The following is a 230,686-nucleotide window of genomic DNA, read 5'->3' on the forward strand; positions in this document are numbered from 1 at the left end:
CTGGCCGTCCCACAGCGCCTCGGCCGCCGCCATCTTCATCGGCTGCTGCTTGAACATGACCTTGCCGAGCTGGTCGCCGCTGATCGCGGTGAGCATGCCGCCGATGACGAGCGTGATGAGGCCGAGCCGCAGCGAGGTCCTCATCGTCGCGATGTTCTTCGGCTTCTTGCGCGCCAGGTGGAAGGCGGCGATGCCGACCATGAACGCGCCGCCGGTCAGGAACGAGGCCGACAGGGTGTGGAAGGCCTGGGTGAGCGCGGTGTTCTGCGTCAGGACCTGCCAGAAGTCGGTCAGCTCGGCGCGTCCGGTGGCCTTGTTGTACTTGTAGCCGACCGGGTGCTGCATCCAGGAGTTGGCCGCCAGGATGAAGTACGCGGACAGGATCGTGCCGATGGAGACCATCCAGATGCAGGCCAGGTGGATCTTCTTCGGCAGCTTGTCCCAGCCGAAGATCCACAGCCCGATGAAGGTCGACTCGAAGAAGAACGCGATCAGCGCCTCGAACGCCAGCGGCGCTCCGAAGATGTCACCGACGAAGCGCGAGTAGTCGGACCAGTTCATGCCGAACTGGAACTCCTGCACGATGCCCGTCACGACGCCCATCGCGATGTTGATGAGGAAGAGCTTTCCCCAGAACTTCGTGGCCTTGAGGTACTTCTCCTTCTCGGTCCGCACCCAGGCGGTCTGCAGCCCGGCGGTCAGGGCCGCCAGCGAGATCGTCAGGGGGACGAAGAGGAAGTGGTAGACGGTGGTGATGCCGAACTGCCATCGCGCCAGGGTCTCCGGCGCCAGAGCCAGGTCCACTGCGTCATCTCCTTACATCACCGCGGCCACGCAGCGGTTCGCCCCTGGAATACCGGACTTCTCCGGAGGAACCGGGACGCGCTTGTGAACGCGTTCACATTCACAAGCATTATGTCGTACTGGTTGTCGGATACCGAAGCGGGGTCCCCCCACTGCGACCAACGCCACATCATGCCGACGAGCGCACATGAGGAGGCGCGAGGCGGCATCGCCACCTCGCGCCTCTCTGTACGTCGTCCGGAGCGGGTCAGAGCTCCTTGCGGAAGGCCTCCGCAGCGCCCAGGAAGATGTCGTTGGCCTCGGTCTCCGCGACCGTGACGCGGACCCCCTCGCCCGCGAACGGCCGAACGACGACCCCCGCCTGCTCGCACGCCGCCGCGAAGTCCAGGGTCCGCTCGCCCAGACGCAGCCACACGAAGTTGGCCTGCGTCTCCGGCACGGTCCAGCCCTGCGCCCGCAGTGTCTCGACGACCCGGTTGCGCTCGCAGACCAGGGAGCCGACGCGGCCGAGCAGCTCGTCCTCCGCGCGCAGCGAGGCCACCGCCGCGTCCTGCGCGAGCTGGCTGACGCCGAAGGGGACGGCCGTCTTGCGCAGCGCCGCCGCCACCGGCTCGTGCGCGATGGCGAACCCGACACGCAGCCCCGCGAGGCCGTACGCCTTGGAGAAGGTCCGCAGCACCGCCACGTTCGGCCGGTCCCGGTAGATCTCCACACCGTCCGGCACCTCGGGATCACGGATGAACTCGCGGTACGCCTCGTCGAGCACCACGAGGACGTCGGAGGGCACCCGGTCGAGGAAACGTTCCAGCTCGGGCCGACGGATGGCGTTGCCCGTGGGGTTGTTGGGGTTGCAGACGAAGATGAGGCGCGTGCGGTCGGTGATCGCGTCCGCCATGGCGTCCAGGTCGTGGTCCTCGCCGGGCGTGAGCGGCACCTGCACCGACGTCGCCCCGCTGATCTGCGTGATGATCGGGTACGCCTCGAAGGAGCGCCACGCGTAGATGACCTCGTCGCCGGGCCCGCTGGTCGCCTGGAGCAGCTGCTGGGCGACGCCGACCGAACCCGTACCGGTGGCCAGATGGGCGACCGGCACACCGAAACGGTCGGCCAGCTCCTCCATCAGGCCCGAGCAGGCCATGTCCGGGTAGCGGTTGAAGGTGCCGGCCGCGGCGATCGCCTGCTCCATCACGCCCGGCAGCGGGGGGTACGGGTTCTCGTTGGAGGACAGCTTGTACGCCGCCGGGCCCCCGGCGGCTGCGGGCCTGCCCGGCTTGTAGGTGGGGATCCCCGCCAGCTCCGCGCGCAGCTTGGGGTTCGTCTCGCTCACCGCAGTCCTCCTCGTGGCCACCGTTGCAATACTGCTTACCTTATGAGGATTGGCCGTCCGCCCCAATGGGCCGGGCCGGACCGCCCTGAGGAAGAGGGGCCGGGAAGGCGTACGGGGAGGGGGGAGCGCTCCTTGGCCTGGCGCGCGCCGGTGGCTCGCGCCGTGGCGCGCATCACCCGTGCAGGTGAGTTGAGACCTACTCGCAACATCGCCGAGTCGGCAGGCTCGTAGGTAACGACAACCGACGCAGCCTCGTAGAAACCGCTAACTTCCTTCTGTTCCATGGTCATTGACGGCCCATCACCTTGCAGAAACGTGCCTGTCAACGCGTGCATATGCACCCCCGCCATGCGACCGCATGAGCCCTACTATCGGCTCGCCATGACAGCAGCAGGGAAGCACCAGGTGAGCCGGGCAGAGACGACCCGCAGGGGGACCCGGCCGGGCCGGGCAGGCATCAGAGATGTTGCCGCAGCCGCCGGGGTCTCGATCACGACTGTCTCGGACGCGCTCAACGGCAAGGGCCGGCTCCCGGACGCCACCCGACGCCATGTCCGCGAGGTCGCCGACCGGCTGGGCTATCGCCCTTCCGCGGCCGCCCGCACGCTCCGTACCGGAAAGTCGGGCCTCATCGGCCTGACAGTGACGACCTACGGGGATGAACCTTTCACCTTCACCGAATTCGCGTATTTCGCGGAGATGGCGAGAGCCGCGACCTCCGCGGCGCTGGCCCGCGGCTACGCCCTCGTCATCCTGCCCGCCACCTCACGCCACGACGTGTGGTCGAACGTCGCCCTCGACGGCACCGTCGTCATCGACCCCTCCGACCACGACCCGGTCGTCAGCGAGCTGGTCCGCCAGGGCCTGCCCGTCGTCTCGGACGGACGTCCCGCGGGCACCCTGCCCGTGACCGCCTGGGTGGACAACGACCACGAGGCCGCCGTCCTCGGCATCCTCGACCATCTCGCCGCGGCCGGCGCGCGCCGCATCGGCCTGCTCACCGGCACCACCACCGACACCTACACCCACCTGTCCACCTCCGCCTACCTGCACTGGTGCGAGCGGATCGGGCAGGAGCCGGTCTACGAGTCCTATCCGGCGCACGATCCGTGCGCGGGCGCCGTCGCCGCCGACCGGCTGCTCGCCCGTCCGGACCGGCCCGACGCGGTCTACGGCCTCTTCGATCCCAACGGCACCGACCTGCTCGCCGCGGCCCGCCGCTACGGTCTGCGCGTGCCGGAGGACCTGCTGCTCGTGTGCTGCAGCGAGTCGACCGTGTACGCGACGACCGAGCCGCCCATCACGACCCTGTCCCTGAAACCGCGCCGCATCGGCACAGCCGTCATCCAGCTTCTGATCGACGCCATCGAAGGGGTCGATTCGGACCTACCGGTCGAGCAGGTCATACCGACCGAACTCATCGTGCGGACCTCCTCGCAGCGCCGCCCGCAGCGCACCACGGTCAGCCCGCCCCGCTCCCCGGGGCAGGGCTGACCGGCCCCACTCACCCTCCGGACCGGCCGCGGCCCGCCGCGGCCGAGGGGAAAAGTCCACACCAATTCGGGAGAAAAGTGTGGCGAACAGCCGCCCGTCACCGATTCACCACCCCTGGTGCATCACACAGCACGAGCCGCATTCCTATGATGGGCGGACGACACCGCGGGCCGCTGCGACCAGGCAGTCCGATCCGGTGCACAGGCGGCGCAATGGTGGAGGGGTCGATGACTCAGGGGGCCGGTCAGGGACCCGCAGCGCGCACGGAGACGCTGCGTGACTTCCGCGTGCCCGCGTACGTCCATGACGTACCGGCGAACGTGCAGCCCACCGACCCCGTCGCCGACTCCCCCGAGGCGGCGCAGTACCCGGACGGCTACACGCCGACCGAGCGCGACCTGCCCGTCATCAACCGGGGTGACACCGTGCAGATGGACACCGCCGCGACCGCCGCGCCGGCGCCCAGGACCGGCGACGAGAAGGGGCCGCTGTACGTCGTGGGCGACGTGCACGGCTACCTCGACGAGCTGCTCGCGGCCCTCCGCGAGAAGGGCCTGGTCGACGCGGACGGCGCCTGGGTGGCGGGCAACGCGCGCCTGTGGTTCCTCGGCGACTTCACCGACCGCGGCCCCGACGGCATCGGCGTCATCGACCTCGTGATGCGGCTGAGCGCCGAGGCGGCCGCCGCCGGCGGCTACTGCAAGGCGCTCATGGGCAACCACGAGCTGCTGCTGCTCGGCGCGAAGCGGTTCGGCGACACGCCGGTCAACTCCGGCGCGGGCACCGCCACCTTCCAGGCGGCCTGGTTGCTCAACGGTGGACAGAAGTCCGACATGGACCGCCTCCAGGACGTGCATCTGCAGTGGATGTCCCGGCTCGACGCGATCGAGATCGAGGACGACCACCTGCTCATGCACTCCGACACCACCGCCTACCTGGACTACGGCGACTCCATCGAGGCCGTCAACGACACGGTGCGCGAGACCCTCACGCGCAACGACGCGGACGAGTGCTGGGACGTCTTCCGCAAGCTGACCAAGCGCTTTGCGTTCCGCGACGAGGAGGCGGGCCCCGGCGCCGTACGCGAACTCCTCGGCACCTACGGCGGCTCGCGCGTCGTGCACGGGCACAGCCCGATCCCGTACCTCCTCGGCGAGGTCGGCACCGAGGACGCGGACGGCGAGGACAGCGGACCCGTCGTCGAGGGACCTCATGTGTACGCGGGCGGTCTCGCCATCGCCATGGACGGCGGCGTCACCATGGCCGGAAAACTGCTGGTCCAACAACTCCCCATGCATAGCCGGTAGTTCCCTGGGCAGGCGCCGTGGACGGAGCGTCCGGCGCACGGGGGGCGAATTTCGAAAACTCCCTGTCACCGCGTGCTGTGACCGCTCTACCATCGCCTTATCCGTAGCAGGCTCCCCTCCGTTTCTGCCCGACGGCTCGTAACCATGCGGGCCACCAAGCCCTACGGAGCATCGGGGGATGCACATGAACAGCGCTCCGCATTTGCTGAACGAGGACCGCCCCGAGTTCGAGCGGGTCCTTGATGAGGCGCTGCGTACCGCACCCAACCGGCCTGATCTCGCCGCCGTGGGCCAGCGGCTCAACCCCGAACAACTGCGCACCATGGCACTGAACGCCGCCGCACTGATCAGCACGGCGGCGGCCACCGAGTACGAGCACTACACCAAGGTCCGCGACGAGCTGCGCGCCGCTCCGCAGCCCGTCCGTCCGCTACGTGAAGGAGGCTCCTCCAGCTCGGCCGAGTCCGGCGGCGGCAGCTCCATCGGCTTCGCTGCCACGGTGGGCGAGGTCGCGGAGACCACGGGGCCCGGCATCGCCGCGGTCGCCGTCGTGCTCGCCCCGGTCCTCGCCGGGACCGCGGCCGCGATCTTCCTGCTGGTCGGCTACATCCTGAAGATGCTGAACCCGCCGCCGGACTTCGCCGACACGCTGCTGTCCGTCGGCTGGGTCTTCGGCGCGCTCACCGCGGCGTGCATCCTCGTCGCCGCGGTCTGCCTGCTCCTGACGGCCCTGCGCAACGGGTCGACCTCGCTGCAGGCAGGCGCGCACGGCGAGGCCAGCGAGGAGGTGACGCGCGCCAGGGAAGCCTGGACCGAGGCGCTCCTTGAGCGGGGCATCCTCCCGTTCCTGCGGGACGCCCAGGCCCGGACCGCCCTGGGCGGCGGTTCGCTGAGCGGCGGCAGGGGCGGCGGCTCCGCCAACCGCATGCCGCAGCTCGGCTACAACAGGCCCGGATTCAGCAGCCCCGACGGCGGCGGAACCGCCACGGGGCAGCGCGCCGGGTTCTCCAGTCCGGACTTCACGAGCCCGGACTTCGGAGGCCCGGAGCACCAGCCGGACTGAGCCGGGGACAAGGGGCTCGGGGTGCACCAAGCGGCCCCGAGCCCGTCGTCATGCGCGTACGCCGGTTCAGTTGGCGAGCGGCAGATAGACGCGGTTGCCCGCCTCGGCGAACTCCTTCGACTTCTGCTCCATGCCGGCCTCGACCTCGGCCTGCGTGGTGCCGTGCTCGCGGCGGATGTCCTGCGAGATCTTCATCGAGCAGAATTTCGGGCCGCACATCGAGCAGAAGTGCGCCGTCTTCGCCGGTTCGGCGGGGAGTGTCTCGTCGTGGAACTCCCGCGCCGTGTCCGGGTCGAGTGCCAGGTTGAACTGGTCCTCCCAGCGGAACTCGAAGCGGGCGTCCGAGAGCGCGTCGTCCCAGTCCTGCGCGCCCGGGTGCCCCTTGGCGAGGTCCGCCGCGTGCGCCGCGATCTTGTATGTGATGACGCCGGTCTTCACGTCGTCGCGGTTGGGCAGGCCCAGGTGCTCCTTGGGCGTGACGTAGCAGAGCATCGCCGTGCCCCACCAGGCGATCATCGCGGCGCCGATCCCGGACGTGATGTGGTCGTACGCCGGAGCGACGTCCGTGGTCAGCGGGCCGAGCGTGTAGAACGGGGCCTCTTCGCAGATCTCCTGCTGGAGGTCGATGTTCTCCTTGATCTTGTGCATCGGGACGTGTCCCGGGCCCTCGATCATGGTCTGGACGCCGTGCCGCTTGGCGATCGCGTTCAGTTCGCCGAGCGTCCTCAGTTCGGCGAACTGGGCTTCGTCGTTGGCGTCCGCGATGGAGCCGGGGCGCAGTCCGTCGCCGAGCGAGTACGTGACGTCGTACGCGGCGAGGATGTCGCAGAGTTCCTCGAAGTGCTCGTAGAGGAAGCTCTCCTTGTGGTGCGCGAGGCACCATGCGGCCATGATCGAGCCGCCGCGCGAGACGATGCCGGTCTTGCGGTTGGCGGTCAGCGGGACGTACGGGAGCCGGACGCCGGCGTGCACCGTCATGTAGTCCACGCCTTGTTCGGCCTGCTCGATGACGGTGTCCTTGTAGATCTCCCAGGTCAGCTCCTCGGCCTTGCCGTCGACCTTTTCGAGCGCCTGGTAGAGCGGCACCGTGCCGATGGGGACGGGGGAGTTGCGCAGCACCCACTCGCGCGTGGTGTGGATGTTGCGGCCGGTGGAGAGGTCCATGACGGTGTCGGCGCCCCAGCGGGTCGCCCACGTCATCTTCTCCACCTCCTCCTCGATGGACGAGGTGACGGCGGAGTTGCCGATGTTGGCGTTGACCTTCACCAGGAACCGCTTGCCGATGATCATCGGCTCGATCTCCGGATGGTTCACGTTGGCGGGCAGCACCGCGCGACCTGCCGCGATCTCCTCGCGGACGACCTCGGGCGCGACGTTCTCCCGGATGGCCACGTACTCCATCTCCGGGGTGATCTCGCCCCGCCTGGCGTACGCGAGTTGGGTTACGGCCTCGCCGGTCCTGCTGCGGCGCGGCTGGCGCGGGCGGCCGGGGAAGACCGCGTCGAGGTTGCGCAGCCCGCCGCGTGGCGAGGTGTGCTTGATGCCGTCGTCCTCGGGGCGGGCGGGGCGGCCCGCGTACTCCTCGGTGTCGCCGCGGGCGATGATCCAGTTCTCCCGGAGCGGTGCGAGCCCCCTGCGCACATCGGTGTCGACGGTCGGATCGGTGTACGGACCGGAGGTGTCGTACAGCGTGACGGCCTGGCCGTTGGTGAGATGCACTTGGCGGACCGGCACGTTGAGGTCGGGGCGCGAGCCCTGGATGTACCCCTTGTGCCAGCCGATGGACTTCCCTGCCTCCGGCTCAGAGCCGTTGGAGGCAGGCGTGCGTGCGTCCGTTGTGGTCATGAGACCTACTCCCTACGCCGGCATTACCCGGTAACAGGTTCGGCGGTCGACGCAGCGATGTTCGTCGGCGGCGTTTCACGCTGTTTCACGTGAAACACGCACGGACGAAGGTCAGCGCCCTCTCAGCCCGGTGCTCCGAGCTCCCGCGTGTGCAAAGGTGCCTCCACGCTAGCGTCACTTCGGACGCGTTGAACAGAGGGCCCCTGTCGTTCTTGCGATGATCGGGCGGTGACCTCGACGCAGCAGCCTCCGCCTCCGCCGCCCCATCCCCCGCATGGGCCGGGCCCTTCAGGGTCCGGGCACGGCCCGGGCGGGCACGGCCACTCGCACAGTCATGGCCCCGCCGCGCCTGTCTCGCAGCACCTGCGCAAGGTCATCGCGGCGATCCTGGTGCCGTTCTCCATGGCCGTCGTCGTCGGCCTCGTGGTGCTCTGGCCCGGAGGCGCCCCGGACCACGAGCGCACCGGTGTCGGTTTCGACCGGCAGACGCAGCAGGCGACCGTCGCCCGGGTCGAGAAGGTCGACTGCAAGTCCGTGAACGCGACGGGTTCCGCCACACAGGACCCCTCGGGCACACCGACGCAGGGCAAGGTTTCCGGTACCTGCGAGAAGGCGACGATCCGGGTCGACACCGGCGACGACACGGGCCGTACGTTCACAGAGATCGTGCAGCCGGACTCGCCGCGCCAACTGCGCGAGGGCCAGAAGGTGATCGTCGCCTACGCGCCGGACGCGCCCAAGGAGTTGCAGTACTCCGTCACCGATGTGAACCGCAAGTTCCCCATGGCGCTCCTCGCCGGGATCTTCGCCCTGGTCGTCGTGGTGGTGGGCCGCATGCGCGGTGTCATGGCGCTGGTCGCGCTCGCGGTCAGCTTCCTGGTGCTGACCCTGTTCATCCTCCCGGCGATCCTCCAGGGCTCGAACCCGTTGGTCGTAGCGGTCGTCGGGGCCAGCACGATCATGCTGATCGCGCTCTACATGTGCCACGGCCTGACCGCCCGTACATCGGTCGCCGTCCTCGGCACCCTCGTGTCGCTGCTGCTCATCGGCCTGCTGGGGTCGCTCTTCATCGGCTGGGCCGCGCTGACGGGCAACACGGACGACAACACCGGCCTGATCCACGGCCTGTACCCGGACATCGACATGAGCGGCCTGCTGCTGGCCGGGGTCATCATCGGTTCGCTCGGTGTCCTGGACGACGTGACGGTCACGCAGACATCGGCGGTGTGGGAGCTGCACGAGGCCAATCCGACGATGGGCTGGCGCGGTCTGTACCGGGCGGGCATCCGGATCGGCCGCGACCACATCGCGTCCGTCGTCAACACCCTGGTCCTCGCGTACGCGGGCGCGGCGCTTCCGCTGCTCCTGCTGTTCTCGATCGCGCAGAGCAGCGTCGTCGACGTGGCCAACAGCGAGCTGGTGGCCGAGGAGATCGTGCGCACGCTGGTCGGTTCGATCGGCCTGGTGGCGGCGGTGCCGGTGACCACCGCGTTGGCCGCCCTGGTCGTCTCGGCCGACCGTCCGGTGCCCGGCACGCCCGCGCGGACCGCTCCGGGACGCGGCGGAGGGGGCCGACGACGCAAGCGCTGAGCGGCGCGGAACGGCTCGGGTGCACCGCGCCGCACAGGCGTCGCATCGTCGACCACTCGGTGCTCAGCCCGCGTTCTGCTCCTCGGCGAGGATGCGGTCGAGCGCCTCGTCGAGTTCGGCCTCGTAGTCGCCGAGGGCCTGTTCCTGGCCGAGGGGGACGAGCTTGTCCGTACGGTCGAGGAACGCGACGAGCGGGGCGACACCGGCCCGGAACAGCGCGTGATCGCCGCCCACCTGCAGCCGGATGTGCACGTCCACCGGCAGCTCGTCGGCGCCGCCCCCGGCGCTCTCCACGGGCAGGATCCGGACATCGCCGTCACCGGTGGCCCCGTTGACCCCGTCGACGAGGAGTTCCCGGCCGAACGCCCAGGTCACCGGGGCGTCACCGGGGAGATGGAAGGTGAGTCGCACCGCGTACGGGTCGGCGGACTCGTACCGGAGCTCGACCGGGATACGGAACGAGAGCTCCTCCGAGACGAGGAAGCTCATCATGACTTCTGCTTGCACTGCTTGTACCGACTCGCGCATCGCCTACCCCGTCAATGTGACGTCGATTGGCCAGGAATGACCTCCCTGACGCTGCTGGCATCTTGCTCAACGTACACGAGGGATTACAAGGAGTGAGTTTTCAGATGCTGATAGAGAAGGCGAGTGTCCCTACGAGCCTGCCGATCTCGTCCTGCAGGCGCCGCGCCGCGGGCAGCAGTCTGTCCGTCTGATGCGCGGGGAGGGAGATGGCCACCGCAGCGGCCAGCGAGCCGATGGTGACCGGGAACGCGGCGCAGGCCGTCCCCAGCGCGTACTCCTGGCGCTCGATGAGCGGCTCCATGCGTTCCACGGTGCGCAGCCTGCGCAGCAGCGTCCGGTTGTCCCGTACCGAGTACGGGGTGATGGCGCGGGCCGGGTAGCGGTCGAGGTGGTCCCGGCGGGCCTCCTCGCCGAGCTGGGAGAGCAGGCACTGGCCGATCGCGTGGGCGTGTCCGGTCTCGGCGAAGTCGGCCCATTCCTCGACGGCCGGATTGGCCGGAGTGTCGGCGACGGCGACGATCTCGATCTCGCCGTCGCGGTAGATCGCGAAGTAGACGGGCACGCCGAGCGCGTCCCGCCAGTGGCGCAGCGCGTCGGTGATCATGCCGCGACGATTCTGCTGGGCTCCGCTGCTGCTCAGCCGCTCGACCGCGTCGCCGAACAGGAAGACGCCCCTGTCCTTGCGGAGATAGCCCTCGTGGGCCAGCGTGCGCAGCAGGTGGTAGGCGGTGGGGAGGGCGACTCCGGCCTCCCGGGCGAGCTGCTTGGCGGGAGCCCCCTCGTCGTGGGCGGCGACCGCCTCGAGCAGCCGCATGGCGCGCTGGACGGAGCCGATGAGCGTCTGCGGGGCCGAGATTGCGGGATCGGCCAAGGTTCACTCCCGGTACGCGTGCGTCCCCTCACATGGAACCCACGGGGATCGGAATCCGGACTTTAACCCTTGGCCACCGCTCGGTACGGGCCCTGGACGGAAACTTCCCCCGGTTCAGCGAACCGTCGCACCCTGCAACGAACGAACTCCCGCGCCCCGCCCGTGCTCACCAGTCGCTGCGCGAGGACGAGCCCGCCATGAACCTCCGTACGAGGTAGATGAGTCCACCGACCAGGGCGGCGAACACCAGCACCTTGAAGAGCAGGCCGATCACGAACCCGACGACGCTGGCGATCAGCCCGCCGAACACGACCAGGGCGATGACCGGCACCGCGACCCACTTCACCCACCACGGCATGCCCGCGAATATCTCTCGCACTGCCCTCGCTCCTTCGCTCCCGAGACCCTCGTCGGGGCTCTTCCGGCTTCCTGCACTCGACGCTGTCACGCCGGGGGCGCGCGCGGGGCGCCGCGATCCCTTGTCCTCCCCTGACCCGACCCTTAGGGAACCCCGGGGTCCGGAGTCAGCTCTCCGGGGGAGAGAAGACGACCAGGACCCGCAGGTCCTCGCTGATGTGGTGGAACTTGTGGGCCACGCCCGCCGGTACGTACACCACGCTGCCGCGCCCGACCTGGGTGGTCTCCATCCCGACCGTGATCGAGGCGCGCCCGCTGACCACGAGGTAGACCTCGTCCTGCTGATGCGGCTGCTGCGGGTCGTGCTCCCCCGCGTTCAGCGCGTACAGCCCGACCGACATGTTCCGCTCGCGCAGGAACTGCAGATACGCGCCGTCGTTGGCGGCGCGTTCCGCCTCCAGTTCGTCCAGCCGGAATGCCTTCATCGCCCTTGTCGTCCTCGCTGTTCGCGCTCGTCACACTCGTCGCCGGCAACACCGCCGGTCCCGTCTGCCACGATCAGACACATGTTGAATTTCGTAGTCAAGACGATCGCCAACGCGGGGGCCCTGGCCGTCGCGGTGCTGCTCGTCGACAAGATCACGCTGACCGGGGACAGCACCGGCAGGAAGATCGGCACACTGATCCTGGTGGCGCTCCTCTTCGGCCTGGTCAACTGGCTGGTGAAGCCGTTCGTGAAGGTCCTCACCTTCCCGCTCTTCATCCTGACCCTCGGCCTGATCACCCTGCTCGTGAACGCCCTGATGCTGTTGCTCACGTCGTGGCTGGCCGACAAGCTCGACCTGAGCTTCCACGTCGAGGGCTTCTGGACCGCCGTCCTCGGCGGCCTCATCATCTCGATCGTCTCCTGGGCGCTCAACGTCGTCCTGCCCGAGAAGGACTGAACCCCCATGACCTTCCGCGTCTGCTTCGTGTGCACGGGCAACATCTGCCGCTCGCCCATGGCCGAGCACGTCTTCCGCACCCGCGTCGAGGAGGCCGGCCTGTCCGGCGGCGTCGAGATCGACAGCGCCGGGACCGATGGCTGGCACGTCGGGGAGGGCGCCGACCCGCGCACCATCCGGGTGCTCGAGGAGCACGGCTACGCCACCGCGCACACGGCCCGCCAGTTCGACGCCGACTGGTTCGCGCGCCTCGACCTCGTCATCGCCCTCGACGGGAGCCACCTGCGCACCCTGCGCCGCCTGGCACCGACCCCGCAGGACGCGGAAAAGATCCGTCTGCTGCGGTCCTACGACCCGGATGCCGGTGACGATCTGGACGTCCCCGACCCCTACTACGGCGGCGCGGCCGGGTTCGAGGAGTGTCTGCGGATGGTGGAGACGGCGAGCGACGGCCTGCTCGACGCCGTGCGCGACGCGGTGGAGGGGCGGGCGGCCTGAGCCAGTACGAGGGCTACGCACAACAGACGGCCCGAGCCTCCCCCCTCGTGGCTCGGACCGCCGCGGTTCTGCGCGCGAAGAACCGCGCCCACAAGGCTAGTTGACTCTCTGTCAGTGTCCAATCACCGTAGCGACAGGGACTCATCCGCATATTTATAGTTGAGCGCGTCCCCAGGACCGGAGGGAGGCGCGTAGCCATGGACCTCGCCTTGCTGCGCACCTTCGTGACGGTCCACCGCGCCGGTTCCTTCACCCGCGCCGCCGCCCTGCTCGGCCTCTCCCAGCCCGCCGTCACCTCGCAGATACGCACGCTGGAGCGGCAGCTGGGCCGCCCGTTGTTCCTGCGTCAGGCGCGCGGCGTGACGCCCACCCCCATCGGCGACGAGCTGGCGCACAAGGCGGCCCCGCACCTCGACGCCCTCATGGAGATCACCGAGATCGGGCTCAACGAGGAGTCGGGCGTGCGCACGCTGCACGTCGCGGGCCCACCGGAGTTCACCGCGGAGCGCGCCCTGCCCGCACTCACAGAGCTGACCAGGGGCGACGGCCAGAGCATCGCCCTGCGCGCCTCCTTCGGCACCGCCGAGGAGTCCGTGGAGGGGCTCGCCGCCGGACATCATGATCTGGCCATCACGACGGCGCGGCCGCGCGGCGCTCTGCTCACGGCGACTCCGCTCTGTGACGAGGAGCATGTCCTGGTCGCCTCACCTCGCTGGGCCGCCCGGTTCGGCTCCGGCACGCTCCACCGCGACGCGGCGCCGTCCCTCGAGAAGTTCCCCATGGTCGAGGTCCACGAGTCGCTGCCGTTGGTCGAGCGGTACTGGGCCGCCGTCTTCGACTCCCGCCCCGACGTCTCCGGCACTGTCGTCGTGCCCGACCTCCGCGCGGTCCTCGCGTGTGTGATCACCGGCGCCGGTCTCGCTGTCCTGCCGCGTTATCTGTGCGCCTCCGCACTGGAACAGGGCGAGGTGGTGGCGCTGCTCGATCCGCCGGTACCGCCGCTGCGCACCTACTTCCTCGTCGTACGCACCGGCACGCTCGCCTCGCCGCACATCGCGCGGGCGCATGAGTGGCTGCTGCGCGCTGCGGTCGACTGGTCGTGAGCGGTATCGACGCGATGCGGAATGTTTCACGTGGAACCGGCCGGGCCACATTTCTCCCATGACCGTCCGACCCGTGGTCAAGCGCACCGCACGCGCCGTCCTGCTCGATGGCGATGACCTCATCCTGATCAAGCGGACCAAGCCCGGTGTCGATCCGTACTGGGTGACCCCTGGCGGCGGCGTCGAAGCGGAGGACACGACCGTCGTGGACGCCCTCCACCGTGAGGTGCACGAGGAGCTCGGCGCGAAGGTCACCGACGTGGTGCCGTGCTTCGTGGACACCGTCGAGCACATCGGCGAGGACGCCGCGACGACCGGCGTGAAGGTCCAGCACTTCTTCGTCTGCAGACTGGAGTCGATGGACCTCTCCCAGCGCCACGGCCCCGAGATCGAGGAGCCGTGCGGCGAGTACGAGGTCGTACGTGTCCCGTTCACCCGCGTCGGCATCGCCTCCGTCCATCTGGTGCCGCTCTCCTTGCGCCACTACCTGGACGGCAACATCGAGGGCGTACGGGCCATGCACGCACCTGACCTGGGCTGACCTGCCGGTCGGACAGAGCGGTACGGGGCTCAGTCCGCGGTCACGACCAGTTCTTCGACCGAGTCGTGGCGTATGCGGTGGTGCGGGATACCGAGCGCGCGCAGGGTCGTCACGCCTTTGCGGATCATGCCGGGCGGACCGGAGAGGTAGGCGTCGTACTCGTTCCAGGGCCGTACTCCCGCACGGCGTCCGGTAACTGCACTTGGGCCTGCTGGTCGACGACCGGGCGGACCGCGAGCCACGAGTGGCTCCGCTGGAGGTGCAGCATCGTGTCGATGTCGTACAGGTCGTGGTCGGTGCGAGCGCCATAGAACACCTCGACCGGGCGCCGCTTGCCGTGCTCGGCGACGTCCTCGACGAGCGCCTTGATCGGGGCTATGCCGGTGCCGCCGCCCAGGCAGAGCAGGCCGCTGTCGCTGCTGTGGTCGACGGTCATCGAGCCGGCGGGCGGGCCGAGCCGCAGCACGTCACCGGGGCGCGCGCGGTGGACCAGGGCGTTGGAGACCCAGCCCGCCGGGACGGCCCTCACGTGGAACGACAGCAGCCCGTCGGAGCGGGGCGCCGACGCGAACGAATAGTTCCGCCAGATCCGCGGCCACCACGGCGTCTCGAGCGTCGTGTACTGGCCGGCCAGAAAGGGGTAGGGCTGGTCGGTCCTTGCGGTGACGACCGCTATGTCGGACGTGCGCAGCTCGTGTTCGACGACCTCGGCGAGCCACCAGGCGGGCGCCTTCACCTCGTCCTCGGCTGCCGCGTCGATCATCACCTGCGAGATCGTCGTGTACGTGCGGACCCAGGCGGCCTCGGTCGCGGCGTCCCAGGTGGCCGTCGCGTGCCGGGCGAGCGCCGCGATGAGGCACTCGCCGACGGCCGGGTAGTGCTCGGCCCGCGTGCCGTACTTACGGTGACCGCGGCCCAGGTTCTTCAGGTACGGGACGAGGACGAGCTTGTTGTCGACGTGTTCCGCGGCGGTCAGCAACGCCTTGAGCAGCCGGTCCCGCTGGGCGTCCATCGCGACCGGGAAGAGCGGACGCAGCTCCGGGTGGCGGACGAAGAGCAGCGCGTAGAAGTACGAGGTGAGCCGGGAGGCGACGGGCCCGACCTCGTCCATCGTGCGGCGCACGAGGAGCGCGTCCGGCGAAGCCCTCTCGGCGAGCACGCGGGGCGGCGGTGTCCGGTCGGCCGGAGTGGTGCCCGACGTGAACCAGCCGTCCCCGCCGCCCGGACCGGAATCGGCCGGCGTGGTGGTCGGAGCGTCCATGCGGTGCCTCGCCTCGAACATCTCGGGTCGGTCTGCGTACGTCCGTCTCGCTGCACACTCCCGCGCCGGCTGCGCGCCGCTACGGAGAGGCCCACACGGCAGAGTGCCACTCCTTTCCCTCCCGTTGAAGGAAAACCGAAAAGTACGGGTCTTTGATCTTTCCGCCTGGTTGGGCCGGGGCGTATGTCGAGATCGCTCCGTTCCGGCCACCGCGGACGGCCGGGGCTCGATGCCGGGTGGCCGAAAGTATCGGGCCACTGCACGCAAAGCGGTGGACGCCACCGTGCTCCGTCCGAGAGCCTGACCAGCGTGTCGACACCTTCCCTCCCCGACCTGCCCATCCGCCGCCTCACCCCGCGTGACGTGCGCGCCTGCGCCGACCTCTCCGAGGACCGGGGCTGGCCCCGCGAGGAACACAAGTGGGGGCTGCTGCTCGCCGCCGGTACCGGTTACGGCATCGACGCCCCCGACGGCGGGCTCCTCACCGCCTGCGTCGTGACCGAGTACGGGCCACGCGAGCGGCCCGAACTGGCCGCGATCGGCATGGTCCTGGTCGCCGAGCGGTACGCGCGCAGAGGTGTCGGACGGCGTCTGATGCGCTACGTCATCGAGCAGGCGGGCACGACACCGCTGACGCTGCACGCGACACCGTACGGGCGCCCGCTCTACGAGGAGCTGGGCTTCAAGGTGACCGGGCGGGCCGAGATGGTGCGCGGCCGCTTCGTCGCCGGCGGGCCCGCGCCGGCCGTGGCCACGCGCGCGGCCACCGCGGAGGACCTGCCCGCGATCCTGCGCCTCGACGCCGAGGTGTTCGGGCCCGACCGCACGCACGTCCTCGCACGTCTTCCGGCCTTCGCGGACCAGCTGCGCGTGGCCGAGGAGCACGGGCGGCTCATCGGGTACGCCGCCGCCTGGCCGAACATGGACACGCACGTCGTCGGCCCGCTGGTCGCCCGCGACACCGAGACGGCGAAGGCCCTGGTCACCGCCCTCGCGGCCCACACCGACCGGACGCTGCGGACCGATGTCGACGTCCGTCACGAGGAGCTGCTGGTCTGGCTCAAGGAGCGCGGTCTTGAGGGCGTGAGCATGAACGCCGTGATGAACCACGGCGCCCCGGACCTGCCGGGCGACTGGACCCGCCGCTTCGCACCGTTGACGGTGGCGGCGGGCTGACCAGCACTGAGGGAGGCCGGGGCGGTGAACAGCCGGGTCACTGGTGGACCGGCTCGGCCTTCCGCTGTCCGGAACCGGTGACGACCACGCTCGGCTCGGGGGAGCGGCGCTCCAGCACGGCCGACACGACCGCCAGGACTAGGGCGCTCGCGGCGAGCACCGCGCCGACCCAGTTCGGGGCGGTGTAGCCGAGCCCCGCGGAGATGACCATGCCGCCGAGCCAGGCGGAGAGGGCGTTGCCGAGGTTGAAGGCGCCGATGTTGACGGCCGAGGCGAGGGTGGGGGCGCCGGACGCCTGGTCGAGGACCCGCTTCTGCAGCGGCGGCACGGTCGCGAAGCCGAGCGCGCCGATCAGCACGATGGTGACCGCGGCGAGGATCTTGTTGTGCGCGGTCAGGGTGAACAGGCCGAGCACGATCGCCAGGGCGCCCAGCGAGACGTACAGCATGGGCATCAGGGCGCGGTCGGCGAACTTGCCGCCGACGAGGTTGCCGCCGACCATGCCGAGCCCGAACAGGACGAGGAGCCAGGTCACCGATCCGTCGGCGAAGCCGGTCACGTGCGTCATCATCGGCGCGATGTAGGTGATGGCCGCGAAGACACCTCCGAAGCCGAGCACGGTCATCGCCATGGCGAGCAGGACCTGGACGTTCCTGAACGCCGCCACCTCGTGGCGCAGCCGCACGCCCTCCGGCTTGGGCAGGTCCGGTACGAGCTTGGCGATGCCGACGAGCCCGACGACCCCGAGCGCGGCCACGATCGTGAAGGTGACGCGCCACCCGGCGGCCTGGCCGATGAACGTGCCGAGCGGTACGCCGACGACGTTGGCCACGGTCAGGCCGGTGAACATCATGGCGATCGCGCCGGCCTTCTTCTGCGGCGCCACCAGTTCGGCCGCGACGACCGAGCCGATGCCGAAGAAGGCGCCGTGCGCGAGCGAGGCCACCACGCGGCCGATCAGCATGACGGCGAAGACAGGTGCGACCGCCGAGAGCAGATTGCCGAGGATGAACAGGCCCATCAGCAGCATCAACATGCGTTTGCGCGGGATGCGCGTGCCGAGGACCGTCATGAGCGGGGCGCCGAACATGACGCCGAGGGCGTAGCCGGTCACGAGGAATCCGGCCGTGGGGATGGAGACGCCGAAGTCACCGGCGACCTCGGGCAGCAGACCCATGATCACGAATTCGGTGGTCCCGATCCCGAAGGCCCCGATCGCGAGGGCGAGAAGCGCGAGAGGCATGGGGGTTGACCCTTCCAGACAGTTGCAGGTGCGCTTTACGAGTCCTCACAATAATTGCAGACGCGCGCTAAGTGCAAGCGCGGGATATTTCATCCATCGACTACCCTGGTACGGAGTCGCTCCGGGACGGAGGATCCACGAGCCATGACCGCGACAGACCCCGCACTCACCGCCCTCTCCCAGGGCTGGTGCGCCCTTTCCCTCCTGCACGGGAGGATCGAGGCCCACATCGAGCGCGCCCTGCAGGCCAAGCACGACCTGAGCGTGCGCGAGTACTCCCTGCTCGACGTCCTCAGCCGTCAGCACGACGGAGAGGGCGGCCACCTGCAGATGAAGCAGGTCGCCGATGCCGTCGTCCTCAGCCAGAGCGCCACCACGCGCCTCGTGACCCGCCTCGAGGACCGCGGCCTGCTGCTGCGCTACCTGTGCCCCACCGACCGGCGCGGCATCTACACCAACGTCTCCGACGCGGGCCTGGCCCTTCTGCGGGAAGCCCGCCCCACGAACGAGACGGCCCTGCGCGAGGCGCTGGACGCCGCGGCCGAGAACCCCGAACTTGCCCCGCTGGTCCGGGCCGTGGAGGGACTGCGCGTCCCCGCGTGACCGGGCTCGGGACGGCGGCGGCTTAGGCTGCCGCCATGGGAGATCTTGAAATAAGAGCGGCCACGGCGGATGACGTCCCGGCGATCGTCGCGATGCTGGCCGACGACCCGCTGGGCGCCCAGCGCGAGTCGCCGGAGGACCTCACGCCCTACCTCGCGGCTCACGCACGTCTGTCGGCCGACCCGAACCAGCACCTCGTCGTCGCCGTCCGCCGGGACCAGGTCGTCGGCACGCTGCAGCTCACGGTGGTCCCGGGCCTCTCCCGCAAGGGAGCGACCCGGTCCATCATCGAGGGCGTACGCATCCATGGCGAGGAGCGCGGCAGCGGCCTGGGCACCCAGCTCATCGAGTGGGCCGTGGAGACCTCCCGACGTGAGGGCTGCCACCTCGTCCAGCTGACGTCCGACGCGACCCGCACCGACGCCCACCGCTTCTATGAACGGCTCGGATTCACGGCGTCGCACGTCGGGTTCAAGCTGCAGCTCTGACGGGCCACGTCCCACCGGTTGCACGTGAAACGAACCACGCAAAACGAACCATCACCGTTTCACGTGAAACGGACCACCTTCGCGGGGGGTGCCACTACGGGAGCACCCCCGTCTCGTCCGACCCGCTGGTTACTGCGGCAGCCCTCGCCACCCGTCCGGGTCCACCCCGCCGGGCACCGGCGCGTCGGCACCGTACGGCTCCCGGGTGAAGACGAACGACCCGAGATCCAGGTGGCTGACCGAACCGTCCTGCCGCCTCACCGCCTGAAGCACCTCGCCCGCGTAGTAGCCGTCGAGGCCCGTCCAGGTGCCGTCACCGTTGGCCCGGAACCGCGAGCGCCGTCCCGCACCGGCCGCTGGGCCCAGATCCACGCCTCCGTCGGCGGTCAGGCGCAACGCCACCACCTGTGTCCCCCAGTACCAGGGCCCCGTCAGCTCCAGGACCGCCGGGTCGACCTCCGGCAGCGGCCGCCACGGCTCGGGGATCCGCGGCTCGGCCTCGGCGACGATGTTCAGCAGCTCGGCGGCCACCGTGGCGGCGGGCACGCCCGACGTGCAGTTGGCCAAGGTGACGGCAGTGAGTCCGTCCTCCTCGCTCAGCCAGAGCCCCGCCACGAAGCCGGGCAGCGAGCCGGTGTGCCCCGCCAGTGTCCGGCCGCCCCCGTGGACCATCTGCATCCCGAGCCCGTAGGAGGCACCCCAGTCGCCGGGCAGCATCGGCGCCGCCGGCGTCCGCATCTCCCGTACGGAGTCCGCGCTCAGCACACGGTCGTCACCTGTGGCCAGGAAGCTCGCGAAGGTGATCAGGTCGCGGGTGGTGGACCACAGCTGGCCGGCGGGTGCCATCAGACCGAGATGCTCGCTCGGCTCCGGCATCAGCACATCGGCATAGGGATGCACGGCCCAGCCTCCGGCGTGCGGGGCCCGCGCCTCGACGCTGGTGCGGTGCAACCCGAGCGGCTCAAGGATCTCCCCGCGCAGGGCCTCCGCCCACGGCACCCCGCGTACCGCCTCAACCAGCGAGCCGAGCAGCGTGTAACCGGGATTGGAGTAGTGGTGGCGGCGCCCGACCGGGTGCCGGAAGGGCTGCTCCCCCAGAACATCGGCGAGAGTCGGACGGAGCCCGGCGGACGACCGCTCCCACCACTCACCCGGCGTCTCCGCCGCCAACCCGCCCGTGTGAGCCAGGAGTTCGGCGATCGTGACGTCCCCCGCCCCGGTTCCGGGGAGATGCTTCTCCAACGGGTCGGCCAGGTCGAGCAGGCCCTCGTCGCGCAGCCGCAGCACCAGCACAGCCGTGAAGGTCTTGGTGATCGAACCGATCCGGTACTGCACGTCCTCGTCAGGACCGTGCCCGTCCACCGAGGTGCGCGAGCCGGTCCACACCAGTTCCCCGTCGCGGCCGACGGCCGCGCAGAGAGACGGCGCACGCCCATCCTTCTGCGCGACAGCGATGCGGTGCAGGAGGGCGCGGCGGGTGGCGGGCAACAGGTGTGAGGGTGTCGTCATACGCCCAGTCCATCGTTAGCACCGCCCGGCGTCGAGCCGATTTCACCGGAGGCTGATCAAGCCCCCGGTGCCGTCGCCGTCGTGGGTTGTTGCCACATCAGGTCTGCGCCATGTCCACGAAGCGCGAGTAGTGGCCCTGGAAGGCGACCGTGATCGTGGCGGTCGGGCCGTTACGGTGCTTGCCGACAATGATGTCGGCCTCGCCCGCACGGGGCGACTCCTTCTCGTACGCGTCCTCGCGGTGGAGCAGGATGACCATGTCCGCGTCCTGCTCGATGGAGCCGGACTCACGCAGGTCGGACACCATCGGCTTCTTGTCCGTGCGCTGCTCGGGGCCACGGTTCAGCTGGGAGAGCGCGATGACCGGGACTTCGAGCTCCTTGGCCAGCAGCTTGAGGTTACGGGACATGTCCGACACCTCCTGCTGACGGCTCTCGGAGCGCTTGGACCCGCCGGCCTGCATCAGCTGCAGGTAGTCGATGATCACGAGCTTGATGTCCTGGCGCTGCTTGAGGCGGCGGCACTTCGCACGGATCTCCATCATCGACAGGTTCGGGGAGTCGTCGATGTAGAGGGGCGCTGCCGAGACCTCGGGCATACGGCGTGCGAGCCGCGTCCAGTCCTCGTCGGTCATCGTGCCGGACCGCATGTGGTGCAGGGCCACGCGCGCCTCGGCCGACAGCAGACGCATCGCGATCTCGTTGCGCCCCATCTCGAGGGAGAAGATGACGCTGGGCAGGTTGTGCTTGATCGACGCGGCGCGCGCGAAGTCGAGCGCGAGCGTCGACTTACCCATGGCGGGACGGGCCGCGATGACGATCATCTGGCCCGGATGCAGGCCGTTGGTCAACGAGTCGAAGTCCGTGAACCCCGTCGGCACCCCGGTCATCTCGCCGCTGCGTGAGCCGATCGCCTCAATCTCGTCGAGCGCGCTCTCCATGATGTCGCCGAGCGGGAGGTAGTCCTCGCTGGTGCGCTGCTCGGTGACGGCGTAGATCTCGGCCTGGGCCTTGTTGACGATCTCGTCGACGTCGTCGTCGGCCGCGTATCCCATCTGCGTGATCCGCGTGCCCGCCTCGACAAGGCGCCGCAGCACGGCCCGCTCGTGAACGATCTCCGCGTAGTACTCGGCGTTCGCCGCCGTGGGGACGGTCTGGACAAGCGTGTGCAGATACGATGCCCCGCCGACCTTGTTGATCTCGCCACGCTTGGTCAGCTCGGCGGCGATGGTGATCGGGTCGGCCGGCTCGCCCTTGGCGTAGACATCAAGGATCGCCTGGAAGATCGTCTCGTGCGCCGGTTTGTAGAAATCGGCGCCCTTGAGCACCTCGACGACGTCGGCGATCGCGTCCTTCGACAGGAGCATGCCACCGAGCACCGACTGCTCGGCATCCAGGTCCTGGGGCGGTACGCGCTCGAACGTGGCCGGGCCGTCGTCCCAGGCCCCGCCTTCCCGGCCGCGCTCGTGCTCGTCATTTCGACCGCGACCGCCCTGGCGGCTCTGCCGGGAAGAAGGCAGACGGTCGCTGGGACCGCTGTCGGCCCACGGGTCGTCCAAGGGCTCGGAGATACTCACCGGGCCACCTCCTCCCGTCCGCCGAGCGGACCTAGCCGTGTCTTCCATCTCTACGGCACGACACTGACAAATACGGCGCCCGATTCCGGTTCTGACGCGAGGGTTTTCACGAGGTTTCCGGGCCGGATGACACGGTGGGCGCCGCCCTACGTTAGGCGTGTCGGCACCGTCAGCCAATCTGGTTATCCACAGGCGGTGTGGATGACGGGCCTCTGCCTGTGGAGAACTCGGCAAAACCTGTGCACGGCTCGGTGGACAGCCCTGTGAACAAGCCCTCAGGCCTCTCCGCACTTATGCTCTGACCTGCGCATACCCCGTCCACCGGCTGTGCAGAAGAAAAACTTTTCCAGTCGGCCCACGTTCTCTCGGAGCGCCGCCCCGCCGCCCATATGAGCGGGCCTCGCGTAAGGGTCCCTATGGCATTGCATCTCTTACCTGTGGAAGATTAGATTGGTGCCCATGACACAGGCTTCCGTGACCCCCAGGGCTGCCCGGCGGCGGCACGACCGAGAGATCGTCGCCCTGGCCGTTCCCGCCTTCGGCGCGCTCGTCGCAGAGCCTCTTTTCCTCATGGCCGACAGCGCCATCGTCGGACATCTCGGCACGGCTCAACTGGCGGGGCTCGCCGTCGCCTCGGCCCTCCTGACGACTGCGGTCAGCGTCTTCGTCTTCCTCGCCTATGCGACCACGGCGGCCGTCGCACGCCGTGTCGGCGCCGGTGATCTGCGCGCAGCGATCCAGCAGGGCATGGACGGTATCTGGCTCGCCCTCCTCCTGGGCGCCGCCGTCATCGCCGTCGTCCTGCCGACCGCCCCCGCCATCGTCGATCTTTTCGGTGCCTCCGACACCGCCGCCCCCTACGCCGTCACCTATCTCCGCATCTCTGCACTGGGCATCCCCGCCATGCTCGTGGTCCTCGCCGCCACCGGTGTCCTGCGTGGCCTCCAGAACGCGAAGACCCCGCTGTACGTGGCCGTCGCCGGCTTCGTCGCCAACGCCGCACTCAACCTCGGCCTCGTCTACGGCGCCGACCTCGGCATCGCCGGCTCCGCCTGGGGAACCGTCATCGCCCAGTTCGGCATGGCCGCGGTCTACCTTGTCGTCGTCGTCCGGGGAGCCCGTCGCCACGGCGCATCGCTCCGGCCTGATGCGGCGGGCATCCGTGCCTGCGCCCAGGCCGGCGCCCCCTTGCTCGTCCGTACGCTCTCGCTGCGGGCGATCCTGATGATCGCCACCGCGGTCGCGGCCCGACTGGGCGACGCGGACGTCGCCGCGCACCAGATCATCCTGTCCCTGTGGAGCCTGCTCTCCTTCGCGCTCGACGCCATCGCCATCGCCGGACAGGCCATCATCGGCCGCTACCTCGGTGCCGATGACGCCCGGGGCGCACGCGACGTCTGCCGACGCATGGTCCAGTGGGGCATCGCCGCAGGAGTCGCCCTCGGTGTCCTGGTCATCGTGACCCGCCCCCTGTACGTCCCTCTGTTCACGAGCGACCAGGTCGTCCAGGACGCGGCGCTGCTCGCGCTGATCGTGGTGGCCGTCTCCCAGCCCGTCTGCGGCATCGTCTACGTGCTCGACGGCGTCCTGATGGGCGCAGGCGACGGCCCGTACCTGGCCGGTGCCATGCTGATCACTCTGGCGGTCTTCACTCCGGTGGCCCTGCTGGTGCCGGTTCTCGGAGGCGGCCTGACCGCCGTGTGGGGTGCGATGGCGCTGATGATGGCAGTGCGCATGGTCACGCTCTGGCTGCGCTACCGCTCCGGCCGCTGGGCCGTCACGGGCGCCATCCGCTGACTACGGCATCTGGGGAGGCCGTTTCACGTGAAACGGCCTCTCTGGACAGCCGTACCGCAGCACCGCAGCACCGCAGAGGCGCATCACTGCGCCACCCCGGGGGGAGGCAAACGTATGGGGCCGCACCCCGAAGGATGCGGCCCCACACACGCTTCAGCTCTGCTCAGGGCAGGGCTCAGGCAGCGACGACCTCGACGTTGACCTTGGCGGCAACCTCGGGGTGCAGACGCACGGACGTCTCGTGGGCGCCCAGCGTCTTGATCGGCGAGCCCAGCTCGACACGACGCTTGTCGATCTTCGGGCCACCGGCAGCCTCGATCGCCGAAGCGACGTCGGCCGGGGTGACGGAGCCGAAGAGACGACCGGCGTCGCCGGAGCGGACGGCCAGACGCACGTTCACGGCCTCGAGCTTGGCCTTGACCTCGTTGGCCTGCTCGATCGTCGCGATCTCGTGGATCTTGCGCGCACGACGGATCTGCGCGACGTCCTTCTCGCCACCCTTGGTCCAGCGGATCGCGAAGTTCCGCGGGATCAGGTAGTTACGGGCGTACCCGTCCTTGACGTCGACGACCTCGCCGGCGGCACCGAGGCCGGAGACCTCGTGGGTAAGGATGATCTTCATGATTCGGTCACCCTTTCCTTATCGCGCGGTGGACGTGTAGGGCAGCAGCGCCATCTCACGGCTGTTCTTCACGGCCGTGGCGACGTCACGCTGGTGCTGCGTGCAGTTGCCGGTCACGCGGCGGGCACGGATCTTGCCGCGGTCGGAAATGAACTTCCGCAGCATGTTCGTGTCCTTGTAGTCCACGTACGTGACCTTGTCCTTGCAGAAAGCGCAGACCTTCTTCTTCGGCTTGCGCACAGGCGGCTTCGCCATGGTGTATCTCCTGTGTGATCAAGAAGTGGGGGTACGGCCCACCCTCGGCCCGAGGGCCTAGAAGGGGGGCTCGTCCGAGTAGCCGCCGCCGGAGCCGCCGGAGCTTCCGCCCCAGCCGCCACCGCCGCCGCCCTGCTGCTGGCCGCCGCCGGCCGGCGCGCTGGTCGCCCAGGGGTCGTCGGCGGGAGCACCGCCGCCACCCTGCTGCTGACCGCCGCCGGGGCCACCGCCCCAGCCGCCGCCCTGCTGGCCGCCACCGCCGCCGCCATAACCACCCTGGCCACCGCGACCGCTGGTCTTGGTGACCTTGGCCGTGGCACTGCGCAGGCTGGCGCCGACCTCGTCGACGTCGAGCTCGTAGACCGTGCGCTTGACGCCCTCACGGTCCTCGTAGGACCGCTGCTTCAGCCGGCCCTGCACGATGACGCGCATGCCTCGCTGGAGCGACTCCGCGACGTTCTCCGCCGCCTGACGCCAGACCGAGCACGTCAGGAACAGGCTCTCGCCGTCCTTCCACTCATTGGTCTGCCGGTCGAAGGTGCGGGGAGTGGACGCGACGCGGAACTTCGCGACCGCCGCACCGGAGGGGGTGAAGCGCAGCTCGGGGTCGTCGACAAGATTGCCGACGACCGTGATGACGGTCTCGCCTGCCATGGGGTACCTCTCGGCGGGTTTGCTGCGGACTGCTTGCTGCTACTCGGATCCCAAGTACCGCTGAACAGCTAGGTTCAGTGGGTCTCGGGACGGAGGACCTTGGTCCGGAGGACCGACTCGTTCAGGTTCATCTGCCGGTCGAGCTCCTTGACGACCGCGGGCTCTGCCTGCAGGTCGATGACCGAGTAGATGCCCTCGGGCTTCTTCTTGATCTCGTACGAGAGACGACGACGGCCCCAGGTGTCGACCTTCTCGACCTTTCCGTTGGCCTCGCGGACCACGGAGAGGAAGTTCTCGATCAGCGGGGAGACAGCACGCTCCTCGAGATCGGGGTCGAGGATGACCATCACCTCGTAGTGACGCATGTGGAACCCACCTCCTTTGGACTCAGCGGCCACGGTCGTTCCGTGGCAGGAGGGTTGTTATGCGTGAGCAACGGTATCCGCCGCCACTGACAATCGGTCTTCGCGAAGGACGACCAAGCAGGTCAGCGGGTTCCAGCCCCTGGTCGGGACGTGGGCAGACACCAATGCAGACGGTCCAGACTACCCGCACCCCGGCTTCCGGTTGAAATCCGGCAGCGGAGGCCCCCACTCTGGATACCTCGGGTGTGTTCGGCGCTACCATGCGCCGCCTTCCGCAGGAGGTGCCCTCATGGCACAGGCAATCCGCACCAACAGCGCCCACGCCGGCGGTCTCTTCGCATCGGACGGGAAGGCCCATCCGGTGCCCGACACCCTGGTCGCGGTGACCGCGGTGCTCGGACTGATCGCGGTCATCACGTCGATCTGGCACAACCTCCATCTCCTGAGCTCCTGGACCGGCCTCATCGGGATCCTGACGGGGGCCTACGGCCAGTTCGTCTCGGAGACGACGCGCGAGCGTTTCGCCCTGATCCTCGGCCTCGGCGCCTCGGCCGTCGGCTTCTTCATCGGCATGGCCCACGGCGGCCTCTTCGGCGGCGTCATCGGGTGAGGTCGGCGCCGCCGCGAGGGCCGACCCCCCATACAGCCAGCCGGGGCGCTCACCGGGCGCAGTAGGCTTCGGCGCGAGAGCCGGAGCCCCTGTACCCAGGGAGCCACACCAGCCCGAGGAGCGCCCCGAATGAGCCTGACCCTGAGGACCATCAGCCGAGAGCAGCATCTGGCGTATATCCAGAGCCTGCCCGCGGCGAGCCACATGCAGGTCCCGGCCTGGGCAGACGTCAAGGCCGAGTGGCGTTCCGAGAGCATGGGCTGGTTCGACGAGCGCACCGGCGAGATGGTCGGTGCGGGTCTTGTGCTGTACCGCCAGCTTCCCAAGATCAAGCGGTATCTCGCGTACCTCCCCGAGGGTCCGGTCATCAACTGGTACGCGCCCAATCTCGACGACTGGCTGCGCCCGATGCTCGCGCACCTGAAGCACCAGGGCGCCTTCTCGGTGAAGATGGGTCCGCCGGTCATCATCCGGCGCTGGGAGGCCGCTTCGATCAAGAAGGGCATCCAGGACCCGGACGTGAAGCGCCTGCGCGACATCGAAGCGGATTTCATCGAGCCCCGCGCCTTCGAGGTCGCCGACAAGCTGCGCCGCATGGGCTGGCAGCAGGGCGAGGACGGCGGCGCCGGCTTCGGCGACGTCCAGCCGCGCTACGTCTTCCAGGTGCCGCTCGCGAACCGCTCCCTGGAAGAGGTCCACAAGAACTTCAACCAGCTGTGGCGCCGCAACATCAAGAAGGCCGAGAAGGCTGGTGTCGAGGTCGTCCAGGGCGGTTACCAGGACCTCGCCGAGTGGCAGCGCCTGTACGAGATCACGGCCGTGCGCGACCACTTCCGGCCGCGTCCGCTCTCGTACTTCCAGCGCATGTGGACGGCTCTCAACTCCGAGGACCCCAACCGCATGCGGCTGTACTTCGCGCGCCACAACGGGGTGAACCTGTCGGCGGCGACGATGCTCGTCGTCGGCGGGCACGTCTGGTACTCCTACGGCGCCTCCGACAACATCGGGCGCGAGGTCCGGCCCTCGAACGCGATGCAGTGGCGGATGCTGCGAGACGCCTACGCGCTCGGCGCCACCGTCTACGACCTGCGCGGCATCAGCGACTCGCTCGACGAGACCGACCACCTCTTCGGCCTGATCCAGTTCAAGGTCGGCACGGGTGGCGAGGCCGCCGAGTACCTCGGCGAGTGGGACTTCCCGCTCAACAAGCTGCTGCACAAGGCGCTCGACATCTACATGTCGCGGCGCTGACCGTGGGCCGGGAACGGCGCCTCCAGCGGCCCGCCCCGGCGCACCCCGCTCCGCTTTCGCCGCGGACCCGGCACAATTCACGTAGCTCCAAAGTTCTTTCATACCTCTGATACACCGCAGCCACGAGAAAGGTTCCGGGACCGGGCCATGGCGCTCACGCTCTACGTCGACACCGCGCGCTGGCGGGCACACCACAAGCACGTGCTCGATCAGTTTCCGGGGCTCGTACCCGTCTGCAAGGGAAACGGTTACGGCTTCGGCCACGAACGGCTCGCGGAGGAGGCCACCCGCCTCGGCTCCGACATCCTCGCCGTCGGGACCACCTATGAGGCCGCTCGCATCAAGGATTGGTTCAGCGGTGATCTGCTGGTCCTGACGCCGTTCCGACGCGGTGAAGAACCGGTTCCGCTGCCCGACCGCGTCATTCGCTCCGTCTCCTCCGTCGACGGTGTCCACGGCCTCGTCGGCGCCCGCGTCGTCATCGAGGTCATGTCCTCGATGAAGCGGCACGGCGTGACCGAGCAGGACCTGCCGCAGCTCGCCCACGCCATCCAGGACGTGCGCCTGGAGGGTTTCGCGATCCACCTGCCGCTGGACCGCACCGACGGCTCAGACGCCGTCGAGGAGGTCATCGGCTGGATGGACCGGCTGCGTGCGGCACGGCTGCCGCTGCACACCATGTTCGTGAGCCACCTCAAGGCCGAGGAGCTTGCGCGCCTGCAGCAGCAGTTCCCGCAGACCCGCTTCCGCGCGCGGATCGGCACGCGGCTGTGGCTGGGCGACCACGAGGCGACCGAGTACCGCGGCGCGGTCCTGGACGTCACGCGCGTCGCGAAGGGCGACCGGTTCGGCTACCGGCAGCAGAAGGCGGCCTCCGACGGCTGGCTCGTGGTCGTCGCGGGCGGCACGTCGCACGGGGTCGGACTGGAGGCCCCCAAGGCGCTGCACGGCGTCATGCCGCGCGCCAAGGGCGTCGCCCGCGCCGGCCTCGCGACGGTCAACCGGAACCTCGCGCCATTCGTCTGGTCCGGCAAGCAGCGCTGGTTCGCCGAGCCACCGCACATGCAGGTGTCGATCCTCTTCGTGCCCTCGGACGCCGCCGAGCCGCACGTGGGCGAGGAACTGGTGGCCCACCTGCGGCACACCACCACGCAGTTCGACCGGCTCGTGGACCGCTGAGTCCGCAAACGACACTGGTCTACGGGAAGGGGCCAGGCACCCAGTGGGTGCCTGGCCCCTTCCCGTAGACCTCAAGGCTTATGTTCGCTCACAGCGAACTGCCCGGGTCCTTGCCCCAGCTCACCGGTGGCGGCAGCTCATCGTCGTGGCCCGCGTGCCGCGGGGGATGGGCCGCGTAGCCGAGCACGAAGACGTCCTCGGCGCCGTCGAGCACACCGCCCGAGGGATCGTCCTCACCTCCGCGGCGCACCACGTCCCGGTCGGGCATCCAGATGTCGCGCACGATGACGGCGCACAGGTACAGCGTGCCCAGGAGGTGGGCGGCGATCGCCAGCTGGTAGCCCTCGGTCGGCAGGCCCTGGTGCTTGTCGCCGCTGGTCGTGTACGCGAGGTACAGCCAGATCCCCAGGAAGTACGCGACCTCGCACGCCTGCCAGATGAGGAAGTCGCGCCATTTGGGCCGCGCCAGCGCCGCGAGCGGGATCAGCCACAGTACGTACTGCGGCGAGTAGACCTTGTTGGTGAGGATGAAGGCGGCGACGACCAGGAACGCCAGCTGCGCGAAGCGCGGGCGGCGCGGTGCGGTCAGCGTGAGGCCCGCGACGCCGAGGCACGCCAGCACCATCAGGGCGGTGGCCAGGGTGTTGACGACCTCCGTGTTGAGCGGCGTGTCCATGTGCTGGGAGATGATCAGCCAGAAGGAGCCGAAGTCGACGCCGCGTTCCTGGCTGAACGTGTAGAACTTCGACCAGCCGTCGGGCGCCAGCAGCATCACCGGAACGTTCACGACGAGCCAGGCCAGGATCGCGCCGCCGGTCGCGACGCCGAACGCCCGCCACTTTCCGGCCCGCCAGCACAGCACGAGCAGCGGGCCGAGCAGCAGGACGGGGTAGAGCTTGGCGGCGGTGGCGAGACCGAGGAGCACCCCGAAGGCGAGGGCACGCCCTCGGGACCACATCAGCATCGCGGCCGCTGTGAGCGCCACTGCGAAGAGATCCCAGTTGATCGTGGCGGTCAGCGCGAACGCGGGCGCGAGAGCGACGAGAAGCCCGTCCCAGGGCCGCCGACGGTGGGTCCGGGTGACGCAGACGGCGATGACCACGGCGCAGATCATCAGCATCCCGGCGTTGACCATCCAGTACACCTGTTCCTGGTGCTGGATGCTGCCGCTGCCGGGGGTCAGCCATGAGGCGACCTCCATGAACACACCGGTCAGGACCGGGTACTCGAGGTAATCCATGTCGCCGGGCAGCTTGTCGAAGTACGGCACGAGGCCGTCGGCGAATCCACGGCCCTGGTAGAGGTGCGGGATGTCCGAGTAGCAGGCGTGCGTGTACTGGGAGCTCGCTCCGAAGAACCACGATCCGTCGTAGCAGGGAAACTTCTGGATCATCCCGAGCGCGAACATGCCGAGCATCACCAACGCGATGACGCGTACCGGCGACCACCATGAACGGCCGAGGAGCGCCCGTACGCCGAGGGGTCCACCGATGAACTCGCTGCCGGCCGCCGCGACCTCGTCCTCCCTTGTCGGCCGCACCGGCTCCGGCTCAGGCCGGCTCATACGCGTCGTCTCTGCACTGGGCATGCCGCACATCCTGCCGTACGTCGCTGAGAACGGGGCGAGGGCCGCCGCACCTGGTTCGGTGCGACGGCCCTCGTCAGTCGTGGAACACGCTGCGTTTCACGTGAAACACGCTGCGCAAGCGGTGGCCCGGCTGCTAACCGGTCCCTCCGAAGAGGCCCCCGCCGTTCTGATTGCCTCTGTCGGTTCCCTCGGTCGGATCCGGCGAGGTTCCGCCGTCCGTCGCCCCTCCGTCAGTGGCCCCTCCGTCGGAGGTGCCGCCGCCATCGGAGGTACCGCCGTCCGTCGTCCCTCCGTCGTTCCCGCACGTCCAGTCCGTCCACTTGTTGCAGGTCTCGCTGGTGGTCGGCGTCGGGCTCGTACTCGGGGTCGTCTGGGTCGGGGTCGGTTCGGCCGACTTCGTCTCGGTCGGGGTGGGCTCCACCGAAGGGGTCGGCGTCGGGGTCGGCGTCGGGGTGCCGACGATCTCGCCGAGCTTCTCGGGCTTGGGGAATCCCTTGTGGTCCACGCCCTTGAGGGCCTCGGACATGTAGTCCCGCCAGATCTGCGCCGGGATGTCACCACCGTGAATGGAGGTCACACCACCCGTTCCGTTCATGGACAGCAGATTCTTTCCATTGGACCGAGGGTCGGTACGGAACAGCGTGACGGCCGTCGAGAGTTCCGGGGTGTAGCCCACGAACCAGGCCGACTTGTTCTCGTCCGTCGTACCGGTCTTGCCGGCGACAGGGAACCCGATGTCCGCCACCTTCTCCTTGGCCGTACCGTTCTTCACCACGTTCTGCAGGACGTCGGTGACGTTGTCCGCCACAGCGGACTCCATCGCCTGAGTCGGCTCGGGCTTCTTGAAACCGGGAAGCTCGGCGCCGTTCTTGTCCACGGCCTTGGTCACGGAGTACGGCTCGTAGTGCGTGCCGGACGTGGCGAACGACCCGTAGGCGTCCGCCATGCGAATGGCGCTCGGCGTAGACGTACCCAGGGAGAAGGACGCGTTGTTCAAGTTGCCCTGGTCGAAGCTGGACTCCAGAATGCCCGTCTTCTTGGCGAGCTCCCGCGTCTTGTCCAGGCCCACGTCGATGCCGAGCTGGACGAACGGTGAGTTGACCGACTGCTCCATGGCCTTGCGCAGAGTGATGTTGCCCCACGCCTTGGTGCCCTCGTTCTTCTGCCGGAACGGCGTGCCGTTGGCCGCTCGGATGGGATCACCGTTGCGGTCCTTGATCACGATGAGGTCATTGCCGTTGTACAGACTCATCGGAGAGATCGGCTTCCCGTCCGACTTGTACGTGCCGTACTCCATAGCCGAGGCGAGGACGAAGGGCTTCCACGTCGAGCCGACCGGCACACCGGCGGTGTTGGCGTTGTTCGTGTAGTGGTCCTTGTCGTACCCAGCGCCCCCGTACAGCGCCACGATCTTGCCGGTGTTCGGCTCCACCGAACCGGCGCCGAACTGCACGTACTTGTCCTTGGCGCGCTTCTTGGGATCGAGGAAGCTGTCCTCGGTGGCCTTGACCGCCTTCTGCAGTTCTTCGACCTTCTTCTTGTTGAAGGTCGTGTAGATCTTGTAGCCGCCCATCTCCAGGGCCTCGGGCGTGATATGGCTCTGCTTGGTGACGTAGTCCTTGGCGATGTCCACCAGGTAGCCCGTCTGACCCGAGAGAGCCGACTTCTGCTTCTTGATCTCCGGGAAGCCCTTCAGGCTGCTGCGCTCAGCCGTGGACATGTTCCCGACCTCGACCTCGCGGTCCGCGATCCACTTCCAGCGCGACTCGGCACGCGCCTTGTTGGCGGCGGGCGTCGCAGCCTCGCCGATGCCGCCGTCGGGGTTGTAGAGGTTCGGCCCCTTGAGCACCGAGGCGAGGAAGATGCTCTGCTCCGGCGTGAGGTCGCGGGACTCCGTGTCGAAATAGGCGCGCGCGGCAGCCTGGATTCCATAGGCGTTGCGACCGAAATATGCGGTGTTGAGGTATCCCTTGAGGATGTCGTCCTTGTCGACCGTCGCCCCGACCTTCACCGAGATGAAGAGCTCCTTGGCCTTGCGGGAGAGCGACTGGGACTGGTCGTTCAGCATCGCGTTCTTCACGTACTGCTGGGTGATGGTCGAGCCGCCCTGCGTCTGACCGCCCCGCGCCATGTTGAACATCGCACGTGCGATACCCATCGGGTCGACGCCGGAGTCCTCGTAGAACGAGGCGTTCTCGGCCGAGATCACGGCATTGCGCATGGACTTCGGGATCTCGTCCAACGGCACGATCTGGCGGTTCTGCTTGCCACCGGTCGCGGCCATCTGTGTGCCGTCGTCCCAGTAGAAGACGTTCGACTGCGCCTGGGCGGCCTCCGCCTCGACCGGCACGGACACGACCAGCAGGCCGACGCCGAACGCGCCGATCCCCAGAAGCATGAAGCCGAAGCAGGTACCGGCGACCTGCTTCCACGACGGCATCCAGCGCCGCCAGCCGTACTTGTTCGCGCGCGGGTAGTCGATGAACCGCTTCTTCTCCGGACCACGGCCCCTGCCGCGTCCGGGCCCGCTCGGTCCACCCGGGCCGCCGCCACCGCGACGTCCCCCTCCGCCGGCGCCACCGCGCCCGGCGCCGCCCTCGGCGGCCCTGCGCCGCCCACCACCACGCTGCGCGGCGCGGCGGGCCTCTGCCCGTCCTCCCCAAGCTTGATCGTCACCCTGGCTGCCGTACGAACCCGAGGAACTCGGGGTCTCGTAGGAACCGGAGGGCGACGCGGTGCTGCCGCGCGGTGCCGCACGGCGGCCCGACGGTTCTCCTGACGCTCCGCGACGGGCCGCGGCGCGCCCGCCCTGCGGCTGCGGCGGTTTGCGACGGTGCTCGCTCATCGAACGATTACTCCTCGGGCAGGCGCGGCCTCGCGCGCCTGGAAACGGCGTCTGGTGTCCGGTCCCCCCGACGTACGGATGCGCCGTTCCCGGCACTCACCCGCACTGCACCCGGGACAACGACGCCCCCAGGCATCACATGGTTCCCGGTGGTCTGCATGGCGGACAGACTACGCACCGTCAAAACCCTCCGAGGACCGAAGTTCACCCCAAAACAGGCAAGTTGCTTTCTATGAATCATCGATGTGACGCCGTTCACCGTGATCCCTCTTGTCGCAGTCGTAGAGCCGTTCTATCGTCGAGATGTATCGAGCCGATACATCAGCACGACATAAAGAGTCGATACATGGGCCCGCGACAGTGAGGAGGCGACGATGAGCCGGCGCTCCGGCATCCTTGAGTTCGCCGTACTCGGACTGCTCCGCGAATCCCCGATGCACGGCTATGAGCTGCGCAAACGACTCAATACGTCGCTGGGGGTCTTCCGCGCCTTCAGCTACGGAACGCTGTACCCCTGCCTCAAGACGCTGGTCGCGAACGGCTGGTTGATCGAGGAACCGGGCGCCGGTCCCGCCGACACTCCCGCCGCACTCACGGGACGTCGAGCCAAGATCGTCTACCGGCTGACGGCAGAAGGTAAGGAGCACTTCGAGGAGCTGCTCTCACAGACCGGCCCCGACGCCTACGAGGACGAGCACTTCGCCGCGCGATTCGCCTTCTTCGGGCAGACGTCACGCGATGTGCGCATGCGCGTCCTCGAGGGCCGTCGAAGCCGTCTGGAGGAGCGTCTCGAGAAGATGCGCCTCTCCTTCGCCCGCACCCGGGAGCGCCTGGACGACTACACACTCGAGCTGCAGCGACACGGCATGGAGTCCGTGGAGCGCGAAGTGCGCTGGCTGAACGAGCTCATCGAGAGCGAGCGCGCGGGCCGTGACCAGCGAAGGTCAGGCCCGGGGGGCGCAGCTCAGCAGGACATTTCTGGAGAGACGGGCGGCCTGCCCCGGCACCGGGACAGCACCCGGCCGGATCCGTCCGACGACACCGCCACGTGAAGTCCGCTCAGGACTTCACCAGTACACACAGGGAGCAACCGGAATGGGTTCGGTTCGCGTAGCCATCGTTGGCGTGGGCAACTGCGCCGCCTCGCTGGTGCAGGGCGTCGAGTTCTACAAGGACGCTGACCCGGAGACCAAGGTCCCCGGCCTCATGCACGTCCAGTTCGGCGAGTACCACGTCGGCGACGTCGAGTTCGTCGCCGCGTTCGACGTCGACGCGAAGAAGGTCGGCCTGGACCTCGCGGACGCCATCGGCGCCTCCGAGAACAACACCATCAAGATCTGCGACGTCCCGAACACCGGCGTCCAGGTCCAGCGCGGCCACACCCTCGACGGGCTCGGCAAGTACTACCGCGAGACGATCGAGGAGTCCGCCGAGGCCCCGGTCGACGTCGTCCAGGTCCTCAAGGACCAGCAGGTCGACGTCCTCGTCTGCTACCTGCCCGTGGGCTCCGAGGACGCGGCGAAGTTCTACGCCCAGTGCGCCATCGACGCCAAGGTCGCCTTCGTCAACGCCCTCCCGGTCTTCATCGCCGGCACCAAGGAGTGGGCGGACAAGTTCACCGAGGCGGGCGTCCCGATCGTCGGCGACGACATCAAGTCGCAGGTCGGCGCCACCATCACGCACCGCGTGATGGCGAAGCTGTTCGAGGACCGCGGTGTCCGTCTTGAGCGCACCATGCAGCTCAACGTCGGCGGCAACATGGACTTCAAGAACATGCTCGAGCGCGACCGCCTCGAGTCGAAGAAGATCTCGAAGACGCAGGCCGTCACCTCGCAGATCCGTGACCGCGAGCTCGGCGAGAAGAACGTCCACATCGGCCCGTCCGACTACGTCGCGTGGCTCGACGACCGCAAGTGGGCCTACGTCCGCCTCGAGGGCCGCGCCTTCGGTGAGGTTCCGCTGAACCTCGAGTACAAGCTCGAGGTCTGGGACTCCCCGAACTCCGCAGGTGTCATCATCGACGCCCTGCGCGCCGCGAAGATCGCCAAGGACCGCGGCATCGGAGGCCCGATCCTCTCCGCGTCCTCGTACTTCATGAAGTCCCCGCCGGTTCAGTACTTCGACGACGAGGCCTTCGAGAACGTCGAGAAGTTCATCAAGGGCGAGGTCGAGCGCTGACCTTCCTCCTGCGGCGCTGTTTCACGTGAAACAGCGCCTGCCTGAGGCTTTCACCGCTTCTTCAGGCCCCCGGATCGCACCCATCGTGCACCCGGGGGCCTTCCTTGTGTGAGGCTGTGACCATGGCTGTCGTCCGTGATCTGCGCGTCCTGCTGCGCCTGCGCGATTTCCGGCGTCTGCTCGCGGTACGCCTGCTTTCCCAGGGCGCGGACGGCGTGTACCAGGTCGCGCTCGCCACCTACGTCGTCTTCTCCCCGGAGAACCAGACGACGCCCACCGCCATCGCCTCCGCGATGGCCGTCCTGCTGCTGCCGTACTCCCTCGTGGGCCCCTTCGCGGGCGTCCTCCTCGACCGCTGGCGCCGCCGCCAGGTCTTCTTCTACGGCAACCTCCTGCGGGTGCTGCTGGCCTCCGCGACGGCCGCCCTCATGCTGAGCCACGCGCCCGACTGGCTCTTCTACGCCTCCGCCCTCTGCGTCACCGCGGTCAACCGCTTCGTCCTGGCCGGGCTGTCGGCCGCGCTGCCACGCGTCGTGGACGCCGACCGCCTCGTCACCGCCAATGCGCTCTCCCCGACGGCCGGCACGCTCGCCGCGACGCTCGGAGGCGGCCTCGCCTTCGTCGTCCGGCTCGTGGGCTCTGACTCGGACGCGGCGGTCGTCCTCCTCGGCGCGGCTCTCTACCTCTGCGCCGCACTCGCCTCCCTCCGCATGGGCATACAGCTCCTCGGACCGGAGCGCGACCTGATACAGCCCCGCCTCGGAGCCGCCCTGGCCGGCACCGCACGCGACCTCCTCGCGGGTGTACGTCATCTGATGTCCCGGCGGCCCGCGGCGCGCGCTCTGGCCGCCATGACGGTGATGCGGTTCTGCTACGGCGCCCTGCTCGTCATGGTGCTCATGCTGTGCCGTTACGCGTGGTCGTCGACGGAGTCCGAGGGGCTGGCCCTGCTCGGCCTCGCGATGGGCGTCTCCGGCGCGGGGTTCTTCGTCGCGGCGGTCCTCACACCTGCGGCTGCCGGACGCTTCGGAGCGGGCGGCTGGATCGTGGTCTGCGCCGGGGTGGCGTCCGTCCTGGAGCTGGCTCTCGGGCTGCCCTTCGCACCGGTCCCCACCTTGGTGGCCGCCTTCGTGCTGGGGCTCACCACGCAGGGAGCGAAGATCGCCACCGACACGGTCGTGCAGTCCTCGGTGGACGACGGTTTCCGCGGCCGGATCTTCTCCGTCTACGACGTGCTCTTCAACATGTCCTTCGTCGGCGCGGCGGGCGTAGCGGCGCTGATGCTGCCACCCGACGGCCGCTCCGTCCCTCTGGTGGTGTTCATTGCGGCGCTCTATGGGGCGGTGGCGCTCGGCGTGGCCCGTTTCCGTGCACCAGCGAAAGACACGGCCTAAAACTGGCCTAGGGCCGGCCCCCAGCGCGTCAGGGCGGTGTTTCACGTCGACCTCTGTTTCGCGTGAAACTCCGCCCACACCGGCCAACGCCTCGGGCTCTGTTTCACGTGAAACAGAGCCCGAGGCGTTGATCGTGTCTCAGTCCTGCGGTTGGGCAGCCCACCACTCCTTGAGGGCCGCCGCTGCCGCGTCCTGCTCCATCGGGCCGTTCTCCAAGCGCAACTCGAGCAGGAACTTGTACGCCTGGCCGATCACCGGGCCCGGCCGTACACCCAGGATCTCCATGATCTGGTTGCCGTCGAGGTCCGGGCGGATCGAGTCCAGCTCCTCCTGCTCCTGCAGCCGGGCGATGCGCTCCTCCAGGCCGTCGTAGGCGCGGGACAGGGCGTTCGCCTTGCGCTTGTTGCGGGTCGTGCAGTCGGACCGGGTCAGCTTGTGCAGGCGCTCCAGGAGCGGGCCCGCGTCCCGCACGTAACGACGTACGGCGGAGTCCGTCCACTCGCCGGTGCCGTAGCCGTGGAAGCGCAGATGCAGCTCCACGAGACGGGAGACGTCCTTCACGAGCTCGTTGGAGTACTTCAGCGCGGTCATGCGCTTCTTCGTCATCTTGGCGCCGACCACCTCGTGATGGTGGAAGGAGACGCGGCCGTCCGACTCGAACCGGCGTGTGCGCGGCTTGCCGATGTCGTGCAGCAGGGCCGCGAGGCGCAGCGTCAGGTCGGGACCCTCGGTCTCCAGCGCCATGGCCTGTTCGAGCACGATCAGCGAGTGGTCGTAGACGTCCTTGTGCCGGTGGTGCTCGTCCCGCTCCAGGCGCAGGGCCGGGAGCTCGGGAAGGACGTAGTCGGCCAGGCCGGTGTCGACGAGCAGCGTGAGGCCCTTACGCGGATGGGCCGAGAGCAGGAGCTTGTTCAGCTCGTCCCGGATCCGCTCCGCCGAGACGATCTCGATCCGGCCGGCCATCGCCTTCATCGCGGCGATCACATCGGCGTCCACCTCGAAGTCGAGCTGGGCGGCGAAGCGGGCGGCGCGCATCATGCGCAGCGGGTCGTCGGAGAAGGACTCCTCAGGCGTGCCGGGCGTGCGCAGGACGCGCGCCGCCAGATCCTCGAGGCCCCCGTGCGGGTCGATGAAGTCCTTCTCCGGCAGCGCGACGGCCATCGCGTTCACGGTGAAGTCGCGGCGGACAAGGTCTTCCTCGATGGAGTCGCCGTAGGACACCTCGGGCTTGCGCGAGGTGCGGTCGTACGCCTCCGAGCGGTAGGTGGTGACCTCCACCTGGAAGCTCTGCTCGACGTCATCGACGCGCGCTTCCTTCTGGCAGCCGACGGTGCCGAAGGCGATCCCGACCTCCCACACCGCGTCGGCCCACGGCCGGACGATCTTCAGTACGTCCTCGGGGCGTGCGTCGGTGGTGAAGTCCAGGTCGTTGCCGAGCCGGCCGAGCAGCGCGTCCCGGACCGAACCGCCGACCAGGGCGAGAGAGAACCCGGCCTCCTGAAATCGGCGGGCAAGGTCGTCTGCGACGGGTGAGACCCGCAGCAGCTCGCTCACCGCGAGGCGCTGGACCTGGCTGAGGGCGCTGGGGTTGTCTTCATTGGCGTTCGGCACAACAGGACAGGGTACGTGGCCCACCGCGCCCGGACCGAACCGTTTGGCGGGGCCGCCGCAGGACCACCGGAGCGGCCCCCTACCCTGGCTCCACGATCTTGTGGAGCAGACCGTGGCACTCAGCCACAGGGCTCCTCGTTACCATGCGTGGACACATCTGCGACCACTGACGACGACGAGGGACGGACGAGCGCGTGGCCGAGGCGGCAGACTACCCAGGGATGAGTCCCTCACCTGCCCGCCGCCTGCTGCGGCGCACCGGCGCTCTGCTCGCAGCGGCGCCGCTCCTGGCCGCGCTGCCCCTCCTGCCCGGTGCCGCCCCCGCGTCCGCGCACACGGCGACGTCCGCGGCGGCGGCCGCCACCGGCACGAAGACGGTCGACGTGGCCGTGAACCAGCTGTCGCCCGTCGCACCGTCCGCAGGGGACACCCTCACGATCCGCGGCAAGGTCACCAACAAGGGCAAGCAGACCGTGACCGACGCCCACGTGGGTCTGCGCGTCGGTACCTCCTACGGCGGGCGTTCGGCGATCGACGACGCCGCCAGGAGCGGCACCGGAGGCGCGCCCGACGGCACGGAGGTCGCGAGCAAGTACGCCCAGAAGTTCGCGAAGCTGGCGCCCGGCGCCACGCAGGACTTCGCGCTGTCCGTACCGGTCAAGGAGCTGCATCTGGGCGCCGACGGCGTCTACCAGATCAGCGCCGCCCTCATGGGCCAGACCGCCGCCGCCCCGTACCAGCAGACGCTCGGCATCCAGCGGACCTTCCTGCCCTGGCAGCCCGGCCGGGCCGACACCCGGACCAGGACCACCGTCCTGTGGCCTCTGATCTCCGACACCCACCTCACCGCCGAGACCGGCACCAGCGAGCAGCAGACGCCCGTCTTCAACGACGACAGCCTCGCGCGGCAGATCGGCCCCGGCGGCCGTCTCCAGCAGATGCTGGCGCTCGGCGACGACCTCGACGTCACCTGGGTGATCGACCCCGACCTGCTGGCCTCGGTCGACGCGATGACGGACACGTACACGATCAAGGGCGCCGACGGGAAGTTCACGCCCGGCGAGGACCAGGCGGTCGCCAAGGAGTGGCTGCGGGACCTGCAGAAGGCCGTCCAGGGGCAGAAGGTGGTCACGCTCCCGTTCGCCGATCCGGACCTGGCGTCCCTCGCGCACACCGGCACGAAGGTGTCCGGTTCCCTCGGCCACCTCAAGGACGCCACGGACGCGGCCGTGTACACCGTGGACACGATCCTGCACGCGAAGGCCGACACGTCGTACGCGTGGCCCGCCGAGGGCGCCGTCGATCCGGACATCGTCAAGGTCGCCACTTCCGCGGGCGCCAACAAGATCATCGCGCGCAGCGACACCTTCCAGGAGACGGGCGACCTGACGTACACGCCGTCCGCGGCGCGCCCCATCGGCGGTGGCGCGACGGCCGTGGTCGCCGACGCCCGGCTTTCGACCGCGTTCGAGGGCGACATGTCACGCGCCGAGAACTCCGCGCTCGCCGTCCAGGAGTTCCTCGCCCAGAGCCTCATGCTGACCCGGCAGACGGACAAGCAGCGCAATGTCGTGGTGGCGCCCCAGCGGATGCCCACGACGAGCCAGGCCCACGCGATGGCCCAGGCGGTGCACGCGCTGCAGGACGGCACCTGGTCCCAGCCGCAGAGCCTGGCGGCCACGACCAGCGCTGAGCCGGACCCCGGCGCGACCACGCGTGTCCCCTCCACCCGGTCCTACCCCTCGTCCCTGCGCAAGCAGGAACTGTCGCAGTCGGCGTTCGAGAAGATCCAGAGCACCCAGAACGATCTGGAGAACTTCAAAACCGTCCTCACCGACCGGTCCCGGGTCGTGACGCCGTTCGGCCGCTCGATGGACCGCGAGATGTCCACGGCATGGCGGGGCAGGGCCACGGCCTCCGAGTCCTTCCGCGAAGGCGTCTCGGCGTACCTCTCCGACAGCGCCGGCCAGGTCGCGCTGATCGAGAAGTCCCGGGTACGGCTCTCGGGGCGCAGCGCGACCATTCCGGTCTCCGTGCAGAACAACCTGTGGCAGGACGTCGACCATCTGGTTCTGCGCCTCACCTCGGCCAACGGCACGCGCCTGCGGATCGGTGACGGCGTGTCCGAGGACAAGGCGGTCAAGATCGCGAGCGGGCACAGCCAGTCCGTGAAGTTCACCACCACGGCCAAGGCCACGGGCCCCATCACGGTCTACGCCCAGCTGTACACCGAGGACAACCAGCCCTACGGCCACCGGATGGAGTTCAAGGTCGACGCCACCGAGATCACGCCCACCGTGATGCTCGTCATCGGCGGCGGCGTCCTCCTCCTCGTCCTGGCCGGATTCCGGATGTACACGCAGCGCAAGCGCACCGCCGCCGCCCAGCTGGAAGAGGGCGGACCGCAGGACGCGACCGCCGGTTCCGCCGAGCCGGCGCAGGACGGGCCGCAGGACGAATCGGGTCCGAGTGCGCGGGCGGATGTCCCGCAGCAGCCGAGTGACCCGACGGCTGACACCGCTTCGGAAAGCGCGGCCCCGTCGGGCACGGGTGAGAGAGTGGACCGTTGAGCGATGTCGTGGCCGGTGGGCCGGGGACGATGAGGTGGGGTATCCATGAACGCGCCGTACAACGGTGACCGTGGTCAGGGCTCGGGCGGCTCTGCCTCGGGCGATGGCCACCCGTACGACCCCCACGGGTCCGGCGGCCAGGTGCCGCCGCCCCAGCCCGCCCCCGACGGCTACGGGCAGGACGCGTACCTCCAGGACGCGTACGCCCAGGACCCGTACCGGGCGCACGACCTCTCCGCCCAGGACCCGGTGACCGAGGCGCTGTACGACCGGGCCGCGCACCCGCCGCCGCCCCCCGGTAGCTACGAGGCGCCGCAGCCGCTGTACGCGCCGCCGCCCGCGAACCAGTACCAGCCGGACCCCCGTGTCTGGGCGCAGACGCCCGCGCCGGAGCCGGAGGGCCCCTCGCAGTACCTGCCGTACGGCGACGACGCGCGGACGACCCAGTTCGTCGGTGTCGACGACCTCGTGACGCAGGCCGGCGAGGAGCGCCACGAGCCCGACGCCTTCGCCCACCTCTTCCGCGACCAGCAGCCCGGCTACCGCGGCGGTCGCGCCCCGGCCGAGCAGCCCGTCGACGACCCGACCACGTTCCTCGGCCAGGCACCGCTCCAGACGCCTCCGCCACCGGCCCCCGCCCCCGCTGCCGCCCCGAAGAAGGCCGGCCGCGCGTCGAGCCTGATGAAGTCGAGCGCGGTGATGGCGGCGGGCACGCTCGTCTCCCGACTCACCGGCTTCGTCCGCACCATGGTCATCACCGCGGCCCTGGGCGCCGGACTCCTCGGCGACACCTGGACCGTCGCCTACACCCTGCCGACGATGATCTACATCCTGACCGTCGGCGGCGGCCTGAACTCCGTCTTCGTGCCCCAGCTGGTGCGCGCCATGAAGGAGGACGACGACGGCGGCGAGGCGTACGCCAACCGCCTGCTCACTCTCGTGATCATGGCCCTCGCGGTGATCGTGGCGGTCGTCGTCTTCGCCGCGCCCTTGCTGATCAACCTGATGTCGAGCACCGTCTCGGACAACCCCGCCGCGGACAGCGTCGGCGTCACCTTCGCCCGCTACTGCCTGCCCACGATCTTCTTCATGGGCGTGCACGTGGTCATGGGCCAGATCCTGAACGCCCGCGGGAAGTTCGGCGCGATGATGTGGACCCCGGTCCTCAACAACATCGTCATGATCTTCACGTTCGGCATGTTCATCTGGGTCTACGGCACCGCGTCCGAGACCCACATGGACGTCACCACGATCCCGCCGGACGGCGTGCGCCTCCTCGGCATCGGCACCCTCCTCGGCCTGACCGTGCAGGCCCTCGCGATGATCCCGTACCTTCGCGAGACCGGCTTCCGCTTCCGCCTCCGCTTCGACTGGAGGGGCCACGGCCTCGGCAAGGCCGTCAAGCTCGCCAAGTGGACCGTGCTGTTCGTCCTCGCCAACCAGGCGGGCGTCATCGTCGTCACCCAGCTCGCGACCTCCGCAGGCGAGGCCGCGGACATGCCGGGCAGCGGCATCATGGGCTACTCCAACGCTCAGCTGATCTGGGGCATGCCGCAGGCCATCATCACCGTCTCGGTCATGGCCGCCATGCTGCCGCGCATCTCGCGTGCCGCCCACGACAACGACCCGGGCGCGGTCCGCGACGACATCTCCTCGGGCCTGCGCACCTCGGCCGTGGCGATCGTCCCGGTGGCCTTCATGTTCGTCGCGCTCGGCGTCCCGATGTGCACCCTGCTCTTCGGCTCCAGCGGCATCGGCGCGGCGAAGTCGATGGGCTACATCCTGATGGCGTTCGGCCTCGGCCTCATCCCGTTCTCCGTGCAGTACGTGGTGCTGCGCGGCTTCTACGCGTACGAGGACACCCGCACGCCCTTCTACAACACGGTCATCGTCGCCGCGGTCAACGCCGCCGCGTCGGCCCTGTGCTACCTGATCCTGCCCGCCCGCTGGGCGGTCGTCGGCATGGCCTTCTCGTACGGACTCGCGTACGCGATCGGCGTCGGGGTCGCCTGGCAGCGGCTGCGCAAGCGGCTCGGCGGCGACCTGGACGGCGCGAACGTCGTGCGGACGTACGCCCGCCTCTGCCTGGCCTCCGTGCCCGCGGCGATCATCGGTGGCGGGATCGGGTACGCGCTCACCATGGTCCTCGGCCATGGCGCGCTCGGATCGATCGCGGCGCTGGTCGTCGGCGGTGTCGCCCTGCTCGGTGCCTTCTACGTGGCCGCACGGAAGATGCGGATCGAGGAGCTCAATTCGATGGTCGGTATGGTCCGTGGACGTCTCGGACGCTGAGAGGACCGGGATCGCGCACAACCTTCGGCGACCACCGTGTGTCGTGCATAGCGTCGGACTGTGGGCACAATTGGCTTGGGCGTCGGAGTGAGTGCAACGAATGGGGAGGCAGGAACGACGGTGGCGGAACGGAGCACGGCTGCCGTCGACGTGGCCGACAACGGCGGGGACGAACCGCTGACCGCCGGTGCGGACAAGGCGGAGCAGGCCACGGCCGACGGGGTGGCCGACATCTCGAAGCGAGACACCACGGCACGTGAGGAACCCGCGGACACCGCGGAGACGGGGACCCACGTGAGCCCTCGCACGTCCTCACCGCCCGAGCTGCACAGCGGCCACAAGCTCGCCAGACGCTACCGGCTCGAAGAATGCGTCACTCGTCTGGACGGTTTCAGCAGCTGGCGTGCGGTGGACGAGAAACTCCGCCGCGCCGTCGGCGTACACCTGCTGCCCGCCGACCACCCGCGAGCGCGCTCGGTACTCGCCGCGGCCCGCTCGTCGGCGCTGCTCGGCGACCCCCGCTTCGTCCAGGTCCTGGACGCGGTCGAGGAGAACGACCTCGTTTACGTCGTCCACGAATGGCTGCCCGACGCCACCGAGCTCACCGCGCTGCTCGCGGTCAGCTCTCTGGAGGCGCACGACGCCTACCAGATGGTCAGCCAGATCTCCTTCGCCATGGCCGCAGCCCACCGCGAGGGACTCGCCCACCTCCGGCTCACCCCCAGCGCCGTCCTGCGCACCTCCACGGGTCAGTGGCGCATCCGCGGCCTCGCCGTGAACGCCGCGCTGCGCGGCATCAGCTCCGACACCCCGCAGCGCACCGACACCGAGGCGATCGGCGCGCTCCTGTATGCCGCCCTGACCCAGCGCTGGCCGTACGAGAACGATGCCTACGGCCTGTCCGGGCTCCCCAAGGGCGTCGGCCTCATCGCCCCCGACCAGGTGCGCGCCGGCGTCCACCGCGGCCTCGCAGAGCTCGCCATGCGCGCGCTCGCCAACGACGGGGCGACAGCGTCCCGCCAGGAACCGCCGTGCACAACGCCGGAGGACCTGGTGAAGGCGATCGGCGAGATGCCCAAGATCCGTCCGCCGGAGCCCGCCTTCGCGGCGCCCCCGGAGTACCAACGGACGACGTACCAACAGGACCCGTTCGGCCGCCCCGCCAGTCCCGGCGTCACCCAGCCCGTCCCGGCCCCGCCGCTCCCGCTGCAGAGCCGCACCGGCAAGGCCCTCAAGTGGGCCGTGTCGGCGCTGCTCATCGCCGCGCTCGGGCTGGGGAGCTGGCAGCTGGCGGATGCCCTGATGAACCGGAGCGACGGTTCGGACAAGACTGAGCACACCCAGACGACGGACAACAGCGTCAAGGGGCCGACGAAGCCGTCGTCCGCACCCGTCTCCATCAGCGCGGCGCAGGACTTCGATCCGTTCGGCGACAACTCGGAGAAGCCGGCTGACATAGGCAAGGCCTACGACGGTGATCCGGACTCGTACTGGCAGACGGACTTCTACAAGGGCGCCGAGTTCGGGAATCTCAAGCCGGGGCTGGGGATAGTGCTCGACCTCGGCAAGTCGCAGAACGTGGGGAAGGTGACCGTCTCCTTCGTCGGGGACACCACCGTCGAACTCCGTGCGGCTGCCGGTGACGCGAGTACGCGGCCCACGTCCTTCAGCGCGTTCCAGGAGTGCGGGAAGGGTTCGGGCACCAGCGTCACGATCCGCCCGGACAAGGCGCTCAAATCCCGGTACCTGCTGGTCTGGCTGACCAAGCTTCCTCTCACCGAGGAGGGCACGTACCGCGGCCGGGTGAAGGACATCAAGATCACCAGCTGACCCGTCCCGACCACAGTGGCTGAGGGGACCGCGCCCCTCAGCCGCACGCACCGGCGGATGCCTGCGCTCCGGGACCGCTACGCCCCGGATCCGTCCTGTGGCATTCTGACGATCGGTTCACGCGTTTGGGTTATGGTCGCCTCCCCTACGGACTCGGGGACACGCATGGAAAGCCGGTCGATGCATTCCGAGCTCTTGGATGCCGAGCTCCTCGCCCGCCATGTCGCGGGGGACGAAGACGCTTTCGGCGAGATCGTCCGCCGCCACCGTGACCGGCTCTGGGCCGTGGCCCTGCGGACCCTGGGGGATCGTGAGGAAGCCGCCGACGCCGTGCAGGACGCCCTGGTCTCCGCCTACCGCGCCGCGCACACCTTTCAGGGCCAGTCCGCCGTGACGACCTGGCTGCACCGCATCACCGTCAACGCCTGCCTGGATCGGGCCCGCAAGGTGGCCTCCCGTAAGACCTCGCCCGTGGACGACACCGAGCGCCTCGACCAGCTCCTGGAGCCGCACGAGTCCGCCGCCGCAGCCGCCGAGCGCAACGACCTCCACCGTGAGCTCCTGACCGCTCTGCGATCGCTGCCGGCCGACCAGCGGGCCGCTCTCGTCCTCGTCGACATGCAGGGCTACCCGGTCGCCGAGGCCGCCCGGGTACTCGACGTCCCCGTCGGCACCGTCAAGAGTCGCTGCGCACGCGGCAGAGCCAGACTCCTGCCGCTCCTGACCCACCTCCGTACGGACGGCGACGGCCCGGCGGCCGATGAGAATCCACCTCCCGCGAGGAACCGGACGCGGGGGACATCCGTCCCACCGGCAGCAGAGCCTCGGGACGAGGCAGGACCACAAGATTCGGCTGCGGTGAAGGGCGGAGGTGGGCGCGGGTGACATCCACGACCGATACGGCGGAACACCCGGAGGTCGACGAGATCTCCGACCTCGCCGAGGGACTGCTGCCCGCTTCCCGCACCGCCGATCTCCGACGGCACCTCGATGGCTGCACGTTGTGCGCCGACGTCTACGCCTCTCTGGAAGAGATCCGCGGCCTCCTCGGTACGCCTCCGCTGTCAGGGCCGTCTCACATGCCTGACGACGTGGCCGGACGCATCGACGCGGCACTGGCCGCGGAAGCGCTCCTGGGCAGCCTGGCCCCCGAGACCGCGGACGCGAGCGGGGAGACGGAGACGGAGACCGCCGAGGAGACGGACAAGGACGCCCACGACGCGACCGTCGACCCCGTTTCACGTGAAACAACGACCGCGTCCGCCCCCCGTTCCACGGACCGCCCCTCCGGTCGCCCCCGCGCCGCCGCCGGCCCAGGGCGCAAGCCCCGCGCTAGCCGTCGCCGCACAGGCGCCGCTCTCGGCGCGGTCCTGACCGTCGCCGCGCTGGGCGTAGGCGCGCTTCTCCTGCAGAACGGAGACGGAACACCGACAGCGGAGAAGAGCGGCCCCGTCGACACCTTCGCCGACAGCTCCCTGGATGCGAAGGTCTCGGAGCTGCTCGGTGCAAGCAAGGAAAGCGCCGCGCCCCTCGCCACGGAGGCTCCTTCTTTCGGGACGCAGGAGAGCAGCCCAAAGGCACCGAAGACGCTCACCGCCCCCAAGCGGGCCGTCACCGTGCCGGCCTGCGTGCAACTGGGAACGCACCGCAATGAGGACCCGCTGGCGGCGGAGAAGGGCACATACGAAGGGAAGAGCGCCTACCTCGTCGTGCTGCCCCACAAGAGCGACCCGGCGCACCGCGTCACGGCGTTCATCGTGGACTCGGCATGTCTGAAGGATAAGTCGCCCGAGGGCGAGCTGCTGTACACCCACGACTACGACCGCGGCTGACGGGCACCCGAACGCAACCCCGACGTGCGCCCGGACACGTCGGGAATGCACGCCCCGTAGGATCCGTTGGGTGGGGTGAGAGTCCTGAGAAGAGGCTCCCCCGGCAGTACGCAGCAGTCCCGCAGAGACGAGGAAACAAGCCGTGAGCGACGTCCGTAACGTGATCATCATCGGCTCCGGGCCCGCCGGCTACACGGCGGCGCTCTACACCGCGCGCGCGTCGCTGAAGCCACTCGTGTTCGAGGGCGCGGTCACCGCCGGTGGCGCGCTGATGAACACGACCGAGGTGGAGAACTTCCCCGGCTTCCAGGACGGCATCATGGGCCCCGAGCTCATGGACAACATGCGCGGCCAGGCCGAGCGCTTCGGCGCCGAGCTCGTGCCCGACGACGTCGTGGCCGTCGACCTGACCGGCGAGATCAAGACCGTGACGGACACCGCGGGCACCGTGCACCGCGCGCGGGCCGTCATCGTCACCACCGGATCCCAGCACCGCAAGCTCGGCCTGCCCAACGAGGACGCGCTGTCCGGCCGCGGCGTCTCCTGGTGCGCCACCTGCGACGGGTTCTTCTTCAAGGACCAGGACATCGCCGTGATCGGCGGCGGCGACACCGCGATGGAGGAGGCCACCTTCCTGTCGCGCTTCGCCAAGTCCGTGACGATCGTCCACCGCCGCGACACTCTGCGCGCCTCCAAGGCGATGCAGGAGCGCGCGTTCGCGGACCCGAAGATCAAGTTCGTCTGGGACAGCGAGGTCGCCGAGATCAAGGGTGACCCGAAGCTCGCCGGCCTGACGCTGCGCAACCTGAAGACGGGTGAGACGTCGGAGCTGCCCGTGACCGGCCTCTTCATCGCCATCGGTCACGACCCGCGGACGGAGCTCTTCAAGGGCCAGCTCGACCTGGACGACGAGGGCTACCTGCGGGTGCAGGCCCCGTCGACGCGGACCAACCTGACCGGTGTCTTCGGCGCCGGTGACGTCGTGGACCACACCTACCGCCAGGCGATCACGGCGGCCGGTACCGGCTGCTCCGCCGCTCTCGACGCCGAGCGCTTCCTCGCCGCGCTCTCCGACGGTGAGGCTCCCGAGCCCGAGAAGACGCCGACCAGCGTCTGATCCCGTACTTCCACCCCGCAACCCCCCGAGGAAAATGAGGAGCCCGCTGTGGCCGGCAACCTGAAGAACGTGACGGACGCTTCCTTCGACGAGGACGTCCTGAAGAGCAACAAGCCCGTGCTGGTCGACTTCTGGGCCGCTTGGTGCGGTCCGTGCCGCCAGATCGCCCCCTCGCTCGAGGCCATCGCCTCCGAGTACGGCGACAAGATCGAGGTCGTCAAGCTCAACATCGACGAGAACCCGGCCATCGCCGCCAAGTACGGCGTCATGTCGATCCCGACCCTGAACGTCTACCAGGGTGGCGAGGTCGCCAAGACCATCGTCGGCGCCAAGCCGAAGGCCGCCATCGTGCGCGACCTCGAGGACTTCATCGGCGAGTAAGTACGCCGACGCTGTTTCACGTGAAACACGAAGGGCCAACCCATCCGGGTTGGCCCTTCGTCTTGCCCGGAGCGGTCACAACGGCCGCAGCGCCGGCTCCTTCTGCACCGCACCCAGAAGTCGGTCCAGTGCCATCTCCACATCCTCTTTCCAGGAGAGCGTCGTCCGCAGATCCAGGCGCAGCCGCGGATACGAGGGGTGCGGCCGTACGGTCTTGAAGCCCACGGCCAGCAAGTGATCGGCGGGCAGCAGACAGGCGGTCTCCTTCCCCTGGGCATCGCCGAACGCCTCGATCGCCTTGAAGCCGCGCCGCAAAAGGTCCTTGGCGACGGTCTGGACGATGACGCGGCCCAGCCCCTGTCCCCGATAGCCAGGGGTGATCCAAGCCGTCATCAGCTGGACAGCATCGGGGGCGACCGGGCTCGTGGGAAACGCGGTGGACCGCGGCACGTAGGCGGGGGGCGCGTAGAGCACGTAGCCGACCGGGGCGTCATCGACGTAGACGACGCGGCCGCAGGACCCCCACTCCAGCAGAACGCTGGAGATCCAGGCTTCCTTCTCCAGCTCCGGAGTACCGGCTCTTACCGCGGCCTGACCGCTGACCGGGTCCAGCTCCCAGAAGACACACGACCGGCAACGCTCGGGAAGGTCCGGAAGGTTGTCCAGCGTGAGCGGTACGAGCCGACGCCCCATGAAGGCTGATCCTCGCTTCCTTCGCCCGCGGCGACACGGGCGGCTGTCAGAGCGCCCCGCTCCCTGAGCAGACTGCCGACGAATCCGCCGACCGCGCCCAGTCCGAGACCTGCGGTCATCAGTCCGGTGCGACTCACCGATCGCATGACCCCGCCTCCCCCATGAGGTACTGCCAGGTGAATGCGCTCTTCCCGATCGCATCGTAACCACGATGCGATTCCATCGATACCGTAGGAAAGCAAAGAGCGGGCCGTGTTCCGATACACATCGGACACAACCCGCTGTTCGCCTGAGCGCACGCCAGGACGATCAGTCCTGTTCTTCGCTCTCGCTTCCCTCAGGAAGACCGCTCTGCTCGGAGAGGCCGTTCTGGAGGACCGGCCCCTCACCCGGGGCGAGCGTGTCGAGGATGCGCTCCAGATCATCCATCGACGCGAACTCGACGACGATCTTGCCCTTCTTCTGCCCGAGGTCGACCTTCACCCGCGTCTCGAAGCGGTCCGACAGCCTCGTGGCGAGGACGTTCAGAGCCGGAGAGACACGAGCCCCGGCCCTCGGCCCCTTCGCACGAGCCGTGCTGGTGGGCCGCGAACCCATGAGCGTCACGATCTCCTCGACGGCCCGCACGGAGAGCCCTTCGGCCACAATGCGGTGGGCGAGCCGGTCCTGCTCCTCCGAGTCGTCGACCGAGAGCAGAGCCCGGGCGTGACCGGCGGAGAGGACACCCGCCGCGACCCGCCGCTGCACCGCTGGCGACAGCTTCAGCAGACGCAGCGTGTTGGACACCTGCGGGCGGGACCGGCCGATGCGATCGGCCAGCTGGTCGTGCGTGCAGTTGAAGTCCTTGAGCAGCTGGTCGTAGGCAGCGGCCTCTTCCAGCGGGTTCAGCTGGGCGCGGTGCAGGTTCTCCAGGAGCGCGTCGAGAAGGAGCTTCTCGTCGTCCGTGGCCCGCACGATCGCGGGGATGCGCTCGAGCTTCGCCTCACGGCAGGCGCGCCAGCGGCGCTCGCCCATGATGAGCTCGTAGCGTCCCGGCCCCGCCTGTCGTACGACGACGGGCTGCAGCAGGCCGACTTCCTTGATGGACGTGATGAGCTCGGCGAGGGCATCCTCGTCGAACACATCGCGCGGCTGCCTCGGGTTGGGTGTGATGGCATCGAGCGGCAGCTCCGCGAAGTACGCACCTGCGGGCGCATCGAGCGTTTCGGCCGCGGTTGGGATCACCTCTTCGGTTTCACGTGAAACCTGCGCCGGTGGCAACGATGCCACCTTGGCCGCCGCCACCCCGCGCTCCGTCGTCAGCACGGGCACCGAGGCGGGAGAGGTCGAGGCTCCCCCTGCCGGGCCCGCGGACGTCTGCTTCTCCGGTGCGGGGGCCGCCGGGATCAGTGCGCCGAGACCACGGCCCAGTCCCCTCCGTCGATCGCTCACTGAATACCCTCCGGCGTGCTGTGCTGGTCAAGTGGAGTGCCCGCGTGGGCACGCTGGGCGTCGTAGTGGATCCCGACCCCGCGCAGCGCCATCTCCCGCGCCGCTTCGAGGTAGGAGAGCGCACCGCTCGACCCTGGATCGTAGGTGAGCACCGTCTGCCCGTAGCTCGGCGCCTCCGAAATACGGACCGAGCGCGGAATGCTCGTCCGCAGCACCTCGTCGCCGAAGTGGTTCCGGACCTCGTCGGCGACCTGAGAGGCCAGCCTGGTCCGTCCGTCGTACATGGTCAGCAGGATCGTCGAGACGTGCAGCGTGGGGTTCAGGTGGCCGCGGACGAGATCCACGTTCCGCAGCAGCTGACCGAGCCCCTCCAGCGCGTAGTACTCGCACTGGATCGGAATCAGCACCTCGGCCCCGGCGACCAGAGCGTTGACCGTCAGAAGGCCGAGCGACGGCGGACAGTCGATGAGGATGTAGTCCAGCGGCTGCTCATACGCCTGGATGGCCCGCTGCAGCCGACTCTCGCGTGCGACCAGGGAGACCAGTTCGATCTCCGCGCCGGCGAGGTCAATGGTGGCCGGGGCGCAGAAGAGGCCTTCGACGTCCGTGACGGGCTGCACCACTTCCGAGAGCGGTCTGCTCTCGACCAGCACGTCGTAGATGGAGGGCACATCGGCGTGGTGATCGATGCCCAGAGCCGTGGAGGCGTTGCCCTGCGGATCCAGATCGACGACCAGGACGCGTGCGCCGTGCAGCGCGAGCGACGCCGCAAGGTTGACCGTCGTCGTGGTCTTGCCGACCCCGCCCTTCTGATTGGCCACCACCATGACGCGGGTCTGCTCCGGACGTGGCAGGCCTTCACCTGCGCGGCCGAGAGCTTCTACTGCCAGTTGGGCAGAGCGACCAATGGGGGTGTCGTCCATCGGGGTCGGTGTTTCACGTGAAACATCCTCCCCCGGCGACTCGGTGCGGGGACCGGGGACCGGATCGGTCATCGGTCCCGCGATGTTGGCGTCGGACCGCAAGGATTCACTCTCCTCGACTTCAGGCTCGCAATGAACAGAGCCTCCCATGCCGTCGGGGTCGAGAACCAGCGAGGCCCGGTCTTCTGTGGATGAATCCCCTTCTGTGGACAACTCCGTGCCCGAATCCAGGGATCCAAGAGGTCTATGGTCGCGGGGAGCGGCCGCTGTGCGGCCGCGACTGATGATGCCATGCAGCAGGGAGCGACGTTTCACGTGAAACACGATGCACCGCAGCCGGGTGCACTCCCGCGCGACACCCCGATATGCGTAGGTTTGGCAGCTTGTGTGGAGTACTACTGGTCCTCAGGGCGGAACAGCGGTACCCAGCAATCCGGCCGCCTGGGCGGTCAGCGCCTGCGTCGCACGCGGTCAACGCCTGCGTCGCGCGCGACCCGTGCGGGCGGCCTTGGCACGCTTGGCGGCGAACCGTACGCCACCCGGGCTCTCGCCCACCTCCACACGCACCACCGTGGAGAGCGGGTCGACCACTCCCTCGCCGACGTGCAGCACAGAGGTCTCCACCGCACCGAGCTTGCTCAGCGCCGAGCCCGCGTTCTTGAGCTCTTCCTCCGCCGTGTCGCCCTTGAGGGCCAGCATCTCGCCGTACGGCCGGAGCAGGGGGACACCCCATGCGGCCAGCCGGTCCAGCGGCGCCACGGCACGCGCCGTGACGACGTGGACAGGCGTCAGCTTGCCGAGAACTTCCTCCGCACGGCCCCGTACCACCGTCACATGATCGAGCCCGAGCAGTTCGACGACCTCGGTCAGGAACGTCGTACGTCGCAGCAGTGGCTCAAGAAGCGTGATCTTGAGGTCGGGGCGGACCAGCGCCAGTGGAATGCCGGGCAGCCCGGCGCCGGAGCCGACGTCGCACACGGTGACGCTCTCGGGGACCACTTCGGAAAGCACCGCGCAGTTGAGGATGTGCCGCTCCCACAGGCGCGGTACCTCACGAGGGCCGATGAGACCGCGCTGCACTCCCGCGTCGGCGAGCAGCTCCGCGTAGCGGACGGCGTCCAAGAAGCGATCGCCGAATACCGCCCGCGCCTGCTCCGGAGCCGGGGGGAGTTCTGCTGCCTCCGTCACGAGGACCGTCCTTCCGTACCGCACTAGCGCACTGGGTGGCTGACTAACAGGCTGACAAAGATCGGCCCCGCCTGCGAACAGACGGGGCCGGAAAGCGACGTGCCGATCAGGCGGGAAGCACGACGACGAAGCGCTGCGGCTCCTCGCCCTCGGACTCGCTGCGCAGGCCGGCGGCCTTGACGGCGTCGTGCACGACCTTGCGCTCGAACGGCGTCATCGGCTGCATCTTGACCGGCTCGCCGGTGTTCTTCACCTCGGCCGCAGCCTTGGCACCCTGCTCGGTGAGCTCGGCGCGCTTCTTGGCGCGGTAGCCGCCGATGTCGAGCATGAGCCGGCTGCGGTCGCCCGTCTCACGGTGCACCGCCAGACGCGTCAGCTCCTGGAGGGCCTCCAGGACCTCACCGTCGCGGCCGACCAGCTTCTGCAGATCGCGGCCACCCGCGTCACTGACGATGGACACGGCGGCGCGGTCGGCCTCGACGTCCATGTCGATGTCGCCGTCGAGGTCGGCGATATCGAGCAGACCCTCGAGGTAGTCCGCAGCGATCTCGCCCTCCTGCTCGAGGCGGGTCAGGGTGTCGCCACCCTCAGCAGCGGCGGAGGTGGTGCCTTCCGTCACGGGATGGACTCCTTTTACGTCGAAGACTTACGTCGAGGGTTACTTCTTGGACGAGGACTTGGAGCGCGGCGGCTGGCCCTTGCGCTGGCCGGACTTCGCCTTGCTGCGGCCGTTCGTTCCGGTGGACGTGGAGCCGCCGGCGGGCTTGGCACCGGTCTGCTTGGCCTGCGGGACGGCGTCCTGCGGCTCGTCCTTCTTCTCCAGTGGGGGCTTCGCCGGGGAAGCGGGCTTGGCCGGGCTGCCCGTGGGGCCGGTCTGGCGCTGCGACTTGGACTGCCGCTTCGGCTGCTGCCGCTTGGGGGCGCCGGCCGTGCCGTCCTCGTCCAGGACCTCCGTGGCGGCGGAGCTCTTCACCACGGTGCCGTCGGCCTGAGCGGCGAGACCGGCCTTGCTCAGGCCGTTGATGAACTTCCGCTCCTGCTCGTTGCGGTCGCGGCCCTTGGCGACGATCCCCTTGACGATGTTCCGCTCGCGCTTGGTGCGGGTCGCGCTGTGCGTGACGACGTGCTTCTGCAGGCCCTCGAGCATCTTGGCCTGCGCCTTGCTGCCCGGGGTGGGGTTGCGGCTGATCACGTACATCTGCTGGCCCATGGTCCACACGTTGGTGGTCAGCCAGTACACGAGGACACCGACGGGGAAGTTGATGCCCATGAACAGGAAGATCAGGGGGAAGACATACATCAGCATCTTCTGCTGCTGCATGAACGGCGTCTTCACCGTGAGGTCGACGTTCTTGGTCATCAGCTGGCGCTGCGTGTAGAACTGCGACGCCGACATCAGGACGATCATGATCGCGGTGACCACGCGGACGTCGGTCAGGTTGGCGCCCATCTTGAGCACTTCGCTGGCACTGTCCGTGAACTTGGCGGCCAGCGGCGCACCGAAGATGTGCGCCTTCTGGGCGCTGTCCAGGAGCGACTGGTCGATGACGCCGATCTTCTTGTTGTCGGCGATACCGGCGAGCGTGTGGTAGAGCGCGAAGAAGAACGGCGACTGCACGAGGATGGGAAGGCACGAGGAGAGCGGGTTGGTACCCGTCTCCTTGTACAGCTTCATCATCTCTTCGGACTGACGCTGCTTGTCGTTCTTGTAGCGCTCCTGGATCGCCTTCATCTGCGGCTGGAGCAGCTGCATGTTCCGGGTCGCCTTGATCTGCTTCACGAAGAGCGGGATCAGGCAGATCCGGATCAGTACCACCAGGGACACGATCGACAGACCCCAGGCCCATCCAGTGTCAGGGCCGAAGACGGCCCCGAAGACCTTGTGGAACTGGACGATGACCCAGGACACCGGGGTCGTGAGAAACGCGAAGACACCAGAAATCGCGTTGACGATATCGGAAATCATGTCCCTGATCAGGCTCCTTGGGCATGGGGCGAAGTCGCTGCGGACGGGTTGTCCTGGGCGGAGGGGTCCTCGCCCGGGGCGACGGGGGCCGCTTTCTTGTCCCCGCGCAGAGCGTTACGGAGCATCTCGTGCCAGCGCGGACGCTTGCGTGGTGGAACGTGGTCGACGCCGCCGGGCGACCATGGGTTGCACCGAAGGATGCGCCAGGCGGTGAGGGCTGTTCCCTTGATCGCACCGTGCCGGTCGATGGCCGTGAAGCCGTAGTGGGAACACGACGGGTAGTACTTGCACACGGGACCGAGCAGCGGACTGATGGTCCACTGGTAGATCTTGATCAGCGCAAGCAGTGGGTACTTCATCGCGCGCCCCCTCCCAGCAGCCGCTGAAGTGCGGCGTCCAGGTCTCGGGCCAGCTGTGCGTGGGTGGCGTCGCCCGCTGGGGGCAACGCGCGTACGACTACCAGGCTACCTGGGGGCAACAAGGCCACTCGGTCCCGCATGAGGTGGCGGAGTCTGCGCTTGACCGCGTTCCGTACGACGGCTCCACCCACGGCTTTGCTCACGACGAAACCCGCACGCGATGGGGTAACGCTCTCCCCAAGCGCGTGCGGGTCCGTTGAACCGCTGCGTAGATGGACGACGAGTAGCGGGCGGCCGGCCCGGCGTCCTCGGCGTACCGCGGTCGCGAAGTCCTCGCGCCGCCTCAGCCGATGCTCGGTAGGCAGCACGTCATGACCTGGTTACGAGATCAGGCGGACAGGCTGGCGCGACCCTTGCCACGACGGTTGGCGAGGATCGCACGACCGGCGCGGGTCCGCATGCGAAGGCGGAAACCGTGGGTCTTGGCGCGACGACGGTTGTTCGGCTGGAAGGTGCGCTTGCTCACTCGGGGGCTCCAGAAAATCGTGTGGTGGCGGGACATCGCCTGGCTGTCACCGTGCGCCCACGAGTAGCTCGCAATACGCCCGAGTGCACCGCTATACGACCCACCGGAGAACGGGGGCCGCCATCTTGCCCATCGGAGGCAGGCGGCAGCAGCCATCGACAACTCGACCTGGTTACGGTACGCGCGGCTACGCCATCCGGTCAAACCGGCCCCACGCGGGAGACACTGTCCACAGGCTGGGGACAACAACTTGAACCGCAGCGGTCGCGCTGACTACCGTGGCTGAACTCCGATTCGTTCCCTTCTCACCACCCCACCCGATTTTCTTCCCGACCCGTCCCAGGAATCACACGTTCGTGGGACCAGCGAGAGAGCGTGCCCTGTGGCTGACGTACCTGCCGATCTTGCCGCAGTGTGGCCACAAGTGCTGGAGAAACTCCTCGGGGAAGGCCGCGGGCAGGGCGTCGAGACGAAGGACGAGCACTGGATCCGGCGCTCCCAGCCGCTGGCGCTGGTCGCCGACACCGCGCTCCTGGCGGTCCCCAATGAATTCGCCAAGGGCGTACTCGAGGGCCGCCTCGCCCCGGTCGTCAGCGAGACGCTGAGCCGCGAGTGCGGGCGCCCCATCCGTATCGCGATCACGGTCGACGACTCCGTCGGCGAGACCCCCGCGCCCCCGGCCCCGCCCGTCCAGCAGCACCGCTACGAGGACACCGAGCCCCCGGCCGCCGGCCAGCCCCGTGATACGTATGACGGCCGCGACTCCTACGACGGCTACGAGCGACGTGGTCCCGAGGAGCACGGCCAGCGCGGCGACCAGCAGCCCTCACGCCCCGACCCGCTGCCCACCGCCCGCCCGGCCTACCCGGACTACCAGCGCCCCGAGCCGGGCGCCTGGCCCCGCCCCCAGCAGGACGAGTACAGCTGGCAGCAGCCCCGCCTGGGCTTCCCGGACCGGGACCCGTACGCGTCGCCGCCGCAGCCCCAGCACGACTACCGGCAGCAGGAGCGCTCGCCCTACGACCAGCAGGCGTACGAGGCGGAGCGCGGCCGCTACGGACAGCAGCCGGAACGCTCGCCTTACGAACAGAACCTGTACGAGAAGAACCAGGGGGAGCGCTCCTCTTATGAAGAGCGGCCCTCGTACGACGAACGCTCCTCTTATGAAGAGCGGCCTTCCTACGACGAGCGCCCTTCTTATGAGGAGCGCGGCTCCTACGACTCCCCGCGCGAACGCCAGCAGCGGCGCGATCCGGGTGAGCTGTCGATGGGCGGTCGCCACGGCCAGGACGGCGGCCCGTCCGGGCCCGGCCCCGGTGGACGCGGTGTCCCCAGCGGCGCTCCGGGACCGCTGGCCGCGCAGCCCGCGCCCGCGACAGGACCCGGTGAGCCGACCGCCCGCCTGAACCCCAAGTACCTCTTCGACACCTTCGTCATCGGCGCCTCGAACCGGTTCGCGCACGCGGCCGCGGTCGCTGTCGCCGAAGCGCCGGCGAAGGCGTACAACCCCCTCTTCATCTACGGGGAGTCGGGGCTCGGCAAGACGCACCTCCTGCACGCCATCGGGCACTACGCCCGCAGCCTCTACCCCGGCACGCGCGTGCGCTACGTGAGCTCCGAGGAGTTCACCAACGAGTTCATCAACTCCATCCGTGACGGCAAGGGCGACAGTTTCCGCAAGCGCTACCGCGAGATGGACATCCTGCTCGTCGACGACATCCAGTTCCTCGCGGACAAGGAGTCGACGCAGGAGGAGTTCTTCCACACCTTCAACACGCTCCACAACGCCAACAAGCAGATCGTGCTCTCCAGCGACCGGCCGCCCAAGCAGCTGGTCACGCTTGAGGACCGGTTGCGCAACCGGTTCGAGTGGGGTCTGATCACGGACGTCCAGCCGCCCGAGCTGGAGACCCGTATCGCCATCCTCCGCAAGAAGGCGGTGCAGGAGCAGCTCAACGCCCCGCCGGAGGTCCTCGAGTTCATCGCGTCCCGCATCTCGCGCAACATCCGTGAGCTGGAAGGGGCGTTGATCCGGGTCACGGCCTTCGCGTCGCTCAACCGACAGCCTGTGGACCTGGGTCTCACCGAGATCGTCCTCAAGGACCTGATCCCCGGCGGCGAGGACGCGTCCCCCGAGATCACGGCGTCGGCCATCATGGCGGCGACGGCGGACTACTTCGGGCTCACGGTGGAGGACCTCTGCGGATCGTCCCGCAGCCGCGTCCTGGTGACGGCCCGCCAGATCGCCATGTACCTCTGTCGCGAGCTGACGGATCTCTCCCTGCCGAAGATCGGGGCCCAGTTCGGCGGCCGCGACCACACGACCGTGATGCACGCGGACCGCAAGATCCGCGCTCTCATGGCCGAGCGGCGCTCGATCTACAACCAGGTCACCGAGCTCACCAACCGCATCAAGAACGGCTGACAGCAAGCCTGTTACGGCCCTCCAGGGCGCTTCGGGACCCCTCCCGGAGCGCCCTTCTTCGTGCGCGTACGCCTGCGTGATCGCTGCTGCGTACGACTGCGAGCACCGCCGGTGTTCGATTACTTGGCACGTTACGGCCGTTCTCCACAGATGTGCCGGATTTCTTCGCTCCACAGCCTGGGGACCCAGAAGTTGTCCAGACTGTGTCCACAGCGCACGGTAGTGAAATCCCATCAGCCCAGCTCAGACGGGTGTGGATTGGTGGACAGAAGATCTCCACAGGCTGTGGACAGACTTTTCTTCCACAGCCTGTGCACTGGGTTGTCCACCGGCGACCCACAGGATCTCAGCTGTTGTGCACAGTGGAGGGAAGCTTCTCCACATCGCTGTCCACTGTTCGGCAACGTGACGCGCTCCGTCACCGTGGCGAGTGAAAGCCGTCACACCGAGGGGGTGGGTTGGGCTGTGGGGAACGTGGGTAAAGCTGGGGACGGCTCTGGGGAGAAGTGGCCCTCGCCTGTGCATCGGGTGTGCAGAACTTTTCGCCGTCCACAGAAAGGACGGGTTGTCCACCGGTGCGGCCCACAGGCCCCGTGGACAAAAAACCGGCTCTGACCTGCGAAGACAGGGTTATCCACGGTTTCCACAGGCCCTACTACTACTCCCAACTAGAGAGAGCTGGGAATTCGTTTCGAAGTGGGGGCTGTGCACAACTCGCTCCCGGCGGCCCGACTGCCGCTCGGCACGACTTGACCCCGACAGGCACCGACTGTCAGTGCGGTGCGTCAGACTGGTCCCCGGTGTTCTCCCCATCGGTGGGCCGAGCGACACCACGTCTGACGACGAGACCGATGACCAACGCAGGGCGAGAGCAGCCAGCAACAGCAGGAGGCGGCTTACGGTGAAGATCCGGGTGGAACGCGACGTACTCGCGGAGGCAGTGGCCTGGGCGGCGCGCAGCCTCCCGGCACGACCGCCTGCGCCTGTCCTCGCTGGCCTTCTCCTGAAGGCCGAGGAAGGGGCGCTCAGCCTGTCGAGCTTCGACTACGAGGTCTCGGCACGCGTCTCCGTGGACGCGGAGATCGACGAGGAAGGCACGGTGCTCGTCTCCGGCCGCCTCCTCGCCGACATCTGCCGCGCCCTGCCCAACCGTCCGGTGGAGATCTCCACAGACGGTGTACGGGCGACCGTGGTCTGTGGCTCCTCGCGATTCACACTCCACACCCTCCCTGTGGAGGAGTACCCGGCGCTGCCGCAGATGCCGACCGCCACGGGCACCGTCCCCGGCGAGGTCTTCGCCTCGGCCGCCCAGCAGGTGGCCATCGCCGCCGGGCGTGACGACACGCTGCCCGTCCTCACCGGTGTGCGCATCGAGATCGAGGGCGACACGGTGACGCTGGCCTCCACCGACCGCTACCGCTTCGCGGTCCGCGAGTTCCTGTGGAAGCCGGAGGACCCCGAGGCGTCCGCGGTCGCCCTGGTGCCCGCCAAGACGCTCCTGGACACCGCCAAGGCGCTCACGAGCGGCGACACGGTCACCCTGGCGCTCTCCGGCTCCGGTGCGGGCGAGGGCCTCATCGGCTTCGAGGGCGCGGGCCGCCGCACCACGACCCGGCTCCTCGAGGGCGATCTGCCGAAGTACCGCACGCTGTTCCCGACGGAGTTCAACTCCGTGGCCGTCATCGAGACCGCCCCCTTCGTGGAGGCCGTGAAGCGCGTGGCCCTGGTCGCCGAGCGCAACACCCCGGTGCGGCTCAGCTTCGAGCAGGGCGTGCTCATCCTGGAGGCCGGCTCCAGCGACGACGCACAGGCTGTGGAAAGGGTCGACGCCCAGCTGGAGGGCGACGACATCTCGATCGCCTTCAACCCGACGTTCCTGCTCGACGGCCTGAGCGCGATCGACTCCCCGGTCGCCCAGCTGTCGTTCACGACGTCCACCAAGCCCGCGCTGCTCAGCGGCAGGCCGGCGGTGGACGCCGAGGCGGACGACGCGTACAAGTACCTGATCATGCCGGTGCGGCTCTCGGGCTGAGCCTTCCGCAGCCGGTCCCTGGGGGCGCCGCCCGAAAGGCGTGGGTGGCGCCCCCAGGTTTAGGCTCGGACGCGGGTACGCACGCACGGCGACGTGCTGGCACGTGCCTCCTCACGCCCTGTCGCAACGTAAGGAACCACTGATGGAGCTCGGTCTCGTCGGCCTCGGCAAGATGGGCGGCAACATGCGCGAGCGCATCCGCCGCGCGGGCCACACCGTCATCGGCTACGACCGCAACCCGGACCTCGCGGATGTCCACAGCCTGGAAGAGCTTGTGGGCAGCCTCAAGGGCCCGCGAGTGGTGTGGGTGATGGTTCCCGCCGGTGCGGCGACGCAGTCCACCGTCGACGAGCTGAAGGAGCTGCTCTCCGAGGGCGACGTCGTCGTGGACGGCGGCAACTCGCGCTGGACGGACGACGAGAAGCACGCCGCCGAGCTGGCCGTCAAGGGCATCGGCTTCGTCGACTGCGGCGTCTCCGGCGGCGTCTGGGGCCTGCAGAACGGCTACGCGCTGATGTACGGCGGCGCCGAGGAGAACATCGCGAAGGTCCAGCCGATCTTCGACGCGCTGAAGCCCGAGGGCGACTTCGGCTCCGTGCACGCGGGCAAGGTCGGCGCGGGCCACTTCTCCAAGATGGTCCACAACGGCATCGAGTACGCCATGATGCAGGCCTACGCCGAGGGCTGGGAGCTGCTTGAGGCCGCCGACTCGGTGACCGACGTGCGCGAGGTCTTCCGCTCCTGGCAGGAGGGCACGGTCATCCGCTCCTGGCTGCTCGACCTCGCGGTCAACGCCCTGGACGACGACGAGCACCTCGGCAAGCTCCGCGGCTTCGCGCAGGACTCCGGCGAGGGCCGCTGGACCGTCGAGGCGGCCATCGACCACGCGGTGCCGCTCCCCGCGATCACCGCGTCGCTCTTCGCCCGCTTCTCCTCCCGCCAGGAGGACTCGCCGCAGATGAAGATGATCGCCGCGCTCCGCAACCAGTTCGGCGGCCACGCGGTCGAGTCCGTCGAGGAGAACTGACCAACGAGCGCGACGCCTGATCCGTAGGCGAGAAGAACTGATCCACAGCTGTGCACGGCTGACCCACAGCCGGGCACGGCACCACAGGAACCACTGGGGGAGGTCGGCCCACGACCATGCACGTCACGCATCTGTCGCTGGCCGACTTCCGCTCGTACCCCCGGGCCGAGGTCGCCCTCGACCCGGGCGTCACCGCGTTCGTGGGCCCCAACGGGCAGGGCAAGACGAACCTCGTCGAGGCCGTCGGCTACCTCGCCACCCTGGGCAGCCACCGCGTCTCCTCCGACGCCCCTCTCGTCCGGATGGGCGCCGAGCGCGCCGTCATCCGGGCCCAGGTGCGCCAGGGCGAGCGCCAGCAGCTCATCGAGCTCGAACTGAACCCCGGCAAGGCCAACCGCGCCCGCATCAACAGGTCCTCGCAGGTCAGACCCCGTGACGTGCTCGGCATCGTACGGACCGTGCTCTTCGCCCCCGAGGACCTCGCCCTGGTCAAGGGCGACCCCGGCGAGCGGCGCCGCTTCCTCGACGAGCTGATCACCGCCCGCTCCCCGCGCATGGCGGGCGTGCGCTCCGACTACGACCGTGTCCTCAAGCAGCGCAACACGCTCCTGAAGTCCGCGGCGCTCGCCCGGCGCCACGGCGGCCGCACCATGGACCTGTCCACGCTCGACGTGTGGGATCAGCACCTCGCGCGCGTGGGCGCGGAACTCCTCGCCCAGCGGCTCGACCTCATCGCGACATTGCAGCCGCTGGCCGACAAGGCGTACGAGCAGCTGGCGCCCGGCGGCGGTCCTGTCGCCCTCGACTACAAGCCGTCCTCGCCCCACATCGCCGGGCACGCGCGCGAGGAGCTCTACGAGCAGCTCCTCGCCGCCCTGGAGGAAGCACGCAAGCAGGAGATCGAGCGCGGGGTCACCCTGGTCGGCCCGCACCGCGACGAGCTGCTCCTCAAACTCGGCCAGCTGCCCGCCAAGGGGTACGCGAGCCATGGCGAGTCCTGGTCGTACGCGCTGGCGCTGCGCCTGGCCTCGTACGACCTTCTGAAGGCCGAGGGGAACGAGCCGGTGCTCGTCCTCGACGACGTCTTCGCGGAGCTGGACGCGCGCCGCAGGGAGCGTCTGGCGGAGCTCGTGGCGCCCGGCGAGCAGGTCCTGGTGACGGCCGCGGTCGACGACGACGTCCCGGGCGTGCTCGCCGGCACGCGCTACGCCGTCTCCGAGGGGACGGTGGAGCGACTGTGAGCGATGGCACACCGAACGCGGACGGGGGCGCCGGCAAGCCTCAGAAGCCGGCGCCGGAGCCCTCCGGAGTCGACCTCGCCCGCGTGGCCCTGCGCGCCGCGAAAGAGGCCGCACGCGCGCGTGGCGCGGCAGCGCAGCAGAAGAAGCAGGTGCGGCGCGGCGGCTCGCTGCGCTCGGGCGCCCGCGCGGACGGTCGGGACCCGATGGGGCTCGGCCCCGCCATCAACCGGCTGATCACGGAGCGCGGCTGGGAGACCCCGGCCGCGGTCGGCGGCGTCATGGGCCGCTGGCCGCAGATCGTCGGCGAGGAGCTGGCCAGGCATTGTGTGCCGCAGAAGTACGACGAGGACGAGCGCGTTCTGGTGGTGCAGTGCGATTCGACGGCCTGGGCGACGCAGGTGCGCATGCTCGCCGTCCAGCTGGTCAAGCGGCTCAACGAGGACCTCGGGCACGGCACCGTGCGCCGCATCGACATCAGGAATCCCGGTGGTGGCCCGCGCCGCTACGGCCCCTTGCGCGCCCCCGGAAGCACCGGTCACGACGACACCTTCGGGTGACCGCGGAGGCCCGGTAGCTGGGGGTTGACACCTCGAAGCGCTGAGTGCCGCTGTGAGCCTCCTGGAGCCCCGTTCCGCATATGGGGAGTCGGCCGAGACCGGTTGAGGGCGGCACATGCGGACTCAGGTACCGCCAAACCCCCATCACTGTCGGCGCTACCGGTAGACTGGAAGCTAATCCCGCCCCACTTGTGGGACGCACCGAGCAACGCTGACAGGGCTTACCGAACCAACACGCCGCAGCCGCACCGGCCACCAACCGGGAGCTTGGCTTGTGCTGTGCCAGAAAGGGCGCTTCGTGGCCGATTCCGGCAACCCCAACGAGAACATCCCGTCCACCGACGCAGACGCGCGCGCGCACGTAGGGGCGACTGAAGCCTCGTACGACGCGAGCGCGATCACCGTCCTCGAAGGGCTGGACGCGGTCCGCAAGCGACCCGGCATGTACATCGGCTCGACCGGTGAGCGTGGCCTGCACCACATGGTGCAGGAGGTTGTGGACAACTCCGTCGACGAGGCCCTGGCCGGCCACGCGGACACCATCGACGTGACGATCCTGCCCGACGGCGGCGTCCGCGTCATCGACAACGGCCGCGGCATCCCCGTCGGCATCATCCCTTCCGAGGGCAAGCCGGCCGTCGAGGTCGTGCTGACCGTCCTGCACGCGGGCGGCAAGTTCGGCGGCGGCGGCTACGCCGTCTCCGGTGGTCTGCACGGCGTCGGCGTCTCCGTCGTCAACGCGCTCTCGACCAAGGTCTCCGTCGAGATCAGGACCGAGGGCCACCGCTGGACGCAGGACTACAAGGCGGGCGTGCCGACCGCGCCGCTCGCCAAGCACGAGGCCACCGAGGAGACCGGTACGTCGGTCACCTTCTGGGCCGACGGCGACATCTTCGAGACCACCGAGTACTCCTTCGAGACGCTGTCGCGGCGCTTCCAGGAGATGGCCTTCCTCAACAAGGGCCTGACGATCAAGCTCACGGACGAGCGCGACTCCGCCAAGGCGGTCGTGGGCGCCGACTCCGCCGACGCCCCTGAGGACGGCGAAGCGCGATCGGTGACGTACCACTACGAAGGCGGCATCGTCGACTTCGTGAAGTACCTCAACTCCCGCAAGGGCGAGGTCGTCCACCCCACCGTGATCGACATCGAGGCCGAGGACAAGGAGAGGCTGCTCTCCGTCGAGGTCGCGATGCAGTGGAACACGAGCTACAGCGAGGGGGTCTACTCCTTCGCGAACACGATCCACACGCACGAGGGCGGCACCCACGAGGAGGGCTTCCGCGCCGCGCTGACCGGTCTCATCAACCGCTACGCGCGCGACAAGAAGCTGCTGCGCGAGAAGGACGACAACCTCACGGGTGACGACATCCGCGAGGGTCTGACGGCGATCCTCTCGGTCAAGCTGGGCGAGCCCCAGTTCGAGGGCCAGACCAAGACCAAGCTGGGCAACACCGAGGCGAAGACGTTCGTCCAGAAGGTCGTGCACGAGCACCTGACGGACTGGCTGGACCGCAACCCGGTCGAGGCGTCGGACATCATCCGCAAGTCGATCCAGGCGGCCACCGCGCGCGTGGCGGCCCGTAAGGCGCGTGACCTGACCCGCCGCAAGGGGCTGCTCGAGTCCGCGTCCCTGCCGGGCAAGCTCTCCGACTGCCAGTCGAACGACCCCACCAAGTGCGAGATCTTCATCGTCGAGGGTGACTCCGCCGGCGGCTCCGCCAAGTCCGGCCGCAACCCGCAGTACCAGGCGATCCTCCCAATCCGAGGCAAGATCCTCAACGTCGAGAAGGCGCGGATCGACAAGATCCTGCAGAACCAGGAGATCCAGGCGCTGATCTCCGCGTTCGGCACCGGGGTCCACGAGGACTTCGACATCGAGAAGCTCCGCTACCACAAGATCATCCTGATGGCGGACGCCGACGTCGACGGCCAGCACATCAACACCCTGCTGCTGACGTTCCTCTTCCGCTTCATGCGGCCCCTGGTCGAGGCCGGCCACGTGTTCCTCTCCCGGCCGCCCCTGTACAAGATCAAGTGGGGCCGTGAGGACTTCGAGTACGCCTACTCGGACCGCGAGCGCGACGCCCTCATCGAGATCGGCCGCCAGGCGGGCAAGCGCATCAGGGACGACTCGGTCCAGCGCTTCAAGGGTCTCGGTGAGATGAACGCCGAGGAGCTGCGCATCACCACGATGGACCAGGAGCACCGCGTGCTCGGCCAGGTCACCCTGGACGACGCCGCGCAGGCCGACGACCTCTTCTCCGTCCTCATGGGCGAGGACGTCGAGGCACGCCGCTCGTTCATCCAGCGCAACGCCAAGGACGTCCGCTTCCTCGACATCTGAGTCGGTCTCAGCTGACCGCCGCAGAAAGGATTGTCACCAGCAATGGCCGACGAGAACACCCCGACCACCCCTGAAGAGGGCGAGATCGCCCTTCGTGTCGAGCCCGTCGGGCTCGAGACGGAGATGCAGCGCTCGTACCTCGACTACGCGATGTCCGTCATCGTGTCCCGCGCGCTGCCCGACGTGCGCGACGGTCTCAAGCCCGTGCACCGCCGTGTCCTGTACGCCATGTACGACGGCGGCTACCGGCCCGAGAAGGGCTTCTACAAGTGCGCCCGCGTCGTCGGCGACGTCATGGGCAACTACCACCCGCACGGCGACTCCTCGATCTACGACGCCCTGGTCCGCCTGGCGCAGCCGTGGTCGATGCGGATGCCGCTCGTGGACTCCAACGGCAACTTCGGTTCCCCGGGCAACGACCCGGCCGCGGCCATGCGGTACACCGAGTGCAAGATGGCGCCGCTGTCCATGGAGATGGTCCGCGACATCGACGAGGAGACCGTCGACTTCACGGACAACTACGACGGCCGCTCCCAGGAGCCGACCGTCCTGCCGTCCCGCTTCCCGAACCTGCTGATCAACGGCTCGGCGGGCATCGCGGTCGGCATGGCGACCAACATCCCGCCGCACAACCTGCGCGAGGTCGCGGCGGGCGCGCAGTGGTGCCTGGAGAACCCGGAGGCCTCGCACGAGGAGCTCCTGGAAGCCCTCATCGAGCGCATCAAGGGCCCCGACTTCCCGACCGGCGCCCTCGTGGTGGGCCGCAAGGGCATCGAGGAGGCGTACCGGACCGGCCGCGGCTCCATCACGATGCGCGCGGTCGTCGAGGTCGAGGAGATCCAGAACCGCCAGTGCCTGGTGGTCACGGAGCTCCCGTACCAGGTCAACCCGGACAACCTCGCCCAGAAGATCGCCGACCTCGTCAAGGACGGCAAGGTCGGCGGCATCGCGGACGTCCGCGACGAGACCAGCTCCCGTACGGGTCAGCGCCTGGTCATCGTCCTGAAGCGGGACGCGGTCGCCAAGGTCGTCCTGAACAACCTGTACAAGCACACCGACCTGCAGACGAACTTCGGCGCCAACATGCTGGCGCTCGTCGACGGCGTGCCGCGCACGCTCTCGCTCGACGCGTTCATCCGCCACTGGGTCGGTCACCAGGTCGAGGTCATCGTCCGGCGCACCAAGTTCCGGCTGCGCAAGGCCGAGGAGCGCGCGCACATCCTGCGCGGCCTCCTGAAGGCCCTGGACGCCATCGACGAGGTCATCGCCCTCATCCGGCGCAGCGACACCGTGGAGATCGCGCGAGAGGGCCTCATGGGCCTTCTGGAGATCGACGAGATCCAGGCCAACGCCATCCTCGAGATGCAGCTGCGCCGACTGGCCGCCCTGGAGCGCCAGAAGATCGTCGCCGAGCACGACGAACTGCAGCAGAAGATCAACGAGTACAACGCGATCCTGGCCTCGCCCGAGCGGCAGCGCCAGATCATCAGCGAGGAGCTCCAGCAGATCGTCGACAAGTTCGGCGAGGACCGGCGCTCCGCGCTCGTGCCCTTCGACGGTGACATGTCCATTGAGGACCTCATCGCCGAGGAGGACATCGTCGTCACCATCACGCGCGGGGGCTACGTCAAGCGCACCAAGACGGTCGACTACCGCTCCCAGAAGCGGGGCGGCAAGGGCGTGCGCGGCACGAAGCTCAAGGAAGACGACATCGTCGACCACTTCTTCGTGTCCACCACCCACCACTGGCTCCTGTTCTTCACCAACAAGGGCCGTGTGTACCGCGCCAAGGCGTACGAGCTCCCGGACGCAGGGCGGGACGCGCGCGGGCAGCACGTGGCGAACCTGCTCGCCTTCCAGCCCGACGAGGCGATCGCGGAGATCCTCGCGATCCGCGACTACGACGCGGCGCCGTACCTGGTCCTCGCCACCAAGGCGGGCCTGGTGAAGAAGACGTCGCTCAAGGACTACGATTCGCCGCGCTCCGGCGGTGTCATCGCGATCAACCTGCGCGAGACGGCGGACGGTTCGGACGACGAGCTGATCGGCGCCGAACTGGTCTCGGCCGAGGACGACCTGCTGCTCATCAGCAAGAAGGCGCAGTCGATCCGGTTCACCGCAACGGACGAGGCGCTGCGTCCCATGGGCCGCGCCACTTCTGGCGTGAAGGGGATGAGTTTCCGCGAGAGCGACGAACTGCTCTCGATGAATGTCGTCCGGCCAGGTACGTTCGTCTTCACCGCCACCGACGGTGGGTACGCCAAGCGGACCGCGGTCGACGAGTACCGTGTGCAGGGCCGTGGCGGCCTCGGCATCAAGGCTGCCAAGATCGTGGAGGACCGTGGTTCGCTCGTCGGCGCGCTGGTGGTCGAGGAGACGGACGAGATCCTCGCCATCACGCTCTCCGGCGGTGTGATCCGTACGCGCGTCAACGAGGTCAGGGAGACAGGCCGTGACACCATGGGCGTCCAACTGATCAACCTCGGCAAGCGAGATGCCGTCGTGGGCATCGCCCGCAACGCCGAGGCCGGTCGTGAGGCCGAGGAGGTCGACGGTGACGTCGCGGAAGCGGTCGACACCGTGACCGACGCAACGGCCCAGGACGACACGGCCGTCGTAACGGACGAGGGCGAGCAGTCCTCGGCCGAGTAGCGCGAGGAGAGAGTCATCGTGAGCGGAGCCACGGGCGCAGGCTCTACCGGCACATCGACCGGTACGGAAACCGAGGGCGGCCGTGGCTCCGCTCATGACTCGACAGACTCGCACGAGTCTCATGGATCCCAGGGGGGAACTGTGACGGACACCCGAGGTCCGCAGGCACAGCAGTACGCGGACGGTGGCGGCGCTCTGCCCGGGGAAAGGCAACAGCCGCAGCAGGCGGCTCAGCCGTACCACCCGCCGCAGGCGTATCAGAACGCGCCGGCCGGAGCGGTGCGCAGGCCGCGCACCGGGGCCCGCACCACGCCACGCACGCGCAAGGCGCGTCTGCGTGTCGCCAAGGCGGACCCGTGGTCGGTCATGAAGGTCAGCTTCCTGCTGTCCATCGCGCTCGGCATCTGCACGATCATCGCGGCCGCAGTGCTGTGGATGGTCATGGACGCCATGGGCGTCTTCTCGACCGTCGGCGGGACGATCTCCGAAGCCACGGGCTCGAACGAGTCCAACGGCTTCGATCTGCAGTCGTTCCTCTCGCTGCCGCGCGTGCTGATGTTCACGACGGTCATCGCGGTCATCGACGTCGTCCTGGCGACGGCGCTCGCGACGCTCGGCGCGTTCATCTACAACCTCTCCGCGGGCTTCGTCGGCGGCATCGAGCTCACGCTCGCCGAGGACGAGTAAGCGCTTCTCGCGGGGCGTCTGCGGGTTCTCGGCCGGCCGCCGGCCGGTCGCCGACCGGTTGTCGGCGGGCCCATGAGAGCCGCTGGTGGGCGGGCCAGGACTATCGATTTTGGGACTGGCCCCCAGGTGCGCTAATCTTCAGAGGTCAGCGCGCGGGACACACACCGCAAAGCGCGGCGGGGCTATAGCTCAGTTGGTTAGAGCGCATCCCTGATAAGGATGAGGCCACAGGTTCAAATCCTGTTAGCCCCACAGAGAAGGACCCTCAGTCGATATCCGCTGGGGGTTCTTTTGTGTGGCGTGTGGGCTGGCGGTGTACGCGTCCGGGCATGGCGAAAGGGCCCGCTCAGCCGGTGGGGATGGCTGGGGCCTCGTACGTCCGCGTTCTTCGTCTTGGTTGTTCTGCGGTTCTGCAGTTCTGTTGTTCTGTTGTTCTGCGATTTTGTGGTTCTGCTGTCTTGCCCGTTCTGCCCGTTCTGCCCGGTTGGCGTGGGCGGCGTAGGAGATGCCGCCCGCCGGTGCCGTCACGGTCCTTCTTGAGCGGGCCGTGGTCGCGTGGGGCTCGTACGCCCCTGGTCGTGCTGTTACGCGGTCCTGAGCGCCCTGCTGGGCCCTCGTACTGCCCCTTGGGCTGGGCTCTTGCCGCTCAAGGCTGTCGCGCTGTGGTGCTGTGTTGCTGTCTCGCTTGGTAAGGCTGTCCTGCTTGGTATGGCCGTCTTGCTCGGTTAAGGCTGTGTTGCTTCGTCTGGGCTGTGTGGCTGCGTTGTGTGTGGCTGTACTCCCTGTGGCTTTTTCGCCACGGTGTCGGACGGATGGTCCGACCGTTGCACCGTTGCTACGAGGTGAGCGCTTCGGTCGACAGTCCCGCGTCGGTGTCGGCCTGCTCGGTGTCGGCCGGCGGGCGGTGGCGGCAGCTCGGCGAGGAACCGTGGGCCTCGGCCCGGATGCGCTGCTTCATCGTCGGTGGCAGGGACCTCTTCAAGCTCCAGAAGGGGCGTGCCGAGGCGGTCGCAGGCGCGGTGGCCGCCGTGCTGCTCGCCTTCTCCGCCTGCTGTACGGGAGCGGCCGCGGCGGCCGGGGAGACGAGTCCGAGCGCCGAGAAGAGCGCGATGAAGGCAGAGATGACGACTGTCCACAGCGTCATGACCCGGTTCTTGGTCATGATCCCTCACTTTCGGGTTGGGCGATTTGCGTACTTTCCTCATGATGTGTACGCAGCTCTGAAAGTGCGGGACCGACGCTCATGGCGCGTCGATCGTCAGATGAACATCACACGGATGGAGGCAAGAGGCCGGGAAACGCCGCTGATGCGAAAGATTTTCTGTTTTGCGTGGAGGTGTGGGTGATTCGCGGAGCGGAGCCATCCGGTTCTACTGCACTTTTCCGGACGGGAGTTGAGGTGCAACCAGGTCACCGATCGGTATCGGCCGGTGTGTATAGTCGGGCGCCAGAAGTCCCCTACGTCAAGGAAAGACGAGGTCGCGCGGTGAAGAAGCTTCTCCTGGTCGCACTGGCCGCCATCGGCGGGCTCCTCGTGTACCGCCAGATCCAGGCGGATCGCGCCGAGCAGGATCTGTGGACGGAGGCGACTGACTCCGTGCCCACGGGTTCGTGAGTATCGACAACAGTCTCTTCGCAGGCCCCGGTCGCATCAGCGGCCGGGGCTTTGTGCTGTCTGGACCCGGATGCCTCACCTTGCGCGCGCGATGTCTCGCCTTGCGTGTGACGCAGGGCGACGGTATCCCCGTACGCGACGCCTTCATGGACGCGACGTCCTTCATGTAGGCGACGGCACTTCGTACAGCAGCGAATAACTGGCGCGATTCCGGCGCACGGCGGACAGTGTGCGCCCTGGAACGGCAGGATGGCCCCCCATGGGAAGACTCATGAGGCGGCCGGTGAGGGGATGGCGCGCCCGAGGAAGGACGGCGGTCGCCGTCGGTGCGGTGTCGTGCGTCGCGTCGTCCGTGGCGCTCGCACTGCCCGCCACGGCCGCGGTGGCGGCGCCGGGGGAGACGGATCCGTACGTCTACGCCGAAGACGCTGAGAAGGTGCTCAATACGGCGAACAGCACGGACGCGCCGCGGTTGAGTACGGGTGGGACGTACCGCAGCTCCCTCGGTACCGGCGCGAGCGGCGTCGCCTACTACCGCGTCGAACTCGACAGAGCCGCCAGTACGTACGTGTCGGTGGTCGCTGTGCCGCCCCTCGGGGCCGACGTGAAGGCGACCTACTCGGACGGCATCGCCGTGGCGCTGCAGGACCGCGACGGCAATCGTTGTGACTCCGAGCGCGCGACGTTCCGCTCCGGTGGCTATCCGCGGCCCGTCGCGGCCACCGTGGAGCGGCTCGTACGGCCCGGGGGGCTGCGCTGCCAGTCGGCGGGGACGTACTACGTGGTGGTGGAGCGCAAGGCGGACACCGGGTCGACGCAGGAGCCCTGGGGGCTCGAACTGAAGGTCGCCACCGAACCCGGTCTGGTGTCGCCGCCCCCACGAGGGGCCGCAGTCCTGGCCGTCGGCCTCGGTGCAACCGCCGAACGGAAGGCTGTACGGAGGTCAGGGGAACGGGTTACGATGCGGTGGCGTTGACGGCGGGGTGTGGAAAGACGGCGTTCGTCCTGGCCAGAGCCATTACTACCGGGTGCCTGTGGACTGGGGACAGCAGTTTTCGTCGATGCGGAGCTGGGCAGTTCGCGGGGGACGGGACGCGTCGGGCGGTCGTGACCGGGGCGCTCGACATGGAGCTGTACACCCGGCACGGGCGTCGATCGTGGCGAAGCAGCGACGTACGCGGGGAATCCACGTCGGTCGATCCGCTACACCGGTGGCCTACGAGAACCGCTATCTGAATGCGGCCGGCGACCCAGGCGGCGATGCGGCTGGCCGGCTGGTACTACCCTCAAGGTCACGCTGAATCCGGCGATGGCGTCGAAGTTCGGGGACAAGGCCTCCGGGCTGACGTTGCGGGTCGACGTGGAGGGGGAGCGGCGACAGCCACCGGACTATGTGCGTGATCCGGGCGAGTTCCAGGTGACGGACGAGGACCGGGAGGCCGCTGAGAAGGGGGAGGGCGGCGCGGTCTGGGAGAACTCTGATGTGGGTGAGGACGGGGGTGCCGGGGGTGAGCAGCCGTCCGGGGGGACGGGGGCTGGGGGCAGCGGCGATACGGGGGTGTCCGGTGCGGCTGGTTCGGAGGGGGCGTCCGGGTCGGCGGGGTCGTCATCCGAGGCGGCATCGGCATCCGCTGGAGGGGATGGGATGTTGCTGCTGGGGGTGGCGGGGATCGGTACGGGGTGCGCGCTGGTGTTGTGGCTGGGGGTCTGGCGGGTCGTGGCGGTGCGGCGGTTCCAGAGAGTTGCGAAGGGCTGAGCTCACTCGGGCTATGCCTGCGTCAGGGCCCAGATGCCGAGGGTGAAGCAGAGCAGGGCGAGGAGCAGGACGGGGATCGCGACTTTCGCGGGTGGTCCTGGCTGGCGCGCGGCAGCTTGCTGGTTTCGGTGTGACGCCTCGCGGCTGGAGTGGGTCTTCTCCTCGTCACCGGCTCCGGCTGGAACCTCTTGGGCCCGAGCGGTGTACAGAGAGTGACGGCCTTCAGCGTGTGGGACCACGGTGGTCACGGCGCGGGCCGGGTGTGCGGAGGGGGAGACGGTATGGGTACGGGCATGGGTGGCGTGGGGTGCGGGGGGGACGGTCGGGTGCGGGGTGGGGTCGTTCTGCAGGGAGGGCTTCTGGGGGTAGAGCTGCGGTGGCGGTGGCGTGGCTGTTTGTGGCGAGACCGGAGCCGGGGTCGGGGTCGGCGTGGGCTCAGGGGCTGGTTCGGGGACGGATGGCCGGTGCCGGGGCGGCGCGGGCAGCGGAACCGTGCTGGTTGGCTGGCCCGTCGGCATCGGGGGGACCGGCGGTGGGGGCGGAAGCCTGTCGCCGAGGGAGGGATCGGTGGGAACCGGGGGCGGGAGGTGGAAGCTTCCCGTCTCCGACATCGAGGGGAGGGGCGGTTCCGACGCCGGCTCGGGATTCGTTGGCGTGGCCGGTTCCGTGGCGGGGGTCGTGGTCGAGGCCGACTCGGGCCCGGGCCAGGGTTCAGGCCCCGATTGATAGTCGGAGCCCGGTTCGTATACGGATGGCTGGCTGGGCGCCGGTCGTGGTGCAGGCCGGTACTGCGATCCGGACATGGGGCGAGTTCCGGGTGTGGACGGGGTCCCGGATGTGGGCGGGGTCCCGGGCGTGGGTCGAGTTCCGAACGTGGATCGAGTTCCGGACTCGGGCTGCGGCCCAGAGGCGGGTTGCGGGCCGGGCTGGCGTTGCGGGCCGGACTCGGAAGGTGGCCCGGGATCGGGTGCTGGGCGGTGGTCAGGGCGCTGGTTGTAGTCGGTCTGCGAGGTCTGCGAGGTCTGCGAGGTCTGCGAGGGGTGGTCGGGGCGTCGGCCGTAGGCAAGGTCGGACCCGTGGTCGGATTCCGGCCCGGGCCCGTACTGAGGCTCCGACCCGCGCCCGTCTCCCGGTCCCCACTCTCGCTCCGCCCCAACCCCGCGCTCATCCCTCGCCCCCCGCTCCCACCCAGGCGCAGGCATGACCGGAGTAGGCGACGTGGCGCCGAGTGGGCGGGCTCTGCGGCCGCGTGCGGCGGGGCCGTTGGGGCCGAACCCGGGTGGTAGGGGGCCGAGTTGATCGAAGACCTCGATCAGCTCGTCGTCGGGGCCCGGCTCCGGCAGGAGCTCCGCGGCGTCGAGAAGCGCCTTGCGCGCCCCCGTGGCGGTACGGAAGCGGGCGTCGGGATCGGGCTGCAGCAGACCGGCCAGGACGCTCCACAGCGGGCCGGGGACGCCCACCGGGGCCCCGGGCGTGCCATGGTCGGCGAAGTGCTCGATCAGGGCTCTGGCGTCGGGTTTGGCGCCTTCGAGGAGGTAGAGCGCCACGAGGCCGGCGGCGAAGAGGTCCGCGGGGAAGTCCGGTTCGGCGCCCATCGCTTGCTCGGGGGCGAAATAACCGGGCGTGCCCACCACGTAGTTGGTCTCGGTGAGGCGGGGCTCGCCCTTGCGCATGGCGATGCCGAAGTCGGAGACACGCAGATGGGGCAGGCCCGTACCGGTGTGCTCCAGGAGGATGTTGGCCGGTTTTATGTCGCGGTGCACCACCCCTTCGGCGTGCACAGCGGAGAGGCCCGAGAGGATCTGGTCGAGGAGGACACAGACGAAATGGGGTGCCAGTGGTCCGTAGTCGGCGACCAGGTGGACGAGGGAGCCGCCCGCGACCAGGTCCATGGTGAAGAGGACCTTGTCGTCGTCCGCGGCCCAGCTCGCCGGGGCGAGGACATGGGGGTGATCGATGCGCAGCGCCTGTTCACGCACGAAGCGCAGCAGCGTGTGGGCGTCGCTCTGCTGGAGGACCTTGGCCGCGACGTAGCGGCGGCGCCGGTGATCCCAGGCCCGCCACACCGCGCCCACTCCCCCGCGGCCGATCGGGTCGGCCAGTTCGTACCGGCCGGCGAAGACCTCACCCATGGTCGTGCGTCGCTCCCCTCCCGGGCTTGCGGCGTGGAGAACCTCCACGGCTTCCAGGGCTCCCACGGCTCCGGCCGCTTCCACGACCTTCACCGCTTCCCCCGGCTTGCACGGTTTCCCCCTGGCCTTACCGGCATCCCGGCTTCCCGGCTTCCCGGCCTTCCCGGTATCCCGGCCATCATGTCCGCCGCCACAGCTGTGGACATCGGGGCCCCCGCGAAACGCGCGGACCCCACCGATCATGCCGTTCCACCACCGAGTGGCCAACGCCCCACCGAGTGGCCAACGCCCCGCGGAGCGGCTCATCGGCCCCTCAGCGGTTCATGGGGCCCGGGCAGCGCCGATCCGGACCGTCAGACCCGCCCTGTACGACGTATACGTCTAATAGTCACGCCACGGCCCCGCCACCGTCAGGCCCGCCACAGCCACGGCCACCGTCAGGCCACGAACACCGCCACTGTCCCCGCCACCGTAGTCCCAGGCGCCACCGCCGTTACCCCCCGGTACTGTCACCACGGCCACGGCCACGGCCACGGCCACGGGGTCCGGTCAGGGATCAGTTCTGGTGGGCCTGGTAGTGGGCGACCGCGTCGGACGTGCGACCGGCGCCGTAGACCCGGAGGAACTCTGCCAGTTCGGGGTGGGTGGGGGCGAGGGAGTCCGCGGCCTCGATGATGTCGCCCGCCGCCGAGACGGAGCGCAGGAGGGACTGGATCTCACGCACCACGCGCTTCACGGTGGGCGCTCCCGAACCGGAGGCCGTCTGGCCGGTGTTGGTGAGGACGGAGCCGCCCTGCGACTTGCGGACCTCGTCCATGCGCTCGGTGGCCTCGGCCGCGCTGACGCTCCCGTCGGCCACCTGGCTCGCGAGATCCTGCAGGAGCTGGACGCGCTGCACGACCGCGGGGTTGCCGATCTTCGCGCGCTGACCGCTCATCAGCTGCGACAGCATGGGCGCGGACAGGCCGAGGACACCGGCCAAGCGGGCCTGATTGAGCCCGAGGTCCTCGATCAGCCGACGGAAGAGCGCCCCCAGCGGCTCTCCGTACCAGCTCCGCTGGAGCTCCCGGGCTCTTGCGGTAGCTTCCTGCTGTGCGGCGTCCATTGCGTCTCCCCATCGCTTTCCCCAATACGGCGCTTCGCTGCCGCGAAGCACGTGGGGCATCTTACGGAGAGTGGTCGTCCGCCGGGACCCCCAATCCTTTTGCTAGATCCGGGGGGTGACCCGGTACTCTGGTCTGCGGTGCTCGCCCTAGGCGTGAATCCTGGGTCGGACGCACCGTTTTGCGGGGCCTTAGCTCAGTTGGTAGAGCGCTGTCTTTGCATGGCAGATGTCAGGGGTTCGACTCCCCTAGGCTCCACAAGCTCCACGGAAGCTGGAGAAGGTTTCACGCCGAAGCCCCTCTGGCCGCCAGGTTCGCCTGGCGGCCAGAGGGGCTTCGGCATATGCGGAATGCACTCGTGCGGAACTCGTACGTCAAGCTCTTACGTGGGGCTCACACGTAGGGCAGGGCTCACACGTAGGGCAGGGCTCACACGTAGGGCAGGGCTCATACGTAGGGCAGGGCTCATACGTAGGGCTCAGCGCGGGTCTTCCGGGCTCGCCTCCGCCTCGGCCTGCTTGGCCTGGACCTCCGGGTCGAGGACGTCCTGGGCGCTGGTGCCGTCGACTGAGGTCAGCGGGGCACCGTCAGGGACCTCGGTGGCGGCCGGGGGCTCGACCAGCCAGTCCGGGTTGGCCTGCTTGTCCCACCACTTCCACGCGACGTACGCACCGCCCGCCACGACGGTCAGCACCAGGGCTCCCTTGGCGAAGCGGCCCGCGCGAGAGCGGCGCTCGTGCTTGCGGACGATCTTCTGGATCTCCTTGGGGGAGACCTGTCCGCGCAGCGCGGCGAGGGCGGCGATGCTGCGGGCCGTCGCCTCCTCGGCCACCGGCTGGGCCGACGCCATGGCTTGCTCGATACGGGGCTTCGAGAACTCGGCGGCCTGCCTGGCTGCCTGAAGCGTGCGGGTGGCCGCCTCATGTGCGGCGTGGTCGACCTTCGGCGGGACATGAGTGCGTGCCTGCTCAAGGCGCGGAGCCAGGTGGGCGCCGTACTGGGCGCGCGCCTGCTGCGCGGCCTGCGAGACCTTGGGGCCGAGCACGACGCGCGCTTCGTGCGCGTACTGCGTCGCACGGTCCTTGGCCGTCCCGGCGTAAGGCGCCACCACGTCCGCGGCGTGCAGCACGCTGTCCTTCGCCGAGCCGGTCGCGGCGCGCACGCTGTCGATGCGGGTCACGGGATCCTCCTCCTCGGTGGCGTACAGGTATTTCACCTTTCCACCCTTTTGCGGATCATGCCTGCCAGAAGCTCATTGCGGTGGTAAGGCTTGTAAAGGAGCGGTAGGGGGCCTGGCGACGACAATGCCACGGATCGTGGCGGGGCGCGCCTCTGCGGTTACGAGTAGACCGGTTTTGGGTGGCTGAAACCTCTGGGAGCCGTCTGCGCCGTGGGAGGATCGGCAGGGCACCGAAGACAACGGAAGGCAGATCGTGGCCGAGCAGCTGTACGCCACCCTCAGGACCAACCAGGGCGACATCGAGGTCAGACTCCTGCCGAACCACGCGCCGAAGACGGTGAGGAACTTCGTGGAGCTCGCCAAGGGCGAGCGGGAGTGGACGAATCCGGAGACCGGGGAGAAGTCCACGGCGCCCCTCTACGACGGCACCATCTTCCACCGTGTCCTCAGTGGCTTCATGATCCAGGCCGGCGACCCGCTGGGGAACGGGACGGGCGGCCCCGGCTACCAGTTCGAGGACGAGTTCCACCCCGATCTGGCTTTCACCAAGCCGTATCTCCTCGCCATGGCCAACGCGGGGCCGGGGACGAACGGGTCGCAGTTCTTCATCACCGTCGCCCCGACCGCCTGGCTGACCCGTAAGCACACGATCTTCGGCGAGGTGGCCGACGAGGCCGGCCGGAAGGTCGTGGACAGCATCGCCGCCACCCAGACGAATCCGCGGACCGCCCGTCCGGTGCGGGACGTGGTCATCGAGTCGGTGGTCGTGGAGACCCGCTGACACCTCCCGAGGAGGCCGGTCATGGACCAGGCGCCCGACAGCCCGCAGGACCCGCGGCACCCACGGGGACCGCGGGACCCGCAGGACGCCCATGACCTGCCCGGTTGTTACCGGCATCCGGACCAGCGGACCGGTGTCCGCTGCGTCCGGTGCGAGCGGCCCATCTGTCCCCAGTGCATGATCAGCGCCTCGGTCGGGTTCCAGTGCCCGGAGTGCGTGCGCGAGGGCTCCGGCACCGGGCATCCGCCGGGTGCGAGCCGGCCGCGGACCCTTGCCGGGGGCAGCGTCGCCGCTGACCCACGTCTGGTGACGAAGATCCTCATCGTGATCAACCTGGCCGTGTTCATCGCGGTCCACGTGGACGACTCGCTGCTCGACCGGTTCGTCCTGGTCGGCGCCTGGCCGCCCGCGCCCTTCGCGCCCGACCAGGGTGTCGCGGGCGGGGAGTGGTACCGCCTGGTGACCTCGATGTTCACGCACGACGAGGTGTGGCACATCGGGTTCAACATGCTCGGCCTGTGGTGGCTCGGCGGTCCCCTCGAAGCGGAGCTGGGCCGGGCCCGCTACCTGGCCCTCTACTTCTTGTCCGGCCTGGCCGGCAGCGCCGCCGCGTACGCCTTCGCGGCACCGGGCACCGCCACCCTCGGAGCTTCGGGCGCGATCTGGGGGCTCCTCGGGGCCACCGCTGTTCTGATGCGGCGGCTCAACTACGACATGCGCCCCATCCTCATCCTTCTCGCGCTGAATCTGTTCTTCACGTTCAGGTGGCAGGGCATTTCGTGGCAGGCCCACATCGGCGGTCTGATCGGCGGGCTCCTCGTCGGGTACGCCATGGTCCATGCCCCGCGCGAGCGCCGCATGCTGGTTCAGGTCGGGGCCTGTGCGCTGGTCCTCGTAGCCGTGCTGGGCGTCGTCCTCATCAGGACCGCGCAGCTCACCTGAGCCCGTTTCTTCACTGATGATGACCGCCTCGGAGCGCACGTTGTCCACAGCGTGTACCGGATCTTGTGCATGCTGTGCGGAACGACCGCGCCCCTCGCCTCTGAGCTGGGTTTTCCCAGGAGAGGCAAGGGGCGAACAGGTGAACTAGCGTGACCTGACCGGTCACACCGGCGTCAATCTCCGGAGAGTTATCCACAGATCGTCTGACCTTTTCAACACTGTGGAAAAGCCCTGTGGATAACCCGGTGGACGATGCTGGGGAAAGGTGCGGGGCGAGCCGCTACTTCCACTGCGTGGAGACGCCGAACCCCGCCGCGATGAAGCCGAAGCCCACGACGATGTTCCAGTTGCCGAGGGCGTCGATCGGCAGGGAGCCGTCGGTCACGTAGAAGACCACGATCCAGGCGAGCCCGATGAGGAACATCGCGAGCATCACCGGGGCCACCCAGCCGCGGTTGGTCAGCTTGATGTTGGCTGCCTGCTTCGACGCCGGCGGCGGCGTGTAGTCGGCCTTCTTGCGGATACGTGACTTCGGCACGAGGGTCTCTCCTGTCGATGCGCTGCGTGGCCGCGCAGGGGACGTGGGCTGGCTCCGAGCAGCGTACAAGGGGAAGTTCAAAGGAAACCGAGCGCTCCCCCGGGCGTCCGTTAGCGTAGTGCTTCCGCGGCGTCGAAGGAGATAAGGGTACGTTGAGCAATTCTGCCGACCCCGACAAAGGGCCTGTCAACGCCTTCGGTGCTCCCGATGTCTCCGAAGCTCCCGAAGCGCCCGGTGCTGCCGGCGGTCCCGGCGGCGGAGCCGGGCGTGGGCGGTTCCGTCCCGTACGCCTGCTCACCGTGGGCGTTTTCGCCCTTGCCGGGCTCATCTTTTTCACCAGTTTCAATACGGCCAAGGGCACCAATATCCGTACGGACACGTCCCTTCTGAAACTCTCCGACCTCATCCAGGAGCGCAGCCGCAAGAACAAGGAGCTGGAGGAGGGCAACAGCGGGGTGCGGGACGACGTCGAGTCGCTGGCCGAGCGCGACGACGGGTCGACCAAGGCGGAGGACGAGAAGCTGGACCGCCTGGAGACGGCGTCCGGCACGAAGAAGCTCAAGGGCGAGGCGGTCTCCGTCACGCTCGACGACGCCCCGCCGAACGCGACGGCGAAGCTCCCCGGCTACCCCGAGCCGCAACCGAACGACCTCGTCATCCACCAGCAGGACCTCCAGGCCGTGGTGAACGCGCTGTGGCACGGGGGCGCCGAGGGCATCAAGGTGATGGACCAGCGCCTCATCTCCACCTCCGCCGTCCGCTGCGTGGGCAACACCCTGATCCTCCAGGGGCGGGTCTACTCGCCGCCCTACAAGATCACCGCGGTCGGGGACCCGGAGAAGATGAGGCACGCGGTCGCGGCCTCCCCCGAGATCCAGAACTACATGCTCTACGTCAACGCGTACGGCCTCGGCTGGAAAGTCGAGGACGACGGGGCGGTGACTCTTCCCGCGTACTCGGGCACAGTGGATCTCCACTACGCGAAGCCCGTGCAGTAGAAGCCCGTGGAGTAGCGGGCAGTACCCGGGCAGGGCGGGAGGCCGTCGGTGTCGGTGTCGGTGCGAGTCGTCGTCAGGTCGGTGAGCGAGCTCTGCATCACCGTCGGCGCCGTGATCGTGCTGTTCGTCGTCTACGTGCTGTTCTGGACCGGTGTGAAGGCCGACAGCGCCATGGACCACCAGATCGACGTCCTGCACGATCAATGGGCAGAGCGTCCCGTCGCCACCGCCCCGCCCTCGGGCTCCTCCGCACAGGAGACACCGCCCGAGCCGCCCGCGTACGAGGGCGGCAAACCGTTCGCTGTGATGTACATCCCGCGCCTTGGTTTCACGTGGAACAAGCCGGTGCTCGAGGACACGAAGGTCGGGACCCTGAAGAAAGGGCTCGGTCACTACGCGGGCACCGCGCGGCTCGGGCAGCGGGGAAACTTCGCGGTCGCCGGGCACCGGCGCACCTACGGCGACCCGTTCAAGGATTTCCCCAGGTTGCGGCCGGGAGACGCCGTGGTCCTGACCGACGGGACGACCTGGTTCACGTACCGCATCGACAAGGGTCCCTACCGGACGCTGCCCACCGACGTCGCCGTCGTCGACCCGGTACCGCGCAGGTCGGGGTACACGGCACCGGGCCGCTATCTGACGCTCACCACCTGTGATCCGGAGTGGGGGCACAGCCACCGGCTGGTCGTCTGGGCGCACTTGGACGCCACTCAGGCCGTGGAGGCCGGGAAACCGGAGGCGTTGCGCCGTTAGTCTGGTGGCGTACGGCGACGGCTGAAGCCGTGCGGCGATGGTGTTGAGGGACTGTCGAAGGGGAGCGACCGGCATGTACGGCTGGATCTGGCGGCATCTGCCGGGGAACGCGTGGCTGAGGGCGGCGATCTCACTCGTGCTCGTCCTCGCCGTGGTCTACGTCCTCTTCCAGTACGTGTTCCCGTGGGCCGAGCCGCTGCTGCCCTTCAACGATGTGACGGTGGACGGCCAGTGAGTACGCGAAAGACCCGCATTCTCGTCGTCGACAACTACGACAGCTTCGTCTTCAACCTCGTCCAGTACCTCTACCAGCTGGGCGCCGAGTGCGAGGTGCTGCGCAACGACGAGGTGAGCACGGCGCACGCGCAGGACGGCTTCGACGGCGTCCTGCTCAGCCCCGGCCCCGGCGCCCCCGAGCAGGCCGGTGTCTGCATCGAGATGGTGCGGCACTGCGCGGTGACCGGCGTCCCCGTCTTCGGTGTCTGCCTCGGCATGCAGTCGATGCAGGTGGCGTACGGGGGTGTGGTGGGCCGGGCGCCCGAGCTGCTGCACGGCAAGACCTCGCTCGTGCGCCACGACGGCACGGGCGTCTTCGCGGGGCTGCCCGACCCGTTCACCGCGACCCGGTACCACTCGCTGGCCGCCGAGCCCGGCACCGTACCGGCGGAGTTCGAGGTGACCGCGCGGACCGAGGACGGCATCGTGATGGGGCTGCGCCACCGTGAACTGCCCGTCGAGGGCGTCCAGTTCCACCCGGAGTCCGTCCTGACCGAGCACGGCCACCTGATGCTGGCGAACTGGCTCGCCGAATGCGGTGACAAGGAGGCGGTGGGCCGCTCGGCCGGGCTCGCGCCGGTCGTGGGCAGGGCCTCGGCGTGACCGCGCTGCGCCCCGAGCAGGGCGGCGCCGGCGGGTTCGAGGACGCCGTCAGGGGCCTCGATGACCCCCTGAACGACCCGCTGCCGGGGCAGCATCCGTCGCCCTGGTTCCGGGCGGAGGACGGGCAGCAGCCGACCCCCGCGGAGGCCGGTACGGGCCGCCCGCAGCCCCCCAGCCGGCCCGAGCCGGAACCGGAGTGGTACGACCCCCAGGGGTACGCCCAGGACTGGTACGGCGGGGCCCAGGCCGCGCCGCAGGCGCCCGTACGGGACGACGAGACCGTGGCGCTGCGTACGGCCGACACGCGGCGAATACTGGACCCGCGGCCCGGTCCCGAGGCGGAGGAGCCGGAAGAGCGGGAACGGCCGGAACCGGAGAGCGGAACCGAAAGCAGAACCGAGAGCCCTGTCGCCACCGGTGGCCGCGCCGCCCGCAGGAAGGCCGCCAAGAAGGGCGGTGGCGGAAGACGGCGGGCCGGCGGCGAGACGCAGGAGGCGGCGGCGTCCGCCCAGGACGGTGACGGGAAGCCGCTGTCGCGCGTCGAGGCGAGACGGGCCGCGCGGGCCGCCAAACCGACCGTGGGCGTCCTCGTGAGCCGCGGGCTCGGTGAGCTCTTCATCAGCATCGGCGTCCTGATGCTGCTGTTCGTCACCTACCAGCTGTGGTGGTCGAACATCCGGGCCCACAATCTCGCGGGCAACGCCCGGCACAGCCTCGAGGACGACTGGGCGAACGGCAAGGGCAAGCCGGACTCGTTCGAGCCCGGGCAGGGCTTCGCCATCCTCTACATCCCCAAGCTGGACGTCGTGGTGCCGATCGCGGAGGGCATCAGCAAGACGAAGGTGCTCGACAAGGGCATGGTCGGGCACTACGACAAGGACAGCATCCCCACCGCGATGCCCGAGGCGAAGACCGGCAACTTCGCGCTCGCGGGCCACCGCAACACCCACGGCGAGCCGTTCCGGTACATCAACCGGCTCAAGCCGGGCGACCCCATCGTGGTCGAGACGCAGGACAAGTACTACGTCTACAAGATGGCGAACCTGCTGCCCTCGACGTCGCCGTCGAACACCGCGGTGATCAACCCGATCCCCGCGGAGTCCGGGTTCACCGCGCCGGGCCGCTACATCACCCTGACGACGTGCACTCCGGAATTCACCAGTACGTATCGAATGATCGTCTGGGGCAAGATGGTCGAGGAGCGGCCGCGCAGCAAGGGCAAGCCGGACGCGCTCGTCGGCTAGCCGACGGTGAACAGGGGCATTCCGGCACGGCACAGGGACGGGGCACAGGCAGTGGCAGCGACGACCGACCACGAGGAAGAGGCCGAGACGAAGGCCCCCGCGCCGCCGCCCCGCCGCGGACCGATCGCGCTGGCCGTGAGCTTCTTCGGCGAGCTGCTCATCACCGGCGGTCTGCTGCTCGGCCTGTTCGTCGTCTACTCGCTGTGGTGGACCAACGTGGTGGCCGACCGTGCCGCGCACAAGCAGGGCGACAAGGTCCGCGACCACTGGTCGCAGTCGACCGGTCCCGGTGCCCTGGACACGAAGGACGGCATCGGGTTCCTGCACGTACCGGCGATGGGCAAGGGCGAGGTCCTCGTCGAGAAGGGCACGACGTCCAAGATCCTCAATGACGGCGTCGCCGGGTACTACACGGACCCCGTGAAGGCCGTGCTGCCCACCAGCGGCAGAAAAGGCAACTTCTCCCTGGCCGCGCACCGGGACGGGCACGGCGCCAAGTTCCACAACATCGACAAGATCAAGAAGGGCGACGCGATCGTCTACGAGTCCCGCGACAAGTGGTACGTCTACAAGGTGTACGACATCCTCCCGGAGACCTCGAAGTACAACGTGGACGTCATCGGCCAGATCCCCAAGGAGTCGGGGAAGAAGAAGGCCGGCCACTACATCACGCTGACGACGTGCACGCCGGTCTACACGTCGCGGTACCGGTACGTGGTCTGGGGCGAGCTGGAGCGGGTCGAGAAGGTCGACAGCGACCGGACGCCGCCCAAGGAACTGGGCTGACACCGACGAACGGAGCCCCGCCCCCTCGGAAGGGGGCGGGGCTCCGTCGTGTGCTGCTGCGGTGCCGGGTCAGTCGTCGTTGCCGCGGCCGAAGTTGCCGCCGATGAAGCCGCCGCCGTTGTCGCCGCCGCCGTTGTCACCGCCGCCGTTGTCGCCACCGGCCGGCGGCGTGGTGAACAGGTTGACGGTGTCGCCCTTCTTCACGGTGCTGTTGGCGGCCGGCTGGCTCGCGACGACCGTGGCGTTGTCGTCGGAGGAGCCGGAGACCTGCACCTGCAGCCCCATGCCGGTCAGCTGCTGCTTCGCGTCCTTGAGCTTCTTGCCCCCGAGGTCCCCGGGAATCTGCAGCTGCGCGGGCGCCTTGGCGAACTTCAGCTGGACCGTGGAGCCCGGGTCGGCCGTGGTGCCGGCGGCGAGGTTCTGCTCGAAGACCTTGCCGGCCTCGACGTCGCCGTTCTCCACCTCGGTGCAGCTGGCCTTGAGGTTGCTGGCCTGGAGCTGCGCGGTGGCCTGGTCGCAGGTGAGGTTGCCGCCGGAGACGTTGGGGACCGTGGTCGTCGCCTTCTCCGTGGCGACGGTCAGGGTGATCTCGGTACCCTTCTCGACCTTGTCGTCGCCCTTGGGGTTCTGGTCGATGACCTTGCCCGGAGTCCGCTCGGACTCCTGGGTCTCCTTCTTGATGTTGGTGAAGCCCTTGTCGTTGAGCATCTTCTCGGCCTCGTCGTAGGACAGGCCCTGCACATCGGGGACCGCGACCTTCGGCGCACCCGTCGACATCCGGACGGTGATCGTGTCGCCCTTGGCGACCTGGCCGTCCTTCGGGTCCTGCTCGCAGACCTTCTTGGCGGGCTGGTCCTCACACGGCATGCTGTCGCCGCGCACGACCTTCAGGTCGATGTTCTCGGCCTTCTGCCGGGCGCCCTCGAAGGTCTCGCCGACCAGAAGCGGCACATCGACGTCGCCGTCCCCGCCGCCGTCGCCGCTCATCACGTACTTGCCGATGAGGATCGCGCCGACCAGGACGAGGACGCCCGCGACGACCAGGAGGATCGTCGAGGTGCGGTTCTTGCCCTGCTTGCGCCGGTCGGGCCGGTCGTCGTAGCCGTAGCCGCCGTCGTCCGGGTTGACGGGCGGCAGCATGGAGGTGGGCGCCGCGCCGTTCTGCGGGCGGAGCATCGCCGTCTGCTGGTCGTTCCCGTAGCCGTCGCTCGCGCCGTAGCCGACCGCGCCCATGGCGGCGGTCGCGGCGACGGGCTGGCCGTCGAGGCAGGCCTCGATGTCGGCGCGCATCTCGTCGGCCGACTGATAGCGGTAGTCCGGGTCCTTGGTGAGCGCCTTGAGGACGATCGCGTCCATCTCGGGCGTGATCTCGTTGTCGAAGACGCTGGGCGGCTGCGCCTCTTCGCGTACGTGCTGGTAGGCGACGGCCACCGGGGAGTCGCCGACGAACGGCGGCCGCACGGTGAGCAGCTCGTAGAGCAGGCAGCCCGTCGAGTACAGGTCGGAGCGGGCGTCGACCTGCTCGCCCTTGGCCTGCTCGGGGGAGAGGTACTGGGCGGTGCCGATGACCGCGGCGGTCTGCGTCATCGTCATGCCGGAGTCGCCCATGGCGCGGGCGATGCCGAAGTCCATGACCTTGACCTGGCCGTTGCGGGTCAGCATCACGTTGGCGGGCTTGATGTCGCGGTGGACGATGCCCGCCCGGTGCGAGTACTCCAGGGCCTGGAGGATGCCGATGGTCATCTCCATGGCGCGCTCGGGCAGCAGCTTGCGGCCGCTGTGCAGGAGCTCGCGGAGCGTGGAGCCGTCGACGTACTCCATCACGATGTACGGGATGGAGACCTGGTCGACGTAGTCCTCGCCCGTGTCGTACACCGCCACGATCGCGGGATGGTTGAGCGAGGCGGCCGACTGGGCCTCCCGGCGGAACCGGGCCTGGAACGACGGGTCGCGTGCGAGGTCGGCCCGCAGCGTCTTCACCGCCACCGTGCGCCCCAGCCGGGAGTCATGCGCGAGGTAGACCTCGGCCATGCCACCACGGCCGAGCACGTGGCCCAGCTCGTACCGGCCGCCGAGGCGACGCGGCTCTTCCATGGTTACCTACCAGCCCTCTCCGTCGGTCCCGACCGTCCCGTGCGGGGTCGGGCGGTGTGCTGTCCGGGCATACCGTACCCGGCCTGCCCGACGTGACCTGGCCACCAGGGTGACCCGTGACAGGACCGGTACCGCCACGTGCGTCTCTGTGCGATGCGGGTGACCGGGGTCACAGGGAGGCGGTGGCCTCCCCGGTGGCCCCTGCCGCGCGGGTCACCCCTTGGTGCCGATGACCGCTTCCATCACGCTCTTCGCGATCGGGGCGGCGAGACCGCCACCAGAGATGTCCTGGCGGCTGGCCGCGCTGTCCTCGACGACCACGGCGACGGCGACCGGCGAGCCGGAGTCCGTCTTCGCGTACGAGACGAACCAGGCGTACGGCTTCTCGCTGTTGTCGACGCCGTGCTGGGCGGTACCGGTCTTGCCGCCGACGGTGACGCCGGGGATCTTCGCGTTGGTGCCGGTGCCGTCGTTGACGACCGTCTCCATCATCGACTGGAGCTTCTGCGCGTTCGGCTCGGAGAGCGGCCGGCTCATCTCCTTGGGCTCCGTCTTCTCGATGGTGTCGAGGTTCGGGGCCTTCAGCTCGTCGACCATGTACGGCTGCATGAGCTTGCCGTCGTTCGCGATCGCCGAGGCGACCATGGCCATCTGGAGCGGGGTCGCGGCGGTGTTGTACTGGCCGATGGAGGACAGCGCCGTCTGCGACTGGTTCATGTCGTCGTCGAAGTTCGACGCGTTGGAGCGGACCGGGACGAACTGCTCCTTGTTGAAGCCGAACTTCTCGGCCTCCTCGACCATCGCGTCATTGCCGAGGTCGGAGCCGATCTTGCCGAAGACGGTGTTGCAGGAGACCTTCAGGGCGACCCGCAGCGTCGCGTTCTCGCAGGGGATGTTGCCCTCGTTCTTCAGCGGCGTCTGCGTGCCCGGCATCGTCCACGGCAGCGGCGTCTCGGTCGCCTTGTCCGGGTCGTAGTTGCCGCTCTCCAGCGCCGCCGCGGCCGTGACCAGCTTGAACGTCGAACCCGGCGGGTACGTCTCGCGCAGCGCGCGGTTCAGGAGCGGCTTGTCCTTGTCCTTGTCGAGCTGGCCGAAGGTCTTGCTGTCCTTGGTGGAGTTGCCCGCGAAGACCGAGGGGTCGTACGAGGGCGTGGAGGCCAGCGCGAGGATCTTGCCGGTGGACGGCTCGATGGCGGCGACGGCGCCCTTGCCGCGGGTCTTCAGACCGTCGTACGCGGCCTTCTGCGCCTTGGCGTTGAGGGTGGTCGTGACATTGCCGCCCTCCTTCTTCTTGCCGGTGATCATGTCGAGCGTCTGGCGGAAGAAGAGCCGGTCGTCGTTGCCGGTGAGGATGCCGTCCTCGATCGACTCCAGCTGGGTGGCGCCGACGATCTGCGAGGCGTAACCGGTGACGGGCGACCACATGGGCCCGTCCTTCCAGGTCCGCTTGTACTTGAGGTCGGTGCCGGACGTCGCCTCGGAGCCGGTGATCGGCTTGCCGTCGACGATGATGTCGCCGCGCGGCTGGGCGTAGCGCTCGATGGTCACGCGGCGGTTCTTCTCATTGCTCTGCAACGAGTCGGCCTGGACGTACTGGAGCCAGTTGTCGCGGATCAGGAGCGCGAGGACGAGCAGACCACAGAAGATCGCGATACGGCGCAGGGGCTTGTTCACGGTCGGACCACCTGGGTCATCTCGGCGTCGGGGTTGGAGGCGGGCGCGGGGGCCGGGCGGCGGGCGGTGTCGCTGATCCGGATCAGGATGCCGACGAGCGCCCAGTTCGCGATCACGGACGAGCCGCCGTAGGCGAGGAACGGCATGGTCATACCGGTCAGCGGAATGAGGCCCATGACGCCGCCCGCGACGACGAACACCTGGATCGCGAAGGCGCCGGACAGGCCGACCGCGAGCAGCTTGCCGAACGGGTCGCGCGCGGCGAGGGCGGTGCGCACGCCCCGTTCCACGATCAGCCCGTAGATGAGCAGGACGGCCATGACACCGGCCAGGCCCATCTCCTCGCCGTACGTGGCGAGGATGAAGTCGGAGTTGGCGGCGAAGCCGATCAGGTCGGAGTTGCCCTGGCCGAGCCCGGTGCCAAGGACGCCGCCGGAGCCGAACGCCATCAGCGACTGGGCGATCTGGTCGGACCCCGTGGAGGCGATGACCGAGTCGGAGAACGGGTTCAGCCAGGCGTCGACGCGCTCCTGCACGTGCGGCTCGAAGCTGGCGACGCTGACGGCGCCGACGGCGGACATCAGCAGACCGAAGACGATCCAGCTGGTGCGCTCGGTGGCGACGTACAGCATCACGACGAACATGCCGAAGAACAGCAGCGACGTACCGAGGTCGGTCTCGAAGACGAGGATCAGGATCGACATCGCCCAGACGACGATGATCGGGCCGAGGTCGCGCCCGCGCGGCAGGTACATCCCCATGAAGCGGCGCGAGGCGAGCGCCAGCGCGTCCCGCTTCACCATCAGGTAGCCGGCGAAGAAGATCGCGATGACGATCTTCGCGAACTCACCGGGCTGGATGGAGAAACCACCGATGTGGATCCAGATCTTCGCGCCGAAGATGTTCTGGCCGAGCCCCGGCACCAGCGGCAGCAGCAGCAGGATGATCGCGCCGACCATCGAGATGTACGTGTAGCGCTGCAGGATGCGGTGGTCCTTGAGCAGCATCAGCACGCCGACGAACAGGGCGATGCCGATGGCCGAGTACAGCAGCTGCTTGGGCGCGGACGGGCTGAACGCGCCGTAGGCCAGCTTGCCCAGGCGCTGCAGCCGCTCCGACTGGTCGAGCCGCCAGATGACGACGAGGCCGAGCCCGTTCAGCAGCGTGGCGAGCGGCAGCAGCAGCGGGTCCGCGTACGCCGCGAACTTGCGTACGACGATGTGGGCCACGCCCGCGAGCAGGCCGAGGCCGAGTCCGTACCCGAGCAGACCGGCGGGGAGCTCCCCGTCGATGGCCAGGCCGACATTGGCGTACGCGAAGACGGGGATGACCACGGCGAACGCGAGGAGCGCCAGCTCGGTGTTGCGCCGGCTGGGCGCGCCGATCGCGCCGATGGTCGACGTATGGGTCGTGGAACTACTACTCATGGCGTGCTGTGGCCCCCAAGGCTTCTACTGCTGCGCGCACGCCTTGGCCAGCTGCTGCTCTTCCTCGGAAAGAGTGGGGCCAGGGGTGGGCGTGGGTGACGGTGACTTCGCCTTGCCGGACGGCGAACGGGACGGGTCGGGCGAGCTGGACGGATTCGACGGGGTCGGCGGCGCCGTCTCCTTCTGGAAGGACGCCTTGGAGGCGGCATTGGTGCCGCCCGTGGTCCCGCCGGCTTCGCCCTCGCCGGTCTTCGCGTTGTTCTGGTTCTGCGCGGCCTGCTCCCGCTCGGCCTGCTTCTTGCACGCGCCGGCCTGCGCGGACAGCTCGTCGATCTTCTCCTGCGCGGCCGCCAGGTCACCTTCGGCGATCGTCGCCTCGACCTGCTTCTTCTGGTACGGCGGCAGGTACTTGAGCTCGACCTCCGGATGGTCCTTCTCCACCTTGGACAGGCTCACCCAGGCGAGGTCCTGGTTGATGCCGCGGTAGAGCGCCACGTGGTCGTCGTTCGAGCCGACGAAGTACTGCGTCTGGGTCCAGCGGTAACCGCCGTACAGACCGCCGCCGATGACGGCGAGCGCGAGCACGGTGTAGAGGGATCTCTTGACCCACCTGCGACCGCGGCGCGGCTTGACGAAGTCCTCGTCCGCGTACGCGCCGAAGCCCCCCTCGGGCGCGTAGCCGTCGGTGTCGCCGCTGCCGGGCGGGCCGAACTCGCCGCCGCCCTGGCCGTGGGCCGGGCGCCCGAGGCTGGAGGCGCGCCCCGCCGGGGTCTCCATGGCGCCGCTGTCCTGCAACTGGTGCTGGTTCTCGGCGACCGCGCCGACGACCACGGGGGCGTCGGACATCTGGCCCGCGAGGGTGTCGCCGCTGTCGATGTCGAGGACGTCGGCGACGATCACCGTCACGTTGTCCGGGCCACCGCCGCGCAGGGCGAGCTGGATCAGGTCCTGGACGGTCTCCTGCGGGCCCTGGTAGCTGGCGAGGGTCTCCTCCATCGTCTGGTGGGAGACGACGCCGGACAGGCCGTCGGAGCAGATCAGATAGCGGTCGCCGGCCCGCACCTCACGGATGGAGAGGTCCGGTTCGACGTGGTCGCCACTGCCGAGCGCGCGCATGAGCAGCGAGCGCTGCGGGTGCGTGGTGGCTTCCTCCTCGGTGATGCGGCCCTCGTCGACGAGGCGCTGCACCCACGTGTGGTCCTGCGTGATCTGCGTGAGGACTCCGTCGCGCAGCAGGTACGCGCGCGAGTCGCCGACGTGGACGAGACCGAGGCGCTGGCCGGTCCAGAGCAGGGCGGTCAGGGTGGTCCCCATGCCCTCGAGCTGGGGGTCCTCCTCGACCATCATGCGGAGCTGGTCGTTGGCGCGCTGCACGGCGGTGCCGAGCGACGTCAGGATGTCCGAGCCCGGCACGTCGTCGTCGAGCGCGACGATCGTCGAGATCACCTCGGACGAGGCCACCTCACCAGCGGCCTGGCCGCCCATGCCGTCGGCGATCGCGAGCAGCCGGGGACCGGCGTAGCCCGAGTCCTCGTTGCCCTCGCGGATCATGCCCTTGTGCGATCCGGCGGCGAAGCGCAGTGACAAGCTCATGCGCACCTGCCCCGTCGGTTCCGACTCCGGGTACATCCGCACGGTGCCCACCCTCCGGTCGGGAGCGGGCCGCTGTCCTGTTCGTGGACCGCCGCGCCGGCTCGCTCGCTCCGCTCGCGCTCATTCATGATGCAGCACTACTTCCGCAGCTCGATGACGGTCTTGCCGATGCGGATCGGTGCGCCCAGCGGGACCGGTGTGGGGGTCGTGAGACGGGTCCGGTCCAGGTACGTGCCGTTGGTGGACCCGAGGTCCTCGACGATCCACTGGCCGTCCCGGTCCGGATAGATCCTGGCGTGCCTGCTGGAGGCGTAGTCGTCGTCGAGGACGATCGTGCTGTCGTGTGCGCGGCCGAGCGTGATCGTCTGCCCCTGCAGCGCCACCGTCGTACCCGTGAGGGTGCCTTCGGAGACGACCAGCTTGGTGGGCGCGCCACGGCGCTGCCGGCCGCCGCCCTGCTGCTGGCGCTGGGGCGCCGGCGGCGTGGCGGCCTGCCGGGCCGTCTGCTGGGGACGCGTGGTGTCACGGCGCGCTCCGCGCTGGGTGACACGCGTCCCGAACAGGTCGCTGCGGATGACCTGGACGGCCACGATCACGAACAGCCACAGAACGGCCAGGAAACCCAGCCGCATGACCGTCAGGGTCAGCTCTGACATTGCCCCCGCTTCACCCTTCGGCTTGCCGATAAACGATGGTGGTTTGGCCCACGACGATCCGCGAGCCGTCGCGGAGCGTAGCGCGGGTGGTGTGCTGCCCGTCCACCACGATGCCGTTGGTGGACCCGAGATCCTGGATCGTCGAGGGCGTTCCGGTCCGGATCTCGCAGTGCCGGCGCGAGACGCCGGGGTCGTCAATCCGTACGTCTGCTTCGGTGGAACGGCCGAGAACGAGCGTCGGCCGGGAGATCTGGTGGCGGGTGCCGTTGATCTCGATCCAGTGCCGCACGCGCGTGCCGGGCATCGCGCCCGCGGCGGGGCGCTGCGGCGCGGCGGAGGGCTGGTGCGCCGGTGCCGCGGCCGGCCGCCCGGGCGGCGGCGCGGCGGGCATCGGCGGCGCGGCGGTCGCAGCCGCCTGCGGGTAGCTGTAGCCGCCGGGCGCCTGGTTCGGCCTGGGCGCGGTGGGGCGGTCGGGCCGGTCCTGACTGGTGGACGAGGCGAGCGTGCGGCTGCGTACCCGGTACAGACCCGTGTCCAGGTCCTCCGCCTTCTCCAGGTGCACCTTGATGGGGCCCATGAAGGAGTAGCGCTGCTGCTTCGCGTAGTCACGCACCATGCCGGACAGTTCGTCGCCGAGCTGTCCCGAGTAGGGGCTGAGGCGCTCGTAGTCCGGCGCGCTCAGCTCCACGATGAAGTCGTTGGGGACGACCGTCCGCTCACGGTTCCAGATCGTCGCGTTGTTGTCGCACTCGCGTTGCAGCGCACCCGCGATCTCGACGGGCTGCACCTCGGACTTGAAGACTTTGGCGAAGGTGCCGTTGACCAGACCCTCGAGCCGCTGCTCGAACTTCTTCAGGACTCCCATGGGGCACCTCCTCCTTCGTAGCGCTGCCTTCTTGCGTACTGCCTCGGTACTGCTTACTGATCGTATCCACGCGCCGGGAAATCGGCTGGTTCCCCCTGCCAGCCCGGCCGATGAGTGTCGACGCTCACAGCCTGCTCCGACAGCCCTTCTACGGAGGATCGTAGAGGGGGCCTCGGGACAGTGTCCCGTACGCGGCTGTGGAGACGGCGGGGTACGGACGAGCCGGGCCCGGATGGGCGGGGGCGGGGCCGTGCGCGGGGCGGGTTCCGTGCTGCGTTTCGGTGCGGTTCCGTGCCGGTTCGGTGGGATGTTCCGGGGTGGGGCCGTGCTGCGTTTCGGTGCGGTTCCGTGCCAGGTTCGGTACAAGGTCGGTGCGGTGGACGGGCCGGGGCCGGTGCGCGGTGCGCCCGAGGTCCCGGCGCGGTACGCACTGTCAGGTGCCCGCCAGGGGGGCGGGGAAACGGATGTGAATCCACCCTCCGCAGCGTGCTAATCTTCTGGATGTCGGAAGGCGCTCACCCCGCAAGGGAGAGACCGGAAGACGCACCCAATGCGCGGGTGGCGGAATAGGCAGACGCGCTGGATTCAGGTTCCAGTGCCCGAAAGGGCGTGGGGGTTCAACTCCCCCCTCGCGCACAGCGAAAAGCCCCGCAGATCTTCGGATCTGCGGGGCTTTTGCTTTGCCCTGCGCCCTACGCGCGCGTGCACGCGGGCGGGGCGCCCTGTGGCGTATGTCACCTGCGGGCCGAAGTCAGGCGGCGAGGCGGGAAGCCAGCTCCTTGCCCTTGGCCTCGGCGGACTCGAGCGCCGCGGCGCGGGAGGTCTCGTAGAGCGGGAGCAGCTCGGACATGGCCGGGTTGACCGGGGCCATCGTCAGCTCGGGAACGATGAACTCCAGGTCCATGCCGAGCGCGTCCCGCAGAACGGCCTCCAGGTAGTTCTGCACGTACTCCATGCCCGCGCGCGGGGTGCCCGGCGCGTAGGAGCCGCCGCGGCTGGCTACGACGGTGACGGGCTTGCCCTGCGCGGACGGCGTCTCCGTACCCGCGGTGCGTCCCATCAGGATGATGTTGTCCAGCCACGCCTTGAGCGTCGACGGGATCGTGAAGTTGTACATCGGGGCGCCGATGACGACGGCGTCCGCCTGCTCCAGCTCCTCGATGAGCCGCACGCGCGCGGTGAAGGCGGCGCTCTGCTCGGGCGTGTGCGTGGCCGGGTCGGCGAAGCCGGCGCTGTGGGAGTCGGCGGTGATGTGCGGCACCGGCTCCGCGCCGAGATCGCGGTAGATGACCGTGCCTTCCGGGTGCTGCTCCTGCCATGCCTTGCGGAACGCCTCCGTGACGGCGCGCGAGGCGGAGGCGGAACCGGTGAAGACGGACGAGTCGATGTGCAGCAGCGTGGCCATGGGGTGCCTCCATTGGGGCTCTGGTCGAGCGGGGCTCTGGTGAAGCGGCGCCCTGGTGGTGCGGCGCCCTAGTGGTGCGGCGCTTTGGTGGTGCGGCGCCCTGGTGGAGCGGTGCAGTTCAGTACGTCACTAGTAATAGCACAGGTACTTACTTTTTCTCACCCCCATACGTGAGCGCAGTACCCTGGACCCATGGCGGACATCGGGGAAGAGACGAACGGGGCGGGCGCGGGCGCCTCCCACGAACCCCAGGGCTGCACCGGGGTCGACGTCGGGATGACGCGCGTCTTCGGGCTGCTCGGGAAGCGGTGGACCGGGCTGATCGTGTCCGTCCTGATGCAGGGCCCGGTGTACTTCGCCGACCTGCGCCGGGCCATCCCCGGGATCAGCGAGCGCATGCTCTCCGACCGGCTCACCGAGCTGGGCGCGGCCGGTCTCGTCGTACGCCAGGTCGACGAGGGGCCGCCGCTGCGCGTCTCGTACCGGCTGACGACGGCGGGCTCGGCGCTGCAGCCGTCGCTGTCCGAGCTGGGGACGTGGGCGGAGAAGTATCTGGCGGCCGAGGGCGGGACGTGTCCGGCGGAGTTCCGGACCTGAGCGCTTGCCGCGGGGTTTTCCACAGCAAGTTGGTTGTCCACAGGCTCTGACGAGGTTCTCCGGGCGGCGGTACGGTCGTGGCCGGATTCGAAGACGTGGACGTTGACGTAGACGTCGACGGTAGGCGTGGCGTGGACGTCGACGGCAGGCGTGGGCGGACGCGGTCCCGTACGGGGTTGGTCGCGTGCGGGTGGGCGTCGGGGAGGTGGCTGGCATGACGGTGGTGCGGCGCGGTGGTGCGGCTCGGGCGGTGCGTCGGTTGCCGCGGGTGGCCGGATTCGCGGGGCGGGCCGAGCGCGGAGCGGACGGTTTCAAGGAGCCGGAGGAGTCGCCGAAGGCGGCCGGCAAGGCGCTGCGGCAGCGGGTGCCGAGGTCCTCGCACGCCGGGTTCGAGGTGAGCGCGGACCGGCCGGACGCGGTGCGGGCCGTCGAGGAGTCCAACCGGGGCCGGATCGCCGCGCTCACGCCGATGCGCGTGGGGCGGATGACCGCGTCGCCCTTCGCCTTCCTGCGGGGCTCCGCCGGGCTGATGGCGCACGACCTGGTGCACACCCCGCTGACCGGCATCGGCGCCCAGATATGCGGCGACGCGCACGCCGGGAACTTCGGGCTGTACGGGGACGCGCGCGGCGGCCTCGTCATCGACCTCAACGACTTCGACGAGACCGTGCACGGGCCCTGGGAGTGGGACGTCAAGCGGCTCGCCGCCTCGCTCGTCCTCGCCGGACGGGAGGCGGGCGCCGACGAGGACGTGTGCCGCACGGCCGCCCACGACGCGGTCGGCTCCTACCGGCGCACCATGCGGCTGCTCGCCAAGCTGCCCGCCCTCGACGCCTGGAACGCCATCGCGGACGAACGGCTCGTCTCGCACGCCGGCGCGCAGGACCTGGTCGGCGCCCTGCGGCGGATCTCCGAGAAGGCCCGGCACAACACCAGTGGGCGCTTCGCCGCCAGGTCCACGGAGGCGGACGAGGAGGGCGGGCACCGGTTCGTCGACGCGCCGCCCGTGCTGCGCCGCATACCCGACGCCGAGGCGGAGGCGGTCGCGGCCTCGCTCGGCGGATACCTGGAGACCGTGTCGCCGGACCGGCTGCCGCTGCTCGCGCGGTATGCCGTCCACGACGTGGCGTTCCGCGTCGTCGGCACGGGGAGTGTGGGGACCCGGTCGTATGTGGTGCTCCTCCTGGACCACCGGGGTGAGCCGCTCGTGCTGCAGGTGAAGGAGGCGCGGCCGTCCGCGCTGCTCCCGCATCTGCCGGCGGTCGGGTTCAAACCGGCCGCCGTCGAGCACGAGGGGCGGCGCGTGGTGCTCGGGCAGAAGCGGATGCAGGTGGTCAGCGACATCCTGCTCGGCTGGACCACGGTGGACGGGCGTCCTTTCCAGGTGCGGCAGTTCAGGAACCGCAAGGGCAGCGTCGACCCGGCCGAACTCGCCGCCGACCAGATCGACGACTACGCCCGCATGACCGGCGCCCTCCTGGCCCGCGCCCACGCCCACAGCGCCGACCCGCGCCGGATCGCCGGGTACTGCGGCAAGAACGAGCAACTGGACGAGGCGATGGCGTCCTTCGCCGTGACCTACGCGGACCGGACCGAGGCGGATCACGCGGAGCTTGTGCGGGGGGTTCGGGGTGGGCGGGTCGCGGCGGAGAGCGGGGTTTGATTTTTGGGGGGTGTGAGTTTGAGGGGGTGTGAGTTTGAGGGGCTGGCGGGGCCGGGGTTGTTGCGGGGTGCGGCTGTTTCTGGGTGCCGGGGCGGGCGGGGTGAGCGTGGGGTGTCCCGCCGTGAACGGGTGCCGGAGCGGGTGGGGTGAGCGTGGGCTGTCCCGCCGTGAACGGGCTGCGGTGAGCGTAGGGCGTGGGCCTCGTAGGGCCGTGCCCTAGGCTGGGTGGGTGATGAGCTCGGAGAGCGATGTGGCGGAGCAACCGGAGGAGCAGGCCCGGGAGAGGCCCGAGGAGCGCCTCGAGCGAGCGGTGCGCGCCGCCGAGCAGGCCCTGATCGAGTTCGAGATCGCGGTGGAGACGTTCCGGGTCGAGGTCGAGAACTTCTCGCGCCTCCACCACCAGAAGCTCGGGCCGATGTACACGCGGCTCGACGAGCTGGAGGCGCTGATCGCGGAAGCCACGGCGGCGCGAACCGGCGACCCCGAGGACGCGCGCAAGGCCGATGAGGCACGGGCGCGGGTCATGCCGATGCCCGGCGTCGAGGAGCTCTTCCACGGGTGGATGGACGGGGACGGGCTGTTCCCCGAGGCCACCGCGATGCTGACCGGGCAGTCGGTGCGGCCCCCGCAGCGGGTGCGGCCCAGCGACGAGGCCCGCAAGCTTTACCGCGAGCTGGTGCGCCAGGCCCACCCGGACCTGGCCCAGGACGAGAAGGAGCGGGGCCGACGGGACGAGTTCATCGCGCGGGTGAACGCGGCGTACGGGCGCGGTGACGTGGCCCTGCTGGGCGAGCTGGCCGAGGAATGGGCGGCGGGCCCGGTGCCGCCCGAGAGGGAGCCGACGCCGAGCGAAGAGCTGTACGCCCGCCTGGAGTGGCTGGCCCAGCGCAAGGAGCTGCTGGCCACGGTGGCGCGGGAGCTGGAGGAGAGCGCGATCGGCGCGATGCTCCGGATGGCGCCGGAGGACCCCGACGCGCTGCTCGACGAGATCGCCGAGCAACTGCTCGCGCAGGTCGCGGAGCGCGAGGCCGAGCTGGACCGGTTGACCACCACTTCTTGAGGCGTCGGCCGGGTGGGAGCGAGTCGCTGATGTCCGCCGGGTGGGCGTGACCGGCTGTCTTCTCAGGGCATCGGGCGGGCGGCTGCGGCTGCGGTTGTGGCGGTGACTGGTCGCCGGGTGCGGCGTCGGCGGGATGGCGGCTGGCTGCCTCCCGGAGGTGGTGCTCAAGTGGGTGCGGCTGGTGCGCGGGCCCGGGCCCGGGTGCCCTGGCCGGTCGGGTAGCGTCGGGTGCATGGTTTTTGGTTCTGGGGTGCCCACCGTCGGTGTCGACGAGCTCAAGGCGGAGGACTTCCTCCTCGACGTCCGTGAGGACGACGAGTGGCAGGCAGGTCACGCCGCGGGCGCGCTGCACATCCCGATGAGCGATTTCGTCGCGCGCTACGGCGAGCTGACCGAGGCGGCGCCGCAGGACGGAAGGGTCCACGTGCTGTGCCGGGTCGGCGGACGCTCCGCCCAGGTGACGCAGTACCTGGTGCAGCAGGGCGTCGACGCGGTGAACGTGGACGGTGGCATGCAGGCGTGGGAGGCGGCCGGCCGCCCCGTCGTGGACGACAACGGGCAGCCGGGCTCGGTCGTCTGACCCCTCAGCCCAGGGGGTGGGCCGCGAGGAGGTCGCCGAGTGCCTCCTCGTGGGCGGCGGCGGGCCCGAGCGCGAGCTCCAGCTGCTTGGCCCAGGCGTGGTAGCGGTGCAGCGGATAGTCCGTGTCCGCGCCGAAGCCGCCGTGCAGGTGCTGCGCGGTCTGCACGATGCGCCGTACGCCGTCCGACGCCCAGGTCTTGGCGACCGCCACGTCCCCCGCGAGCGGCAATTGGCCCGGGGCGCCGCTGCTCAGCCGCCAGGCCGCCTGCCACAGAGTGACCTCCATCGCCCGCAGGTCGATGTAACGGTCGGCGGCCTGCACGGCGACGGCCTGGAACGTGGCGATCGGATGCCCGAACTGCTCGCGCTTGCTTGCGTAGTCGCTGGTCATGGCCAGGACGCGTTCACCGAGGCCCAAGGCGAGCGCGCACGTGCCGGTGGTCAGCAAAGAGTGCAGCAGGGGCCATGCGGCGGGGTCCTCGATGACTTCGTGGGAGGCGGTACGGGCGCCTTCGAGGCGGAGTTCGGCCAGGCGCTCGCCGGTCGTCGAGAACTGCTCGGCGAGGCTGCGGCCCGCGACGTCGGCGGCCGGTCCCGGCAGCAGCGCGAGCACGGTGGTGCCCTCGGCGGTGTGGGCGGGGACGACGATCCGGTCCGCGTTCCACGCCCAGGGGACGGCCGTCTGCATCCCGTCGAGCACCCAGCCGTCGCCGCCGTCCGCGTCCGGCGCGCGGCGGGCGGTGACCGCGAGGTCGGCCCCGTCGTGGCCGGTGCGTCCGGCCGAGGCGACGGTCAGCACGGTCTCGCCGCGCCCCGCGCCGGGCAGTAGCTCCCGCCGCAACTCCGGCCCCCCGTGCGCCTGTACGGTCGCGGCGGCCGCGCTGTGCTCCAGCAGCGGCACCCGGCCCAGGACCTTCCCCGCCTCACGCAGGACGAGGCAGAGCGCGATGGCGTCGAGACCCGCGCCGCCGAACTCCGGCGCGATCAACAGGCTCAGCAGGTCGGCCTCGGCCGCCTTGGTCCACAGGGCACGGTCGAAGTCGTCGGCCACGGCACCGGAGGTGAGCGCGGGACTGGGCACCGCGTCGGGCACGACCGGCGCGAACACCGCCCGCGCCGCCTCGACGGCCGCCTGCTGTTCCTCGGAGAAGGTGAAGTCCACCGGGCTGTCCTCCCGTTCCGCACGACACCGCGCGCGACACCGATCTGACGGGGCGTCAGGGTAGGACGAGTTCGAGGAGAAGGGAACAGGAGGAGACGGGCACAGGAGGAGGCGGGAACAGGAGGAGGCGGGAACAGGAGGAGGCGGGCACGGAGGAGACGGGCACAGGAGGAGACGGGCACAGGCGGCCGGTGAGGCCAGGTGGTCCCGCCCGGATGGGCTCGGCTCGGCTCAGCGGTCGAAGTCCACCTCCACCTTCTCCGTCGCCGGATGCGACTGGCAGGCCAGTACATAGCCCGCCTCGGTCTCTTCCGGCTCCAGCGCGAAGTTGCGCTCCATCCGTACGGAACCCGAGACAAGGAACGCGCGGCAGGTTCCGCAGACGCCGCCCTTGCAGGCGTAGGGCGCGTCAGGGCGGTTGCGCAGGACCGCGTCGAGGAGGGACTCGCCGTCTCCGACGGGCCAGGTGCCGGCGCGGCCGTCGAGCAGTGCGGTCACGGTGCTGTGCGCGGGTGTCGCGGCGGTCACCGGGCTGGCCGGTGCGGGGCTGTCGTCCACATAGAAGATCTCCTCGTGGATGCGGTCGCGCCGCACGCCCAGGCCGCGCAGCGCCCGCTCGGCGCCCTGCACCAGGCCGTACGGACCGCACAGGAACCAGCCGGCCACCGTGTCCACCGGGAGCAGCGCGGGCAGCAGCGCCGCGATGCGTTCCTGGTCGAGCCGGCCCGACACCAGGCCCGCCTGCTGCTCCTCCCGCGAAAGGACGGTGACCAGCTGGAACCGGTCCGGATAGCGGTCCTTCAGGTCGGCGACCTCCTCCAGGAACATCGTCGAGGCGGCAGTGCGGTCGCTGCGGATCAGGCAGAACCTGGCGTCCGGCTCCCGCTCCAGAAGCGTCGTGGCGATCGACAGGACCGGGGTGATGCCACTCCCGCCGACGACCGCCGCGTAGTGCCCGGGTGCCGGGTCGAGGGTGAAGCGCCCGGCCGGGGTCATCACCTCGACCTCGTCGCCGACGGCGATCTCCTTGTGCGCGTACGTCGAGAAGGCGCCGCCGTCGACGAGGCGCACCCCCACCCGCAGCGTCCGCGGCGCCTCACCGGCCGGGACCGGGGAGCAGATCGAGTACGTGCGCCGGATCTCCGTGCCGTCGGCCGTGCGGCGCAGGGCGAGGTGCTGGCCCGGCGCGTGGCGGTAGGACGCGCGCAGCTCGGCGGGCACGGCGAAGGTGAGCGCCACGGCGTCGTCGGTGAGCCGGTCGACCGCGGCGACGCGCAGCCGGTGGAAACGGGCCCTGCCTGCCCCGTCAGCCATGAGAACTCCTTGCGGCCATCACAGCTCCTTGAAGTGGTCGAAGGGTTCACTGCAGGACAGGCAGCGGCGCAGCGCTTTGCAGGCGGTGGAGGAGAAGCGGCTGAGCAGCTCGGTGTCGGTACCGCCGCAGTGCGGGCACGCGATCGGTTCCGAGGCCCAGGCCTCCTGGTCCGGTCCGGGTATGTGCCGGGTCGGGCCGAGGGCGACGGTGACCGGTCCGGCGGCCGCGCGCGTGGTGCGGGGCGGCGCTATGCCGAACTCGCCGAGCTTGCGGCGGCCCTCGGGTGTGATGTCGTCGGTGGACCAGGCGGGCGTCAGGACCGTGCGGACGGTGACGTCCGGGACACCGTGCTCGTGCAGGGCCTGCTCGATGTCGCCGGCCATCGTCTCGATCGCGGGGCACCCGGTGTACGTGGGGCTCAGCTCCACCTCGACGCGGCCGGGCCCTCGCGCGTGCACGGCGCGCAGTACGCCCAGCTCCTCCAGGGTGAGCACGGGCAGCTCGGGGTCGGGCACGGACCCCGCGACCCTGCGCAGCTCGGCTTCGAGCGGTGTCTCCTGCGTGCGGGCGAGGGTCACCATGACGCCCCCGGGTGGCTGCGGTGCAGATGCTGCATCTCGGCGAGCATCCGGCCGAACGGCTCGGTGTGCAGACCCTGACGGCCGGCTCCGGCGCGCCAGGCCCCGGTCTGCGGGCCTTCCGGGACGGTGAGGGTGGCCCGGCGCAGGGTGTCGGTCACCGTCGTCGTCCACCGCGTCTGCAACTCCGCCCCGTTGACGGCCAGGCCGGGGACGGGCTGGAACATCTCGCCCGTGAAGCGCCACAGGGCGTCGACCGCGCGCTGCATCCGCGCGTGGCTCTCCTCGGTGCCGTCGCCGAGCCGCAGGGTCCACTGCTGGGCGTGGTCCTGGTGGTAGGCGACCTCCTTGACGGCCTTCGCGGCGAGCGGGGCGAACTCGCTCTCGCCCGAGGCGAGGTCCGCGTACAGGAGGTGCTGGTAGGCGGAGAAGTAGAGCTGGCGGGCGATGGTGTGGGCGAAGTCGCCGTTCGGCTGCTCGACGAGCTGGAGGTTGCGGAAGGCGCGCTCCTCGCGCAGGTATGCCAGCTCGTCCTCGTCGCCGGTCATGGAGAGCAGGATGCGGGCCTGGCCGAGCAGATCGAGGGCGATGTTGGCCAGGGCGACCTCCTCCTCCAGGACCGGGGCGTGGCCCGCCCACTCGCCCAGGCGGTGCGAGAGCACGAGGGCGTCGTCGCCGAGGGCCAGCGCGGCCGCCGCGAAATCGGTGCCGGTACCGGTTCCCGTCGTGGTCACAGGTGCTTCACCCCGTCCGGGATCTCGTAGAACGTGGGGTGCCGGTACGGCTTGTCGGCGGCCGGTTCGAAGAACGGGTCCTTCTCGTCGGGGGACGAGGCGGTGATCGCGGCGGACGGCACGACCCACAGGGAGACGCCCTCACCGCGGCGCGTGTACAGATCCCGCGCGTTGCGCAGCGCCAGCTCCGCGTCCGGGGCGTGCAGGCTGCCCGCGTGGGTGTGGGCCAGGCCGCGACGGGAGCGGACGAAGACCTCCCACAGGGGCCATTCGGTGCCGCCGCCCCGCGTCGTGGGGGTGGTGGGGGTCTCGCTCATGCCGCCCTGCCTTCCGGGGCCGTCGTCGATGCGTGCTTGGCCGCGTGCGCCGCGGCAGCCTCGCGCACCCAGGCGCCCTCGTCGTGGGCGCGCCTGCGCTGGGTGATCCGCTGTTCGTTGCACGGGCCGTTGCCCTTGAGGACCTCGCGGAACTCCGCCCAGTCGATCGGGCCGAAGTCGTGCTGCCCGCGCTCCTCGTTCCACCGCAGCTCCGGGTCGGGGAGCGTCAGGCCGAGGGACGCGGCCTGGGGGACACAGATGTCGACGAAGCGCTGGCGCAGTTCGTCGTTGGAGTGGCGCTTGATCTTCCACTCCATGGACTGCGCGGAGTGCGCCGACTCGTCGTCGGGCGGGCCGAACATCATCAGCGACGGCCACCACCAGCGGTCCACCGCGTCCTGCGCCATCGCGTGCTGGGCCTCGGTACCCCGGCTGAGGGCGAGCAGCAGCTCGTACCCCTGGCGCTGGTGGAAGGACTCCTCCTTGCAGACGCGGACCATGGCGCGCGCGTACGGGCCGTACGAGCAGCGGCACAGCGGCACCTGGTTGGTGATCGCCGCGCCGTCCACCAGCCAGCCGATCGCCCCCACGTCGGCCCAGGTCAGTGTCGGGTAGTTGAAGATCGAGGAGTACTTCTGCCGGCCGCTGTGCAGCTTGTCGAGCAGGTCGTCGCGGCTCGCGCCGAGGGTCTCGGCGGCGCTGTAGAGGTACAGGCCGTGCCCCGCCTCGTCCTGGACCTTCGCCATCAGGATCGCTTTGCGGCGCAAGGAGGGGGCGCGCGTGATCCAGTTCGCTTCCGGCTGCATGCCGATGATTTCGGAGTGGGCGTGCTGCGCGATCTGGCGCACCAGCGTCGCGCGGTAGGCGTCGGGCATCCAGTCCCGGGGCTCGATGCGCTCGTCGGCCGCCACGGCGGCGTCGAACGCGGCCTGGAACCCGGCGGCGCGGTCCGCGTCCGCGACGGTCCCGGCTGCCTGGTGGTGCGGGGCTGCTGTCGCCATTCCCGGTCCCCTCCGGCCTCGGCCCTCGACCTCGGCTGCTCGCGTCGCGATCGGGCCCTCACCGCTCCCGACCGATCGTTCGGTTCGTCGGATTCAATGGTGGGACGTGGCGCCGTAAGGTGTCAACCCTGAGCCGCCGAGCCTGTGGATAACCGCGGGTGGCTGTGCCGGGCGGCCACTCCCCAGTACCGTGCCGGTGCGCCGCACCCGCCCGGGCCGACGGCGCGGAATCGGTTCGCCGCCGCTCCGCCGCCGAGCGGCCGGGCGCGACGGGCCGGGGGAACCAGGAGAACCGGGGAACGGGGAGCACCGATGGACACCGAAGCAGGCGCCGCGGACGAGGCCGCCCGGCGCAGGCCACAAGACGCGCCTCCCGCACCACCGGACGCGGCGGACACCCCGCGGAACGGCCCCGCCGGCCCCCTCGACCAGGACCGGCCGACCGAGGCGGACTCTGACGCGAACGCCAACGCGGGCCTGGGCGCGTCCGCAGACCGTCGCGGAATCCTCGCCCTCTCCCCCGGCTACCGGTTCACCGCCGCTGTGGCGCTGGTGGGGATCGGCGTCGTCGCCTGTTTCCACGTCCTCCTGGTCTTCCTGCACGTCGCCCCGGCGAACACCGTGTCCAAGCAGCACGCGCCCCTGGTCGACTGGTACATCTATCCGGAGTTCGAGCAGAACTGGAAGCTGTTCGCGCCGAACCCGCTCCAGCAGAACATCGCGGTCCAGGCCAGGGCCGAGGTGCGTGGGGCGGACGGCGGGCTGCGGACCACCGCCTGGTACGACCTGTCCGCGCAGGACGGCGCCGCCATCGACGGGAACCTGTTGCCGAGCCACACCCAGCAGAACGAACTGCGCCGCGCGTGGGACATCTACACGTCCACGCACGACCTGCAGAACCGGGCGACGGGCCTGCGCGGCGTGCTCTCCGAGCAGTACCTGCGGCGCGTCCTCGTCCTGCGTCTCGACCGGATCGGCGTGGCCGGCGAGGGCGACACCGTGGAGCGCGTCCAGGTCCGTTCGCGGTCGACCGTGATCAAGCCGCCGAAGTGGAGTGCCGAGAAGGTGGACCAGAAGCCGGTCTACCGGCAAGTGCCCTGGTGGTCGGTGACAGCGCGGGACGCGTCGCTCGACAGCGGTACGCATCTGCGGGCCACGGCCGCGACGGGCGGTGCCCGATGAACCCTGTCGTGGAGCAGTCGCGAAGGCTGGAGACCACCGTGCGCTCCGGCCTTCAGGCGATCACCGCGGCGCCGCTCGGCCGCTACCAGAGCGCCGTCATCCGCATCGGGTTCGCCGCGACCTGGCTGCTGTTCCTGCTGCGCGAGTTCCCGCACCGCCAGGAGCTGTACGGGCCGGACGGTCCCTGGGGCTGGGATCTCGCACAGCAGCTCATCGCGGACAATGACGCGTTCACCGCGCTGCTGTGGTCCGACGGCCAGGCGTGGTTCGAACTCGTCTACGCGGTGGCCGTGCTGGCCTCCGTCCTGCTGATGCTGGGCTGGCACACCCGCGCCACCTCCGTGCTCTTCATGGTCGGTGTGCTGTCGCTGCAGAACCGCAGCGTCTTCGTGGGCGACGGCGGCGACAACGTCATCCACCTCATGTCGATCTACCTGATCTTCACCCGCTGCGGGCAGGTGTGGTCGCTCGACGCACGGCGCGCGGCACGCGCGCGTGCCGCGCGGAAGACGGTCGATGGACCGGCGCCCCTGGACCTCGGCGGGATCATCCTGTGGGGGCTCCTCGGCCTCGCGCTCGCGACCGTCATGTTCACGGGCGACGTGGACGGGCTCTGGCTGCCGACCCTGTGGGGATTGTGGATCGCGCAAGGCGTGTGGTGGTGCGTCAACCGACGGGGCGAGTCCGGTGAGCCGCGCCTGCTGTGCGATGTCATCGCCAACATCGCGCACCACGCGGCCCTGTTGGTGATCATGGTCGAGGCCTGCCTGATCTACGCGACCGCCGGCTGGTACAAGATCCAGGGCTCTCGCTGGCAGGACGGCACGGCGGTCTACTACCCGCTGCACCTGGACTACTTCTCACCGTGGCCCGCCCTGAGCGACCTGCTCACGGCGGTCGGCCCGATGGTGCTCCTGGTGACGTACGGAACGGTCGCGGTCCAGGTCGCCTTCCCGTTCACGGTCTTCAACCGGCGGGTCAAGAACGTCCTGCTCGTGCTCATGATGCTGGAGCACGCCGTGATCGCCCTCGTGCTCGGGCTGCCCTTCTTCTCGCTCGCGATGATCGCCGCCGACGCGGTCTTCCTGCCGACGTCCTTCCTGCGCCGGGTCGGCCGGTGGGCGGCACGCGCGCGTGGACGAGGGCTTCCCGGCACGGAGAACGCCGAGGTACCCGCCCCGCGTACGGAACAGGAGCCCGAACCGGTGGCCGCGCAGACGCCCACGGCCCGCACGTAGGCTTCCTGCCATGAGCGGGACGAGCAGCACGGACAGCGGTGGCGACGGCGAGGCGGACGACGGGCCCCAGGGCGCCGTACGGGCCTGGCGGCGCCGGGCCGACACGGCCGTGCTGCTCGACGGCTTCCACGCGCTCAAGCACGCTCTGCGGTTCGGCGCCGACGTGTCCGTCGCCCTCGCCGCCGACCGTCCGGCGGCGCTCGCCCTCGCCGCCGACCTCGCCCCTGATGTGGTGGGTTCCCTGGACGCGCTCCTCGTGGAGGTCGAGGAGCGCGTGCTGCGGGGCCTCGTGCCGCGACTGCACCCGACCGGCGTCGCGGCCCTCGCCGCACGCCCCACCCGCGCCGGCAACCTCGGCACGCTGCGAAGTGAGCGCCGTACGACCCCCGTCGTCGTCCTCGACAACCCGCGCAACCTCGGCAACGCGGGCGCCGTCATCCGCCTCGCCGCCGGGTACGGCGCCACAGGCGTCATCACCACCGGCGACCTCGACCCCTGGCACCCCACGGTCGTCCGGGGCGGGGCCGGGCTGCACTTCGCGACCACCGTGGAGCGCCTCGCGGCCGACGAACTGCCCGCCGGGCCGCTGTACGCGCTCGACCCCGAGGGCGCGGACATCCGCAGCCTGAAGCTGCCCGACGACGCGCTGCTCGCCTTCGGGTCCGAGCGCAGCGGGCTCTCGGCCGAACTACGGCAGCGCGCCGATCAGTTGGTCTCCCTGCCGATGCGACCCCAGGTCTCCAGCTACAACCTGGCGACCAGCGTCGGCATGACGCTCTTCCACTGGAGCGCGCACAGCACGTACGCGCCCTAGCGGGACGTCAGACCGCCTCCCGGCGGACCTCCACCACGCGGAAGCGGTTCGCCACGAAGGCGGCGTCGCACAGGGCCGCGTTCGCCGCCGGGTTGCCGCCCGAGCCGTGGAAGTCGGAGAACGCCGCCGTCTGGTTCACGTAGACCCCGCCCGTGAGGTTGAGCGAGAGCTGGGCGCACTCGTCCAGGCAGACCTCCTCGACGGCGCCCGCCACTTCGTCGGAGGTGGTGTACGCGCCGACGGTCATGGCGCCCTTCTCGCGCACCGTGCGCCGCAGCAGGTCCACCGCGTCCTGGGTGGAGTCGACGGCGACGGCGAAGGAGACCGGGCCGAAGCACTCGGCCATGTAGGCGGCCTCGGCGTCGGCGTCCTCCCAGAACTTCCGTGCACCGTCCGCCTTCACGATCACCGGGGTGCGCACGACGGCGTCCGGGAAGTCCGGATTGGCGACCTCGCGCGAGGGCAGGGCGACCTCGCCGAGCCCGGGGGCCGCCTCCAGGCGGGACCGCACGTCCGGGTTGACCAGGGCACCGAGCAGCCCGTTCGCCCGCGCGTCGTCGCCGAGCAGGCCGCCGACCGAGCGCGCGAGGTCCGCGACGACCTCGTCGTAGGACTTGTCGCCCTGGTCGGTGGTGATGCCCGTGCGCGGCACAAGGAGGTTCTGCGGGGTCGTGCACATCTGGCCGCTGTAGAGCGACAGGGAGAAGGCGAGGTTCGCCAGCATGCCCTTGTAGTCGGCCGTCCCGTCGATCACGACAGTGTTGACGCCGGCCTTCTCCGTGTAGACCTGCGCCTGGCGCGCGTGGGACTCCAGCCAGTCGCCGAAGGCGGTCGAGCCGGTGTAGTCGATGATCTTGACCTCGGGGCGGACGGCCAGGGTCTTGGCGATGCCCTCACCGGCCCGCTCGGCCGCCAGCGCCACCAGGTCGGGGGCGAAGCCCGCCTCGGCCAGGACGTCGCGGGCCACCTGCACGGTCAGCGCGAGGGGCAGCACCGCGCGCGGGTGGGGCTTCACCAGGACCGGGTTGCCGGTCGCCAGGGAGGCGAACAGGCCCGGGTACCCGTTCCACGTCGGGAACGTGTTGCAGCCGATCAGCAGCGCGATCCCGCGGCCGACCGGGGTGAACTCCTTGTCCAGGACGAGCGGGTCGCGCTTGCCCTGCGGCTTGTTCCACTGCGCCGCGTCCGGCGTGCGCGTCTGCTCCTGGTAGGCGTACGCGACCGCTTCGAGGCCGCGGTCCTGCGCGTGCGGGCCGCCCGCCTGGAACGCCATCATGAACGCCTGGCCACTGGTGTGCATGACCGCGTGGGCGAACTCGTGCGTGCGCGCGCTGATCCGGGCCAGGATCTCCAGGCACACGGCCGCCCGCGCCTCGGCGCCCGTCTCGCGCCACGCGCGCATGCCCGCGCGCATGGCGGGCAGCAGCGTGTCGATGTCGGCGTGCGGATAGGTGATCCCCAGCTCGATCCCGTACGGCGAGACCTCACCGCCGACGAAGTCGTCCGTACCCGGCTGGCCCAGGTCGAGACGGGTGCCGAGCAGCGCGTCGAAGGCGGCCTTGCCCTCGGCGGCGCTCAGGCTGCCGTGCTCCCCGTAGGCCTTGGGGTGCTCGGGGTGCGGGGACCAGTACGCGCGCGTGCGGATCGCTTCCAGCGCCTGGTCGAGCGTCGGCCGGTGCTTGGTGATCAGGTCGTGCGCGGTGCGTTCGGCGGCGGCCATGGCGGACCAACTCCTCCTATGGGCAGGACTGGGCTGGGCTGGGCAGGAACGAACAGTGAGAGTTAGAGTAACCGAACGATCGGTCGGTACAAGAGGGTGCTTGGAACCTGTGGAGAACCGACCCGACGGGCCCCGGCGCCCGGATACCGGGCTGCATGCGGAAGGATCGCGCGCATGACAGCACATGACCGCCTTGGCCGCCTCGTAGGAGTGGTGGGCACCGGCACCATGGGCCAGGGCATCGCCCAGGTCGCCCTGGTCGCGGGCCACCCCGTCCGGCTGTACGACACGGTGCACGGCCGGGCGCGGGCCGCCGCCGAGTCGATCACCGCACGCCTCGACCGGCTCGTCGAGAAGGGGCGTATGAGCGCGGAGGAGCGCGCGGCGGCCGTCGCGCGCCTGGACCCCGCGGACGCGCTCGACGATCTGGCGGACGCCGCCCTCGTCGTCGAGGCCGTCCTGGAGCGGCTGGACGTCAAGCAGCAGCTGTTCCGCGACCTGGAGGAGATCGTCGCGGAGGACTGTCTGCTCGCCACCAACACCTCGTCCCTGTCCGTCACGGCGATCGGCGGGGCGCTGCGCATTCCCGGCCGCTTCGTGGGCCTGCACTTCTTCAACCCCGCGCCGCTGCTGCCCCTCGTGGAGGTCGTCTCCGGCTCCGCCACCGACGTCACCGCGGCCACGCGCGCGTACGAGACCGCCCGCGCCTGGGGCAAGACCCCGGTCGCCTGCGCGGACACGCCGGGCTTCCTGGTCAACCGCATCGCGCGCCCCTTCTACGCCGAGGCGTTCGCGGTCTACGAGGACCAGGGCGCCGACCCCGCCACCATCGACGCCGTGCTGCGCGAGAGCGGCGGCTTCCGCATGGGCGCCTTCGAACTGACCGACCTCATCGGCCAGGACGTCAACGAGGCGGTGACGCGCTCCGTCTGGGAAGGCTTCTCCCAGGACGCGAAGTTCCGCCCGTCGCTCGCGCAGCGCCGCCTGGTCGAGGCCGGGCACCTGGGCCGCAAGGCGGGCCAGGGCTGGTACGCGTACGGGGAGGGCGAGGAGCGGGCGGAGCCGCACACCGCGCCGCCCGCCGACAAGCCCGCGTACGTCGTCGCGGAAGGCGATCTGGGCCCCGCGCGCGAGCTGCTCGCCCTCATCCGCGAGGCGGGCATCGAGGTGCGCGAGGAGGACGAGGACAACGGCACGCGCCTGGTGCTGCCCGGCGGCGGCCAGCTCGCCCTCGCGGACGGGCAGACGTCCATCGAGTACCGGGACGTCGTCTACTTCGACCTGGCGCTCGACTACCGCGAGGCGACCCGGATCGCGCTCGCCACCGCCCAGGACGCCAATCAGCGCACCGTGGGCGAGGCCGTCGGGCTCTTCCAGGCGCTCGGCAAGGACGTCAGCGTCATCGGGGACGTCCCCGGCATGATCGTCGCCCGCACGGTGGCGCGCCTGATCGACCTGGCGCACGACGCCGTCGCCAAGGGCGTGGCCACCGAGGAGGACATCGACACCGCCATGCGGCTCGGGGTCAACTACCCGCTCGGGCCCATCGAATGGAGTCGCAAGCTCGGCAAGAACTGGGCGTACGCCCTCCTCGACGACCTGCACCTGCGCGACCCCTCGGGCCGCTACGCGCCGTCCCTGGCGCTCTACCGCCATTCGTACGCCCCGGAGAAGCGGGAGGCCTCCTCATGACCACCGCACGACGCGACACCGGCACAGGACGCGACAACGGCGCGCGGCGCGACACCTACACGCCCGACAGCCTGCTCGCGGTCGCCGTCACGATCTTCAACGAGCGCGGCTACGACGGCACGTCCATGGAGCACCTCTCCAAGGCGGCCGGCATCTCCAAGTCCTCGATCTACCACCACGTGACGGGCAAGGAGGAGCTGCTGCGCCGCGCCGTGAGCCGCGCGCTCGACGGTCTCTTCGGCATCCTCGGCGAGGAACCCGCGCGCGTGGGGCGTGCGATCGAGCGCCTGGAGTACGTCACGCGGCGCATGGTCGAGGTGCTGACCGGCGAACTTCCGTACGTGACGCTCTTGTTGCGTGTCCGCGGGAACACCGACACCGAGCGGTGGGCCATGGAGCGGCGCAGGGAGTTCGACCACCAGGTCGCCGAGCTGCTCAAGGCGGCCGCCGCCGACGGGGACGTGCGCGCGGACATACCCGTGCGGCTCGCCACCCGCCTCGTCTTCGGAATGATCAACTCGGTCGTCGAGTGGTACCGGCCCGACGGCGGCGGGCTGCGCGACCGCGAGGTGGCCGACGCGGTGGTGGAGCTCGTCTTCGGGGGGCTCCGCAAGGAGGGCTGACGCGGGGGCGTCAGGGGTGCTCCGGGCCCAGGTCCTCCTCCTCGAAGACAAGGAGCGTGCGCGTGCTCAGCACCTCGGGGATGGCCTGGAGCTTGGTGAGGACCAGCTCGCGCAGCGCCCTGTTGTCCTCGGTGTGCACCAAAATCAGGACGTCGAAATCGCCACTGACCAGCGCGATGTGCGAGGCCTCCGGCATCCGGCGCAGCTGGTCGCGGACCGTGCGCCAGGAGTTCTGCACGATCTTGAGCGTGACGTACGCGGACGCTCCCTGGCCGGCTCTCTCGTGGTTGACGCGGGCGCCGAACCCGCGGATCACACCGTCGTCGATGAGGCGGTTGATGCGGGAGTAGGCGTTCGCGCGGGAGACATGGACGCGCTCGGCGACGGAGCGTATCGACGCCCTGCCGTCCTTCTGGAGCATGTGCAGGATGTCGCGGTCGATGGCGTCCAGTGGGCGGGCCATGGGGTCGCCGCCGCCGGGGTCGCGCCCGCCGGAGCCGTCGGCCATTTGTTCAGATGCCATCCGCCCCCGCCTCCCTACCATGGACGTACTGCGTTCATCACAGGCTGTGGAGAACCGTTTGTCCACAGGCTGGAGGTGCCTGTAGCCAAAATGTGCCGACGACCGAACAATCGGTAGGTGAGGCGCATCACACCCGAGGCGCCCTCGAAGCCGCTCCCACGAGGAGGTGCCGTCATGACGGTCACGGAGCAGCGGGGCGCCCACCGCGCCGACGCGCCCACGCCGCCGCCCGCCTGGCAGCCCCGCACGGACCCCGCGCCGCTGCTGCCCGACGCGGAGCCCTACCGGGTCCTGGGCACCGGCGCCGCCGACCGCACAGAGCCCGCGCTGCTGCGCCGCCTGTACGCCGAGGTCGTGCGCGGGCGCCGGTACAACGCGCAGGCGACCGCCCTGACCAAACAGGGCCGCCTCGCCGTCTACCCGTCGACCACCGGCCAGGAGGCCGCCGAGGTCGCCGCCGCGCTCGTCCTGGAGGAGCGCGACTGGCTCTTCCCCAGCTACCGCGACACCCTCGCCGCCGTGGCCCGCGGCCTCGACCCCGTCGAGGCCCTGACGCTGCTGCGCGGCGACCGGCACACCGGCTACGACCCGCGCGAGCACCGCATCGCGCCCCTGTGCACGCCCCTCGCGACCCAGCTGCCGCACGCCGTGGGCCTCGCGCACGCCGCGCGCCTCAAGGGCGACGACGTGGTGGCGCTCGCCATGGTCGGCGACGGCGGCACCAGCGAGGGCGACTTCCACGAGGCCCTGAACTTCGCGGCCGTCTGGCACGCGCCGGTCGTCTTCCTCGTCCAGAACAACGGCTACGCCATCTCCGTGCCGCTGGCCAAGCAGACCGCGGCGCCGTCCTTGGCCCACAAGGCCGTCGGCTACGGGATGCCGGGCCGCCTGGTCGACGGGAACGACGCGGTCGCGATGCACGAGGTCCTCTCCGACGCCGTGGCACGCGCGCGTGGGGGCGGTGGTCCGACCCTGATCGAAGCTGTCACGTACCGGATGGACGCCCACACGAACGCCGACGACGCGACCCGCTACCGCGGCGACGCCGAGGTCGAGGCGTGGCGCGGACACGACCCCGTCCTGCTCCTCGAACGCGAGCTGACGCGGCGCGAACTCATCGACGAGGACGGCATACAGGCGGTGCGCGACGACGCGGAGACGATGGCGGCGGCGCTGCGCGAGCGCATGAACCAGGACCCGGCGCTCGACCCGATGGACCTGTTCACGCACGTGTACGCCGAGCAGACCGGTCAGTTGCGCGAGCAGGCGGCGCAGTTGCGGGCCGAGCTCGAGGCCGAGGCGGAGGCCTCCGGCGCGGACCAGGCATCCGAAGGGGGACGGGCATGACCACGGTCGCCGACAAGCCGGCCACGAAACCGGCCACCATGGCGCAGGCGCTCGGGCGCGCCATGCGCGACGCCATGGCCGAGGACCCGGCCGTGCACGTCATGGGCGAGGACGTGGGCACCCTCGGCGGTGTCTTCCGCGTCACCGACGGGCTCGCCAAGGAGTTCGGCGAGGACCGCTGCACGGACACGCCGCTCGCGGAGGCGGGCATCCTCGGCACCGCCGTCGGCATGGCCATGTACGGGCTGCGGCCGGTCGTGGAGATGCAGTTCGACGCGTTCGCGTACCCCGCGTTCGAGCAACTGGTCTCGCACGTGGCGCGGATGCGCAACCGCACGGGGGGCGCCATGCCGCTGCCCATCACCGTGCGCATCCCCTACGGGGGCGGCATCGGCGGCGTCGAGCACCACAGCGACTCCTCCGAGGCGTACTACATGGCGACGCCGGGCCTGACCGTCGTCACGCCCGCCACCGTCGCGGACGCGTACGGGCTGCTGCGGCAGTCCATCGCCTCCGACGATCCCGTGGTCTTCCTGGAGCCCAAGCGGCTGTACTGGGCGAAGGACTCCTGGAACCCGGAGAGCCCGGCGGACGTTGAGCCCCTAGGCACGGCAGTGGTCCGCCGCCCCGGGACCAGTGCCACGCTCATCACGTACGGCCCGTCCGTGCCGGTCTGCCTGGAGGCCGCCGAGGCGGCCCGCGCGGAGGGCTGGGACCTCGAAGTGGTCGACCTGCGCTCGCTCGTGCCCTTCGACGACGCGACCGTCGCCGCGTCCGTGCGCCGCACCGGCCGCGCTGTCGTCGTGCACGAGTCCGGCGGCTTCGGCGGGCCCGGCGGGGAGATCGCCGCGCGCGTCAGCGAGCGCTGCTTCCACCATCTGGAGGCGCCCGTGCTGCGCGTCGCCGGGTTCGACATCCCGTATCCGCCGCCCATGCTGGAGCGGCACCATCTGCCCGGCGTCGACCGCGTGCTCGACGCGGTCGCGCGGCTCCAGTGGGATCAGTGAGGGGGACGGGCTGATGGCTCAGGTGCTCGAGTTCAAGCTGCCCGACCTCGGTGAGGGGCTCACCGAGGCGGAGATCGTACGGTGGCTGGTCGAGGTCGGTGACGTGGTCGCCGTCGACCAGCCCGTCGTCGAGGTGGAGACCGCCAAGGCGATGGTCGAGGTGCCCTGCCCCTACGGCGGTGTGGTCACCGCCCGCTTCGGCGAGGAGGGCACCGAGATGCCGGTCGGGGCGCCCCTGCTGACGGTTGCGGTCGGGGAGCGGGAGCCGGCCGGGGGCGAGGGCTCCGCCGGGTCCGGCCCCGCGCCCTCCGTCGGTGCCGGATCGACGGGTTCCGCCGGTTCGGGCGCGGGAGGGGACGCCGGTGCCGGTGCGGGAGGGACCGGCGGTTCCGGTGCGGAAGGGTCCGGGAACGTCCTGGTGGGCTACGGGACAGCCGCGCCGGCGGCCCGGCGCAGGCGGGTGCGGCCCGTCGGGGGAGCCGGGTCGGGGGCCGGCGATGACAGGGCCCGGGGGCAGGGTGCGGCGCCCTCGCCGGTCGCGGTGCGTACGGCTTCGGCGCGGCAAGGTGCGGCTCCCGCGCCGGTCGCGGTGTGTACGGCTTCGGCGCGGCAAGGTGCGGCGCCCTCGCCGGTCGCGGTGCGTACGGCTTCGGCGCCTCCGAGCGCCGGCCCCGAGGCGGGGAACGGCCCGGGAGAGGGAAGCCGACCGGTCCCGGGACACGTCCCGGCGGCAGGGCACTCGGAGCCCGACCACAAGGCGCGCGGCGCCGCAGGGCCCGTACCGGTGATCTCCCCCATCGTGCGCAAACTCGCCCGGGACCAAGGGCTCGATCTGCGGGAGGTGCGCGGTTCCGGGCCTGAGGGGCTCATTCTCAGGGCGGACGTCGAGCGCGCCCTGGCGACGCTGATCGAACCGGCTGTCCACGTCGTCACGGAGCCACCCGCCCCGGAGGGGCACCGCACTCCTCTGCGCGGAGTGCGCGGCGCCGTCGCCGAGAAGCTCTCGCGCAGTCGGCGCGAAATACCAGACGCGACCTGCTGGGTGGACGCCGACGCCACGGAGCTCATGCACGCGCGCGTGGCGATGAACTCCGCGACGGGCCCGTCCGCCGGGCCGAAGATCTCCGTGCTGGCGCTGCTGGCCCGGATCTGCACGGCGGCGCTGGCCCGTTACCCGGAGCTCAACGCGACCGTCGACATGGAGCGCCGCGAGATCGTGCGCCTCGACGAGGTGCACCTCGGTTTCGCCGCGCAGACTCCGCGCGGCCTCGTCGTGCCCGTCGTCCGGGACGCCCACGCGCGCGGGGCGGAGTCACTGAGCGCCGAGTTCGCCCGGCTCACCGAGGCGGCGCGGGCCGGGACGCTGACGCCCGGGGAACTCACCGGTGGCACCTTCACGTTGAACAACTACGGCGTGTTCGGGGTCGACGGATCCACGCCGATCATCAACCACCCCGAGGCCGCCATGCTCGGCGTCGGCCGGATCACCCCGAAACCGTGGGTGCACCAGGGGGAGTTGGCCGTGCGGCAAGTGGTGCAGCTCTCGCTCACCTTCGACCACCGGGTGTGCGACGGCGGAACCGCCGGCGGCTTCCTGCGCTACGTCGCGGACTGCGTGGAGCAACCGGCTGTTCTGTTGCGATCACTTTGAACCACATCTGATCCGCTGCGAGCACGCATACTCGGTCCATGACCGAAGCCGCCGGGCCCGTCCACGACACCCCCGCGTACGGCACCCCCGTGTACGACGCCGTCGTCCTCGCCGGGGGTGCCGCGCGGCGGCTCGGCGGCGCGGACAAGCCCGGGGTGCGGGTCGGTGGCCGGGCGCTGCTCGACCGGGTGCTCGCCGCGTGCGCCGGCGCCCGTAGCACCGTCGTGGTCGCCGAACCGAGGCCGACCGCGCGCCCCGTCCGCTGGGCGCGCGAGGAACCGGCGGGCGGCGGTCCGCTCGCCGCGCTGGACGCGGGGGCGCGTGCGCTGGGCAGCCCGGAATCCGAGGAGGCGGGGCCGGACGGCTCGGGCAGCCCACCTTCTCGCGCCGCGGGGCTGCGGGGTCCGGCGGGCACTGAGTCTCGGGTCGCGGGGCTGCGGGGTCCGAAGGGCGCGGAGTCCCGGGTCGCGGGGCTGCGGGGGCCGGGCGGCACGGAGTCTCAGGACGCGGGGCTGCGGGGCCTGGACAGCACGGAGTCTCGGGTCGCGGGGATGTGCGGTACGGAGTCTCGGTTCGAGGGACTGCGGGGTTCGGGCGGCACGGAGTCTCAGGACGCGGGGATGCGGGGCCTGGACAGCACGGAGTCCCGCGCCGCGGGGCTGGTGGGCCCGGACGGGCAGGAGTCCCGGGTTGCGGGGCTGGTGGACCCGGACGGGCAGGAGTCCCGGGTTGCGGGGCTGGTGGGCCCGGACGGGCAGGAGTCCCGGGTCGCGGGGCTGCTGGGCCCGGACGGGCCGGAGGCCCGGGCTGCGCGGAGCGTCGTCGTGCTCTCCGCCGACCTGCCGTTCTTGCGTGAGCGCACGGTCCGCCTCCTGCTGACGACACTCGACACGCAGGGCGCCGACGGCGTTCTGCTCGTCGACGGTGACGGCCGTGACCAGCCGCTCGTCGCCGCGTACCGGGCCTCCGCCCTGCACCGGGTCCTCGCCGCGCTGCGCACCGAGCACGGGGCGCTCACCGGGCTGCCCCTGCGGCTGCTCGTCCGGAGCCTGGAGCCCGTCCGTATCACCGACCCCGTCGCGTCATTCGACTGCGACACCTGGGACGACATCGCCGCCGCCCGGACACGCATCAGGGAGCATGGTCACGTGTTGGATGAATGGATCTCCGCAGCCAAGGACGAACTGGGCATCGACCTGGACGTCGACACCAGCGTCCTGCTCGACCTCGCCCGCGACGCGGCCCACGGGGTCGCCCGCCCCGCGGCGCCCCTGACGACATTCCTCGTCGGGTACGCGGCGGCGCAGGCGGGCGGTGGCCCCGAGGCGGTCTCCGCCGCCGCGGTCAAGGCCGCCGTGCTCGCCAACAGGTGGGCCCGGGAGGCCGAGTCCGCGCAGGAACCGGGCCCCGCCGCCTCCGAACCGGGCCCCGCCGCGCCGGAACCGGGCGCGCCCGCGCCGGACGCGGGACGAGACGCGCAATGACCGGCCCCGACGGTCGAACGGCACCGGCCGACGCGTTGGACGACAGGGTCGCCAGGGCGCCCAGGGACACCGGCAACGCCGTGGAAGCCACCGACCCCCTGGACGCCTACGTGGACGAGGTCATCGCCCTCGCCAACAGCACCCGCAGCACCCGCAGCACCCGCAGCAGCCGCAGCAACCACCACACCCACGGCCCCGGCGGATGCGACCATGGTGACCGCGGTTCGGCCGACCCCGGCCACCTCGGCACCCCGCCTCCGGGCCCGCGCACCGGCCACGACACCCCGGCCTCCGCCGAACCCCCCAGCGCCCAGGCGCGTACGGACACCGGCACGGGCCGCCCCGCCAATGCCCCGTCCGCCACACCACACCCTCGCGCAACTCCCTGGCCGGCCGCCCGCCGAATCGCCCACGAGGCGGGCCGCCACGCCGCGCAGCACCACCCCCGTACGGATACGCCGACCGACCCCACCGCTCCCCGCGGAGCGACCCGTACACCCTTGGACCGCGCCCTCGGCCTCGTCCTCGCCGCTCCCCTGACCGCCCTCACCGACCTGCCCTCCTTCGACACGTCGGCGATGGACGGCTGGGTCGTGGCCGGGCCGGGCCCGTGGGACGTGCGGGACGAGGGGATCCTCGCCGGGCACGCGCTCCCCGGGTCGCTGGCGGACGGCGAGGCCGCGACCGTGGCGACCGGGGCGCGCATCCCCGCCGACACCACCGCCGTGATCCGCAGCGAGCACGGGCGCATCGACGACAAGGGCCGGCTGCATCCGCTGCGCCACGTCACGCAAGGCCAGGACATCCGGCCGCGCGGCCAGGAGTGCCGCAGCGGCGAGCTGCTGCTGCCCGCTGGCGGCCTCGTCACCCCCGCCGTGCTCGGTCTCGCGGCGGCGGCCGGCTACGACGAACTGGTCACGTTCGCGCGCCCACGGGCCGAAGTCCTGATCCTGGGCGACGAGTTGCTGACCTCGGGTCTGCCCCGCGAGGGGCTCATCCGCGACGCGCTCGGCCCGATGCTGCCGCACTGGCTGCGCGCGCTCGGCGTCGAGGTCACCGCCGTACGCCGGATCGGTGACGATGCGAAAGCCCTGCTCAAGGCGGTACGAGGGGCCAAGGCGGACCTCGTCGTGACGACCGGCGGGACCGCGTCGGGGCCCGTCGACCACGTCCACCCCACGCTCCGCGCGCTCGACGCCGAACTCCTCGTGGACGGGGTCGCGGTGCGCCCGGGGCACCCGATGCTGCTCGCCCGCCTGGGCGACGGACGGCACCTCGTGGGCCTGCCCGGCAATCCGCTGGCGGCCGTCTCCGGGCTGCTCACACTCGCCGAGCCGCTGGTGCGGGCGCTCGCGGGCCGGGCCGGGGACGAGTTCCCGTACGGCGCTCCCCTGCACAGCGCCGTCCATGGGCACCCGCACGACACCCGGCTCGTCCCCGTCGTCCTGCGCCAGGACCGCGGCAGCGGGCACGACTGGGCGGTGCCGCTGCACTACAACGGACCGGCGATGCTGCGCGGCATCGCCGCCGCCGACGGGCTCGCGGTCGTGGCGCCCGGCGGTGCTCATGAGGGCCAGGAGGTGGAGATCCTCGACCTGCCCTGGTCATGGGGTTCCGCGGCCGGGGGACCCCTGCCCGCGCAGCCTCCGGCGCGACACGCCACCATGGACCCCGCACGAGAGCGCGGCAGCACCAGTAGCACCAACAGCACCACGCAGCATCAGCAGTGACATCAGCAACCCCCCAGGCAGGGAAGGGCGTTTCACGTGAAACTGGCCGGCCATGACGTCATGGCGCGCCAAGCGGACGAGAAGACGACGACGTACCGGGTGAAGCTGCCCCGGCGGATCGTCGAGCGTCCGCTGCGCCAGGTCGCCCGCCGAGTCCTGATGGCTCTGGCCGTGCTCGTGCTCACCGCGGTCCTCGTCTGGCTGGACCGCGACGGGTACAACGACAACTCCGACGGCAGGGTCGACCTCCTCGACGCCTTCTACTACGCGACCGTCACCCTCTCCACCACGGGGTACGGCGACATCACGCCGGTCAGCGACGGAGCGCGGCTCACCAATATCTTCCTCATCACGCCGCTGCGTGTGCTGTTCCTGATCATCCTGGTCGGCACCACGCTCGAAGTCCTCACCGAACGGACCCGGGAGGAATGGCGCCTGAACCGCTGGAGGTCCAACTTGCGTGACCACACTGTCGTCATCGGCTTCGGCACCAAGGGCCGCAGCGCGGTGGAGACCGTCTGCGCGACCGGTCTGAAGCCCGAGCAGGTCGTGGTGGTCGACCCGAGCAGCAAGGTCATCGAGGCCGCGACCGCCCTGGGGTACGCCGGTGTCATCGGTGACGCGACGCGCAGCGACGTGTTGTTGAGGGCCGAGGTACAGCGCGCCCGGAAGATCATCATTGCCACCCAGCGGGACGACACGGCCGTCCTCGTGACGCTGACGGCACGGCAGTTGAACCGCAGCGCGAAGATCGTCGCCGCCGTGCGCGAGGAGGAGAACGCGCAGTTGCTGCGCCAGTCCGGTGCGGACGCGGTGATCACCAGCGCCAGCGCGGCGGGACGGCTGCTCGGCATGTCGGTGCTCAGCCCGCACGCGGGCATGGTCATGGAGGACCTGATCCAGAAGGGCAGCGGCCTCGACCTGATCGAGCGCCCGGTCATAAAGGCCGAGGTCGGACGCAGGCCGAAGGAGGTCGACGACCTGGTCGTCAGCGTCGTACGAGGACACCGCGTGCTCGGCTACGACGACAAGGCCATCGGCGGGCTCCAGCTGACCGACCGGCTCATCACCATCGTGCGGGTGACGCCGACGACCCAGGTCGCCCCGGACACGAAGCCGCTGCCGCAGGACTGACGGCCCGCACCTCCGTCCCGGTGTCGCCGGCGTCGCAGCAGGTGCGGCGCGGGCGGCGGAGTAGCCTCGCGGCCATGTATGCGATCACGATCCCGGAACCCGGCGGACCCGAGGCGCTCGTCTGGGCGGAGGTCCCCGACCCCGTACCCGGCGAGGGCGAAGTCCTGGTCGAGGTGGTCTCCAGCGCCGTCAACCGCGCCGATCTGCTCCAGCGCCAGGGCTTCTACAGCCCGCCGCCCGGCAGCTCCCCCTACCCCGGCCTGGAGTGCGCGGGCCGGATCGCCGAGGTCGGCCCCGGGGTGTCGGGCTGGTCCGAGGGCGACGAGGTGTGCGCGCTGCTCGTGGGCGGCGGCTACGCCGAGAAGGTCGTCGTCCCGGCCGGTCAGCTGCTGCCGGTCCCGAAGGGGATCGACCTGGTCAAGGCGGCCGCGCTGCCCGAGGTGACCTGCACCGTCTGGTCCAACGTCTTCATGATCGCCCACCTGCGGCCGGCCGAGACGTTCCTCGTGCACGGCGGCTCCAGCGGCATCGGCACCATGGCGATCCAGCTCGCGAAGTCGGTCGGCGCCAAGGTCGCCGTCACGGCGGGCAGCAAGGAGAAGCTCGACTTCTGCGCCGGTCTCGGCGCGGACATCCTGATCAACTACCGCGAGCAGGACTTCGTCGAGGAGATCAAGGCGGCCAGGGACGGCGCCGGGGCGGACGTCATCCTCGACAACATGGGCGCCAAGTACCTGAACCGCAACGTCGACGCGCTCGCCGTCAACGGCCGCCTCGCCATCATCGGTATGCAGGGCGGCGTCAAGGGCGAGCTGAACATCGGTACGTTGCTGGGCAAGCGCGGCGCCATCACCGCGACCACGCTGCGGGCCCGCCCGCTCGCGGAGAAGGCGGCGGTCGTCGCCGCGGTGCGCGAGCACGTCTGGCCGCTGATCGAGGGTGGCCACGTGCGGCCCATCGTGGACCAGGAGCTGCCGATGAGCGACGCCGCGCAGGGCCACCGGGTCCTGGAGGAGAGCGGCCACATCGGCAAGGTCCTGCTCACCCGGCAGTAGCGGCCCCGCGCCTCATCGGCGCAGCCGCAGCGCCAGGAAGGCGATGCCGAGCCCGGTGAGGAGCAGCCCCGCCCCCAGCGGCACGATGTTGACCAGCGGAGCCTGGGCCCCCGTCCCGCGGGCGGCGGTCTGCCGCCCGTCGTCGGGCCGCTCAGGGAGCGCGCTCGGCGGCGTGGAGACGGACGGCTCGGCCTCCGGCGGCGGCAGGGCCGCGTCCTCGTGGCCCGGGTCCGGCAGCGGCCGCCCCGGCGGAGTCCGCCCCACCCCGGCCCGACTGCCGGCGAGCGAGCCGTTTGGGGCGGGTTCAGCGGCGAAGACCGGTCCGTCCGGGTGGGCCGGTCCGGTCGGCCCGACCTTGCCAGTCGGCGCGGACAGGCCGTCCCGGACGGCCGGGTCGAGCGGGCTGGCCGGGCTGAGCGGGCCGGGGTTGAGCGGAGCGGATGGGTCGAGCGGGCTGGCCAGGCTGACGTCAGCGGTTGGGCCAAGCGGTCCGGTCGGTCCGGTCGGTCCGACCTTGCCGGCCAGCGCGGACAGGCCGTCCCCGGCGGCCGGGTCGAGCGGGCTGGCCGGGACGAGCGGGGCGGTTGGATCGAGCGGGTCGGCCGGGCTGAGCGGAGCGGCCAGGCCGAGCGGAGCGGCCAGGCCGAGCGGGTCGGCCGGGACGAGCGGCGCGAGTGCGACGGACGAGCCCGGGGAGCCGAACGCGAGGAACCCGGCGACCGCGATGCCCGCCACCAGCACCCGTACGCCCGCTACCCGCACCATCCGTACGCCCGCCGCCCGCCCGGGCACCCGCACCCCCCATACGCCCGCCACCCGCCCCACCCGTACGCCCGGCACCCGCCCCAGGACCCGCGATATGCCCGTCCCCTGCATCTCGGTCCCCTCGCCTTCCGCGTCCGCCCGGCGCCTTCGACAAGCCTCACATACGCTACTGAAACGGGCACCCTGGACCTCGGGTACGCCCTGGGGCGGTGGATCAGCCCGCAACGGGGGCACCACCGAGTGGTGACTGCTGGGTGCGAGAGAATGGCTGCATGGAGATGCCGAGGAACGAACGGTCGCCGGAGAACCCGCAGATCCTGGTCGTGGGCCAGGACGGAATGGCTCTGGGGGGCGGCGGAGACGATGAATCCCGCGAGGTCCCGGTGACGGAGATGGTGGAACAGCCCGCCAAGGTGATGCGCATCGGCAGCATGATCAAGCAGCTGCTCGAAGAAGTGCGCGCGGCTCCCCTGGACGAGGCGAGCCGGCAGCGGCTCAGGGAGATCCACGCCAGCTCGGTCAAGGAGCTCGAGGACGGGCTCGCGCCCGAGCTGGTGGAGGAGCTGGAGCGGATCTCGCTGCCCTTCACCGAGAACACGACGCCCAGCGACGCGGAACTGCGGATCGCGCAGGCCCAGTTGGTGGGCTGGCTCGAGGGCCTGTTCCACGGGATCCAGACGACGCTGTTCGCCCAGCAGATGGCGGCCCGCGCCCAGCTGGAGCAGATGCGCCGCGCGCTGCCCCCGGGTGTCGGCGGTGGCGACGGCGAGGGCGAGGACCCGCGGACGATGGGCCGCTCGGGCGGCCCGTACCTGTAACCCCTGAACCCCGACGGCCGAAGAGGGCCCGGTCCACGCGGACCGGGCCCTCTTCACGTGATCGCGCACATGTGCTCGCGCGCGTCAGGACGGCGGGTTCCCCGTCGAGACGTTCAGCTGGATCTTGACGTTGTCCGGGTCGACCTCGGTGCCCGCCGCCGGGTACTGGTCCATGACCGACCCCTCGCCGTACGTGTTCTCGTCGTAGGGCTTGATGGTCTTGGTCCACCCCGCGGCCTGCAGGCACGCCTTCACCGAGTCGATGTTCTTGAGGTAGAAGTCCGGGACCTTGATCATGTTCTCGTCGTTGCTGCCGATGGTCGGCTCGGTGCACTGGTCCGTCGCGATGGTCTTCGTGAGGTCAGGACCCTTGTGCCCGGCGACCGCCGACTTGGACGGCTTGTCGGTGCTGCCGCCGCCACCGCCCGTGTCGTCGCCCTTGTTGTTCAGCGTCAGAGCCGTGATCAGACCGCCGATGGCGACGAGCGCGACGACGATCGAGGCAATGATCACCGCCTTGTTGCGGCCCCCGCCGCCCGAGCTCCGCACACTCGTCGTGTTCGACTGATGGCCGAGGGTGTACGGCGGCGGCGTGTGCTGCTGGCCCTGCGGCGCGTACGGGGACACGGGCGGCGGCGTCTGGTAACCGCCCTGCATGTGCTGCATGTTCTGCTGCGGATAGCCGTACCCGGCCTGCGGCTGGGGCTGCGGCGTCGGCGTGCCGTAGGGGTGGGGCTGGTACGGCTGCTGCACCGGGCCCGGCGCGGGCGCCCCGCTCTGGTCGACCGGCGGGAAGACGGCCGAGCCGACGCCCGCGCCGCTCGACGTCTGGGCGCCCGGCACGATGCTCGGCGCCATGGCCGCGCCCCCGGCGAGTGACTGGGCGACGCGCAGGCACTCGTCCCGCATCGCCTCCGCGCTGGGGAAGCGCTCGTTCGGGTTCTTCTTCAGTGCGCGGGCCACGAGCGCGTCGATGGCGGGCGGCAGCGACCGGTTGATCGAGGAGGGCGCGACCGGCTCCTCCTGGACGTGCGCGTACGCGATGGCGAGCGGGGAGTCCGCCTCGAACGGGAGGCGCCCGGTGACCAGCTGGAAGAGCATGATGCCGACCGAGTACAGGTCGGAGCGGGCGTCCACGCCGCGGCCGAGCGCCTGCTCGGGCGAGAGGTACTGCGGGGTGCCGACGACCATGCCGGTCTGCGTCATCGAGGTGACGCCGGACTGCATGGCGCGGGCGATGCCGAAGTCCATGACCTTGACGACATTGCGCTTCGTCATCATCACGTTGCCGGGCTTGATGTCGCGGTGGACCAGGCCCATCTCGTGGCTGATCTCAAGGGCGGCGAGGACATCGGCGGTGATCTTCAGCGCCTTGTCGGAGGGCATGGCCCCGTACTGGCGCACGTCCTGGTCGAGCACGGAGCCGAGCGGGAGCCCCTCCACGTACTCCATGACGATGTACGGGGTGATGGTCCCGTCGAGGTCGTCCTCGCCGGAGTCGTAGACCGAGACGATGTTGGTGTGCGTGAGCTTGGCCACGGACATGGCCTCGCGCTGGAAGCGCTGGCGGAAGGCGTCCTCGCGGCCGAGTTCCGTGTGCAAAGTCTTGATGGCGACGGCCCGGTCGAGCCGGGTGTCGTGCGCGAGGTGCACGGACGCCATGCCGCCCTGGCCGAGCAGGTCACGCAGTTGATAGCGGCCGCCCGCAACGGAACGTCCCGCGTACCGGCCACCGGCGGCGCCCCCGTCTTGGCTCATCTCTTACGTCCCCCATCGCGCCCCGCGTCGGCGCGGCCGGTGATCGAATTCAGCTATTCCCGGCCAAGTCTGCCCGAGGCCACGGGCACGTCAAGCTCGATGCCCGATCCGTGACCGTACGAGCGGGAAGCGTCGCGCAAGCGTTACAGGTCCATGACCACCGGCCGAGGCGCGGAACGGTCATGGAACGGTCGTCGAACGGGTGCGAAAATTGCGCGCACGATTTGCAAGGCGTGCACGGCAACGGGTTTGATGTCCGGTCCATCTCGGAACGGAGCCGCCTCCGGAGCCTGTAGCGTGGCCCGACGGAGACCGTATTTCACCATCGCGCGTACTCCGACGAGTGGTCCGGCGGCAACGGCAGCACGGGCAGACACGGACAGATACGACGGCGAGGACTGATGGCACAGCAGCAGCGCGCTCAGGGCCCGTCCGACCCCGAGGCGACTGGCGGCGGTATGTCAGATGCGCCGGAGATGTGGGGTAACGGCGGGCTCGTCGGCGACGGCCGGTACCGGCTGACGCACAGACTCGGCCGGGGCGGCATGGCCGAGGTGTTCGCCGCCGAGGATGTCCGCCTCGGGCGCACCGTCGCCGTCAAGCTGCTCCGCGCCGACCTCGCCGAGGACCCGGTCTCCAAGGCCCGCTTCACGCGCGAGGCACAGTCGGTCGCGGGCCTGAACCACCACGCCGTCGTGGCGGTCTACGACTCCGGCGAGGACCACGTGAACGGCTCCACCGTTCCGTACATCGTCATGGAGCTCGTCGAGGGCCGCACCATCCGCGACCTGCTCCTCAACGCGGAGGCGCCAGGACCCGAGCAGGCGCTGATCATCGTCTCCGGTGTCCTCGAGGCGCTCGCCTACTCGCACCAGCACGGCATCGTGCACCGCGACATCAAGCCCGCCAACGTGATCATCACCCACACCGGCGCGGTGAAGGTGATGGACTTCGGCATCGCCCGCGCCCTGCACGGCGCGCAGTCCACGATGACGCAGACCGGCATGGTCATGGGCACCCCGCAGTACCTGTCGCCGGAGCAGGCGCTCGGCAAGGCCGTCGACCACCGCTCCGACCTGTACGCGACCGGCTGCCTGCTCTACGAGCTGCTCGCGCTGCGGCCCCCGTTCACCGGCGAGACGCCGCTGTCCGTCGTCTACCAGCACGTCCAGGACATCCCGGTGCCGCCGTCCCAGGTCTCGGACGGGGTGCCGCCGGAGCTGGACGGCCTCGTCATGCGCTCGCTCGCCAAGGACCCGGACGACCGGTTCCAGACGGCCGAGGAGATGCGCGGCCTCGTCCAGTACGGCCTGTCGATGCTGTACGAGCAGGGCGGCCACACCGGCACCTGGAACACCGGACCGGTCGACGCCGCCGGGCACGAGGGCGGCTCCACCGCGGCGATGGGCCTGGCCGGCACCACCGCGCTCCCGCACCCCGGCGACCACGGCACGGCCGCGCAACCGATGCTGCGCCCGCCGGGCGACGACGGCGGCTTCGACGGCCAAGGAGGCCGGGGCGGTGGCGGCCGCGGCAAGCTGTGGATCGTCGCCGCGCTCGCGGTGATCGCGATCGCGGTGGGCGTCGCCCTGGCGCTCAACGCGGGCAACGACAAGGGAGGCGGTGGCGGCACCAAGCAGTCCCCGTCGGCGACCGAGTCCAAGAAGTCGACGGAGCCGAGCAAGTCGGCCAGCGACGACGCGACCAAGGACGAGACGCAGGACCCGGACGAGGACACGGGCGGCCAGAGCGACTACACGCCGCCCTCCCAGCCGGACACGGGCGGGAACGGGAACTGGACGCCGTCCCAGTCGGCGTCGAACCAGCCGCCGCAGCAGACCGGGCAGCCCACGGCGCCGGAGACGCCGACGGAGACGGAGCCGGAGTCGCCGCCCGCGACGTCCGACACGACCACGGGCGGCAGCGGCGGCGGCAATGACGCGGGCGGGGGCGCCGGCGGCACCGACACGGGCGGCGAGACCGGCGGCAACGCCGGGACCGCGGCCGGCACCGACGCCGGCGGCCTGACCGGCTGAGCAGGTGAACCGCACGGCTGAGCCGGACTGACCGGCTGAGCCGGGAACCGCGTGGCTGAGCCGGACTGACCGGCTGAGCCGGGAACCGCGTGGCTGAGCCGGACTGACCGGCTGAGCCGGGAACCGCGCGGCTGAGCCGGACTGACCGGCTGAGCAGGGAACCGCGTGGCTAAGCGACCCGCAGTTCGTGCACGGTCACGAACTGCGGGTCCACGCGCAGGTACACCGGGTCGAACAGCTCGTCGTCCGCGAAGCGCGGGGCGGACCCGAACAGCTCCCGTTCGGCGGTGGTGGGCTCGACCTGAGCACAGGTGCCGACGCACTGCACGGACCACTGGGCACCGGAACCGCCGGGGCCGCTGTCGTCGCAGCCCAGGTTGTCCGCCCCGTACGCCACCACGCTGCCCACGCAGGCCTGGTGGTAGCCGTAGCCGCGGTGCAGGCGGAGCAGCAGCCGTCCGCCCACCACGATGTGGCGGGCGGCGGCCAGGAACGGCAGGGCGCGCATGCTGGTGGCCACACGGCCGTGGTTCACCCGCGCGAGCAGCTGGAAGCCGCGCTCCATGTCGTGCGGCGGCCGCGTCGTCTCGGGAGGCATGCCACCACTGTGCGACGCGGACGGAGCGCGGCAGAAGGGTCGGCAGCCCCCGCCGCACGGGACGTAGGTCCCTAAACGGACAAAACCCGGCCGACGACCGGGCGGGCGTCAGTGCTGCTTCTGGGCCTGCATACGCGCCACATAGGCGGCGGCCTGCGAGCGGCGCTCCATGCCGAGCTTGGACAGGAGGCTGGAGACATAGTTCTTGATCGTCTTCTCGGCGAGGTGGAGGCGCTCGCCGATCACGCGGTTGGTCAGGCCCTCGCCGATCAGATCCAGGATCTTGCGCTCCTGGTCGGTGAGGTTCGCGAGCCGGTCGTCGTCCTTGGAGCGGCCCCCGTCGCGCAGCCGCTCCAGGACGCGGGCGGTGGCCACCGGGTCGAGCAGCGAGCGGCCCGCGGCGACGTCGCGGACGGCGGTGAGCAGCTCGGTGCCGCGGATCGCCTTCAGCACGTAACCGGAGGCTCCGGCCATGATGGCGTCGAAGAGGGCCTCGTCGTCGGCGAACGAGGTCAGCATCAGGCAGCGGATCGACTCGTCCTGGGAGCGGATCTCGCGGCAGACCTCGACGCCGCTGCCGTCGGGGAGGCGCACGTCGAGCACGGCGACGTCGGGCCGCGTGGCAGGGATGCGCACCAGGGCATCGGCGGCGGTGCCGGCCTCGCCGACGACCTCGATGTCCTCCTCCATGGCGAGCAGCTCGTGGACGCCGCGGCGCACCACTTCGTGGTCGTCGAGGAGAAATACCGTGATTTTTCCGTCTTCGCGCACGAATGCAGTCTCACACATCAGCTCTTCCCGCGCGCTGGGTGACCGGGATAACGTGCCGGTGTTCCGGCCCCCTGCCAGGCTGAGACCAGGGCACAGTCCACACGCTGTGACCTGCGACGCTCCACCGGCTGCGCGACTACTAGGAGTTCCAAGCAACGAGTTACTTGGAAATCCAAGCAAAATCGCAGGTCAGATGGGGTTTCGCAGATGTGTGGCGCACTGGGTAACGTGCTGGGTGAAGGGTGCTTGCCGGAGCACAGGTTCTGTTCGTTTTTCCTAGTCACGCCTGAACCCGGCTCCACCGCACCCACCCCGTGCGTGGACGGATCAGGCGAGCCGAGCCGACTGGCCATCCGGCAATCCCGGGGGCCGGACCGACGGAGGAGCACACGTGACCGTAGACAGTGCTGACAGCACTGCCGCCGCGCAGAAGGCGCAGCCGCCGCGCAAGCGGGCCGCCGCGAAGAAAGCCCCGAGGAAGACCGCGGCCAAGGCCGCCGCGGCCCAGGGGCCCGAGCTGGTCCAGCTGCTGACCCCCGAGGGGAAGCGGGTCAGGACGGCGCAGACCGCGGTGTACGACGCGTACGTCGACGCGATCACCGACGACGAGCTGCGCGGGCTCTACCGCGACATGGTCCTCACCCGGCGTTTCGACGCCGAGGCCACCGCCCTGCAGCGCCAGGGCGAGCTGGGCCTGTGGGCGTCGCTGCTCGGCCAGGAGGCGGCCCAGATCGGCTCCGGGCGGGCCACCCGGGAGGACGACTACGTCTTCCCGACCTACCGCGAGCACGGCGTCGCCTGGTGCCGCGGGGTCGACCCGACCAACCTGCTCGGCATGTTCCGCGGCGTGAACAACGGCGGCTGGGACCCCAACAGCAACAACTTCCACCTGTACACCATCGTCATCGGCTCCCAGGCGCTGCACGCCACGGGCTACGCGATGGGCGTGGCGAAGGACGGCGCGGACTCCGCGGTCATCGCCTACTTCGGCGACGGCGCCTCCAGCCAGGGCGACGTCCTGGAGTCCTTCAACTTCGGAGCCGTCTACAACGCGCCGGTGGTGTTCTTCTGCCAGAACAACCAGTGGGCGATCTCCGAGCCGACCGAGCGCCAGATGCGCGTGCCGCTGTACCAGCGCGCGCAGGGCTTCGGCTTCCCCGGCGTCCGCGTCGACGGCAACGACGTCCTGGCCTGCCTCGCCGTGACGCGCTGGGCCCTGGAGCGGGCGCGCAACGGCGAGGGCCCGACCCTGGTCGAGGCGTTCACGTACCGCATGGGCGCGCACACCACCTCCGACGACCCGTCGAAGTACCGGGCCGACGAGGAGCGCGTCGCCTGGGAGGCGAAGGACCCGATCCTCCGCCTGCGCACCTACCTCGAGTCCCAAACAGACACGGATGAGGGATTTTTCGCGGAACTCGACGCCGAAAGCGAGGCGTTGGGCAAGCGAGTGCGTGATGTCGTACGGGCCATGCCGGACCCGGGCCACCTCGCGATCTTCGAGAACGTGTACGCGGACGGGCACGCGCTCGTCGACGAGGAGCGCGCGCAGTTCGTCGCCTACCAGGCGTCGTTCGCCGACGATGCGGCCGGGGAGGCCTGAGGACATGGCGGTACAGAAGCTTCCGATCGCCAAGGCGATCAACGAATCGCTGCGCACGGCGCTGGAGAACGACCCGAAGGTCCTCGTCATGGGTGAGGACGTCGGCAAGCTCGGCGGCGTCTTCCGCGTCACCGACGGCCTGCAGAAGGACTTCGGCGAGGAGCGGGTCATCGACACCCCGCTCGCCGAGTCCGGCATCGTCGGCACCGCGATCGGCCTCGCCCTGCGCGGCTACCGCCCGGTGGTGGAGATCCAGTTCGACGGTTTCGTCTTCCCGGCCTACGACCAGATCGTCACGCAGCTCGCGAAGATGCACGCGCGCGCTCTGGGCAAGATCAAGACGCCGGTCGTCATCCGCATCCCGTACGGCGGCGGCATCGGCGCGGTCGAGCACCACAGCGAGTCCCCCGAGGCGCTGTTCGCGCACGTGGCGGGGTTGAAGGTGATCACCCCGTCGAACTCCTCGGACGCGTACTGGATGCTCCAGCAGGCGATCCAGAGCGACGACCCGGTGATCTTCTTCGAGCCGAAGCGGCGCTACTGGGACAAGGGCGAGGTCGACACCGAGGCCGTCCCCGGCGACCTGCACAAGGCGCGCGTGGTGCGCGAGGGCACGGACCTGACCCTCGTCGCGTACGGGCCGATGGTGAAGGTCTGCCTGGAGGCGGCGGCCGCCGCCGCCGAGGAGGGCAAGTCCCTGGAGGTCGTCGACCTGCGCTCGATCTCCCCGATGGACTTCGACACCGTGCAGAAGTCGGTGGAGAAGACCCGCCACCTCGTCATCACGCACGAGGCGCCGGTCTTCCTCGGCTCGGGCGCGGAGCTGGCCGCGCGGATCACCGAGCGGTCCTTCTACCACCTGGAGGCGCCCGTGCTGCGGGTCGGCGGCTACCACGCCCCGTATCCGCCGGCGCGCCTGGAGGACGAGTACCTGCCGGGCCTGGACCGGGTGCTCGACGCCGTCGACCGCTCGCTTGCGTACTGAGAGGGGCCTGACAGTCATGGCGCGCGAATTCAAGATGCCCGACGTGGGCGAAGGCCTGACCGAGGCCGAGATCCTCAAGTGGTACGTGCAGCCCGGCGACACCGTCGAGGACGGGCAGGTCGTCTGCGAGGTCGAGACGGCGAAGGCGGCCGTCGAGCTGCCCATCCCGTTCGACGGGGTCGTCAAGGAGCTGCTGTTCCCCGAGGGGACGACCGTCGACGTCGGCCAGGTGATCATCTCGGTGGACGTGGCGGGGGACGCACCCGCGCCCGAGCCCGAGCCCGTGCAGGTCCCGGTGGAGACCGAGGCCGAGGCGGAGGGGGCCGAGCCGCAGGGGCGGCAGCCCGTGCTCGTCGGCTACGGCGTCGCCGAGACGTCGACCAAGCGGCGGGCCCGCAAGGGGGCCGAAGCGGCTTCGGCTACCGGTCCGGCGGCCAATGGGACGGCGGCCAGCGGCCCGGCGGCTACCGGCTCGGCGGCTACCGGCTCGGCGGCCAATGGCACAGTGGCCAGCGGCTCGGCGGCCAATGGGACGGCGGCCAACGGGACGGCCGCCAACGGCACGGCGGCACCGGCCGTCGTGGAGCGGCCGCTGGCCAAGCCGCCCGTGCGCAAGCTCGCCAAGGACCTCGGCGTGGACCTCGCCGCGGTGATCCCGTCGAGCCCGGACGGCATCATCACGCGCGAGGACGTGCACGCGGCGGTGGCGCCCGCGGCCGCGCCGGCGGCCCCCGAGGTCCCGGCGCAGGCACCGGCTCCGGCCGCCGCGCCGGTGGCGGCGCCCGCGGCCTCGTACGACAGCGTCCGTGAGACGCGTATCCCGGTGAAGGGGGTGCGCAAGGCGACGGCGCAGGCGATGGTCGGCTCGGCGTTCACCGCGCCGCACGTCACCGAGTTCGTGACGGTCGACGTGACGCGCACGATGAAGCTCGTCGAGGAGCTCAAGGCCGACAAGGACATGCAGGGGCTGCGGGTCAACCCGCTGCTGCTCATCGCCAAGGCGCTGCTCGTCGCCATCAGGCGCAACCCGGACATCAACGCGTCCTGGGACGAGGCCAACCAGGAGATCGTCCAGAAGCACTACGTGAACCTGGGCATCGCCGCGGCGACCCCGCGCGGGCTCATCGTCCCGAACATCAAGGACGCCCACGCCAAGACCCTGCCCGAACTGGCATCCGCATTGGGTGACTTGGTGGGCACGGCGCGTGAGGGCAGGACGTCTCCGGCGGCGATGCAGGGGGTCACGGTCACCATCACCAATGTCGGCGTGTTCGGGGTCGACACGGGGACGCCGCTGCTGAATCCGGGGGAGTCGGCGATTCTCGCAGTCGGGGCGATCAAGCTGCAGCCCTGGGTGCACAAGGGGAAGGTCAAGCCGCGTCAGGTGACGACCCTGGCCCTGTCCTTCGATCACCGGTTGGTGGACGGGGAGTTGGGGTCGAAGGTGCTTGCGGATGTGGCGGCGGTCCTTGAGCGCCCGAAGCGCTTGCTGACCTGGGCTTAGAGGGGCCGCAATCAGCCCCTCCGGCGATGGAGGAGCGGGGTCCGGGGCGGCGCCCCGTGGCCTCCGCTCCGTCGCCGGGTGCGACCCCGTCGTGGCTGGTCGCGCAGTTCCCCGCGCCCCTGAAGGGGCGCTTCGGTTCCCCGGAGCGCCCCTGTACGGGCCTACTTCTTGAAGCCGTAGTCCATGAGCTTCTTCGCGTCGGACGTGCGGGCGTTGACCGACGTCGACTTCAGGACCGTGCCGATCACCGTCTTGCCGCTGCGCGTGGCCGCGAAGACCAGGCAGTAGCCGGCCTCCGGGCCCGAGCCCGTCTTCACGCCGATGGCGCCGGAGTACGAACCGAGCAGCGTGTTCGTGTTGGACCACGACATGTAGCGGTAGCCGCCGGACTTCGTCGTGACCTTCTGCTTCGTCGACTTGGTCTTGACGACCGAGCGGAACGTGGAGTTCTTCATCGCCGACGAGGCGATCTTCGTCAGGTCGCGCGGCGTCGAGTAGTTCTTGCCCTTGCCGATGCCGTCGAACGAGTCGAAGTGGGTGTTCTTCAGGCCCAGGTCCTTGGCGCTCTTGTTCATCTTGGCGATGAAGTTGTTCACGCGCGCGGTGCGGGTGGAGCCCGAGCCGAACTTGTCCGCGAGCGCGTACGCCGCGTCGCAGCCGGACGGCAGCATCAGCCCGTAGAGGAGCTGGCGGACGGTGACCTTGTCGCCGACGATGAGCCGGGCCGACGAGGCGTTGTTCTTGACTATGTAGTCGCTGTACGCCTTCTGGATCGTGACCTTCGAGTTCAGGTTCAGGCCGCGCTGGGCCAGCACCACCTTCGCGGTCATGATCTTCGTGGTGGAGCCGGTCGACCGGCGGGTGTCCGCGGCCTTGGTGAAGAGGGACTTGCCCGTCCCGTTGTTCATCACGAACCCGCCGGCGGCGGCGATCTTCGGTACGGCCGGCGCGGAGGCGGCCTGTGCGGAGGTGGTCAGCGCTCCGCTGGTGAGCACGGTTCCGGCGACGAGAACAGCGATGCCCGTTATGCGAGTCTTCAAGATGGACGCTCCAAGTGCCCCTAATGCGCCGCCCTTTGGGCGGGACGCGCATTGGTGAGACACCCCGGACGGGTGGGGGGTTGCACAGGCAGAGCACAAAATCTTGTAAAGCCGTCCAGTGTCACCAAATGGTCGGCATCCCACATGACGGACGCTGTCCGACTTGCGTACCTGTTGTATCTATGATGTGCGCATGCCCTCGACCGTCACAGAAAAACGCACCGCCGAGCGACGCACCGCCGAAAAACGCGCCACCGAGAAACGTGCCCCTGCCGCCGACCGTGTCTACGACCATGTGAAGCGCGGCGTGCTCGAACGCCGCTACGAGGGCGGGACCCTGCTCACCGAGGGCGAGCTGGCCGAGGCCGTCGGGGTGTCCCGCACCCCGGTGCGCGAGGCGCTGCTCAAGCTGGAGGTCGAGGGGTTGCTGCGGCTCTACCCGAAGAAGGGCGCCCTGGTGCTGCCCGTCTCGGCGCAGGAGATCGCGGACGTCGTCGAGACGCGGCTGCTCGTCGAGGAGCACGCGGTGCGCAAGGCCGTCCCGGCGCAGCCGTGGCTGGTCGAACGGCTGGAGGAGCTGCTCGACACCCAGCGGCTGCAGGCCGCCGCCGGGCAGTTCGCGGAGGCCGCCGCCACCGACCGCTGCTTCCACGCCGAGATCGTGCGCAGCGGCGGCAACGAGATCCTCTCCCGCCTCTACGACCAGCTCCGCGACCGCCAGCTGCGGATGGGCGTCGCCGTCATGCACTCCCACCCGGACCGCATCGCCAAGACCCTCGCCGAGCACGGCGAACTCCTCGACGCGCTGCGCGCCAGGGACGTCGAGGCGGCGGTCGCCGTGGTGCGGCGCCACGTGGGCTGGTTCCAGAACCTGGCGCGGGGTGACGTGCGATGAGCTCCGCCTCCTCCGCCTCCTCAGCTCCGGCTTCCCTGCCGGGTGATCCGCCCGGGGGCCGCAGAGCGATAGCCGTCTGGTCCATAGGCGTCGCCGTCTACTTCGTCGCCGTCATCTTCCGTACGTCGCTGGGCGTGGCCGGGCTCGACGCCGTCGAGCGGTTCCACATCAACGCCTCCGCCCTCTCCACCTTCTCGATCCTCCAGCTGCTCGTGTACGCGGGCATGCAGATACCCGTCGGCCTGATGGTCGACCGGCTCGGCACGAAGAAGGTGCTGACGTTCGGCGTGGTCCTGTTCACCATCGGCCAGCTGGGCTTCGCGTTCTCGTCGTCGTACGGGATGGCGCTCGCCTCGCGGGCGCTGCTCGGGTGCGGTGACGCGATGACGTTCATCAGCGTGCTGCGGCTCGGGACGCGGTGGTTCCCGGCGCGGCGCGGGCCGCTCGTCGCGCAGCTCGCCGGGCTCGTCGGCATGGCGGGCAACCTCGTCTCCACGCTGGTCATCGCGCGGCTGCTGCACGGGATCGGCTGGGAGGCCGCGTTCGCCGGGAGCGCGCTCGCGGGTGTCGTGGTGCTGGTCCTGATGCTGCTCTTCCTCAAGGACCACCCCGAGGGCTTCGAGCCCGCGCCGATGCCCGCCTCGCACAAGGGGGCCGCGTACGTGCGGGCTCAGATCGCGGCGGCCTGGCGGGAGCCGGGGACGCGGCTCGGGCTCTGGGTGCACTTCACCACGCAGTTCCCGGCGATGGTGTTCCTGCTGCTGTGGGGGCTGCCGTTCCTGGTGGAGGCGCAGGGACTTTCGCGGGGAGTGGCCGGTGAGCTGCTGACCCTGGTCGTTCTCGCCAACATGGTCGTCGGGCTCGTGTACGGGCAGATCGTCGCCCGGCACCATGCGGCGCGGCTTCCGCTGGCGCTCGGCACGGTGGGGGTGACGGCGCTGGTGTGGGCCGCGCCCATCGCGTGGCCGGGGCGGGCGCCCATGTGGCTGCTTGTCGTGATGTGCGTGGTGCTCGGGGCCTGTGGGCCCGCGTCCATGATCGGGTTCGATTTCGCCCGGCCGGCGAATCCGCCCGAGCGGCAAGGGACCGGGTCCGGGATTGTGAACATGGGCGGGTTCGTTGCCTCGATGACCACGTTGTTGCTGGTCGGGGTGTTGCTTGATGCGTCCGGGGACAACTACCGGGTGGCGTTCTCGGCGGTGTTCTTCTTGCAGGGGCTGGGAGTCGGTCAGATGCTGCGGTTGCGGCGGCGGGCGGCTCGGGCCGAGCGGGAGCGGTTGGTGGCTTCCCGGGTCACATCGGTGCACGTGCCTGCGTAGCTTCTGCGGGCTTCTGCGGCGGCCCCTTTTGCCGGCGCTTGCCCGGCGCTGGGGGGCCGCCCTGCCCAGCCGTGCCGCCCCGGGAATCCCCCCGGACGGAGCCTGGGGGAGGCAGATTGCCCAAGCCGGGGGCGCCGGATGCTTTGCTACGGGGTGACTACGGGGTGACTACGTGGTGTCTACGGGGTGATCCTCAGGGCCGTCACTATGGCCCTGGCCAGGTCCATGTCGCCGTCAGCCTTGACCTGGTCCTTCACCGCTTCCGGGGTCGTCCGGCCGCAGGACAGGCGGACGTAGGTCTCCCAGTCCAGGGCCAGGGTCACCGCCGGGCCCAGGGACGGGGCGCCGTCGATCGTGCCCCTGCCGTCCGCGTCGACGCGGACCGTGCGGAGGAACTCGACGGGGCCGTGGACGTCGAAGACGATGGCCGAGTTGGCGGGGGCGCCCGCGTCCTTCGCGACGATCTTCGGGAGGGCCGCGAGGAGCAGGTCGCGGGTGACGTACGCGCCCGGGGAGTCGAGGTTGCCGGGCTTGCCGAGGGCCCAGCGGAGGTCCTGTTCGTGGACCCAGATGTCGAACGCCCGCCTGCGCATGGAGAACTCGAGGGTCTCCTCGGCGGCGCGGGGCCCCCGCACGATGGTCTCCGGGTCGCGGCTCTCGTTCCGCAGCTGACGCGAGCGCCGGATGATCGTGTACTCCAGCTCCGCGACCATCTCCGGCGCCGTGTGGTGGCGGCGGACGTCGACCTGGACCTCCTGGTAGCGCTGCGCCTCGGTCTGCACGTGGTAGAGGTCGCGCGGCAGGGTGTGGATCGGCCGGGGGTCGCCGAGCATCTCGCAGTCGGCGCCGATGACGTGGGACACGATGTCGCGCACGGACCAGCCGGGGCACGGCGTCGCACGGTTCCACTCACCCTCGACGAGCGGTGTGACCAGCTCGGATATCGCTTCCACGGAGTGGGTCCAGGCGTCGGCGTAGGTCTGAAGGCTGGGGTGGAGACTCACGGAAGGGGACCCCTCGAGCGGTGTGGTGCACGGTCGGTGAAATAGGTGGGCGGAGACGGCGGGAGACGGGGGAGCTGGGCGGAGGCGGCGGATTCGGGCTGCGGCGGCGGTGCGGTTCGGCGGGCTCGGGCTGCGGGGTGGATCATGGCGCGTCCGTGGGGGTCCGGGGGCTCCCCCGGGTTGGCACAGTACGCTGCCCGTAGGCACCCCTGCAGTGCTTTCGTGTGACGATCGTAGGCCCGTGTCGAAGACTCGAATGCCAGGACGGTGGTAGTGTGCGCGCCTCCCTCATCCAGATCGCGGTAAACGAGGACGAATCGGTCAACGAGCGGCGCAGTCGGGTGAGTTCGCTGGTGTGCGCCGAGTCCGGCGCCGCCGACCTCGTCGTCCTCCCCGAGCTGTGGACGACCGGTGCCTTCGCCTACGAGCTGTTCGCGGAGGAGGCCGAGCCGCTGGAGGGGCCGACCTTCGAGGCGATGGCCAAGGCGGCGAGCGAGGCGGGCGTGTGGCTGCACGCCGGATCGATCCCCGAGCGGGACCCCGAGGGGCCGCTGTACAACACGGCGCTGACCTTCTCCCCCGACGGCGCACTCGTCGCCGCCTACCGCAAGATCCACCGGTTCGGCTTCGACAAGGGCGAGGCCGTGCTGATGAGCGCGGGCGAGGAGCTGGTGAGCGTACGCCTGCCGGAGACGGTCCTCGGCGTCAGCACCTGCTACGACCTGCGCTTCCCCGAGCTGTACCGGGGCCTCGTGGACCGGGGCGCGGAGACCCTGCTCGTCGCGGCGGGCTGGCCCGAGCGGCGCCGCGCGCACTGGACGCTGCTCGCGCAGGCACGTGCCGTGGAGAACCAGGCGTACGTGCTCGCCTGCGGAAGCGCGGGTACGCACGCGGGCGTTCCGCAGGCGGGGCACAGCATCGTCGTCGATCCGTGGGGCGAGGTCCTCGCGGAGGCGGGCGCCGGGGAAGAGGTGCTGCGGGTGGAGTTCGACCCGGCACGGGTCGCGGCCACCCGGGAGCAGTTCCCGGCGCTCAAGGACCGCCTCCTCGGCATGGAGACGCCGCCCCGCCGCTGAGGGAGCTGGTCGTCCCCCCTGCTCTGGTCGTCCCTCTGCTCTAGTCGTCCCCCCGTTCCTTTTCCGCGAGGTGGATGACGCAGACCGCGACGGCGATGATCAGGGCCGGATCGGTGTCCTCGCGGACCACGTTGACGCCGTAGGTGTCGCGCACGCGCAGCCAGCGCCGGGAGATCTCGGCGAGGAGTTCGCCGTCGTACTCGATGGCGAACTCGCGGTCCAGGATCTTGCCGCTGACGTCGAGTTCGGTGCCGTCGACCAGTTCGACCCGGTAGTGGTTGCGCAGCAGCGACAGGCGTTTGCGCTTGACCTTGGCGAGCTGTTCGTCGCCGCGCTCGATCACCATCGTGTCGCGCAGGGCGAACATCTTCTCGTGGATGTCGATGAGGACCCGCCCGTCGGGACCCTTCAGCTCGAAGGTGTCCCGCACGTGCATCGCCTTGCCGTCGACGAGGAACGCCTTGTGGCCGTTCTCGTCCTCGATCCAGTAGTCCTCGCCGATGGCGAAGAGCCGTTCCCGTACTTCGTAGCGCATACGTCGATGCTTGCCCGGAACGCGCGGTTCGGACCCCCGGCAGTCGAATGACAGTCGCGCACCGGCCAGCCGTCACTCGGTGACAGTCCCGACGACCGAAGGAACAGTGACACTCACGCGACCACCTTGTGCGGGAGTCCCCGGAGACCGCCACGGCCGAGCGCGCGGTGACGGAGGTCAGTCGCCGGTCTGGTGTTCCACGCGGTGCCGGATGTACTCGTCCGGACGTCGGCCCCCGACTCGGGAGCAAGGTCGAGGGGGAGGACGCGTCCACAGCCATCCACCGTCCCCGTGTCGTAGGCACTGCCGTACGCGTGTGATCCGGACTTCGTACCAGGATGGCAAGCTTGAAGGATGAACGATGCTGCCCAGGCGCCCACCCCCGCCCCCGCACCCCGCAAGCGTGCCCGTGTCCGTGCCCCCGAGCTGACCGGCAAGGGCGGCTGGCTGAACACAGGCGGCAAGGAGTACACCCTTGCCGACCTGCGCGGGCGCATTGTCGTGCTGGATTTTTGGACCTTTTGCTGCATTAACTGCCTCCACGTCCTCGACGAGCTGCGCGAGCTGGAGGAGCGGCACCGGGACACGCTGGTGATCATCGGGGTGCACTCGCCGAAATTCGTGCACGAGGCCGAGCACGCGGCCGTGGTCGACGCCGTCGAGCGGTACGGGGTCGAGCACCCGGTGCTCGACGACCCCGAGCTGGCGACATGGAAGCAGTACGCCGTGCGGGCCTGGCCGACGCTGGTCGTGATCGACCCCGAGGGGTACGTCGTCGCGCAGCACGCCGGTGAGGGGCATGCGCACGCCATCGCCAAGCTCGTCGAGGAGCTGGAGGCCGAGCACGGGGCGAAGGGGACGCTGCATCGCGGCGAGGGCCCGTACGTCGCGCCCGAGCCGGTCGCCACCGACCTGCGCTTCCCCGGCAAGGCGCTGGCCCTGCCCTCCGGGAACTTCCTGGTCAGCGACACCACCCGGCACCAGCTCGTGGAGCTGGCCGCCGACGGGGAGAGCGTCGTGCGGCGCATCGGGAGCGGCGAGCGCGGCTTCGGCGCGGATGCCTTCAACGAGCCTCAAGGGCTCGCGCTGCTCGACGAGAACACCGTCGTCGTCGCCGACACCGTCAACCACGCGCTGCGCGCCGTCGACCTCGCGACCGGCGCCGTCACCACCCTCGCCGGTACCGGCAAGCAGTGGTGGCAGGGGTCGCCGACCAGCGGCCCGGCCCTGGAGGTCGACCTGTCGTCGCCGTGGGACGTCGCCGTGTTCGGCGGCAAGGTGTGGATCGCCATGGCCGGTGTGCATCAGCTGTGGACGTACGACCCGGAGAGCGGGACCGTCGAGGTCGCCGCCGGGACCACCAACGAGGGGCTTGTCGACGGGCCCGGCGCCGAGGCCTGGTTCGCGCAGCCGTCCGGGCTCGCCGCCACCGGGGAGCGGCTGTGGGTCGCCGACTCGGAGACCAGCGCCCTGCGCTACGTGGACCTGGACGGGCACGTCCACACGGCCGTCGGCACCGGCCTCTTCGACTTCGGGCACCGCGACGGCGACGCCGCGCAGGCCCTCTTCCAGCACCCGCTCGGCGTCACCGCCCTGCCCGACGGCTCGGTCGCGGTCGCGGACACGTACAACCACGCCCTGCGCCGCTACGACCCGGCGACCGGGCAGGTGACGACGCTCGCCACCGATCTGCGCGAGCCGAGCGACGCCGTGCTGGTGGGGGACGACATCGTCGTCGTGGAGTCCGCGCGGCACCGGCTGACCCGGCTCCGGCTGCCCGAGGAGGCCGTCCGCGTCGAGTCCGTCGCCCACCGCACGCAGCGCGCCGCGACCGAGGTGGCCGGCGGAAAGCTCGCCCTCGACGTGATCTTCCAGGCCCCGGCCGGGCAGAAGCTCGACACCCGGTACGGGCCCTCGACCCGGCTGCTCGTCTCCGCGACCCCGCCCGAGCTGCTCGCCTCCGGCGACGGCGCGGGCACGGACCTGGCGCGCGAGCTGACCCTGAACCCCGGGATCACCGAGGGCGTCCTGCACGTCTCGGCGATGGCCGCGTCCTGCGACGACGATCCCGCCAACGAGTACCCGGCGTGCCACGTCCACCAGCAGGACTGGGGCGTCCCGGTCCGCGTCGCCGAGGGCGGCGCGGACCGGCTGCCGCTCGTTCTCGCGGGGATGGACGAGCGGCAGTCCTGATCAGCCGGCAGCGGTTCAGAAGTCGAACGGCTTCTTGGTGTTCCAGGAGAGCACCTCGATGCCGTCGGCCTGCTTGCCCGCGTACTCGACCTCGCCCGGCGTCTTCAGCGTGACGAAGGCGCCGGACGCGTCCGCGTCGTTCATCACCAGGGACAGCTTGATCGACGTGAAGTAGTCGTCCTCGGCCTTGATGTCCTGGTAGACGGGGAGCGCCGAGTAGACGGTGGAGCCCGGCTTCACGAGGATCGGCTGCGCGGGCTGCTGGTCGTCCTTGGCGAGCGGCACGTCGCCGTTGGCGTCGCCCGGGGTGACGACCGGGAACTTCTGCACGGTGCAGGCGGTGCCCGACTTGTTGACCGCGGTGATCAGCAGGTGGTCGCCCTGCTGCTCCGGGTTCTTGCGGGTGAGGGTGTAGCCGAGCGACGTCACCTTGCACTCGGGCGCGGCGGCCTTGGTCCCGCTCGTGGTGGCACCGCCGGCCTTCGCGGTGCCGGTCCTGCCGGTGCTGCTCTTGGCGGCGTCCGCCTTGGACGCGCCGCCCGCCCGCGTGCTCGTACCGGAGGCGGCTTCGGCGTCGGTCGCGGTGCCGGTGACCGTGGTCGCGGCGACGGTCGCCTTCGGGGCGGCGCCCTCGTCCTTGGTGCCACTGTCGCCGCCGGAGCAGGCGGTCATCGTGAGGCCGGCGACGAGAGCGGCGGCGGCGAGAACGGTCGTACGAGCGGTGATGCGGGCCATGGTGGAGATTCCCCCGGTTTCGAGCGGTTCCGATGCCCGCCTGGTCCGGCGGGCTGCTGTGTGTCCCACAGTGCCCGCCGCTGTCGCCGTCCGGTCGCCGACGCGTTATCGCCTCGTCGCCGTTTGGCTGTCGGCCCGTGTGAGCTGCGCTTTCGCCCGCTGGATGCCTTCCTCGAAGCCCTGGCGCACCGCGTCCTCGTAGGCCTGGAGCAGGCTCGTACGGGCTTCGTCCGCGCGGCCCAGAGCGAGCAGCGCGGCGCCGCGCGAGACGCGGAGCAGCGTCTGCCGCAACGGGGCGAGCCCTTCGGCCGCCGCGCCGGGCAGGGCGAGGCCGCGCTCGGTGCAGGCGAGCACGGACGCGTGGTCGCCGAGGGCGAGGAGGCGGCGGGCCCGGTGCTCCAGGGCGAGCAGTTCGGTCAGGACGTCACCGGCGGCGCGGGCCAGATCGGCGGCGCGGGTCAGATGGGCGAGGGGCTCGGGGCCCGCCGCCCCGTCGCGGTCCAGGGCGACGGCGAGGTTGACCAGGGCGGTCGCCTCGCTGGACGGGTCGCCCGCGCGCGCGGCGAGCGCCGGGGCGCGCTCCAGGTGCTCCAGGGCCTGGACGAGCTTGCCCTCCTCGGTGAGGACCCAGCCGCACAGCGCGCGGATGCGGGCCTCGGCGTCCGGGTCGCCGAGCCGCACGGCGGCGGCGAGCCCCTGTTCGAGCAGCGGCATCCAGTCGTCGCGTACGTAGCTGACGACGGACGGCCACTGGAGGACGACGAGGCGCCAGGCCCGGTCGTCGTGCCCGGCGGCGTGGGCGGCCCCGGCGGCGGCGGCGAGGTTCTCGCGCTGGGCGGTGAACCAGCCGAGCGCGGCGGCCCGGTCGGGCAGCGGAGGTCCGCCCAGGTCGGGGCGGACGTCGGCGGGCAGGACGCAGCAGGGCCGGTCGTCGGGTTCGGCGACGGCGGTGGCGCGCAGGGCCGTGCGGACGTAGTGGTCGAGGAGGCGGACGAGGGGCTCGCCCGGGTCGGCGTCGGCGGCGGCCGGTGTGTCGTCGCGGGCGGGGCCGCGCGCGTAGAGCCGGACGAGGTCGTGCATCCCGTACCGGCCGGGTGTCCGCTCGGTGACGAGGTGGGCGGCGGCGAGGCGGTCCAGGGCGGTGGCGGCGTCGGCGGGCGAGGTGCCGGTGAGGGCCGCGGCGGCGTACCGGTCGAGGTCGGGTCCTGGCAGGGCGCCGAGGCGGCCGAAGAGGGCGCGGGCGTCGGCGGGCAGGGCGAGCAGGGTGAGGCGGAGCGCGGCGGCGACGCCGGTGTCGTCGACGTCGAGGAAGGCGAGGCGGCGCTGCTCGTCGGCGAGCTCCTCGGCGAGCGGGGCGAGGGGCCACTGCGGCCGGGCGTTGATCCGGGCGGCCACGACGCGCAGCGCGAGCGGCAGGCCCGCGCACAGGGCGGCGAGCCGCGCGGCGGCGGCCGGTTCGGCGGCGAGCCGCTCCTCGGCGCCGGTGGCGGCGGCGAGCAGCGCGGCGGACGCGGGCCCGTCGAGCACGCCCATGTCGACGGTGCGGGCGAGTTCGCTGACCGCGAGCCCGTCGAGCCGCAGCCGCGACGTGACGAGCGCGGCGCTCCCGGGGCCGGCCGGGAGGAGCGGGCGGACCTGCGCGGCGGTGCGGGCGTTGTCGAGGACGACGAGCAGCCGCCGGTCCTCGGTGCGCGACCGGTAGGCGGCGGCCAGGGCGCCCGGGGTGTCCGGCAGGTCGCGGGGCGCGACACCGAGGGCGATGAGGAACTCGCGGAGCACGTCGGAGGTGTCGGGGGCGCCGGGGTCGCCGCCGCTCTCGTCGTCGAAGCCGTGCAGGTCGGCGAAGAGGACGCCGTCGTAGTGGGGGCGGGCGCCGTGCGCCCAGTGCAGGGTGGCGGCCGACTTGCCGACCCCGGCGGGCCCGGTGACGACGACGACCGCGTGCTCGCGCCGCGCCGCGGCGGTGATCGCGGCGAGCTCCCGGTCCCGGCCGACGAACCCGCGCGGCGGGCGCGGCAGCAGGTCGGGACCGTCCGCGCGGGGCGCGGGATCGACGGGCGGGGCCGGTACGGGGGCCGGGTCGGGCCCCGGGCCGGGGGCCGGTGCCGGGTCCTGACAGCCCGCCAGGATCTCCCCGTACGCCTCGCGGAGCGCGGAGCCGGGGTCGACGCCCAGCTCGTCGGCGAGGAGGGTGCGGGTGCGGTGGTACTGGTCGATGGCGTCGGACTGGCGGCCCGAGCGGTACAGGGCCCGCATCAGCGCGGCGGCGAGCGACTCCCGCATCGGGTGGGCGACGGCCTCGGCGTGCAGCAGGGAGGCGGCCCGCGCGTGGTCGCCGAACTCGCCGTAGGTGCGCGCGAGATGCTCGACCGCCGAGATTCGCGCCTCCTCCAGACCGTCCGCCGCGACCCGCAGCGGGCCCGCGGTGGCGACGCCGACGAGCGCGGGCCCGTGCCACAGGGCGAGCGCCTCGCGCAGCAGGGCCGCCGCGTCGTCGGGCGAGCGCTGGTCGTGGGCGAGCCGGACCAGCTCCTCGAAGCGGTGGGCGTCGAGCAGCGACTCGGGCATCTCCAGGACGTACGCGTCGCCGCGCGTGACGAGCCGCACGCCCCATTCGTCGGCGCCGCCCTGCGCGAGCAGCGCCCGCAGCCGCGACACATGGCCCTGCGCCACGGTCCTGGCCCGCGCGGGCGGCCCCTCGGGCCACAACGCGTCGATCAGCTGATCGAGGGGGACCGCGGTGTTGGGGCGGAGCAGCAGCGCCGCGAGCAGGCTGCGCCGCTTGGCGGGGCCGAGCGGCAGCTCCCCGCTCCCGTTGGTCACGGCGACCGCGCCGAGCAGCCGGAACTCCACGGCGTCGTCCCCCTCCAAAAGCCCCGAAAACGTAGGTGATCAGGGTACGTGGAGGGGGCTACCCGGGAGTACGTGGCGCCGGGCACATGGCCGGTACGCGCCGGTCGCGGCGGTGCGACCTCAGATGCGACGGTGCCGCTCGTCCTCGATCACCGTCGTCTGCGCGGGCGGCATGACCACGTTCCGGCGCCGTCCGACGCTGCGGAACACGAAGAGGCCGATCAGACCGACGATCATCAGGATCCAGCCGACGAGCGTGAGGTTGACCCCCTTCATGTGCCAGTCGGTCGCGAAGCTGAGGATCGCCCCGACGGCGATCAGGATGATGCAACCTCCCATGCTCATGAGGTCCGCCTCCCCAAAGTTGTCTGTCACGTGGGTACTTGAGGGCTCCGGGTACCCGGAGCGCCTCGCGTCACACGGCTGTTCGGGAGGCGGCGTGCGAGCCGCGGGGGTCTCAGCCCTCCAGGAACGCGGTCAGCGCGTTGGCGAGCAGGTACGGGTCGTCGGCGCCGCACAGTTCGCGGGCGCTGTGCATCGACAGGATCGCCGCGCCGATGTCGACGGTCTTGATGCCGTGCCGGGCCGCGGTGATCGGGCCGATCGTGGTGCCGCACGGCATCGCGTTGTGGGAGACGAACGACTGGAACGGCACGCCCGCCTTCTCGCACGCCGCCGCGAACACGGCCCGGCCGCCGCCGTCGGTGGCGTAGCGGTTGTTCACGTTGACCTTGAGGATCGGGCCGCCGTTCGCGCGCGGGTGGTGCGTGGGGTCGTGGCGCTCGCCGTAGTTCGGGTGCACGGCGTGGCCGGTGTCCGACGACAGGCAGATCGTCCCGGCGAACGCCCGCGCGCGATCCTCGTAGGAGCCGCCGCGCGCGAAGACTGAACGTTCCAGCACGGTGCCGAGCAGCGGGCCGTCGGCGCCGGTGTCCGACTGCGACCCGTTCTCCTCGTGGTCGAAGGCGGCGAGCACCGGGATGTACGGGAGCGCGCCCGCGGCGTCGCGCTTGCCGACCTCGGCGAGCGCGGCGGTGCAGGCGTGCACGGACAGCAGGTTGTCCATCCGGGGACCTGCCACCAGCTCCTTGTCGCGGCCCAGGTAGGCGGGCGGCTCGACGGAGTACGTCATGAGGTCCCAGCCGGTGATCGAGCGGCGCTCCAGGCCGTACTCGTCCTCGACGAAGCCCAGCAGATCGCCCTCGTGCACGTCGCCGCCCAGGCCCCAGATCGGCTGCATGTGGCGCTGCTTGTCCAGCTTGAGGCCGTCGGCGGTGACGGACCGGTCAAGGTGGATGGCGAGCTGCGGGACGCGCAGGAGGGGCCGGTCGATGTCGATCAGCCGCTCGGTGCCGTCGCGGAGCGTGATCCGTCCGGCGAGGCCGAGGTCACGGTCCAGCCAGCTGTTGAGGAGCGGGCCGCCGTAGACCTCGACGGCGACCTGGCGCCAGCCGTTGCTCCCCAGGTCGGGCTGCGGCTTCACCCGCAGGTTCGGGGAGTCCGTGTGCGCGCCGACGATGCGGAACGGGGTGTGCGGGTGCGCTCCGCTCGGCACGTACCAGGCGACGATGGCGCCGCCGCGCGTCACGAACTTGCCTCCGCTGGTGCCGTCCCAGGCGTCCACCTCCGCGACCTGCTTGAACCCCGCCTCCTCCAGGCGCGCGGCCACGGTCGCCACGGCGTGGTACGGCGTGGGGCTCGCCGCGAGGAAGGTCAACAGGTCGTCGGTGTGCCCGCGATCGAAGGGGGCCGGGGGGTTTGCCATGCGGCCAGGGTAGTGCGGTTCGCCGGTGGCACGCCTGGGGTGGGGGCGGGGGTTGTGATCTGCCCCTTTTGCGGGTGCGCGATCCGCTTGGGGCCACCTTGCAGGGTGCGGGCCGCGCCGCGCTTGCTCGCGCAGTTCCCCGCGCCCCTGGGAGGGTGCCCCTTTGCGTTCTGTCATACGTGCGGGTCGCGTCGTGGCTGGTCGCGCAGTTCCCCGCGCCCCTGAGGGGGTGCCGCCTTGGGTCGCTTGGCACGTGCAGGGCGTTCGCGCGCGTGGCTGAAATGGCGCACGTAGTGCGCATTTCAGGGGCGCGGGGAACTGCGCGACCAGCCACGATGGAGCGGTAGACGGACGAGGGCCCGTCATCTCCCCCGGAGGAGATGACGGGCCCTCGCCTTGATGCCGGGTCGGCGGAGCCTAGAACGCCGCTTCGGGGAGGTCCATGACATCCAGCCCCGACTCACTCGTGGCCTGCGCCAGCTTGCGCGCCCCTATGACACCCGGCAGGACGTTCGCCGCGAAGAACTTCGCCGCCGCCACCTTGCCCTGGTAGAAGGGGATGTCCTTGCCCGTGGCGCCGGCGGCAAGGGCCTCGGCGGCCACCGCCGCGCCCTTCAGGAGCAGGTAGCCGACCACCACGTCGCCGGACGCCATCAGGAGCCGCGTCGTGTTCAGACCCACCTTGTAGATCGACTTGACGTCCTGCTCCGTGGCGGCCAGATCCGTGAGCATGACGCCCACGATGGCCTCCAGCTCGACGGCCGCCTTGGCCAGGGACTCACGCGCCCCGGCCAGCTCCGCCCCGCCGGACTCCACCGCGAGGAACTTCTTGATCTCCTCGGCGAGCCCGTTCAGCGCGGCGCCCTGGTTGCGGACGATCTTGCGGAAGAAGAAGTCCTGGCCCTGGATGGCCGTCGTGCCCTCGTACAGCGTGTCGATCTTCGAGTCACGGATGTACTGCTCGATCGGGTACTCCTGGAGGAACCCGGACCCGCCGAACGTCTGGAGCGACTGCGCGAGCTGCTCGTAGCCCTTCTCGGAGCCGTAGCCCTTGACGATGGGGAGGAGCAGGTCGTTGAGCGCGTGCTCGGCCGACGCGTCCTCGCCGGCCGCCTCCTTGACCTGGATCGCGTCCTGCACGGTGGCGGTGTAGAGCACCAGGGAGCGCATGCCCTCGGCGTACGCCTTCTGCGTGAGCAGCGAGCGCCGGACGTCCGGGTGGTGCGTGATGGTGACCTTGGGCGCCGTCTTGTCCATGAACTTGGCGAGGTCGGGACCCTGGACGCGCTCCTTGGCGTACTCCAGGGCGTTCAGGTAACCGGTCGAGAGGGTCGAGATCGCCTTCGTGCCGACCATCATGCGGGCGAACTCGATGATGCGGAACATCTGGCGGATGCCGTCGTGCTTGTCGCCGATCAGCCAGCCCTTGGCGGGGTGCTTGTCGCCGAAGGTCATCTCGCAGGTGTTGGACGCCTTGAGGCCCATCTTGTGCTCGACGTTGGTCGCGTACACGCCGTTGCGCGCGCCCAGCTCGCCGGTCTCCCAGTCGAACTCGAACTTGGGGACCAGGAACAGGGACAGACCCTTCGTGCCCGGGCCGTGGCCCTCGGGGCGCGCGAGGACGTAGTGGAGGATGTTCTCCGACATGTCGTGCTCACCGGACGTGATGAACCGCTTCACGCCCTCGATGTGCCACGAGCCGTCGTCCTGCTGGACGGCCTTGGTGCGGCCGGCACCGACGTCCGAACCGGCGTCCGGCTCGGTCAGGACCATCGTCGAGCCCCACTGCTTCTCGACGGCGACGGCAGCCGCTTTCTTCTGCTCCTCGGTGCCCTCCTCGAAGAGGATGCCGGCGAACGCCGGGCCGGAGGAGTACATCCAGACCGCCGGGTTGGCGCCCAGGATCAGCTCGGCGTGGGCCCAGATCAGGGAGCGCGGCGCGGTGGTGCCGCCGATCTCCTCGGGCAGCCCGAGCCGCCAGTACTCGGCGTCCATGAACGCCTTGTAGGACTTCTTGAAGCTGGCCGGGACCGGCGCCGTGTTGGTCTCCGGGTCGAAGACCGGCGGGTTGCGGTCGGCGTCCGCGAAGGACTCGGCCAGGTCGTTCTCGGAGAGGCGGGCGACCTCCTCGAGGATGCTCTTCGCCGTGTCGACGTCCATGTCCCCGAACGGTCCTGTGCCGTACAGCTTGTCGCGGCCGAGCACCTCGAAGAGGTTGAACTCGATGTCGCGGAGATTCGACTTGTAGTGCCCCATGGCGACGGCTCCGTAAAGGATCAGGGAGGTAGACCCGCGGCGTGGGGCCCGTATCGGCTCGGGCTCCGGGATCGTCCTCGTACGCGTACCAACTAGTAATCACCAGGATGCTACCCGTCGGTAATAAGACGCAACCCCTGGCGCGTGAACTGTGACGAACGAGCCGTAAGTGGCCGGATCCGCTGCCCGGCCCATTGCCCGCCCGGCCCTCGGTAGGCTTTGCCCCATGTACGGATACGAGCAGCACGCCGGCGCTGCCGGGCAGCAGTACGCGCCGCCGCAGCAGGGCGGGTACGGGCAGCAGGCGCCGCCGCTGTACCCGGAGCCGTCGCCGCCCTCGCTCGCCGACGCGGTCCGCGCGTTCACCACCGGTTCGATGTCCGCCGAGGACTTCCAGCAGATCTTCGCCTCGTCGAAGGTGTACTGCCCGCGCGGCGACAACCCGGGCTTCCTCGCGCTGCACAACACCCAGCAGCCGGTGATCCCGATGTTCTCCACGCTCAAGGAGCTGCGCCGGTACGCCGGCAAGGAGTCCAAGTACTTCGTGATCACCGGCGCCGAGGTGATCGACCTGCTGCCCACCGGGTACGGCTTCGTCCTCGACATGGAGGGCGAGCACCGGATGGTCTTCGACGCCAAGGCGGTCGAGCAGATGGTCGACTTCGCCATGCGCCGTATGTATGGCTGATCCGCCCCGTTGACGCGCCGCACCGGACGCCCGGAGGGAATTCCCTCCGGGCGTTCCGCGTTCTGGGTGGCAGAAAGTTCTACGTTCAACTAAAGTCGAGGCACGAGGACGCCAAGGAGGCCCCCAAAATGCCCGCTGTGACCGTCGAGAACCCGCTGACCCTGCCCCGTGTGGCCGCGCAGGCGGATGCCGTGGCGCGCCCCGTGCTCACCGTGACGACCGCGCCGACCGGCTTCGAGGGCGAGGGGTTCCCGGTGCGCCGCGCGTTCGCCGGGATCAACTACCGCCACCTCGACCCGTTCATCATGATGGACCAGATGGGTGAGGTGGAGTACGCGCCGGGCGAGCCCAAGGGCACGCCCTGGCACCCGCACCGCGGTTTCGAGACCGTGACCTACATCATCGACGGCACCTTCATCCACCAGGACTCGCACGGCGGTGGCGGCACCATCACCAACGGCGACACGCAGTGGATGACGGCGGGCTCGGGCCTGCTCCACATCGAGGCCCCGCCGGAGTCCCTCGTCATGTCCGGCGGTCTCTTCCACGGCCTCCAGCTGTGGGTGAACCTGCCCGCCAAGGACAAGATGCAGAACCCGCGCTACCAGGACATCCGCGGTGGCCAGGTCAAGCTCCTCACCACGGCCGACGGCGGCGCGCTGCTCCGCGTCATCGCCGGTGAGTTCGACGGCCACGAGGGCCCCGGCATCACGCACACGCCGATCACGATGGTGCACGCCACCGTCCGCCCCGGCGCCGAGGCCACCCTGCCCTGGCGCGAGGACTACAACGGGCTCGTGTACGTGCTCGCGGGCCGCGGCACCGTCGGCGCCGAGCGGCGTCCGATCCACGCGGGCCAGACCGCCGTCTTCGGCGCGGGCTCGTCCCTGACCGTGCGCGCCGACGAGTCCCAGGACGGGAACACCCCCGACCTGGAGGTCGTCATCCTCGGCGGCCAGCCGATCCGCGAGCCGATGGCCCACTACGGCCCGTTCGTGATGAACACCAAGGCCGAGCTCCAGCAGGCCTTCGACGACTTCCAGGCGGGCCGCCTGGGCGTCATCCCGTCGAAGGAGCGCCTGCCGCACACGTAAGCCGTGTGTGCCCGTGATCGTGACGGCCCGCCGACTCTGCACCCGGCGGGCCGTCACCCATATGTGCCCCCCCTGACTCACCCGCCCGGTCCGCCCGGGAGGTGCGCCGCGCCCGGTCATGATCGTCTGGCCGGGTGCCGACCCGTCAGCAGCTCCTCCCCGAACCCGCCCGCCGCGTCGCCGCCTGGTGCGCGGTGGCCCTGCTCGTCGCCGGGGTCGCCTGGGTCGGGATCAAGCTGTGCGTCGAACTCAAGACGGCCGTCGTACCGGTCCTGCTCGCGCTGCTCGGCACCGCCCTCCTGCGCCCCGTCTACCTCGCCCTGCGCCGCGCGAAAGTGCAGCAATCCCTGGCCAGCGGCCTGACCTGCGCGCTCATCCTGATCGTTGTGGGCGGCGCCGGATACATCGTGGTCGCGGCGCTCATCGACACCGGCGACCAGATCGTGGCCTCGGTGAAGACGGCCGCCAACGACCTCTCCGACCGGTTCGGCACCGGCGCGGTCGACTTCGACCACCTCGCCGACAGCGCCCAGGACCTGCTCAAAAAGTACGGGGGCAGCGCCGCGTCCGGCGTCATCAGCGGGCTCAGCGTCGTCGGCGAGGTCGTCGCCATGGCCGTCCTCGCGCTCCTGCTCTGCTTCTTCTTCCTGCGGGACGCGGGGCGCTTCCGCCACGCCCTGCGCCAGGCCGCGCCCAGCAGCGGCGAGACCCTGGAGGCCATCGCCCGCCGCTCCTTCAACTCGATCGCCGGGTTCATGCGCGGCACCACGCTCATCGCCCTCATCGACGCCACCTGCATCGGCGTCGGCCTGCTCATCCTGCGCGTCCCCGGCGCGGTCGGCCTCGCCGCGCTCGTCTTCGTCGGCGCCTACATCCCCTACCTCGGGGCCTTCATCTCCGGCGCGGTCTCCGTGCTCGTAGCCCTCGCGGACCGGGGTTTCGTCATCGCGCTGTGGGCGCTCGGCGTGGTCCTGGCGGTACAGGTGCTCGAAGGGCACGTTCTCCAGCCCATGATCCAGTCGCGCACCGTGCAGATGCACCCGGCGGTGGTGCTGCTCGCGATCACCGGCGGTGCCTCCGTCGCCGGGATCATCGGGATGCTGCTCGCGGTACCGCTGACGGCCGCCGCGTTCGGCATCGTGAACGAGCTGCGGGGGCGCTACGGCAATGGGGGCGGCGGTGTTTCACGTGAAACAGCCGACTCGTCGACGGTGCCGTCCGCGGCGCCCGAGGGCTCGTAGAGCTCGAACCAGATGCACTTGCCCTCGCCCTGCGGGTCGACGCCCCAGTGCTCGGCGAGCAGCTCCATGAGGACGAGGCCGCGGCCCGACGAGGCCAGCTCCCCCGGCCTGCGCTTGTGCGGCAGGTTGTCGGAGGCGTCCGCGACCTCCACGCGCAGCCGCCGCGCGCCCTCCCCGTCCTTGGCGACCTCGGCGACGAGCAGCGCGTCACCGTCGGTGTGGACCAGGACGTTGGTGACCATCTCGGAGACGAGCAGCACCGCCGAGTCGACCTGGTCGTCGTCCGACCAGTCGTGCAGCAGCTCGCGCAGCTGCTGGCGGGCGGCGGAGATCCGCTCCGGTTCGGCCTGCGCGATCGTCATGGCCGTGCGGCGGCCGGTGGAGGGCTTGCTCGACCGGAGCGTACGGCGCAGGAGCAGCAGCGCTATGTCGTCCTCGCGGCGATCGACGAGCGGGCCCGTGGTGTGGTGCGAGGACGGCCCGTGCACCGCCTGGACGAGCGTGTCGGCCAGCTCCTCCAGGGAGTCGGCGGGGCCCTTCTCCAGCGTCTCGCGCACCCGGACCCAGCCCGTGTCGAGGTCGTGCCCGCCGGTCTCGATCAGGCCGTCGGTGCACAGCAGCAGCGTCTCGCCGGGCTCCAGGACCAGCCGGGTGGTGGGGTAGTCCGCGTCCGGGTCGATGCCGAGCGGGAGCCCGCCGGCCGTGGGCCGCATCATGACCGTGCCGTCGGCCATCCGTATCGCCGGGTCGGGGTGGCCGGCGCGGGCGATCTCCAGGACGCCGGTCGCCGGGTCGGCCTCGACGTAGAGGCAGGTCGCGAAGCGCAGGTCGTCGGGGTCGCCGCCGCCCACGGTGTCGCTGATGCCGTTCAGGAAGCGGGAGGCACGGGAGAGGACCGCGTCGGGGCGGTGCCCCTCGGAGGCGTAGGCGCGCAGCGCGATGCGGAGCTGGCCCATGAGCCCGGCGGCGCGCACGTCGTGGCCCTGCACGTCGCCGATGACCAGGGCGACCCGGCCGCCCCCGCTCTCCGTCCGCGCGGCGCCGCCGGGCAGCGGGATGATGTCGTACCAGTCGCCGCCGACCTGGAGCCCGCCGCCGGTCGGCACATAGCGGGCCGCGATGGAGATGCCGGGGATCTCGGGGCCGAGGTTCGGCAGCATCGACTTCTGCAGGCCGTCCGTCAGCTCCCGCTCCGACTCGGCGACCCCGGCCCGCGACAGGGCCTGCGCCAGCATCCGCGCGACCGTCGTCAGGACCGACCGCTCGTCGGGCGTGAACGACACCGGGTAGGCGAAGCCCGCCATCCACGCGCCGATCGTCCGGCCCGCGACGACGAGCGGCAGGAACGCCCACGACTTCCGCCGGAACCGGGCGGCCAGCGGCCAGGCCGCCGGATAGCGCTTCTGGTACTCCTCGGGCGACGACAGATAGACCGCGCGCCCGGTCCGGCAGACCTCGGCCGCCGGATAGTCCGTGGACAGGTCCATGTCGGTGAAGGGGTGCGCGGAGTCCTCCGGCTGCCCGTAGTGCCCGATGACGGTGAGCCGGTCGCCGGTGACGCCGAACACCGCGAGCCCCTCCGGGGAGAAGCCGGGCATCGACAGGCCCGCGGCGACCCGCAGCACCTCCTCCGTCGACCCTGCCTCGGCGAGCGCGCGGCCCGCGTCGAGCAGGAACGCCTCGCGGGAGCGGCGCCAGTCGCCGGTGACGGGGGCGCGGGCGGCGGTCCCGGGCGGCGGCTCGGTGACCTCCTGGAGCGTGCCGATCAGCTCGTAGGAGTCCGGGCTCTCGCCGGTCATCACCGGCTTGGAGCGGCTGCGCACCGTACGGATGACGTGCCCGCGCTCGTCCATGACGCGCAGGCGGGCCTCGGCGAGGGTGCCCTCGGCGACGGCGAGCTGCACGATGCCGTCGATCTCGTTCCAGTCGACGGGGTGGAAACGGGCCCGGGCCCCGGCCTCCGACAGGCTGACCGGACGCCCGTCCGGCGAGGGCATCCCGATCAGCCGGGCGGCCTCCACGTCGAACGTGACGAGGCCCGCCCGGTTGTCCCACCGCCACAGGCCGGTCGCGAGAGCGGCGAGGACGTCCTCCACCGGAGGGAGGGGCTCACCAGTGCGCATGGCCCCACTCTAAGAAGAGGTGATCGCACACGGCCACCGAGGATATTTGGCGGCCGAGCCTGGGGCGGCCGGTACCCTTGGGGGAACCGGGCTGTCACCCCGGAACCCCGAAACGCGAAGGCTGGATGAACGACGATGCATCGGTACAGGTCCCACACCTGCGGCGAGCTCCGCGCCTCTGACGTCGGTGCCGACGTCCGGCTGAGCGGCTGGCTGCACAATCGCCGAGACCTGGGCGGCATCCTCTTCATCGATCTGCGCGACCACTACGGCATCACGCAGCTCGTCGCCCGGCCCGGCACCAAGGCCGCCGAGGTCCTCGACAAGCTGACCAAGGAGACGGTCGTCCGCGTCGACGGCAAGGTCGTCTCCCGCGGCGCGGACAACGTCAACCCGGAGCTGCCCACCGGCGAGATCGAGATCGAGGCCGCCGACATCGAGGTCCTCGGTGCCGCGCAGCAGCTCCCGTTCCAGATCAACCAGGACGACGGGGTCGGCGAGGAGCGCCGCCTGGAGTACCGCTTCCTGGACCTGCGCCGCGAGCGCATGCACCGCAACATCATGCTGCGCTCGGCCGTGATCGCCGCCATCCGTTCCAAGATGGTCGCCCTCGGCTTCAACGAGATGGCGACGCCGATCCTCACCGCGACCTCCCCCGAGGGCGCCCGTGACTTCGTCGTCCCGTCCCGCCTGAACCCGGGCAAGTTCTACGCGCTGCCGCAGGCCCCGCAGCAGTTCAAGCAGCTGCTGATGATCTCCGGCTTCGACCGGTACTTCCAGATCGCGCCCTGCTTCCGCGACGAGGACGCGCGCGCGGACCGTTCGCCGGGCGAGTTCTACCAGCTCGACGTCGAGATGAGCTTCGTCGAGCAGGAAGACGTCTTCCAGCCGATCGAGAAGCTCATGACCGAGCTCTTCACGGAGTTCGGCGGCGGCCGTGAGGTCACCTCCCCGTTCCCGCGCATCCCGTTCCGCGAGTCGATGCTGAAGTACGGCAGCGACAAGCCGGACCTGCGCGCCAAGCTCGAACTCGTCGACATCTCCGACATCTTCGAGGCGTCCGAGTTCAAGGCGTTCGCGGGCAAGCACGTGCGCGCGCTGCCGGTGCCGGACACCGCCTCGCAGTCCCGCAAGTTCTTCGACGGCCTCGGTGACTACGCGGTCGAGCAGGGCGCCAAGGGCCTGGCCTGGGTGCGCGTCGCCGAGGACGGTTCGCTGACGGGCCCGATCGCCAAGTTCCTCACCGAGGAGAACGTGGCGGAGCTGACGAAGCGGCTCGGCCTGGAGGCCGGTCACGCCGTGTTCTTCGGCGCGGGTGAGTTCGACGAGGTCTCCAAGATCATGGGCGCGGTCCGCGTCGAGGCCGCCAAGCGTGCCGGGCACTTCGAGGAGGGCGTCTTCCGGTTCTGCTGGATCGTCGACTTCCCGATGTACGAGAAGGACGAGGAGACCGGCAAGATCGACTTCTCCCACAACCCCTTCTCGATGCCCCAGGGCGGCATGAAGGACCTGGAGGAGAAGGACCCGCTGGACATCCTCGCCTGGCAGTACGACATCGTCTGCAACGGCACCGAGCTGTCCTCCGGCGCGATCCGGAACCACGAGCCCGAGATCATGCTCAAGGCGTTCGAGATCGCCGGTTACGACCGCGACACCGTCGAGGCCGAGTTCGCGGGCATGCTCCGCGCCTTCCGCTTTGGCGCCCCGCCGCACGGCGGGATCGCCCCCGGCGTCGACCGCATCGTCATGCTCCTCGCCGACGAGCCCAACATCCGGGAGACCATCGGCTTCCCGCTGAACGGCAACGCGCAGGACCTGATGATGGGCGCGCCCACCGAGCTGGACGAGTCGCGCCTGCGTGAGCTGAACATCCAGCTGCGCAAGCCAGTGGAGAAGAAGTGACGCGTTGACGCTCCGCTGATCGCCGCGATGTGAGGGGCCCGGAACCGTTGAAGGTTCCGGGCCCTTTGGCGTGGGTGCGCTCGTACGGGGTCACTTTGTGTGGTCGGGCGGTGATTGTCAGAGGTGACCCGTACTGTGAGTACAGCCGATTGATCCGCGATGACGCAGATGGGGAGGCCGTCATGACGTGTGTAGGGGAGCGGTCCGCCGTGGTCCTTGAACAGGATGAGTTCGAGCAGCTGGCGCACGATGCCATACGGGCGAACGAGTCACTGCGCCTGGAGTTCATCGACGGAAAGCTGGGGGTCAAGGCCGTGCCGGACGGCAATCACGGGCGCATCATCCAATGGCTCACTCGTCTGTGCATGCAGTCGAACGCCGACTGGTGGTTGCACCCGGAGCAGGGCTTGCGGGTCGAGACCTACCGCAGGGGCAATGCCCGCCCTGACGGCTCGTTGGCGCCCAGCGATCACTTCGTCGGGCAGGGCGAGTGGGCCGGCGCGGACGGGGTCGTCATGGTCGTCGAGGTGACGTCCAATGACGCCGACACCAACCAGCGGGACCGTGTGGAGAAGCCACGCGCCTACGCGCAGACGGAGATCCCGGTCTATCTGCTGATCGACCGTGACTCCTGCGAGGTGAAGGTGCACTCCCAGCCCGACGGAGTCCGATACGAGCAGGTAGTGACGGTGCCCTTCGGCAAGACGGTCGCGCTGCCCGACCCGGTCGGGTTCGATCTGGACACGGAGCCGCTGAAGGACTGGGTCAGCTAGGGTCCCGTTTTTTTTGCGGAACACACAGCTCGCACCCATCTCATTGACAGCTACCGTCCCTAGGTTGCTCGGCCATGACGGACAACGAGTTACCTCAAGATGGCGTGGCCGCACCGGAGTTGACGCGGCGCAAGGTTGTTGTCGCCGGCGGGGCGGCTGTCGCGGCCGTTGCTGTGGGCGGCGGGGTCGCCTTTGCCGGGCAGGGTGGGAACGCGGGTCCTGAGGAGTGCTATCGGCTCACCGCCGAGACCACCGAGGGGCCGTACTACATCGATGCCGACAAGATCCGCCGTGATGTCACCGAGGACAAGGAGGGCATTCCGCTGATCCTGCGCGTCAAGGTGATCGACAGTGAGAGCTGCCGACCGGTCCGGCACGCCGCTGTCGACATCTGGCACTGCGACGCGCTCGGGATCTACTCCGGGTACGAGGACGCGTCGCAGGGCGGGCCGCCTGGTGGGCCGGGTGGGTCCGAGCCGCCCACCGAGGCGCCTACCGGGCCGCCGCCGGGCGGGGGTGGTGGGCCCGGGAAGACCGAACCCACCGATGAGCACCGCTACCTGCGCGGTACGTGGCTCACGGACCGGCACGGGTTCGTCGAGTTCAGGACCGTCTTCCCGGGCTGGTACCGGGGCCGGGCCGTGCACATCCACACCAAGGTGCACGTCGGCGGGAAACTGACCGAGAGCGGCTACGAGGGCGGGCACACCTGCCACACCGGCCAGTTCTTCTTCGACGAGGCCGCCGTGCTCGCCTCCGCCGAAGTCACCCCGTACTCCACCAGCACCACGGAGCGCACCACGCTCACCGAGGACACCATCTACGACCAGAGCGGCGTCAGCGGCGGGCTGCTGCGGCTGCGCTACAAGAAGGGCCACATCGCGCGGGGTGTCGTCGCGTCCATCACCGTGGGCGTGGACCCGGACGAGACGCACGAGGGGCAGGACGACTGGGGGACCCAGCCGGCCCCCTCGCCGTCGGCCTCGTAGCGGATCACTCGTAGCGGGTTACTCGGGAGCGCCGCCGAAGCGCTCCTTGTACGACTCCAGGTCCTCGTCCGTGATCTTCGCGAAGAGGACCGGCGGGACGGTGAAGGCGGTGCCCGCGGGAACCAGGGTCAGGGACTTCGCCTCGTCGGCGCTGATCCAGGTGTGGTTGTCGTCCGGGAGGGCGAACGCCGCGCGCATCGCCGCCGCCGAGGACGGGATGAAGGGCTCCGAGACCACCGAGTAGAGGTGGATCAGGTTCATCGCCGTGCGGAGGGTGAGGGCCGCGCCCTCGGGGTTGGTCTTGATCTCCAGCCAGGGGGCCTTCTCCTCCAGGTAGGAGTTGCCCGCCGACCACAGGGCGCGCAGCGCGGCCGCGGCCTTGCGGAACTGGAGGGCCTCCATCTGGGTCTCGTACTCGGCGAGGAGCTCGGCGATCTGCTCGCCGAGCTTCGTCTCCGCCTCGCCGGGCTCGCCGCCCGCCGGGACGTCGTCGCCGAAGCGCTTGCGGGAGAAGGACAGGACGCGGTTGACGAAGTTGCCGAGGGTGTCGGCCAGATCCTTGTTGACCGTCGCCGTGAAGTGCTCCCAGGTGAAGGACGAGTCGTCCGACTCCGGGGCGTTGGCGATCAGGAAGTAGCGCCAGTAGTCCGCCGGGAGGATCTCCAGGGCCTGGTCGGTGAAGACGCCGCGCTTCTGGGACGTGGAGAACTTGCCGCCGTAGTAGGTCAGCCAGTTGAAGGCCTTGAGGTAGTCGACCTTCTTCCACGGCTCCCGGATGCCCATCTCCGTGGCCGGGAACATGACGCTGTGGAACGGCACGTTGTCCTTCGCCATGAACTCCGTGTACCGGACGTCGGCGGCGCCTTCCGGCTCGTACCACCAGGACTTCCAGTCGCGGGTCTCACCGTCGGGCGCCTGGTCCGCCCACTCCTTCGTCGCGCCGATGTACTCGATCGGGGCGTCGAACCATACGTAGAAGACCTTGCCGTCGGCCGCCAGCTCGGGCCAGGTGTCGGCCGGGACCGGGACGCCCCAGTCCAGGTCACGGGTGATCGCGCGGTCGTTCAGGCCCTCGGTCAGCCACTTGCGGGCGATGGAGGAGGAGAGCTGCGGCCACTCGTCGGCGACCTCGTCGATCCACGCCTCGACCTCGCCCTGCAGCTTCGACTGGAGGAGGAAGAGGTGCTTCGTCTCGCGGACCTCCAGCTCGGTCGAACCGGAGATCGCGCTGCGCGGGTTGATCAGGTCCGTCGGGTCCAGGACGCGGGTGCAGTTCTCGCACTGGTCGCCGCGGGCCTTGTCGTAGCCGCAGTGCGGGCACGTGCCCTCGACGTAGCGGTCCGGGAGGAAGCGGCCGTCGGCGGGCGAGTACACCTGGCGGATCGCCCGCTCCTCGATGAACCCGTTCTCGTTCAGACGGCGGGCGAAGTGCTGGGTCAGCTCCGCGTTCTGCGGCGACGAGCTGCGGCCGAAGTGGTCGAACGCGAGCGCGAAGCCGTCGTAGATCGCCTTCTGGGCGTCGTGCGCCTGCGCGCAGAACTCGGCGACCGGCAGGCCCCGCTCCTTCGCGGCCAGCTCGGCCGGGGTGCCGTGCTCGTCCGTCGCGCAGATGTACAGCACGTCGTGGCCCCGGCGGCGCAGGTAGCGGGCGTACACGTCGGCCGGGAGCATGGACCCCACCATGTTGCCCAGGTGCTTGATCCCGTTGATGTAGGGAAGGGCGCTGGTGATGAGGTGTCGAGCCATCGGGGGCTGCTCCCATGTCGTGACGGTGCGTTGCGCGCAGTGAGACCCGGGGGTTTCGGCTGCGGGGTCTGAATCCAGAAATCGTAGCCGACAGGGGGCGGCCGCCCGCGCGGTGTTTTACTGCGCGGACGGCCGACGGTTCTCGGGGCGGGTGCTACGGGCGCCGGTGCTACGGGCGCCAGGCCGCCAGTACGCCCTCGTACAGTTCGGCGTCGGTCAGCTCCAGCGGGGTCGGGCCCGCGTGGAAGAACGCGGCGTTGTCCGCCTTCAGCTTGCGGAGGTAGTCGAAGCCCTTCGCGTCGTGCTCGCCGAACGCCACGAACTGGAAGAACAGCGGGTGGCTCGCCGCCTTCGCCAGGGCCTCGTTCGCCGGGCGCTGGGTGTCCGGGGGGCCGTCCGTCTGGAACACGACCAGCGCGGGGGTCGTCGGGTCGTCGCTCTTCGTGTGATGCTCGACGATCTCCTCGATGGCGCGGTGGTAGCTGGTGCGGCCCATCCGGCCCGCCGCCGCGTGCCACTCGTCGATCTTGCCCTCGTAGGTGTCGTCGAGGGTCAGGTCGCCGGTGGCGTCGATGTCCGTCGAGAAGAAGACGGTGTGGACGGTGGGGGTGTCGCGGTCGTCCAGGTGCGCGGCGAGGGCCAGGGTCTGTTCGGCCAGGGCGCTCGCTGAGCCGTCCTTGTAGTACGGGCGCATCGACCCGGAGCGGTCGAGGACCAGGTACACCCGGGCCCGGGTCCCGGTGAGGCCCCGCGCCTCCAGGGCGGCGCCGGCGGCTTTGTGGGCGGCCAGGAGGCCCGGGGCGACGGCCTTGGCCTCTGCGGCAGCAGCGGGCTCGGTGCCCGAGGCCTTCGCCGGGGTCTTCGCCGGGGCCTTCGACTTGGCGGGCTGCTTCGTCGCGGCCTTCTTCTTGGTGCCCGACTTGGCCTCGGGCTCGCTGCTGTCGGAGGACTTGGCCGTGGTTTTGGCGGGGGTCTTCTTCCGCGCGGGTGCCTTGGCCGGGGCCGCGCGCTTGGCGGTTTTCGCGGGGGCGTTCGGCTCCGCCTTGGGGGTGGTGGCGGACGTAGCCGGGGCGGCGTCAGCGTCCGTGGCTGCGGGCGCGGTCTTCTCGGCCGGGGTTGCGGTCTTCGCCGGGTTGTCCGCCTTGGCCGCTCCGTTGGGCTTGTCGGCGTCGGCGGCCTGGTCCGGGGTCTCGCTTGCAGCGGGTGCGCTCTCCTCAGCCGGGGCTGTGGTCTTCGCCGGGGCATCCGTCGTGGCCGCGCCCTTTGCCTGGCCCGCGTCAGTGGCCTGTTCCGGCGCCTCGGTTGCAGCGGGCCCGCTGTCCTCAGCCGGGGTCGCAGTCTTCGCCGCCCCCTGGGCCTTGGCAGCGCCCTTCTCCGCCGGGGCGTTCTCGGCTGCCGCCCGCTCGTCGGCGGTCTGGTCCGGGGTCTCGTTCGCGGCGGGTGCGCTGTCCTCAGCCGGGGCTGCGGTCTCCGCCGGGGCGTCCGTCGTGGCCGCGCCCTTTGCCTGGTCCGCGTCGGCGGTCTGGTCCGGGGTCTCGTTCGCGGCGGGTGCGCTGTCCTCAGCCGGGGCTGCGGTTTTCGCCGGGGCGTCCGGCGTCGCCGCCCCCTCGGCCTTGGCCGCCTCCTTCTCCACCGGGGCGTTCTCCGTCGCCGCCCCCTCGGCCTCACCCGCGTCAGCTGCCTGCTCCGCTGTCTCATCTGCAGCAGCCGCGCTCCCCTCGCCCGGCGCCGCAGCCCTGCTGTCCTCAGCCAGCGCCGCAGCAGCACTCTCCTCAGCCGGCGCCGCAGCCGCGCTCCCCTCGCCCGGCGTCGCAGCCGTGCTGTCCGGGGTGGCCGGGGCCTCATCCGGGGCCGGCTTTTGCGCGGGCACGCTGGCACCGGTGTCGCCCGAAGCCCCCGCATCCCCCGGAGGGGACGGCTTGGGCACCGTCACGTTGTCGAAGGCCGCCGCGACCAGGTCGTCGGCCTCGCCGCGGGACGGGGCCGGGACCGTCGGGCGGGCGGGAGGCTCGCTGGGCGCGGGGCTCGTTGAATCCGGCGAGTCCGCGGCAAGCGGCTCCGTGTCCCTCTTCCGGGACCGCCCGAACGCGTTCCGCAGCAGATCCAGAATGCCCATGTGCGCAACCTTCCGCATGAGTTGGTCCCCGAACGTCCCTGGAACCCCTGGCCAGGGCGGACACGTAAGGTTAGCCGCCACGGAGGGCGATCTTGGGAAGGGTCCGCCGACGATCCCCCCGACGGGCCGCCCGTTTCACCCGGCCAGGACGACCAGGATGGTCAGGACGGTCAGGACGGTCAGGACGGTCAGGGCGGTCAGGGCGGTCAGGGCGGTCAGGGCGGTCAGGGCGGTCAGGGCGGTCAGGACGGCGGATCACACCGTGTCCTCCTGGAAGTCGTACGCCGGTGCCTGCCGCGCCGCCTCCCCGTACGCGGCCCGGAGATCGGGCAGCACCGCGTCGAGCAGGGTCTCGCTCCGCGCCGCGAGCAACAGCCGTACGCCGACCGGGTCCCCGTACAGCGGCCGGATGGCCATGTCGGCGCGGGCGCGGGACGTGGGCTGGCACAGGGCCACCACCTCGCCGGTCGCGACGAGGGACGCCGCGGTGAGGTAGTCGCCGTGCAGGACGCGCGGCTGCAGCCCGGCGGAGCGCAACGCCCGGAGCAGGCCGTCCCATTCGCCGTCGACCGTCGGGTCGACCATCCAGCGGTCGCCCGCCAGGTCGGAGAGGCGGACGACGGCGCGGCCCGCCGCCGGGTGGTCCGTCGACAGCGAGACGAACTGCGGTTCCCGTTCCACCAGTACCCGCCACACGAGCCCCGGCGGCATCCGCAGGGGGCTGCCCTCCACCTCGTGCACGAACGCCACGTCGAGCCCGCCCTCGGCGACCCGCCGCAGCAGCGCGTGCGCGGAGACGTCCACCCGCAGGGTCGGCTCCGTGCCCAGGAACTCGGCGTTGTCCCGGAGCCGCCGCAGCCAGCCCGGCAGCGCCCGGCTCGCCGTGGAGCCGATCCGGAGCCGGCCGGGCCCTTCGGCCGTCGCCGCCGCGACCGCGCGGGCCTCGTCGACCAGCGTGCTCAGACCGTCGACGAGCGGACGGGCCCGGGTCAGCAGGGTGCGGCCCAGCGGTGTCGCCCGGCACCCGGTGCGTTCCCGGGTGAACAGCGGGCCGCCGAGAAACGCCTCGATACGGCGCAGCTGTGTGCTCAACGCGGGCTGGGTCAGGCCCAGGTGGCGCGCGGCCTTGTGCAGGCTTCCTGTGTCCTCGATCGCGCACACGGCGCGCAGGTGCCGTATGTCGAGCTCCATGGGCGCTGAGCGTAAGGCGAGCACGGGGGCCGCACCAGTAGTCCGTCCCGTACCAAGCCACCGCATCACGGCCATTTTTCCCAGCACCACGACCAGTCGCCGTCCGGCACGAGGCACTGCCCCTGATAACACCGCCCTATCCCCAAGTGCCATCATTCCCAGCCGCCCCGCCCGCCCCCACACTCACTTGCATGACCATGACAGCACCCCCCACAGTCATCCGTCTCCTCGCAGCCGCCTTCGGCGCCGGCCTCACCGTCACGGCGCTCGCGGCCGGTCCCGCCACCGCGCAACCGGCGCCCCAGGAGCGGGCGGACACCGCCAGAGTCGGCTACACCGGCTCCGCCGAGGACGCCGCCGCCAACAAGGCGTTCTTCGAGGCGGTCGTGAAGTCCGTCGCCAAGCAGCGCGCCACGAACCCGCTCGCCGCGCAGGTCACCGTTACGTACAACGCGTCGCGCGCCCCGTCCTTCCGGACGCAGATAGCGAACAGCACGTCCATCTGGAACTCGTCGGTCACGAACGTCAAGCTCGCGTCGACGACCGGCACCGGCAACTTCCAGTACCGCGAGGGCAACGACTCGCGCGGTTCGTACGCGTCCACGGACGGGCACGGCCGCGGCTACGTCTTCCTCGACTACGCGCAGAACCAGCAGTACAACTCCACCCGCGTCACCGCCCACGAGACCGGGCACGTGCTCGGCCTGCCGGACCACTACTCGGGTCCGTGCAGCGAGCTGATGTCGGGCGGCGGCCCCGGCACGTCGTGCACCAACGCGTACCCGAACGCCACCGAGCGCTCCCGCGTCAACTCCCTGTGGGCCAACGGCTTCGCCAAGGCCCTGGAGAAGGCCGAGGCCCAGCTCCGGTAGGAGCAACCGGAGCAACCGGAGCAACCGGAGCAACCGGAGCAACCGGAGCAACGGGAGCAACCCCTCACCGCACCCGGCCGGGGCGGGTCTACGGACGGATCATCTCCGCCGTGGGCCCGCCCCGCACCCCGATCGCCCGCGCCGCCGCCACCTCCTGGCGTACGTGTTCGAGGACCCCGGCGTCGTCGCCACCCGGCTCCCCGAAGTCCGCCCGGACCTCCTCAAGGACCACCGAGTCCCGCAGCCCGCGCGCCAACTCCCGTAGCTGAAGCGCCACTTCTCGCACCTCGGCCCCGGACGGCGGAGCCGCGCCGTGCCGGACCCGGACCCGCGCCGCGGTCGTCGCGTCCACGATGCGTTCGACCGCGACGACCAGGGGCCACCACGCCGCCGCCCGCCTCCCCGTGGGCGGCGGCTCCGTGAGCGCCCGCTGGAACTCGGTGCGGATCACGGACAGGTCCCGGTACAGGCGGCGCCGCATCCGTGCCCGTACGGCCGGTTCCTTCGTCTCGCCGAACGCGCACTCCACGTACGCCGCCGTGTCGGCCACCGCGTCGGCGAGCCGGTCGCCGATCCGCGTGTGCCAGCTCTCCGGCCACAGCAGATAGCCCGCTACGAGGGCGATCGCGCACCCCGTCAGGCTGTCCAGGAGGCGTGGCCCGAGCAGCGCCGTGCCCTGGTGGTTGAGGAGGTCGGAGAGGAGCAGGATGACCGGGGTGATCGCCGCCGTCTGGAAGGCGTAGCCGCGGGGCGTGAGCGCGGGGATGAGCGGCGCGAGCAGCATCATCACCGGCACGTCCCACCAGCCGAGCGGCACCTCCGCGAGCACGGCCGCCGCGACCACGAGGCCCGCCGCCGTGCCGACGGCGCGCAGGACCGCCCGCGAGAAGACGGACCCGAAGTCGGGCTTCATGACGAACGTGATGGTCAGCGCCACCCAGTAGGAGCGCGGCACCGGCACGGTGGAGACCAGGATCTGCGCGATGCCGATGCAGAGGGCGAGGCGCAGGCCGTAGCGCCAGGAGGCGCCGGAGAGGAGCACGTTGCGGGTGCCGCGGCGGGCCCGTACCCGGAGGGCGGCGGGGTGGCCGAGACGGTCGTCGACGTTGGTGAAGTCGTTCTCCCCCGTGCGCGCCGCGACCTCCGCCGCGTGCCGGACCGCGTGGTCGAGGGCGCGCGCGGCGGGCCCGTCGGGCGCGGGCAGCACGAGCGAGGCGGCGTTCGCGGGCCGTCCGGCGGCGATGGTGTCGGCGAGGGCGCGCACCGCGTCCGGCACCTGCGGCGGCAGCGGCACCCCGCACTGGTGGACGGCGGGCGCCGCCTCGACCACCGGGGTCACCGCGTTGAGCTGGGCGACCAGCCGGACCTGCTCCGGGTTGCGGCCGTGGGTGCGGGCGCGCCGGGCGAGGACGAGGTCGTAGGCCTGGTTGAGGGAGTGCGTGACGGCGTACCGGGCCTCGGTGTAGCCGGCCGGGTCCTGGCTCGCGGCCTCCAGGAGCCGGGCGACGCCCCGGTACGTCGACGCGACCGCCGCCCGCTCGGGCACACCGCCGCGCAGCGGCCAGGCGAGCAGCGCCAGGAGCAGGACGAGGGCGCCGCCGCTGGTCATGAGGAGCGGGGCGAGCCACCAGTCGCCCGGCATCGGCAGGCCCGCGCCCACCACACAGTTGAGCAGGAGAAGGAGACCGGCGACGGAGGCGACCGCGCCGATCGTCGAGATCATCCCGGAGACGAGCGCGACGGCCGTGACCGCCGCGACCGCGCACCAGCCCTGCCCGTTCACCAGCGTGCCCACCGCCACACCCACCGCGCCGAACAGCTGCGGGACGGCGATGTTCAGGATGCGCATGCGGTACGCGTCCGCCGTGTCGCCGATGACGCCGCTCAGGGCGCCCATGGAGGCCAGCGCGCCGTAGGCGGTGTGTCCTGTGGCCAGGCCCACGGCGAGCGGCGCCGCCATCGCGACCGAGGCCCGCGCCACGGCGGGCCAGGGGACCGGGGCGCGCTGCGGCTTGAGCGTTCTGACCAGCCAGTCGGGGGGCGTCAGGCGACGGCGGGGCGGCATGGGACCAGTATGCGATCTTCGCCGCCCCGGCCGGGGCCTTTGAACGTGCGGTCAGACGGCCTTGCGCCGGTGGCCGTCGTGGTGCGCGAGCGCCCAGATCACGAAGACGCCGATGCCGATGGCGATGACGGACCAGACGGGCGCGTACGGCAGGAAGAGGAAGTACTCGATGACGTACAGCGAGGCGAGCGCGATGCCCGCGCCGCGCGCCCAGTCGGCGCCCTTGAGGATGCCCCAGCCGGTGAGGGCCACGAGGATGCCGAGGATCAGGTGGATCCAGCCCCACGCGGTGAGGTTGAAGGAGTAGACGTAGTCGCCGACGCGGGCGAACACGTCGTCCTTCACGATGCCCGCGATGCCTTCGAGGATCCCGAGGAGACCGCTGACCAGCATCAGGACACCGGCGAACATGGTGCCGCCCGCGGCCCACCCGTCACCGTCACCGTCCCCGTCCCTGTGCTTCCGCGAGCCCGCCATGGGGTCCGGGTTCGGGTCGGGCGTCGGGGGCGGCGGCGTGCCGGGCGGCGGGGTGCCGGGGGGAGTCGTCTGGCTCATGGGGAAGCCCTCCTCGTCTCACTCCTCGTGTCCCTACGCGTGTCACCGCTCGTGTCACCGGTTCTGTCGCCGCTCGTGCCACCGCTCGTGTCACCGGTTCTGTCACCGCTCGTGTCACTGCTCGTGCCACGCGTCGTATACGGGGAAGGCTCGTCCTGCCCCGGCCGCGCCGCACCCCACGTACGGCCGAACGGGTGAAACCGCGTCAGCCACACCGCCACCGCGACCGCCGCGCCCACCCCCACGACCACCCAGGACACGGTCCGCATCGACGACGTCAGCGCGTCGTACACCGCGCCCGCCGTCGCCTTGTCCGCGGCGTCGTCGAGGTCGCCGAGGGTGAGCGAGCGGGCGATCGTCAGCGCGAGGAGCAGCGCGGCGGCGCCGAGGGCCATGCCGAGCGCCGTGGCGACGACGGCGCGGCGGCGGCGCAGCGCGAGGAGCAGGCCCGCGACGGTGAGGACGAGGGCGGCCAGGGGCAGCCACAGGCCCGCGACCTGGAGGATGTGCAGGCTCTTGCGCAGCTTGGCGAACTCACCGGCGGACAGGACGGTGATCTCGGTGTGCGTGACCGGGATCTGCGCGGCGAAGGGCACGCCGTCGTCCTCCAGTTGCTGCTTCACCTGTCGCGTGACGGGCGCCAGGTCGAGGGTGACGGCGCCGGTGCCGCCCTCGTCGAGGGCGCGCTGCACCGCGTCGTGCGCGGCGCGGTTGGCGGTATCCCACGCCTGCCTGAACGCGTCGGTGCCCGTGAACGAGACCACGGCGTCGTGCAGGTACTGCTCGACGGTGGACTGCAGCGGCCCGACGCTGATGTTCTTCATGATCCCGGTGGTCACCGCGGCCCCGACCGTGTTCCGCACGTCCTCGTCCGTGGCGAGCGGCGCCATCGCCGCCACGTACCGGTCGCTGTCGCCGATCTCGTACTTCGCCCAGGTGGACAGCGTGCCGAGAGGGACGAGTAGGCAGGCGAGGACGAGGAGCACGGGGGCGAGCGCGGCGCGGACGGTGCGGTTCACCCCTCAAGGCAAGGCCCCGCGCGCGTGGAGCGCGAGCGGGGGAGCCGCAGATGGAGTACGGCCGGGCGGTGTCACGCCCGCCGCACGTCGTCACACGGTGACGCGCTTGCGCCCCACGGCGTGGGTGACCCGGTGCGCCTCGGTGTACTCGCTGGAGGAGTAGTACCGGTACAGGGTGCCCAGGAAGACGCCGACGCCGACGGCCAGGCCGATGAGCATCGACCAGACGACCGCTCCGTTGGCGAGGCTGTGCAGGAAGCCGATGGCGGCTCCGGCGAAGACGCCCCAGACCAGCGAGTGCAGGGCGATGTGGCGGACGCCCTGGCGGGCGCTCCAGAGGTGGATGCCGAGGCAGAGCGCCGCGACGAGGACGCCGCTGATCAGGCCGAGCGCGATGTTGCCGCCGGTCACCCCGTGGCCGTAGCGCTGGATGTTCGCCGCCCAGAACCCGTACAGGACGCCGGCGAGGACCGCCAGGGCCGGCGCGGTCATGGACGCCGACGGGGTCGCGGGGCGGCCGGACTTGGTGGAGCGTGCCGGTGCGGGTGCCGCGTGAGCCATGACGGCTCCTTTCAGATACCCCCTGCTTGTCCCCCTGTCCCGTTCCTCCATTGACGGCCGGACGCGCGGGATCCGCAACGCGGCGGCTCTCGGCGGCGGGCTGTCAGTGGGCGCCGTCAGCGGGCGCCGTCAGTGGGCGCCGTCGTCAGTGGGCCGGGACGGTCACGAACCGTGACGTCAGGTGCAGGTCGGCGGCGACGGCCGCGCCGGTCATCCGCAGCGCCTCCGCCCACGCTTCCACGGACCCGCGGCCCTGGTGGCCGGTGACGTCGAGCGCGGAGACGACGCGCCCGTCCCGGTCCCGCACGGGGACGGCCACGGACCGCAGCCCGTCCTCGGGGCCGTCCACCACGGCCGCGTCCGTCCCTTCGAGGAGCACGCGTCCGGCCGCCGTCGACGCGGCGGGCAGCCGGGAGCCGACGCCGATGTCGACGGCCATGACCCGGCGCGGAGCGACCCGGGCCGTGCACCGGACCCGGTCGCCGTCCGGCGCGGAGTCCCGTACGGAGAGGCCGACGGACTCCCCGAGCCGCTCCGACAGCGCCGCCAGGTGCGGGGCCGCGATGCGCGGCAGCGTCGTACGGGACAGCGGGGCGCAGCCCAGGGCCAGGACGCGGGGCGTCAGCCGGTACGTACGGTTCGCCTCCGGCGCGGCGTAGCCCAGGTACTGGTACGTGAGCAGGGCGCGCCGCGCCGTCGCCCGGGTGAGTCCGGTCCGCTCGGCGATCTGGCTGAGGGTCAGGGCGGGGTGCGCGGCGTCGAAGGCGGTCAGTGGACCGAGCCCGCGGGCGAGCGACGCGACGGGGCCGACAAGAGCCCCTCCGGCGATTGAGGAGCGGGGGCCGGGGCGGAGCCCCCGGGGGTGCGGCGAAGTGGCCAGTGCCTCTTCCATCTCCGCGACGCACGCGTCCAGCTCGTCGCGCACGGCCCGGCTCAGCGAAGCGACCCCGTGCCGGCTCGTATGGCTCACCACGCTCACCGCACACACGACCTCTCCCGAGGGACCCCGTACGGGCACGGCCACGGCGATGAGCCCCGGCTCGACCAACTGATCGTCGACCGCCAGCGGCACCTCGTCCCTGAAGACCAGACCCGGCGCCGACCCGGCGAGCGGCAGGGAGTCGCCGACCCGGAAGCTGATGGACAGTGCGCGCCGCCGCAGCACCTGGTGCACGAACCGGATGTCGGGGCCGTCCGGGACCGCGAGGGAGACGGATTCGTCGAGGGTGTCGGCGAGGCGGTCGGCGAGCGGCCCGAGGAGTTCCGGCACCCGCAGCGCGTCGAGGCAGGCGTTGGCGACGGCCATGAGGGGCGGGGCGAGGGAGGCGTCCCGCCCGTCGAGGCGTACGTACCCGAGGTGGGCCAGGGTCGCGCAGACCCGGTCGACGGTGGAGCGGGCGAGCCCGGTGGCGCGGGCGAGTTCGGCGAGCGCGAGCGTGCCGTCCGCGTCCGTGAGGCGCCGCAGCACGTCGAGCCCCCGGATGAGCGGGGTGACGGCCTCGGCGGGCGGCGCCTGGCGCACGGACGACGACGACAGGGACGACGGGGACGACAGGGACGACGGGGACGAGGGAGAGGACGGGGAGGGCGCGGACGGCACGGGAAGCACGAGGGCAACCGTAAGCGACCGTGTGCGACGGCGGCCGTACGCGGTCGTACGCGGCCGTACTCGGCCCTACGCGGCCAGGCTCAGCCGCGCAGCAGTTCCACCACCCGGTCCAGCGTGGCGGGGGCGAGGTGGCGGCGCAGGGATTCCACCACGTCCTGCGGGGCGGCCCGGCTGTCGATCCTGATTACGCCGTAATCGCGGCCCCGCCGCTCGGCGCGGGCGGCGGGCACGGAGGCGGCGGGCAGTTCCCCGTACTCTCCCGGCAGCCGCTGCTCCTCGCGGGGGAGGCGGGCGATGCGCCGGGCGTCCTCGACGGAGACCCGCCCGTCGGCGAGCGCCTCCTGGAGATCGTCGCGGAGCTTCATCAGGGACAGGCGCTGGGAGACGAAGCCCTGGGTCTTGCCGATCCGGGCGGCGACCTGGCGCTGCGAGTAGCCGTAGGCGGTGATCAGGCCCTGGATGGCCTGCGCCTGTTCCAGCTCGGTGAGGTCGTCGCGCTGGACGTTCTCGATCAGCGCGTCCTCGTCGGAGCGGCTGGCGTCGGCCCGCACGAGGACGGGCACCTCGTCGAGCCCCGCCATCTTCGCGGCGGCCAGGCGCCGGTGGCCGTGCAGCACGACGTACGGGGCCGGGCCGACCGCCTCCTCGTGGTGCGGGTGGGCGGCGACGAACACGGCGGCGGGGACGACGCCGAGCGCCTGGAGCACGCCGCGCTCGCGCACCGTCTCGGCGAGCCCGTCGAGGTCGCGCAGTTCGTGGCGCGGGTTGTCGGGGTTCTCGGCGAGGTCGGAGACCGGGACGGTCACGGGGACGGTGGGCGGGCGCGTGCCGGGCGCCTCCTGCGCGGTTCCGCTGCGCTCGGCGCCCGCCGGACCCAGCAGGGACGAGAGATCGGTACGGCGCCCCATCAGGCCTGCACCTCCTTCTTCGTACGGGAGCGGGTCCGCGTGCGGGTCCGTGTGCCGGCACCGCGCGCGGGCTTCGGGATCGCGGCCAGCCCCACCTCCAGGGCGAGCCGGAAGAAGTCCTCGCGGGCCTGGAGGGCGACGCGGTTGGCGCCGTACTGCGTGACGACCAGGCCGTCCGCGCTGGCCCGCGTGTGCAGCTTGTAGTGGCGCACGACGGTACGGGCGAGCGGCCAGCCCTGCGCCTCGACGAAGGCGCGGGTCTGCTCCAGGTCGGCCTTGCCGTCGCGCGGGTCCCAGTTGTTGATGACGACGCGGAAGGGCAGGCCGCGCGGTTTCACGACCCGCTCGACCGTGCGCTGGGTCGGCTGGAAGCCGAGCGGCTCGGGCTCGATGGGGACGATCACGTCGGTGGCGGTGGAGAGGACGGCGCGGAGCGCGTCGGCGGCGGCGCCCTTGCCGAGGGGGTCGGCGCCGTCGTTCTCGGCGAGGTCGAGCCAGCCCGGGGTGTCGACGAAGATGTGCTGCGCGGACGGGATCCGGGACAGCGCGGCGAGCCCGGGGAGGTCGTTGTGCGCCTGCACGAAGTCGAACGGCAGGCCGTCGCCGACCCGCTCGGACCACCACACGGCGGAGCCCTGCGGGTCGATGGAGACGGCGACGACCGGCGGGTGCTCACCGTCGCGGGGCTCGCCCGCGCCGAGCACGTCGGCGGTGACGGCGGCGAGGTTCACGGCGAGGGTGGACTTCCCCACCCCGCCCTTCTGGTTGAGGATCACGTGCACATGTGCCACGAAAGCTCCCTTAGGTAGCGAAATGGAGCGTTTGGTGCTTTTGGGGCGAACGCTCGAGGTCACTGTGGCAGTGCGGTGGGCCCGGGGAGTGGTTCACACGCCGCTACGGTCGCCCGAGGGCGTTACGGGAACCGTGCCGTCGCGCAACAGCAAGGGCGTGGCCAGCAGCAGAATCCCGGCGGCGGCGAGCGCGCCCCGCGTACCGGTCGCCGCCGCGAGCCCGCCCCACAGCAGCGTCAGTGTCGCGGTGACGGCACTGCCGGTGATCGACCAGGCGGACAGCACCCGGGCCACACGGTCCGTCTCCGTCCGCCGCAGCCGCTCCCGCGCCATGACCGGGTTGAAGACGCCGCAGCAGGTGATCAGCCCCAGCTCGACGACCATCACCACCGCGAGCCCGTACGCCCCGGGCCCGACGAACGCGAGCCCCACCGGCCAGCACGCCCGCGCCGTGCCGCTGACCCGCAGCACCCGGTCCACCCCGTACCGCCGCACGAGACGCGGCGCGAGACGCGCCCCGGCGAGCCCGCCCAGGCACGGCACGCTGAACACCAGGCCGTACTGCCATACGGGGAAGGAGAGTTCGCGCAGCATCAGCACCGCCATCAGCGGCGATCCCACCATGATCAGGGCGTTGACCAGCGCGGTGTTGAGGAACAGCCCGCGCAGATCCGGCCGCCGCCACAGGTACCGCCAGCCCTCCCCGACCCCGGCCCGGCGGAACCCCTCGCCCGCGCCCTTGGCGGGCACGGGTTCGGGGGCGCGGATCGCGCGGACGCCCGCCGCGGACAGGAGGTAGCTCACCGCGTCCCCGACGACCGTGGTCAGCGGCCCGAACGCGGCGATCGCGGCGCCCCCGAGCGGCGGCCCGAGCGCTGTCGCCGTCCAGGTCGTCGTCTCGAACCGGGCGCTGGCGACGAGCAGCCCGTCCGCCGGGACGAGGGCCTTCAGATGGGCTCCACTGGCGGCCCTGAAGACGATGTCGGCGGCGGCGACGACCACCGACACGAGCACCAGCTGGACGAAGCCCAGCACATCGAGCACGTACGCGAGCGGCAGCGTGAGCAGCGCCGCGCACCGTACGAGATCCGCCCCGATCATCGTGGGCCGCTTGCGCCGGAACTCCACCCACGGCCCCGTCGGCACCGCGAGCAGCGCTCCGGCGGCGAGCCCGGCCGACGCCAGGAACGACACCTGCGCCGTGCCGCTGTCCAGGACGAGGACCGCGATCAGCGAGAACGCGTCGAGCGCCAGCCACGTCCCCGCCGTGCTCGCCGCGAACGCGGCCCACAGCCATCCGAAGTCCCGGCCGAGCCGTGTCGTCGTGTCCCTCATGACCTGCGATCCAAGCGACGCGGGGCGGCCCGATCAAACAACCGGGAGCCCGGTCCCGTACAACGCGTGGTTGTATGGCGGGGTGGATCAGGAAGCCGTACGCACCTTCGTCGCCGTCGCCGAGGAGGGCCAGTTCCAGGTGGCCGCGCAGGGCCTTGGCGTCAGCCAGCAGGCCGTGTCCAAGCGGATCGCGGCCCTGGAGGCGGAGCTGGGCGTGCGCCTGTTCACGCGGGTGCCGCGCGGCGCCCAACTCACCCTGGACGGACGGGCGTTCCTGCCGCACGCCAAGGCCGTCCTCCGCGCCCTCGCGAAGGCCACCGCCTCGGTCCGGCCGGGGCGGCGCCCCCTGCGCGTGGACGTGATGGGCACCCGCGCCATGACGGCCGGGCTGGTCCAGGACTTCCACCGCACCCACCCGGACGTCCCCCTCGACGTCGTCGCGCTCGGCGCCTCAGGAAAGGCCGTGCTCGACGCGGTCCGCGACGGCGCCGTCGACTCCGCGTTCTGGGCGTGCCGCGTCCCGGCGGACCAGTTGCCGCCCGGGGTGCGCAGCACGCGTGTGGCGGACGAACCGCTCCTCCTGGTGACGGGCCCCGCGCACCCGTTGGCGGACGCGGACAGCACCACGCTGCGGGCCCTCGCCGGTCACCACATCTGGATGCCGAGCCTGACCCCGGGTACCGAATGGGCCGCCTATTACCAGGAGTTGGCGGCGGAACACGGGCTGGCGATCGACGCGTCCGGCCCCAACTTCGGCACGGACCACCTGCTCCAGACGGTCGCGGAGTCGGCGACGACCGCCACGTTCATGGGCCCGCGCACCCCGCTCGCCTACCCGGCCGGTCTCGACCTGCGCACCATCCCCGTACGCGACCCGGAACCGGTCTACCCGCACTCCCTGCTCTGGCGCGACGACAACCCGCACCCGGGCCTGGCAGCCCTCCGCGCCCACCTGACCAGGGACTACCGGGCCCCCGACAGGGAGGCCTACTGGCTGCCCCGCTGGGCCGCCTGAAGCTCCCCGCTCGTCACTCCACGGGGGGCTGGGCCGCGGCCCGGCGCCTGCGCACGCGCCGCATCCGGAACAGCGCCGCGAGCACGATCAGCACGACACCGGCCGCCACCACGGCGATCGAGCCCGTCGACACCGACGTGACGTCCACCTCGAACGTCATCGGCTTTCCCCACGGCTTGCCGTCGCCGCGGGTGTAGAGCCGGGCGGTGACGCGCGCCTTGCCGTTGGCCTTGGCGGTGACGTCGATGTGGGCGGTGTGGTTCGCGGACCCCGCCGCCTCCACGGCCTGCTTCGGGTCGTTGATCAGCAACCGCTCCGGATCGCTGGAGGTGACCCGCAGTTCGAGCCCGGAGACCGGCTGCTGGAGCCCGTTGTCGACGGTCACCGGGACCGTCGAGTCCCCGGCGGTCAGCGTCAGCGTCGTCTTCGGCACGAGCCGCAACGACGTGACGGACGTGTCCAGGAAGTCGGTCGTACGCTGCCGGAACGTCTCCTGCGCCGCGTCGTCCCGCAGCCGCCACGCCGTGGACAGGGCACGCGCCATGGCGGCGTGCACGGAGGCGGTGGTGGCCTTCGGGTCGGCGAGCACCTTGGTCAGGGTGGCGAGGCCGTCCAGGTCGGCGGCGACGGCGGAGAGCTGGGAGCCGGTCAGCTCGTCGCCGGACAGCGTGGACGGGTACTTCGTGGGCGCCGCGACCGTGCCGCGTACGGGGTCGTTGTCGGCGCCGCGGATGCCCTCCAGGTCCAGCCAGCCCTTGTCCGTACCGGTGTCGAGCGCGGCGCCGAGCGCGGTCGCGGCGGTCGCGGAGAAGTCACGGGGCGGTACGAGGAGGGGGCGGGTGTTGCTCTTGAGGAGCGCGGTGATGCGGGTGAGGGCGGCGGGGTCGGGGGAGCCGGTGGGGCTGGTGGTCGGGGTGGGGGCGGGACTGGTACCGGCCGACTCGGACGCGTTCGCGGACGCGGAGGGAGTCCGTGACACCGACGGGGACGGTGTCGGGGACGCGGTCGGGGATGTGGCGGGATCCGGGTCCTTGATGCGGGCGAGGGCGGTGGTGAGGGTGGCGTTGTAGGGGAGGGCGGTGATCTGCGTGACCGCCTTGGCGTCGGCCTCGTCCCGCGCCCGCAGGGAGGGGCTGCCGCCGGTGCTGATCGCGGCCTTGGGGACGTTCAGGGTGACCGGGTCCGCGCCCGCCGGGGTCAGGCCCTCGCCCGAGGCGAGCACCCGGGTCATGCCGAGCTCCGCGCCGAGCTGCGTGATCTCGGTGTCGAGCGCGCCGTCCGCGGGCCAGCCGAGGCCGGTCCGGGTCCCGGCGCCGAGGATGTCGTCGACTTCGTCCTTCGTGGCGTCCGCGAGACCGGCGACGATGTCCGTCAGATCGGCGGTGTCCGTGCCCGGGTGGTGGGCGAGCGAGGCCAGGTCGGGGTCGGCGAACGGCAGCAGCCACACGTCCCGCCCCTCGACCGCGTCCCGCAGCGCGGCCAGCCACGCCCGCGCCACGCTCTGCCCCGTACCGCGCGTGCTGTCCTGCGGGTTGCTGGAACCGGCGCCGCCCGCGATCCGGTACCCGTTCGCCATCTCCTGCGCGGCGATCACCAGCTCCGGATCGAGCACCCAGCTGACCTCGCGCCCCTTCCCCGCCTCGACGACCTCCCGCAACCGCCCGCCGCGCCCGCCCGCGCCCCGGCCCGGACCCGAGAGCGGCGGCGGTCATGTGCGGGGTGGCCATGACGGGCCAGACGACGGCGGCCCGCACGGTGTCCGTGTCCGTGCCGGTGACGTCCCCGGGGCCTTCGTCGGCGGGGGGCAGCGGCGCGGCGGCCCGCACGGCACCGGCCCGGCCGGCCCGGTCGGCCCGGTCCGCGCCGATTCGCGGGCCGGCCGCGCAGAGGGTGTCGGCACCGGTCGCGCGGAGCCTGCCGCTCGGGTCGCCGGCCGGGGCGGGGGAGGCGGCGTCCTCGTGCACGTCGCCGGTGACGGCCGCGCGCGTCGTGCTGACGGTAACCGTTCCGGTGGTGCACGTCGTGGGGCGGAGGCCGCCTCGTGGCCCCGGGGTGTTCTCCGTGGCCGCCCGCACCGCGTCGCCGTCGGGCGAGTTCTGCGGTCCCGCGCTCGTGCCCGTTCCCGGCAGGGCCGACGCCCCGAGCACCACGGCGGACACGACCCAGGCCCGCGCCGCCCCGTACTTCGTCATGCGCCCCGTACCTCCGCTACCCGCTCGCTGTCACCGGTCCGGTTTCCGAGGTAACACCGTGCGGGGGGCCGCTCCGGGGACCGGACGGCCGGGCGGCGCGTCGGGCGCGGTGCCTCAGGGGCGTCGGCGGGGTCGCTGATGTCGCCCGATAGAGTGCGGCTCCCTTGACCGCACGTAAACCCGCTGATCACGACGCAACCCGTACGAGGTACCAGGCAGTGACTCCTCCGCCCTCCGCGACGCCCGCTCCGCTCGTGGTGACCGTCGTCGGGATCGGCGCCGACGGCTGGCCCGGACTGCCGGAGAGCTCCCGTGCCGTGCTGCGCGCCGCCGAGGCCGTCATCGGGGGCCCGCGCCAGCTCGCGCTGCTGCCGGACGCCGAGTGCCCCGCGGAACGGGTCCCGTGGCCCTCGCCACTGCGCCCCGCCGTCCCCGGACTCCTCGCCCGGTACGCGGGACGCCGCCTCGCCGTCCTGGCCAGCGGCGACCCCATGTTCTACGGGATCGGGCGCACCCTGACCGAGATCGCGGGCCCGGCCGCCGTACGGGTCCTGCCGCACCCGTCCTCCGTCTCCCTCGCGTGCGCGCGGCTCGGCTGGCCCGTCGAGGAGACCGAGGTCGTCACCCTGGTCGGCCGCCCGGCGGACCGGCTCGCCGCCGCGCTGCACGACGGGCGCCGCGTCCTCGTCCTGTCGGCCGGGGCGGACACCCCGGCCGAGGTGGCGGCCCTGCTCACCGAACGCGGCTTCGGCCCCAGCCGGATGACGGTCCTGGAGCGGCTGGGCGCGCAGGACGCGGAGACGACGTACGAGGGCGTCGCCGCCGACTGGGACAGGCCGCCCGGCGACCCGCTCAACCTCATCGGCCTCACCTGCCGCCGCGCCCCCGACGCCCTCCGCCTCGGCGCCGTACCCGGCCTCCCGGACACCGCGTACGAGAACGACGGCCAGCTCACCAAGCGCCACATCCGCGCCGCGACCCTCGCCGCGCTCGCCCCCGCCCCCGGCGAACTCCTCTGGGACGTGGGCGGCGGCTCCGGTTCGATCGGCGTGGAGTGGCTGCGGACGCACCCCTCGTGCCGCGCGTACGCCGTCGAACGCGACCCGGCACGGGCCGAGCGCATCGGGCGCAACGCGGCCCGGCTCGGGGTGCCGCAGCTGACCGTGGTCACGGGTCCTGCCCCGGAGGCGCTCGCTGAACTCCCCGTCCCTGACGCGGTGTTCATCGGCGGCGGGCTCACGGCTCCCGGCCTCGTCGAGCGCTGCTGGGAGGCGCTGCCGGTGGGCGGGCGGCTCGTCGCCAACACCGTCACCCTCGAATCCGAGGCGCTCCTCGCCGACTGCTACCGGCGCCACGGCGGCGAACTCGTCAGACTGGCGGTCGCGCACGCGGTGCCGGTCGGCGGGTTCACGGGGTGGCGGCAGGCGATGCCGGTGACGCAGTGGTCGGTGACGAAAACGTCTGACTTTGAACAGCTGGGACAGGTGGGACAGGTGGGACAGGTGGGACAGGTGGGAGAAGCATGACCGTCTACTTCATCGGGGCGGGCCCCGGCGCCGCCGACCTGATCACGGTGCGCGGGGCGCGCACCCTCGCCGCCTGCCAGGTGTGCCTCTACGCGGGCTCGCTGGTCCCGAAGGAGCTCCTCGCCGAGTGCCCGCCGGACGCGCGGCTCGTCGACACCGCCGGCCTCGACCTCGACGCCATCGAGCGGGAGTTCGTCGCCGCGCACCAGGCCGGGCAGGACGTGGCGCGGCTGCATTCCGGCGACCCGTCGGTCTTCAGCGCCGTCGCGGAACAGATGCGGCGGCTCGACGCGCACGGCATCCCGTACGAGGTCGTGCCCGGGGTGCCCGCGTTCGCGGCGGCCGCGGCGGCGCTGAAGCGGGAGCTGACGGTGCCGACCGTCGGGCAGACCGTCATCCTCACGCGGATCGCGCAGCAGGCCACGCCGATGCCTGCCGGCGAGGACCTGGCGACGCTGGGTGCGAGCGGCGCGCTCCTCGTCCTGCACCTTGGCGCCCGCTACGTCGACCGGATCGTCTCGGAGCTGCTCCCGCACTATGGGGCCGAGTGCCCGGCGGCGGTCGTGGCGTACGCGAGCCGCGCGGATGAGCTGGTGCTGCGTGGGGTGCTGGGCGACATCGCGGAGCAGGTGAAGTCGGCCGGTGTGCTGCGCACGGCGGTGATCCTGGTGGGCCGCACGCTTGGTGCTTCGCAGTTCCGGGACAGCCACCTGTACTCGCCGGAACGCGACCGGCACATGTGCTGAACCGGGTCCATCCGCGGGCCGGTGCTGGTCGCTCGCGCAGTTCCCCGCGCCCCTCGAGCGTCTGCCCCTACGCGTCGTTCTCGAGTGCCGGCAGCGTCGTGGCTGGTCGCGCAGTTCCCCGCGCCCCTGAAGGCCGCGGCTCCGCCGCACCTTCCCCGACGACGCGCCCCTGAGACGGCGCAGCATCTGAGATGGCGCACGGAGTGCGCCTTTCAGGGGCGCGGGGAACTGCGCGAGCAACCACGACGTAAGCCGCACCCGAAGAACAGGCGGGGAATGGCGCACGCAGTGCGCATTCCAGGGGCGCGGGGAACTGCGCGACCAGCCACGACGAAAGCCGCAGGCGAGGACGGTGGGGGGGTCAGCCCCGGCCCACCACGTTTCCGGCGCGGTCGATGCAGATGACGTCCACCTCCACCGGCGCACCCCGAAGAACAAGAAGCGCCTGCTCCCGGGCCTCCGCAGCAACAAGATCCCCGAGCGGCACCCCGGCCCCGGCGCACAGTTCCAGCGCCGCCAGCCCCGTATTGGCCCCAGCGACAAGCGCAGAAAGCTCGGGCCCCGCCCCACCCCGAACCGCCAGCTCAGCCAGAAACCCCTTGTCCACCTGGGAGCGACCCGAGTGCAGGTCGAGATGGCCCGCCGCCAGCTTGGACAGCTTCGCGAACCCCCCGCAGATGGTGAGCCGGTCGACAGGATGCCGCCGCACATACTTCAGCACGGCCCCGGCGAAGTCCCCCATGTCCAGCAGCGCGTCCTCCGGCAGCCCGTGCTCCCGCACGACGGTCTTCTCGGACGTCGACCCCGTACACCCGGCGACATGCGTACGCCCCGCCGCCCGCGCCACATCCACCCCGCGCCGGATGGAGTCGATCCACGCCGAGCACGAGTAGGGCACGACGATCCCGGTGGTGCCGAGGACGGAGAGGCCGCCGAGGATGCCGAGGCGCGGGTTCCAGGTGGAGCGGGCGATCTCCTCGCCGTGGTCGATGGAGACGGTGACCTCCACGTCGCCGCTGCCGCCGCACGCCGCCGCGACCCGCGCCACATGCTCCTGGATCATCTGCCGGGGCACGGGATTGATCGCGGGTTCACCGACGCCCAGCGGCAGCCCGGGCCGCGTGACGGTACCGACGCCGGGCCCGGCCCGGAAGACGACCCCGGACCCGGCGGGCAGCACCCGCACCGTGGCCCGGACCAGCGCCCCGTGCGTGACGTCCGGATCGTCACCGGCGTCCTTCACGACCCCCGCCGTCGCGGCAGCCGCGTCCGCGTCGAGCGCCTCGACCGCCAGCGCGAACGCCGGCGTCTGCCCCTTGGGCAACGTGATCGTCACCGGGTCGGGGAACTCCCCGCTCAGCAGCGCGGTGTACGCGGCGGTCGTCGCCGCCGTCGCGCAGGCCCCGGTCGTCCAGCCGGACCGCAGACCGGTGTGCTTGAGTTGGGCACCGCGCCCGCCCTTCGCCTCGTTCACCTCGGGCATGTCACCCATGGAGCCCCTCGATGCCTGTACATGTACTCGTCCTGGGCGGCACGACGGAGGCCAGACGCCTGGCCGAACTGCTGCACACGCACCCACACCCACACCCGCGCCCGCACCCACACCCGCACACGCACCCGGGCCTGCGCCTCACCAGCTCGCTCGCCGGCCGCGTGAGCGCCCCGCGCCTGCCCCCGGGCGAGGTACGGATCGGCGGCTTCGGCGGAGCCGAGGGCATGGCGCGCTGGCTGCGCGAGCACGCCGTGGACGCGGTCATCGACGCCACGCACCCTTTCGCCGAGCGGATCAGTTTCAACGCGGCCGGGGCGGCCGCCACCACCCATGTTCCCCTCCTCGCGCTGCGCCGGCCCGGCTGGGTCCCGGGCGAGGGCGACGACTGGCGCGAGGTGGACGATCTCGCCGGAGCGGCGGAAGCCGTACGCGCGGTGGGAGGACCGGGCCGCCGGGTCTTCCTGACCACGGGCCGCATGGGTCTGGCCGCGTTCGCCCACATCGACGACGCCCACTTCCTCGTACGCTCCGTCGACGCACCCGAGCCCCCCACCCCGCCGCACATGGAGCTGCTCCTGGACCGGGGCCCGTTCACGCTCGCGGGCGAACGCGCACTCCTCGCCCGCCACCGCATCGACGTCCTCGTCACGAAGGACAGCGGCGGCGCGGCGACCGCCCCCAAGCTGACGGCGGCCCGGGAGGCGGGCGTCCCGGTGATCGTGGTCCGGCGCCCGCCCACCCCCGAGGGGGTGCCGGTGGCGGCCACCGTCGAGGAGGCCGCCGCCTGGGTTCAGACCCTGTCCGGAGCCGTCTCCGGGTAGCGGCGCGGCGTCCACGTCACCGTCGAACCGTCGCCCCGTACGACCGCCTGCGTCTGCGACGAGCCGACGATCAGCAGCGTGCGCATGTCGACGACGGCCGGGTCGAGGTCGGCGAGCCGCACCGTGCGGACGCTCTCCTCGGGCCCGCCCACGTCACGGGCGAGGACGACCGGGGTGTCCGGCAGCCGGAGTTCGAGCAGCAGCTCGCGCGCCTTCCCCACCTGCCAGTTGCGGCTGCGCGAGCCGGGGTTGTAGAGCGCGAGCACCAGATCGGCGGCGGCGGCCGTGCGCAGACGCTCCGCGATGACCTCCCACGGCTTGAGCCGGTCGGAGAGGGAGATCGTGGCGTAGTCGTGGCCGAGCGGGGCGCCCGCCTTCGCGGCGGCGGCGTTGGCGGCGGTCACACCGGGCAGCACCCGCACGGGCACGTCCGCGTACGCCTCCTGCGACGCGACCTCCAGGACCGCCGTCGCCATCGCGAAGACGCCCGGGTCGCCGCCCGAGACGACGGCCACGCGCCGCCCGCGCCGCGCCAGGTCGAGCGCGAACTCGGCGCGCTCGGACTCCACCTTGTTGTCCGAACCGTGCCGCCGCTGACCGGGGCGGACCGGCACACGGTCGAGGTAGGTGGTGTAACCGACCAGGTCATCGGCGTTCGCGAGCGCGCCGCGCGACTCGGGCGTCAGCCAGGGCGCCCCGGCGGGCCCGGTCCCGACGACGACGACCCCGCCCCGCGCGCCGCCACCCTCGCCGGGCTCGGCGTCGATCCGGGACGGCAGGACGGCGACCGAGAAGTACGGCACCGACTCCGGGTCGATGTCGGCGAGACGTCCCGTGCGCTCGCCCGCCATGAAGGCCCGCTCCACGTACCGCGCGTCGTCGAGCCGCCCGGCGCTCTCCATCGCGCCGCGCACCTTCGTGAACGTACGGCCCAGCTTCATCACGACCGCCGAGTCCGCCGCCGCGATCCGCGCCGACAGCTCGTCCTCGGGGAGCGTCCCCGGGATGATCGTCAGCGTCTCCTTGTCCTCGCACAGCGGCTCCCCGAGCCGGGCCGCCGCCGCACTGATCGATGTGACACCCGGGATGACCGTGGTGTCGTACCGGTCCGCGAGCCGCTTGTGCATGTGCTGGTACGAGCCGTAGAAGAGCGGGTCGCCCTCCGCGAGCACGGCGACCGTGCGGCCCGCGTCGAGGTGCGCGGCGAGCGTCGCGGCGGCCTCGGCGTAGAAGTCGTCGAGCGCACCGCGGTACCCGCCGGGGTGATCCGTGGTCTCGACCGTGAGCGGATACATCAGCCGCTCCTCGATCTGCCCCTCGCGGATGTGCTCGGCGGCGATCGAGCGCGCGATGGAACGGCCGTGCCGCGCACAGTGGTACGCGATGACGTCCGCCCCGGCGATGGCCCGGACCGCCGCGACGGTCATCAGCTCGGGGTCACCGGGCCCGAGCCCGACCCCGTACAGCTTGCCCTTCCCGTTGCCCTTCTCGGCCTGGGTGTCGCTCATGCCTGGATCTCCACCTCGGTCGCGATGGCGTTGATCGCGGCGGCGGTGATGGCGCTGCCGCCACGACGCCCGCGGACGATCAGGTAGTCGAGCCCGAGTTCGTTCGCTGCCAGCGCGTCCTTCGACTCCGCCGCCCCGACGAACCCGACGGGTATGCCGAGCACGGCCGCGGGCCTGGGCGCGCCCTTCCCGATCATCTCCAGGAGGTGGAAGAGGGCGGTGGGGGCGTTGCCGATGGCGACGACGGCGCCGTCGAGCCGGTCCCGCCACAGTTCGAGCGCGGCGGCGCTGCGGGTGGTGCCCAACTCGGCGGCCAGTTCCGGCACTCCGGGTTCGTTCAGGGTGCAGATCACGTCGTTGTCCGCGGGCAGCCGTTTCCGCGTGACGCCGCTGGCGACCATCCGCGCGTCGCAGAGGATCGGCGCGCCCACGCGCAGAGCGGCCCGCGCCTTCGTCACGACCCCGGCCGACCAGCCGATGTCCTGTACGAGATCCACCTGACCGCAGGCATGGATCATGCGGACCGCCGCCTGGGCGACATCGGCGGGCAGCGCCGCGAGGCCGGCTGCCGCCTCGGTGCGGATGGTGGCGAAGGACTCGCGGTAGATCGCGGCGCCGTCCTTCTCGTAGTCATACACGGGGTTCGGCTCTTTCGGTCGTGACGGTCGGGTCGCTGGTGACGGTCGTGACGGCGTACGTTCCGTCGGGCCGGGCCACGACGTCCACGTACGGCCCGACGGGATGCCCGCATCTGCGTTCGCAGCCGGACCAGTAGGTGGGCAGGGTGGGGTGCGGGGTGCTGCTCGCGGCATCGGCGCGGACGTCCGTGTGCGACTTGGCGCACCCGGGGCGCCCGATGCATGCGCCGAGGCGGGACCAGGGTGATGCGGGGTCTGCGATCAGCCCGGCGGGGGCGCTGCCGCTGACGGCCCCGGGCACGACGATCCGCCGCCACGGGGTCAACCGGATCTCCCTGGCGGGAAGCCCAGCGGCGAGCTCGACGAGGGCGCTCCACTGAGCACCGGTGATCGATCCGAACCGGGGGATACAGACAAGTGCCGATTCGATCACGAGTGCGGACGCGTCGTGGCTGAGCGCGCAGTTCCCCGCGCCCCTGGCGGGGCCGGCCTCGACGCCCGTCGCGGGCGGTCCGTATCTTTCAGCCCCTCCGGCGATTGAGGAGCGGGGTCCGGGGCGGAGCCCCGTGGCCTTGGCGGGGTCGGCCTCGATGCTCGTCGCAGAAAGCCGCTCGGCGATGAGCGCGGCCAACTCGGCGCTGGACGTGCCCAGTTCGGACACCCTCCACACCCGTCGGTCAGAGACATCGCGCGCGGCCTCAACGAAAACCTCCGCCGAGACCACCGCAGCCCGCGCCGCGTCGTCGTACCGCAGCACGAACTCCGCCCCGCCGACGACAAGCAGCGCCGAACCATCCGCCCGCCCGCGCAGCAACACGTCGGGCCCGAGCCCGGCAACGTCCCCGCGCCCGTCGTCGAGCCCGAAGAGAAACCGCCCGGACAGCGCGGGCGTCACAGCACTGGCCAGCACCGCCGCATCGAGCCCGGTCAGCCACCCGCGTACGTCCACGAACCCGAGCCCGTCGAGACCGGACATCGGCGAAGCCACGACGTTCCGGACCCGCTCGTGCGCGGCGGACGGCAGCAACCCGGCCGCGCCGAGCACCTCCGCCAGCTCCCCACCGCACCCGTCCCGCAGCCCGCGCAGCTGAACATTGCCGCGCGACGTGAGATGCAGCGCCCCGTCCCCGAACCGCCGGGCGGCGTCACCGAGGGCCCGCGCCTGCTCCACGTCGAGCACACCGCCCGGCACCCGGACCCGCGCCAGGAACCCGTCGTCCGCGGAGTGCAGCCGCAACGCCCCGGGGCAGGCGTCACCCGGAAACGTCGCGGACGTTCCGGGCACTCCGGACGCACCGGGACGGACGGGTATGGGGGAGGCGGGCATGCGTCGGAGCATACCCACCGCCTGTGACGGGCTTCCCGTGGCTTCCCGTGGCTTCCTCGGGCTTCCCGCGCCAGGTCACACCCCCGCCCCGTACGATGAACCGCGGCGGTCCCGTCCGGCCCGCCACCATCGCCAGCGACGGCGACAGGGGAGGAAGCCCGGTGCGATTCCGGCGCGGTCCCGCCACTGTGAGCCCTCTCATACGGGAGGGCGAGCCAGGAACTCCCGCCGTCCAACGACCACCCGGGGCGCGGACACCCCGAGGAAGGCCCGACGACGCATGCCCCAGCAGCCCTCGCCCGCGCAGCCGGCTCAGCTCCTGCTCCTGTCGACGTCCGACACCGATCTCCTGAGCGCCCGCGCCGCGAACACCGCCGCCGACACCCAGGTCTCGTACCGCTTCGCGAACCCTTCCCGGCTCGACGTCGACACCGAACTCCCCGCGCTCCTCGACGGTGTCGCGCTCGTCGTCGTACGTCTCCTCGGCGGTGTCCGCGCCTGGCAGGACGGCATCGACCGGCTGACCGCGGCCGGGGTCCCGCTGGTGGTGCTGAGCGGTGAGCAGGCCCCGGACGCCCAGCTGATGGCGGCGTCGACCGTCCCGGTCGGCATCGCGGCGGAGGCCCACGCCTACCTGGCGCACGGCGGCCCGGCCAACCTCGGCCAGCTCGCGCACTTCCTCTCCGACACGGTCCTCCTGACGGGCCACGGCTTCGAGCCCCCGGCCCCCGCGCCGACGTGGGGCCCGCTGGAGCGGGCCGCCTCCCGGAACGACGGCCCGGCCATCGCCGTGCTCTACTACCGCGCCCACCACATGAGCGGCAACACGGCCTTCGTGCACGCCCTCTGCGACGAGATAGAGCGCGCCGGAGCCCGCCCCCTCCCCCTCTACGTCGCCTCGCTCCGCGCCCCCGAGCCGGAGCTGATCGACGCCCTGCGTCCCGCCGACGCCATCGTCACGACGGTCCTCGCCGCCGGCGGCACCCGCCCCGCGGAGGCCAGCGCGGGCGGCGACGACGAGGCGTGGGACGCGGGCGCCCTCACCCACCTCGACGTCCCCATCCTCCAGGCCCTGTGCCTGACCTCGTCCCGCGCGGACTGGGAGGAGAACGACGAAGGGGTGTCCCCCCTGGACGCCGCGAGCCAGATCGCGGTCCCGGAGTTCGACGGCAGGCTCATCACCGTCCCGTTCTCCTTCAAGGAGATCGACGAGGACGGGCTCCCGGCGTACGTCGCCGACCCGGAGCGCGCGGCCCGCGTGGCCGGGATCGCCGTCCGCCACGCCCGCCTCCGCCACATCCCGGCGGGGGAGAAGAAGCTGGCACTCGTCCTCTCCGCGTACCCCACCAAGCACTCCCGCATCGGCAACGCGGTCGGCCTGGACACCCCCGCCTCCGCGATCGTCCTGCTCAAGCGCCTGATCGCCGAGGGCTACGACTTCGGGGACGAGGCCGACATCCCCGGTCTCGCCTCCGGCGACGGCGACGAACTGATCCGCGCCCTCATCGAGGCGGGCGGCCACGACCAGGAGTGGCTGACCGAGGAGCAGCTCGCCCGCAACCCCGTCCGCATCCCGGCCGCCGACTACAAGCGCTGGTACGCGACGCTGCCGCAGGAGCTGCGCGAAGGCGTCGAGCGGCACTGGGGCCCGCCGCCCGGCGAGATGTTCCTCGACCGCTCCCGCAACCCGGAGGGCGACATCGTGCTCGCGGCCCTGCGCCGCGGCAACCTGCTCGTCCTCATCCAGCCGCCGCGCGGCTTCGGCGAGAACCCCATCGCGATCTACCACGACCCCGATCTGCCGCCCTCGCACCACTACTTGGCGGCCTACCGCTGGATCGCGGCCTCGTCCGCCGACGGCGGCTTCGGCGCCGACGCGATGATTCACCTCGGCAAGCACGGCAACCTGGAGTGGCTCCCCGGCAAGAACGCGGGCCTCTCCGCCGCCTGCGCCCCCGACGCCGCCCTCGGCGACCTCCCGCTCGTCTACCCCTTCCTGGTCAACGACCCCGGCGAGGGCACCCAGGCCAAGCGCCGCGTCCACGCCACGCTCATCGACCACCTCGTCCCGCCGATGGCCCGCGCCGACAGCTACGGCGACATCGCCCGCCTCGAACAACTCCTGGACGAGTACGCCCAGATCAGCTCGATGGACCCGGCGAAGCTGCCCGCCATCCGCGCCCAGATCTGGACCCTGATCCAGGCCGCGAAGCTCGACCACGACCTCGGCCTCGAAGCACGCCCCGACGACGACGGCTTCGACGACTTCCTCCTCCACGTCGACGGCTGGCTCTGCGAGGTCAAGGACGCCCAGATCCGCGACGGCCTCCACGTCCTCGGCCGAGCGCCGGCCGGCGCGGACCGGGTCAATCTCGTGCTGGCGATCCTGCGTGCGCGCCAGATCTGGGGCGGCACGCAAGCCCTGCCGGGCCTCCGCGAGGCCCTGGGCCTGGACGAGTCGGCGGCAACCCGCACGGCGGCGGACGAGGCGGAGGAAGCGGCCCGAGCCCTGGTGGAAGCCATGGAGGCCGCGAACTGGGACCCGGCGCAGGTAGGTACCACCTTGGGCAATCTGCCGCCTGGGGCGGCAGGGTGGGCAAGGCGGCAAACCCCGGGCACGGAGGAAACGGGCGCCCAGGACAGCCCCGTCCACCAGATCCTCACCTTCGCCGCCCGCGAGGTGGTCCCGCGCCTCGACGCGACCACGGCCGAACTCGACAACGCCGTACGCGCGTTGGAAGGCCGGTTCGTCCCGGCAGGGCCGAGCGGCTCCCCGCTCCGAGGCCTCGTCAACGTCCTCCCGACAGGCCGCAACTTCTACTCCGTGGACCCGAAGGCGGTCCCGTCCCGCCTCGCGTGGGAAACGGGCCAGGCCCTGGCCGACAGCCTCATCGAGCGCTACAAGACCGACAACAACGGGGAGTACCCCACCTCCGTAGGCCTCTCCCTCTGGGGCACGAGCGCGATGCGCACAGCGGGCGACGACGTGGCGGAGGCCCTCGCCCTCCTCGGCATCCGCCCGGTCTGGGACGACGCCTCCCGCCGGGTGACAGGCCTCGAAGCGATCCCCCACGAGGAGCTGAACCGCCCGCGCATCGACGTCACCCTGCGCATCTCGGGCTTCTTCCGCGACGCGTTCCCGCACACCATCGGCCTCCTCGACGACGCGGTCCGCCTCGCCGCCTCCCTCGACGAACCCGCCGAGCACAACCACGTCCGCGCCCACACCCAGGCCGACCTCGCCGAGCACGGCGACGAACGCCGCGCCACCACCCGCATCTTCGGCTCGCGCCCGGGCACGTACGGCGCGGGCATCCTCCAGCTCATCGACTCCCGCGACTGGCGCACCGACGCGGACCTCGCCGAGGTCTACACGGTGTGGGGCGGCTACGCGTACGGCCGCGGCCTCGACGGCAAGTCGGCCCGCACGGAGATGGAGACGGCGTACAAGCGCATCGCCGTGGCCGCGAAGAACACGGACACCCGCGAGCACGACATCGCCGACTCCGACGACTACTTCCAGTACCACGGCGGCATGGTGGCGACGGTCCGCGCCCTGCGCGGCACGGCCCCCGAGGCGTACATCGGCGACTCGACCCGCCCGGAGACGGTCCGCACCCGCACCCTGGTGGAGGAGACGTCCCGCGTCTTCCGGGCCCGCGTCGTCAACCCCAAGTGGATCGAGGCGATGCGCCGCCACGGCTACAAGGGCGCCTTCGAACTCGCCGCGACGGTCGACTACCTCTTCGGCTACGACGCGACGACCGGCGTCATCGCCGACTGGATGTACGACAAGCTCACGGAGACGTACGTCCTCGACGAGACGAACCGCCGGTTCCTCTCCGAGGCCAACCCCTGGGCCCTGCACGGCATCGCCGAACGCCTCCTGGAGGCCGAGTCCCGCGGCATGTGGGAGAAGCCGGACCCGCAGGTCCTGGAGGCGCTGCGCCAGGTCTACCTGGAGACGGAGGGCGACCTCGAGTTCGAGGGGTCCGAGTAGCCCGAGTAGCCCGAGCAGCGCGGGGAGTCCCGAGGAGTCCCGCGCCTGGGCGGAGAAGGTTGTACGCGGCGGGCGCGAAAGATGTCACATCCGGCCGCCCGCGGATATCGCTGTCCGCGGGCGCCCGGGGTGATCTACGATGAGCCGTCTTCCAGCCCGCGTTGACCCGTGGCGCTCCCGGTGGGGGGTTCCTCCGGTGCCCGGACGTCCGCGTGGCTCCCACTCATCAGTACCGGCGGCCCGCGACGGCCGCCGGTCCGCCCAGGGGGTACACCACCCATGCGCAGACGCGCACTCTCGACCGCGACGGCGATCGCGGTCCTCGCCGGTTCGGCGGCACTCAGCGTGGCCGTCCCGACCGCCGCCGTGGCCGACTCGGCCCGCCACCTCCGCGTCACCACTGTCGCCGACATGGCCGTGGACGGCGTCCACAAGCGGATCTACCTCTCCGCACCGGAGAACGACGCGATCGTCGTCACCGACTACGCGGGCGTCGAGGTCAAGCGCATCACGGGCCTGGACGGTGTCCGCGGCCTCGCCCTGTCCGCCGACTCGGGCCGCCTGTACGCGGCGGTGACGAACACCGACACCATCGCCGTGATCGACACGGCCACGAACACGCAGACCGCGTCGCACACCCTGAACGGCGTCGACGCCCCGTGGGACCTCGCGGTGGCGGGCTCGGCCCTGTGGTTCAGCTACGGCCCGACCGGCGACGGGGCCATCGGGGCCATCGACCCCGCCCAGGAAACGCCCGAGCCCGTCCTCGGCCAGTACCCGTACAGCTTCTACTACGCGCCGGTCATCGCTGCCTCCGCGGACGGCACGGAGCTCGCCGCGGGCAATCAGGGCACCTCGGGCGGTGTCGTCGCCCTCTACGACGTGTCCGGCACCACCGCCACCCAGCGGGTCGTCGAAAGCCTGGAGGGCGGCTCCTCCTACAGCCAGCTCGCCTTCTCCCCGGACGGCAGCCAGCTGTTCGCGGCCGGCGCGCGGGCGGCCTACTCCACCACGGACCTCACCCCGGTGCGCACCTACTCGGCGGGCTTCGGCTCGGGTGTGGCCGTCTCCCCCTCCGGCATGGTGGCCGAGGGTTCGTCCTCGTACTACGACGAGGACGTGCACGTCTACCGGCCGACCGACACGAAGCCGATCCGCACCTACGAGTTCGGCAACACGTCCTCCACCACCGGCGGCGACTCCCTGATCGGCGGAGCGCTGGCCTGGTCCCCCGACGGCGCCACGGTCTTCGCGGTGTCCAACAACTACGACGGCAACGTCCTCCTCCACGCCTACACCGACCCGAACCGCACCATCCCCACCCTGACGGTGAGCGCCCCGTCCACGGCGACCCGGGCCAAGTCCCTCAAGGTCACCGGCAGGATCAGCTCGGGGGTGCTCCCGTTCACGGCCCCCGTCAAGCTGACGGTCACCAAGACGGACCTCGACAACCCGAACGGCAAGACCCTCAAGACGGTCACGACCGCCGCGAACGGCACGTACTCCTTCACCGACACCCCGTCCGTCGGCGGCAAGGTGACCTACAAGGTCTCCTACGCGGGCGACAAGGAGCGCCGCCCCGTCAGCAAGGCCGACGCGGTCGAGGTCTCGCGCAGCACCACCGCGCTGACCCTCAACAAGAACAAGGCCGTCTACGAGTACGGCGCCGACGTCACCTTCACCGCGCACCTCGGCACCACGTACAAGAACCGCGCGGTGAAGATCTACGCCGACCCGTACGGCTCCGACAAGCCGAAGAAGCTGGTGCGGTCCGGCAACGTCAACTCCAAGGGCGACATCTCCGTCAGGCTCGACAACCTGAGCCGCGACGTCACCCTCTCCGCGGTCTACGCCGGCGACGCCCGTTACAAGCCGCGGACGGTCACCAACACGGTCTACACGCGGGCCCGTACCTCGATCGCGCTCTCCGGCCACTACAAGACCGGCACCATCGGCTCGCACCGCTACGCCTACTTCCACAAGAAGTCGACGGTGTACGCGACGGAGTCGATGAACTACTACAAGGGCCGGAAGTTCCGCCTCGACATCCAGGTCTACGCGGCCGGCGCCTGGCGCTCCGGCGACAGCGAGTACATCCCCCTCGGCACGTCGGGCAAGACCAAGATCAACATGGGCAAGATCGGCACCGCGGGCTACAAGTTCCGCATCCGCACGGCGTACATCAACGGCTCCTCCGGCGACAACGTCAACTCGACGAAGTACAGCACCTGGAAGTACTTCTACTCGACGAACTGAGGCTCGGACACGTCCGGGTGACGCGGTCCCGGACGCCGGACGGCCCGCCGCCTACTCTGGGACCGTCGCGCTGAGCGAAGGAGGAGGTCTGTCATGGCAGCTCTGCCGGTCCCGGAGCACGAGCCCGTGAGCTCCGGGCGTCACGACTCACGGGACACCGAGAATGCCTTCACTCAGGTCAGCGCGGCAGCCCCCAAGGGGTGGCGCGTGGAGTTGATCGAAGGGGAGATCCACGTGACGCCACCAGCCAATGGTGAGCATGAAGAGTACGTGTCCGAGGTGAGCGGACAGGTCCGCGATCACCACAAGAGGTATGGGCGGTACACCGGAATCGGACTCAATGTCCCCGGCGCCTCCCAGACCGGCCACGTCATCCCGGACTTGGTCGTGGCCCCGAAGGGCACCTTCGACAACAGCAACGAGTGGCACGATCCGTCGGCCGTGCTGATGGTCGTCGAGGTCACGTCGGACTCCACCGCCGCGAACGACCGGGTCAAGAAGATCCGCGGATACGCCCGGGCCGGCATCCCGGTCTACCTCCTGATCGACCGCGAGGCCGGCCAGGTCACCGTCTGTGCCGCCCCCGAGGGCGACGACTACGCGACCAAGGCCTCGTACAAGATGGGCCTGACCGTCCCGCTCCCCGCCCCGCTCGGCTTCGACCTGGACACGGCGGAGTTCTGAGCGCGCCCGGCTAACGCAGTACGGCGGTGAAGCTCCGCCCGTACGCGTGCCGCGTCCGCACATCGACCCGGGTGCCGCCTGGCACCCGGGTCACTCGTACCGCGTCGTCCCCGGCGACTTTCCGCAGGCCGGTCGCGTGCAGCAGCACGCTGACGGTGTCCCGCGAGGTCGTAGGGTCGGAGACGGCGACCGTGACGTCCGTCCCCTCCTTGCGCACCAGCACGGACGCCGGGCCCTCGACCGCGAGGTGCGCGGCGTGATGAGTCCCGGACGTGAACGTATTGACGGCGGCGAGACCGAGCCCGCGATGCCGTACCGCCTGCACCCGCGGCGTATTGGCGAGCACCTCCGCGCCACGATGGTGCCGGACGGCCGCCTCCGACGCGTTCGGAAGGATCGCGTAGGCGAAGGCGACGGGCCGGGCACCGGCGGGGCTCTCGACGGTCAGCGAGAACACCTGCCGGGTGACGGCGGTGTCGGGGTTCGAGGTCCGCACGGCACGCCGACTGCGCACCACGGTCTCCAGGCTGGCCTTGGGTTCGGGCCCGCGAAGGAAGACGTACCCGACGGCCGTCCCCTGCGTCGCGTTGGCCCACCGCATCCAGCGTCGCCCCTCGGCGACGTCGACCTGGTCCGCCGCGCCCGCGATCCGCGCGTCGAGCGTCGACGTCACCGCCCGTCCGGCGCCGGGCGCGTCCCCGACCCCGGCGGCGAGCACCACGATCTCGTCGTCGAGCAGGAACCACGACTTGGTGGCGCGGGCGCTGCGGTACACGACGAAGTCCTCGGGCAGCACCCCGGCCTGCTTGTCCCGCCAGGGCACGTCGTCGGAGAGCACCCACCCGACGGCCCCGTACGCACCGAGCACGGCACCCCCGGAGTGGTCCTGGGTGGCGGTCGGAAAGTAGACGTACGTGTTCTGCGACTCGCTGGAGGCGGTGAAGTTCAGCGGGTGGTCCGGGTTGTCGTAGAACAGCTTCCCGCCGTACAGGTCAGGCACACTGCGCCGCTGTTCGACAGGTGCGGTGACACCGGCGAGCCCGTACGGCGACACGGCGGTGAAGTAGTCCACCCCGTACGCCTGCGTCTGGTCCTGCCCCGACAGATACAGGTAGTGCGCCCCGTCCCCCTGGAACCAGGGCAGCAGGTTCTCCCCGCTCATGTACTCGTACTTGCTGATCCGCCGCGAGCTGCGGGCCAGCGCGAACGCGTACCCGGGCCGCCGGTGCACGGTCCGGTCCATGGCGTTGAACGCGACCGACCGCGCGGCCTGGTTGAGATCGGCGGCGGGCACGGAGGCGTCGGCGAGCAGATCGGCGTACCGGACGATGCTGAGCGGCGACACGAACGACGCGGGGTCGAGCGCGGCCCGCGAGGTGGCGCGCAGATGCTTCACGTACGCGCCGAGGGCGGCGCCGGTCTCCCCGCCGGCCAGCGACGCGAGATCGACGACGGCCTCGACGACGGTGGCGACATCGGCGTACCCGGTGCCGGTCCGCGAGACGGCCCGCCCCTTCACCGCCTCCATCATCCAGCCCTCGAAGATGAGCGGCGCGAACCCGTCCCGCACCCATCCGAACACCGTCGGCACCAGCTCCCCGCCGTGCGCGAACCCGGTCCCTTCGAGCAGCTTCAGCGTCTGGACGACCCGGCTGAGCAGCCCCTTCCCGTACGACCCGGTGTACGCGACGGAGGCGTGCTGGAGGAAGGACCCGTCGGCGTAGTACCCGTCGGTGACCCCGTGCCGCAGCGCGTACGGGTCGATGGTGGCGAAGACGGTGAGCTGGTCGGTGAGGGCCTTGCGTATCCGCGCCTCATCGCCGACAAGGGCACCCTGGAGAATCCGGTTGGTGGTGATGTCGGCGAGATTGGCGCCGGTGTGGAACCGCGAATCGAGGTCGACGTCCCCGTCCTTGCCGTTGCGCAGGTAGGCGTCCATGGAGGCGACGTAGGCGCGCACCAGCTCGTCGGGAGCGAGGTCGGCGAGCAGCACAAGGGTCTTGCTGATGTGCTGAGAGAGTCCGATCTCCCAGGAGAACCAGTTGCCGTAGTACCCCTTGTCCTGGTCACCGTAGAAATGGGTGTGCAGCCACGTCAGCCCGTCGAGGACGCGGTCCGCGAGCGTGGCGTTCCCGTACAGATCGTCCGGCAGCCCGGGCATCCGCGTGGCGAGCGCGATCTCGTACAGCTTCTGGTAAGTGCTGTTCAGATTCGGATCGCTGGTGCCGAGCGGCAGCCCGCCGAACAGCTCACTCCCACCGCCGGCGGCGTCCATGGAGGCGAGGTTCGCTCGGGCGACGCGCTCGACGGAAGCGAGCTTGCTCCGGCTCTCCGTACGTGCGTTGGAGCCGGCGTTCCCCGCGAACACCTCGACCGTGTTGGAGATCAGCTGCGCGACCCCGGCCTCGACCTCGGCGGCGCTCGCCCACCGCGTGGGCACGGCGGCGAGCACCCCGGTGGCGCCGAGCACACCGAGCAGACGTCTGCGAGTGACCTGTCCGCGGCTGATCTCCATAGGCTCCACAGGCTCCATGGGACTACAGGGTGACCGTCTTCCCGCCCAGTGTCACGACCAGCTTGCCGTCGGACGCGAAGGACCACTTGAGCGCGCCGCTGTAGGAGGAGCAGCGGGACCCGTTCGTCCCGGTCCAGAACTGGTTGGAGCTGTCGGCGCTGCCCACGGTCTTGTCGTTGGACCCGTCGACGGAGAACCGGCAGGAGGTGTTGCTTTTGTAGACGGAGGTCCCCTTGTCGAAGGAGTAGTTCCGCTCGGCGTTGTCGATGGCGAGATTGTTGGAGATGGCCATGGACCCGGGGTTGGAGTTGTAGGTGAACCCGTGGTGCCCGTTGCCGAAGGCGATGGACCGGCGCACGACGTGGTTGACGGCGATGTCGTCCCCGCCGAGCTTGTACCCGTTGCGGTCGCCGTCCTCGTTCACGGTCCCGTCGGAGAGGGTTCCGTTGGTGTAGGACAACGAGTCCTCGATGGTGACGGGCCCGATCGCGCCCGTGTCGGTCTTGGTGTACAGATCCCACCCGTCGTCGATGTTGTTGTGGGAGACGGCGTACCGGAAGACGTTCCCGGTCCCGGTGGTCAGCTTGGCGGCGAACCCGTCGGCGTCCTCCCCGTCGGAGTCGGCGTTGTCGTGCGACTCGGCGCTGAGGACGAGGTTGTTCGCGGGCCAGGCGCTCTTGGGCGTGCTGGACGCGATCCGGCCGAGTTGCAGCCCGGTGTCGTGGTTGTAGCGGGTGACGGTCCGCTCGATGACGTTGTTGCTGCCGCCGACGTAGATCCCGTTGTCCCCGGCGTGCTCGACGACGATGCCCTTGACGTGCCAGTACGAGGCGAAGAGCTGAAGCCCTCTGTTGCTAGAACTCTCGCTCTGCGCGCTGAAGTTCAGCACCGGCTTCTCACTCTGATAAGCGGTGAGGGTGGTACGGGCGGCCGAGGTCCCATCGGCGGCGTCCGGCACGGTGACGGTCTGCCCGTACGCATACGTCCCACCGCGCAGGTAGATGGTGCCCCCGGCCGAGACCCGGCTGATGGCCGAGGCCAGGGTGGTCGGAGCGGCGAGCGTCCCGGCGGCGGAGTCGGTCCCGTTGGGGGCGACGTAGACGATGGCCTGGGCTTGGGCGGCGGCGCTCACCGGGGCGCTCCCGACGGCAACGGCGGCGAGGCTGCCGGCGAGCAGCCCGAGGGAAGCGACGAGAGGTCGCACTGCGATGTCCATCGTTGGGTCTCCCTGTAAGTGGGGCGGGGAAGTTTGGCCGGTTCGCGTGGCTGAACCGGAGGGGTGGCTTCGGCACCATGAACTGCGTCTAGAAAGCGCTCTCTTTCGGGACGGTAGGCCGTTGCCATGCTCACGTCAATATTCATGTATGTGTTTGCTCATCGCTTACATGAACTCCTGGCTCCGATCGGTGATCCGCCCGGAACACATGGACTACGGTTGGTACATGTCCATGAAGCGCACCAACGTCTACGCGGACCCCGAGGACCTGGCGATCATCAAGGAGGCCGCCAAGCGCAGAGGCATAAGCGAGGCCGAGATCATCCGACAGGGCATCCATCTCGCGGCCATGGCGAACCGGGTCTGGGACGAGCCGCTGTTCTCGCGCACCTTCGAGGGGCAGGGTCGTACGCCGTCGAAGACCGAGGTCCGCGACACGGTCGCCGACGCGGTGCGGCGTGAGTCGAGCCCCGGTGCTGCCACGTGATCATCGTCGTCGCCGACACCTCCGGCCTGCTGGCCGCCCTCGACTCGACCCACCCGGAGCACGCCGTGGCGAACGAGGCGATCCTGGCCGCGGGCCTGCTCATCATGTCCCCGCTGCTGCTCGCGGAACTGGATCACGTCGCGACACGCGAACTGGGACGAGAGGCCGCACTGAGCGCGGTCGACGACATCAGACACTGGATGCGCCGTGGCCGCGTCGCCGCACCGGAGATCACGGAGGAACACCTGGGCGTGGCCCAGTCCGTCCGCGCGCGTTACCGGTCGCTGGACCTCGACCTGGCCGACGCGGTGAACGTGGCACTCGCCGCCGAGTACGAGACGGACGCGATCCTCACCCTCGACCGCAGAGACTTCCGAGCGGTACGCCCCCTGGGCCGCCACAAGGCCTTCCGGGTCCTGCCCGACGACCTGCCGCTCTGACGCTCAGGCGGGCTCCGGCCGTGTCTCCTCGTTGACCCAAGCCGCATAAGCGGGCGCCGCGTTCATGGTGCTGACGATGGCGCACGGCACGTCGTACGGGTGCTGCTCCTCCACCCGCCGCAAGATCTCGGCCACCCGCCCGGCACTGGTGTGCAGGGACACATGCGCCTCACGATCGTCATGTACCTCGCCCTCCCACCGGTAGACGGCCCTGATGGACTCGGTGATGTGCCCACAGGCACAGAGCCGGTCACTCACCAGCTGCTTCACGAAGCCCGCGAGCCACTCGGGATCGGGCGCGGTGACGGTGACGGTGCAGATCTCGGTGTCGGTCATCTCAAGGCTCCCCTGGGTCGGACGACGAAACCCCGCGATCGTTTCAGACCTGGCCGAGGTCGATCTCCACGGCGAAGGGCGCGGTGATGCTCAGGACACCGGTGAACACGGCTCCGTTCCGGTAGGCCCTGGTCGCGGGGTCGAGCACGTACGTGTACACCAGCGGTGTGCCCGTCGCGGCCTGCTCGATCCGCCAGTAGAAGGTGATGCCCGCTTTGGCGTACTGGTCGACCTTCACGATCCGGTCGGTGGTCTCCGAGCCCGGCGACACCACTTCGGCCACCAGGAGGACGTGCTCGGGCCGGGTGGGCGTGATGTCGATGGTGTCCGCTCGGTAGACGATGACGTCGGGGCGGCGTCGGGTGAGGGGGATGTCCTGCAATCGGACATCGAGACCGGTGTCGGCGTTCCAATCTGAGCCCGCCGCGGCGTCGAGAGCGTTCGCGAGGACGCGGGCCAGTCGCCGGTGCCGCTTGGACGGGCCGGCACCGGTCATGACGGTTCCCCGGAGACACGCCACAAGGGAGCGACGTACTGCTCCGGGCGGCTGCTGATGAGGAGGCGGCGTAGCTCTTGGCGGTGCGAGCCGCTGAGGTGCAGGACTTCGGTGAGGTGCCGAAAGGTGGTGTGCGTGACTCCGCGACGCCGTGCTTCGGCCTCGAACCGGTCGAGCTGGGGCAAGACGTCGCGAGGGTCCAGATAGGTGGGCGGCTGGGCTTCGAGCCGCGCGGCCTTATCGCGCTCGTAGTCGATCTCCGAAAAGCCGCAGACGGCACGGCTGTACGCCTCGGCCTCCTCCAGCGTCGTGGTCGCCATGAGGGCGCGGGCGAGCCGGTTACGGAGGAGGGCCTGTTCCAGATCGACCTCGTGGACCGTCGGGGACGCATCCGTGAGCGCGATGGGCAGGCCGGCATCCCGGACCTCGCATACGCCACGGACTCCTCGGGCGGTCGCGGCGAGCATCCCGGTGGCCTCGGAGGGGTGCCAGTCCAGGACAGAGGTGACCGGCTCGACGTCTTCCGGGGTGAAGGTGTGCACCAAGGTCCCGAACAGGCTCTGTACATCGTGGACCGGGATTTCCCCGTCGAGGCCGGGTCCCGCGACCAGCAGACGTACGGGCTCGTCCAGCCGACAGCAGGCCGCGAGGGTCAGAGCGTCGGCAAGCGGGCTGCTGAGGGTCGGCTCGTCACCACGGGCCAGGATGTCGCCGCCGACATCGAGCAGGTCCACGGAGGAGGGAGACAACTGGTGCACAAGGTCGTTGAGCTGACGTGTGATTCCCTCGACGCCCTGCCGAGGGTCGAGCAGCGCGAGTGTGCACGGGAGTTCCGCAGCGAGCCGGGGGAGGGCGGACCCCACAGGCGGGATCGGTCGGGTGCCGGGCGCCACGAACCACACCGCCGGAGTCGCCGGTACGAGGCCGTCAAAGTCCTGAGGCCCTCTCGGACCCGGCACCGGGTCGACGAGCAGACGCTCCCACGCATACGTGAAGATCACAGCGCGGTCCTCGGGCCCGTACAGAGCGGCATGCAACATCGCGGCGGCGACCACGTCACCCCCGCCTCCCGCCGCGACGATCAAGCGCGTCATGGCGCTTACGGTACGCGGAGAACGCCGAGCAGCCCTCGCCCTATAGTGGCCAAAGGCTATAGCCACTTCATCTCAGGAGGGCACACTGATGCCGCGTATCGAGGAGACCCAGCCCAAGTATCTCCAGGTTGCGCATTACCTTCGCGACCAGATCCTTCGGGGAGACCTGCGTCCGGGCGACGAGGTCCCCTCGGAACGGCAGTTGGCGGCGGACTGGCAGATTTCCCGACCGACGGCTGCGCGGGCGCTTGAGGCGCTGAGTCAACAGGGGCTTGTCGAAAAGCGGCAGGGATCGGGCACGTACGTACGGAACCTGGAGATCAACCGGCGTGCACGGGAGTTGTACGGGCGTGCTCGGAAGACGGGCAACATCTATACGCCCGGCGAGTACGCGGTCATCACGTCGGCCGGCTGGGCGGACGCCCCGGACTACGTCGCCGACGCTCTTGGGCTCACGGGAGATCGCCGAGCGGTGCATCGACGGCGTATCACGCACAACCAGGACGGACCCATTTCCCTGTCCGCCTCCTGGTTCACTCCGGACGTCGGGCAACGAGCGCCGAAACTCCTGCAGATGGACCGCATCCGGGAGGGCACCTTGCTCTACGTGGAGACCGCGACCGGTCGAAGGGGCAGCTACGCGGAGGACCGCATGTGTGCCAGGCCGGCAACCGAAGCAGAGACGGCCGACCTGCAACTGAACCCTGGAGACTCGGTGTTGGTACTGCGCCATGTGGTGCTCGACATGCAGGACCGCCCGTTGGAGTTCGCCGAGGCCACCTACCCACCTCACCGATGGGCCTTCGAGCAGGGCTACCCGCTCACCTGAAGGGGTGGCTTGCGCAGATCCGCTTGCGCGGTTCAAGTGGCTAATGCCACCATCCACCAAGTGGCCAAGGCCACCGTAGTGTCCATGCGACGCGGGCAGTCGACGACAGACCAAGGGCCCCATCTGAAGCCGGGGCCGTCGACGACCGCACCCTCGTCACACGGAACGGCGCTGCCTCGACTCGCGCGGTAGCGACTTCGGCAAGGAGCGAACGCGGATGGTTGGAATGCCTGACGGTTGTAACGGCGCCGCCCCTTCCTGGCTCGGGGCCATACTCCTCCAGCCGACTCCGTCTTCTGTCCCGCGCGCCAGGCGATGGTTCCGCAAGTTCATCGCCCCGTACGAGCCGACCTGCTCGATCGACGACTGTGAACTGCTGGTCTCGGAGCTGGTCACCAACGCGGTGCTCTACGGACAAGCGTCGGGGCCCTGGTTGGTGCGGGTCGAGTGGTACAAGGTGCGGACCTCGCTCAGGGTCGACGTGCACAACGCGGGGCCCACGGGCGACATCCGGGTGCGCGATGCCGGGGACGAACAGGCGCACGGGCGGGGGCTGCTCCTGGTCGACTGCATCGCCGAGTCCTGGCACACGGGACCGAGCCGCTTCGGCGGGACGGTGGTGTCCGCAGTGATCGCTGACGCATGGCCATCGAAAACCAAGGCGCAACCGTTCCAGGGGAGCTGACAGCCCAAGCTCGTGAAGCGGGCTCTCAGCTTGGAAAGCTCGGTTTTATAGGGGGACTTGGTGGGCTGACCTGCTGGGGAGTGGCCTAGTGGGCCCTCGATGCCGATGGCCCGTTGCCCGCGGTTCCCCGTGATTCCCCGCCCAACCTGGCACGGGTCTGGCACGTAAGTAGAGGGCCAGAGACGGCCCGCCCGCGATTCGGGGTCACTCGTAGAACCGCGCTGCGCTGAGGGCCCGTGCCATGAACGCCCAGTCGCCCTTGGGTGGGAGCTCCTGGCCGTGGTTCGCGTACCAGCCCGGGGCGTCGGACACCCACGCTTCCAAAGCCTCCAGGAAGCTTTCCAGCGTGCGGTTCTCCCATTGGTCGCCGCTCGCTTCATAGTCCTGCCGAAGGCGCCTCAAGAAACCGCTCAGAGCAACACGGTCGGTGAGGCGCTCGTTGGGCTCCAGCGGGAGGGGCGCGCGCTCGTCTCCCCAGTCATCCAGCCTGAGTCTGACCTGGTAGTTGTGTTCCGCGTGAGCGACCACGCTCCCAGTGATCGCAGACCCCAGAGGGGGAGGGACGGTTCCGGGCGGTGACCTCACGATTTCTGCCAGCCCCACAGCGTCTGGCACCCCATCGATCTCTACGAACACCCCGAAGGGCTGTCGGCCGATAACCTTGCCGGTCACGGCGGCACCGACTGGCAGTGCGGTCATGGTTGCCGGCCAGGCTCGTCGTACGTCCTCGGGCGTCGGATCTCCCACACCGTTCGGCCACGTGTACTCCGTCATGGAGTGCATCCTGTCAGCCGCTTCAACTCGCGATTTTGCCGCACGCTTTCCAACTGTGGTGGCGGGGCCTTCGGCTGTGTGCATGGGCGTTCACCTGCGTTCATGCGTGACTAGCCGTTGGCGTGGAGGCGGCCCCAAGTCTCGTCTGAACGATCGCGAACGAGACTGTATGGGACGGGAACTGAGACGGTGACGAGCGGCTGGCTCCCAGGCAGTTGCTAGACACTCGCGCTCATGGGTGGTCTGGGTCACACTGGTTGTCTGCTTGAGCAAGGGGGGATCATGAGCGACTCGTATGTCAACGCGCCCATCCGAGCCCGCATGTACGCGAACATCTGGCACAAAGCGATCTGGGTCGTCGTGGTTGTGCTCTCGGCCGGCCTCTTGGCGCCGCCGTTGTTCTTCATCGCGGCCAAGAAGCGTGTCGTCAGCATGATCGTGCCGATCGTCTATGCAGGGCTCATTTACGGCTCAGCCGTCCTGGCGTCCGTGTTCGGCAACCCAAAGAACTGGGTGGGCGGCGTCTTGGCCATCACGATGATCGTCGCCGCTGTACACGCAGCCATCCTCGACACGGACTGGAAGCCCGGTCGATAAGCCATAGTGCTGGCGTCCCAGAAGGAGCGGAGCGTCGGGTTACCGCGAAGGAAGGCGTTCACCGTACGATCCCGTCTCCCGCTCCTGTGAGCCCTTTGGTCCGTAGCTCTATGCAGATGGGTCAGCTACGGCTGTTTCGGGTGCTACGCAGGCGGGGCTGGCCCACAGCAGTCGGCATACGGCTCGGACCGCCGTTCTCCGTGGCTCCCCGTTCAACCTGGCACGGATGTGGCACGGTGCAGAGCAGGAAGCGACGGGGCCCAGCACCTGGCCCCCAGGAGGTCTACCGATGGCCTAGGGAGGCTTCGACAGCCCGCGATGCCCAGTCCGGCTGCGCTAAAGCACCCGTATCGGACTTGAGAGCGCGAAACGCACACGGATGCCCCCTGAACGCCCTAAAATCCTGTGAGCACTACAACCGACGACTCGTCGCGAACGCACAAAGTGGCTCAACTAGCGTCAAGTCTTTAACGCGCTGTAAATCAGATACTTGGGAAGCTCGTGGATCAAAAATGATCCACATTAATGCAAAGTGAGATCGACGTGACTCAACTCGTCAGCTTCAAAGTCAGCAAACTCCTTGGTCAATTCACTCATGAGGTGCACTTCAAAGATGACTCCGAGTTCGTCATCCTGCATGGCCCTAACGGCGTCGGCAAGACGAGGATGCTGGAACTGGTCGAGGCTGTCCTCAAATTTGATGTGTTCACGATTGCAGAGTCTCGTTTCGAAAGAATCGCTCTTCGCTTCGATAGCGGGGAGCGCTTGATCGTCACAAATCATGGCGCCTTCGGGAACAATAGGCCACCTCGTCACTACGGTGGAGTGGATGTCGCCTTCACTCTCACTGCCCGCAAGGGAGCTACCGCTTCGGGGCGAATCAAACTTCAGCGCGAAGATATCCCCCCCGGTGTCTGGAGGGACATTCAGGGCGAATTGATGCAGAGCGTAGAGACAGACGCGTCACCGTCAGCCAAGTTGCAAGCCCTTTACCATGCAGGCAACCCGTACGTTCGGCCTTCCTACAGAAGTTCGAGCATCCGAACGAACCGCCACAGTGAACTGTTTGATATCGATGATTTCAACACTGACATCGTCGAATTCTTGGACAAGCTCCCGGTTCACCTAGTCGAGACTCAACGTCTTTTGATTTTTGAAGCGTCGAGCGAGCCGCGTCGGCGCCCTGTGGAATCTAGGCGCATGAAAGTAAACGAATGCGCACGCGACCTTTCCCGGCTGCTTGCAAGTGCGCTCACGACTAATTCACGGGAATCTCAGGAATTGGACAAAAGTTTCCCGAAAAGGATTTTGGACAAGGAGGAAGAGCCGGTACCAAGTGACGCACAGATCAGGGAGAAGTATGCGGAACAAAGTCACCTCAGAAACCGCTTGGCCGCTATTGCCCTCCTCGATGAGTCCATGGATGTTCCTCTTCCAGGAGAAGAGCTTATCGACTGGCAGCGAAAGGTTCTCTGGACCTACCTTCGCGACAGTCAGCAAAAGCTTGACACTTTCAATGACTTGCTACAGCGGGTTGAACTATTTAAGAGCATTATCGAGAAGCGTTTCCTGTTCAAGAAAATGGTAATCGATCGAGAACACGGATTTCGTTTCAAAAGTGAGGGTCTGCAACCGCAGCCGATCTTCTCCTCACAATTGTCTTCGGGCGAGCAGCATGAGATCGTCCTAGTTTACGATCTCTTGTTCAACGTCAAGCCAGGATCCTTGGTGCTAATCGACGAGCCTGAAATCTCTCTGCATGTCGCGTGGCAACAAGAGTTCATTTCAGATATTCGGCGCATCGCTCAGCTCTCGAAACTGCGCTTCGTGGTGGCTACACATTCGCCTCAGATCATCAATGAATGGTGGTCTCAAACAATCGGACTGCCGACATCGACGGAGGGCTCGTGAGAAACGTCCTCTCGCCTACCGCAACGAAAAATACTGTCGGCATGCTCAGGAATTATGATCCTAACGCGACTATTCTTGTACTTGAGGGTGATAGCGACGCCCACACTCTCAAGCATTGCCTAGCTCACGACACGGTAAGGATAGTGGTTGCCAACGGCAAGACGGAAGCTATTGAAGCGCTGGAGTTTTCAGATCAACAGGGCTTCAGTGGTGTGCTCGGAATTGTAGACGCAGACCTAGTGGATTTCGTAGAAGTTCGCTCTGTGAGCAACAATGTGTTCTATACGGACCTGTACGATCTCGATGCTATGGTGTTTTTCTCAGGCACTCCAGTTGATCGATGCCTAGAAGCATTTGGAAAATTTAGCTCCCTGCACGATCAGCTGATCAGCGGCGATTCACTGTCAGAGGAAGCGCGCGAGTCGGCAACTGAGATGGCGGCAAAGGTGGGATTCTTCCGACTCTACTCGATGCAAGGCGGCCATGAAATGGACCTCGACAACCCCCCATTTGAGAAACTTTTCTCTGATCCCGATTATAGGCCGAGTGTTTCCGCGCTAAAACAGATCCTGCCAAGCAAGTGCAATGGCAGAGAAATGCGCGAGAGCGACATTGACGCGTGGCTGTCGAAATCCGAATCAGAGTCAATTTCCAAGCGAAGAGTTGCTCAAGGGCATGACCTATTCAGATGCATATCTTACGTAGCTAAAAGGAAATGGGGAATCTCTGTAAGGGCCGAAATGTGGGAGGGTGTAGCTCGATCTCACTGGGGTACGCTATTCCTCAAAGAGACGGATTTGTTTGCTCAAGTCACCGCTTGGTCTGAGGCGACAGGATTTCCGGTTTGGAAAATAGTCGCCTGAGTGGCGTGAATTCGCGACGCCCTCGCGGCAACCCCTTTCGGTAATTTGGGCACGCTGTCCATATTTGAAATGCTCGCACGCTCATGTGGCTAGCTGTAAGCGAAGAGGCGATTCGTGCCTTTGTGGCGGTATGACCGGCGCTACGTGTTCCAATATCACCAGCTCCTACGATCAGCGTTTGCGTAACGCCGACTCCAGTAACTACTAGCGGTTTTCGTAGGACTCGAAATCACTCACCTATGGTCGCCGCAGCGATGACCTGACAAGTGCATATCCCCTTCCGTAGCAGATCGATCCACGACCCAGGCCACTACTACCCAGCTCCCATCCCGTCCGCCGTCGACCCACACACCGTGGAGCGGGCGTGGTTCAGGGGCGTCAAGGTGGAGCGCGCCACTGTACGAACGACCTTGACGCCCCTGGGCCTGCGTCTGCTCGGCTCTGCCTGGGTCGACGGTGGGCGGGATGGGAGCTCCCCACGCTCACCACGATTGGACGCGCGGCCGGGAACGGCGCCCCCTCCATCCCGGTGCCGGCCGATCCCCCGCCGGAGGCATTGTCTGTGACCGTGGGCCGCGTACGTCGGGTGCTCGACTCCTGCCTTCGGCCCTGCTCCACAAAAGGGCGGGCGTCGGCGCAGCGGGGCGGAGCGGGCGGAGGCAGGAGCGGCAGCCCCGGCGGAGCCGTGAGCCCGCCCGGCGGCGCGGAGCGGCGCCGGGTGCTTGAACCAGTAGAGAAAGTTGTAACTCACGCTGGGCACTGGGGGCCGCAGTCGTGCGTGGTCTGCTTCGGGGGCTGACTGTCGACCGGCCTGGTGGGGGGAGCTGGCAGGGCTCTGCCGCCGGATGACGGTCTCCGCGCGCACGTCCGCCGACCTGCCCGGCAGCTTCCCGTTCTGCGATCTGCGCTACCCAGGTCCACCCGGTGGGCCCGATTCGGCGCGACCTCGAAGGGCGCGACGGCTCGCGCCGGTCAGTCGTTCAAGAAGGCGGCGGGGACGCACCTGCACTCCGGGGAGCAGCTTCAGCGGGAGGTCGCGGGGATGCTCGGGCGGAGTGTGCGGAAGGCTCGCCGCTACGTGGCAGGAAGCCGGGTAATCGAGCACCTGGCACGGACGTGGCACGCGCCCCCTGAACCAAGCGGAAGCGGATAGCAAAAAGGCCCCGGTCAGGGTTTCTGACCTGGGCCTTCTTCGTGGAGCGGGTGACGAGAATCGAACTCGCACTCTCAGCTTGGGAAGCTGATGTTCTACCACTAAACTACACCCGCGCAGTACGCCCGCCGCAGTGGCGATGTACTGGCCGTCACTCTACCTCATGCCGGGTCCCGGGCGCTGCTGCCCCGGGGCCCGGCTGCGTTGGGGCGTGTGGATGTGACTGCGGGTGAAGGGAGTTGAGGCGTACGGTGTGGGGACCGCGAGAGGGTTGTCCAGGGGCGGAGTGCCGCCGCGACTGCCGTCCCTTTCATCCCGTAACGTGGCGTTTGTCGTCGGCCGGGAAACCGGCCACATGGCTCGTTGGGGAAGGGACTCCGGGACTTTGATGGACTCGATGGAGCGCACCGTCGTCCGTTGTGCCGAAGGGCACGTGTTCAGCACCGCTTCGTTCCCGATGCAGCAGGCGGACCGTCTCGGTCCGGGCCGGCTCATCCGGTGTCCGCGCTGTGCTCGACTGCGGAATGCCGTTCCCGTGGGACCCGGTAAGCGGTGATCAGCAAGTTCTGTCGGTAGAGACAGCCAGAGACAGCCAGCACAGCGCAGAGCGCGCGGGCCGAGCCGATTGTGGCGGGTCCGCGCGCTCTGCGTATCCTCGCTACGTGCTTCTCTCAGACAAGGACATCCGCGCCGAGATCGACGCCGGGCGGGTCCGGATCGATCCTTACGACGAATCCATGGTGCAGCCGTCGAGCATCGACGTACGTCTCGACCGCTATTTCCGGGTGTTCGAGAACCACAAGTACCCCCACATCGACCCCAGCGTGGAGCAGGCCGACCTGACGCGGCTCGTGGAGCCGGAGGGGGATGAGCCGTTCATTCTTCACCCCGGTGAGTTCGTGCTCGCGTCGACGTACGAGGTCATTTCGCTTCCCGAGGACCTCGCCTCCCGGCTCGAGGGCAAGAGCTCGCTCGGGCGGCTCGGGCTCGTGACGCACTCCACCGCCGGGTTCATCGACCCCGGCTTCAGCGGTCACGTCACCCTGGAGCTGTCGAACCTCGCGACGCTCCCCATCAAGCTCTGGCCCGGCATGAAGATCGGGCAGCTGTGCATGTTCCGGCTGTCCTCGCCGACCGAGCACCCGTACGGCAGTGAGCGCTACGGGTCGCGTTACCAGGGGCAGCGCGGTCCCACCGCCTCCCGTTCCTTCCTCAACTTCCATCGGACCCAGGTGTGAGCAGCAGCGACATGAGTGATGTGAGTGGCGTGAGTGGCGTGAGTGGCGTGCGCGAGAACCTTACGTACGAGGCCTTCGGTGGCGCCGTGCGCGAGCTCGCCCAGACCATCGCCGACGACGGCTACGAGCCCGACATCGTCCTGAGCATCGCGCGCGGCGGTGTCTTCGTCGCCGGCGGGCTCGCGTACGCGCTGGACTGCAAGAACATTCACCTCGTGAATGTGGAGTTCTACACGGGTGTGGGGACGACCCTCGAGATGCCCGTCATGCTCGCGCCCGTGCCCAACGCCATCGACTTCAGCGACAAGAAGGTGCTGATCACCGATGACGTCGCCGACACGGGCAAGACGCTGAAGCTGGTGCACGACTTCTGCCTCGACACCGTCGCCGAGGTGCGCTCCGCCGTCATCTATGAGAAGTCCCACTCCCTCGTGAAGTGCGAGTACGTGTGGAAGCGGACCGATGACTGGATCAACTTCCCGTGGAGTGTGCAGGAACCCGTCGTGAAGCGGGCCGGGCAGGTTCTCGACGCCTGAGAGACGCGCCAGACGTGACACAGGAAAAGGCGGGGCCCTCGGGCCCCGCCTTTCTCACACCCGTACCCGCTCTCTCAGAACGTGCCCAGCTTGATGATCGACAGCAGCGCGATCAGCTGGATCGCCGACGCCGCCAGCGCCTTCGGCCACGGCAGGTCGTGCGACTTGGCGACCATCGTGGTGAGGAGCGCGCCCGCGCCGAGCCACGTGACCCAGCCGAGGATCTGGACGAACGGGGCGTCGCCGCCGAGGAACATCGCGACGATCAGGCGCGGGGCGTCCGTCAGGGACGCGATGAGCATGGAGAGGCCGACGGTGGGCTGCCAGGCGCCGTCCCCGTTGAGCTGGCGGGCCAGGGTGTGGGTGACCACGCCGAGCACGAAGAAGCCGAGCGTGATCACGACGCCGGTGAAGAGGACGTAGGGGATCGCCGAGCCGAGCGTGGCGTGGATCACGTCCTCGCGGGCGCCGTCGAAACCGAACACCGCGAGCAGGCCGTAGAGGAACGTGACGATGAGCGCCGGGGCCCACATCGCGTAGTCCCGCATCTGGAGGTAGGTCGGCGCCGGGCGCAGGATCACGCCGCTGAGCAGCTGCTTCCAGTGCAGGCGCGGGCCGACTGGGCCGGGTGCCGCGGCGCCCGCCTGGTACGTGGCGCCCTGGGTGTAGGCGTCGTCGTCGTGCACCGAGAACGCCTGGGTGTGGCCCGGGTTGTTGGCCGCGTACGGGTCGTGGCCGCCCTGCGGGTACGGGGGCGTGCCGGGGTCGCCGAAGTACTCCGGCTCACCGTTCCCGCCGCCCCGGGGCCACTGCTGCTGGGCCCCGTGCTGCTGCCCGTGCTGCTGCCCGTACTGGCCGCCGTACTGATTCCCGTGCTGCCCCCCGTAGTGCTGCGGGGGCCCCTGCGGCGCTTCGCGGTTGTCCCGGCCGCGTCCGTTCCTGAATCCAGCCACGGTTCGAACGTACCTGGTTTCGGCGGGTGGCATGCCGGGCCCGGCGTCCGGGCCCGGCATTGGGGCTGAGCTGTGACATCCCTTAAGGAGTCCCGAAGGGGCTCCCCTAAGGGAGATCAACAGGTGCCGAGGGGGGATCAGTCGGTGAAGTCGACGCCGAACTGCGGGGAGCCGGAGGCGGAGATGCCGACCGTGGACGTGTAGATGCCCGCGGACGCGGACAGCGTGTCGTCCGTGTTCGAGTGCAGGGAGTAGACCGCCCCGTTGTACCCGTTCTCGCCGTTGGCGCCCACGACGACATCGCCGCGGCCGTCGTCGTCGAGGTCGTCGACGTGGACGTCGGAGCCGAAGTTGTCGTCCTTCTCGTTGGCGTTGGGCACGCCGGGGGTGTCCTGGCTGTAGAACTTGGAGCCCGCGCCCGAGATGCCGGAGCCGTCCTTCGCGCCGTACAGGACGACGATCGCCCCGGCGTTGCTGACGCCCGCGAGGTCCTCGCCCGAGGCGCCGACGACGAGGTCGAGGTGGCCGTCGCCGTTGATGTCGCCGAGGTCGAGCTCGCTGCCGAAGTAGTCGCCCTTCTCACCGGCGCCGGGGACGCCCGCGGTGTCCTGGTCGATGGTCTGGATGCCGGAGACGTTCGGGCCGCTCGCGGAGCCGTGGGCGATCAGGACGGCGCCGCCGAGCTGGGTGCGCGGGACGCCGGAGCTGTTGTCCCACTGCAGGCCGAAGACGATGTCGCCCTTGCCGTCGCTGTCGACGTCGCCGACGTCGGTGATGATGCCGGCGGGCAGCTGGACCGCTCCGGTCGCCTTGACGCCGGACGAGCTGCCGGGCAGGTAGAAGTTGGCGTTCCAGCCGGCGGTGGTGTTCTCGTAGCCGTCGACGAGGAGGTCGTCCCGGCCGTCGCCGTTGACGTCGCCGGAGTGCAGGTTGTTGATGCCGCCTCCGTCGCCGCCGCTCGCGCCGGGGGCGCGCACGGTGTAGGCGCCGCCCAGCGTGTTGGTGCGCGCGCCGCCGCGGACGATGTCCACGGTGGTCGAGTTGGGCGTGCCGATGGCGAGGTCGTCCTTGCCGTTGCCGTCGAAGTCGCCGGCCTCCAGGGCGTAGCCGAAGAAGTCGTGGCTCGCGGGGCGCGGGTCGGAGACGGTCGTGCCGCCGGTCAGGCCGCGGGCGGAGCCCCACAGGATGGCGACGGTGCCGCTGTCGGGGTCGCCGGTGCCGTCCTCGCCGGGTGCGCCGATGGCCAGGTCGTCGAAGCCGTCGTCGTCGAAGTCGCCGTAGGCGCTGGAGAAGCCGAAGTTGTCCTTGGCCTCCGCGCCGCCGGGGACACCCGAGGTGTTCTGGCTGATGAGGGCGTGCTTGCCGCCGCCGTACAGGACGGCGATCTGGCCGGCTCCGATGCGCCCGTTCACGTAGGCGCCCGGGGCGGCGGCCGCGGTGTCCGCGATGCCGTCCCCGTTGAAGTCGGCGTCGGACGCGGCGACGCCCGGCGTGGCGGCCGAGGCCGGTCCCGCCGTGGCGACGAACAGGCCGCCGGTGAGGGTGAGCGCGGCGGCGGTCGCCGTGAGGAGGCGGAGGGAGGCGGTGCGTCTGGGTCGGTCCATGGTGTGGCTGGCTCCTGCGGCGTTGAGGGGATGCCTGGCGGGCATCCGGCGTCGGTGACGTGCCGTTCGATGGGCGTTTGCCGGGAGTTGTCCCCGGGATCATCCGCCGTCCGGCGCACAGGAGACTCGTTGCGAGCTACAAGGGTTGTACGCGCACATGCGAGAAGGGCGCCTCGTCACCGTGACGGGGCGCCCTTCAATTGCTGTACGGCGAGGACTACTTCTGCTGTACGGCGAGGACTACTTCACCGGCTCCGGCTCCGGCGCGTCCTCGGTCTCCGCCTCGCCCGCCGGGTCGACCGGCGTCCTGACGGAGTCGAGCAGCAGCTGCGCCACGTCGACGACCTGGACGGACTCCTTCGCCTTGCCGTCGTTCTTCTTGCCGTTGACCGAGTCGGTCAGCATGACCAGGCAGAACGGGCAGGCCGTGGAGACGATGTCCGGGTTGAGCGAAAGAGCCTCGTCGACGCGCTCGTTGTTGATGCGCTTGCCGATCCGCTCCTCCATCCACATCCGCGCGCCGCCCGCGCCACAGCAGAAGCCGCGCTCCTTGTGGCGGTGCATCTCCTCGTTGCGCAGACCGGGGACCTTGCCGATGATCTCGCGCGGCGGGGAGTAGATCTTGTTGTGGCGGCCCAGGTAGCAGGGGTCGTGGTAGGTGATGATGCCCTCGACCGGCGTCACCGGGACCAGCTTGCCCTCGTCCACCAGGTGCTGGAGGAGCTGGGTGTGGTGGATGACCTCGTAGTCGCCGCCGAGCTGCGGGTACTCGTTGCCGATCGTGTTGAGGCAGTGCGGGCAGGTGGCGACGATCTTCTTCGCCGTCTTCGGCTTCTTCGACTCGGCGGTGACCTTGCCGTCGTCGTCGTACTCCTCGCCGAAGGCCATGTTCAGCGACATGACGTTCTCCTGGCCGAGCTGCTGGAAGAGCGGCTCGTTGCCGAGGCGGCGGGCGGAGTCGCCGGTGCACTTCTCGTCGCCGCCCATGATCGCGAACTTCACGCCCGCGATGTTGAGCAGCTCGGCGAAGGCCTTCGTCGTCTTCTTGGCACGGTCCTCGAGCGCGCCCGCGCAGCCGACCCAGTACAGGTATTCGACCTCGGTGAGGTCCTCGATGTCCTTGCCGACGACCGGGACCTCGAAGTCCAGCTCCTTGAGCCACTCCAGGCGCTGCTTCTTGGCGAGGCCCCAGGGGTTGCCCTTCTTCTCCAGGTTCTTGAGCATCGTGCCCGCCTCGGACGGGAACGCGGACTCGATCATCACCTGGTAGCGGCGCATGTCGACGATGTGGTCGACGTGCTCGATGTCGACCGGGCACTGCTCGACGCAGGCGCCGCAGGTGGTGCAGGACCACAGGACGTCGGGGTCGATGACGCCGTTCTCTTCGAGGGTGCCGATCAGCGGGCGCTCGGCCTCGGCGAGGGCGGCGGCCGGGACGTCCTTGAGCTGCTCCTCCGACGCCTTCTCCTCGCCCTCCATCGACTTTCCGCCACCGGCGAGCAGGTACGGCGCCTTGGCGTGCGCGTGGTCGCGCAGCGACATGATCAGGAGCTTGGGGGAGAGCGGCTTGCCGGTGTTCCAGGCGGGGCACTGCGACTGGCAGCGGCCGCACTCGGTGCAGGTGGAGAAGTCGAGCAGGCCCTTCCAGGAGAAGTGCTCGATCTGGGAGACGCCGTAGACGTCGTCCTCGCCCGGGTCCTCGAAGTCGATCGGCTCGCCCTGCGAGGTCATCGGGAGCAGCTCGCCGAGCGCCGTGTCACCGTCGGCCCTGCGCTTGAACCAGATGTTCGGGAAGGCCAGGAAGCGGTGCCAGGCGACACCCATGTCGGTCTTCAGGGCGACCGTGATCATCCAGATGAACGACGTCGCGATCTTCAGGCCCGCGAAGAAGTAGGTGAGGTTCTGGAGGGTGGAGAGGTCCATCCCCTCCAGCCAGTTGATCACCGGGTACGAGATGAAGAACGAGGCCTCGTAGGAGTCCACGTGGTGCTGGGCGCCTTCGAGGGCGTGCAGCATGAAGATGCAGACGCCGACGATGAGGATGACGGCCTCGACGAAGTACGCCTGGCCGAAGTTGGAGCCGGCGAAGCGGGACTTGCGGCCCGCCTTGTTCGGCAGGCTGAGCTGGCGGATGACGATCAGGACCAGGATCCCGAGGATCGTCATCGTGCCGATGAACTCGACGAAGACGTTGTACGGCGCCCACTCGCCGATGACCGGGAGCAGCCAGTCGGCCTGGAAGAGCTGGCCGATGGCGTTGACGATCGTCAGCAGCAGCGAGAAGAAGCCCACCGCCACGAACCAGTGCGCGACACCGACGACGCCCCAGCGGTTCATCCGGGTGTGGCCGAGGAACTCCCGGGCCACGGTGACGGTGCGCCGGCCGGGCTCGTCGGTGCGCGTGCCCTTCGGCACGTTCTGGCCGAGCCGCATGAAGTTGTAGATCTGCAGGAGGGCGCGGGCGAACAGGGCCACGCCGACCACGATCAGAACCAGCGACACGATGATCGCGGCGAGTTGCATTTGGGGGCTCCTCGGGCCTGCGAGGTGGTCTCTTCTTTGACGTACTCGGACGGTACTTCGAACGGATACTTCGAACGGTACCGGTGATTACTAAGCGGTAACTTATGCAGTCCGTCTGAGACTACCCACTTACGCGATCGCAATGTAGTCGGCCGGGTCGTGATCTGTGTCGCTGAGGGTGCCCTCGCCGCGTCAGGGCGCTTCAGATCGTGTTATACGCCGCAAATCGGGACAAGGGCGAATAGTTTGTGCGGGGCTTCACACGTAAGGGAGCAGACGCATGACGCGCTTCGGACGGACGCGGAAGCTGGTGCGGCACCTCGCCCACCGCGAGATCGACCTGGTCCTCGACGCGGGCGGGCAGGACGGCGCCTTCGGGCGGGCGCTGCGACGCCGCGGCTACCGGGGGCGGATCGTCTCCTTCGAACCGTTCGGCGGGGCTCGGGCCGCCGTGCGCAGGGCCGCCGCCCGGGACGAGGGCTGGCGCGTGCTCCCGTACGCGCTCGGGCAGCGCGACGGGACGTGGCTGCGCCGCCTCGACGGGCTGTGGGAGGACGTCGTGGCGCCGGGGGAGCGGGTGCTGCTCCAGGTCGACTCGCATCCGGAACTCGCCGGGGTGCTCGAAGGGGCCGGGGACTTCGGCGCCGACCTGGCGCTCGTGTGGACCGGGGGACTCTCCGGCGACCTGGCCGGCGGCGCGCCCGGTGAGGTCCCCGAGGGCGCGCAACGGCCGGTGTTCGCGTGAGGGTCGCGCTGGTCCACAGCTTCGGCGGGGTGACGGGGCCGGGATCCAGAGGTGCCGACGAGGCCGTCCTCGACCAGGCGCTCGCGCTTGGCGGCGCCGGTCACGAGGTGCGGCTGGTCGCCGCCGGGCTCGGCCGGGACCCCCTCACCGTGCTGCGCGCCTTCGGGCCCGACGTGGTCCACGTCCATCAGCTCTCCCCCGGCTTCGGCCGCGCCTGGGTCGCCGAGTGGACCGGGCCGCTGGTGGCGACGCTGCCCGAGCCCGGACCACCGCGCGCCCGCTGGCTGGCGTTCGCTCGGGGCGGGCGGGGCGGCGCCCGGACGGACCCGCTGCTGCGCCGCGCCGACCGGGTGATCGTCGCGTCGGAGCTGAGCCGGGACACGTACGAGCGGGCGGGGCTGCCCCCGGAGCGCATCACCGTGCTGCCGCACTGCGTCCCGGCGGCTGAACGGTCCCCGGGCGGGGACGTCTGGGTCTGCGCCGGGCGGCTCGCCGCCGGGGAGAACGTCCTCGACCTCGTACGCCGCTGGCCCGGCGACCGGCGCCTCGACGTGTTCGGCACCGGGCCGCTGGAACCGGCGTGCCGCGCCGCCGCACCCGCCTCCGCACGGTTCCTCGGCGAGGCGGCCCGCCCGGTGCTGCGGCGCGCGCTGCCGGGCTACCGTGGCCTCGTCCTCCCTGGTCAGTGGCGTACGGGCGCCGTACCTGCCGTCTATCCGGAGGCGCTGGCGGCCGGGCTGCCCGTGCTCGCCTTCGAGGGGTCGGCGGCGCCCCGCACGGTCCGCGCCGACGGCACCGGCACGGTGACCGGGTGGGACGCCCCGCTGCCCGCCGCCCTCGACGCCGCCGACCGGATCTTCCCGACCCTGCGTGAGCACTGTCGCGGCGTGCACGCGAAGAAATACGGGGAAGCGGCCTGGGCCGAACGGGTGGAACGGCTCTACGCGGCGCTGACCGCTACGGCGCCGCCCGCCCCGTAGCCGGTGAACGGGGCTCGTGGCTACGGCGCCGCCCGCCCCGTAGCCAGCGAGCGCGCCACCGTCACCACGTACGGCGACACCATGAGCACCGGCGCCCTGACGCCCGTATGGCGCCAGCAGTAGACCCACCACTGCCAGAGCGGGACGCCGGGCTCGCTGCCCGCGTCGGACGGGGTGGGCGGCGGCGGGCGGTCACCCGCGTGGCGCGGGGCGACGTAGGCGGGGATGCCCGCGCGGCGGGCGCGGAAGCCGTGGTCGTAGTCGCCCATGCCGTGGCGGAAGACCTTGTCGATGTCGCCGACGCGCTCGCGCACGGCCCAGGGGAGCAGGACCACGTCGCCGTCGTACGTGTCGCAGGGCTCGGGGCGGGCACCCGGTTCGACGAGCGCGAGGGCGCGGCCGTCGCGGCGGCGGCCCGAGTGCGAGGTGATGCCTTCCTGGCGGACCGCGCCCACGATCACCGCCTCCTCGTCGAACCCGCCGGACACGTCCAGAAGGTGGGCGAGGGCGTCCGGTGCGAGGCGTACGCCGGGGTCGAGCCAGAGCTGGTGCGTGGGTTCGCAGCTGCCCGCGGCGCGGCTGTTGCGGCTGGCCAGGCGCATGCCCTGGCCCCAGTGGACGTCGGGGTCGACGACGGTGACCTGGACGCCGGGGTGGGCGCGTCGCACGGCGCGGGCCGTGCCGTCCGTCGATCCGGCGTCGACCAGATGGACGCGTACGCGCGCGCCGGGTGACAGATCGCGCTGGGCGGCGAGGGCGTCGAGCGCCGCGAGGGTGTCGGCCCGGCGGTTGTGGGTGGTCATCAGGACGGCCACGACGGGCACCCGGGGCAGTTCCACGGACTCTCCTTCGCAGGGGCCCCGGCGTGGGTGTCTCCGCAGAGGCGCTGGTCAGAGGCGGTGTGACACAAGGTTGCCGATAAGGGTGGGATAAAAGTTGAGCGGACCTGGCTCATGTCTGTTGACGGGGAGGGGGGTGGTGTTGCAGTCTTGAGTCAGTTCCACTCAAGTATCAGCTGGAGGAATCGAAATGGCACGTGCGGTCGGCATCGACCTGGGCACGACTAACTCCGTCGTCAGCGTTCTGGAAGGCGGCGAGCCCACCGTCATCACCAACGCCGAGGGCGCCAGGACCACGCCGTCCGTCGTCGCCTTCGCCAAGAACGGTGAGGTGCTCGTCGGCGAGGTCGCCAAGCGCCAGGCGGTCACGAACGTCGACAGGACGGTCCGTTCGGTCAAGCGCCACATGGGCACTGACTGGAAGATCAACCTGGACGGCAAGGACTTCAACCCGCAGCAGATGAGCGCCTTCATCCTGCAGAAGCTGAAGCGCGACGCGGAGTCCTACCTGGGCGAGAAGGTGACCGACGCGGTCATCACCGTCCCGGCGTACTTCAACGACTCGGAGCGCCAGGCCACCAAGGAGGCCGGCGAGATCGCGGGCCTGAACGTCCTGCGCATCGTCAACGAGCCGACGGCCGCCGCCCTCGCGTACGGCCTCGACAAGGACGACCAGACGATCCTCGTCTTCGACCTCGGTGGCGGCACCTTCGACGTGTCCCTCCTGGAGATCGGCGACGGCGTCGTCGAGGTGAAGGCCACCAACGGCGACAACCACCTCGGTGGTGACGACTGGGACCAGCGCGTCGTCGACTACCTGGTCAAGCAGTTCAACAACGGCCACGGCGTGGACCTCGCCAAGGACAAGATGGCGCTCCAGCGTCTGCGCGAGGCCGCCGAGAAGGCGAAGATCGAGCTCTCGTCCTCGACCGAGACCACGATCAACCTGCCCTACATCACGGCCTCCGCCGAGGGCCCGCTGCACCTGGACGAGAAGCTCACGCGCGCCCAGTTCCAGCAGCTCACGTCCGACCTCCTGGAGCGCTGCAAGACGCCGTTCCACAACGTCATCAAGGACGCGGGCATCCAGCTCTCCGAGATCGACCACGTCGTTCTCGTCGGTGGCTCCACCCGTATGCCCGCCGTCGCCGAGCTCGTCAAGGAGCTGACCGGCGGCAAGGAGGCCAACAAGGGTGTGAACCCGGACGAGGTCGTCGCCATCGGCGCCTCGCTCCAGGCCGGTGTCCTCAAGGGTGAGGTCAAGGACGTCCTGCTCCTCGACGTGACCCCGCTGTCCCTCGGCATCGAGACCAAGGGCGGCATCATGACGAAGCTCATCGAGCGGAACACGACGATCCCGACCAAGCGCTCGGAGATCTTCACCACCGCCGAGGACAACCAGCCCTCCGTGCAGATCCAGGTCTACCAGGGCGAGCGCGAGATCGCGGCGTACAACAAGAAGCTCGGGATGTTCGAGCTGACCGGTCTGCCGCCGGCCCCGCGCGGTGTCCCGCAGATCGAGGTCTCCTTCGACATCGACGCCAACGGCATCATGCACGTGACCGCGAAGGACCTCGGCACGGGCAAGGAGCAGAAGATGACCGTCACCGGTGGCTCCTCGCTGCCGAAGGACGAGGTCAACCGGATGCGCGAAGAGGCCGAGAAGTACGCGGAGGAGGACCACGCCCGCCGCGAGGCCGCCGAGTCGCGCAACCAGGGCGAGCAGCTCGTCTACCAGACGGAGAAGTTCCTCACGGACAACGCGGACAAGGTCCCCGGTGACGTGAAGACCGAGGTCGAGACCGCCGTCGCCGAGCTGAAGGAGAAGCTCAAGGGCGAGGACACGGCCGAGATCCGCACGGCCACCGAGAAGGTCGCCGCCGTCTCGCAGAAGCTCGGCCAGGCCATGTACGCCGACGCGCAGGCCGCGCAGGGCGGTGCCGAGGGCGCCGCTCCGGGCGCCGAGGGCGGCCCGAACATGTCCAAGGACGACGACGTGGTCGACGCCGAGATCGTCGACGACGAGAAGGACCAGAAGGGTGGCGCCGCCTGATGACGGAGGAGACCCCGGGCACCGGCGAGAACGCCGAACAGCCTGACGTCCCCTCCGGCGCCACCGACGACGCCGCGCCGAAGTCCGCCGAGCCCTCCGCGCAGGAGGGCCCGGCGGCCCCGGCAGGGGACGCGAGCAAGGCATCCGCGCAGGATGTGGCCGTCACGGCCCAGCTGGACCAGGCCCGCTCCGCGCTCGGCGAGCGCACCGCGGACCTCCAGCGCCTGCAGGCCGAGTACCAGAACTACCGGCGCCGTGTGGAGCGGGACCGCGTCACGGTCAAGGAGATCGCCGTCGCGAACCTCCTGTCCGAGCTGCTGCCCGTCCTCGACGACGTGGGCCGCGCCCGTGAGCACGGCGAACTGGTCGGCGGGTTCAAGTCCGTCGCCGAGTCGCTGGAGACGGTCGTCGCCAAGCTGGGCCTCCAGCAGTTCGGCAAGGAGGGCGAGCCCTTCGACCCGACGATCCACGAGGCCCTGATGCACAGCTACGCGCCGGACGTCACCGAGACGACCTGCGTGGCGATCCTGCAGCCGGGCTACCGGATCGGCGAGCGCACCATCCGCCCCGCGCGGGTGGCCGTGGCCGAGCCGCAGCCGGGCTCGTCCGGCGGCTCCGAGACGGCCGACGCCCCCGAGGCGGACGCCGAGAAGGAGACCGGTGGCCCGGACGAGGGCTGACGTGATCCGCGAAGCAAGTGCAGCACGTACTGATGTGAGTGAGGAGGGACGTCGAGGCCGATGAGTACCAAGGACTTCATCGAGAAGGACTACTACAAGGTCCTCGGCGTCCCCAAGGACGCCACCGACGCCGAGATCAAGAAGGCGTACCGCAAGCTCGCCCGGGAGAACCACCCCGACGCCAACAAGGGCAACGAGAAGGCGGAGGAGCGCTTCAAGGAGATCTCCGAGGCGAACGACGTCCTCGGGGACCCCAAGAAGCGCAAGGAGTACGACGAGGCGCGCACCCTGTTCGGCAACGGCGGATTCCGTCCGGGGCCGGGCGCCGGCGGTGGCGGATCGTTCAACTTCGACCTGGGCGACCTCTTCGGCGGCGGCGCCCAGGGCCAGGGCGGCTCCGGCGGTTTCGGCGGCGGCATCGGCGACGTCTTCGGCGGCCTGTTCAACCGGGGCGGCGGCGGTGCGGGCACCCGCACCCAGCCGCGCCGGGGCCAGGACATCGAGTCCGAGGTGTCGCTGAGCTTCACCGAGGCGGTGGACGGCGCGACGGTTCCGCTGCGCATGTCGTCCCAGTCCCCCTGCAAGGCGTGCTCCGGCACCGGCGACAAGAACGGCACGCCCCGCGTGTGCCCGACCTGCGTCGGCACCGGGCAGGTCTCGCGGGGCGGCGGTGGCGGCTTCTCCCTCACCGACCCGTGCGTGGACTGCAAGGGGCGCGGCCTCATCGCCGAGACCCCCTGCGAGGTCTGCAAGGGATCGGGCCGCGCCAAGTCCTCCCGCACGATGCAGGTCCGCATCCCCGCCGGGGTCTCCGACGGCCAGCGCATCCGCCTCCGCGGCAAGGGCGCGCCGGGCGAGCGGGGCGGCCCCGCGGGCGACCTCTACGTGGTCGTCCACGTCGCCGCGCACCCCGTCTTCGGCCGCAAGGGCGACAACCTCACGGTGACCGTGCCCGTCACGTTCACCGAGGCGACGCTCGGCGGCGAGGTCAAGGTGCCGACCCTCGGCGGCCCCGCCGTCACCCTGAAGCTGCCCGCGGGCACGCCGAACGGGCGGACGATGCGGGCCCGCGGCAAGGGCGCCGTCCGCAAGGACGGCACGCGCGGGGACCTCCTGGTGACGGTCGAGGTGGCCGTCCCCCAGGAGCAGGACCTTTCCGACGAGGCCCGCTCGGCCCTCGAGTCGTTCCGCAAGGCGACTGAGGAGACCGATGTGCGGGCAGAACTGTTCCAGGCCGCGAAGGGAGCTTGAGCGAGATGGACGGCCGGCGTCGCAGCAACCCGTACGAACTCACCGAAGAGACACCGGTGTACGTCATCTCGGTGGCGGCCCAGCTTTCCGGCCTCCACCCGCAGACGCTGCGCCAGTACGACCGTCTCGGCCTGGTCTCCCCCGGCCGCACGGCCGGGCGCGGCCGCCGCTACTCGGCCCGCGACATCGAACTGCTGCGCACCGTCCAGCAGTTGTCGCAGGACGAGGGCATCAACCTCGCCGGTATCAAGCGCATCATCGAGCTGGAGAACCAGGTCGCCGCGCTCCAGTCCCGGGTGGCGGAACTCTCCGCCGCGGTGGACGGCGCGGCGGCGGCCATGCAGCAGCGCGAGGCGGCGGTCCACGCCTCGTACCGCCGCGACCTGGTCCCGTACCAGGAGGTCCAGCAGACCAGCGCGCTGGTGGTGTGGCGGCCCAAGCGGTCGCAGGAGCAGTAGCGCTCCGCTCGGAACAGTGAAAGGGGCCCGGAGTCGAGAACCGACTCCGGGCCCCTTTCGCGCGTTCCACCGGATGCGGGCCGTTTCCCAGGCATGGGGTGGATGCGTGGGGGCACTCGGCGGTGGGAGAGCGAGGGGCGGCCCGGCGCGCGAGCGAATTGCGCCGGGCCGCATCGCGTGGGTCGGGCGTCAGCCGACCTTGAAGTCGATCTGCTCGGGCCACCCGTAGCGGCCGTACGCGTCGGCCACCTCGACGACCACGCTGTACGTACCGATCGAGGACGGTCGCCACGTCAGCGTGGGCTCCGTCGAGGTCCGTACGAACCCGCCCGGGCCCACGACCCGCCAGCGGTAGCCGCCCGCGACATGTCCCGGCTGCGGCGTCGGTGTCGCCGTGACGGTGACGTTCTGCCCGTATCCGTGGCCGACGCAGTCGTTGGTGGTGCACTCCGTGAACGGGGCGGACAGGGACAGCGTCGGCGCTGCCATGACGTCCGGCGTGGCCGGGGTGAGGCGGTCGACGGCGCCGATGGCGGACGGAGCGGTTTCGATGCCGCCGTAGTCGACACCGGAGACGTAGTACCAGGACTTTCCGGCGGGCGCCGTGGTGTCGTCGAAGACCAGGGAGGTGTGCTGACCGTCGAGGAGCGTCCAGGCGCCGTTGGGGTCCGTACGCCGGTACACGCGGTAGGCCTGGTGCTCTCCCACGGACCACGACAAGCGCGTGGCGCTGTCCTTGGGCGTGACGGTCACATCGGTCGGTGCCGCCACCGGCGAAGCCTTCGGGCGGGTCGCCGAGACCGTCTCCGAGACCGGGGAGATGTTCCCGGCCGCGTCGATCGCGTAGACCCGGTACGAGGTGGGGACGCCGATGGCGGCCGAGTCGTCGAGGTAGGACGTGCCGAGGACGAGGCGCGGGCCGGACGGGTCGGGGCCCTCGGGGGTCGAGACCCAGACCTCGTAGTGCGCGGTGTCGGGCGAACTCGTCTCCCAGCGCAGGTTGGTGCCCGCCGTGGTGGCCTCCGCCGTGACGCCCTGGACCCGGGCGGGCGGGGTCTCGTCGGGGACGCCGGTGTCGGCGCTCGCGGACGGCGCGGACACGTTGCCCGCCGCGTCGCGGGCGACGACCTGGTAGTACCAGCGGCGCGTCGTCTCGAACGACGGCGTGTCGCGGAAGGACGTGTCGTCCAGCCACCCGGACACGGCGGCGTACGAGCCGTCGGCGGTGGCCGAACGCAGCACGCGGTACGAGGTGGCGCCCGCGGCGGCTCCCCACTGCACCCGGACGCCGCCCTCGACGCGGGTCGCCGTCAGCCCGGCGGGGACGCTCGGCGCGGTCTTGTCGACGCTGGTCACGGCCTGCTCGGCGGTGGCGCCGGAGAGGTTGCGGGCCTTGTCGACGGCGCGGACGCGGTAGTACCAGCGGCCTCCGTCGGCGGGCGGACTGTCGGTGTAGGAGGTGCCGGTCACGGTGCCGCTGATGTTCGTCCAGGCGGTGGCGGAGGCGGCGCGCCGGTAGACGCGGTACCCGCCGAGATCCATCTCGACGTTCTTCGCCCAGCGCACCGTCGTCCTCGCAGTGCTCGTGCTGTACGAGGCGGTCGGCTCGGCGGGCGTGCGCGGCGCGGTCTTGTCGACGGAGGCCGAGGTGCGGGGCGTGTAGCCGAACTTGACGTTGGCGTACCCGGTCCAGTTGACGTAGTTGACGCGCAGGGTGTGCCTGCCCGCCGGGATGGTGAGGTTGACGGTCCTGCTCTGGGTCGCGGACACGTCCTTCCACACGTCGATCTTCAGCACGCCGTCGACGTACACCCGGATCCCGTCACGGGTGGCCGCGCTGAACGTGAAGGGTCCGCCCGAGCCGAAGTCCCGGGTCACGGTCCAGCGCACGCCGAACTTGTTGGCGGGCAGCCCGGCGGCCGGGGCGCCGGTGCGCCAGTTCTGGTCGATCAGCGAGTCGCAGTCCGTCCTCTTCGGCGTGCCGGAGAACGTGGTGTTGGCGAAGAGCTCCCGCTTGAAGACGGGGGAGGCGCACGTGGGCGTCGCGGCGTCGGCGGCCGGGGCGGTGGCGCACAGCAGGGCGCCGGTGGTGGCGGCCACGAGGGCGGCGGCGCCGATGGGTCTGGCGGGTGTCATGACGATCAAGACACGTGAGGGGCGGGTGGGGTTGTACGGCTCGGCCTCAGAGCCGGGGCGGGGCGGGGCGGAGCCAGGCGTCGGCCCCGCCCCGAGCCTCACCAGGAGCCGCCGCCTCCTCCGCCCGTGCCGCCGCCGACGCCGCCGCCTCCGGAGCCTCCGCCGCTGGAGCTGCCACCGGAGCCGCTGGGGGACGGGGCGCTGGCGGAGGCGGTGACCGCGGCGACGAGGCTCACCGCGAGGGCCGGGCCGAGCCAGGAGAGGGTGGCCGAGCGGGCGCCTCTGCCGGTGGGCGGGGCTGTCGTGGTGTCGGCGATGGAGCGTTCCCAGCGCTCGGCCACGCCGAGGGCCACCGCCCACGCCGTGAGCTGCTCCAGCCGCTCGGCGTCCTCGGCCGCCTCCGGGGGCGCCTCGGCGAGCCAGTCCCGGAACGATTCCAGCTCGGCGCGCAGGGCCGCGCCCCGGCCGGTGCGGGACTTCAGCTCCCACCCGTACAGGCGCAGCGCCAGACCCGTCCCGCCGAGTACCGCGCCCGCCGCCACGACGGGCCGGCCGGCCTCGTTGACCCAACTGATGAGCCCGCTGCCGACGATGGCGGTGAGGAAACCGCTCAGCGTCGCCCAGAACCCCGCCCGCGCGGCGAGGCGCGCGCGCCGTTCGGCTGCCGGGTCCCAGAGATCGCTGGTGCGCTGCCACTCGGTGAGCCGGGCGGCGAGGGACTCCCAGGCGGATTTGAAGAACGGGTCGTAGACCCCCAGGACGAACTCCCGGCGCCCGCCCGCGAACATGTCGTCGAGCACCGCCGTGGTGTCCGCGTCCGGCACCCCCGCGCGGCCCGGGGTGCGTTGCAGCGTGGGGAACTGTCCGCTGCCCGTCACCTTGATGTGCCTGCGGGCCGCCACGCCGAGCAGCCATGCCGCCTGGATGTGCGGCTCGACGCGTTCGGTGAGGATCATGCCGCCCTGCTCCGGGGTCAGCCCGTCGGGCGGCGTCCCCTCGGCGGTCGGCTGCTTCAGGCCGGTGGCCCGGCGGTCCCGCCCGAGCAGACGCAGCGGGACGATGGCCAGCAGGCCGCAGCCCAGCGCGATCCCGGCCACGGTCAGACCCGTCCGGAACGGGTTCGGGGCCGGTTCGGCGTCGGGCCGCGCGCCCGCGGGCGGGGTGGGCCGGACCGGCTTGACGACATCACTCACGGACCGTGCGTCCATGGCGCCGTAGAACGTGACCCCGCGCCCGGACTCGATCTTCCCGAAGCGGGCGATGAGGTGACCGGGGGTGGGCTGGTCCACGTAGGACTGCCCGGCCCGGCAAGCCTGGGTCGACCCGGTGCTGCCCTGAACACACCGGGACCCGAACCACCGGTTCGCCCCCGCCACATGGACCTCCACCTCGTGCAGGTCGACCTGCCATCCCGTGCCGACCGCGTCCCAGGCGAGATCGCCCTTCTCGTTGACGACGTCCGGCAGCGGATACGTGATCCGGTACCGGTGCAGGCCGTGGACCGTCCGGTCCGCGTCGCCGATCCGGATGCTCCGGTCCGACGTTTCGCCGTACGTCAGCTCGTACGGGACCTGGTGGCCGTCCATCGTGACGCTGACCTCGTCATCCTCGACGTCGTACGTCAAGCCGGGGATAGCCGGTAGATACCGTGCTTCCCCTCCACCGGGTACCCGAAGTCGTAGTCGATCACCTCGGTGACGCGGGCGCTGTCGTCCTTGGCCACCTGCGCGCTCACCCACATCCTGGTGATCCGCTCGTTGGTGGCCATGGCCCCCGCCAGCCAGGTGACAGCGCCGAGCACCAGCACGCAGACCACCAGCCCGACGCCATTGCGCACTCTGCGCCGCCGCGTGCCCGTCTTCTTGTTCTTGCCGCTCAAGTCGCCCCCCCGGGTTTCTCTCGGTACGGGGCCACTGCAGCACACTTCACAGGAGTGGGAGAAGGGGCGCGAGGGGCGAGGGGTGAGTGATGCAGGATGGATGCCATGACCGAGATCCGCACCCCCCGGCTCCTGCTGCGCCGCTGGTCGCCCGACGACGACCTCGCGCCCCTCGCCGACATCCAGGCCGACCCGGCCGTCATGCAGTACATCGGCGACGGCGCCCCGCGCTCCCTCGACGAGACCGCCGACGACATCGAGCGCTGGGAGGACGAGTGGGACGACGAGGGCTTCGGCGTCTTCGCCGTCGAACTCCTCGGTTCCGGTGAGCTGGCCGGCGCGGTCGGCCTGTACGTTCCCGTCGCCCCGCCGCAGATCGCCGGCCACATCGGCGTCCAGTGGCGGCTCGGCCGTCAGTTCTGGGGCCAGGGGTATGCCTCGGAGGCGGCGCAGGCGTCGTTGGAGTTCGCCCTCCAGGACCGCGGCATCGACCGCGTGGTCGCGGCCGTGGCCGACGGCGACACGTCATCGCCGAAGGTGCTGGAGAAACTGGGCCTGACCCGGACCGGCGAGGCGGATGGCTTCCGCCTGTACGCGATCGACCTCACGGAGTTCGAGGGCTGACCCCCTCAGCGGGCGGCTCCGCCGAGGAACGCGGACCAGGTCTTCGGGGTGACGGTGAGGTGGGCGCGGCCCGGGTTCTTGGAGTCGCGGATCAGGGTCGCGCCGGGGGTGTGGGCGACCTCTACGCAGTCACCCTCGCTACCGTTGCTGCTGTAGCTGCTCTTACGCCAGTCGGCTGGCCGCTCCCGGGTCACAGCTGCCTCAGGAAGCGGGTCCAGGCAGCGCCTCCCACGATCAGGTGGGGGAGCGCCGGATCCTTGGAGTCGCGGATGTGGGTGGTGCCGAGAGTACGGGCGATCTCTACGCAGTCCGGGTCGCTACCGCCGCTGCTGTAGCTGCTTTTGAACCAGGCCAGTTCGGGCACGCTCCCGGCGAGGGTCTCGCGGTTCATAGTTCTCCCAGCGCTTGCTCGATGAAGGCCCGTGACTCTCCTGGTGGAAGAGCCTGAGCCCGGATGATGCCACACCGTAGTTCGATGATTCGGAGTTGCTTCGGGTCGGAGACAGGACGCCCACTGAAGAGCCTCACTCCGCGTCCGAGGGCTGATCCGTCCTTGAACTTCAGCACCTCCATTTCGCCGTCCATACCGGCGTGGTCCGCACTGTCCGTGGGCATCACTTGAATCTCCACGTGGGGCAACGCGCCCAGCTCCAGCAGGCGTTCGAGCTGGCTACGCAGCACCATCTTCCCGCCGATCGGCCTTCGCAGCGTCACCTCCTCCTGAACGAAGCTGAGGTTCGGTGCCGGGTCGCGTTCGAAGATGGCCTGGCGTGCCACTCGTGCGGCCACCCCTCGCTCGATCCGCTCCTGGGGGAGAGCCGGGCGCCACATAGAGATGAGCGCATGCGTGTACTCCCGTGTCTGCAGTAGCCCATGCGGATAGTGCTCTGAATACGCCGTCAGCTCGACGGCCTTGGCCTCAACTTCGGCAATGTCCCGCACCTTCTTCGGGTACCGGAGCTTGGCCGCGTCCTCTTTCATTTTCTTGATGTGGCCGCCTGCCTCAAGGACGTCGTCCGCCTTGTCGAGGTATTCGGCCCGGGGAATCCGGGTCCCGGCCTCGACCTTGTAGACGATCCCCTCCCCGTACCCCATCGCCGCTCCGAGTTCGGACACCTTGAGGTCGGCGGCCTCCCGCCAGGCCCGCAACTGGCGCCCGATCAGCGCCATGACGGCCGCGCCCTCCTCGTCGCCCGGCTCGACCTCCCAGCCGTCACCCTCCGTCGTCTCACTCATCCCGCGCTCCTCCCGACCGTCGTCAACGTCCGGCCTCGTACTCCGTGTACAGCCCTGGACAAACGCTGGACAGTAGCTATACGTGACCGCCATGTCACAGGTGAGCGTACGGGCGCGCGGCCACGCTGAGTGATGTGAACTCCGAAATCACCGAACTTCCCCGCACCAGGCGCCACTTCCACATCCAGCTGTCCCCCACGCCACGCGGAGCCCGCCTCGCACGCCTCCTCGCCGTGGAACAACTCCGCACCTGGGGCCTGCCCCTGGACCTCGACACGGCCGCACTGGTCATCGCCGAACTCGCCACGAACGCCGCCACCCACGGTCGCCTCCCCGGCCGGGACTTCCGCCTCAGCGTCTACGTGGCTGAACGCACCCTGCGGATCGAAGTGGCCGATGCCCGGGGCGACCGAACCCCCGAGCCGCAACACACGTCCCCCACATCGGAATCCGGCCGGGGCCTCATGCTCGTAGCCGCGCTCGCCAACCGCTGGGGCGTCACCGGCACCCCCGCCGAAGCGCCCCGCAAAACCGTCTGGGCCGAGCTCGACCTCGTAGCACCGGCGCCCGGAAACCCGTACGCCGGTGGCGTGGACGACAACCCCAAAGGAACGACTGAGGGGGAAAGGATCCAGGCCAAACCCCACCCCTCCCTCCGCCGCGACACGGACGGGTGAAGGTCGCCAACTCGGCTTGCGCGCGCGCCCTTTGCGCCCCCTACGTTGGCGCACGGCACACATAACCCAAGACATGTGACGGCCCCCGCCGGGACTGGCATCCCATTCGCGAGGGCCTCACCACACAGGAAGCTTCCACCTTCCCTATGGATACGCAGCAGACTAACGCGCGCTCGAACACCCGGGCCCGGACTTCACCCGAAGACCCCCGACAGGGCTACGGCATCGTTCATGAGAACACCCGCCACCACACCCGTTTCACGGTGATCGGCAACCACCTCGCCCAGCACCGCAGCCTCTCCGGCCTGGCGATCGGGCTCGCCGTGTACATCCAGTCCCTCCCGGCAGGGTCCCGCGCGGACGTCAGGTCGCTCGCCGCCCGCTTCCCGGAGGGCACGACGCGGATCGCGGGGGCACTGCGTGAGCTGGAGGAACACGGTTACCTGCGGCGCGAACGCCGACGCACCTCCGACGGCCGGGTCCGCACCCGTACGGTCTCCTGCAACCAGCCGGGCAGCACGGCCAGCGCGGAGCCACCGCCAAAGCCGAGGCCGAAACCGAAGCAGCCCCGGCCCCTCGCCGTCCCGCACCCGGAGCTGACGCCAGTCCCCGGCATCCTCCAGGCCGCCACCGACCTCCTCACCGGCCTGCACCGCGCCGACCCCCGCCTCGCCCTCTCCGCCCGCGACACGGACCGCCTGGCCCCCGGCGTCGTCGCCTGGCTGGAACGCGACCTGGAGCCCGGCGCCGTACGCCACGCCCTGACCCGGGACCTGCCACAGGACCGCCCGATCCGCAGCCCGGCGGCGCTCCTGGCCCACCGCCTGACGGCCCAACTCCCGCCCAGGCCACCGTCGTACCACCGGCTCACGCCCCCACCACCGGTCCGCCACCCCCTCCGCAACTGCGACACCTGCGACCACGCCTACCGGGGCCCGGACCCCCACCACTGCCCCGGCTGCCGCCCCACCGTCGGCACCGCCGCCTTCCCGGAGGAGAACGGCCCGACATGACAAGACTTCGTCGTACCGCTTCAGCGGCAGCTCTCCCGATACTCTGGTCGAGGTACTCCCGGGAGGACACGATGAGCACTGCCGCTCCTGACGGACACGAGCTGATCCCGCGCCCCGAGAAGACCCCGGACGCCCTGCGTGCGGCGCTCGCGGTCGTGGCGCCTGCGAGGCTGACGGAGATGCAGGAGCAGAAGGACGCGGCGTTCGCCTCAGCCGTGGAGTGGCAGTCGCTCAGCCCGGTGCAGAGCTGGGTGCTGACGTGGGCCAGGAACATCGAGATCGCCCGGCGTCCTGAACTGGCGGCCCGCTATGAGCGTGCCGAGCGGCTCCTGGAGGATGAAGACCCGGATGTCGCGCGCGAGACGTTGCGTGAACTGAGCACGGTTCTGGACGAGGCCCTGCGGGCGGTCCGGGAGTGAGCTGGGCCTGGGAGTACGTCTTCGGCGCGGTGGAGGCGGCTCGTACGGCCCCGCCGGCATGTTCACCTGCCAAGTGGTCGTCCGCAGTGAGCGTGTCTTCATCGTGCAGATCACCCACCTGGGCTTCTGACCGTTCGCGGGTCTCGCGGCGGCTGCCATTACCTGGCACGTAATCGACCCCGTCACCCCCTCCCGGCACCCTGAAGTCACCGGAACCCGGGCGGCGCACTCCGTTCGGGCTCCGGGTTCTCGTAGTGAGTGACACGGACTTCAGGAGGACGGACGCCATGAGCACCGCCGCGCAGGAGAACACGTACGAGACCGCCGTCGCCCGGTACTTCGACGCCTGGAACGCCACGGGAGCGGATGCGGTGCGCAAAGCCGTCGCCGTCGCCTGGAGCGACGGCGGGACCTACACCGACCCGCTGGCCGATGTCGCGGGGCACGACGGGATCGCCGCCGTGATCGAGGGCGCGCACGCGCAGTTCCCGGGGTTCGTGTTCCGGCCGCTCGGGGCGGTCGACGGGCATCACGGGGTCGCCCGGTTCGGGTGGGAGCTGGTGTCGGAGGCGGACGGGTCGGCACCCGTCGCCGGGTTCGACGTCATCACCCTCGACGAGGACGGGCGCATCCGGAACGTCCACGGGTTCCTCGACCGCGTACCGCCCGCCCAGGCCTGATCGCAACCGGCCGATATCTGACGGCAAGGGTGTTACCGCCGGGTACACATGTCCGGTATTCGATGTATCTGGCTTCATGTGGGGAAGTAACGGATGCGGTTTCGTTGCGGTGTTGCTTCACCTCTTGACGTGATGTGGGCGGCCGAGTTGGCTTCGAGCCACCTCGGCCGCACCGGTGCGGCCACGTCAGGGAGGTATCCGTAATGAACACGCGTATGCGATGCGCCGGCCTCGCCGGTGTCGCATCCGTCCTAGTGGTCTCGCTCACGGCCTGCGGTGGTGTGCTGCCCGGCGGGGACAGCGACAGCAGTGAACCCGTACGCAAGGGCAACGATGTCAAGATCGGCCTGCTTCTTCCGGAGAAGGAGACCGCGCGCTACGAGAAGTTCGACTACCCGAACATCAAGCGACAGATCGCGAAGCTCACCGACGGCGAGGGGGAACTGGTCTACGCCAATGCGGAGCAGGACGCAGACCTGCAGAACCGCCAGGTGGACGAGATGATCGCCAAGAAGGTGGACACGCTGATCGTCGACGCCGTCGACGCGAAGACGATCACCGCCGCCGTGCAGCGGGCCAAGGACGCGGGTGTCCATGTCATCGCCTACGATCGGCTCGCCCAGGGTCCGGTCGACGCGTACGTCGGCTTCGACAACGGGCTCGTCGGCCAGACCCAGGGCAAGGAGCTCATCCAGGCCCTCGGCTCGAAGGCCGACAAGAACACCAAGATCGTCATGATCAACGGTTCGCCGACCGACCCGAACGCCCTCGACTTCAAGGAAGCGGCGCGTGCGGAGCTGGCGGACGCGGTGACCATAGCCAAGTCCTACGACACGGTCGCCTGGAAGCCGCAGAACGCCAAGGCCAACATGGAACAGGCCATCGCCTCCATCGGCGCCTCCAACATCGCCGGGGTCTACTCGGCCAACGACGGCATGGCGGGCGGTATCGTCGCCGCGCTCCAGGAGGCCGGTGTCACGAAGATGCCGCCGATCACCGGTCAGGACGCGGAACTCGCCGCTGTGCAGCGCATTCTGACGGGCGATCAGTACATGAGCGTCTACAAGCCGTACCCGGAGGAGGCGGCGACGGCCGCCGAGATGGCCGTACGGGTCGCGCAGGGCCGCACCATCGAGTTCGAGGCGCTCGCGATGGACCGGACGGACAGTCCCACGACGAAGCAGGTCCGCACGGCGAGTGTGAGTGTCGTCGCGCTGAAGCGGGACAACATCAAGCAGACCGTCGTGAAGGACGGCATCCTCAAGATCAAGGACATCTGCACGGCCAAGTACGCGGCGGCGTGCGCGGAGGCGGGGCTGAAGTAGCCCCCCGCCGAGTGACAAGGTGCACCGGCCCCCACCCGGTCACCCGTCACCCGTAACCCGGCACCCTTTCGTCAGCGGTCCTGCGTCAGGATGCCCGACTCGCCGATCAGATAGCCCAGCTGGGCCCGGCTCTCGCTCCCCAGCGTCGCCGCGAGCTTCGCGATGTGCAGCCGTACCGTCCGGATGTTCACGCCGAGGCGCTCCGCGATCACCGCGTCCGTGTGGCCCTCCACCAGCAGCCCGGCGATGGTGCGCTGACGGCTGGGCACGCCGCCCGACGAGGTGACCGGCTGCGGCCCCGTCGGATACAGGGGGGTCGCAAGCCGCCAGAGCCGCTCGAACGTCGTGACGAGGTACGTGATGAGCGCCGGGTGGCGGATCTCCAGGGCCACCGTGCGGTCGGGGTTGGCCGGGATGAAGGCCACGGTGCGGTCGAGGAGGATGAGGCGCTCGGTCACCTCGTCGAGCGTGCGGACCTCGACGTCACCCTCCAGGCGCTCGAAATGCGCCGCGACGGCTGGATCGTGGCGCGCCGTGTGCTGGTAGAGCGTACGCATCCGGCCACCGCGGCCGAGCAGCTCCTGCTCCCGCGAGAGCACGCCGTCGAGCACGTCCGGGGAGCGGAAACCGCCCGGCTGGACCGTGAGCAGTTCGTGCGAGGAGGCGTCCGTCGCCCGCGCGATCGCCTCGTTGATCCGGGTGAGGCTCAGCAGCACGGTGATCATGGGACTCTCGGGGACCGACGCGCGCTGTGCCTCGAGGGCGATGAGCGGCTGGAAGGCGTCCGCCAGCTTCACCTCGCGTTCGCGCTGGTACGCGATCTCCGCCTCGATGCCGCGCAGCAGGCCCGGCAGTGCGACCGAGGGCGAGACGGGTCTGAACCACTGTCCGTTGGCCCGGTCCGGGCGCACGAGACGGTACTCCAGCAGGCAGGGCACGCGCTCGGCCTGTTCCTTGGAGACGCGTCCCTCGCGCAGGGCCAGGGCGTAGAGCGCCGAGCCCTCCGCGCACAGCTCCTCGGGTCCGTGGTGGTGACCGCCGCCGTGAGGCTGTCTCACGAGTCCTGCTCCAGCATTCCGGACTGCGCTATGAGATAGCCGAGCTGGGCCCGGCTGCCGCTGCCGAGCGCCGCCGCGATCTTCGCGATGTGCGCCCGGCAGGTACGTACGTTCATCCCCAGGCGGCGCGCTATCGCCTCGTCCACATGGCCCTCGACGAGCAGCTTGGCGATCGAGCGCTGGACGCCGGTGATCCCTTCGAGGGTGGCCTCGTACTGGATCTCCTCCTCCAGCGGGGTGCCATGGCGCCAGAGATGCTCGAAGACGTTGATCAGGTACTGGACCAGGCCGGGATGGCGCAGCTCAAGGGCCATGCTGTTGCCGGCCTGCGCGGGGATGAACGCCACGTCGTGATCGACGATGATGAGCCTTTCGATCAGCTCCTCCAATGTCCGGATCTCGACCCTGGCCCCTGCCATCTTGTCCATGTACGCGAACGTGTTCTGGCTGTACCGGACGGTGTGCTGGTAGAGGGTACGCATGGAGATGCCGCGCTCTATCAGCGGCTTGCTGCGCTCCAGCGCTTCGCTGAGGAGGTGTTCCGAACGGCCGCCGCCGGGCTGCACTGTGAGGACTTCGTGCCGGCTCTCGGCGATCCCCTTGTCGAGCGCCGCGTTGATCCGGCTCACTCCTTCGAGGACGGTGATCGCGTGCGTGATGGGCGGCATCTGGGCACTGATGCTCATGAACGGCTGAAAGGCCGCCGTGAGTTCGGTCGACAGGGAGCGCTTCTCCTGGATCTCCCGCTCGATAGGCTGCAACCGCTCGGAGAGCACCACCGAAGGGGGAACCGGCCGTAGCCAGTTCGCGTCGTCGGGATCCGGGTGGAGGAGCGCGAATTCCAGCAGGCAGGGCGCGGCATCGGCGTCGCTCCGTGCGATGCGGCCCGCGCCGAGCGCGCTGGCGTAAAGACGTTCCCCTTCGGCGCACAGCTCAGTGACTGGGTGAGGATGTGTCGGTTTTGTGTGCTTCATGGGTAAATCTCCACCCCCCAGGGTCCTGAACGTGCAGGAACATGATGCATCGCTTCTGTGGTTTCCATGTGCCTGAATGAGTCATCGTCTTGTGGTGCGGGGGAGAAGAAGCCATCAGGTAAGGACGAAGCCGACATGAGTAAGAGAATGCTTCGCTCAGTGCTTGGCGCGGCGGTCGTCGCTGTTGCGCTCGGCACTGCGAGCACCGTCAGCACTGCCAGCACTGCTGCTGTGCCCGGGGACGTCGCCTGGGGCTCTGCTCAGTTCGGGACCCACAGTCAGGCGACGGTCAACGGTGACGTGGCCTGGGGCCTCGTCGCAGACCCGGCGGCGGACGTGACCAAATGATCACCCCACCCGACGACAGATCCCTCCGTCGTGAGATGGCGATCGCCTACCGCTCAGGCTGGCACACGATCGACCTCGTGACGGCGATCCCGAACCCGGGTGACTCGCTCATGGTCACCCTGTTCGGGGAGCCGATCATCGTGGTGCGGGACGACGACGACGATCTCCGGGCGTACCGGTGTCTGCGTCGTCCGCGCGGCGCCCCACAGCCGGTGCGGACGGTCGTCCGGTACGGGATGATCTTCGTCAACCTCGATCAGCGTGATCACCAGCTGGTCGGGGACGCGGGGTCCGAGACCCCGCACACCAGTACCACCTCTGCCACCCCCCGCAGTGCCTGACGCGATTCCCCCGTCGTAGTAGATCGCGCAGGTGCTTCCCCCCGCAGCGGCGTCACCGTGGACCTGAACACGGTGGCGCCGCTGCAGTTTTGTGTACGGACACGTGTACGTACGCCGTGCCGGGCTACTCGTCGAAGACCGCGTTGCCCGTGCCCCGGTCCACCGCGATCTCGATGACCACCCGCGTCGGGTTGGGACGCGGCGGATGGTTGTACCGCTCCGCGTAGCGCGCCTCGGCGTCCGCGACCGAGGCCGGGTCCGTGCGGACGGTCGCCGCGCCCTCCAGCGTGGTCCAGCGCCGGCCGTCGACCTGGCAGACCGCGACGCGCGCCCGAGCCGAGGGAGGTGCCGCCAGGATGTGCGCGACCTTCCAGCTCTTCTTGTCCGTGATGACGCGGGCCACCCGCTCCCCGGCGTCGTACGTCACGCCCACCGGTACGACATGCGGCGTGCCGTCCGCGCGCAGGGTCGTCAGCGTGCACAGGTGCCTCTCCCGCCAGAAGCTGAGGAAGGAGGCGCCGGGAGCGTCGAGGTCGATCTGCTTGGCCATGACCAGGAACTTACCGTCGGCGCAAGCTTGAGCGGAATAGACTCAACTTTGTGTACGCTGAATAGGTCAGAGTTGCCCGTGACATGGAGGAGAAGGAGAACAGTTACGTGGACGCCGAGCTGACGAACCGGAGCCGCGACGCGATCAACGCGGCCACGAGCCGGGCCGTGTCCGGGGGGCACCCGGATCTGACCCCGGCCCACTTGCTGCTCGCCCTGCTCGAAGGGCAGGACAACGAGAACATCACTGATCTGCTGGCCGCCGTCGACGCCGACCAGGCGCAGGTCAGGGCGGGCGCCGAGCGCGTCCTCGGGGCGCTGCCCAGCGTCACCGGGTCGACCGTCGCGCCGCCGCAGCCCAACCGCGACCTGCTCGCCGTCGTCGCCGACGCCGACGAGCGGGCCAAGGAGCTGGGCGACGAGTTCCTCTCCACCGAGCACCTGCTCATCGGCATCGCCGCGAAGGGCGGTCCCGCGGGTGACGTACTGGCGGAGAATGGGGCCAGTGCCAAGAAGCTGTCCGAGGCGTTCACGAAGAGCAGGGGAGGGCGCCGGGTGACGACACCCGACCCCGAGGGTTCTTACAAGGCCCTGGAGAAGTTCGGTACCGATTTCACCGCCGCCGCGCGCGAGGGACGGCTCGACCCCGTCATCGGGCGCGACCAGGAGATTCGCAGGGTCGTGCAGGTCCTGTCCCGGCGCACCAAGAACAACCCCGTGCTCATCGGTGAGCCCGGCGTCGGCAAGACCGCCGTCGTCGAGGGCCTCGCCCAGCGCATCGTGAAGGGGGACGTGCCCGAGTCGCTCAAGGACAAGCGGCTCGTCTCGCTCGACCTCGGCGCGATGGTCGCGGGTGCGAAGTACCGCGGTGAGTTCGAGGAGCGCCTGAAGACCGTCCTCTCCGAGATCAAGGAGAGCGACGGGCAGATCATCACGTTCATCGACGAGCTGCACACCGTCGTCGGCGCGGGCGCGGGCGGCGACTCCGCCATGGACGCGGGCAACATGCTGAAGCCCATGCTGGCCCGCGGCGAACTCCGCATGGTCGGCGCCACGACCCTCGACGAGTACCGCGAGCGCATCGAGAAGGACCCGGCCCTGGAGCGCCGCTTCCAGCAGGTGCTCGTCGCCGAGCCGAGCGTCGAGGACTCCATCGCGATCCTGCGCGGGCTCAAGGGGCGGTACGAGGCGCACCACAAGGTGCAGATCGCGGACAGCGCGCTCGTCGCCGCCGCGACCCTCTCCGACCGGTACATCACCTCCCGCTTCCTGCCCGACAAGGCCATCGACCTCGTCGACGAGTCCGCGTCCCGGCTCCGTATGGAGATCGACTCCTCGCCGGTCGAGATCGACGAGCTCCAGCGCGCCGTCGACCGCCTCAAGATGGAAGAACTGGCCATCGGCAAGGAGACCGACCCGGCCAGCAGGCAGCGCCTGGAGAAGCTGCGGCGCGACCTCGCCGACAAGGAGGAGGAACTGCGCGGCCTCACCGCCCGCTGGGAGAAGGAGAAGCAGTCCCTCAACCGGGTCGGTGAGCTGAAGGAGAAGCTCGACGAGCTGCGCGGCCAGGCCGAGCGGGCCCAGCGCGACGGCGACTTCGACACGGCCAGCAAGCTGCTCTACGGCGAGATCCCGTCCCTGGAGCGCGACCTCGAAGCGGCCTCCGAGGCCGAGGAGGAGGTCGCCAAGGACACCATGGTCAAGGAAGAGGTCGGCCCGGACGACATCGCCGACGTGGTCGCCTCCTGGACCGGCATCCCGGCGGGCCGCCTGCTCGAGGGCGAGACGCAGAAGCTGCTCCGCATGGAGGAGGAGCTGGGCAAGCGCCTCATCGGCCAGACGGAGGCGGTACAGGCGGTCTCGGACGCCGTCCGCCGCACCCGCGCGGGCATCGCCGACCCGGACCGTCCGACCGGCTCGTTCCTCTTCCTCGGCCCGACCGGTGTCGGCAAGACGGAGCTGGCCAAGGCGCTCGCGGACTTCCTCTTCGACGACGAGCGGGCCATGATCCGCATCGACATGAGCGAGTACGGCGAGAAGCACAGCGTCGCCCGTCTCGTCGGCGCGCCCCCCGGCTACGTCGGCTACGAGGAGGGCGGCCAGCTCACGGAGGCGGTGCGCCGCCGCCCGTACTCGGTGGTCCTCCTCGACGAGGTCGAGAAGGCGCACCCCGAGGTCTTCGACATCCTGCTCCAGGTGCTCGACGACGGCCGGCTCACCGACGGCCAGGGCCGCACGGTCGACTTCCGGAACACGATCCTCGTCCTGACGTCGAACCTGGGCAGCCAGTACCTGGTGGACCCGCTGACGACGGCCGAGGAGAAGAAGGAGCAGGTCCTGGAGGTCGTCCGGAGCTCCTTCAAGCCGGAGTTCCTGAACCGGCTCGACGACCTGGTGGTCTTCTCGGCCCTGGACAAGGACGAACTGCGCCGCATCGCCAAGCTGCAGCTCGACCGCCTGGCCAAGCGCCTCGCCGACCGCCGCCTCACCCTCGACGTCAGCGACGCCGCCCTCACCTGGCTCGCCGACGAGGGCAACGACCCGGCCTACGGCGCACGTCCGCTCCGCCGCCTCGTCCAGTCCGCGATCGGCGACCGCCTGGCGAAGGAGATCCTCTCGGGCGAGGTCAAGGACGGCGACACGGTCAGGGTGGACACGTTCGAAGAGGGCCTGATCGTCGGCCCGGCGACGATGGAGA

199 protein-coding genes, 4 tRNA genes, 3 pseudogenes and 1 riboswitch (2 of these 207 running past the window's edge) are annotated in these 230,686 nt (G+C 70.3%); of the genes and pseudogenes, 110 read left to right on the plus strand and 96 right to left on the minus strand.

The genetic code is table 11. The annotated features are described in order from the left end of the window. Window positions 1–804: the 5' portion of a cytochrome ubiquinol oxidase subunit I gene (locus N5I75_RS27465; protein ID WP_476681647.1), read on the minus strand. The gene continues 708 nt to the left of window position 1, outside the view; 804 of the gene's 1,512 nt are visible here — the first part of the coding sequence; it begins with the start codon at window positions 802–804; the stop codon falls past the left edge of the window. A 247-nt stretch (window positions 805–1,051) separates the two neighbouring features. Further along, window positions 1,052–2,131: a histidinol-phosphate transaminase gene (hisC, locus tag N5I75_RS27470; RefSeq protein WP_476681649.1), complete on the minus strand. Its 1,080-nt coding sequence runs from the start codon at window positions 2,129–2,131 to the stop codon at window positions 1,052–1,054. A 381-nt stretch (window positions 2,132–2,512) separates the two neighbouring features. Between hisC and N5I75_RS27475 the strand changes: the two genes are divergently transcribed. The 3 genes from N5I75_RS27475 to N5I75_RS27485 all read left to right on the plus strand — a co-directional run bounded on the left by N5I75_RS27475 (window position 2,513) and on the right by N5I75_RS27485 (window position 5,995). Further along, a complete protein-coding gene (locus tag N5I75_RS27475) occupies window positions 2,513–3,625 on the plus strand; it encodes a LacI family DNA-binding transcriptional regulator (RefSeq protein ID WP_476681651.1) in 1,113 nt (370 codons plus the stop codon). Window positions 3,626–3,852: 227 nt separating this feature from the next. Continuing rightward, a complete protein-coding gene (locus N5I75_RS27480; protein WP_476681653.1) occupies window positions 3,853–4,932 on the plus strand; it encodes a metallophosphoesterase in 1,080 nt (359 codons plus the stop codon). Window positions 4,933–5,110: 178 nt separating this feature from the next. Next, window positions 5,111–5,995: a hypothetical protein gene (locus N5I75_RS27485; protein WP_476681655.1), complete on the plus strand. Its 885-nt coding sequence runs from the start codon at window positions 5,111–5,113 to the stop codon at window positions 5,993–5,995. Window positions 5,996–6,061: 66 nt separating this feature from the next. Here the strand turns inward: N5I75_RS27485 and thiC are convergent, their stop codons facing one another. Then, entirely contained in the window at window positions 6,062–7,840 is a 1,779-nt protein-coding gene (gene thiC, locus N5I75_RS27490; protein WP_476681657.1) for a phosphomethylpyrimidine synthase ThiC, read from the minus strand. Window positions 7,841–8,068: 228 nt separating this feature from the next. On the opposite strand from thiC, the gene N5I75_RS27495 reads away from it, so the two are divergent. After that, a complete protein-coding gene (locus N5I75_RS27495; RefSeq protein ID WP_476681659.1) occupies window positions 8,069–9,430 on the plus strand; it encodes a YibE/F family protein in 1,362 nt (453 codons plus the stop codon). A 63-nt stretch (window positions 9,431–9,493) separates the two neighbouring features. Here N5I75_RS27495 and N5I75_RS27500 read toward each other — a convergent pair whose 3' ends face one another. The 4 genes from N5I75_RS27500 to N5I75_RS27515 all read right to left on the minus strand — a co-directional run bounded on the left by N5I75_RS27500 (window position 9,494) and on the right by N5I75_RS27515 (window position 11,671). Then, complete coding sequence (locus N5I75_RS27500; RefSeq protein WP_476681660.1) at window positions 9,494–9,958, minus strand: SsgA family sporulation/cell division regulator; 465 nt, start codon at window positions 9,956–9,958, stop codon at window positions 9,494–9,496. 100 nt (window positions 9,959–10,058) lie between these two features. Further along, a complete protein-coding gene (locus N5I75_RS27505) occupies window positions 10,059–10,829 on the minus strand; it encodes an IclR family transcriptional regulator (RefSeq protein WP_476681662.1) in 771 nt (256 codons plus the stop codon). Between the two features lie 166 nt (window positions 10,830–10,995). Beyond that, window positions 10,996–11,208: a DUF5326 family protein gene (locus N5I75_RS27510; protein ID WP_394432417.1), complete on the minus strand. Its 213-nt coding sequence runs from the start codon at window positions 11,206–11,208 to the stop codon at window positions 10,996–10,998. A gap of 145 nt (window positions 11,209–11,353) precedes the next feature. Further along, window positions 11,354–11,671, minus strand: coding sequence for a cupin domain-containing protein (locus N5I75_RS27515; protein WP_365498635.1), 318 nt, complete (start codon window positions 11,669–11,671; stop codon window positions 11,354–11,356). An 81-nt stretch (window positions 11,672–11,752) separates the two neighbouring features. On the opposite strand from N5I75_RS27515, the gene N5I75_RS27520 reads away from it, so the two are divergent. The 4 genes from N5I75_RS27520 to N5I75_RS27535 all read left to right on the plus strand — a co-directional run bounded on the left by N5I75_RS27520 (window position 11,753) and on the right by N5I75_RS27535 (window position 14,272). Further along, window positions 11,753–12,130 (plus strand): phage holin family protein, encoded by a 378-nt coding sequence (locus tag N5I75_RS27520; protein WP_476681665.1) that lies wholly within the window; start codon window positions 11,753–11,755, stop codon window positions 12,128–12,130. A gap of 6 nt (window positions 12,131–12,136) precedes the next feature. Beyond that, on the plus strand, window positions 12,137–12,628 hold the full coding sequence (locus N5I75_RS27525) for a low molecular weight protein-tyrosine-phosphatase (RefSeq protein WP_476681667.1): 492 nt from the start codon (window positions 12,137–12,139) through the stop codon (window positions 12,626–12,628). Window positions 12,629–12,825: 197 nt separating this feature from the next. Beyond that, window positions 12,826–13,731: a LysR family transcriptional regulator gene (locus N5I75_RS27530; RefSeq protein WP_476681669.1), complete on the plus strand. Its 906-nt coding sequence runs from the start codon at window positions 12,826–12,828 to the stop codon at window positions 13,729–13,731. A 58-nt stretch (window positions 13,732–13,789) separates the two neighbouring features. After that, window positions 13,790–14,272: an NUDIX domain-containing protein gene (locus N5I75_RS27535; RefSeq protein WP_476681671.1), complete on the plus strand. Its 483-nt coding sequence runs from the start codon at window positions 13,790–13,792 to the stop codon at window positions 14,270–14,272. Between the two features lie 29 nt (window positions 14,273–14,301). Here the strand turns inward: N5I75_RS27535 and N5I75_RS27540 are convergent. Continuing rightward, window positions 14,302–15,554: pseudogene (locus tag N5I75_RS27540) on the minus strand (globin domain-containing protein). Between the two features lie 288 nt (window positions 15,555–15,842). Between N5I75_RS27540 and N5I75_RS27545 the strand changes: the two are divergent. Next, the gene (locus tag N5I75_RS27545; RefSeq protein ID WP_476681673.1) at window positions 15,843–16,709 is read left to right on the plus strand and encodes a GNAT family N-acetyltransferase; all 867 of its coding nucleotides are present in this window, start codon (window positions 15,843–15,845) and stop codon (window positions 16,707–16,709) included. Window positions 16,710–16,746: 37 nt separating this feature from the next. On the opposite strand, the gene N5I75_RS27550 is transcribed toward N5I75_RS27545, so the two are convergent. Next, entirely contained in the window at window positions 16,747–17,952 is a 1,206-nt protein-coding gene (locus N5I75_RS27550; protein WP_476681675.1) for an MFS transporter, read from the minus strand. Window positions 17,953–18,096: 144 nt separating this feature from the next. Here N5I75_RS27550 and N5I75_RS27555 point away from each other — a divergent pair, with 144 nt between their 5' ends. Together N5I75_RS27555 and N5I75_RS27560 are read left to right on the plus strand one after the other, a co-directional pair. After that, window positions 18,097–18,555: a MarR family winged helix-turn-helix transcriptional regulator gene (locus N5I75_RS27555; protein WP_476681677.1), complete on the plus strand. Its 459-nt coding sequence runs from the start codon at window positions 18,097–18,099 to the stop codon at window positions 18,553–18,555. 35 nt (window positions 18,556–18,590) lie between these two features. Continuing rightward, the gene (locus N5I75_RS27560; protein WP_476681679.1) at window positions 18,591–19,043 is read left to right on the plus strand and encodes an N-acetyltransferase family protein; all 453 of its coding nucleotides are present in this window, start codon (window positions 18,591–18,593) and stop codon (window positions 19,041–19,043) included. Window positions 19,044–19,172: 129 nt separating this feature from the next. Here N5I75_RS27560 and N5I75_RS27565 read toward each other — a convergent pair whose 3' ends face one another. Then, a complete protein-coding gene (locus N5I75_RS27565; RefSeq protein WP_476681681.1) occupies window positions 19,173–20,552 on the minus strand; it encodes a serine hydrolase domain-containing protein in 1,380 nt (459 codons plus the stop codon). Between the two features lie 97 nt (window positions 20,553–20,649). Then, window positions 20,650–22,128: a replicative DNA helicase gene (gene dnaB, locus N5I75_RS27570; protein WP_476681683.1), complete on the minus strand. Its 1,479-nt coding sequence runs from the start codon at window positions 22,126–22,128 to the stop codon at window positions 20,650–20,652. A gap of 459 nt (window positions 22,129–22,587) precedes the next feature. On the opposite strand from dnaB, the gene N5I75_RS27575 reads away from it, so the two are divergent. After that, on the plus strand, window positions 22,588–23,925 hold the full coding sequence (locus tag N5I75_RS27575) for an MATE family efflux transporter (RefSeq protein ID WP_476681685.1): 1,338 nt from the start codon (window positions 22,588–22,590) through the stop codon (window positions 23,923–23,925). Between the two features lie 175 nt (window positions 23,926–24,100). Here N5I75_RS27575 and rplI read toward each other — a convergent pair whose 3' ends face one another. From rplI to rpsF, 4 genes are all read right to left on the minus strand, one after another. Further along, on the minus strand, window positions 24,101–24,547 hold the full coding sequence (gene rplI / locus N5I75_RS27580) for a 50S ribosomal protein L9 (RefSeq protein WP_476681687.1): 447 nt from the start codon (window positions 24,545–24,547) through the stop codon (window positions 24,101–24,103). 18 nt (window positions 24,548–24,565) lie between these two features. Further along, window positions 24,566–24,802 carry a 30S ribosomal protein S18 gene (gene rpsR, locus N5I75_RS27585; protein WP_003949403.1) on the minus strand — a complete coding sequence of 79 codons (237 nt, stop codon included), beginning with the start codon at window positions 24,800–24,802 and terminating at the stop codon, window positions 24,566–24,568. A 57-nt stretch (window positions 24,803–24,859) separates the two neighbouring features. Continuing rightward, entirely contained in the window at window positions 24,860–25,456 is a 597-nt protein-coding gene (locus N5I75_RS27590; RefSeq protein WP_476681689.1) for a single-stranded DNA-binding protein, read from the minus strand. A 74-nt stretch (window positions 25,457–25,530) separates the two neighbouring features. Continuing rightward, a complete protein-coding gene (gene rpsF / locus N5I75_RS27595; protein ID WP_052578287.1) occupies window positions 25,531–25,821 on the minus strand; it encodes a 30S ribosomal protein S6 in 291 nt (96 codons plus the stop codon). 289 nt (window positions 25,822–26,110) lie between these two features. Here rpsF and N5I75_RS27600 point away from each other — a divergent pair, with 289 nt between their 5' ends. From N5I75_RS27600 to N5I75_RS27610, 3 genes are all read left to right on the plus strand, one after another. Continuing rightward, on the plus strand, window positions 26,111–26,431 hold the full coding sequence (locus tag N5I75_RS27600; RefSeq protein WP_476681691.1) for a hypothetical protein: 321 nt from the start codon (window positions 26,111–26,113) through the stop codon (window positions 26,429–26,431). 129 nt (window positions 26,432–26,560) lie between these two features. Next, window positions 26,561–27,682 (plus strand): peptidoglycan bridge formation glycyltransferase FemX, encoded by a 1,122-nt coding sequence (femX, locus tag N5I75_RS27605; RefSeq protein ID WP_476681693.1) that lies wholly within the window; start codon window positions 26,561–26,563, stop codon window positions 27,680–27,682. A 147-nt stretch (window positions 27,683–27,829) separates the two neighbouring features. Then, on the plus strand, window positions 27,830–28,861 hold the full coding sequence (locus N5I75_RS27610) for an alanine racemase (protein ID WP_476681695.1): 1,032 nt from the start codon (window positions 27,830–27,832) through the stop codon (window positions 28,859–28,861). Between the two features lie 88 nt (window positions 28,862–28,949). Here the strand turns inward: N5I75_RS27610 and N5I75_RS27615 are convergent, their stop codons facing one another. Both N5I75_RS27615 and N5I75_RS27620 read right to left on the minus strand, forming a co-directional pair. Then, entirely contained in the window at window positions 28,950–30,458 is a 1,509-nt protein-coding gene (locus N5I75_RS27615; RefSeq protein ID WP_476681697.1) for a glycosyltransferase family 87 protein, read from the minus strand. A 124-nt stretch (window positions 30,459–30,582) separates the two neighbouring features. Beyond that, window positions 30,583–33,294 (minus strand): transglycosylase domain-containing protein, encoded by a 2,712-nt coding sequence (locus N5I75_RS27620; RefSeq protein WP_476681699.1) that lies wholly within the window; start codon window positions 33,292–33,294, stop codon window positions 30,583–30,585. A 374-nt stretch (window positions 33,295–33,668) separates the two neighbouring features. Between N5I75_RS27620 and N5I75_RS27625 the strand changes: the two genes are divergently transcribed. From N5I75_RS27625 to N5I75_RS27635, 3 genes are all read left to right on the plus strand, one after another. After that, a complete protein-coding gene (locus N5I75_RS27625) occupies window positions 33,669–34,346 on the plus strand; it encodes a PadR family transcriptional regulator (RefSeq protein WP_476681701.1) in 678 nt (225 codons plus the stop codon). Between the two features lie 43 nt (window positions 34,347–34,389). Next, entirely contained in the window at window positions 34,390–35,472 is a 1,083-nt protein-coding gene (locus N5I75_RS27630) for an inositol-3-phosphate synthase (RefSeq protein ID WP_476681703.1), read from the plus strand. 122 nt (window positions 35,473–35,594) lie between these two features. Beyond that, window positions 35,595–36,866, plus strand: a complete 1,272-nt coding sequence (locus N5I75_RS27635) for an MFS transporter (protein ID WP_476681705.1) — start codon at window positions 35,595–35,597, stop codon at window positions 36,864–36,866. Between the two features lie 138 nt (window positions 36,867–37,004). On the opposite strand, the gene N5I75_RS27640 is transcribed toward N5I75_RS27635, so the two are convergent. Beyond that, window positions 37,005–38,477, minus strand: coding sequence for a CCA tRNA nucleotidyltransferase (locus N5I75_RS27640; protein WP_476681707.1), 1,473 nt, complete (start codon window positions 38,475–38,477; stop codon window positions 37,005–37,007). A 221-nt stretch (window positions 38,478–38,698) separates the two neighbouring features. Here N5I75_RS27640 and N5I75_RS27645 point away from each other — a divergent pair, with 221 nt between their 5' ends. The 7 genes from N5I75_RS27645 to trxA all read left to right on the plus strand — a co-directional run bounded on the left by N5I75_RS27645 (window position 38,699) and on the right by trxA (window position 48,499). Next, window positions 38,699–41,047, plus strand: coding sequence for a DUF6049 family protein (locus N5I75_RS27645; RefSeq protein WP_476681709.1), 2,349 nt, complete (start codon window positions 38,699–38,701; stop codon window positions 41,045–41,047). Window positions 41,048–41,092: 45 nt separating this feature from the next. Next, window positions 41,093–43,339 (plus strand): murein biosynthesis integral membrane protein MurJ, encoded by a 2,247-nt coding sequence (gene murJ / locus N5I75_RS27650; RefSeq protein WP_476681711.1) that lies wholly within the window; start codon window positions 41,093–41,095, stop codon window positions 43,337–43,339. 120 nt (window positions 43,340–43,459) lie between these two features. Beyond that, window positions 43,460–45,169, plus strand: a complete 1,710-nt coding sequence (locus N5I75_RS27655; protein ID WP_476681713.1) for a protein kinase family protein — start codon at window positions 43,460–43,462, stop codon at window positions 45,167–45,169. Between the two features lie 180 nt (window positions 45,170–45,349). Beyond that, entirely contained in the window at window positions 45,350–46,054 is a 705-nt protein-coding gene (sigM, locus tag N5I75_RS27660) for an RNA polymerase sigma factor SigM (RefSeq protein WP_476681715.1), read from the plus strand. Next, on the plus strand, window positions 46,051–47,001 hold the full coding sequence (locus N5I75_RS27665) for an anti-sigma factor (protein ID WP_476681717.1): 951 nt from the start codon (window positions 46,051–46,053) through the stop codon (window positions 46,999–47,001). The genes sigM and N5I75_RS27665 overlap by 4 nt, the downstream gene beginning before the upstream one ends. A gap of 142 nt (window positions 47,002–47,143) precedes the next feature. Beyond that, entirely contained in the window at window positions 47,144–48,118 is a 975-nt protein-coding gene (gene trxB / locus N5I75_RS27670; RefSeq protein WP_476681719.1) for a thioredoxin-disulfide reductase, read from the plus strand. A gap of 48 nt (window positions 48,119–48,166) precedes the next feature. Beyond that, window positions 48,167–48,499, plus strand: a complete 333-nt coding sequence (trxA, locus tag N5I75_RS27675) for a thioredoxin (protein WP_394432361.1) — start codon at window positions 48,167–48,169, stop codon at window positions 48,497–48,499. Window positions 48,500–48,574: 75 nt separating this feature from the next. On the opposite strand, the gene N5I75_RS27680 is transcribed toward trxA, so the two are convergent. From N5I75_RS27680 to rpmH, 9 genes are all read right to left on the minus strand, one after another. Further along, window positions 48,575–49,192, minus strand: a complete 618-nt coding sequence (locus N5I75_RS27680) for a GNAT family N-acetyltransferase (protein ID WP_476681721.1) — start codon at window positions 49,190–49,192, stop codon at window positions 48,575–48,577. Between the two features lie 309 nt (window positions 49,193–49,501). After that, entirely contained in the window at window positions 49,502–50,623 is a 1,122-nt protein-coding gene (locus N5I75_RS27685; RefSeq protein ID WP_476681723.1) for a ParB/RepB/Spo0J family partition protein, read from the minus strand. Further along, window positions 50,620–51,696, minus strand: coding sequence for a ParA family protein (locus N5I75_RS27690; RefSeq protein WP_476682341.1), 1,077 nt, complete (start codon window positions 51,694–51,696; stop codon window positions 50,620–50,622). Before N5I75_RS27690 ends, N5I75_RS27685 begins: the two co-directional genes overlap by 4 nt. Before the next feature lie 321 nt (window positions 51,697–52,017). Then, complete coding sequence (gene rsmG, locus N5I75_RS27695) at window positions 52,018–52,734, minus strand: 16S rRNA (guanine(527)-N(7))-methyltransferase RsmG (RefSeq protein ID WP_476681725.1); 717 nt, start codon at window positions 52,732–52,734, stop codon at window positions 52,018–52,020. A 106-nt stretch (window positions 52,735–52,840) separates the two neighbouring features. Further along, window positions 52,841–53,353, minus strand: coding sequence for a Jag family protein (locus N5I75_RS27700; protein WP_394432354.1), 513 nt, complete (start codon window positions 53,351–53,353; stop codon window positions 52,841–52,843). A 39-nt stretch (window positions 53,354–53,392) separates the two neighbouring features. Further along, entirely contained in the window at window positions 53,393–54,700 is a 1,308-nt protein-coding gene (gene yidC / locus N5I75_RS27705; RefSeq protein WP_476681728.1) for a membrane protein insertase YidC, read from the minus strand. 8 nt (window positions 54,701–54,708) lie between these two features. Next, window positions 54,709–55,059 carry a membrane protein insertion efficiency factor YidD gene (gene yidD / locus N5I75_RS27710; protein WP_476681730.1) on the minus strand — a complete coding sequence of 117 codons (351 nt, stop codon included), beginning with the start codon at window positions 55,057–55,059 and terminating at the stop codon, window positions 54,709–54,711. Next, window positions 55,056–55,427: a ribonuclease P protein component gene (rnpA, locus tag N5I75_RS27715; RefSeq protein WP_476681732.1), complete on the minus strand. Its 372-nt coding sequence runs from the start codon at window positions 55,425–55,427 to the stop codon at window positions 55,056–55,058. Before rnpA ends, yidD begins: the two co-directional genes overlap by 4 nt. 20 nt (window positions 55,428–55,447) lie before the next feature. Beyond that, entirely contained in the window at window positions 55,448–55,585 is a 138-nt protein-coding gene (rpmH, locus tag N5I75_RS27720) for a 50S ribosomal protein L34 (protein WP_006381191.1), read from the minus strand. 382 nt (window positions 55,586–55,967) lie between these two features. Here rpmH and dnaA point away from each other — a divergent pair, with 382 nt between their 5' ends. From dnaA to N5I75_RS27765, 9 genes are all read left to right on the plus strand, one after another. Then, a complete protein-coding gene (dnaA, locus tag N5I75_RS27725) occupies window positions 55,968–58,010 on the plus strand; it encodes a chromosomal replication initiator protein DnaA (protein ID WP_476681734.1) in 2,043 nt (680 codons plus the stop codon). A 901-nt stretch (window positions 58,011–58,911) separates the two neighbouring features. Continuing rightward, window positions 58,912–60,042 carry a DNA polymerase III subunit beta gene (gene dnaN / locus N5I75_RS27730; RefSeq protein WP_361074656.1) on the plus strand — a complete coding sequence of 377 codons (1,131 nt, stop codon included), beginning with the start codon at window positions 58,912–58,914 and terminating at the stop codon, window positions 60,040–60,042. A 142-nt stretch (window positions 60,043–60,184) separates the two neighbouring features. Beyond that, the gene (gene gnd / locus N5I75_RS27735; protein ID WP_476681736.1) at window positions 60,185–61,069 is read left to right on the plus strand and encodes a phosphogluconate dehydrogenase (NAD(+)-dependent, decarboxylating); all 885 of its coding nucleotides are present in this window, start codon (window positions 60,185–60,187) and stop codon (window positions 61,067–61,069) included. Between the two features lie 116 nt (window positions 61,070–61,185). After that, a complete protein-coding gene (recF, locus tag N5I75_RS27740; RefSeq protein ID WP_476681738.1) occupies window positions 61,186–62,310 on the plus strand; it encodes a DNA replication/repair protein RecF in 1,125 nt (374 codons plus the stop codon). After that, window positions 62,307–62,867, plus strand: a complete 561-nt coding sequence (locus tag N5I75_RS27745) for a DciA family protein (RefSeq protein ID WP_476681740.1) — start codon at window positions 62,307–62,309, stop codon at window positions 62,865–62,867. Before recF ends, N5I75_RS27745 begins: the two co-directional genes overlap by 4 nt. Before the next feature lie 274 nt (window positions 62,868–63,141). Further along, entirely contained in the window at window positions 63,142–65,214 is a 2,073-nt protein-coding gene (gene gyrB / locus N5I75_RS27750) for a DNA topoisomerase (ATP-hydrolyzing) subunit B (RefSeq protein ID WP_476681742.1), read from the plus strand. Window positions 65,215–65,256: 42 nt separating this feature from the next. Further along, on the plus strand, window positions 65,257–67,866 hold the full coding sequence (gene gyrA / locus N5I75_RS27755) for a DNA gyrase subunit A (protein WP_476681744.1): 2,610 nt from the start codon (window positions 65,257–65,259) through the stop codon (window positions 67,864–67,866). 18 nt (window positions 67,867–67,884) lie between these two features. Beyond that, window positions 67,885–68,553 (plus strand): DUF3566 domain-containing protein, encoded by a 669-nt coding sequence (locus tag N5I75_RS27760; protein WP_394432334.1) that lies wholly within the window; start codon window positions 67,885–67,887, stop codon window positions 68,551–68,553. A gap of 178 nt (window positions 68,554–68,731) precedes the next feature. After that, window positions 68,732–68,805 (plus strand) — tRNA-Ile (locus tag N5I75_RS27765). 583 nt (window positions 68,806–69,388) lie between these two features. On the opposite strand, the gene N5I75_RS27770 is transcribed toward N5I75_RS27765, so the two are convergent. Further along, complete coding sequence (locus tag N5I75_RS27770) at window positions 69,389–69,715, minus strand: DUF6344 domain-containing protein (RefSeq protein ID WP_476681746.1); 327 nt, start codon at window positions 69,713–69,715, stop codon at window positions 69,389–69,391. Window positions 69,716–70,039: 324 nt separating this feature from the next. On the opposite strand from N5I75_RS27770, the gene N5I75_RS27775 reads away from it, so the two are divergent. The 3 genes from N5I75_RS27775 to N5I75_RS27785 all read left to right on the plus strand — a co-directional run bounded on the left by N5I75_RS27775 (window position 70,040) and on the right by N5I75_RS27785 (window position 71,924). Then, window positions 70,040–70,168 (plus strand): DLW-39 family protein, encoded by a 129-nt coding sequence (locus N5I75_RS27775; RefSeq protein ID WP_003999697.1) that lies wholly within the window; start codon window positions 70,040–70,042, stop codon window positions 70,166–70,168. Window positions 70,169–70,451: 283 nt separating this feature from the next. Next, window positions 70,452–71,144: a hypothetical protein gene (locus tag N5I75_RS27780; RefSeq protein WP_476681748.1), complete on the plus strand. Its 693-nt coding sequence runs from the start codon at window positions 70,452–70,454 to the stop codon at window positions 71,142–71,144. A 333-nt stretch (window positions 71,145–71,477) separates the two neighbouring features. After that, the gene (locus tag N5I75_RS27785) at window positions 71,478–71,924 is read left to right on the plus strand and encodes a hypothetical protein (RefSeq protein WP_476681750.1); all 447 of its coding nucleotides are present in this window, start codon (window positions 71,478–71,480) and stop codon (window positions 71,922–71,924) included. Window positions 71,925–71,935: 11 nt separating this feature from the next. Here N5I75_RS27785 and N5I75_RS27790 read toward each other — a convergent pair whose 3' ends face one another. Both N5I75_RS27790 and N5I75_RS27795 read right to left on the minus strand, forming a co-directional pair. Next, the gene (locus tag N5I75_RS27790; protein ID WP_476681752.1) at window positions 71,936–74,056 is read right to left on the minus strand and encodes a serine/threonine-protein kinase; all 2,121 of its coding nucleotides are present in this window, start codon (window positions 74,054–74,056) and stop codon (window positions 71,936–71,938) included. A 556-nt stretch (window positions 74,057–74,612) separates the two neighbouring features. Next, entirely contained in the window at window positions 74,613–75,161 is a 549-nt protein-coding gene (locus N5I75_RS27795) for a helix-turn-helix domain-containing protein (RefSeq protein ID WP_361074640.1), read from the minus strand. A 183-nt stretch (window positions 75,162–75,344) separates the two neighbouring features. Here N5I75_RS27795 and N5I75_RS27800 point away from each other — a divergent pair. After that, a tRNA-Ala gene (locus N5I75_RS27800) sits at window positions 75,345–75,417 on the plus strand. 220 nt (window positions 75,418–75,637) lie between these two features. Here the strand turns inward: N5I75_RS27800 and N5I75_RS27805 are convergent. Continuing rightward, complete coding sequence (locus N5I75_RS27805) at window positions 75,638–76,339, minus strand: DUF5324 family protein (protein ID WP_476682343.1); 702 nt, start codon at window positions 76,337–76,339, stop codon at window positions 75,638–75,640. A gap of 253 nt (window positions 76,340–76,592) precedes the next feature. Between N5I75_RS27805 and N5I75_RS27810 the strand changes: the two genes are divergently transcribed. Both N5I75_RS27810 and N5I75_RS27815 read left to right on the plus strand, forming a co-directional pair. Further along, window positions 76,593–77,120 (plus strand): peptidylprolyl isomerase, encoded by a 528-nt coding sequence (locus N5I75_RS27810; RefSeq protein ID WP_476681754.1) that lies wholly within the window; start codon window positions 76,593–76,595, stop codon window positions 77,118–77,120. 21 nt (window positions 77,121–77,141) lie between these two features. Further along, window positions 77,142–78,062 carry a rhomboid family intramembrane serine protease gene (locus N5I75_RS27815; protein WP_476681756.1) on the plus strand — a complete coding sequence of 307 codons (921 nt, stop codon included), beginning with the start codon at window positions 77,142–77,144 and terminating at the stop codon, window positions 78,060–78,062. Window positions 78,063–78,342: 280 nt separating this feature from the next. Here the strand turns inward: N5I75_RS27815 and crgA are convergent, their stop codons facing one another. Then, on the minus strand, window positions 78,343–78,600 hold the full coding sequence (crgA, locus tag N5I75_RS27820) for a cell division protein CrgA (RefSeq protein WP_356489939.1): 258 nt from the start codon (window positions 78,598–78,600) through the stop codon (window positions 78,343–78,345). A gap of 299 nt (window positions 78,601–78,899) precedes the next feature. Here crgA and N5I75_RS27825 point away from each other — a divergent pair, with 299 nt between their 5' ends. The 6 genes from N5I75_RS27825 to N5I75_RS27850 all read left to right on the plus strand — a co-directional run bounded on the left by N5I75_RS27825 (window position 78,900) and on the right by N5I75_RS27850 (window position 83,260). After that, window positions 78,900–79,598, plus strand: a complete 699-nt coding sequence (locus tag N5I75_RS27825; protein ID WP_476681759.1) for a DUF881 domain-containing protein — start codon at window positions 78,900–78,902, stop codon at window positions 79,596–79,598. A 54-nt stretch (window positions 79,599–79,652) separates the two neighbouring features. Then, entirely contained in the window at window positions 79,653–80,351 is a 699-nt protein-coding gene (locus tag N5I75_RS27830) for a class E sortase (protein ID WP_476682345.1), read from the plus strand. 73 nt (window positions 80,352–80,424) lie between these two features. Next, a complete protein-coding gene (locus N5I75_RS27835; RefSeq protein ID WP_361079357.1) occupies window positions 80,425–80,586 on the plus strand; it encodes a hypothetical protein in 162 nt (53 codons plus the stop codon). Continuing rightward, a complete protein-coding gene (locus N5I75_RS27840) occupies window positions 80,583–81,230 on the plus strand; it encodes an aminodeoxychorismate/anthranilate synthase component II (RefSeq protein WP_476681761.1) in 648 nt (215 codons plus the stop codon). Before N5I75_RS27835 ends, N5I75_RS27840 begins: the two co-directional genes overlap by 4 nt. Next, on the plus strand, window positions 81,227–82,474 hold the full coding sequence (locus N5I75_RS27845) for a class E sortase (protein WP_476681763.1): 1,248 nt from the start codon (window positions 81,227–81,229) through the stop codon (window positions 82,472–82,474). Before N5I75_RS27840 ends, N5I75_RS27845 begins: the two co-directional genes overlap by 4 nt. A gap of 51 nt (window positions 82,475–82,525) precedes the next feature. Continuing rightward, complete coding sequence (locus N5I75_RS27850; RefSeq protein ID WP_476681765.1) at window positions 82,526–83,260, plus strand: class E sortase; 735 nt, start codon at window positions 82,526–82,528, stop codon at window positions 83,258–83,260. A 69-nt stretch (window positions 83,261–83,329) separates the two neighbouring features. Here N5I75_RS27850 and pknB read toward each other — a convergent pair whose 3' ends face one another. From pknB to N5I75_RS27880, 6 genes are all read right to left on the minus strand, one after another. After that, window positions 83,330–85,354 carry a Stk1 family PASTA domain-containing Ser/Thr kinase gene (gene pknB, locus N5I75_RS27855; protein WP_476681766.1) on the minus strand — a complete coding sequence of 675 codons (2,025 nt, stop codon included), beginning with the start codon at window positions 85,352–85,354 and terminating at the stop codon, window positions 83,330–83,332. Between the two features lie 213 nt (window positions 85,355–85,567). After that, the gene (locus N5I75_RS27860; RefSeq protein WP_476681768.1) at window positions 85,568–87,028 is read right to left on the minus strand and encodes a peptidoglycan D,D-transpeptidase FtsI family protein; all 1,461 of its coding nucleotides are present in this window, start codon (window positions 87,026–87,028) and stop codon (window positions 85,568–85,570) included. Then, window positions 87,025–88,455, minus strand: a complete 1,431-nt coding sequence (locus N5I75_RS27865) for an FtsW/RodA/SpoVE family cell cycle protein (protein ID WP_476681770.1) — start codon at window positions 88,453–88,455, stop codon at window positions 87,025–87,027. Before N5I75_RS27865 ends, N5I75_RS27860 begins: the two co-directional genes overlap by 4 nt. A gap of 24 nt (window positions 88,456–88,479) precedes the next feature. Continuing rightward, window positions 88,480–90,048 carry a Stp1/IreP family PP2C-type Ser/Thr phosphatase gene (locus N5I75_RS27870; protein WP_476681772.1) on the minus strand — a complete coding sequence of 523 codons (1,569 nt, stop codon included), beginning with the start codon at window positions 90,046–90,048 and terminating at the stop codon, window positions 88,480–88,482. Between the two features lie 137 nt (window positions 90,049–90,185). Then, entirely contained in the window at window positions 90,186–90,704 is a 519-nt protein-coding gene (locus N5I75_RS27875) for an FHA domain-containing protein FhaB/FipA (protein ID WP_476681774.1), read from the minus strand. Between the two features lie 10 nt (window positions 90,705–90,714). Beyond that, entirely contained in the window at window positions 90,715–91,569 is an 855-nt protein-coding gene (locus N5I75_RS27880; RefSeq protein WP_476681776.1) for an FhaA domain-containing protein, read from the minus strand. Window positions 91,570–92,121: 552 nt separating this feature from the next. Between N5I75_RS27880 and N5I75_RS27885 the strand changes: the two genes are divergently transcribed. After that, window positions 92,122–92,205 (plus strand) — tRNA-Leu (locus N5I75_RS27885). Window positions 92,206–92,320: 115 nt separating this feature from the next. Here N5I75_RS27885 and N5I75_RS27890 read toward each other — a convergent pair. Continuing rightward, a complete protein-coding gene (locus tag N5I75_RS27890) occupies window positions 92,321–92,974 on the minus strand; it encodes an FMN-dependent NADH-azoreductase (RefSeq protein ID WP_476681778.1) in 654 nt (217 codons plus the stop codon). A 276-nt stretch (window positions 92,975–93,250) separates the two neighbouring features. On the opposite strand from N5I75_RS27890, the gene N5I75_RS27895 reads away from it, so the two are divergent. The 4 genes from N5I75_RS27895 (at window position 93,251) to N5I75_RS27910 (ending at window position 96,874) form a co-directional block, all read left to right on the plus strand. Further along, entirely contained in the window at window positions 93,251–93,571 is a 321-nt protein-coding gene (locus N5I75_RS27895) for a winged helix-turn-helix transcriptional regulator (protein WP_476682347.1), read from the plus strand. 214 nt (window positions 93,572–93,785) lie between these two features. Then, window positions 93,786–95,234 (plus strand): DUF2252 domain-containing protein, encoded by a 1,449-nt coding sequence (locus tag N5I75_RS27900; protein WP_476681780.1) that lies wholly within the window; start codon window positions 93,786–93,788, stop codon window positions 95,232–95,234. Window positions 95,235–95,466: 232 nt separating this feature from the next. Further along, entirely contained in the window at window positions 95,467–96,294 is an 828-nt protein-coding gene (locus N5I75_RS27905) for a J domain-containing protein (RefSeq protein ID WP_476681782.1), read from the plus strand. 232 nt (window positions 96,295–96,526) lie between these two features. Next, window positions 96,527–96,874, plus strand: coding sequence for a rhodanese-like domain-containing protein (locus N5I75_RS27910; RefSeq protein WP_476681784.1), 348 nt, complete (start codon window positions 96,527–96,529; stop codon window positions 96,872–96,874). 4 nt (window positions 96,875–96,878) lie between these two features. Here N5I75_RS27910 and N5I75_RS27915 read toward each other — a convergent pair whose 3' ends face one another. The 6 genes from N5I75_RS27915 to paaA form a co-directional block, all read right to left on the minus strand. Next, window positions 96,879–98,036: an acyl-CoA dehydrogenase family protein gene (locus tag N5I75_RS27915; RefSeq protein WP_476681786.1), complete on the minus strand. Its 1,158-nt coding sequence runs from the start codon at window positions 98,034–98,036 to the stop codon at window positions 96,879–96,881. Window positions 98,037–98,267: 231 nt separating this feature from the next. Next, entirely contained in the window at window positions 98,268–99,350 is a 1,083-nt protein-coding gene (gene paaE / locus N5I75_RS27920) for a 1,2-phenylacetyl-CoA epoxidase subunit PaaE (RefSeq protein ID WP_476681788.1), read from the minus strand. A gap of 18 nt (window positions 99,351–99,368) precedes the next feature. Beyond that, window positions 99,369–99,932, minus strand: coding sequence for a 1,2-phenylacetyl-CoA epoxidase subunit PaaD (gene paaD / locus N5I75_RS27925; RefSeq protein WP_476681790.1), 564 nt, complete (start codon window positions 99,930–99,932; stop codon window positions 99,369–99,371). Further along, the gene (gene paaC / locus N5I75_RS27930) at window positions 99,926–100,663 is read right to left on the minus strand and encodes a 1,2-phenylacetyl-CoA epoxidase subunit PaaC (protein WP_476681792.1); all 738 of its coding nucleotides are present in this window, start codon (window positions 100,661–100,663) and stop codon (window positions 99,926–99,928) included. Before paaC ends, paaD begins: the two co-directional genes overlap by 7 nt. Continuing rightward, on the minus strand, window positions 100,660–100,980 hold the full coding sequence (paaB, locus tag N5I75_RS27935) for a 1,2-phenylacetyl-CoA epoxidase subunit PaaB (RefSeq protein ID WP_476681794.1): 321 nt from the start codon (window positions 100,978–100,980) through the stop codon (window positions 100,660–100,662). Before paaB ends, paaC begins: the two co-directional genes overlap by 4 nt. Continuing rightward, window positions 100,977–101,981: a 1,2-phenylacetyl-CoA epoxidase subunit PaaA gene (gene paaA, locus N5I75_RS27940; RefSeq protein WP_476681796.1), complete on the minus strand. Its 1,005-nt coding sequence runs from the start codon at window positions 101,979–101,981 to the stop codon at window positions 100,977–100,979. Before paaA ends, paaB begins: the two co-directional genes overlap by 4 nt. Before the next feature lie 312 nt (window positions 101,982–102,293). Here paaA and N5I75_RS27945 point away from each other — a divergent pair, with 312 nt between their 5' ends. Genes N5I75_RS27945 through N5I75_RS27955 form a run of 3 tightly spaced genes read left to right on the plus strand, consistent with a single transcriptional unit; the run spans window position 102,294 to window position 105,215 of the window. Then, window positions 102,294–103,163 (plus strand): DUF5819 family protein, encoded by an 870-nt coding sequence (locus tag N5I75_RS27945; RefSeq protein WP_476681798.1) that lies wholly within the window; start codon window positions 102,294–102,296, stop codon window positions 103,161–103,163. Beyond that, entirely contained in the window at window positions 103,160–104,401 is a 1,242-nt protein-coding gene (locus tag N5I75_RS27950; RefSeq protein WP_476681800.1) for an HTTM domain-containing protein, read from the plus strand. The genes N5I75_RS27945 and N5I75_RS27950 overlap by 4 nt, the downstream gene beginning before the upstream one ends. A 10-nt stretch (window positions 104,402–104,411) precedes the next feature. Next, the gene (locus N5I75_RS27955) at window positions 104,412–105,215 is read left to right on the plus strand and encodes a TrmH family RNA methyltransferase (protein ID WP_476681802.1); all 804 of its coding nucleotides are present in this window, start codon (window positions 104,412–104,414) and stop codon (window positions 105,213–105,215) included. Window positions 105,216–105,222: 7 nt separating this feature from the next. Here N5I75_RS27955 and paaN read toward each other — a convergent pair whose 3' ends face one another. Further along, window positions 105,223–106,935, minus strand: a complete 1,713-nt coding sequence (gene paaN / locus N5I75_RS27960; protein ID WP_476681803.1) for a phenylacetic acid degradation protein PaaN — start codon at window positions 106,933–106,935, stop codon at window positions 105,223–105,225. Window positions 106,936–107,109: 174 nt separating this feature from the next. Here paaN and N5I75_RS27965 point away from each other — a divergent pair, with 174 nt between their 5' ends. Together N5I75_RS27965 and N5I75_RS27970 are read left to right on the plus strand one after the other, a co-directional pair. Further along, complete coding sequence (locus tag N5I75_RS27965) at window positions 107,110–108,627, plus strand: 3-hydroxyacyl-CoA dehydrogenase (protein WP_476681805.1); 1,518 nt, start codon at window positions 107,110–107,112, stop codon at window positions 108,625–108,627. After that, window positions 108,624–109,250, plus strand: coding sequence for a TetR/AcrR family transcriptional regulator (locus N5I75_RS27970; RefSeq protein ID WP_476681807.1), 627 nt, complete (start codon window positions 108,624–108,626; stop codon window positions 109,248–109,250). Before N5I75_RS27965 ends, N5I75_RS27970 begins: the two co-directional genes overlap by 4 nt. Window positions 109,251–109,260: 10 nt before the next feature. Here the strand turns inward: N5I75_RS27970 and N5I75_RS27975 are convergent, their stop codons facing one another. After that, window positions 109,261–109,773 carry an Lrp/AsnC family transcriptional regulator gene (locus N5I75_RS27975; RefSeq protein ID WP_476681809.1) on the minus strand — a complete coding sequence of 171 codons (513 nt, stop codon included), beginning with the start codon at window positions 109,771–109,773 and terminating at the stop codon, window positions 109,261–109,263. A 174-nt stretch (window positions 109,774–109,947) separates the two neighbouring features. Here N5I75_RS27975 and pdhA (N5I75_RS27980) point away from each other — a divergent pair, with 174 nt between their 5' ends. The 8 genes and pseudogenes from pdhA (N5I75_RS27980) to N5I75_RS28015 all read left to right on the plus strand — a co-directional run bounded on the left by pdhA (N5I75_RS27980) (window position 109,948) and on the right by N5I75_RS28015 (window position 119,181). Further along, window positions 109,948–111,120 (plus strand): pyruvate dehydrogenase (acetyl-transferring) E1 component subunit alpha, encoded by a 1,173-nt coding sequence (gene pdhA, locus N5I75_RS27980; RefSeq protein WP_476681811.1) that lies wholly within the window; start codon window positions 109,948–109,950, stop codon window positions 111,118–111,120. Continuing rightward, the gene (locus N5I75_RS27985) at window positions 111,117–112,127 is read left to right on the plus strand and encodes an alpha-ketoacid dehydrogenase subunit beta (RefSeq protein ID WP_476681813.1); all 1,011 of its coding nucleotides are present in this window, start codon (window positions 111,117–111,119) and stop codon (window positions 112,125–112,127) included. Before pdhA (N5I75_RS27980) ends, N5I75_RS27985 begins: the two co-directional genes overlap by 4 nt. Before the next feature lie 13 nt (window positions 112,128–112,140). Further along, window positions 112,141–113,778 carry a dihydrolipoamide acetyltransferase family protein gene (locus N5I75_RS27990; RefSeq protein ID WP_476681815.1) on the plus strand — a complete coding sequence of 546 codons (1,638 nt, stop codon included), beginning with the start codon at window positions 112,141–112,143 and terminating at the stop codon, window positions 113,776–113,778. 38 nt (window positions 113,779–113,816) lie between these two features. After that, window positions 113,817–114,101: pseudogene (locus N5I75_RS27995) on the plus strand (NTP transferase domain-containing protein); the annotation flags it as partial. Window positions 114,102–114,587: 486 nt separating this feature from the next. Then, a pseudogene (locus N5I75_RS28000) lies at window positions 114,588–115,262 on the plus strand (DUF6457 domain-containing protein); the annotation flags it as partial. Beyond that, on the plus strand, window positions 115,259–116,992 hold the full coding sequence (locus tag N5I75_RS28005; RefSeq protein WP_476681817.1) for a molybdopterin molybdotransferase MoeA: 1,734 nt from the start codon (window positions 115,259–115,261) through the stop codon (window positions 116,990–116,992). The pseudogene N5I75_RS28000 and the gene N5I75_RS28005, both read left to right, overlap by 4 nt. Window positions 116,993–117,028: 36 nt before the next feature. Continuing rightward, window positions 117,029–118,126: a potassium channel family protein gene (locus tag N5I75_RS28010; protein ID WP_476681819.1), complete on the plus strand. Its 1,098-nt coding sequence runs from the start codon at window positions 117,029–117,031 to the stop codon at window positions 118,124–118,126. Between the two features lie 74 nt (window positions 118,127–118,200). Beyond that, on the plus strand, window positions 118,201–119,181 hold the full coding sequence (locus N5I75_RS28015) for an NAD(P)H-quinone oxidoreductase (RefSeq protein WP_476681821.1): 981 nt from the start codon (window positions 118,201–118,203) through the stop codon (window positions 119,179–119,181). Between the two features lie 12 nt (window positions 119,182–119,193). On the opposite strand, the gene N5I75_RS28020 is transcribed toward N5I75_RS28015, so the two are convergent. Continuing rightward, complete coding sequence (locus tag N5I75_RS28020; RefSeq protein WP_476681823.1) at window positions 119,194–120,057, minus strand: hypothetical protein; 864 nt, start codon at window positions 120,055–120,057, stop codon at window positions 119,194–119,196. Between the two features lie 161 nt (window positions 120,058–120,218). Between N5I75_RS28020 and N5I75_RS28025 the strand changes: the two genes are divergently transcribed. Further along, entirely contained in the window at window positions 120,219–120,764 is a 546-nt protein-coding gene (locus tag N5I75_RS28025; RefSeq protein WP_476681825.1) for a bacterial proteasome activator family protein, read from the plus strand. A gap of 84 nt (window positions 120,765–120,848) precedes the next feature. Here N5I75_RS28025 and N5I75_RS28030 read toward each other — a convergent pair whose 3' ends face one another. Then, window positions 120,849–122,522, minus strand: a complete 1,674-nt coding sequence (locus N5I75_RS28030; protein WP_476681827.1) for a protein kinase domain-containing protein — start codon at window positions 122,520–122,522, stop codon at window positions 120,849–120,851. A gap of 401 nt (window positions 122,523–122,923) precedes the next feature. On the opposite strand from N5I75_RS28030, the gene N5I75_RS28035 reads away from it, so the two are divergent. Then, window positions 122,924–124,558: a protein kinase domain-containing protein gene (locus tag N5I75_RS28035; RefSeq protein ID WP_476681829.1), complete on the plus strand. Its 1,635-nt coding sequence runs from the start codon at window positions 122,924–122,926 to the stop codon at window positions 124,556–124,558. Window positions 124,559–124,727: 169 nt separating this feature from the next. Here the strand turns inward: N5I75_RS28035 and N5I75_RS28040 are convergent, their stop codons facing one another. Together N5I75_RS28040 and N5I75_RS28045 are read right to left on the minus strand one after the other, a co-directional pair. After that, window positions 124,728–125,156, minus strand: coding sequence for a pyridoxamine 5'-phosphate oxidase family protein (locus N5I75_RS28040; RefSeq protein WP_476681831.1), 429 nt, complete (start codon window positions 125,154–125,156; stop codon window positions 124,728–124,730). Between the two features lie 108 nt (window positions 125,157–125,264). Beyond that, window positions 125,265–125,927, minus strand: coding sequence for a response regulator (locus N5I75_RS28045; protein WP_394432256.1), 663 nt, complete (start codon window positions 125,925–125,927; stop codon window positions 125,265–125,267). 391 nt (window positions 125,928–126,318) lie between these two features. On the opposite strand from N5I75_RS28045, the gene pdhA (N5I75_RS28050) reads away from it, so the two are divergent. The 3 genes from pdhA (N5I75_RS28050) to N5I75_RS28060 are packed head-to-tail and all read left to right on the plus strand — an operon-like array spanning window position 126,319 to window position 130,019. After that, window positions 126,319–127,530 (plus strand): pyruvate dehydrogenase (acetyl-transferring) E1 component subunit alpha, encoded by a 1,212-nt coding sequence (pdhA, locus tag N5I75_RS28050; RefSeq protein WP_476681833.1) that lies wholly within the window; start codon window positions 126,319–126,321, stop codon window positions 127,528–127,530. A gap of 4 nt (window positions 127,531–127,534) precedes the next feature. Further along, window positions 127,535–128,515 carry an alpha-ketoacid dehydrogenase subunit beta gene (locus N5I75_RS28055; protein WP_476681835.1) on the plus strand — a complete coding sequence of 327 codons (981 nt, stop codon included), beginning with the start codon at window positions 127,535–127,537 and terminating at the stop codon, window positions 128,513–128,515. A gap of 16 nt (window positions 128,516–128,531) precedes the next feature. Then, window positions 128,532–130,019, plus strand: coding sequence for a dihydrolipoamide acetyltransferase family protein (locus N5I75_RS28060; protein ID WP_476681837.1), 1,488 nt, complete (start codon window positions 128,532–128,534; stop codon window positions 130,017–130,019). Between the two features lie 161 nt (window positions 130,020–130,180). Here the strand turns inward: N5I75_RS28060 and N5I75_RS28065 are convergent, their stop codons facing one another. Further along, complete coding sequence (locus tag N5I75_RS28065; RefSeq protein WP_476682349.1) at window positions 130,181–131,038, minus strand: D-alanyl-D-alanine carboxypeptidase family protein; 858 nt, start codon at window positions 131,036–131,038, stop codon at window positions 130,181–130,183. Between the two features lie 214 nt (window positions 131,039–131,252). Here N5I75_RS28065 and N5I75_RS28070 point away from each other — a divergent pair, with 214 nt between their 5' ends. Further along, window positions 131,253–131,954, plus strand: coding sequence for a GntR family transcriptional regulator (locus N5I75_RS28070; RefSeq protein ID WP_476681839.1), 702 nt, complete (start codon window positions 131,253–131,255; stop codon window positions 131,952–131,954). Then, window positions 131,951–133,273, plus strand: a complete 1,323-nt coding sequence (locus N5I75_RS28075; protein ID WP_476681841.1) for an MFS transporter — start codon at window positions 131,951–131,953, stop codon at window positions 133,271–133,273. Before N5I75_RS28070 ends, N5I75_RS28075 begins: the two co-directional genes overlap by 4 nt. A gap of 179 nt (window positions 133,274–133,452) precedes the next feature. Here the strand turns inward: N5I75_RS28075 and N5I75_RS28080 are convergent, their stop codons facing one another. Continuing rightward, window positions 133,453–134,277 (minus strand): maleylpyruvate isomerase family mycothiol-dependent enzyme, encoded by an 825-nt coding sequence (locus tag N5I75_RS28080; RefSeq protein WP_476681843.1) that lies wholly within the window; start codon window positions 134,275–134,277, stop codon window positions 133,453–133,455. Window positions 134,278–134,552: 275 nt separating this feature from the next. On the opposite strand from N5I75_RS28080, the gene N5I75_RS28085 reads away from it, so the two are divergent. After that, entirely contained in the window at window positions 134,553–135,353 is an 801-nt protein-coding gene (locus N5I75_RS28085; RefSeq protein ID WP_476681845.1) for a carbon-nitrogen family hydrolase, read from the plus strand. A gap of 40 nt (window positions 135,354–135,393) precedes the next feature. Here the strand turns inward: N5I75_RS28085 and N5I75_RS28090 are convergent, their stop codons facing one another. Beyond that, a complete protein-coding gene (locus tag N5I75_RS28090) occupies window positions 135,394–135,888 on the minus strand; it encodes an LURP-one-related/scramblase family protein (RefSeq protein ID WP_476681847.1) in 495 nt (164 codons plus the stop codon). Window positions 135,889–136,242: 354 nt separating this feature from the next. Here N5I75_RS28090 and N5I75_RS28095 point away from each other — a divergent pair, with 354 nt between their 5' ends. Then, window positions 136,243–138,081 (plus strand): thioredoxin-like domain-containing protein, encoded by a 1,839-nt coding sequence (locus N5I75_RS28095; RefSeq protein ID WP_476681849.1) that lies wholly within the window; start codon window positions 136,243–136,245, stop codon window positions 138,079–138,081. Window positions 138,082–138,096: 15 nt separating this feature from the next. Here N5I75_RS28095 and N5I75_RS28100 read toward each other — a convergent pair whose 3' ends face one another. The 5 genes from N5I75_RS28100 to N5I75_RS28120 form a co-directional block, all read right to left on the minus strand. Beyond that, the gene (locus tag N5I75_RS28100) at window positions 138,097–138,816 is read right to left on the minus strand and encodes a DUF4232 domain-containing protein (protein WP_476681851.1); all 720 of its coding nucleotides are present in this window, start codon (window positions 138,814–138,816) and stop codon (window positions 138,097–138,099) included. A gap of 105 nt (window positions 138,817–138,921) precedes the next feature. Then, window positions 138,922–141,669, minus strand: a complete 2,748-nt coding sequence (locus tag N5I75_RS28105; RefSeq protein ID WP_476681853.1) for an AfsR/SARP family transcriptional regulator — start codon at window positions 141,667–141,669, stop codon at window positions 138,922–138,924. 120 nt (window positions 141,670–141,789) lie between these two features. Next, window positions 141,790–142,014, minus strand: coding sequence for a DUF6458 family protein (locus tag N5I75_RS28110; protein WP_476681855.1), 225 nt, complete (start codon window positions 142,012–142,014; stop codon window positions 141,790–141,792). A gap of 112 nt (window positions 142,015–142,126) precedes the next feature. After that, entirely contained in the window at window positions 142,127–143,434 is a 1,308-nt protein-coding gene (locus N5I75_RS28115) for a M18 family aminopeptidase (RefSeq protein ID WP_476681857.1), read from the minus strand. A gap of 417 nt (window positions 143,435–143,851) precedes the next feature. Continuing rightward, window positions 143,852–145,690, minus strand: a complete 1,839-nt coding sequence (locus N5I75_RS28120) for an acyl-CoA dehydrogenase (protein WP_476681859.1) — start codon at window positions 145,688–145,690, stop codon at window positions 143,852–143,854. A gap of 226 nt (window positions 145,691–145,916) precedes the next feature. Here N5I75_RS28120 and N5I75_RS28125 point away from each other — a divergent pair, with 226 nt between their 5' ends. From N5I75_RS28125 to N5I75_RS28135, 3 genes are all read left to right on the plus strand, one after another. Next, entirely contained in the window at window positions 145,917–146,378 is a 462-nt protein-coding gene (locus N5I75_RS28125; protein WP_394432220.1) for an SseB family protein, read from the plus strand. Between the two features lie 128 nt (window positions 146,379–146,506). Further along, window positions 146,507–147,472, plus strand: coding sequence for a pirin family protein (locus N5I75_RS28130; RefSeq protein WP_476681861.1), 966 nt, complete (start codon window positions 146,507–146,509; stop codon window positions 147,470–147,472). A 134-nt stretch (window positions 147,473–147,606) separates the two neighbouring features. Further along, window positions 147,607–148,713, plus strand: a complete 1,107-nt coding sequence (locus tag N5I75_RS28135) for an AI-2E family transporter (RefSeq protein ID WP_476681863.1) — start codon at window positions 147,607–147,609, stop codon at window positions 148,711–148,713. On the opposite strand, the gene N5I75_RS28140 is transcribed toward N5I75_RS28135, so the two are convergent. Beyond that, complete coding sequence (locus tag N5I75_RS28140; protein WP_476681865.1) at window positions 148,632–150,836, minus strand: ATP-binding SpoIIE family protein phosphatase; 2,205 nt, start codon at window positions 150,834–150,836, stop codon at window positions 148,632–148,634. The genes N5I75_RS28135 and N5I75_RS28140 overlap by 82 nt on opposite strands. A gap of 135 nt (window positions 150,837–150,971) precedes the next feature. Here N5I75_RS28140 and aspS point away from each other — a divergent pair, with 135 nt between their 5' ends. From aspS to N5I75_RS28155, 3 genes are all read left to right on the plus strand, one after another. Continuing rightward, window positions 150,972–152,738, plus strand: a complete 1,767-nt coding sequence (gene aspS, locus N5I75_RS28145; protein ID WP_476681867.1) for an aspartate--tRNA ligase — start codon at window positions 150,972–150,974, stop codon at window positions 152,736–152,738. Between the two features lie 182 nt (window positions 152,739–152,920). Further along, the gene (locus tag N5I75_RS28150) at window positions 152,921–153,511 is read left to right on the plus strand and encodes a Uma2 family endonuclease (protein WP_476681869.1); all 591 of its coding nucleotides are present in this window, start codon (window positions 152,921–152,923) and stop codon (window positions 153,509–153,511) included. A 74-nt stretch (window positions 153,512–153,585) separates the two neighbouring features. Further along, entirely contained in the window at window positions 153,586–154,500 is a 915-nt protein-coding gene (locus N5I75_RS28155) for an intradiol ring-cleavage dioxygenase (RefSeq protein ID WP_476681871.1), read from the plus strand. An 18-nt stretch (window positions 154,501–154,518) separates the two neighbouring features. On the opposite strand, the gene metG is transcribed toward N5I75_RS28155, so the two are convergent. The 3 genes from metG to N5I75_RS28170 all read right to left on the minus strand — a co-directional run bounded on the left by metG (window position 154,519) and on the right by N5I75_RS28170 (window position 159,553). Then, complete coding sequence (gene metG, locus N5I75_RS28160) at window positions 154,519–156,246, minus strand: methionine--tRNA ligase (protein WP_476681873.1); 1,728 nt, start codon at window positions 156,244–156,246, stop codon at window positions 154,519–154,521. Window positions 156,247–156,415: 169 nt separating this feature from the next. After that, a complete protein-coding gene (locus tag N5I75_RS28165) occupies window positions 156,416–158,362 on the minus strand; it encodes a VWA domain-containing protein (protein WP_476681875.1) in 1,947 nt (648 codons plus the stop codon). A gap of 255 nt (window positions 158,363–158,617) precedes the next feature. Continuing rightward, entirely contained in the window at window positions 158,618–159,553 is a 936-nt protein-coding gene (locus N5I75_RS28170) for a LysR family transcriptional regulator (RefSeq protein WP_476681877.1), read from the minus strand. A 197-nt stretch (window positions 159,554–159,750) separates the two neighbouring features. On the opposite strand from N5I75_RS28170, the gene snpA reads away from it, so the two are divergent. Beyond that, the gene (gene snpA, locus N5I75_RS28175; RefSeq protein WP_476682351.1) at window positions 159,751–160,425 is read left to right on the plus strand and encodes a snapalysin; all 675 of its coding nucleotides are present in this window, start codon (window positions 159,751–159,753) and stop codon (window positions 160,423–160,425) included. 88 nt (window positions 160,426–160,513) lie between these two features. Here the strand turns inward: snpA and N5I75_RS28180 are convergent, their stop codons facing one another. The 8 genes from N5I75_RS28180 to N5I75_RS28215 form a co-directional block, all read right to left on the minus strand. Continuing rightward, window positions 160,514–162,490, minus strand: a complete 1,977-nt coding sequence (locus N5I75_RS28180; protein ID WP_476681879.1) for an FUSC family protein — start codon at window positions 162,488–162,490, stop codon at window positions 160,514–160,516. Window positions 162,491–162,541: 51 nt separating this feature from the next. Continuing rightward, window positions 162,542–163,045 carry a DUF7144 family membrane protein gene (locus N5I75_RS28185; protein WP_476681880.1) on the minus strand — a complete coding sequence of 168 codons (504 nt, stop codon included), beginning with the start codon at window positions 163,043–163,045 and terminating at the stop codon, window positions 162,542–162,544. After that, entirely contained in the window at window positions 163,042–164,064 is a 1,023-nt protein-coding gene (locus N5I75_RS28190; RefSeq protein WP_476681881.1) for a hypothetical protein, read from the minus strand. The genes N5I75_RS28185 and N5I75_RS28190 overlap by 4 nt, the downstream gene beginning before the upstream one ends. Before the next feature lie 90 nt (window positions 164,065–164,154). Next, window positions 164,155–164,625, minus strand: a complete 471-nt coding sequence (locus tag N5I75_RS28195) for a hypothetical protein (protein WP_476681882.1) — start codon at window positions 164,623–164,625, stop codon at window positions 164,155–164,157. A 145-nt stretch (window positions 164,626–164,770) separates the two neighbouring features. Further along, the gene (locus N5I75_RS28200) at window positions 164,771–166,234 is read right to left on the minus strand and encodes an IclR family transcriptional regulator domain-containing protein (protein WP_476681884.1); all 1,464 of its coding nucleotides are present in this window, start codon (window positions 166,232–166,234) and stop codon (window positions 164,771–164,773) included. A gap of 80 nt (window positions 166,235–166,314) precedes the next feature. After that, complete coding sequence (locus N5I75_RS28205) at window positions 166,315–167,142, minus strand: ParB/RepB/Spo0J family partition protein (RefSeq protein ID WP_476681885.1); 828 nt, start codon at window positions 167,140–167,142, stop codon at window positions 166,315–166,317. Then, complete coding sequence (locus N5I75_RS28210) at window positions 167,142–167,933, minus strand: nucleotide-binding protein (RefSeq protein ID WP_476681887.1); 792 nt, start codon at window positions 167,931–167,933, stop codon at window positions 167,142–167,144. Before N5I75_RS28210 ends, N5I75_RS28205 begins: the two co-directional genes overlap by 1 nt. Before the next feature lie 93 nt (window positions 167,934–168,026). After that, window positions 168,027–169,268, minus strand: a complete 1,242-nt coding sequence (locus N5I75_RS28215; RefSeq protein WP_476681889.1) for an MFS transporter — start codon at window positions 169,266–169,268, stop codon at window positions 168,027–168,029. Window positions 169,269–169,350: 82 nt separating this feature from the next. Here N5I75_RS28215 and N5I75_RS28220 point away from each other — a divergent pair, with 82 nt between their 5' ends. Further along, complete coding sequence (locus N5I75_RS28220) at window positions 169,351–170,283, plus strand: LysR family transcriptional regulator (protein WP_476681891.1); 933 nt, start codon at window positions 169,351–169,353, stop codon at window positions 170,281–170,283. A gap of 13 nt (window positions 170,284–170,296) precedes the next feature. Here N5I75_RS28220 and N5I75_RS28225 read toward each other — a convergent pair whose 3' ends face one another. Next, window positions 170,297–171,940 carry a hypothetical protein gene (locus N5I75_RS28225; protein ID WP_476681892.1) on the minus strand — a complete coding sequence of 548 codons (1,644 nt, stop codon included), beginning with the start codon at window positions 171,938–171,940 and terminating at the stop codon, window positions 170,297–170,299. Window positions 171,941–172,693: 753 nt separating this feature from the next. On the opposite strand from N5I75_RS28225, the gene cbiE reads away from it, so the two are divergent. After that, window positions 172,694–174,001, plus strand: coding sequence for a precorrin-6y C5,15-methyltransferase (decarboxylating) subunit CbiE (gene cbiE / locus N5I75_RS28230; RefSeq protein WP_476681894.1), 1,308 nt, complete (start codon window positions 172,694–172,696; stop codon window positions 173,999–174,001). Then, a complete protein-coding gene (gene cobM / locus N5I75_RS28235; protein WP_476681896.1) occupies window positions 173,998–174,747 on the plus strand; it encodes a precorrin-4 C(11)-methyltransferase in 750 nt (249 codons plus the stop codon). The genes cbiE and cobM overlap by 4 nt, the downstream gene beginning before the upstream one ends. A 361-nt stretch (window positions 174,748–175,108) precedes the next feature. Here cobM and N5I75_RS28240 read toward each other — a convergent pair whose 3' ends face one another. Continuing rightward, window positions 175,109–176,230: a cobalt-precorrin-5B (C(1))-methyltransferase gene (locus N5I75_RS28240; RefSeq protein ID WP_476682353.1), complete on the minus strand. Its 1,122-nt coding sequence runs from the start codon at window positions 176,228–176,230 to the stop codon at window positions 175,109–175,111. Window positions 176,231–176,250: 20 nt separating this feature from the next. Between N5I75_RS28240 and N5I75_RS28245 the strand changes: the two genes are divergently transcribed. Further along, window positions 176,251–177,060 carry a cobalt-precorrin-6A reductase gene (locus tag N5I75_RS28245; protein WP_476681898.1) on the plus strand — a complete coding sequence of 270 codons (810 nt, stop codon included), beginning with the start codon at window positions 176,251–176,253 and terminating at the stop codon, window positions 177,058–177,060. On the opposite strand, the gene cobJ is transcribed toward N5I75_RS28245, so the two are convergent. Genes cobJ through N5I75_RS28260 form a run of 3 tightly spaced genes read right to left on the minus strand, consistent with a single transcriptional unit; the run spans window position 177,030 to window position 180,533 of the window. Next, window positions 177,030–178,568 carry a precorrin-3B C(17)-methyltransferase gene (cobJ, locus tag N5I75_RS28250; RefSeq protein WP_476681899.1) on the minus strand — a complete coding sequence of 513 codons (1,539 nt, stop codon included), beginning with the start codon at window positions 178,566–178,568 and terminating at the stop codon, window positions 177,030–177,032. The genes N5I75_RS28245 and cobJ overlap by 31 nt on opposite strands. Continuing rightward, window positions 178,565–179,206, minus strand: a complete 642-nt coding sequence (locus N5I75_RS28255; protein ID WP_476681901.1) for a precorrin-8X methylmutase — start codon at window positions 179,204–179,206, stop codon at window positions 178,565–178,567. Before N5I75_RS28255 ends, cobJ begins: the two co-directional genes overlap by 4 nt. Beyond that, a complete protein-coding gene (locus N5I75_RS28260; protein ID WP_476681903.1) occupies window positions 179,199–180,533 on the minus strand; it encodes a cobalamin biosynthesis protein CobG in 1,335 nt (444 codons plus the stop codon). The genes N5I75_RS28255 and N5I75_RS28260 overlap by 8 nt, the downstream gene beginning before the upstream one ends. 129 nt (window positions 180,534–180,662) lie before the next feature. After that, a riboswitch (cobalamin riboswitch) is annotated at window positions 180,663–180,758 on the plus strand. Between the two features lie 55 nt (window positions 180,759–180,813). Here N5I75_RS28260 and cobN point away from each other — a divergent pair. The 3 genes from cobN to N5I75_RS28275 all read left to right on the plus strand — a co-directional run bounded on the left by cobN (window position 180,814) and on the right by N5I75_RS28275 (window position 187,473). Further along, window positions 180,814–184,533, plus strand: coding sequence for a cobaltochelatase subunit CobN (cobN, locus tag N5I75_RS28265; RefSeq protein WP_476681905.1), 3,720 nt, complete (start codon window positions 180,814–180,816; stop codon window positions 184,531–184,533). 279 nt (window positions 184,534–184,812) lie between these two features. Then, window positions 184,813–186,789 carry a WD40 repeat domain-containing protein gene (locus N5I75_RS28270; RefSeq protein ID WP_476681907.1) on the plus strand — a complete coding sequence of 659 codons (1,977 nt, stop codon included), beginning with the start codon at window positions 184,813–184,815 and terminating at the stop codon, window positions 186,787–186,789. Between the two features lie 93 nt (window positions 186,790–186,882). Beyond that, window positions 186,883–187,473, plus strand: a complete 591-nt coding sequence (locus N5I75_RS28275; protein ID WP_476681909.1) for a Uma2 family endonuclease — start codon at window positions 186,883–186,885, stop codon at window positions 187,471–187,473. Between the two features lie 10 nt (window positions 187,474–187,483). On the opposite strand, the gene N5I75_RS28280 is transcribed toward N5I75_RS28275, so the two are convergent. Both N5I75_RS28280 and N5I75_RS28285 read right to left on the minus strand, forming a co-directional pair. Further along, window positions 187,484–189,988, minus strand: a complete 2,505-nt coding sequence (locus tag N5I75_RS28280; RefSeq protein ID WP_476681911.1) for a polysaccharide lyase family 8 super-sandwich domain-containing protein — start codon at window positions 189,986–189,988, stop codon at window positions 187,484–187,486. Window positions 189,989–190,010: 22 nt separating this feature from the next. After that, on the minus strand, window positions 190,011–191,204 hold the full coding sequence (locus N5I75_RS28285; protein ID WP_476681913.1) for a right-handed parallel beta-helix repeat-containing protein: 1,194 nt from the start codon (window positions 191,202–191,204) through the stop codon (window positions 190,011–190,013). Window positions 191,205–191,430: 226 nt separating this feature from the next. On the opposite strand from N5I75_RS28285, the gene N5I75_RS28290 reads away from it, so the two are divergent. Together N5I75_RS28290 and N5I75_RS28295 are read left to right on the plus strand one after the other, a co-directional pair. Further along, window positions 191,431–191,691: a ribbon-helix-helix domain-containing protein gene (locus tag N5I75_RS28290; RefSeq protein ID WP_476681915.1), complete on the plus strand. Its 261-nt coding sequence runs from the start codon at window positions 191,431–191,433 to the stop codon at window positions 191,689–191,691. Continuing rightward, window positions 191,688–192,131, plus strand: a complete 444-nt coding sequence (locus N5I75_RS28295; protein WP_476681917.1) for a PIN domain-containing protein — start codon at window positions 191,688–191,690, stop codon at window positions 192,129–192,131. The genes N5I75_RS28290 and N5I75_RS28295 overlap by 4 nt, the downstream gene beginning before the upstream one ends. Window positions 192,132–192,134: 3 nt before the next feature. Here the strand turns inward: N5I75_RS28295 and cutA are convergent, their stop codons facing one another. The 3 genes from cutA to N5I75_RS28310 are packed head-to-tail and all read right to left on the minus strand — an operon-like array spanning window position 192,135 to window position 194,057. Continuing rightward, window positions 192,135–192,467: a divalent-cation tolerance protein CutA gene (cutA, locus tag N5I75_RS28300; RefSeq protein ID WP_476681919.1), complete on the minus strand. Its 333-nt coding sequence runs from the start codon at window positions 192,465–192,467 to the stop codon at window positions 192,135–192,137. A 43-nt stretch (window positions 192,468–192,510) separates the two neighbouring features. Then, on the minus strand, window positions 192,511–192,963 hold the full coding sequence (locus tag N5I75_RS28305; protein WP_476681920.1) for a Uma2 family endonuclease: 453 nt from the start codon (window positions 192,961–192,963) through the stop codon (window positions 192,511–192,513). Further along, window positions 192,960–194,057 (minus strand): DUF1152 domain-containing protein, encoded by a 1,098-nt coding sequence (locus tag N5I75_RS28310; RefSeq protein ID WP_476681922.1) that lies wholly within the window; start codon window positions 194,055–194,057, stop codon window positions 192,960–192,962. Before N5I75_RS28310 ends, N5I75_RS28305 begins: the two co-directional genes overlap by 4 nt. A gap of 88 nt (window positions 194,058–194,145) precedes the next feature. Here N5I75_RS28310 and N5I75_RS28315 point away from each other — a divergent pair, with 88 nt between their 5' ends. After that, window positions 194,146–194,886 (plus strand): GntR family transcriptional regulator, encoded by a 741-nt coding sequence (locus N5I75_RS28315; RefSeq protein ID WP_476681924.1) that lies wholly within the window; start codon window positions 194,146–194,148, stop codon window positions 194,884–194,886. Window positions 194,887–195,103: 217 nt separating this feature from the next. Then, window positions 195,104–195,571, plus strand: coding sequence for an ATP-binding protein (locus N5I75_RS28320; protein WP_476681926.1), 468 nt, complete (start codon window positions 195,104–195,106; stop codon window positions 195,569–195,571). A gap of 204 nt (window positions 195,572–195,775) precedes the next feature. Here the strand turns inward: N5I75_RS28320 and N5I75_RS28325 are convergent, their stop codons facing one another. Then, window positions 195,776–196,345 (minus strand): DUF7660 family protein, encoded by a 570-nt coding sequence (locus N5I75_RS28325; RefSeq protein WP_476681928.1) that lies wholly within the window; start codon window positions 196,343–196,345, stop codon window positions 195,776–195,778. A gap of 282 nt (window positions 196,346–196,627) precedes the next feature. Here N5I75_RS28325 and N5I75_RS28330 point away from each other — a divergent pair, with 282 nt between their 5' ends. The 3 genes from N5I75_RS28330 (at window position 196,628) to N5I75_RS28340 (ending at window position 199,716) form a co-directional block, all read left to right on the plus strand. Continuing rightward, entirely contained in the window at window positions 196,628–196,942 is a 315-nt protein-coding gene (locus tag N5I75_RS28330; RefSeq protein ID WP_476681930.1) for a hypothetical protein, read from the plus strand. Window positions 196,943–197,485: 543 nt separating this feature from the next. Then, a complete protein-coding gene (locus tag N5I75_RS28335) occupies window positions 197,486–198,853 on the plus strand; it encodes an AAA family ATPase (protein ID WP_476681932.1) in 1,368 nt (455 codons plus the stop codon). Beyond that, entirely contained in the window at window positions 198,850–199,716 is an 867-nt protein-coding gene (locus N5I75_RS28340) for a hypothetical protein (protein WP_476681933.1), read from the plus strand. Before N5I75_RS28335 ends, N5I75_RS28340 begins: the two co-directional genes overlap by 4 nt. Window positions 199,717–200,911: 1,195 nt before the next feature. On the opposite strand, the gene N5I75_RS28345 is transcribed toward N5I75_RS28340, so the two are convergent. Then, window positions 200,912–200,985: transfer RNA gene (locus tag N5I75_RS28345), tRNA-Gly, on the minus strand. Window positions 200,986–201,531: 546 nt separating this feature from the next. On the opposite strand from N5I75_RS28345, the gene dcd reads away from it, so the two are divergent. Both dcd and N5I75_RS28355 read left to right on the plus strand, forming a co-directional pair. After that, window positions 201,532–202,107, plus strand: coding sequence for a dCTP deaminase (dcd, locus tag N5I75_RS28350; RefSeq protein WP_476681935.1), 576 nt, complete (start codon window positions 201,532–201,534; stop codon window positions 202,105–202,107). A gap of 11 nt (window positions 202,108–202,118) precedes the next feature. Continuing rightward, complete coding sequence (locus tag N5I75_RS28355) at window positions 202,119–202,643, plus strand: phosphoribosyltransferase (RefSeq protein ID WP_476681936.1); 525 nt, start codon at window positions 202,119–202,121, stop codon at window positions 202,641–202,643. Between the two features lie 74 nt (window positions 202,644–202,717). Here N5I75_RS28355 and N5I75_RS28360 read toward each other — a convergent pair whose 3' ends face one another. From N5I75_RS28360 to N5I75_RS28370, 3 genes are all read right to left on the minus strand, one after another. Then, window positions 202,718–203,596 (minus strand): Yip1 family protein, encoded by an 879-nt coding sequence (locus N5I75_RS28360; protein ID WP_476681938.1) that lies wholly within the window; start codon window positions 203,594–203,596, stop codon window positions 202,718–202,720. Between the two features lie 137 nt (window positions 203,597–203,733). Next, complete coding sequence (locus tag N5I75_RS28365; protein ID WP_476681940.1) at window positions 203,734–205,200, minus strand: FG-GAP-like repeat-containing protein; 1,467 nt, start codon at window positions 205,198–205,200, stop codon at window positions 203,734–203,736. Between the two features lie 240 nt (window positions 205,201–205,440). Then, window positions 205,441–207,723 carry a (Fe-S)-binding protein gene (locus tag N5I75_RS28370; protein ID WP_476681942.1) on the minus strand — a complete coding sequence of 761 codons (2,283 nt, stop codon included), beginning with the start codon at window positions 207,721–207,723 and terminating at the stop codon, window positions 205,441–205,443. A gap of 280 nt (window positions 207,724–208,003) precedes the next feature. On the opposite strand from N5I75_RS28370, the gene N5I75_RS28375 reads away from it, so the two are divergent. Further along, window positions 208,004–208,468: a class I SAM-dependent methyltransferase gene (locus N5I75_RS28375; protein WP_476681944.1), complete on the plus strand. Its 465-nt coding sequence runs from the start codon at window positions 208,004–208,006 to the stop codon at window positions 208,466–208,468. Then, window positions 208,465–209,448 (plus strand): glycosyltransferase, encoded by a 984-nt coding sequence (locus N5I75_RS28380; protein WP_476681946.1) that lies wholly within the window; start codon window positions 208,465–208,467, stop codon window positions 209,446–209,448. Before N5I75_RS28375 ends, N5I75_RS28380 begins: the two co-directional genes overlap by 4 nt. A 20-nt stretch (window positions 209,449–209,468) precedes the next feature. On the opposite strand, the gene N5I75_RS28385 is transcribed toward N5I75_RS28380, so the two are convergent. Further along, complete coding sequence (locus N5I75_RS28385; RefSeq protein ID WP_476682355.1) at window positions 209,469–210,251, minus strand: glycosyltransferase family 2 protein; 783 nt, start codon at window positions 210,249–210,251, stop codon at window positions 209,469–209,471. 226 nt (window positions 210,252–210,477) lie between these two features. Between N5I75_RS28385 and dnaK the strand changes: the two genes are divergently transcribed. Genes dnaK through N5I75_RS28405 form a run of 4 tightly spaced genes read left to right on the plus strand, consistent with a single transcriptional unit; the run spans window position 210,478 to window position 214,729 of the window. Further along, window positions 210,478–212,340 carry a molecular chaperone DnaK gene (dnaK, locus tag N5I75_RS28390; RefSeq protein WP_476681948.1) on the plus strand — a complete coding sequence of 621 codons (1,863 nt, stop codon included), beginning with the start codon at window positions 210,478–210,480 and terminating at the stop codon, window positions 212,338–212,340. Beyond that, a complete protein-coding gene (gene grpE / locus N5I75_RS28395) occupies window positions 212,340–213,020 on the plus strand; it encodes a nucleotide exchange factor GrpE (protein WP_476681950.1) in 681 nt (226 codons plus the stop codon). Before dnaK ends, grpE begins: the two co-directional genes overlap by 1 nt. A gap of 60 nt (window positions 213,021–213,080) precedes the next feature. Next, a complete protein-coding gene (gene dnaJ / locus N5I75_RS28400; protein WP_476681952.1) occupies window positions 213,081–214,271 on the plus strand; it encodes a molecular chaperone DnaJ in 1,191 nt (396 codons plus the stop codon). 5 nt (window positions 214,272–214,276) lie between these two features. Continuing rightward, window positions 214,277–214,729, plus strand: a complete 453-nt coding sequence (locus tag N5I75_RS28405; RefSeq protein WP_476681954.1) for a heat shock protein transcriptional repressor HspR — start codon at window positions 214,277–214,279, stop codon at window positions 214,727–214,729. A gap of 189 nt (window positions 214,730–214,918) precedes the next feature. Here N5I75_RS28405 and N5I75_RS28410 read toward each other — a convergent pair whose 3' ends face one another. The 3 genes from N5I75_RS28410 to N5I75_RS28420 all read right to left on the minus strand — a co-directional run bounded on the left by N5I75_RS28410 (window position 214,919) and on the right by N5I75_RS28420 (window position 218,744). Next, entirely contained in the window at window positions 214,919–216,865 is a 1,947-nt protein-coding gene (locus tag N5I75_RS28410) for a fibronectin type III domain-containing protein (protein ID WP_476681956.1), read from the minus strand. 98 nt (window positions 216,866–216,963) lie between these two features. Then, window positions 216,964–218,490 (minus strand): DUF2207 family protein, encoded by a 1,527-nt coding sequence (locus N5I75_RS28415; protein WP_476681958.1) that lies wholly within the window; start codon window positions 218,488–218,490, stop codon window positions 216,964–216,966. Further along, window positions 218,487–218,744 carry a DUF2207 domain-containing protein gene (locus tag N5I75_RS28420; RefSeq protein ID WP_476681960.1) on the minus strand — a complete coding sequence of 86 codons (258 nt, stop codon included), beginning with the start codon at window positions 218,742–218,744 and terminating at the stop codon, window positions 218,487–218,489. Before N5I75_RS28420 ends, N5I75_RS28415 begins: the two co-directional genes overlap by 4 nt. Before the next feature lie 105 nt (window positions 218,745–218,849). Here N5I75_RS28420 and N5I75_RS28425 point away from each other — a divergent pair, with 105 nt between their 5' ends. Continuing rightward, window positions 218,850–219,368, plus strand: coding sequence for a GNAT family N-acetyltransferase (locus N5I75_RS28425; protein WP_476681962.1), 519 nt, complete (start codon window positions 218,850–218,852; stop codon window positions 219,366–219,368). 5 nt (window positions 219,369–219,373) lie between these two features. Here the strand turns inward: N5I75_RS28425 and N5I75_RS28430 are convergent, their stop codons facing one another. The 3 genes from N5I75_RS28430 to N5I75_RS28440 are packed head-to-tail and all read right to left on the minus strand — an operon-like array spanning window position 219,374 to window position 220,604. Beyond that, window positions 219,374–219,562: a DUF397 domain-containing protein gene (locus N5I75_RS28430; protein WP_476681964.1), complete on the minus strand. Its 189-nt coding sequence runs from the start codon at window positions 219,560–219,562 to the stop codon at window positions 219,374–219,376. Next, window positions 219,559–219,759, minus strand: coding sequence for a DUF397 domain-containing protein (locus tag N5I75_RS28435; RefSeq protein WP_476681966.1), 201 nt, complete (start codon window positions 219,757–219,759; stop codon window positions 219,559–219,561). The genes N5I75_RS28430 and N5I75_RS28435 overlap by 4 nt, the downstream gene beginning before the upstream one ends. Then, window positions 219,756–220,604, minus strand: coding sequence for a helix-turn-helix domain-containing protein (locus N5I75_RS28440; protein ID WP_476681968.1), 849 nt, complete (start codon window positions 220,602–220,604; stop codon window positions 219,756–219,758). Before N5I75_RS28440 ends, N5I75_RS28435 begins: the two co-directional genes overlap by 4 nt. A gap of 134 nt (window positions 220,605–220,738) precedes the next feature. Between N5I75_RS28440 and N5I75_RS28445 the strand changes: the two genes are divergently transcribed. From N5I75_RS28445 to N5I75_RS28465, 5 genes are all read left to right on the plus strand, one after another. After that, entirely contained in the window at window positions 220,739–221,281 is a 543-nt protein-coding gene (locus N5I75_RS28445) for an ATP-binding protein (RefSeq protein ID WP_476681970.1), read from the plus strand. Window positions 221,282–221,427: 146 nt separating this feature from the next. Next, window positions 221,428–222,294 carry a helix-turn-helix domain-containing protein gene (locus N5I75_RS28450; RefSeq protein WP_476681972.1) on the plus strand — a complete coding sequence of 289 codons (867 nt, stop codon included), beginning with the start codon at window positions 221,428–221,430 and terminating at the stop codon, window positions 222,292–222,294. A gap of 71 nt (window positions 222,295–222,365) precedes the next feature. Further along, window positions 222,366–222,713, plus strand: coding sequence for a hypothetical protein (locus N5I75_RS28455; RefSeq protein ID WP_476681974.1), 348 nt, complete (start codon window positions 222,366–222,368; stop codon window positions 222,711–222,713). 287 nt (window positions 222,714–223,000) lie between these two features. Continuing rightward, entirely contained in the window at window positions 223,001–223,393 is a 393-nt protein-coding gene (locus N5I75_RS28460) for a nuclear transport factor 2 family protein (protein ID WP_476681976.1), read from the plus strand. A 215-nt stretch (window positions 223,394–223,608) separates the two neighbouring features. Beyond that, the gene (locus tag N5I75_RS28465) at window positions 223,609–224,718 is read left to right on the plus strand and encodes a sugar ABC transporter substrate-binding protein (RefSeq protein WP_476681978.1); all 1,110 of its coding nucleotides are present in this window, start codon (window positions 223,609–223,611) and stop codon (window positions 224,716–224,718) included. A gap of 71 nt (window positions 224,719–224,789) precedes the next feature. Here N5I75_RS28465 and N5I75_RS28470 read toward each other — a convergent pair whose 3' ends face one another. Beyond that, a complete protein-coding gene (locus N5I75_RS28470; protein ID WP_476681980.1) occupies window positions 224,790–225,776 on the minus strand; it encodes a helix-turn-helix transcriptional regulator in 987 nt (328 codons plus the stop codon). Then, complete coding sequence (locus N5I75_RS28475; RefSeq protein WP_476681982.1) at window positions 225,773–226,750, minus strand: helix-turn-helix transcriptional regulator; 978 nt, start codon at window positions 226,748–226,750, stop codon at window positions 225,773–225,775. The genes N5I75_RS28470 and N5I75_RS28475 overlap by 4 nt, the downstream gene beginning before the upstream one ends. 344 nt (window positions 226,751–227,094) lie before the next feature. Between N5I75_RS28475 and N5I75_RS28480 the strand changes: the two genes are divergently transcribed. Beyond that, window positions 227,095–227,439, plus strand: a complete 345-nt coding sequence (locus tag N5I75_RS28480) for a hypothetical protein (protein ID WP_476681984.1) — start codon at window positions 227,095–227,097, stop codon at window positions 227,437–227,439. Between the two features lie 124 nt (window positions 227,440–227,563). Here N5I75_RS28480 and N5I75_RS28485 read toward each other — a convergent pair whose 3' ends face one another. Beyond that, window positions 227,564–227,989, minus strand: a complete 426-nt coding sequence (locus N5I75_RS28485; protein WP_476681986.1) for a pyridoxamine 5'-phosphate oxidase family protein — start codon at window positions 227,987–227,989, stop codon at window positions 227,564–227,566. 107 nt (window positions 227,990–228,096) lie between these two features. Between N5I75_RS28485 and clpB the strand changes: the two genes are divergently transcribed. Beyond that, window positions 228,097–230,686: the 5' portion of an ATP-dependent chaperone ClpB gene (clpB, locus tag N5I75_RS28490; protein WP_476682357.1), read on the plus strand. 11 nt of this gene lie beyond the right edge of the window; 2,590 of the gene's 2,601 nt are visible here — the first part of the coding sequence; it begins with the start codon at window positions 228,097–228,099; its stop codon lies off the right edge, out of view.

The organism is Streptomyces sp. R818 (genome assembly GCF_056172735.1).

Coding starts and splice junctions, on each gene's coding strand:
- N5I75_RS27475 (WP_476681651.1), top strand. CDS start 2,513: ATGACAGCAGCAGGGAAGCACCAGGTGAGCCGGGCAGAGACGACCCGC.
- N5I75_RS27480 (WP_476681653.1), top strand. CDS start 3,853: ATGACTCAGGGGGCCGGTCAGGGACCCGCAGCGCGCACGGAGACGCTG.
- N5I75_RS27485 (WP_476681655.1), top strand. CDS start 5,111: ATGCACATGAACAGCGCTCCGCATTTGCTGAACGAGGACCGCCCCGAG.
- thiC (WP_476681657.1), bottom strand. CDS start 7,840: ATGACCACAACGGACGCACGCACGCCTGCCTCCAACGGCTCTGAGCCG.
- N5I75_RS27500 (WP_476681660.1), bottom strand. CDS start 9,958: ATGCGCGAGTCGGTACAAGCAGTGCAAGCAGAAGTCATGATGAGCTTC.
- N5I75_RS27515 (WP_365498635.1), bottom strand. CDS start 11,671: ATGAAGGCATTCCGGCTGGACGAACTGGAGGCGGAACGCGCCGCCAAC.
- N5I75_RS27520 (WP_476681665.1), top strand. CDS start 11,753: ATGTTGAATTTCGTAGTCAAGACGATCGCCAACGCGGGGGCCCTGGCC.
- N5I75_RS27525 (WP_476681667.1), top strand. CDS start 12,137: ATGACCTTCCGCGTCTGCTTCGTGTGCACGGGCAACATCTGCCGCTCG.
- N5I75_RS27530 (WP_476681669.1), top strand. CDS start 12,826: ATGGACCTCGCCTTGCTGCGCACCTTCGTGACGGTCCACCGCGCCGGT.
- N5I75_RS27535 (WP_476681671.1), top strand. CDS start 13,790: ATGACCGTCCGACCCGTGGTCAAGCGCACCGCACGCGCCGTCCTGCTC.
- N5I75_RS27550 (WP_476681675.1), bottom strand. CDS start 17,952: ATGCCTCTCGCGCTTCTCGCCCTCGCGATCGGGGCCTTCGGGATCGGG.
- N5I75_RS27555 (WP_476681677.1), top strand. CDS start 18,097: ATGACCGCGACAGACCCCGCACTCACCGCCCTCTCCCAGGGCTGGTGC.
- N5I75_RS27560 (WP_476681679.1), top strand. CDS start 18,591: ATGGGAGATCTTGAAATAAGAGCGGCCACGGCGGATGACGTCCCGGCG.
- N5I75_RS27565 (WP_476681681.1), bottom strand. CDS start 20,552: ATGACGACACCCTCACACCTGTTGCCCGCCACCCGCCGCGCCCTCCTG.
- N5I75_RS27575 (WP_476681685.1), top strand. CDS start 22,588: ATGACACAGGCTTCCGTGACCCCCAGGGCTGCCCGGCGGCGGCACGAC.
- rplI (WP_476681687.1), bottom strand. CDS start 24,547: ATGAAGATCATCCTTACCCACGAGGTCTCCGGCCTCGGTGCCGCCGGC.
- rpsR (WP_003949403.1), bottom strand. CDS start 24,802: ATGGCGAAGCCGCCTGTGCGCAAGCCGAAGAAGAAGGTCTGCGCTTTC.
- N5I75_RS27590 (WP_476681689.1), bottom strand. CDS start 25,456: ATGGCAGGCGAGACCGTCATCACGGTCGTCGGCAATCTTGTCGACGAC.
- rpsF (WP_052578287.1), bottom strand. CDS start 25,821: ATGCGTCACTACGAGGTGATGGTCATCCTCGACCCCGATCTCGAGGAG.
- N5I75_RS27600 (WP_476681691.1), top strand. CDS start 26,111: ATGGCACAGGCAATCCGCACCAACAGCGCCCACGCCGGCGGTCTCTTC.
- femX (WP_476681693.1), top strand. CDS start 26,561: ATGAGCCTGACCCTGAGGACCATCAGCCGAGAGCAGCATCTGGCGTAT.
- N5I75_RS27610 (WP_476681695.1), top strand. CDS start 27,830: ATGGCGCTCACGCTCTACGTCGACACCGCGCGCTGGCGGGCACACCAC.
- N5I75_RS27615 (WP_476681697.1), bottom strand. CDS start 30,458: ATGTGCGGCATGCCCAGTGCAGAGACGACGCGTATGAGCCGGCCTGAG.
- N5I75_RS27620 (WP_476681699.1), bottom strand. CDS start 33,294: ATGAGCGAGCACCGTCGCAAACCGCCGCAGCCGCAGGGCGGGCGCGCC.
- N5I75_RS27625 (WP_476681701.1), top strand. CDS start 33,669: ATGAGCCGGCGCTCCGGCATCCTTGAGTTCGCCGTACTCGGACTGCTC.
- N5I75_RS27630 (WP_476681703.1), top strand. CDS start 34,390: ATGGGTTCGGTTCGCGTAGCCATCGTTGGCGTGGGCAACTGCGCCGCC.
- N5I75_RS27635 (WP_476681705.1), top strand. CDS start 35,595: ATGGCTGTCGTCCGTGATCTGCGCGTCCTGCTGCGCCTGCGCGATTTC.
- N5I75_RS27645 (WP_476681709.1), top strand. CDS start 38,699: ATGAGTCCCTCACCTGCCCGCCGCCTGCTGCGGCGCACCGGCGCTCTG.
- murJ (WP_476681711.1), top strand. CDS start 41,093: ATGAACGCGCCGTACAACGGTGACCGTGGTCAGGGCTCGGGCGGCTCT.
- sigM (WP_476681715.1), top strand. CDS start 45,350: ATGCATTCCGAGCTCTTGGATGCCGAGCTCCTCGCCCGCCATGTCGCG.
- N5I75_RS27680 (WP_476681721.1), bottom strand. CDS start 49,192: ATGGGGCGTCGGCTCGTACCGCTCACGCTGGACAACCTTCCGGACCTT.
- N5I75_RS27690 (WP_476682341.1), bottom strand. CDS start 51,696: ATGGGAGGCTCTGTTCATTGCGAGCCTGAAGTCGAGGAGAGTGAATCC.
- yidC (WP_476681728.1), bottom strand. CDS start 54,700: ATGATTTCCGATATCGTCAACGCGATTTCTGGTGTCTTCGCGTTTCTC.
- yidD (WP_476681730.1), bottom strand. CDS start 55,059: ATGAAGTACCCACTGCTTGCGCTGATCAAGATCTACCAGTGGACCATC.
- gnd (WP_476681736.1), top strand. CDS start 60,185: ATGGAGCTCGGTCTCGTCGGCCTCGGCAAGATGGGCGGCAACATGCGC.
- recF (WP_476681738.1), top strand. CDS start 61,186: ATGCACGTCACGCATCTGTCGCTGGCCGACTTCCGCTCGTACCCCCGG.
- gyrA (WP_476681744.1), top strand. CDS start 65,257: ATGGCCGACGAGAACACCCCGACCACCCCTGAAGAGGGCGAGATCGCC.
- N5I75_RS27770 (WP_476681746.1), bottom strand. CDS start 69,715: ATGACCAAGAACCGGGTCATGACGCTGTGGACAGTCGTCATCTCTGCC.
- N5I75_RS27785 (WP_476681750.1), top strand. CDS start 71,478: ATGGCGTCGAAGTTCGGGGACAAGGCCTCCGGGCTGACGTTGCGGGTC.
- N5I75_RS27790 (WP_476681752.1), bottom strand. CDS start 74,056: ATGGGTGAGGTCTTCGCCGGCCGGTACGAACTGGCCGACCCGATCGGC.
- N5I75_RS27795 (WP_361074640.1), bottom strand. CDS start 75,161: ATGGACGCCGCACAGCAGGAAGCTACCGCAAGAGCCCGGGAGCTCCAG.
- N5I75_RS27815 (WP_476681756.1), top strand. CDS start 77,142: ATGGACCAGGCGCCCGACAGCCCGCAGGACCCGCGGCACCCACGGGGA.
- N5I75_RS27835 (WP_361079357.1), top strand. CDS start 80,425: ATGTACGGCTGGATCTGGCGGCATCTGCCGGGGAACGCGTGGCTGAGG.
- pknB (WP_476681766.1), bottom strand. CDS start 85,354: ATGGAAGAGCCGCGTCGCCTCGGCGGCCGGTACGAGCTGGGCCACGTG.
- N5I75_RS27865 (WP_476681770.1), bottom strand. CDS start 88,455: ATGAGTAGTAGTTCCACGACCCATACGTCGACCATCGGCGCGATCGGC.
- N5I75_RS27870 (WP_476681772.1), bottom strand. CDS start 90,048: ATGAGCTTGTCACTGCGCTTCGCCGCCGGATCGCACAAGGGCATGATC.
- N5I75_RS27875 (WP_476681774.1), bottom strand. CDS start 90,704: ATGTCAGAGCTGACCCTGACGGTCATGCGGCTGGGTTTCCTGGCCGTT.
- N5I75_RS27880 (WP_476681776.1), bottom strand. CDS start 91,569: ATGGGAGTCCTGAAGAAGTTCGAGCAGCGGCTCGAGGGTCTGGTCAAC.
- N5I75_RS27890 (WP_476681778.1), bottom strand. CDS start 92,974: ATGGCCACGCTGCTGCACATCGACTCGTCCGTCTTCACCGGTTCCGCC.
- N5I75_RS27895 (WP_476682347.1), top strand. CDS start 93,251: ATGACGCGCGTCTTCGGGCTGCTCGGGAAGCGGTGGACCGGGCTGATC.
- N5I75_RS27900 (WP_476681780.1), top strand. CDS start 93,786: ATGACGGTGGTGCGGCGCGGTGGTGCGGCTCGGGCGGTGCGTCGGTTG.
- N5I75_RS27905 (WP_476681782.1), top strand. CDS start 95,467: ATGAGCTCGGAGAGCGATGTGGCGGAGCAACCGGAGGAGCAGGCCCGG.
- N5I75_RS27910 (WP_476681784.1), top strand. CDS start 96,527: ATGGTTTTTGGTTCTGGGGTGCCCACCGTCGGTGTCGACGAGCTCAAG.
- paaE (WP_476681788.1), bottom strand. CDS start 99,350: ATGGCTGACGGGGCAGGCAGGGCCCGTTTCCACCGGCTGCGCGTCGCC.
- paaD (WP_476681790.1), bottom strand. CDS start 99,932: ATGGTGACCCTCGCCCGCACGCAGGAGACACCGCTCGAAGCCGAGCTG.
- paaB (WP_476681794.1), bottom strand. CDS start 100,980: ATGAGCGAGACCCCCACCACCCCCACGACGCGGGGCGGCGGCACCGAA.
- paaA (WP_476681796.1), bottom strand. CDS start 101,981: ATGGCGACAGCAGCCCCGCACCACCAGGCAGCCGGGACCGTCGCGGAC.
- N5I75_RS27945 (WP_476681798.1), top strand. CDS start 102,294: ATGGACACCGAAGCAGGCGCCGCGGACGAGGCCGCCCGGCGCAGGCCA.
- N5I75_RS27950 (WP_476681800.1), top strand. CDS start 103,160: ATGAACCCTGTCGTGGAGCAGTCGCGAAGGCTGGAGACCACCGTGCGC.
- N5I75_RS27955 (WP_476681802.1), top strand. CDS start 104,412: ATGAGCGGGACGAGCAGCACGGACAGCGGTGGCGACGGCGAGGCGGAC.
- paaN (WP_476681803.1), bottom strand. CDS start 106,935: ATGGCCGCCGCCGAACGCACCGCGCACGACCTGATCACCAAGCACCGG.
- N5I75_RS27965 (WP_476681805.1), top strand. CDS start 107,110: ATGACAGCACATGACCGCCTTGGCCGCCTCGTAGGAGTGGTGGGCACC.
- N5I75_RS27970 (WP_476681807.1), top strand. CDS start 108,624: ATGACCACCGCACGACGCGACACCGGCACAGGACGCGACAACGGCGCG.
- N5I75_RS27975 (WP_476681809.1), bottom strand. CDS start 109,773: ATGGCATCTGAACAAATGGCCGACGGCTCCGGCGGGCGCGACCCCGGC.
- pdhA (WP_476681811.1), top strand. CDS start 109,948: ATGACGGTCACGGAGCAGCGGGGCGCCCACCGCGCCGACGCGCCCACG.
- N5I75_RS27985 (WP_476681813.1), top strand. CDS start 111,117: ATGACCACGGTCGCCGACAAGCCGGCCACGAAACCGGCCACCATGGCG.
- N5I75_RS27990 (WP_476681815.1), top strand. CDS start 112,141: ATGGCTCAGGTGCTCGAGTTCAAGCTGCCCGACCTCGGTGAGGGGCTC.
- N5I75_RS28005 (WP_476681817.1), top strand. CDS start 115,259: ATGACCGGCCCCGACGGTCGAACGGCACCGGCCGACGCGTTGGACGAC.
- N5I75_RS28015 (WP_476681821.1), top strand. CDS start 118,201: ATGTATGCGATCACGATCCCGGAACCCGGCGGACCCGAGGCGCTCGTC.
- N5I75_RS28020 (WP_476681823.1), bottom strand. CDS start 120,057: ATGCAGGGGACGGGCATATCGCGGGTCCTGGGGCGGGTGCCGGGCGTA.
- N5I75_RS28025 (WP_476681825.1), top strand. CDS start 120,219: ATGGAGATGCCGAGGAACGAACGGTCGCCGGAGAACCCGCAGATCCTG.
- N5I75_RS28030 (WP_476681827.1), bottom strand. CDS start 122,522: ATGAGCCAAGACGGGGGCGCCGCCGGTGGCCGGTACGCGGGACGTTCC.
- N5I75_RS28035 (WP_476681829.1), top strand. CDS start 122,924: ATGGCACAGCAGCAGCGCGCTCAGGGCCCGTCCGACCCCGAGGCGACT.
- N5I75_RS28040 (WP_476681831.1), bottom strand. CDS start 125,156: ATGCCTCCCGAGACGACGCGGCCGCCGCACGACATGGAGCGCGGCTTC.
- N5I75_RS28055 (WP_476681835.1), top strand. CDS start 127,535: ATGGCGGTACAGAAGCTTCCGATCGCCAAGGCGATCAACGAATCGCTG.
- N5I75_RS28060 (WP_476681837.1), top strand. CDS start 128,532: ATGGCGCGCGAATTCAAGATGCCCGACGTGGGCGAAGGCCTGACCGAG.
- N5I75_RS28070 (WP_476681839.1), top strand. CDS start 131,253: ATGCCCTCGACCGTCACAGAAAAACGCACCGCCGAGCGACGCACCGCC.
- N5I75_RS28075 (WP_476681841.1), top strand. CDS start 131,951: ATGAGCTCCGCCTCCTCCGCCTCCTCAGCTCCGGCTTCCCTGCCGGGT.
- N5I75_RS28090 (WP_476681847.1), bottom strand. CDS start 135,888: ATGCGCTACGAAGTACGGGAACGGCTCTTCGCCATCGGCGAGGACTAC.
- N5I75_RS28095 (WP_476681849.1), top strand. CDS start 136,243: ATGAACGATGCTGCCCAGGCGCCCACCCCCGCCCCCGCACCCCGCAAG.
- N5I75_RS28100 (WP_476681851.1), bottom strand. CDS start 138,816: ATGGCCCGCATCACCGCTCGTACGACCGTTCTCGCCGCCGCCGCTCTC.
- N5I75_RS28110 (WP_476681855.1), bottom strand. CDS start 142,014: ATGAGCATGGGAGGTTGCATCATCCTGATCGCCGTCGGGGCGATCCTC.
- N5I75_RS28115 (WP_476681857.1), bottom strand. CDS start 143,434: ATGGCAAACCCCCCGGCCCCCTTCGATCGCGGGCACACCGACGACCTG.
- N5I75_RS28120 (WP_476681859.1), bottom strand. CDS start 145,690: ATGGGGCACTACAAGTCGAATCTCCGCGACATCGAGTTCAACCTCTTC.
- N5I75_RS28125 (WP_394432220.1), top strand. CDS start 145,917: ATGTACGGATACGAGCAGCACGCCGGCGCTGCCGGGCAGCAGTACGCG.
- N5I75_RS28130 (WP_476681861.1), top strand. CDS start 146,507: ATGCCCGCTGTGACCGTCGAGAACCCGCTGACCCTGCCCCGTGTGGCC.
- N5I75_RS28140 (WP_476681865.1), bottom strand. CDS start 150,836: ATGCGCACTGGTGAGCCCCTCCCTCCGGTGGAGGACGTCCTCGCCGCT.
- aspS (WP_476681867.1), top strand. CDS start 150,972: ATGCATCGGTACAGGTCCCACACCTGCGGCGAGCTCCGCGCCTCTGAC.
- N5I75_RS28150 (WP_476681869.1), top strand. CDS start 152,921: ATGACGTGTGTAGGGGAGCGGTCCGCCGTGGTCCTTGAACAGGATGAG.
- N5I75_RS28155 (WP_476681871.1), top strand. CDS start 153,586: ATGACGGACAACGAGTTACCTCAAGATGGCGTGGCCGCACCGGAGTTG.
- metG (WP_476681873.1), bottom strand. CDS start 156,246: ATGGCTCGACACCTCATCACCAGCGCCCTTCCCTACATCAACGGGATC.
- N5I75_RS28165 (WP_476681875.1), bottom strand. CDS start 158,362: ATGGGCATTCTGGATCTGCTGCGGAACGCGTTCGGGCGGTCCCGGAAG.
- N5I75_RS28170 (WP_476681877.1), bottom strand. CDS start 159,553: ATGGAGCTCGACATACGGCACCTGCGCGCCGTGTGCGCGATCGAGGAC.
- snpA (WP_476682351.1), top strand. CDS start 159,751: ATGACAGCACCCCCCACAGTCATCCGTCTCCTCGCAGCCGCCTTCGGC.
- N5I75_RS28180 (WP_476681879.1), bottom strand. CDS start 162,490: ATGCCGCCCCGCCGTCGCCTGACGCCCCCCGACTGGCTGGTCAGAACG.
- N5I75_RS28185 (WP_476681880.1), bottom strand. CDS start 163,045: ATGAGCCAGACGACTCCCCCCGGCACCCCGCCGCCCGGCACGCCGCCG.
- N5I75_RS28195 (WP_476681882.1), bottom strand. CDS start 164,625: ATGGCTCACGCGGCACCCGCACCGGCACGCTCCACCAAGTCCGGCCGC.
- N5I75_RS28205 (WP_476681885.1), bottom strand. CDS start 167,142: ATGGGGCGCCGTACCGATCTCTCGTCCCTGCTGGGTCCGGCGGGCGCC.
- N5I75_RS28215 (WP_476681889.1), bottom strand. CDS start 169,268: ATGAGGGACACGACGACACGGCTCGGCCGGGACTTCGGATGGCTGTGG.
- cobM (WP_476681896.1), top strand. CDS start 173,998: ATGACCGTCTACTTCATCGGGGCGGGCCCCGGCGCCGCCGACCTGATC.
- N5I75_RS28240 (WP_476682353.1), bottom strand. CDS start 176,230: ATGCCCGAGGTGAACGAGGCGAAGGGCGGGCGCGGTGCCCAACTCAAG.
- N5I75_RS28245 (WP_476681898.1), top strand. CDS start 176,251: ATGCCTGTACATGTACTCGTCCTGGGCGGCACGACGGAGGCCAGACGC.
- cobJ (WP_476681899.1), bottom strand. CDS start 178,568: ATGAGCGACACCCAGGCCGAGAAGGGCAACGGGAAGGGCAAGCTGTAC.
- N5I75_RS28260 (WP_476681903.1), bottom strand. CDS start 180,533: ATGCCCGCCTCCCCCATACCCGTCCGTCCCGGTGCGTCCGGAGTGCCC.
- cobN (WP_476681905.1), top strand. CDS start 180,814: ATGCCCCAGCAGCCCTCGCCCGCGCAGCCGGCTCAGCTCCTGCTCCTG.
- N5I75_RS28270 (WP_476681907.1), top strand. CDS start 184,813: ATGCGCAGACGCGCACTCTCGACCGCGACGGCGATCGCGGTCCTCGCC.
- N5I75_RS28275 (WP_476681909.1), top strand. CDS start 186,883: ATGGCAGCTCTGCCGGTCCCGGAGCACGAGCCCGTGAGCTCCGGGCGT.
- N5I75_RS28280 (WP_476681911.1), bottom strand. CDS start 189,988: ATGGAGATCAGCCGCGGACAGGTCACTCGCAGACGTCTGCTCGGTGTG.
- N5I75_RS28285 (WP_476681913.1), bottom strand. CDS start 191,204: ATGGACATCGCAGTGCGACCTCTCGTCGCTTCCCTCGGGCTGCTCGCC.
- N5I75_RS28290 (WP_476681915.1), top strand. CDS start 191,431: ATGTCCATGAAGCGCACCAACGTCTACGCGGACCCCGAGGACCTGGCG.
- cutA (WP_476681919.1), bottom strand. CDS start 192,467: ATGACCGACACCGAGATCTGCACCGTCACCGTCACCGCGCCCGATCCC.
- N5I75_RS28305 (WP_476681920.1), bottom strand. CDS start 192,963: ATGACCGGTGCCGGCCCGTCCAAGCGGCACCGGCGACTGGCCCGCGTC.
- N5I75_RS28310 (WP_476681922.1), bottom strand. CDS start 194,057: ATGACGCGCTTGATCGTCGCGGCGGGAGGCGGGGGTGACGTGGTCGCC.
- N5I75_RS28315 (WP_476681924.1), top strand. CDS start 194,146: ATGCCGCGTATCGAGGAGACCCAGCCCAAGTATCTCCAGGTTGCGCAT.
- N5I75_RS28320 (WP_476681926.1), top strand. CDS start 195,104: ATGGTTGGAATGCCTGACGGTTGTAACGGCGCCGCCCCTTCCTGGCTC.
- N5I75_RS28325 (WP_476681928.1), bottom strand. CDS start 196,345: ATGACGGAGTACACGTGGCCGAACGGTGTGGGAGATCCGACGCCCGAG.
- N5I75_RS28330 (WP_476681930.1), top strand. CDS start 196,628: ATGAGCGACTCGTATGTCAACGCGCCCATCCGAGCCCGCATGTACGCG.
- N5I75_RS28355 (WP_476681936.1), top strand. CDS start 202,119: ATGAGTGATGTGAGTGGCGTGAGTGGCGTGAGTGGCGTGCGCGAGAAC.
- N5I75_RS28365 (WP_476681940.1), bottom strand. CDS start 205,200: ATGGACCGACCCAGACGCACCGCCTCCCTCCGCCTCCTCACGGCGACC.
- N5I75_RS28370 (WP_476681942.1), bottom strand. CDS start 207,723: ATGCAACTCGCCGCGATCATCGTGTCGCTGGTTCTGATCGTGGTCGGC.
- N5I75_RS28375 (WP_476681944.1), top strand. CDS start 208,004: ATGACGCGCTTCGGACGGACGCGGAAGCTGGTGCGGCACCTCGCCCAC.
- N5I75_RS28385 (WP_476682355.1), bottom strand. CDS start 210,251: ATGACCACCCACAACCGCCGGGCCGACACCCTCGCGGCGCTCGACGCC.
- dnaK (WP_476681948.1), top strand. CDS start 210,478: ATGGCACGTGCGGTCGGCATCGACCTGGGCACGACTAACTCCGTCGTC.
- grpE (WP_476681950.1), top strand. CDS start 212,340: ATGACGGAGGAGACCCCGGGCACCGGCGAGAACGCCGAACAGCCTGAC.
- dnaJ (WP_476681952.1), top strand. CDS start 213,081: ATGAGTACCAAGGACTTCATCGAGAAGGACTACTACAAGGTCCTCGGC.
- N5I75_RS28405 (WP_476681954.1), top strand. CDS start 214,277: ATGGACGGCCGGCGTCGCAGCAACCCGTACGAACTCACCGAAGAGACA.
- N5I75_RS28410 (WP_476681956.1), bottom strand. CDS start 216,865: ATGACACCCGCCAGACCCATCGGCGCCGCCGCCCTCGTGGCCGCCACC.
- N5I75_RS28425 (WP_476681962.1), top strand. CDS start 218,850: ATGACCGAGATCCGCACCCCCCGGCTCCTGCTGCGCCGCTGGTCGCCC.
- N5I75_RS28435 (WP_476681966.1), bottom strand. CDS start 219,759: ATGAACCGCGAGACCCTCGCCGGGAGCGTGCCCGAACTGGCCTGGTTC.
- N5I75_RS28440 (WP_476681968.1), bottom strand. CDS start 220,604: ATGAGTGAGACGACGGAGGGTGACGGCTGGGAGGTCGAGCCGGGCGAC.
- N5I75_RS28450 (WP_476681972.1), top strand. CDS start 221,428: ATGGATACGCAGCAGACTAACGCGCGCTCGAACACCCGGGCCCGGACT.
- N5I75_RS28455 (WP_476681974.1), top strand. CDS start 222,366: ATGAGCACTGCCGCTCCTGACGGACACGAGCTGATCCCGCGCCCCGAG.
- N5I75_RS28460 (WP_476681976.1), top strand. CDS start 223,001: ATGAGCACCGCCGCGCAGGAGAACACGTACGAGACCGCCGTCGCCCGG.
- N5I75_RS28465 (WP_476681978.1), top strand. CDS start 223,609: ATGCGATGCGCCGGCCTCGCCGGTGTCGCATCCGTCCTAGTGGTCTCG.
- N5I75_RS28475 (WP_476681982.1), bottom strand. CDS start 226,750: ATGAAGCACACAAAACCGACACATCCTCACCCAGTCACTGAGCTGTGC.
- N5I75_RS28480 (WP_476681984.1), top strand. CDS start 227,095: ATGATCACCCCACCCGACGACAGATCCCTCCGTCGTGAGATGGCGATC.
- N5I75_RS28485 (WP_476681986.1), bottom strand. CDS start 227,989: ATGGCCAAGCAGATCGACCTCGACGCTCCCGGCGCCTCCTTCCTCAGC.